Genomic DNA, 230,686 nt, shown 5'->3' with positions numbered 1-230,686 from the left:
GATACGCCCCCGGTATCTGCCGCAGCAACGGCGTCAGTCGCGAGTAGCCCGGCATGGCGGCGTCAGGTAGCGAAGAACTCCAGCCCCAGCCATGGAACAGCGACAACTCGACATCGGGCTCACCGGCCAGGGCACTCACCAGTTCGGCGACGTAATGGCCGATACCGGTGCGTGGGGCCTGGAGAATTCGGGCATTAAGGGCAATTCGCATGTTGCCTCTCTTGCACGACGGGTGTTTCCACAAGGTTGCGCAGGGTTCGCTCGGCCAGTTGAGCACTGGCTTCACGCCAGCCAATCCAGCGCCAGTCCGCCACATCGCGGGCGGCCGGGAATTGTTTGCTGCTCTCGAATCGGGCAACCAGATCCGCCAGGTTTTGTGGTTCGGCCAGGTCGAAGTACGCCATGAACTCGCCGCCTATTTCGCGGAAGACCGGGATGTCACTGCCCATGGCCGGTAAACCGCGCTGCATGGCTTCTACCAGTGGCAGGCCGAAGCCTTCGACGTAGGACGGAAACACCAGTGCACTGGCGTGGGAATAGGCGTGTTCAAGGCTGGTGTCGCTCAGGTCGTTAAACATGAACAACCGCCTGTTCAGCTCCGGGTGATTGCGCACCCGGGCGAGCAGGGCATCGCATTTCCAGCCAATGCGCCCGGCGATGCACAGACGGGCAGTGGAGCCTGCGGCCCAGGCGAGTTCGAAGGCGTCCAGCAAGTAGTCGTGGTTCTTGCGCGGCTCGATGGTGCTGACCATCAGGAACACTGGTTCGGGGGTATCGAACAGCCGGGTCAGGCGTGTTTCGACAGCGGCGGTTTCTTCGCGCAGGTCCAGCTCCGAGCCCAGGTGAAAGTAGTCGAACCACAAGGTGTCGGCTTTGGCAGGACCGACGCGACGATGCAATTCATCGCGCACCTGATCGCGCACCGTGGCGGAAATCGCCACGTAGCCGTCGGCGGTTTTGGCGATCCAGTCGAACCACTCGTTGAAAATCTGCACCAGTCGCGTGTCGTAGAACTGCGGGTGGGTCAGGGGAATCAGGTCGTAGATCACCGAGACAATGCCCACGCCTTCGCGTTTGAGTTGTTCGGCCAACGGGAAGAAATCGGCGTGCCAGGACGAATCCAGCAACACGAGTTGATCGCCCGGTTGATGCTGCAGCGGCGAGCAACGTTTGGGCAGGTGATAGCGATTGATCTGATCAATCAGGCGCAGCGGTACGCTGAAACCCGCCAGCGCCGTGAGGCGGTAAGCCGCGTACAGCGCGCGCCGGGTCCATCGCGAGGTGCAGCGTTTGTCGAGGCGCTGGTGCAGTTGCCAGAAACGATGAGCCAATCGCTCCAGGCGCCCACCGAACTCCATCAGCCCGTTGAAAAAAGGGATGCCTGAAGGGCTCAGTTTCAGAACCCGGTAGAGCTTGCCCTTGAGCATCACCACCGGGATGCACTCAACGCCATCGACGCGTTCAGGCAACTGGTTGATGACGTTGCGCACCACCCGCTGAATGCCTGAGTTGACCTTGGGGTGCTGGAACACGTACGTGCATTCCACCAGGAGACGGGTCATGGCGTGTTCTCCGAAACAATCGATTCGGCTGCGCGAGTGATGGTGGTTTTCGCCGCCAGCCACGAACAGCCGACGAAGTCTTCGTGTCGGTTGTTGATCACATGGAACACCAGGCCGTAGTCGCGCCACTCGAAATTGCGGTCCAGGTGCGAGTCCAGTCGCGACAGGCTCAGGGCCACGGAATAATTGCCCTTGCCCAGGCCCATGACGAAGGCAAAGCGGTAGGTCAGCCGCTCGCCGGCCTGCAGATCGGTGAGGGCGAGGTCCTGACGATGGGTATTGATGCCGTACATGGCCTGGCCCAGGCGATCCTTGATCATGAAACCCAGCACCAGGCGTTCGATGTCCTGGCGCACTTCGACTTGCACCTCAAGCACGACCGGCTGGCCGACTTCGGCGGCATCGATGGCACGTTCGCGCTCATCGAGCATGCGCACGCTGAGGATCCCGGCTTCACCGGTGCCGGAAACGGTTTGCACCTGGCCGTCCGCGAGCATTTCCTGACGCACCGTCTGGCCTTCGCGCTCGGCGAGCAGGGCGTTGTAGTAGTCCATGACGGCTTCGGGCTTGCCGTGCATGGCCATGCGGCCGTTCTCCAGGAGAATCGCCGAGTCGCAGATCGACTGAATCGCCGAGCGGTCGTGGGACACGATCAGCAATGTGGTGCCGGCCCTGCGAAAGCTGCGGATGCGTTCGAAGCTCTTGTGCTGGAAGTAGGCGTCGCCCACCGACAGCGCTTCGTCGACGATCAGGATGTCCGGGCGCCGCGCGGTGGCCACGCTGAACGCCAGGCGCATCTGCATGCCGCTGGAGTAGGTGCGCACCGGGTGGTCGATGGCTTCGCCGATTTCCGCGAAATGTTCGATCTGTGGCATCAGGGCTTCGATTTCTTCGACCTGCATGCCCAGCAGTTGCCCGGCCATGATCGCGTTTTGTCGACCAGTGAACTCCGGGTGAAACCCCATGCCCAGTTCCAGCAGGGCGGCGACGCGACCTTCGAGCTGGATCTGCCCACAGGTGGGTTGGGTGGTGCCGGTGATCATCTTCAGCAAGGTACTTTTGCCGGCACCGTTGACCCCGACGATGCCCACCGCTTCACCGGGAGCAATTTCGAACGCTACGTCTTGCAGCACCCAGTGCTGGCGATGGCGGATGGGCGAAAACGGGATCAGCCACTCAGCCAGTCGGCTCCAGCGTGTGGGGTATTGCTTGTAGGCCTTGCCCAGGCCCGTCACGCGTATGTGTCCCATCAGAGTTCATCCACCATTTCGCCGACCCGCTGACGAAACAGTCGCAGCCCGATCACGCAGAACAACACACCGATCACGAAAATCGGCAGCAGCGCACTCCAGACCGGCCATTGGCCGTAGAGGAACAGGTTCTGGTAACTGCCCATCAGGTTCGTCAGCGGGTTGAGTTGCAACAGCCGCTGGACCCACTCGGGCAGGATGCTCAGCGGGTACACGATCGGTGTCAGCCAGAACCAGAATTGCAGGCAGATGGCGAAAAGTTGCCCGACATCGCGAAAGAACACATTCAACACGCCGAGGATCATCCCCAGACCGGCGCAGAACATGACTTGCAGCGCGATCAGCGGCAGCAACGCCAGCAGGGCCATGCCCGGCAAGCGCCCGGTGATCAGCAGAAAGCCCAGGAACAGCCCGATGATGATCGCGAAGTTGATGCCGGCATTGAACAGCACGATCACCGGCAGGCAGATTCTCGGGAAGCTGATTTTCTTCAGCAGGTTGGCGTTTTCCAGAAACATGTTCTGGCTACGCAGAGTGATTTCCGAGAACAGGCCCCAGGTCAGCAACCCGGCGCAGAGGTAGATGCTGTAGGCCATGCCGTCATCCACACCCGGCAAGCGTGCGCGCATGACGTGGGAAAAAATCACCGTGTAGACGACGATCATCGACAACGGGTTGAGTACGGTCCACAGGGCACCGAACAGCGAATTGCGATAACGCGCTTGAAACTCTCGCTTGACGCTACCGAGGATGAAACCTCGATAGCCCCACAGCGAGCGATACAGGGAAAGCAACATTCAAACCGTCCTGCCATATTGGTCTTCGAATCGAACGATATCGTCCTCCCCCAGGTATTCACCGCTTTGCACTTCGATGATGACCAGGTCGATCACGCCGGGGTTTTCCAGACGGTGCCTGTGCCCGGCGGCAATGAACGTCGACTCGTTCTTGGCCACCAGGTGCGACCCGGAACCGTTGTTGGTGACCTTGGCCATGCCTTCGACCACCACCCAGTGTTCGTTGCGGTGGTGGTGCATCTGCAACGACAACTTGGCCCCGGGTTTGACCACGATACGTTTGATCTTGAAGCGCGGACCTTCCTCGAGCACGGTGTAGGTGCCCCACGGTCGGCTGACTGTGCGGTGCAGGCGATAGGCTTCGTGTTTTTTGTCCTTGAGCTGCCGGGCTACCCGGCGCACATCCTGGGCGCGGTCGGCGTGGGCCACCAGCACTGCATCGGCAGTGTCAATGATGATCAAGTTATCCACACCCACTGCGGCGACCAACCGGTCTTCGCTCTGGACGAAGTTGTTGTGGCTGTCGATGAAGATCGCCTCGCCGCTGGCGCGATTGTTCTGCGCATCGGCCGGCACCAGTGCGGCCACGGCGCCCCAGGACCCGATGTCGCTCCAGTCGAAACTGGCCGGTACCACGACCACTTTGTCGGAGCGCTCCATCAGGGCGTAGTCGATGGAGATGTCGGTGATTTCGGCGAAGTGCGTTGGCGACAGTTCCTGTTGCAGGCAACCGCCGGTTTCCACCGGCGCACTGGCCGCCATGCAGGCCCGAGCCTGTTCCAGCAATGCGGGGGCGTGAAGGTGCAACTCGGCCAGCAGCGTGGCGATCGAGAAGCAGAACATCCCCGAATTCCACAGGAAGTTGCCGCTCTCCAGATAATGCGTGGCGGTTTGCAGGTCGGGTTTTTCGACGAAGCGCTGCACCTTGGCGGCGCCTTTGTCGTCCAGCGGGGCACCGGTTTCGATGTAGCCGAAGCCGGTTTCCGGGGCTGTCGGCACGACGCCGAACGTCACCAGGTGACCAGACTTGGCCAGCGCCACGGCATGCTCGACCGCGCTTTTCAAGGCGTCTTCGTTGAGAATCAGATGGTCGGCGGGCATAACCACCATGATCGCTTCATCGCCGTGCAGGGCTTGTAGCGAAAGGGCTGCCGCCGCAATGGCCGGGGCTGTGTTGCGACCCGTCGGCTCGAGCAGAAAATGCCCGCGATGGCGCTCCAGGCACGCCTCCTGATAGTGATCCTTGCTCTGGAAGTAATAGTCGCGGTTGGTCACCGTGACGATATCGCCCCAGCCATCGAGCAAGCCGGCCGCACGCCGATAGGTTTTACTCAGCAGCGACTGACCGTCGGGCAGGGTCATGAACGGCTTGGGATGGCCTTCGCGGGACACCGGCCACAACCGGGTGCCGGCACCGCCGGAGAGAATCACGGGAATCAGCATGGCCTACTCCTTGGCAACGCGTTTGATGTCCGCATCCATCATCATGCGGATCAAGGTGTCCAGATCGGTTTTTGGCTTCCAGCCCAGTACGCGCTGGGCCTTGGCCGGGTTGCCAAGCAGCACTTCTACCTCGGCCGGGCGGAAAAACGCCGGGTCGATCTTCACGTAGTCGCGGTAGTTGAGGCCAATGTGATCAAAGGCGATGCGGCACATTTCGCGCACGGTGGTGGTCACGCCGGTGGCGACCACATAATCGTCAGGCGTGTCCTGTTGCAGCATCAGCCACATGGCTTCGACGTAGTCGCCGGCAAATCCCCAATCGCGTTTCGCGTCGATGTTGCCCAGGCGCAGTTCCTGCTGTTTGCCCTGTTTGATGCGGGCGGCGGCGTCGGTGACTTTACGGGTCACGAACTCGATGCCGCGCAGCGGTGATTCGTGGTTGAACAGGATCCCGCTGCTGGCGTGCAGGTTGAAGCTTTCGCGATAGTTCACCGTGATCCAGTGGCCATAGAGTTTGGCCACGCCGTAAGGGCTGCGCGGATAAAACGGCGTGTTTTCGTCCTGCTGCTCGGCCTGAATCAAGCCAAACATTTCGCTGGTGGACGCTTGATAGAAACGGGTGTGCGGACTGAACTGACGGATCGCTTCGAGCAGGTGAGTCACGCCCAGGCCGTCGACGATGCCGGTGGTCACCGGTTGATCCCAGGAGGCGGCGACAAAGCTTTGCGCCGCCAGGTTGTAAACCTCATCCGGTGCCGATTTGATTACGGCGCGCTGCACCGAGCAGGCATCGGCCATATCGCCATCCAGATAGACGATATCGCCCTCGATCCCGGTCTCGCGCAGTCGCCAACGTGAATCGCTGCTGCGCCGCGCCACCAGACCATGGACTTTATAACCTTTGTCGAGCAGCAACTTGGCCAGATAGGCGCCGTCCTGACCGGTGATCCCTGTGATCAATGCACTTTTTGTCATTCTTGTCGTACTCGCTTCTCCCAGTCGGACAGGATCGCCCGCAAGGATTGTTGTGTTGTGATTTCAGGCGTCCAGCCTGTGGTCTGGGCAAGCTTGGCATGGCTGCCACAAACGCGACGTTGATCCGCGCGGCGAAGACGCGCCGGATCCTGAATCAGTTGCACATCGACCTGGGCGAGATCCCCCAGCTGTTCGATCAAACTGCGAATGCTCTGCTCGCGGCCCGAGCAAATATTGTAGACCTGTCCCGACGTGCCTTTTTCCAGCAATGCGAAGTAGGCCGACACCACGTCGCCCACATCGAGGAAATCGCGAGTGACGTCGATGTCACCGACTTCCAGTTGCGGTGTTTGCAGGCCTTGCTTGATTCGGCTGATCTGCCGCGCCGCGCTGGCGATGACGAAGCTGTCCTTCTGCCCGGTGCCGATGTGGTTGAACGGACGAGCGACCAGCACTGGCCAGTCTTCGCTCAGGCCCCATTGCAGGCTCAGGAACTCCGCCGACAGTTTGCTCACGGCATAAGGATTGCGCGGGCAGGGTGGCTGGCGTTCGGTGATGGGCAGATCGGCTTCGTTGACCTGGCCATAGACGTCACCGGAGCTGACGTACAGGAACGTACCGGCGAAGCCACGGGCTTTGAGGGCTTGAAGCAGGTTAAGGGTGCCCAGCAGATTGATATTCAGCGTACGTGCCAGATCACGAAAGGCTTCGGGAACGAAGGTCTGGCCGGCCAGATGAATGACCGCATCGGGCATCTCCGGCCACAGGCCTTCAAGGCTTTCTGGCTGTACGAGATCGTAACGGGAAGGGGCAGGCAGCAGTTCCCATTCCGAGGCATCAGCCTTCAGACGAGATTGGATGTGTTGTCCTACGAATCCACTCAGACCCGTTACGAACAGACGCTTTTTCAAGCAGCGGTCCCCTCAATGTCTAAACTTCTGCCATTTCCCGCAGGCTTTAGGGAAAGTCTGTCAGACCGAAGAAAAATCTTCGTAGGAAGACAGGCAAAGTCGTTGTTGTAGTTGTTTGGTAGTCAATCTGTGCCAATTGCGCAGCAATTTCAACAGGTCCCACCGTGACCGGTCAGTTCTCGTTTTCGCAGGCCTATTTATTCTCGCCGAGCGGTTCACGAACCCTTAACGGATGTGTTTAGAATGCCCCTCGTCACGATCGCCCAGGGTTCGGCAGGGTTATTTTGAAACTCCGCGAAACTGACCACTAAAACAAGAACGTAGACGGGTACGAAGACGATGGAAGGGCACAGGTGATACCTGGCTTTATCCGTTTCTCTACCGTCATAAAGTGGGGCTGCCGGGATGGCAGTTTCATTGTGGGATGCTATGAATTTCATTCTTTACTCAGCCGTGAACGATAACCTGACTGGTCAAACGGTCGGTCGTCCTCAATACGATTACGCGTTTATCCTCCAGGCTTACCGACGGGTACTCGGGAGCTTTGGAAGCGTTCATATTGTGGAGTCGATCGCAGAGGTCGACCCCCTTGTCCGGCGACTGTCGCAAGAGCGTCAGGAAAGTATTTTCCTCTCGTTCGCCGCGCCACATGACACCCCCACGGACCTCAGCTGCCCGACCGTTTGCGTGATGGCCTGGGAGTTCGACTCGATCCCCACTGGGCAAGAAAGCAGCGACCCGCAGCAAGACTGGCGTCGCATCCTTGGTATTCACGGTCGAGTCATCACGCTCTCGAGCCACGCCGCACGGGCGATCCGCAAGGCGTTGGGCGAGGACTTCCCGGTGCTGGTCCTGCCCGTGCCGCTTTGGCAAGCTTTCGCCACCGCCGGCGAACCCGTGCAGCCAGTACCGATTAACCCGGGGACCACTGTTGATATCACCGGCTGCATTCTCGATACGCGGGTGCTTGGGCTGCACGCCGACGATCTGCTTCCCCCGGTGCCTACCGCTGAAGAGCTGGCGCGCATTGAGGCACTGAAACCTCCACCGCTGACGCCACATCGACGCTTCATTATTGCCAAGCACTATTTGCGGGCCTGGATTAGGGACGTTGTTCGAGGGCCGTCACTGCCGGAGCGTGGCCATCGAATCCAGTATCTGAAGCAGTGGTATTGGGAAGGCGTCCAGGATCTTTTATCGGACACCTTGCATTCACGGCTGGCCAAGTACCTGCCGGGCGTGGCGGGTCCGCTGCCCATACCTGCACCGCCAGCACTCGATTTGCCGGACCTCGGCCAGCGGGCCGAAACCAGGGTCGATGGCGTGGTGTATGTCAGCGTGTTCGACCCCAAGGATGGCCGCAGCAATTGGCCGCGATTGATCTCGGCGTTTTGTTGGGCGTTTCGTGACACGTCGGACGCCACGCTGGTGTTGAGAATCACCCATGCCGATCTTGCGGCTTATTACGTCGAAGTACTCACCGTGCTCAGGCAGCTCTCACCATTTGCCTGTCGAGTGCTGGTATTGCATGGCGAACTGGATGAGTCGCAATCGACACGGCTTTACCAGGCTGCGAGCTTCTACGTGAATGCCTCACATTGTGAGGGAGTGTGTCTTCCAGTGATGGAGTTCATGGCCCGCGGTACGCCGGCCATCGCGCCGGATCACAGTGCCATGGAGGACTACATCGACGACACCGTGGCGTTTGTGGTCAGGTCCAGTGCCGAGCCTGCGGCCTGGCCTCAGGATGTCCGCACGCTTTATCGCACCCGGCAATATCGGCCGGATTGGGGCTCGCTGAAAATCGCGTTCCAGCAAAGTTACGCGATGGCCAAGGAACAACCACAGGCCTACGAGGCCATGTCGAGTGCTGCCATCGCGCGCATGCACGATTACTGCCTGGTCACTTCCTGGCAACCGCGCCTGCTGGCGTTTCTCGGGCGGCCGGAGGCGGGCGAGTTGGAAACGGCCTCGGCCGTCAACGTGGCGGATAACGCATCATGCTGATCCTGATTTATTCGGAAACCAATCAGAGCACCATCACCCAGAATCTTGGTCGTGCTGAATACAGTTACTACTTCGTACTCAAGGAATTTCGCCCGGTACTCGAACGACTGGGCACGGTGCTGGAAGTCACCAACCCCGATGAGGAGGTCGACCGCCTTTACGGTGAATGCCTGGCCCGGAATGAAGAATGCGTGTTTCTGTCGTTCTCGCCTCCCCACCGCACGGCCACTCACTATGCGTGCCCGACCGTTCCGGTATTTGCATGGGAATTCAGCACCATTCCGGACGAAAGCTGGTACGACGATCCGCGCAACGATTGGCGCAATGTTCTGGCGTCGACAGGTGCGGCGATTACCCATTCCAGCTACACGGTCAATGCGGTGCGCACTGCCATGGGCGCCGATTATCCCATCACCGCGATACCGTCTCCGGTGTGGGACCGGTTCTGTGCACGGGGACGGCAATTGGAACGTCGACCGCTGGCAGGTCAGGTCAGGCTCAAGCTCAAGGGGCTGTTGGTCGATAGCCGGGCAGTCGATCTGCGGGCTTATGCTCCAGCGCCGTTGCGCACAGGCACGGGCATTGATTTCAAGGCTCCGGTTGGCGAGCGGGAGTTGATGCTCGACGGCGTTGTCTACACGTCGGTATTCAACCCCTGTGATGGCCGTAAAAACTGGGAGGATATGCTCAGCGCTTTTTGCTCCACATTCCGTGATGTGGAAGACGCGACGCTGGTTTTGAAGCTGACCCATTTCGATGCCGAGCAGGCGCTGAGCGATCTGCTGCCCAAGCTGTACCAGAATCAGCCCTATCGTTGCCGGGTCGTGTTGATCTACGGGTATCTGGCGGACGCCGATTACGAGCAGTTGGTGCAGGCAACCCGTTACGTAGTGAACACGTCGTATGGGGAAGGGCAGTGTCTGCCGCTGATGGAATTCATGTCCTGCGGCAAACCCGCAGTGGCTCCGTCGAACACGGCGATGGGTGATTACGTCGATGCCGATAACACCTTCATCATCGAGTCGACAGAAGAGCTGACCAACTGGCCTCATGATCCACGCTCTGCTTACCGCACGTTGCGCTATACCGCCAATTGGGAGTCGCTGTGCCAGGCCTATCAGGCCAGTTATGACGTGGCCCGACACGACGACGATCGCTACGCGACCATGTCGGCCCATGCCATAGACCGGCTGGAGGCATTCTGCAGCCAGGACCGTACTTACACGCGGTTGAAAGCATTCATCGCCGATGTACTGGAACACCACAAAGTCAACGGCAAACCTGTTGATCGCGTGGCGGCCCAGCTCCAGCGCAAGGATGAGATTGCCGTGCAAGCGGCGAACGTCTTCGAAGGCGCTGCCTCGCCCCGCGACTGCGGCTTGCGCGATGCGGTACTTGATGGTTGGTTTCTCAACGACAGTGGTGAGCTGCTCAAGGGTTTCGCTATCACGGCGCACGACACGTTCCTGGATGTGGGATGCGGCGAAGGTGGCTCAACGCTGTTTGCCGTGCGCCAAGGCGCTTCAGTGATATTCACCGACAGCGAGCTGGACAAGGTGCAGGACCTTGCCCGACGCGTCAGGGCGGAATCTGGCGTAGCCAGCCTCGGATTGGTCAGTAACAGTCTGCCGCTACCGTTGCGCGACGGCTGCGCGAGCAAGATTGTCTGCACTGAAGTGCTTGAGCATGTCGATGAGCCCGAGCAGTTCATGGCTGAGCTGGTGCGCATGGGACGCCCGGGTGCGCAATATTTGATCAGTGTTCCGGACCCGGTGGGTGAGCACTTGCAAAAAGGCATCGCGCCGCCGAGTTACTACCAGTCTCCCAACCATATCCAGATCTTTTCCCGTGAGCGCTTTACCGAGCTTGTCGAGAACGCAGGACTGGTCATCGAGCACCGTCAATCCAGCGGCTTTTTCTGGGTCATGGGCATGATTTTTTTCTGGGCCAGCGAACGCGCCGGGGGCAACGATCTCAGTGGTGCCGTTCGTGACCGGATTCACGCGCCATACCCCCCTCTGATGGAGAGCTGGGCGAGAACCTGGCAAGACCTGCTGGCGCAACCCAACGGTCTGGCGATCAAGCAGCTGCTTGATCAGTTCATGCCCAAGAGTCAGGTGATCATCGCCCGCAAACCGGTGGAGGCTCAGGTAACGTCCAGGAGGACGGCATGAGCAGCAAGCGGATCATGGATATCGAGTTGTTGCGGGGCATTGCGGTACTCGGTGTGTTGTTCCAGCACCTGCAAATCAACTTGTTTACGTCGCCACTGCTGCAGACCATCAGTGTCTATGGGCAATTGTGGTGGGGCGTCGATCTGTTTTTTGCCATCTCCGGATTCGTCATCGCACGCAGTCTGATACCGGCGTTGCAAGGCTGCCGTACACGCCAGGACTACTGGCAGCAGATTCGCAATTTCTGGCTGCGCCGAGCTTTTCGTTTGTTGCCTTCAGCGTGGTTGTGGTTGACGTTGACGCTGCTGGCCTGTGTATTTCTCAACCGCTCCGGCGCCTTCGGTTCGCTCCATGCCAATGTGCAGGCCACCCTGGCCGGGCTGGCGCAATACGCTAATTTCCGTTTCGCCGACAGCTTCCTCCATTACGAATACGGTGCCAGTTTCGTCTATTGGAGCCTGTCTCTGGAGGAGCAGTTCTACCTATTGTTTCCGTTGATGATTCTGCTCTGCCGCAAGTACCTGGCTTGGGCGCTGCTGGCGCTGGTGGCGGTGCAGTTATTAACGTCGCGCACGCCGATGCTGATGGTGGTGCGAACCGATGCACTGGCCCTCGGCGTGTTGTTGGCGATGTGGAGTGTGCAACCTGGATACAGGCGCTGGGAACCGACGTTCTTGCGTCGGCCGTTGGTTGGCGTTTCGGTGTTGGCGGTCATTGTCGCGCTGCTGAGTATGCTGGCGACCGATCGATTTCAGCCTACCCATTACCGTGTCGGCGTGATTGCGGTGTTCAGTGCGGTGCTGGTTTGGGTAGCGTCCTACAACCGTGATTACCTGATACCCCGTGGATGGCTGAAAAATCTGATGACTTGGGTCGGCAGCCGCTCCTACGGGATTTACCTGATCCACATCCCGGCCTACTTTATGGTGCGCGAATTCACCTTTCGCTTGCAGGCGCTCGGTCTGCCCAGCCCGGCCGGCCAGCCGATCCTGATGTTGCTGATCGCTTGCGGGCTGATCGTCCTATTGAGTGAATTCAACTACCGCTTCATTGAAATGCCCCTGCGTAATCGCGGCGCCTCGCTGGTGCAACGTTTGGGCGCGTCCCGAACCGCCATCCCATCCTCTGGAGCTACCTCATGCTGAGCCTTTTGAAGAAACTCACAGGCAGCTCCGCTGCTGCGCAGCCGCTGACGCCAGAACCGTCGGTCCCGGACAAAGTCGACCCGTTCATGCTCGGTTTGCACGACGCGACGCTAAGCGGCTGGTTCAACCAGCAAACTAACGAGCTGTTCACCGGTTTCCCGGTCAGCCCCGAGGACACGTTGCTGGATGTGGGCTGCGGTGACGGGGGCAACGTGCATTTCTGCGGCATGCGCGGGGCGAAGATCATCATTGCCGACATCGACGCCGCCAAGGTCGAAGCGACTCGTCAGCGCCTGAGCGACACGCCGGCGCGGGGCGTCGAGTGCCACGTCACGGACTGCAATCCGCTGCCGATTGCCGACGCGACCGCGACCCGGGTGGTGTCCACCGAAGTTATCGAGCACGTCGACAATCCGGCACAGTTCCTCGCCGAACTGGTGCGGGTCGGCAAGCCCGGGGCGCTGTATTTGCTCAGTGTTCCGCACCCCAGTTCCGAAGACCTGCAAAAAGACATCGCCGCGCCGGAGTATTTCCAGAAGCCCAACCACATTCGCATCATCAGCGAAGAGCAGTTCAAGGCGATGGTCAGCGACGCCGGCCTGGAAGTCATCAGCCACAGCCAGTACGGGTTCTATTGGTCGATGTGGATGCTGTTGTTCTGGGAGGCCAAGGTTGATCTCAGCAACGCTGACCATCCGTTGCTCAACCATTGGGCCGAAACCTGGCAAGCCGTTCTGTCCTCGCCACGGGGGGCGCAGATTAAACAGGCGCTGGATGCGGTGGTGGCGAAAAGTCAGGTGATCATTGCCCGCAAGCCAATGGCTGAGTAGGGTAATGAGCAGAGCGACAAAGGGCCTTCGGAGGCCCTTTTTGTATTTCAGGGATAAGGTTTTTCATGGCTTTTTTCACACGCTTGATCGTTTTGCTGGCAGCGGTGTTGCTCAATGGTTGCGAGCAACAGGACGCGCCGTCGCTCGATCAGCAACTCTACGTCTGGCAACGCCAATGGACGTCGGCCCATGACGCCGCGCTGCGCGACAGCCGCGCCGATTTCTCGACCTTGCGCGTACTGGCCTTGCAGGCGTTTCCGCAGGCCGGCTGGAGCCGGGCGCGGATCGATCCGGCGCTGCTCAAGCGTGATGGTCGACCGCTGATTGCGGTGATTCGTCTGGATGGCCAGCTCAAGGGGCTGGATCAGGACGAGGTCACGGCGCACATCCAGCAGGTGCTCAGCGATTGGCAAGGGCAGGGGCTGATCCTCTCCGGCGTGGAAATCGACCACGATGCGGGCAACGCTCGGCTACCGGCCTACCGCGAATTCCTCACGCATTTACGCGCGGTTCTGCCGGCCTCCTTGCCACTGAGCATCACCGCGTTGCCGGCCTGGCTCGACAGCCCCGAATTGCCGGCGCTGCTGGCGACGGTCGACAGCAGCGTATTGCAGGTGCACGCGGTGAGCGATCCACGGCGTGGGCTGTTCGACCCGGATCAGGCCCGGCAATGGGCCAAGGCCTGGAGCCGTATCACCTCGAAACCATTTTATCTGGCGCTGCCGGCTTATGGCGTGGCGTTGTTGCCAGGGGCCAGTGGCGCGCCGGTCGTGGAAAGCGAAGTGCCCATCGAGCGGGGCGGCAAACGCCGGGAGTTACTGGCGGATCCGCTGCAACTGAGCAAACTCGGCACCGAGTTGCGCGCCGATCCACCGGCTCATTTGGCCGGACTGATCTGGTTTCGCCTGCCGCTGGCCAATGATCGCAGGGCCTGGAGCCTGACGACGCTAATCGCTGTGGCGCGTGGCGATATGCTCGACAGCCGCGTGGGGCTGAAGCTCTCGGCGCAGGACGGCCTCTACGACATCAGCGTCAGCAACCAAGGCAACCTCGACAGCGCCTGGCCCGAACGCCTGACTCTGGCGGTGCAGGGCTGCGATGGCGCCGATGCATTGGCCGGTTATGCGTTGCAACAGCGCCCGGATCTGCTTACCTTCACCCGCCTGCGCGAGGGTCGAATCCCGGCCGGCGGGCAGCGCGCCATCGGTTGGGCACGCTGCGCAACTATTGATCAAGGAGGTTCGAATGTTCACCCGTAACTGGCCCCGTCATGTGCTTTGCCTGAGCCTCAGCCTGCCGTTGGGTTCAGCGTTGGCCTGCGGGCCGGACTTCCCCATGCGCCTGCTGGACAACCGTGGCCAGTCGCTGGCGGAACTGCCGGAAGGCAACTTCAACTTTGAGATCAGTCGCCTCGGGCATGCCATCGCGGGACTGAAAAATGTCACGGCTGCCACCAATATTCCGGGGGACGGTTACGGCGATGCGCCGGATTACGCGGGTCAGCGCAACACCGCCGAACAGGCCGGTCTGACGCCTGAGCAGCAAGCGCTGGTGCAACAGCTGCGCAGCCTGACCGATGCCCGTCAGGTTGAAGAGCAAGGCGCGAGCCTGCCGGCCGAACACATGTTCTATCTGGCGGGCGCGGTGGCGTTCAACGCGGGTGACCATGGTTTGGCCGCTGAATATTTTCAGAAAGTGCTGGCGCTGCCGGCGGATCAACGCGCGTTGCGCAGTACCTGGGCGGCTTACTCGTTGGGGCGGACACTGTTTGCCATGAGTTCAGAGGCGGGCGCAGGTCCCGACCTGTTGGCTCAATCCCGAAAGGCTTTCGAGCAAACTCGTCAGCTGAGTATCGACGGCTTCAGCGACCCGCTGGAACTGGGTGTTGCCAGCCTCGGCGAAGAAGCGCGAGTGGCCCGCACCGCTGGCGATTGGGACAGCGCCATCGAACTTTATGCGACGCAGAACCTCCACGGTTCGGCGGTGGGCTACAGCTCGTTGAAGTTGTTGATGGCCGATCTGATGGTAATGCCCGACGATCAACTGGCCGTGTTGCTCAAGGGCAAAGCGGTGCAGCAACTGGTGACGGCGTCGTTGATCAGTCGACTCGGCTGGTCATTTGGTGATCAGCCGCCAAGCGAACAGAAACTGATCAAGCTGCTGCAAAACAGCACCCGCGGCAGCCTGGATAACGCGGATCGCCTGGCGGCGATGAACTATCAGCAGGGCGATTACGCCAGTGCCAAAGCCTTCCTCGAACAGGCCGGTGACGGCGGCCTCGCGTGGTGGCTGCGGGCGAAACTGGCGTTGCGTGATGGCGACAAAGGCGCTGCCGCTGCGGCCTACGCCAAGGCCGCCCAGGCCTTCCCGCAGAACGAGTCTTGGGGTGAACGACGGACCCCGGATTGGGATTACGAAACAGTGCAGCCCAAGTGCCGGGTCGACGGCGAAAGCGCGATCCTTGCCCTGCAACGCGGGGATTATCTGCAAGCCTTTGATCAGCTCTATCGCAGCCAAAGCATTTACTGGTACGACGCGGCCACCGTTGCCGAGCGAGTGCTGACCCTCGATGAACTCAAGCAGTACGTCGACACTCAGGTGCCTGCACCGCCGGCTCTCAGCCAACAGGATCGCGACAATTATGTGCCGTTGCCGGTAGCCGCGAACCTGCGCAATTTGCTCGGGCGGCGCCTGTTGCGTGAAGGGCGTTATGACGAAGCGCCGGCTTACTTCGACAACGTCGATCTGCAGAACAAGGCCAAAGCGTATGGGCAATTGCGTCAGGAGGCGGACGCTGCCTGGTGGCCGACCAAACGTGCCGCGGCGTTGTTCAATGCCGCGTGGACGACACGCCAATGGGGCATGGAGCTTCTCGGCTACGAAATGGCGCCGGATTACGCCACGTTCGGTGGTAATTACAGCCTTGAGAGCCGTGAGCTAAAGGTCGGCCCGTTAGTGGCTGAAGATGAGGTCGTGCGTCAGCAAGCCAGCGCCGCTCAACCCGATGAGCGCTATCACTATCGTTATGTCGCAACGGCTTTGGCCAGTCGTGCTGCCGATAATCTGCCTCATACCAGCCAGGCTTTTGCGGCGGTGTTGTGTGCGGCGGCGGGGTGGAACACCAGCCTTGAAGAAGAAAGTGCCTTCTACCAACGGTATGTGAAAGAAGGTCCGTACGTGGATTGGGCGGTGAACTTCGGCCACCATTGTCCTTATCCAGACTTCCAGAATGCGGACAAACGTTACGTAAGCCAGGCATTGAGTCCGGTCCGCTCGGCATTGCGACCTTATAAAAAATGGCTGCAAACGGGCGGTGTTGTGGTGTTTACAGCGGTAGCGCTGGTGCTGATCAATCGACGCCAGCGCAAGGCGCGACAGTAATCACGCTTGCTGCACAAAGGTCAGCCGCACCGCGAAGCCGATCAGCAGGCTACCGAACAACCACTGTTGCACCCGCTGGGCCGATGGACTGCGTTGCAGCCAGCGGCCCAGTGCGGCGCCGACCAGTGCGTAGGCACTGTCGAACAACAACCCGACACCGACCAGCATCGCGCCCAGTGTTGCAAATTGCGCGAGCACTGGCCCGGCGTGAGGTTCGATGAACTGCGGCAACAGCACCGAGCAGAACAGCAGCGCCTTGGGGTTGAGCAGATTGGTCAGCAAACCGCGTTGGATCGCCTCGCGCCAATGCGATTTTTCAGTCGTGGAACCTGCACTGTTCAAGCTCGGCAGCATCGTGGTGCGCAGGCACTGAATGCCGATCCACAGCAGGTACGCGGCCCCGACCAGGCGCACCACGTCGAAGGTCCAGGGTGCCGTCTTGAACAGCGCTGCCAAACCCAACGCAGCCAAGGCCACATGACAACCACGCGCTATGCCCAGCCCCAACGCCGTGGCCAGCGCCGCGCCTTTGCCCTGACGCGCGCCGGTTTGCAACAGCAGAATCATGTCCGGGCCCGGCAACAGGTACACCACCGCCAATGCCATGAAAAACAGCCAGAGTCCTGCCATGTTGCACCCCATTCGTTGTCGATTTGGTGAGGTCAGTCTATGGCTGAAGAGCAGGGCAGGTGGTTGCGTAGTCAGCTTCTAAAGCTTCTATATTTGGCATAACCTGCCATTTTGTGATGAATGAACCATCGGGATCTGCCAAACCATGAAACTGGACGCCTACGACCGCAAGATTCTCGCCGCGCTGCAACGGGACGGTCGCCTGAGCAACGTGCAATTGGCTGACGAAATCGGTTTGTCCGCCTCGCCTTGTTTGCGTCGGGTACGGATGCTGGAAGAGGCGGGCGTGATTCGCGGCTATCAGGCCAATCTGGATCGAGATGAAGTGGGCCTTGGGCTGACGGTGTTTGTCGGGGTCAAAGTTGAACGACACAACGATGAACAGGCCGAAGCCTTTCGCCTGGCCGTGACGGCATTGCCCGAGGTGATTTCGGCGTTCCTGGTGTCAGGGGAATCGGATTTTCTGCTGCAGGTGGTGGTGCCGGATTTGCGCGCCTATGACCGTTTTCTCACCGGGCGATTGCTGAAATTGCCGGGTGTGAGCGACATTCGCAGCAACTTTGCGATTCACACGGTGAAGACCCCGGGGGCGTTGCCGTTGGGGCATTTGCCGCTTTAGATCGCATCGCCCCATTCGCGAGCAAGCCCGCTCCCACATTTGATCTGTGGTGTTCACAGAACCAGTGTGGGAGCGGGCTTGCTCGCGAAAGCGCCAGTTCAGTCAGCGCAAAATCATCGGCCCTACATCTGCGTCGCCATCCCCTCCACATCCATTGCCGCCTGACGCAATGCCTCGGAGCGGGTCGGGTGTGGATGACAGGTCAGGGCGATGTCTTCAGCCGAGGCGCTGAACTCCATGGCTACGCAATATTCGCCAATCATTTCACTGACGCTGGGGCCCACAAGGTGCACGCCGAGGACTTCGTCGGTGCGCTCATCGGCCAATACTTTGGCGAAGCCTTCGGTTTCGTGATTGATCTTCGCCCGGCTGTTGGCCGTGAAGGGAAACTTGCCGACCTTATAGGCGCGACCTTCGGCCTTCAGCTGTTCTTCGGTCTTGCCGACGCTGGCCAGCTCCGGTTTGGTGTAGATCACGCTGGGAATCAGGTCGTAATTGACCTCGCCGGCCTTGCCGACGATTTGCTCGATGCAGGCCATGGCTTCGTCTTCGGCCTTGTGGGCGAGCATCGGCCCAGACGTGACATCACCGATCACCCAGACGCCAGCGGCCTCGGTGCGGTGGCCCTTATTGGCGAGCATGCCGCGTTTGTCCGTGGCGAGACCGACGTTTTCCAGCCCCAGGCCTTGGGTGTAAGGGCGCCGACCAATGGCCACCAACACGTAATCGGCTTCAAGCAACTCGGCGGTGCCACCCTCGGCCGGCTCGACGCTGAGCTGAACACCGCTCGCCGATGTCGTGGCGCTGGTGACTTTCGAACTCAACTTGAAGCGGATGCCTTGCTTGCTCAATGAGCGCTGAAGGGCCTTGCCCGCTTCGCCATCCACACCGGGACAGATCCGGTCGAGAAATTCGACCACCGTCACCTGAGCACCCAAGCGTCGCCATACCGAGCCCAGCTCCAGGCCGATCACTCCGGCACCGATCACCACCAAGTGCTTCGGCACTTCGCTCAGCGACAGCGCGCCCGTGGAGTCGAGGATGCGTTTGTTATCGATGTCCACGCCGGGCAGGGGAGTGGGTTCGGAACCGGTGGCTATGACGATGTCCTTGGCTGTCAGCTGGGTCTTGCCACCCTGGCTGTCGGTCACCGTGACGCTGCCCGGCCCGTCGATGTGGCCCCAGCCCTTGATCCAGTCGACTTTGTTTTTGCGAAACAGAAACTCGATGCCTTTGGTCAGCCCGGTCACGCTTTCATCTTTCTGTTTCATCATTTGAGCAAGGTTGAGGACAGGTTTGACCTCAATCCCCAGGTTGGCAAATTCCGCCCCCATGGCCGCGTCGTAGAGTTCGGAGGCATGCAGCAGCGCCTTGGATGGCATGCAGCCGACATTCAGGCACGTCCCGCCAAGAGTGGCGCGGCCTTCCACGCAGGCTGCTTTCAGACCCAGCTGGCCGGCGCGGATCGCTGCGTTATAACCGCCGGGGCCTGCGCCCAGAATCACGACGTCATAGGTGCTCATGGTGGTACTCCTGATGAAAGAGGGCAGGATCGATAAACGTAGTCTCGGATAAAAATTACGAACGTAATATGTGCGTTTCGAGCCATTTCGGTCAAGGCTTCAGCTTGGCGACAGGTCCGGCGCTTTTAGATAGAGCGATTTACGACGAATATTTCACCACTTTCGTTATATCGTAACGAACTGTGATGTGAGCGATGGCTGGGGTGGTATGCAAGTCGATCTCGATGGCGATGGGGCACAAATAGCAGCGCTGCCGCGCTTTCAGCAGGCGGTCGTTCAAGGACGTCGATTGCGGCAATTCGCGATCGGTTTGGCGGCCTTGGCTGGCGCAGGGTTGGTGCTGGCGTTTTTTGTCGGACTGTTTGCGCCGCAGTCGCTTTGGCCGGCGTTGCTGGTCAATCAGAGCGCCGGTTTGCTGGTGCTGGTCGCCGGCCTGCAATCGGCCTGGTGGGTAACGCAGTGGCGCGCACGGGCGATGAGTCCAGCATTGTCGGTGCCGGTGGTTGTCGCTGAGGAGGTCGTTGGCGCTGAAGGCTGGTACGAGCGGTTGCTGGACCGCATCAGCCAACGTTGGTTGCGCTTGCTGGGGCAGATCGGTGCGCCGACGCTATGGTTGGCTGGCTGGGCGTTATTGATGTTGTACAGCATCGGGCAAGTCTGGAATCTGACCTTGCCGCCCGCCGCGCTGGGGTTGTCGGCCAGTGTCGGCGCCACGCTGGCGTTGCTGCTGGCTTTCGGTTTGCTGGTGCTGGAGCGGCAACTGGCGCAGGAAAACGTCGCCCAGTGGCCCGAAGCAGGGCCGTTGGCGCAGCTGACGCGGGTCGCGATTGTTTGCCTGGTGCTCAGCGCCCTGTGTTTGTTGTTCGGCAGCGAAACATCGGTCTGGCCGGTGCGTCTGGCGGTGCTGATCGGCTTGCTGCCGGGGCTGGTCGCCGTCGAGTTGCTGCTGCGGGCCGTGTTGTCGCTGTTCAGTCCCCGTCGTGAACAAGTGGAACCAGCCTTGCTGGCGCGAAGCTTCGTCGCCGACATGCTGCGTTGGCCGCCGCAACCTTTGCTCGCATTGCAGCACGAACTGCACAACCGCTTCGGTATCGACCTGCGGCAAATCTGGGCCTTTACCTACATGCGCCGGGCGTTTTTGCCGGTGCTGGCGGTGGTGGCTGTCGTCGGTTGGTCGCTCACCGGTATTCACGAAATACCCCTGCAAGGGCGCGGTATCTACGAGCGTTTCGGCAAACCGGTGGAGGTGTTCGGCCCTGGTTTGCACGCCGGTTTGCCATGGCCGCAGGGTCGTGTGCTGAGTGTCGAGAACGGTGTGGTCCACGAGTTGGCCACCAGCGTCGGCGAAGCGTCTGCACCGGTCACGGCCGAACCTGCCGAAGGCCCGGCACCGGCGATTGCCAATCGCTTGTGGGACGCCAGCCATGTGAATGACAAATCCCAGGTCATCGCCAGTAGCCGCGCCGACAAACAGAGCTTCCAGATCGTCAACATGGACGTGCGCTTCGTCTATCGCATCGGCCTGAGCGATCAGGCGGCGCTGGCAGCAACGTACAACAGCGCCGATGTGCCAACGTTGATCCGCAGCACCGCCAGCCGGATTCTGGTGCACGATTTCGCCTCGCGAACCCTCGATGGTTTGCTCGGCGAGGACAGGGTAGGGCTGGCCGAAGAGATCGGCCGTGCCGTGCAGGCTGACCTGCAAAAACTCGATAGCGGTGTGGAAATTCTCGCCACGGTGGTCGAAGCCATTCACCCGCCAGCGGGGGCGGCCAACGCTTATCACGGCGTGCAGGCGGCGCAGATTGCAGCTCAGGCATTGATTTCCCGTGAGCGCGGGGCTGCGGCAGAGGCGACCAACCAGGCGCAACTGCAGGCCAGTATCGCTCACGATCAAGCTACGGCCAGTGCTCATGAAATCAACTCGACCGCTCAGGCCGCCGACCTGAAGTTTGCCGCCGAGCGAAAGGCTTTTTCCAGCGCCGGCCAGGCCTTCGTGCTGGAGCAATACCTCAGCCAGCTGACCCAAGGTTTGGCCAACGCCAGGCTGCTGATTCTCGATCATCGTCTGGGCGGCAACAGCAATGCGCCGACCATCGACCTACGTACCTTCACGCTGCCGGCTGATCCTGCGCCGCCGCGTAATACCGTTCAGCCAGGAGCCGTCCATTGAGCCAGCCGACGCCTACACACAATCGCGATCACGATGACCACGCTGGCCACGATCACGGCCATGGCGGACATCACCACGGCCATCACCATCATCACCACGGTGATCCACACGAAGCGGGCCCTTTTCCGTGGCGGCGAATGGGATGGGCGGCGCTGCTGGTGGCGTTTGCCATTGCGGCGGCGAGCCTGGTGCAAGTGCGTTCGGGAGAGGCCACGGTCATCACTCGCTTTGGCAATCCATCGCGGGTGTTACTGGAACCCGGTCTTGGCTGGCGCTGGCCGGCACCGTTCGAGGCGGCGATCCCGGTGGATCTGCGGCTGCGTACCACCTCCAGCGGTTTGCAGGATGTGGGCACGCGCGATGGTCTGCGCATCATCGTGCAAGCCTACGTGGCCTGGCAGGTGCAGGGTGATCCGGACAACGTGCAACGCTTTATGCGCGCCGTACAGAACCAGCCGGACGAAGCCGCGCGGCAGATCCGCACCTTTGTCGGCTCGGCGCTGGAAACCACCGCCAGCAGTTTCGATCTGGCCAACCTGGTGAACACCGATGCCAACCAAGTGCGCATCGCCAATTTTGAAGCGCAGCTGCGTCAGCAGATCGATCAGCAGTTGCTCACCACTTATGGCGTGCGAGTGCTGCAAGTCGGCATCGAGCGTTTGACCTTGCCGTCGGTGACGCTCACCGCGACTGTCGATCGTATGCGCGCCGAGCGTGAAACCATCGCCACTGAACGCACGGCCATCGGCAAGCGGGAAGCTGCACAAATTCGCTCTGCGGCCGAGCGTGATGCGCGAATTGTGCAAGCCGATGCGACGGTGAAAGCCGCGGACATCGAAGCCCAATCCCGTGTCGAAGCCGCGCAGATTTACGGCCGTGCCTACGCCGGTTCACCGCAGCTCTACAACTTGCTGCGCTCTCTCGACACCTTGGGCACTATCGTCGCACCGGGCACCAAACTGATTTTGCGTACCGATGCGGCGCCGTTCCGGGTGCTGGTTGACGGTCCGCCGACGCTCGATAACAAGTCCGGGTTGCAGCCATGAATTTAAAAGTTCCACGTGGAACACATGAGTTAAGCAGCCCGTGGATTCAGGCCGGGCGCTTGGCTTTTCTGGCGCTGTACGCCGTGACCGTACTGGCTGCGCTGGCGTGGGCATTCTCAAATGTGCGGCAAATCGACCCGCAAAATCGTGCTGTAGTGCTGCACTTTGGCGCACTGGATCGCATTCAAAATGCCGGTTTGCTGTTGGCATGGCCGCGCCCGTTCGAGCAGGTCATCTTGTTGCCGGCAGCGGATCGGGTGATCGAGCGTCGGGTGGAAAATCTGCTGCGCACGGATGCCGCATTGCAGGCGGATCGAGTCGCGAGTTTCGCCACGCCCATCAGCGATGCGCTTGCCGGCTCCGGTTATCTGCTGACCGGTGATGCGGGCGTCGTACAACTGGATGTGCGGGTGTTCTACAAAGTCACCGAGCCGCATGCCTTCGTTCTCCAAGGTGAACATGTGCTGCCGGCACTGGATCGGCTGGTGACCCGCAGTGCCGTGGCGCTCACCGCCGCGCGCGACCTGGATACTATTCTGGTGGCTCGACCGGAACTGATCGGCGCCGACAATCAAGCCGCCGAACATCGCGAACGTTTACGCGGCGATCTGGTGCGGGGCATCAATCAGCGCTTGGCCGAACTGACCGCGACCGGGCAGGGGTTGGGCATTGAAGTGGCGCGGGTCGATGTGCAATCGAGTCTGCCCGGCCCGGCGGTGAACGCGTTCAACGCGGTGTTAACCGCCAGCCAGCAGGCCGACAAAGCCGTGGCCAACGCGCGCACTGAAGCCGAGAAGTTGACTCAGTCCGCCAACGAACAAGCCGACCGCACGCTGCAAGTAGCTCACGCCCAAGCCAGCGAGCGCCTGGCAAAAGCCTCCGCCGACACCGCCACGGTGCTGAGTTTGGCCAAGGCGCAACAGCAGGGCACCGATCCGCAAATGCTGCTGCGTATTTACCGTGAACGGATGCCGAAGATTCTCGGGCAGGCCGGCTCGGTGACCACGGTTGATCCGAAAGACGATTCCCGCCTGATCATTCAGGGAGCTGCGCAATGACTGCCCAAACCGCCGCCGCGCCGAGCATGTTGTCCTCGGCTGAACAACGTAGCGCAGCGCGCCAGTTGACCCTGGCCATGCTTGCGCTTGGGTTGCTTGCGCTGGGCCTGATCTGGCGCTGGTTGTCGCCGGAGCAGACCGGTATCAGCCAATTGCTGCTGGGTTTCGCTTCCTTGCTGGTGGCCGTGCCGGTCATGCGCTCGGCGTGGTACAGCCTGCGTTATCCGAGCCTGCACGGGATTACCGATCAACTGATCGCCCTGGCCATGCTCGGTGCCTGGGCCACAGGCGATCTACTCACTGCGGCGTTGCTGCCGATCATCATGATCTTCGGCCACGTGCTGGAAGAGCGCAGCGTGATCGGTTCCCAGGAAGCGATTCATGCCCTCGGCAAACTGACCCGCAGCCATGCACGCAAGATTCAGGCTGATGGTTCCGTCGTTGAAGTCGACAACGGCACCCTCAAGGCCGGTGACCTTGTGGAGGTGCGTGCCGGTGATCGAGTGCCGGCGGATGGCCGGGTGTTGTCCGGTCAGGCAAGCCTCGACACCGCGTCGATCACCGGTGAGTCGGTGCCAATGGAGGCGGATGTGGGCATGTCGGTATTCGGCGGGGCGATCAATCTCGATGGCCTGCTGCGCATTGAAGTGACCCGCACCGGTAACGAATCGACCTTGGGTAAAGTCATTGCGCTGATGCAAAGTGCCGAACGTTCCAAGCCTCCAATCACCCGTTTGCTCGAACGCTATGCCGGAAGCTACATGGTGCTGGTGTTGCTGCTGGCCGCCGTGACCTGGTTTGTGACCAACGATGCGCAAGCGATGCTCGCGGTGTTAGTCGCAGCTTGCCCTTGCGCGCTGGTGTTGTCTGCACCGGCAACGGCGATTGCCGGGGTGGCGGTGGCGGCTCGGCACGGGATTCTGATTCGCAGTTCGGCGTTCCTCGAAGAGTTGGCTGACCTGACGTCCTTGGTGGTCGACAAGACCGGAACCCTGACGTTCGGCACCTTGCGCCTGCAATCCATCGACAGTCCACTGGAGGATCGCAGTCACGTACTGAAGCTCGCCGCCAGCCTCGGTTCCGCCAGCAGTCACCCGGTCAGCCGCGCCTTGGCCGGGTTGGTCACTCAGGAACACTTTCTGCTGCTCTCTGACATTCATGAGCGTCAGGGGCTGGGTGTCGTGGCGATGACCGAGCAGGGCGAAGCGGCCCTCGGTCGTCCGGAGCTGTTCGCGCAATTAGGCATCGCCACATCAGCTGTGCCCGAACACGACGGCCCGATTGCCGGGCTGGCACTCAACGGTGAATTTCTCGCCTGGCTGTTGCTCGCTGACAGTATCAAACCCGAGGCGCGGTTTGCCCTGAGTGAGTTGCGTGAACTGGGTTTGGGTCGTCAGTTGTTGCTCACCGGGGATCGGCAAAGCGTTGCGCATACGCTGGCCCGGAATGTGGGCATCAGCGATGTCGAAGCCCAGGCCTTACCCGAGGACAAACTCAATCGTGTGCTGAAAGAAATCGGCAGCGGGTTCCGGCCGATGGTGGTGGGAGACGGCATCAACGATTCCCTGGCGCTCAAGGCCGGTGTGGTCGGCGTGGCGATGGGCGCAGGCGGTGCGGACATCGCGCTGGCTTCGGCCGATATCGTACTGATCGGCAGCGACCTGCGCCGGCTCGGGACCTGTGTGCGCTTGAGTCGCCAATGCCGCCAGACCTTGCAGGTCAATGTGATTATCGGGTTGGGCTGGACCCTGGCCATCGTCGCGTTCGCCGCATTCGGCTGGCTCGGCGCGGCAGGGGCGATGATTGCCGCGCTGTTACACAACTTGAGCACGTTATTGGTGCTCGGTAATGCCGGGCGTTTGCTACGCTTTCAGGAACCCCTACTCAAGCTTAAGGATGAGGTGTGAGCGTCTACAGCTTTTCAGAACTGTGTGCCGGATTTGTAGTCATCTAGGGTAAGGCGGTCATTTTCAACGATCGCCCGTTGGATGGTTTCAGTGTTGCAGGCAATACCGGGAATAGAAAAAGGCTATTAATTCGATAGCCTGCTATTTTTCAAGGATGGTCTACCCTCAGATTTGACGTCTGAAACAAGGGGGACTTTTCATGCTCGCGCAACTTCCACCGGCCTTACAGAATCTGCAATTACCGCTTCGCTTGCGACTCTGGGACGGCCATGAGTTCAATCTGGGGCCGACGCCCAGCGTCACCATTGTGGTCAAGGACCCACACATGGTTACCCAGTTCACCCATCCCAGCCTCGACGCGTTGGGGGCGGCGTTTGTCGAAGGCAAGCTGGAGCTGGAAGGCTCTATCAGCGATGTGATTCGTGTCTGCGACGAGTGGAGTCAGGCGCTGATCAACGAGGACGAAGATGAGCAACCGGTGCGCTCGGTACACGACAAGGAAACCGATGCCAAAGCCATCTCCTACCACTACGACCTCTCCAACGCGTTTTACCAACTGTGGCTCGACAGCGACATGGCGTACTCCTGCGCCTATTTCGAAACCGGCAGTGAAACCCTCGAACAAGCTCAACAAGCCAAGTTTCGCCACCTGTGCCGCAAGCTGCGGTTGCAACCAGGCGAGTATCTGCTGGATGTCGGTTGCGGCTGGGGCGGGTTGGCGCGGTATGCCGCTCGTGAGTTCGGCGCGAAGGTGTTCGGGATCACGCTCAGTAAGGAGCAATTGGCGCTGGCCCGTGAACGGGTGAAAGCCGAAGGCCTGGAGGATCAGATCGAGCTGCAACTGCTCGACTACCGCGATTTGCCGCAGGACGGGCGCTTCGACAAGGTGGTCAGCGTCGGCATGTTCGAACACGTTGGCCACGCGAACCTGTCCGAGTACTGCAAAACCTTGTTCGGCGCGGTGAAAGAGGGTGGCCTGGTGATGAACCACGGGATCACCGCCAAGCACACCGATGGTCGTCCGGTTGGGCGCGGCGCTGGTGAATTCATTGAGAAGTACGTGTTCCCCAACGGCGAGCTGCCGCATCTGTCGATGATCTCCGCCGAGATCAGCGAAGCGGGGCTGGAAATCGTTGATGTCGAGAGCCTGCGCCTGCATTACGCACGAACCCTGGACCACTGGAGCGAACGCCTGGAAGACAATCTGGAAGCCGCCGGCAAACTGGTGCCAGAACAGGCTTTACGGATCTGGCGGTTGTACCTGGCAGGGTGCGCCTATGCCTTTGCCAGAGGCTGGATCAACCTGCATCAAATTCTCGCGGTGAAAACCCATCCCGATGGCAGCCATGAACTGCCCTGGACCCGCGACGACATTTACAACCCTTAAAGAATCGGTGAAATAAGCCGGGCGATCCGCATGCCGATCTGTTGCAGACGGTGGGTCTCCCGGCCTTCTTCTTTGGCGATTTCGTGAGCCTGGGCGAAGTCATCGTTGAGCATCTGTTCCACTTCGGCAGCAAATGCACTGTCGACCGTCAGCAACATTACTTCGAAATTCAGCCGGAACGAACGGTTGTCCATGTTGGCGCTGCCAATGGCGCTGATTTCGCTGTCGATCAGCACCACTTTCTGATGCATGAACCCCGGCTGGTAACGGAACAAGCGCACGCCAGCACGTACTGCTTCGAAGGCGTAAAGGCTGGACGCGGCGTAGACGATCCGGTGATCCGCCCGCGACGGCAACAGAATCCGTACATCCACACCACGCAATACTGCCAGTCGTAACGCGGCGAACACCGCTTCGTCGGGGATGAAGTAAGGGGTGGTGATCCACACCCGCTCCGTCGCCGCATGGATGGCTTCGACGAAGAATAGCGAACAGGTTTCGTAGGAATCCGCCGGGCCGGTGGCCAGCAATTGGCAGAGCACGCCGTGATCTGGATAAACCTCCGGCAGGATCAACGGCGGCAGCGAACGGGCCGCCCAGAACCAGTCTTCGGCAAAGGACTCCTGCATGCAGGCCACCACCGGCCCGCGCACTTGCACGTGGGTGTCGCGCCATGGCGCCAGGGGTGGTTTTTCGCCCATGTATTCGTCGCCGACGTTGAGCCCGCCGACAAAACCGACAATCCCGTCGACCACGACGATCTTGCGGTGGTTGCGGAAATTGACCTGAAAGCGGTTGAGCCAGCCGCTGCGGGTGGCGAAGGCTTTGACCTCGATACCGGCATCGCGCAACGGTTGCACGTAACTGTGGGGCAGGGAGTGGCTGCCGATGCGGTCGTAGAGCAAGTAAATCGCCACGCCTTCGGCAGCTTTCCTGGTGAGCAAGGTGTGCAGGCGTTGGCCGAGGCGGTCATCGTGGATGATGAAGAACTGGATCAGCACGGCTTGCCGGGCATTGCTGATGGCGTCGAAAATCGCATCGAAGGTGGCTTGGCCATCAATCAATAGGTGTACTTCGTTATTCGCCAGACACGGCATGCGCCCCAGTTTCGGCATGGCCCTCAAAGACGCGTAGGCGCTGGAGGCTCGAGCAGCCAGTGCTTCTTCTACCCAGGGGCGCCAGTTCAGCTCGGAGATGGCCTTGCGCATTTCCTCGTTGGCTTGCCGCCGGGCCTTGATATAGCCGTCGAAGGTGCTGCGGCCGAAGACCAGATAAGGGATAAGCGTGAGGTAGGGAATGAACAGCAGTGACAGAGCCCAGGCGATCGAGCCCTGAGCGGTCCGAACGGTCAATACGGCATGGATGGCGGCAATCGAACCCAGCGTGTGCAGGATTGCGATCAGATAACCGAAAACATGCGGTCCAAAATAATCCATGGGGCAGCCTTGCTCCTGAAGATTCAATGCTTAACAGACCATGTTCCGGGCAGAATGTCGCTATTTAATTGGCCCCTGAACCGAAGCCCGTGGCTGACGTCTAACGGCCACTAATGATCAGGAGTTACTCGATGAACGTTCGTCTGCTGGGTTTGGCCATTGCGTTTGGTTTGACACTTCCTGTGGCTGCTCAGGCGCAGATGTTGCAGCCGGGCTTGTGGGAAATGACTTCAAGCAACATGAAGGTCGATGACCAGAACCTGCCCGATCTGCAGCTGATCCTAGGTCAGATACAGAGTCAGATGACCCCTGAACAGCGCGCGCAGCTGGAGAAGCAGGGCATCACTATGGGCGGCAAAGGGATTCGGGCGTGCCTGACGCCCGAGCAGGTGAAGACCGACAACATTCCGCTGACGGACCCACAATCGGGCTGCAAGCAGCAAATCACCGAACGTACCGGCAACCAGTGGAAATTCCGTTTCAGCTGTCCGAAAGCGCAAGGTGCGGGTGTCGCCACATTCCTCAGCGATCGTGAGTTCACCACCAAGGTCAACGGCACGTTCAACGCCACCGGCATTCAGCAGAAGGGTAGCCTCGATACTCGCGCTGTGTGGTTGGGCCAGGATTGCGGCACAGTGAAGCCAAGAGCCTAAAAGCATCGCGGGCAAGCCCGCTCCCACAAGGTCATACGCGATCCCTGTGGGAGCGGGCTTGCCCGCGATGACGTCCGTTTAGTCACCTTGAATCTTGGGCGGATTCAACAATTCACACACCGCCTCAATCCCTTTCTCCCCGAAATCCTCTCCACTGCCGCTGCGCATGCTGACAAACCCGCCTTCCTTTTCCTTCTCTCCCACTACCAGCAGATACGGCACTTTCTGGCTGTGCTGGCGAATCTTGTGGCTGATTTTCTCGTTACGCAGGTCCGAGTTGGCCCGCAGTTCGCGGCGGCGCAGTGCCTGGGTTACTGAGTGCGCATAAGCGGTCTGACGTTCATCGATGTTCACGACCATCACCTGCGGCGGCGCTCGCCAGGTGTCCAGCTCCTGTTGGCTGGACCAGCACGTGCCGTAGATCCGTTGCTGCGACGTGCCGCTGATATGGTCCAGAGTGAATGCTTGCAATACCTTGGTGGTGGGAACATGCGGGCCTGTTGCGAAACTTTCAAAATCCCCCAAGCGATACAGCGATAACCGTTCAGTTGACGTCGCCTGGGGAGCTGGTTCCCGGCGGATCGAATGGTTGGTCGCCGCCAGTGCATGCATGCGCGCTTCGATAACTGGCAGCTCGGCCAGAGTTAAAGAGCGCTGGAAAGCAAACTCATAAAAGAAACCGTCACCTAGCGACGATCCGGTCCGCAATTGCGCGTGCGGAAAAAGCTGTTTGACGGCCATGGCCAACATCAGCGCACAGGACCGGCGAAGGATCTCCAGACCATCGGGCTCCTGGGGTGTGACGATACTGACCCGGGCATCGCCCTCGATCAGGAACCCACAGTCCACCAACACGCCGTCGACCCGACCGGCCACCGCCGCGTTGGCCAACCCGAGACTGATACTTGCGGCAACTTCATACGCAGTCAGCGGCTGATCGTACTCACGCAATGAACCATCGGGCAGGGTGATGTGGATCATGATCGTGTTCTCGAATGTTTTCGATAACGCGCGCTAGCGCATAAACCGTAGGGGTAAACCCTGGCAGCTGTCATTAAGACGTTGGTCGTGCCAGGCAATTTGCCCCGACACGAGCGTAGTGGTGACGCTGTGGCGAAAACAGTGGTGGGTGAAGGGCGTCCAGCCACATTGCGAAAGGATCGGCTGCCGGGAAACCGCAACGCCACCGGGCTCGGGTTTAATCAATACCAGATCTGCCCAATAGCCTTCGCGCAGGTAGCCGCGATCGGGGATGGCAAACAAATCGGCGACCCGGTGACTGGTCTTGGTCACGAGGGTGGTGATCGGCAATATCTCATCGGACACCAGCTCCAGCAACGCGGGCAGGGCGTGTTGCACCAATGGCAAACCGGACGGCGCCTGGCTGTAGGGTCGCTGTTTTTCGACCCAGGTATGAGGCGCGTGATCGCTGCCGATCACGTCCAGTCGATTGCTCAACAATGCTTTGCGCAAAGCATCGCGGTCGGCCTGAGTCTTGATCGCCGGGTTGCACTTGATCAGGTTGCCAAGGCTCGGGTAGTCGCGATCATCGAACAGCAAGTGGTGCAGGCAGACTTCGGCGGTGATGCGTTTCTGTGCCAGCGGCTGGTCTTCGAACAGCGCCAGTTCGCGGGCCGTGCTCAAGTGTAAAACGTGAAGTCGGGTGCCGTGTTGCCTGGCCAGATCAACGGCCATTGAGGAGGAACGAAAGCACGCTTCGGCGTTGCGGATCAGCGGGTGGGCGGCGGGCGGAAGTTGCTCGCCGAACAGTTCTCGCAGGTTCGTGGCATTGGCCTCAATGCTCGGCGTGTGTTCGCAGTGGGCCAACAAAATGGTCGGTACTTCGGCGAAGAGCCGCTCGAGTATCCGTGGGTCGTCCACCAGCATGTTGCCGGTGGAGGCGCCCATGAACACTTTGACTCCGGCCACCTCACAAGGATTGAGCGCGGCGACGGTATCGAGATTGTCGTTGCTCACGCCGAAATGAAAACCGTAATTGGCCACTGAACTCGTCGCCGCTCGACGCTTCTTGTCGGCCAGCGCGGCGAGGGTCAGGGTGGCCGGGGAGGTGTTGGGCATGTCCATAAAACTGGTGATACCGCCAGCCACTGCAGCCCTGGATTCGGTATGGAAGCTGCCCTTGTCCGGCGCTCCGGGATCGCGGAAATGCACTTGGTCATCGATCATGCCCGGCAGCAGCCATTGGCCGTTGGCGTCGATTTCCACGGTGGCCGTTTCACCTTCGATGCTGCTGGCGATCTTGACGATGCGACCGTGGCTCACCAACAGATCGCCGTCGAATTCACGACCTTCATTCACTAGCCGGGCGTTGCGAATCAACACGCTGCTCATGGTCAGAACTCGTTCTGCAGGGCTTTGTAGCCGCGCACCAGATCAACGTTGGTGCGCGCCACATCCTCGGAAAACTCCGAGGCACTGACGCTCACCGGTGGGAACTGCGACAGGTCAGTGTTGGGGCCGATGCGCGTGGTGGAGGGCACGTAGAAGTCTTCAGGCAAGTCACGACCGTCGACCACCGAGTTGTGCCGCACCACGCAACCGTCGCCCACCGCGCAGTTGAACAGCACGCTGTTGAACCCGATGAATACGCGATTACCGACGGTGCAGGGGCCATGCACGATGGAGCGGTGGGCGATAGAGCTGAACTCGCCGATGGTCACCGCCGCCCCCGACTTGGAGTGGATCACCACGCCGTCCTGGATGTTCGAATTGGCGCCGATGGTGATCGGCTCCATCTCGCCCGAATCATCCACTTCGTCGGCGCGAATCACCGCATAGGGACCGACGAACACGTTCTCGCCGATCACCACTTTGCCGCAGATGATGGCGGTTTTATCCACGTACGCGGACTCTGCAATCGCCGGCAGATCGCCTGAAGGATTCTTGCGGATCATGGCTTGCTCAACGCGTTGTACAGGGTGTTGAGGTTGTATTCGAACAACCCGGCGAACGTGCTGGCCGGGCCGGTCGCCGCGAGGGCATCGGAGTACAGCGTCCCGCCGATATGCGCGCCGCTTTCATCGGCGATTTGCTTGAGCAGGCGTGCGTCCTTGATGTTTTCCATGAACACCGCTTTGACTTTGGCCTGACGGATCTGGGTGATCAGCGCAGCGACTTCGGCGGCCGACGGTTCACGTTCGGTAGACAGTCCTTGAGGTGCCATGAAGTCGATGCCGTACGCCTGACCGAGATAGCCGAAGGCGTCATGGGAGGTCACGATTTTGCGGTTACCCGGCGGCAGCGAACCGAGCTTGGCTTTGGCCTCGGCGAGCAAGGCGTAGATCTTTTTCAGGTAGGCCTGGCTGTTGTGTTCGTAGTCGGTTTTGTTGGCAGGGTCGGCGGCGATCAGCGCTTTGGTGATGTTGCTGATGTACAGCTCGGTGTTCGCCAGGTTGTGCCAGGCGTGCGGGTCGGGAATGGTTTCGCCGTCTTCATCCAGCGAGCGTGGAATGACACCGTGGCTGGCGCTGATGACCGCAGCTTTGGTCTCGGTGCTGGTCACCAGACGGTCCAGCCATGGCTCGAAACCTAGCCCGTTCTTGATGATCAGTCTGGCCTTGAGCAATGCCTTGGCATCGTCCGGAGTCGGCTCGTAGGTATGGGCATCGGCGTCCGGCCCGACCATGTTGGTGATCTGGATATGGTCGCCGCCGACCTGATGGGTCATGTCGGCGAGGATGCTGAAGCTGGTGACTACCTGGAGTTTTTCCGCGGCAGACAGCGACATCGACAGCATCAAACTGAACAGCACGAGTAAAGCGCGCATCGGGTTACACCTCATTGGGATGTGAGCAAAGGCGGGCGGCGCAGCAAGCCGTGCACCGGACCGAACACCACGGACAGCAGATACAAACCGCCAGCCACCAGCACGATCGCCGGGCCGCTGGGCAGTGAGTAGTAGAACGACAGCAACAAGCCGAACCAGACCGAGAGGCAGCCGAGCAGCGCGGCGATGACCATCAGTACCGGCAAGCGACGACTCCAGAAGCGAGAAGCTGCGGCCGGCAACATCATCAAACCGACCACCATCAGGGCGCCGATGGCCTGGAAACCGATCACCAGGTTCAGCACCACCAGCGTCAGAAATACCCCGTGAGCCAGTGGCCCGAGGCGGCTGACGGTTTGCAGAAAGAGCGGGTCGAGGGTGTCCAGCAACAGGGGTTTGTAGATGAGGGCCATGGCGATCAGGCTGAAGCCCGAGACCCAAATCATGCCGGTCAAGGTCGGCCCATCGACCGCGAGCGCCGAGCCAAACAATAGGTGCAACAGGTCCAGTCGCTTGCCGGCAATGCCGAGGATCAGCACGCCGCTGGCCAGCGATATCGGGTAGATCGCGGCCAGGCTCGCGTCTTCCCGCAGGCCGGTGCGGCGGGTGATCCAGGCCGCCAGTCCGGCCATGCTCAGACCAGCGCCGAGGCCTCCGATGGTCAACGCGGGCAGACTCAACCCGGCGAACCAGAAGCCCAATGCGGCGCCCGGCAAGATGCCGTGAGCCACCGCGTCGCCGATCAGGCTCATGCGCCGTAGAATCAAAAACACCCCAAGCGGTGCTGTGCTGCACGCCAGAACGAGACCACCAAGCAACGCCCGGCGCATGAATACGAATTCGTGGAACGGTTGCCAAAGCTGAGCGGCAGCGATCATCAAGCCACCTGCGTCTGGGGTTGTTGGCGAATCAGATCGGTACTGGGGCCGAGGACGCAGCCGCTGCTTTTGATCAATAGGGCTTGGGGGATGTGTTGGCGCACGGCGGCCAGGTCATGACACACCACCACCAGCGTTCGACCTTCGGCATGCCAGACATGGATGTGTTTCCAGAGCAGCGCCTGGCCGAGTTCGTCGAGTGCGGCGTGGGGTTCGTCGAGCAGCAGCAAGGGGGCTTCGGCGAGACTCAACCGGGCGAGCAGGGCACGCTGCAATTCGCCCCCGGAGAGAGCCATCAATGGGCGATGTTCCAGGCCACTCAGGCACCAGTCTTCCAGCGCAGACTTGAGGCGTTGGCTGCGAATTTCCGGAGTTTGCTTGCTGCCCCAGAAACCTGCGGCCACCAACTCTTGCAGGCTGATGGGGAACTGCCGATCCAGATGTTGTTGCTGAGGCAGGAACGAAAGGCCGCCTTTGCGTGGAACATCAATGATGACTTTTCCAGCCAGTGGCTTTTGCAGACCGGCGATGACTTTCAGCAGGCTGGTTTTACCCGAACCGTTGGCACCGATGACAGCGGTCAGACTTCCCTTGGGCAACTGGAAATCCACCGACGGAGTGAGCGGTTGACCGGGTGCGCCCCAGCGCAAGGCTTGGCATTGGATCATGCGGCCTCCCAATTCCAGCGACTTTCGGCGACAGCATCGTGGGCATGAAGACTTTCGGCGTGAACGACTCGCACGTGAAAGGCGTTGATTCCGGCGGAGCGTTTCAGGGCCAGGTTCAAGCGTCGAGCGGCGTCTTCGCAGAACATCAGGTTCTGTCCATTGGCGAGGGCGAAGGCTTGTTCATCGGCGCGTTTCACGGCGGTTTGCACTGCGGTGCCGAGGGCTGCTTCCGCATCGTTGATCGCGGCGATCAGCGGCAGGTCATCCAGATAATCGTCCAGACGCAACTGCAATCGCGCATTGCTGCGTTGGCTATGCGGCGTGGCGACGATGCCTTTCGTGGAACCGAGCCAAGCCAGAACGTCGGCGTGTTGCAGCGACTTGTTGGCAAAGTCATCCACGAATTGTTGTTGAATCAACTGCCGCGAAAGTGCCGCTGAGCACGGGCAGGTTGAGGAATAAGGAACATCGATTTTTAGTTCCACGTGGAACATCGCGTTTTTCAAACTGGCTTCGATGCTCACCGGATAAGTTTTCCAACCGGCTAGCGGACTGATGAGCGCGGGTCTTTTGAGCAATAGATCGGTGTGAATTTTTAGGTAAGCGTTGCGGGAAAGTCCTTCATGGGTTTCGAGAAAATTTTGCAAGACTCGCCGCAATAACGCGGGCGAAAGGTTTTCCTGCTCAAGCATTTCCAACGCCAGATACAGCCGCGACATATGGATGCCGCGCGCCTCTCCATCGTCGAGGCTAACGCCAGCGTCGGCCTTTGCGCTCAGTCGCTGGCCATCGAATAAAACAGGAAGAGCAATGCCGCACATGCCCACCCAATCGAGTGGCAGGGCTTGGCGTGAGGCCTGCGCGGCGATATCCGGCAGAGTCAGCGCATTCATGAGCAGGTCCATCGTGGGAGTTGATTTGGCATGTTATATTATAACAATTAAATCGACGATGCCTTTTTCGTGAGCAGGCTTTCACCATGCACAGACGTCACTTGCTCAACCTGATTCTGGCCAGCGCGGCCTTCGCTTTACCCTTTGGTGTGTCGGCCACGCAAATTCGCAATGCACGACTGTGGCGTTCGGACGACAAGCTGCGACTGGTGTTCGATCTGAGCGGGCCGGTGCAATACAAGACGTTTTCCCTGAGCGCTCCGCAGCGGCTGATCATTGATCTGAGTGGCGCCAATCTCAGTGGCGATTTCAGTCAGTTAGCACTCAGCAATACGGTGATTCGCTCAATCCGCTCCGGACATTTCGGTCGGGGCGATACGCGGATTGTCCTCGACCTCAGCGGCCCGGTGCAGCTCAACAGTTTCCTGCTGCCGCCCCAGGACGGGCAGGGGCACCGATTGGTGCTCGATCTGAAGACCGCCGCGCCGCTACAGATTGCGGCGGTGCCGTCGGAAAAACCTGAACCCGTCCCCGCCAAGGCTCACCCCAAGCGCGACATCATCGTGGTGGTCGACCCGGGTCACGGTGGCAAAGACCCGGGCGCGGTCGGTGCCAAAGGTGAGCGGGAAAAAGACGTGGTGCTGTCGATCGCCCAATTGCTGGCCAAGCGGCTGAAGCGCGAGAAGGGCTTCGACGTGAAACTGGTGCGCAACGACGACTTCTTCGTCCCGCTGCGTAAACGCGTGGAGATCGCCCGCAAGCACAATGCCGACATGTTCATCTCGGTTCATGCGGACGCGGCGCCGCGTCTCACCGCTTCAGGTGCGTCGGTGTACTGCCTGTCCGAAGGCGGCGCGACCTCGGCCACGGCGCGTTTCATGGCGCAACGGGAGAACGGTGCAGACCTGCTGGGTGCCACCAGCCTGCTCAATCTCAAGGATAAGGATCCGATGCTCGCCGGGGTGATTCTCGACATGTCGATGAATGCCACCATCGCCGCCAGCTTGCAACTGGGCAGTACGGTGCTTGGCAGCCTGGCAGGCATCACCACACTGCATCAGAAGCGCGTGGAACAAGCGGGATTCGCTGTATTGAAGTCTCCGGATGTGCCGTCGATTCTGGTGGAAACCGGCTTCATCTCAAACCCCCGCGACAGCCAGCGACTGGTGACTGCCCGTCATCAACAAGCCGTGGCGGATGGTTTGTTCGAAGGTTTGCAGCGCTATTTTCAGAAGAACCCACCGGTGAACAGCTACATCGCCTGGCAACAGGAACAGAAGAAGATGCAGGCCTAGCAGCCGGTCATCCGGCTACACGTGAACTTGCCGCTGCTGCCGCCGGAACTGGAAAACCGATTGATGGTTGTCCAGCCAACCCGGCGGTTGTAACCGACCCAGGCTTCACCATCGGATGTGATGCCCGTGAAGAATGTCAGTTGCCCGTAGCGGCTGTTGGTTTGTGCCCATTGGCGTTTGCCGGCTACTTCGAAGCCGCGCAGATAGATCGTGCTACCGACAGTGTTAACGCTGTAGGCATTGCCGTCGGCATCTACGCAGGCCAGCAGATTGGCGCTGCGGGTGCAGTTGGCCAGACTCGGGATTTGTCCCCAGGCATCGACCGCAATCAGCAGCGAAAGGCTCAATAGCGAGAGTTTCAGGGCGTTTCCCATGGCATTTCTCAAAAGGGCGGACGGTTTAAAGCATCGTGCCCTTTGTCGTGAGTAACAAGAGGGGAGTGGCTTATTTGCATTGTTATACTATAACATAAAAATACACCCGCTCTGATGATTCACCGCCATGACTGAACAAGAACTCCTCGCTCAACCCGCCGCCGATTACATGAACGACGCCCAGCAAGGTTTCTTTCGCGAGCTGTTGCTGGCTCAGCGCAGCGAGCTGCAGGAGCGCATTGCCGGCGAGTTCGACGCGTTACGCGAGCAGGAACCCCACAGCGATCCCGCCGATATCGGCAGCGCCGAAGAACAGCGCCAGTGGCAACTGCGCCTGCTGGAGCGGGAAAAGAAGCTCCTGGACAAGATTGACGAAGCCCTCGAGCACGTGGCTCGCGGCGAGTACGGCTGGTGCCGCGAAACCGGTGAGCCGATTGGTCTCAAGCGCCTGCTGCTGCGACCCACCGCCACTTTGTGTATTGAAGCCAAAGAACGTGAAGAGCTGCGCGAACGCCATCAACGGGCGATTTGACCGGCCACATCCTGATGAGGAATACCTGATGCCCAATCGTCTCCCCGTGACCGTCCTGTCGGGCTTTCTCGGTGCCGGAAAAAGTACACTTCTTAATTACGTACTACGTAATCGCGAAAATTTGCGTGTCGCGGTGATCGTCAATGACATGAGTGAGATCAACATTGATGGCAGCGAAGTTCAGCGCGATGTCAGCTTGAATCGTGCCGAAGAAAAACTCGTGGAAATGAGTAACGGCTGCATCTGCTGCACCTTGAGGGAAGATTTGCTCGAAGAAGTCAGCAAACTCGCCAGAGACGGTCGTTTCGATTACCTGCTGATCGAGTCCACGGGGATTTCCGAGCCTTTGCCCGTAGCGGAAACTTTTACGTTTCGCGATGAAGAAGGGCAGAGCCTGGCGGACATAGCGCGGCTAGACACCATGGTTACCGTGGTCGACGGCATGAACTTCCTGCTCGACTATCAAGCCGCCGAAAGCCTCGCTTCCCGTGGCGAAACCCTGGGCGAGGAGGACGAACGCTCGATCACTGACCTGTTGATCGAGCAGATCGAATTCGCCGACGTGATCCTGATCAGCAAGATCGATTTGATCGGCAGTAACGAGCGCCAAGAGTTGATCGCGATCCTTGAACGGCTCAATTCCCAGGCGGAAATCATTCCGATGGTCATGGGCGAAGTGCCGCTCAAGAAAATCCTCAACACCGGGCGCTTCGACTTCGAAAAAGCCGCTCAGGCGCCGGGATGGTTGCAGGAATTGCGCGGTGAACACGTGCCGGAAACCGAGGAGTACGGTATCGCCTCCACGGCCTATCGGGCGCGGCGACCGTTTCATCCACAACGCTTCTTCAGCTTCATCGATCGTCCGTGGGTGAACGGCAAATTGCTGCGCTCCAAGGGCTATTTCTGGCTGGCCAGCAAACACAGGGATGCTGGCAGCTGGTCCCAGGCCGGCGGCTTGATGCGCCACGGTTTTGCCGGGCGCTGGTGGCGTTTCGTGCCGAAAAACCAGTGGCCGCAAGACGAAGAAAGCACCGCCGGGATCATGGAAAACTGGACGGCCGCCACCGGTGATTGCCGCCAGGAACTGGTGTTTATCGGCCAGAACATCGACTTTGCGCAACTCGCCGCCGAACTCGATAACTGCCTGCTGACGGATGCTGAAATGGCCTTGGGCGTCGAGGGCTGGCAGTTACTGCCCGATCCGTTCGGTCCTTGGCACGAAGAGGCGGCCGCCTGATGTTGGCGCCCAGTCTGAAGCTGCGACCGGTCATTCGTCAGGTTCAAGGTGATACGCCCAAAGCGCTGACCGGAATTCTGGACGACGGCGTGAACCTCGCCCTCTGGCAACGCCAACTCCCGGCGCACATTGCCGATTTCGGTCGTTTGTTGTTGTCCCTGAACGAGCCGCTGGCCGAGTCACTGTCCCTGGAAATGCCCGGCGATGACGCCGAACCCAATCTCCACGGTTTAGCCTCAGGCTTCAGCGACCTTGAGGGCTACGAAGGCTTTATCGCCGATATTTCCTGGCTGGTCAGCGCTTTCGCTTGCCTGTTGGGCGCCCAGCGTATCGGCCTGCGCCTGCGGGTTCTGGACACAGCCATGTGCCCGCGTTTCCACGTCGATCACGTGCCCGTGCGGTTGATCACCACCTACGCAGGTATCGGCAGCCAATGGCTGAAAGAAGGGGCGATGGATCGCCAGCAATTAGGCAAACCTGAGGCCGAACCGCCGGACGAGTCGCTGATCCAGCAAATCACCAGCGGCGAAGTGGCGTTGCTTAAAGGGGAGAAGTGGCACGGCAACGAAGGCTTCGGTTTGATCCACCGTTCGCCGCAACCAGCGCCGGGAGAGCGTCGTTTGATCCTGACCCTTGACTGGCTGAGCTAGCCGCTCAAGGTTTGAGCCAGGTTCCCTGGCTCTGGGCTTCGCAAAACGGCTTCAAATACGCCGCATCGGTGGCCACGCCGTAATAGTGAATATCCTGCCGGTAGGGCATATTGGCGACTTGAGCGTTGCTGCACACCCCGAACGCGCCGGTAGGGCATTGGTCGACGTACTGCACTTCGACTTTCTGCCCGGGCAGATTCGGCTGGCAGAATCCGTCGGCGAACAGTTTTTCCGGGATGTTGCGGTTTTGCTGGCAGACCTTCACGTCGAGCCGCTCAGCCGTGCTGTGCACCACGCAGGCCTGAGCCAGCGCTTCGCCCGACGTGAGCGCCAGAAGCAACGACCATCCCATCAACCGCATTCTTTACCTCCTCAGAAAACCTCGACCATGTTGCAGAACATTCCCACCCACGTCATTGCCGGCCCGCTAGGCGCTGGCAAGACCAGCCTGATCAAGCACCTGCTGGCGCAACGGCCCGCGGGTGAGCGCTGGGCGGTATTGATCAACGAGTTCGGCCAGATCGGTCTGGATGCCGCGCTGTTGACCCAGGATGCCGATGGTATCGCACTGGGGGAAGTGGCCGGGGGCTGTTTGTGTTGCGTCAATGGTGCACCGTTTCAGATCGGCCTCGGGCGGTTGCTGCGCAAGGCACGACCGGATCGACTGTTCATCGAACCCTCCGGGCTAGGGCATCCGGCGCAGTTACTCCGGCAATTGAGTGAGGCGCCGTGGCAAGGTGTCCTGGCGGTGCAGCCGTGCGTGCTGGTGCTGGATGCCCGGGCGCTCGCGGCCGGAAAACCGCTGCCTGCGGCGCAACAGCAAGCCTTGGACAGTGCCGGGTTGCTGTTGCTGAACAAGGCAGAAGGCCTCGACGATAGTGATCGCCAGCGAATCGCCGCGCGGTTGCCGAAACGTCCCTTGTACTGGACGCAGCAAGCGGTTTTGCCATTGAGTGAGTTGCCGGGGCTCGGGGCTCAGGCTGTCGGGGGGGTGGATAACTTTGTCATGCCCAAGGGATTGGCGCAGATGCCGGCCATCTGGACCGACCCCACGCTGCCAATTTGCTTGAGTCAGGCGCAGGAGGGTGGCTGGAGCGTTGGATGGCGGTGGCATCCGAGTCAGGTATTCGACTCCGTATTGATCGGGGAGTGGCTTGAGCGCCTTGAATGGCGGCGGGCGAAATTGGTTATCCACAGCGTTGAGGGTTGGGTGTCGGCCAATGCGCTGGATAACTCGTTACTGGATTGGCAACCCAGCGAATGGCGTCGGGATTCGCGTATTGAGCTGATTTTCAGTGAGCAGCAGGCTGTTGAAGAGCTGCAGGAGGGGCTGGTGGGGTGCAGGGTTCAAGCGAACTAGCTGATTTTTTCACCGCCTGAGAAGGCCTCTTCGCGAGCAAGCCCGCTCCCACAGAGGGACTGTGATGTGCACACAAGTTGTGCAGCACAACAGATCAAATGTGGGAGCGGGCTTGCTCGCGAATGGATTTAACTGACAACAACTACCTTCAAGGCCGCCACTTGGTGTGTTCTTGCCGCCACTGGCTCAGTTCAATCACCTCGGCTCTGGGCTTCGCGATATCGACCACCGGCGGAGTGTCGTCGAACGGCATCGGGTAGGGCGCGAGCTCGATCTGTGCGCTGTGGGCGCCGAACTGAGTGATGGTGCCAGTGTGGCGGGTTTCGCCGGTCACGGTGAATTCGAAGTTATACACACGGGCCAGGCGCCGACGGCCATTGGCGTCTTTAATGAAGGCGATCTTCTTCAAGGCTACGTTGCCGTCCAGCAGCTCGATCCGAAGCTTGGCGCAATGCTGCATGACCCGCTCCAGCGCACGTTCGCGCAAGCCGTGGTTGTGCCACAACCACGCGCCACCGGTGGCGAGCAGCATCAGCACGAAGATATTTCCGAGGGTCAGCATCAACAGGGTGCTCCAACAAGATAGTGCCAGCTTAACTGCGTCGCCGGTCTGTCGTACAGGCTGCGTTTAGTCGCATACTGCGCGGCTCGAATTTCAATCGTTTGACGGAAAACTCACCGCATGAAACGTACGCCCCATGTGCTCGCCATCCAGTCCCACGTGGTGTTCGGCCACGCTGGCAACAGCGCCGCGGTTTTCCCGATGCAGCGGGTCGGGGTGAACGTGTGGCCGCTCAATACCGTGCAGTTCTCCAACCATACGCAATATGGCCAGTGGGCCGGGGAAGTGCTGGCTCCGCATCAGATTCCGGAATTGGTAGAAGGAATCGCTGCAATTGGTGAGCTGGGCAATTGCGATGCCGTGTTGTCCGGCTACCTCGGCAGCGCGGCCCAGGGCCGGGCGATTCTCGCGGGTGTGGAACGAATCAAATCGATCAATCCCCAAGCGGTATACCTCTGCGACCCGGTGATGGGCCATCCGGAGAAGGGCTGCACCGTTCCAGCCGAGGTCAGCGATTTTCTGCTGGAAGAGGCGGCAGCGGTGGCTGACTTCATGTGCCCGAACCAGTTGGAGCTGAACAGCTTCTCGGGGCGCAAGGCGCAGTCACTGTTCGATTGCCTGGCCATGGCGCGAGCGCTGTTGGCGCGCGGTCCGAAGGCGGTGCTGGTCAAGCATCTGGACTATCCCGGCAAATTGGCGGATGGCTTCGAGATGTTGCTGGTGACCGCCGAAGGCAGCTGGCACCTGCGTCGGCCGCTGCTGGCGTTTCCGCGTCAGCCGGTGGGCGTTGGCGATCTGACTGCCGGGCTGTTCCTGGCACGCGTGCTGCTGGGTGACAGTCTGGTGAGTGCCTTCGAATTCACCGCGGCGGCGGTGCATGAAGTGATGCTGGAAACCCAGGCCTGCGCCAGCTATGAGCTGGAACTGGTGCGGGCGCAGGACCGGATCGCCCATCCGCGGGTGCGGTTCGAAGCGACGGCGATCAGCCTCTGAGCTTCTCGTCGACCCCATTCGCGAGCAAGCCCGCTCCCACACTGGCTCTCTGTCGTACACGAAATCTGTGTGCACTGAAGATCCATTGTGGGAGCGGGCTTGCTCGCGAAGACGATCTAATGAGCACCGTCAAACTGACTGAATAGCTCAGGCGTCGCCCTTGATGTCCTGATAACGCTTTTCCAGTTCCTGACGAATCTGCCGACGCTGCTGCGCCTGCATGTACCGACGCTTGTCTTCACTGTTCTGCGGTTGCAGCGGTGGGACTGCGGCCGGTTTGCGCTGGTCATCCACCGCGACCATGGTGAAGAAACAGCTGTTGGTGTGACGCACCGAGCGCTCGCGGATGTTCTCGGTCACGACCTTGATGCCCACCTCCATCGAGGTGTTGCCGGTGTAGTTGACCGACGCCAGAAAGGTCACCAGTTCGCCGACGTGAATCGGCTCGCGGAAGATCACCTGATCCACCGACAGGGTCACCACATAGCGGCCGGCATAGCGGCTGGCGCAGGCGTAGGCCACTTCATCGAGGTATTTGAGCAGGGTGCCGCCGTGGACATTGCCAGAGAAATTGGCCATGTCGGGGGTCATCAATACCGTCATCGACAGCTGGGCGTTTCCGGGTTCCATAACGTACTCACGGGTTCAAGGCAGGATTCGGGGTTACACCTCTGCGGGTGCTTGGTTTTTCAAACCAACAGTTATCGGGACGCCGGGCGGATGGTCGCCGTCACTCCCGGATCGATCTGTTTCCATATATTGCACCGCCTTTCTGCCAGAAGTCGCGGTGTTACCCTTCGAAAGGCCACTCCAAGGAGCCTACGCCATGCATGCCATCAGTTTCATTCAGGATCTGGCAGTGATCATGTTGATCGCGGGTGTGGTGACCGTGCTCTTTCATCGTCTCAAACAACCGGTGGTGCTCGGCTATATCGTCGCCGGCTTCATAATCGGCCCGCACACGCCTCCGTTCAGCCTGATCCACGATGAAGCAACCATCAAGACCCTCGCCGAACTCGGGGTGATTTTCCTGATGTTCTGCCTGGGGCTGGAGTTCAGCCTGCGCAAGCTGTTCAAGGTCGGTGCCACGGCGTTCATCGCAGCGTTCCTGGAAATCGTCCTGATGATCTGGATCGGCTATGAAATCGGCCGCTGGTTCGACTGGAATACCATGGACTCGCTGTTCCTCGGCGCGATCCTGGCGATTTCCTCGACCACCATCATCGTCAAGGCGCTCAACGACCTGAAGATGAAGAACGAGCGTTTTGCACAGCTGATCTTCGGCGTGCTGATCGTCGAAGACATCCTCGGCATTGGCATCATCGCGTTGCTGTCGAGCATCGCGGTCAGCGGAACCGTCAGTTCCGGAGAAGTGTTTTCCACGGTCGGCAAGCTTTCACTGTTCATGATTGTCGCACTGGTTATTGGCATTCTGCTGGTGCCGCGGCTGCTGGCCTATGTGGCCAAGTTCGACAGCAACGAGATGCTGCTGATCACCGTACTGGGCCTGTGTTTCGGCTTCTGCCTGTTGGTGGTCAAACTTGAATACAGCATGGTCCTGGGCGCGTTCCTGATTGGTGCGATCATGGCTGAATCGCGACAACTGTTGAAGATCGAGCAGTTGATCGAGCCGGTTCGCGACTTGTTCAGTGCGATTTTCTTCGTCGCCATCGGCCTGATGCTCGACCCGATGATCCTGCTGCAATACGCCTGGCCGATCGCGGTGATCACGGTGGCAGTGGTGCTGGGCAAGATGTTGTCCTGCGGCCTCGGTGCCTTTATCGCCGGCAATGACGGACGCACCTCACTGCGCGTGGGGATGGGGCTTTCACAGATTGGCGAATTCTCTTTCATCATCGCGGCGTTGGGCATGACGCTGCAGGTCACCAGCAACTTTCTCTACCCGGTGGCGGTGGCCGTCTCGGTGATCACCACGCTGTTGACGCCGTATCTGATCCGCGCGGCCGATCCGCTGTCGATCAAGCTTGCGGCAGTGATGCCGCAGCGTCTGAGCCGTGTGCTGGGGATGTATGGCGAATGGCTGCGCAGCATTCAGCCTCAGGGCGAGGGCGCACTGTTGGCGTCGATGATCCGGCGGATTCTGTTGCAGGTAGGTGTGAATCTGGCGTTGGTGATTGCGATCTTTCTCTCGGGCGCGTTCTTCGCCGAGCGCATGTCCGTTTACCTGCAAGCCTGGGTCAGCGACCCGAGCTGGCAGAAAGCGTTGATCTGGGGCGGGGCGTTGCTGTTGTCACTGCCGTTCCTGATCGCCGCCTATCGTAAGCTCAAGGCGCTGTCGATGCTGCTGGCAGAGATGGGTGTGAAACCGGAAATGGCCGGCCGCCACACACAGCGAGTGCGTCGGGTGATCGCCGAAGTGATCCCGATACTCTCGCTGTTAGTGATTTTCCTGCTGCTGACAGCCTTGTCGGCCAGTATTCTGCCGACCAACAAGTTGCTGGTGCTGATCGTCATAGTCGCGGCCGCGGTGGCGGCGCTGCTCTGGCGCTGGTTCATCCGCGTGCATACGCGGATGCAGGTGGCTTTGCTGGAAACGCTGGACAATCACAAGGAATCGTCCGGGCATTGAACACGCGATGCATCAGGGTAAATCAGCTTTCCAGCCAGACGTCCCGCGCCCAGTGCCATACCGATTCCCAGGTTTCTTCGGCGAGCAACTCTTCCTCAGCCAGCCACAACACCACGGTGCCGTCTTCTTCGACCAGGTAATAATTGTCACCGTCCTGGCAGATCGGAATCATGCTGCGATCGACGCCAGCATCCCAGGCGTTGGCGGCAACGTCCGGCAGGTAGGTGTGGGACTGCGGATCGGTGACGGTCACCGGCTCCAGGCTGCCGTAGACCACGTCGCTGACGGTCAGCAAAAATTCTCTGAAGACGAATGGGATGTCGATGAACAGTTGCTCTTCGATTTCCACAATCTGATCTTCGTCAGGCAATTCCAAGGGGACCGGTACCGGTTCGTTGGCTTCACGCAGTTGTTCGATGATTTCTTCCACGTCCGGGATCCTCTTGCTTGATGGCGCGGTTTAGTTGGGGCGGTTTATACAGTAGCTCGCTATAGATGCAACCGCGAAATAGAAAACCCCGGCCGAGGCCGGGGTTTTATTACAACAGGTGAAACGCGGGAAGTGATCAGCCGTTCTGGCGGATACCGGCCACCAGCCAAGGCTGGTTTTCGCCCTGTGCACGTTCCATGTTCCAGCTTTCGCTGAACACTTCGCCCTGATCAAAGCGCGAGGACTTCGACACACCGCTGAAGGTCAGGGTGGCGATAGTCTTGTCCGCACGGTCATCAACGCCGTCCAGTTGTACCTGGAGGTTGTCGATGTAGGTCGACTGGAAGCCGTCGCCCAGATCGGCACGTTCGCGCTTGAGGAACTCCAGCAGTTGCGGAGTCACGAACTCGGCAATCTTGTCCATTTCGTTGGCGTCCCAATGTTGCTGCAGGGACTGGAAGTGGTTGCGGGCCGCTTCAATGAAGTTGTGTTCATTGAACCAGGCCGGCGCGTTGATCACCGGACGAGCGGCAACCGGTGCTGCCGAGCCGCCGAAGATCGAACCCATGGCTGTTGGTTTCTGTTCGAACACTTCACGCTGCATCGGCGCGCCGGCTGGAGCCATATGCTCCTGCTGCTTGCGACGACGGGCGGCGATGAAACGGAAGGCCAGGAAGGCGATGACCGCCATGATCAGGATGTCGAAGATCTGCATGCCCTGAAAGCCGTCGCCCATGAACATGGAGGCCAGCAGGCCACCGGCGGCGATACCGGCCAGAGGGCCGAGCCAGCGCGAAGCACCGCTGGCCTTGGTGGCGGCGCCAGCAGCACCGGCCGCGCCCGCAGTGGCAGCAGCGCCGCCTGCAGCAGAAGAAGGAGCCATTTGGCTGGTCTGGTGAGTCGGCGCAGCGCCGGAGCTCTTGCCGCCACCAAAGCGCTTGGCGGCATTGGCGTCGAGGCTCATCGTCAGGCCAATGCACAACGCCATGGCGATGCTAAGAAAACGTTTCATAAAGGGAATTCCCAATTTGTGGAAGGCACGCGCGCCATGTTGCACAGCTGAAGTGTTGCTGGCTAGCGGCAGAGTGTTTCGGGCTTTTGCCTGACAGGTAGTGTTCAGCCTCCGGTCACGCAATAAGACTTGTTAACTTTGGTCTGTAGGACGAGTGGATAGGTTCTGTAGGAGGTTTGGTAATTTCATCAGATCAACCTGTGGGAGCGGGCTTGCTCGCGAAGAACGATGACACGGTGTTTCTGATACACCGTAGCGCTGCCTTCGCGAGCAAGCCCGCTCCCACAGAAAAGCCCTGCGGCGGGCTTTATACCGCTTCCAGCTTGGCGTAACCCAGCATCAACCACTTGCTGCCTTCGCTGAAGTTCACCTGCACCCGCGCCTGAGCGCCGGCGCCTTCGAAATTCAGGATCACACCATCGCCGAACACCGAATGCCGCACGGTCTGACCGAGGCTGAACCCGGTGTCCGGGATCTCGCTGCCGCCGAACAGGCTGCTGGAACTCTGCTGCTGGCCACCGCCGAACGGGCGGCTGACGCTGTTGGACAGCCGCACTTCCTGAATCAGGCCTTTCGGCACTTCACGTACGAAACGCGACACCTTGTTGTAGGTCTCGCTGCCGTACAGGCGTCGGGTTTCAGCATAAGTCAGCACCAGATTCTGCATCGCCCGGGTGATACCGACGTAGGCCAGGCGGCGTTCCTCTTCAAGACGGCCGGGTTCTTCCAGGCTCATCTTGTGCGGAAACAGGCCTTCTTCCATGCCCACCAGGAACACGTAAGGGAATTCCAGGCCCTTGGCGCTGTGCAGGGTCATCAACTGAATGCTGTCTTCGTGTTCGTCGGCCTGGGTGTCTCCGGCCTCCAGCGAGGCGTGACCGAGGAACGCCGCCAATGGCGACTGCTCTTCATCCTCTTCCGGGTTTTCGAAGTTACGCGCGGCGCTGACCAATTCCTCAAGGTTTTCTACCCGGGCCTGGCCTTTCTCGCCTTTCTCCGCCTGGTGGTAGGCAATCAGCCCCGATTGCTCGATCACGGTTTGGGTCATCAAGTGCAGCGGCATTTCCATGCACTTGGCGGCGAGGTTCTCGATCAGCTCCATAAATGCCCCAAGGGCACCGGCAGCGCGACCGGTCAGGCCTTTGTTCGCCACCAGCTGACGCATGGCTTCCCACATTGACACATGGCTGTGGCGCGCATGATCGCGTATGGCTTCGACGGTTTTTTCGCCAATGCCACGGGCCGGAACGTTGATCACGCGCTCAAGGGCCGCATCGTTGCCACGGCCTTCCAGCAAACGCAGGTACGCCATGGCGTTCTTGATTTCAGCCCGTTCGAAGAAGCGCTGACCGCCATAAATGCGGTATGGAATGCGCTCACGCAGCAAGGCTTCTTCCAAAACGCGCGATTGGGCGTTGGAGCGGTACAAAATCGCGATATCGCTGCGAGCCAAGCCAGTTTTCAGCGCGCTTTCGATGGTTTCAACCACGTAGCGTGCTTCATCGTGTTCGTTGAACGCCGCGTACAGATTGATTGCTTCGCCTTCGCCGCCATCGGTCCACAACTCTTTGCCCATGCGCCCGGTATTGTTGGCGATCAGGGCGTTGGCGGCTTTGAGGATCCCGGCTGTGGAGCGGTAGTTTTGCTCCAGACGAATGATCTGGGCATCGGGGAAGTCGTCGGAATACTGATAAATGTTCTCGATTTTCGCGCCGCGCCAGCCATAGATCGACTGATCGTCGTCGCCGACCACCATCAGGCTGTCGCCACCCTTGGCCAGCAGACGCAACCAGGCGTACTGCACGGCGTTGGTGTCCTGGAATTCGTCCACCAGAATGTGCCGGAAGCGCTTCTGATAATGGGCGAGCAGGCCCGGGTGATCGCGCCACAGATCGAGGGCGCGCAACAGCAGTTCAGAGAAATCGATGACGCCGGCGCGCAGGCACGCGGCCTCATAGGCTTCATAAATGCTGCGCATGGTCGCCAGGAACAGATCGCCGCTGGCTTGAATATGTTGTGGGCGCAGACCTTCGTCTTTCTGCCCGTTGATGAACCACTGGGCCTGTCGGGCCGGCCAGCGTTGCTCGTCCAGACCCAGCTCGCGGATCACCCGCTTGACCAGCCGTTGCTGGTCGTCGCTGTCGAGAATCTGGAAAGTCTGGCTCAGGCCGGCTTCCTGCCAGTGCGCCCGCAGCAAGCGGTGCGCCAGGCCGTGGAAGGTGCCGACCCACATGCCGGCCGGGTTGATACCCATCAGCTGCTCGATGCGATGACGCATCTCGGCAGCGGCCTTGTTGGTGAAGGTCACCGACAGAATGGAGTGGGGCGAGGCGTTTTCGACCTGGATCAACCAGGCAATACGGTGCACCAGCACTCGGGTTTTACCGGAGCCAGCACCGGCCAGGACCAACTGACGACCCACAGAGGCAGCTACAGCCTGACGTTGGGCATCGTTGAGGGAGTTCAGCAGAAGGGAGAGATCATCGCGCATCGGGGCATTCTAGGGTGCGCCGTCACACCGGGCAAACCGAGCTTTGCATTAGCCGATGAAAGAAGCACCGATGACGACCGGTCGGTCACCGGCTGCAAGCGTTGGCGGGGCTCGTCTGGCTGCTTTTGGAGTCTATGCAGGTAGCCGATATTTTTGTCTGTTTTATGACCTGAGGCAGTTTGGTCCGGGCATTTGCTTGTGTATGCTCCGTGCACAATTCGGGCTCGCATGCTCACTATAAGAACAAGAACATTGCCTATGACCCTCAGCTCCGACCTGTCGGGCCCCTCTGTGGAGCCCCGGGTTATCCGCAAACAGTACGCCATGGAAATGGCGGTAGAACGCACGCGTCTGCTGTACCAGGGCTCACTGTTGCCTACGCTGTTCATGCTGATCAACGGTCTGGTGTGCGCCGGCCTGCTCTGGAGCCCGCAGCGTTACTTCGTGGTGAGCGTCTGGCTGATCTGGTTATTGTCGCTGGTGGCGTTGCGGGTGATTCAAGTCGCGGCTTTCGATTCGGCGATTCCCAACCGTCAGGCCCATCCGGTCTGGCGTCGCATGTTCATGCTCGGCTCTGCGATGACTGGCCTGACCCTGGCCGGTGCCGGCATCGCGTTGGTGCCCGCGGACAATTTCATGCAGCAAGCCTGGGTGTTCGGCCTGATCGGCGCCGCGGCGCTCTCGGCCAGCGTCGCCTATGCCGTCAGCCTGCCGGCTTTTCTGTCCTTTACCTTGCCCTGTCTGTTGCCGGCCATCGGCTATCTGTTCTGGGGCGGGGATGAACAGGAACAGGGCTGGGGCTGGTTTGGGCTGATATTGCTGGGTTCGTTGAGCGTGGTCGCCTGGCAGGTCAATCGGCTGATCAACCAGGGGTTGTTGCGGCGCTTTCAAAATCAGGCCCTGATCGAGCACTTGCAGCAGGCGCAACGTCGCAGCGATCAGCTCAACCACGAACTGGCCAAGGAAATCGACCAGCGCCGCCGCGCCGAAGACGAATTACGTGAAACCCAGGTCGATCTCGAAAATCGGGTCGTCCAACGCAGTCTGGAGCTGGACGCGGCCAACCAGGCCCTGAGCAAGAGCGAAGCGCGGCTGGCGCTGGCGTTGAAGGCGAGCGAACTCGGTTTGTGGGACTGGAACCTGCAGACAGACGAAGTCCATCACACTCAGCTCCAGGAGTTGTTCGGGCTAGAGCCGGAATACGTGACGGCGATGCTCCGCCACCTCAAGCCGAGGCTGCACCCCGACGACTTGCCAGCGCTGAAGAGGGCGCTGGTCGAGCATTTGAAGGGCCGTACCGAGGATTATCAGATCGAATATCGAGTACGGCATAGCGATGGCCATTGGGTCTGGATCGAGGACCGTGGTCGAGCGGTTGAGCGTAGCGAAAACGGCCGGGTGATCCGTATGGTCGGCACTCGACGCGATATCAGTGCCAGCAAGCACCTGGAAGAGCAGCGTCAACTGGCGGCGACGGTGTTCGAGGCCGCCAGCGAGGGCATCGTCATTCTTGACCCTAATTACGCGCTGATTGCTGCCAATCAGGCCTTCAGTCGGGTGACTGGCTATGACATCGACGACATGCTCGGGCGCAATGTGGTCGAGTTACCCTGCAGTCGCGACGCGCGCCGGCATTACGCAGCGATTCGTCAGGCGCTGGAGCTGCACGGTAGCTGGCAAGGCGAGTTGGTCGAAACGCGCAAGAATGGCGAGTTGTATCCGCAATGGTTGCAATTGAATGCGGTGCGTGATTCACGGGGAAAAGTGAGTCATATTGTCGGCTTCTTCGCTGATCTGTCTGCTCGGCGTGAGTCCGAAGAGCGCATGCGTTACCTCGCCCATTACGACGAGCTCACGGGATTGGCCAACCGATCGTTGTTCCGCGAACGGCTGCATGAGGCTCATCAGCGGGTGCGTCAGGGCGGTCGGCGTAGCCTGGCACTGCTGCACATCAATCTGGATCGATTCAAGCTGCTCAACGACAGCCTCGGCCACGAAATCGCCGATCAGTTATTGCAGAAAATGTCCCGGCGTCTGGTCAATGCGCTGCCGGAAGCGGACACCATCGCCCGGTTGTCCGGTGATGAATTTGCAGTGCTGTTCGATACCTACGGCAACCTGTCGAGCCTGGCGCGCGTGGCGACCCGATTGTCGACCAAGCTGCGTTTGCCGATCACCGTCGAGGGTCATGAATTGGTGATGAGCGCGTCCATGGGCATCAGCCTGTTACCGGACACCGCGCGGGAGATTTCTGCGCTGGTCAGCCAGTCGAACATGGCCATGCAGCATGCCAAACACTTGGGCGGCAACAACTTCCAGTTTTATACCGACAGCCTGCAAGCCAGCACGCTCGAGCGTTTGCAGCTCGAGAACCAGTTGCGCAAAGCCATCGAAGAAAAGCAGTTGAAAGTGTTTTATCAACCGAAACTCTGCCTCGCCACCGGCCGGCTGAATGCCGCCGAGGCATTGGTACGCTGGCATCACCCGACTCTGGGCCAAGTGCCGCCGGGGAGTTTCATCGGCCTGGCCGAGGAAACGGGGCTGATCGGCGCTATTGGCGAGTTCGTTTTACGCCAGGCCTGTTGGCAAGCCTGCGAGTGGCAGCGTCAGGGACTGGAGCCGATTCGGGTGTCGGTCAATCTGTCGGTGCATCAGTTGCGACAGGGGAAACTGGTGAGCCTGGTGCGCCAGGTGCTGGAGGAAACCGGCCTGGCGCCGCACTACCTGGAACTGGAGCTCACCGAAAGCCAGTTGCTGGACAGCGTCGAGCACATCATTGCGACCTTCCAGCAGTTGCGCGACCTTGGGGTGAAACTGGCCATCGACGATTTTGGCACTGGCTATTCGTCGCTGAGCTATCTCAAGCGCATCCCTGTGGACTACGTGAAAATCGATCAGGCGTTTATCCGCGGTTTGGGGGAGAGCAGTGAGGATGCGGCGATCACCCGGGCGATCATTGCCATGGCCCATGGCCTGTCGTTGAAGGTGGTGGCTGAAGGGGTGGAGCGGCCGGAGCAGCTGGAGTTTCTGAAAGTCGAGCGCTGCGATGAAGTGCAGGGGTATTTGATCAGTCGTCCGGTCGAGGCCGCCAACCTGGCCGAGCTTTTACGTCGCGACGCCAACCCTTTGTAGAACTGGCGAAGGCTGCGTTCGGCTGCGAAGCCGTCGTGAAGATGGATATGGTTTAACCGGAAAAATCCGGCAAGCAGGTTTTACGACTGCTTCGCAGCCGAACGCAGGCTTCGCCAGCTGCTACAAGGACCGAGAGGGCTACATGGAGCGCATGGCGCATGAAATGGGGGCATTGAGTTACGCATTGAGCAGGCAAAGAGCCGATTCATGTAGTATAACTACAAGCGTGCTACATCCCCGGCACCTGCCAATAACAAAGAGTCCAGCCCCTTGAATCTGCTGCAACACATCGCCCAGTCCCGCCACCTGTTACGCAAGTCGGAGCTCAAAGTCGCCGACCACGTGCTGCTTGACCCTGCGGCGGTGATGCACAGCTCCATGGCCGACCTGGCCCACAGCGTGGGCATCAGCGAGCCGACCATCGTGCGGTTTTGCCGCGCCATTGGTTGCTCCGGGTTCCAGGATTTGAAATTGAAACTGGCGCAGAGCCTGGCGGCTGGCGCGAGCTTCGGGCAGTTCGCGATCCATGAAGACGATTCAGTCGCCGATTACAGCCTGAAAATCTTCGACACCACCCTGCATACGCTGATGGAGGTTCGCGAGAAACTCGATCCGGTGGAGTTGCAGAGGGCTGTGTCGCTCATGTCTCAGGCCCAGCGTGTCGAGTTCTATGGCTTCGGTGCGTCGGGCGCAGTGGCGGCGGATGCCCAGCACAAGTTCTTCCGTTTACTGCTGACTGCAGCGGCGTATTCCGACCCGCACATGCAGGCGATGTCGGCGGTCACTTTGAAGCCGAGCGACGTGGCGATTTGTATTTCCCAATCCGGGCGTTCCAAGGACCTGTTGATCACGGCCAATCTGGTGCGCGAGAGCGGCGCTTCGCTGATCACGTTGTGCCCGAGCCAGACACCGTTGGCCGAGTTGTCGACCGTCAATCTGGCGATCGATGTGCATGAAGACACCGAAATCTATACGCCACTGACGTCGCGCATTGCGCACCTGGTAGTGATCGATGTGCTGGCGATGGGCGTGGCCATGGCCCGCGGTCCGAGCCTGGTCAATCACCTGAAAAGCGTCAAACGCAGCCTTCGCAGCTTGCGGCTGTCGCCCAAATCGGTGAAAGCGCTGGACGATTGATTCTGATCTGAGATTGCTGGAAGGTCGTTCTGACCTTCATTCGCGGGCAAGCCCGCTCCCACAAGGATCGGCGGTGTTGCGCAAAAGGCGTGAACACCACCGAACCCTGTGGGAGCGGGCTTGCCCGCGAAGGCGTCATCAAATTCACCACATCAATCGATTATTTTCATCTCCCTGTCACCCTCCCGCCGCCAAACCGTCATCCCTGGCACCTATCTTGTAACTCCCGTACTCGCCTTGGGAGACTCGAAATGGCTCAGCCCTACGAAGAACGCAACAGCGCCGTCAAAACCCGTCGCCAGCAAGAAGATCAGCGCCGCATGGAATTTCGCCGCGCCATCGAAGATCGCTGCGAACGCCGCCAGCTACTGGCCGAAATTGGCGATTTTCCTGACGATCTGGAACTCAATTACTGGCAGGCGGCTCCCGCAGCTTCCCGTCGAAACGCTCAACCAGCGCGCTGATCTGCGCCCGTTCGCTGCGGATAAACGCAAGGAATGCATGGGCCACCGGTGACAGCCGTTTGGCCTTGGCCTGCACCAGGCACCAACTGCGGTACAGCGGCAGCTCTTCGACTGGCAACTCGATCAATCCGCCGGTTGCCAATTCAAGGTTCAGGGCGTGGCGCGTCAACAGCGCCACGCCCAGACCCGCCAATACGCATTCACGCTGCGCTTCGGCCGAGGCCACCTCCTGGGTTTGGGTGAAGTGCACACGTTTCTCTTTGAAATACTCTTCGCAAGCCAGTCGCGTGCCGGAACCGTGTTCGCGCAACAGCAACGTGTAGGGCTCAAGATCCTGCAAGCGCAGCGGGCCCATGTGACACAGTGGATGATCCGGCGGCGCCACGGCGACAATCGGGTTGTTGAGGAACGGTAGAAACTCCAGCCCCATGTCCTGTGGGACCATCGACATGATCACCAGATCATCACGGTTATCCGACAGGCGCCGGATGACCTGGCCACGGTTGACCACCGTCAGGTGCAGGTTCACTTCGGGATGCTGGCGTTTGAAGGCGGCAAACAGGTGCGGTACGAAATACTTGGCGCTGGATTCCACCGCCAGTTTCAGCTGACCCTGCAGTGAGCCTTGCATGTCCGACAGCTGCATATCGAGGTTTTCCAGGCGCCCGAAAATGTCCCGGCTGGCGCGCTGCAGTGCTTCGGCCGCCTCGGTCATGTAGAGTTTTTTGCCGACATAATCGAATAACGGTTGGCCGATCAGCTCTTCGAGTTGACGAATCTGTAGGCTCACGGCAGGTTGTGTGAGAGACATTTCGTCGGCTGCACGGCTGTAGGACCTTAAGTCGCACACCTCATTGAAGATCTGCAATTGACGCAACGTCATACGCATCAATGACTTACGCATTTTCTAGAGACCCTGAGCGGAGGCTGATGCTTCAACTATAAGTCTTTGCTTATGTGTAACCCAATTATTATTCATTTTTGTTAATCCCTTGCGAAGGCTAGTGTGGAGCTGCGACTGAATTGAAACATTTGGTCACGCGTCGACCTGGTGTGACAGGTCGTGGGTACCACCGGCTCAAGGGAACCTCCAAGTGATAAAAAAGATCCTGATTGCCAACCGTGGTGAGATTGCCGTACGAATCGTGCGCGCCTGCGCCGAAATGGGCATTCGCTCGGTCGCGATCTATTCCGACGCCGACCGCCATGCCTTGCATGTGAAGCGTGCGGACGAGGCCCACAGCATCGGTGCCGAGCCACTGGCCGGCTACCTCAACCCGCGCAAGCTGGTGAATCTGGCGGTGGAAACCGGTTGCGACGCGTTGCACCCCGGCTACGGCTTCCTTTCGGAAAATGCCGAGCTGGCAGACATCTGCGCCGAACGCGGTATCAAATTCATTGGTCCATCGGCTGAAGTGATTCGCCGCATGGGCGACAAGACCGAAGCGCGCCGCAGCATGATCAAGGCTGGCGTACCGGTCACCCCGGGCACCGAAGGCAACGTGTCGGGCATCGAAGAAGCCCTGACCGAAGGCGACCGCATCGGTTACCCGGTAATGCTCAAGGCCACCTCCGGTGGTGGCGGCCGCGGCATTCGTCGCTGCAACAGTCGCGAAGAACTCGAACAAGCCTTTCCGCGGGTCATTTCCGAAGCCACCAAGGCTTTCGGTTCGGCGGAAGTGTTCCTGGAAAAATGCATCGTCAATCCGAAACACATCGAAGCGCAGATCCTCGGCGACAGCTTCGGCAACGTGGTGCACCTGTTCGAGCGTGATTGCTCGATCCAGCGTCGCAACCAGAAGCTGATCGAGATCGCTCCGAGCCCGCAACTCACCCCGGAACAGCGCGCCTACATCGGCGATCTGTCGGTGCGTGCGGCCAAGGCTGTGGGTTACGAGAACGCCGGCACCGTGGAGTTCCTGCTCGCCGAGGGCGAGGTGTACTTCATGGAGATGAACACCCGGGTGCAGGTGGAACACACCATCACCGAAGAAATTACTGGCATCGACATTGTGCGCGAGCAGATCCGCATCGCGTCCGGCCTGCCGCTTTCGGTGAAACAGGAAGACATCCAGCACCGCGGTTTCGCGTTGCAGTTCCGGATCAACGCCGAAGACCCGAAAAACAACTTCCTGCCGAGCTTCGGCAAGATCACCCGTTACTACGCGCCCGGCGGCCCTGGAGTGCGCACTGATACGGCGATCTACACCGGTTACACCATTCCGCCGTTCTACGATTCCATGTGTCTGAAACTGGTGGTCTGGGCGCTGACCTGGGAAGAGGCGATGGACCGTGGCTTGCGAGCTCTGGACGACATGCGTCTGCAAGGGGTCAAGACCACCGCCGCGTATTACCAGGAAATCCTGCGTAACCCGGAATTCCGTAGCGGCCAGTTCAACACCAGCTTCGTTGAAAGCCACCCTGAACTGACCAACTACTCGATCAAGCGCAAACCCGAAGAGCTGGCCCTGGCCATCGCCGCCGCCATCGCCGCCCACGCAGGCCTGTGAGGAATAGAACAATGAGCAAACAAATCCACGTTACCGACACAATCCTGCGCGACGCCCACCAATCGCTGCTCGCCACCCGCATGCGCACCGAAGACATGCTGCCGATCTGCGACAAGCTCGACAAAGTCGGCTACTGGTCGCTGGAATGCTGGGGCGGCGCGACCTTCGACGCCTGCGTACGCTTCCTGAAAGAAGACCCGTGGGAGCGTCTGCGCCAACTGCGCGCGGCCTTGCCTAACACGCGTCTGCAAATGCTCCTGCGTGGTCAGAACCTGCTGGGCTACCGCCACTACAGCGACGACGTGGTCAAAGCCTTCGTTGCCAAGGCGGCAGTCAACGGCATCGACGTGTTCCGCATTTTCGATGCGATGAACGACGTGCGTAACCTGCGAGTCGCCATCGAAGCGGTAAAAGCTGCCGGCAAGCATGCCCAGGGCACCATCGCCTACACCACCAGCCCGGTGCACACCATCGAGGCGTTCGTGGCCCAAGCCAAACAAATGGAAGCCATGGGTTGCGACTCCGTGGCGATCAAGGACATGGCTGGCCTGTTGACCCCGTACGCCACAGGCGAGTTGGTCAAGGCTCTGAAAAGCGAGCAATCGCTGCCCGTGTTCATTCACTCCCACGACACCGCCGGTCTGGCCGCGATGTGCCAACTCAAGGCCATCGAAAACGGCGCCGACCACATCGACACCGCAATCTCCAGCTTCGCTTGGGGCACCAGCCACCCGGGTACCGAGTCGATGGTCGCCGCCCTTAAAGGCAGCGAGTTCGACACCGGCTTGAACCTGGAACTGCTGCAAGAGATCGGTCTGTACTTCTACGCCGTGCGCAAGAAGTACCACCAGTTCGAAAGCGAATTCACCTCTGTCGACACCCGCGTTCAAGTCAACCAGGTTCCGGGCGGGATGATTTCAAACCTCGCCAACCAGTTGAAAGAGCAGGGCGCGCTGAACCGCATGAGCGAAGTGCTGGCGGAAATCCCTCGCGTTCGCGAAGACCTCGGCTTCCCACCGCTGGTGACCCCGACCTCGCAAATCGTCGGCACCCAGGCGTTCTTCAACGTGCTGGCCGGCGAGCGCTACAAAACCATCACTAATGAAGTGAAGCTCTACCTGCAAGGCGGCTACGGCAAAGCGCCGGGCACCGTGAACGAAAAACTGCGTCGTCAGGCGATCGGCAGCGAAGAAGTGATCGACGTGCGTCCGGCCGATCTGCTCAAGCCGGAAATGACCAAACTGCGTGCCGAAATCGGCGCCGTGGCCAAGTCTGAAGAAGACGTTCTGACCTACGCCATGTTCCCGGACATCGGCCGCAAATTCCTCGAAGAACGTGCAGCCGGCACCCTCGTACCGGAGGTGCTGTTGCCAATTCCGGAAGCGGGCGGCGTGACGTCGGCCGGCGGCGAAGGCGTGCCGACCGAGTTCGTCATCGACGTTCACGGCGAAACCTACCGCGTCGACATCACCGGTGTTGGCGTCAAGTCGGAAGGCAAGCGCCACTTCTATCTGTCCATCGACGGCATGCCGGAAGAAGTGGTGTTCGAACCGCTCAACGAATTCGTCAGCGGCGGTAGCAGCAAGCGCAAGCAAGCCACTGCACCGGGCCACGTCAGCACCACCATGCCGGGCAATATCGTCGATGTCCTGGTCAAGGAAGGCGACACCGTGAAAGCCGGCCAGGCTGTGCTGATCACCGAAGCGATGAAGATGGAAACCGAAGTCCAATCGGCCATCGCCGGCAAAGTCACCGCCATCCACGTGGCCAAGGGCGACCGGGTGAACCCGGGCGAAATACTGATCGAGATCGAAGGCTGAGTTAACAGCCTCGATATACCGCTTTAAACCTCGGGGGGGCATGTGCTCCCCTTTTTTTTCGCCCGGTTTATTTGGGAGCGCCACAACCCTTGTGTGGGAGCGGGCTTGCTCGCGAATGCGGAGTATCAGCCAATATGAATGCTGAATGTAACGCCGCATTCGCGAGCAAGCAGGATCGCCGCACCGCCGCTCCCACAAGGCTTACTGTGCTGAATCAGTGAGACAAGGCGAGTGAATCCCGAGTAGGGGCTGCCGAAGGCTGCGATCTTTTTGCTTTAAACCTGGCTACGGCTCAAATACGCCTTCCCATAATGCCGCTCCATCCGCGCCTGAATCAGCTCCAGTCCAATCGACATCAGCCAATAAATAATCGCCGCTGTCGTGAGCATCTCGATATAGCGATAACTCGAGCGCCCATACGATTGCGCCAGGAACATCACTTCCCAAACCCCCATCACCGAAATCAGTGACGAGTCTTTGAGCATGGAGATGAACTGGTTGGTGGTGGGCGGGATGATGGTGCGCATGGCCTGGGGCAGGGTGACGCGCCAGAAGATCACGGTTTCGCGCATGCCCAGGGCCAATGACGCTTCGCGTTGGCCATGGGGGACGCCGAGGATGCCGGCGCGGAAGATTTCGCTCAGGTACGCGCCGTAGTTCAGCGACAGGGCAATGATGCCGGCGGCGATGGCGCCAGGCACGATGCCCAATTGTGGCAAGCCGAGATAAATCAGCAGAATTTGAATCAGCAGCGGTGTACCGCGAAAGAACGAGGCATAGAAGCTCGCGATACCGAACGCCACCGCGCTTTTCGACAACCGAGCCAAAGCCGTTATGAAGCCCAGCAGTGATGACACCACGATCGAGCACAGGCACAAAAACAGCGTCAGCGCTGCGCCTTGCAGAAAGCCGTTGGGCGCCAGGTGCAGGCCGATCAGGTTCGGCAGTTTGTCGAGGATGATCGAGAACTTCAGGTCGAAGCTCAGGAAGAAACTCGCGAACAAGCCGAACATCGCTGCCCAGGTCAGGTACAGCCGCGTGCGGAAACCGAAAATCCGTTGCAGCATCGACTCAGCCACCGGTTGCGGTGGCTGAGGAGGTTTGGGGAAAGAAGTCATTTACTGATGTCGGCGCCGATCCATTTTTGCGACAGCTTGCTCAAGGTGCCGTCCTGTTTCAACTGGGCAAACACATCACGCACTTTGGCGTCCCACTGGGCGTCGCCTTTTTCGATGGCCACCGAGTTCGGCTCCGAGTACAGCGGCTCACCGGCGAGCTTGAAGCGCTTGTCTTCGTTCAGGCGTGGTTGTGCGGTCACCAGGTTGGTGAGAATCGCGTCCAGACGCACGCCAGTGCCCAGGCCCAAATCCTGGAACGCGACGTTGTCGGTGTCATACGGGGCGATCTGCACATTCTCGAACGGGTATTGCAGTTGGGTATCTTCGGCGCCTTCGATCACCAGGTTTTTGTTCAGGTAGCTTTCATAGCTGGAGGCGCTGGTGAGGCCGACTTTTTTGCCGCTCAGGTCCTTGGCGCTATGAATGCTGTCGTCCTTGGCGTTGACCACAATCACGGCAGGGGAGGCGTAGTACTCCACCGGGAAGTCAAAGACTTCGGCGCGGGCTTTGCTCGGGGTCATGGAGCAGATGCAGATGTCGTAACGCCCGCTCCAGCGACCGGCGGCGATCACGTCCCAGGACGGCGTTTCGAGGCGCAATTTGACGCCCAGTTTGTCCGCCACGGCCTTGGCCACGTCGACGTCGAAACCGTCGAGCTGGTTTTGATCGTTGAGGAATGAGAAGGGTGGATAGCTTTCCATCAGCACGCCCACCAGTTCTTTCTTTTGCTCGATGCGGTCCAGTGTGGCGCCCGCAAAGGCTTGAGTGGAGGCAGCCAGAATCGTCAGGCCCAGGGCCAGCAGTGGTTGAAATTTCACAGTTGATCCCTGAAAAAAAGAGGTTGTTATTAACCGTACGGTGCGTATTAAATAGTTATAAGAACGACTCTGATAGTGAGTTATTTTCATAAGCTTATGAGTGAAAAGCATATGGGCGCAGGCAGCACGGTAATTCTGGATGGCGGCATGGGTCGTGAGCTGCAGCGCCGAGGGGCGCCGTTCAGGCAGCCTGAATGGTCGGCGCTGGCCTTGAGCGAAGCGCCGCAAGCGGTGGAGGCGGTGCACGCGGCTTATATCGAAAGCGGTGCCAATGTGATCACCAGCAACAGTTACGCGGTGGTGCCGTTCCATATTGGCGAAGAGCGTTTCGCGGCTGAAGGTCAGGCTCTTGCGGCGTTGGCCGGTGAGCTGGCTCGGCGTGCAGTCGATGCGGCGGGCAAACCGGTGCGCGTGGCCGGTTCATTGCCGCCGTTGTTCGGCTCCTATCGCCCGGACCTGTTCGATGCCGCGCGGGTGACTGAGCTGCTGACGCCTCTGGTCAATGGCCTGGCGCCGCATGTCGACCTGTGGCTGGCGGAAACCCAGAGCTCGATCGTCGAGGCACGGGCGATCCATGCCGGTCTGCCGAAGGATGGCAAACCGTTCTGGCTGTCGTTTACCTTGAAGGATGAAGACACCGACGAAGTGCCGCGTCTGCGTTCCGGTGAGCCCGTGGCTGAGGCTGCCGCGGTGGCGGCCGAGTTGGGCGTCCAGACTTTGCTGTTCAACTGCAGCCAGCCAGAAGTGATTGGCGCTGCGATTGATGCGGCGCGGGAAACCTTCGAACGCTTGGGGGTGAAGATACACATTGGCGCGTACGCCAATGCCTTCCCGCCGCAGCCGAAAGAGGCCACGGCCAACGACGGTCTGGACCCGTTGCGCGACGATCTCGACCCTCCGGGTTATTTGCAGTGGGCAGCTGATTGGCAGAAGCGTGGGGCCAGCCATTTGGGTGGGTGCTGCGGGATCGGGCCGGAGCATATTGCGGTGTTGGCGCAAAAGTTGGCTTAAAAAGAAAGATCAAAAGATCGCAGCCTTCGGCAGCTCCTACATGGGAACGCATTCCAATGTAGGAGCTGCCGAAGGCTGCGATCTTTTGCTATTGGGACTTTACCGGCACTCCGCCAACGTTTTCACCTGCCCCGACCCCGTCTGGTTCTCATCCGACAGCCATCGTTCGAACCCCGCGCCAATCGCCGGCCATTCCGAATCCAGAATCGAATACCACGCGGTGTCACGGTTCTGACCCTTGACCACCATGTGCTGGCGGAACACCCCTTCAAAACTGAACCCCAACCGCTGCGCCGCATACTTGGAACGGGCATTGCCGTTGTTGCATTTCCATTCCAGACGCCGATAACCCAAGGCAAAGGATTCCCTGGCCAGCAGGTAAACCGCCTCGGTACTTTTCGGGGAACGCTGCATCGCTGCGCCGAAGGTCACATGGCCGATCTCGATGCGGCCCTGAGCAGGGACAATCGACATCAGGCTGAGGATACCTTGCACGTCGCCGCTGGCGCGGTCGATCACGGTGAAGAAATACGGGTCGCTGTTGGCCGCATGGTTGTTCAGCCAATCGTTGAAAGCGCTACGTTCCGGGAAAGGACCGTAAGGCAAATAGTCCCAGAGTTTCGGATCCGAGCCCGGGCCTTCCAGGGCTTTCCACAAGCCGTCGGCGTGACGGGCCGGGTCAAGTTTTTCCAGGCGGATGAAACGCCCTTCGATCAGTTGAACCGAGGGTGGCGGAACACCTTTCCAGTCCGCGAGTGAAGTCGACATGCTGCTCTCCTTGAACCTTATAGGGCGTGGCGAAACTGGATGAAACCGGGGCGCTCGGCGATGCGCTCATAGAGCTGGATCGCGGTGGCGTTGGTTTCGTGGGTCAGCCAATGAACCTTGCAGCACCCATCGGCCTTGGCCGTGGTGTAGACGAATTCGATCAGTTGCCGACCGACGCCGGTGCCGCGGGTTTCTGGCGTCACCAGCAAGTCTTGCAGATAGCAGGAGTTTTCGATGCTCCAGTTCGAGCGGTGATAGATGAAATGCACCATGCCCACCGCTTTGCCGTCGGCCCAGGCCAGCGCCCCGTGAGTCGGTTCGCTCGGGTCGAGCAGGCGCTGCCAGGTACTCTGGGTGACTGCGTCGGGCAATTCGGTGTTGTAGAAGCGCAAGTAGGCTTGCCACAGCGGCAGCCAGGCGGCGTGATCGTCGGCGGTAACCTGGCGGATGTCGATCTGACTCATGTTCGTTCCTTATCGCATCAAGTGGGCGAGGGCCTGGTCGTGAACATCAGGGCTGGCGGCCAGCCCTTCGCGCACACCGGCGATGTCTGCGGGACTACGGTTTTGACTGAGCTTGCGTTTGCCCTCCAGCCGCTGGATCGGCAAGGCAAAACCGACGATGGCCTTGAGCATGCCGTCGATATAGTCGGCGGGGGCATCGGCAACCTTCCACGGCTGGGGGCGACCGGCTTCATGGAGCTCGGTCAATGCGCTGACCAGATCGCGCAGGCGATCGGTATCGGTGAACACTTCGCCAGTGCCATAAGCGTGTACGGCCACGTAGTTCCAGGTTGGCACCACTTTGCCGTGTTCGGCTTTGGCCGGATAAAACCCTGGGCTCACATAAGCGTCGGCGGCGGCAAATATCACCAGCGCTTCAGCGCCATTCTGCAGTTCCTTCCATTGCGCATTGGCTTTGGCGAAGTGGCCGTAGAGGGTTCCATTCGGGCCGTGGTCAGCATTCAGCAGCAGAGGCAAATGACTGGCCTGCAGGCCTTGCACACCGTGGGTGACCAAAACGCCAAGACGGGCGCCGAGGATGTGCTGATGCAGCTCATTCAAATCATTGATGGCGAAATTGCTGGGCGTATACATGGAAATATTCCTTGGCGAATGCCTGCATCCTAGGCAGGCTATTGGTCTGTTGTAAGAGCCATTAATGACCAATTTCATAGGTCCATTACCATGTCGAATACGCCGCTTCCCTCGTCGTTCAATCCGGCGGGTATCGAACTCGACCGCCGCCAGGGCCTGAGTCGTCAGCTCTATCAAGCGCTGCGGGTGCGAGTGCTCGACGGACGACTGGCCAGCGGCACACGACTGCCAGCCAGTCGCGATCTGGCGGCGGCGTTATCGATTTCCCGTAACAGCGTGGTCCGTGCCTACGATCAGCTTTACGCTGAGGGCTTCATCGAGGGGCGTGTTGGCGACGGGACTTATGTCGCGCAATTGCCTCAGGCCGCGGTGTCGGTGAAAAAATTATCCACAAAAGTATCCACAGGGTTTTCAACAGGGTTACCCACAGCCTTATCCACAAATTGGCTGGATTTACCTGTGGTTTCATCCAGTAAAGTTATCCACAGCGGTGCTTTGGGCCGGGTTGAAAAGAACCATCTGACCTTGCCTCCCAGTGGTCCGCCTCGGGCATTTCGGGTCGGCGTTCCAGCCTTCGATCTGTTTCCTTTCGAGGTCTGGGCCAAGCTGAATGCGGCTTTCTGGCGTAAGCCGGATTTACAGCAACTGTGTTACGGCGACCCGGCGGGTGATGCACGATTGCGTGGGCTGATCGCTGCGTACTTGCGCAGTTCGCGGGGCATGCAGTGCACGGCTGAGCAAATTGTGATCACCAGTGGCGCACAACAGGGGATTAGCCTTTGTGCACAGTTGCTGGTGGAGCCTGGCGATGGGGTGGGGATTGAAAATCCGGGGTATCGAGCGGCGGGTCATGCGTTCGCGGTAGCCGGCGCGCGATTGCACGGGATAGCGGTGGACAGTGAGGGTATTGATTGCACCGAATTGGCGGCGCTCAGCGATTGTCGATTGGCTTACGTCACGCCGTCGCATCAGTACCCGACCGGGGTGGTCATGAGTCTGGCGCGACGTCTTGAATTGTTGGCCTGGGCCGAACGCACCCAAGGGTGGATCGTCGAGGATGACTACGATGGCGAATACCGTTACAGCGGTGCACCACTGGCGCCGTTGGCTGCACTGGATCGACAGGGGCGGGTGCTGTATGTCGGAACCTTCGGCAAGGTCGCATTCCCGGCATTAAGACTGGGTTATCTGGTGTTGCCGCCCGGATTGGTTGAGGCGTTCTCCCAGCGTCGTGCGGTGGACGTACGGCACTCGGAGGTCAGCACCCAGGCGGTAATGGCCGAGTTCATGGCCGCCGGGCATTTCCAGCGGCATATCCGACGTATGCGCCGCGCTGCGTTGAGTCGGCGTAACGTGTTGCTCAATGGCTGGCCTGTGGATATCCCGGGCGTCGGTAAGCTGCCCAGCGTGGCGGCCGGTTTGCACCTGACGGTACGTGTCGACAGCGTGACTCGTGAGCGCGAATTGATTGAACAAGCCACCAGCGTCGGGGTGGAGATCAATGGTTTGAGCAGTTATTGGCTGCCAGACACGACGCTTCCCGAGGACCAGCGAGCGGGGCTGGTCCTGGGGTTCGCCGCAGTGCCGGAGACGGCTATCGAATCGGCACTGGCGAGGCTCAAAGAGATCTGGCGCCCGGTGTGAGTCGCGCCGCCCGGATCAGGTGCCGGACTTGATCTTGGTCCAGGCCCGGGTCCGCGCCCGCTCGGCATCGCGAGGCAACGGTTGCAGGGTGTACAGCGTGCTCATCGCCGCTTCGGTCGGGTACAGGTTCGGGTTGTTGCGGATCGCCGGGTCGACCATTTCCGTGGCGTCCTTGTTCGGGTTCGGGTAGCCGACGAAATCGCTGACCGGTGCAATGACCTGGGGTTGCAGCAGGTAGTTGATGAAGGTGTAGGCGTCTTCCGGGTTTTTCGCGCCTTTGGGGATCGCGAGCATGTCGAACCAGATCGGCGCGCCTTCTTTGGGCAGGCGCATGTCGACGATCACGCCATTCTTGGCTTCCTTGGCGCGGTTGGCGGCCTGGGAGAAGCTGCCGGAGTAACCGACCGCGACGCAGATGTCACCGTTGGCGATGTCGGCCATGTACTTGGACGAATGGAAGTAGGTGATGTACGGACGGATCTTCATCAGCAGCGCTTCAGCCTTGGCGTAGTCCGCCGGCTTCTTGCTGTTGGGGTCCAGGCCCAGGTGCTGCAGGGCCAGCGGCAGGATCTCTGACGGCGAGTCGAGCAGGGCTACGCCGCACTGTTTGAGTTTGCTGATGTTCTCTTCCTTGAAGATCAGGTCCCAGCTGTCCACCGGTGCGTTGTCGCCCAAAGCTGCCTTGATCTTGTCCGGGTTGAAGCCGATCAGAATGGTCCCGTACATGTACGGCACGGCGAATTTGTTGCCCGGGTCGTTGGCTTCGATCAACTTCATCAGCTTGGGGTCGAGATGATTCCAGTTCGGCAGTTTGCTGCGGTCCAGCGGCTGGAACACTCCGGCTTCGATCTGCTTGGCGAGGAACACGTTGGACGGTACCACCACGTCGTAGCCGGAGTTGCCGGTCAGTAGCTTGGCCTCCAGGGCTTCGTTGGTGTCGAAAATGTCGTAGACCAGTTTGGTCTGGGTGTTCTGGGTCTTGAAATCTTCCAGCGCTTTGGGTGTTATGTAGTCGAACCAGTTGTACACCCGCAACGTGCGCTCTTCGGCGTGAACGGCACCACTGAATACGGTGGCGTATAGCACTGGAACGATAAGACGCTTGAGTCGATTCATTGTTCTAATTCCTCATTCGGCGCTTTCAAAACCTTCGAGAACGTTCACGGCATTGATGCCGATTTCTTCCACCGCGTAACCGCCTTCCATCACGAACAGCGTCGGCTTGCCGAGGCCCGCGATGCGCGCGCCCATCGCCAGGTAATCCGGGCTGTCGAGTTTGAATTGGGAGATCGGGTCGTCCTTGAACGTATCGACGCCCAAAGACACGACGACGATGTCGGCGCCGTACTGTTCGATCTCTTTGCAGGCCTGCTCCAGCGCCGCGCTCCAACGGTCCCAACCGCTCCCGGCGGGCAAAGGGTAGTTGAAGTTGAACCCTTCGCCCGGGCCTTCACCGTGTTCGTCTTCGTAGCCGAGGAAGAACGGAAACTCGGCTTCCGGATGACCATGGATCGAGGTGAACAGCACGTCGCTGCGCTCGTAGAAAATCGATTGGGTGCCGTTGCCATGGTGGTAATCGACGTCGAGGATCGCGACCTTTTTGTGGCCTTGATCGAGGAATGCCTGAGCGGCGATGGCGGCGTTGTTGAGGTAGCAATAACCGCCCATCAAATCGCTGGCGGCATGGTGTCCCGGTGGACGGCACAAGGCAAAGGCACTGCGGGCTCCGCGCTGGATTTGCGCTTGGGCCGTGAGCGCAACTTGCGCCGCGCTATACGCGGCTTGCCAGGTGCCGGCGGTAATCGGTGCGCCGCCGTCGAAACTGTAATAGCCGAGCTGGCCGTGCAGGCTGGTGGGCATGATCCGGCGCAACGTGCGGGCTGGCCAGGTGTAGGGCAGCAAGTCGCCGTCGGTATTGAATTCGGTCCAGCGCGCCCAGGCCCCTTTGAAGAAGTCGAGGTAGTCGCGGCTGTGGATGCGCTCGATCGGTCCGAGACCGAAATCCTGCGGCGCCTCGACCGGGCCCAGATGACGGGACTGTACGCGTGCCAGCACATGGTCGGCCCGCGAGGGCATTTCGAAGCAGGGCATCAGTTGCCCGTCCATCAATTCACAACGGCCGTGATGCAGGTGGTGATCGTCCGAGTAGATCGTCAGCATTCTTATTCTCCGCAGGCTGATTGGTTGCACACAGTCTTGCGGCGGGCGGCGTTTGGGAGAACGGCAGGAAAGGCCAAAAGGGGATCGATATGGCCAAAAGATTTGACCGAAATTCGCCCCTTATTGGTGCTGCGATGCTCCAGTGTCAGGCGTGGAATGCCGAACCTGTGGGAGCGGGCTTGCCCGCGAAAGCGGTGGCCCAGCCAATGGAGATGCGTCGAATGTACTGGCCTCTTCGCGGGCAAGCCCGCTCCCACAGGGGTTATCGGTGTGGCCGGAACTGACTCGGCGCAACGCCACTCCAGCGCACAAACGCATGGCGGAAGCTTGCGGTCTCGCTGAACCCCAGCGCCTCGGCAATCCGGTAGATCGGCAGTTGATCTTCGCAGAGCATTCGCTTGGCCTGCTCGAAGCGCAATTCATCGAGCAGTTCTTGATAGCTGCAGCCCAGGTCCTTCAGATGTCGCCGCAGGGTGCGCGCCGAGCAGTTCAACTGTTCGGCCAGCCCATCCAGGCCCGGGGCCGCGTTGAGTTGCGCAGCGAGTAGTTGGCGGATACGCCCGAGCCAGGCCTGGCGCCCGGTGAACTCGGTGTTTTGCTTGCGACAACGTTCGGCCATGGCCTGGTGCGTGATGGCGTCGGCCAGAGGCAGAGGTTGTTCGAGCCAGCGTTTGTCAAAAGCAAAGGCATTGGATACAGCATCGAACTGCAAGGGGCAGTCGAAACGCTCGGCATAGCGCGCCTGATAGTCCGGCGCCGGGTGTTCGAAGCGGGCGCCGAGCAGAGGCAGAGGATGGCCGAGCAAGTCTTCGCAGGTGACTTTCATCGAGACCAGGCAAAACTCGACATTGAAGGGCGCCAGCGCCGGATTCTCCCGATAGTCGCCCGCGGTGAGCCAGATGCGCTCGCCATCCTCTTCCAGACTCAACTCGAACAGTGTTCCCAATAGCGCCGGATAGTGCAGCGCCAACCGCAAGGCGTCACCTAAAGTGGCGCTGGTGAGTAAGGCGTACCCGAGCATGCCGTAGGACGAAACATGCATTCGCCGGCCCAGTTCCAGGCCGATATCGCGGCGTAACGCGACGGCGTTGGCGCAAACCAGCATCTCTTGGTTGGTGGTGATGCGTGTGTCCGCCCGGCTTAGATCCGCCGCGCTGATACCGCTGCCGGCCAGCAATGCTTCGCTGGACAGGCCTTCGGCCATGAAGGTGTTGAGCACCAGGGAAACGGCATTGAGGGTGGTGAGATGGGAGTGGAGCATGGGGTGTTCCAGTCTTTAAGTAACTGGAAGCGAGCAAGTTATATGCCCAACGACGATCCTGTGGGAGCGGGCTTGCTCGCGAAAGCGTCCTGTCAGTCACATTGATGCAGGATATGCTGCCGTCTTCGCGAGCAAGCCCGCTCCCACAGGGTTTTGTGTTGTGTCAGCTCAATTCAGCTCAGTTCGCCGCACAGGTCGAGCTCAACCAGCCGTCGAACTTCAGTGGTCTCAAGCCCTGCACCCAGCAGCCCATGCAACTTGCCAAACGCCGCCTCGCGAGTCATGCCGCCACCGGACAACACACCGGCGTCACGCAAGCGGCTGCCCGCCTCGTACACGTCGAGTTGCACACCACCTTCATGGCATTGCGTCACCGCGACCACCACCACACCTTTGTCCCGCGCCCGTTCCAGGCTGGCGAGAAACGCGGGGTTGTCGCTTGGCCCGGTACCGCTGCCATAACATTCCAGCACCAGGCCCTGAATACCGCTGTTGAGCAGGCCATCCAGTTGCTCGGCGCCGATGCCGGGGAACAGGGGTAGCGCTGCGACCGTCGCCAGTTGTTTAGGCTGGTTGTAGTTCAGCTGCGCCGGCACGGAAGTCGCTTTCACGCCGCCGCCCTGACGCTCCAGCCGTTTGAACGGATGACGGCCGAAACTGCGAACCTTCGCGCAGCGGGTCGGATCGAGCAGTTCGCCGTGAAAGTACAGATGAACGCCCGGCGCCAGGCCCTGGCCAAGTGCAACCAATGCACCGCTGAGGTTTTCCCAGGCATCACTGTCGGTCACGCCGGCCGGCAACATGGAGCCGGTGAACACCACGCGGGCATGCAAGCCGAGCAGCTGAAAGCTCATGGCCGCGGCGCTGTAGGCCAGGGTGTCGGTGCCATGCAGGATCAACACGCTGTCGCAGCCCTGGACATCAACGGCGTCGACCACCGCTTCACGCAGTTGCTGCCAGTAGGCGGGCGTCATGTTGGCGCTGTCGATCAGTGGCGCCATCTCGCGAAAGCGCCATTGCGGCACCACCAGTTCAGGCTGGCTGTGCAGATACTCGCGCATCCGCGCTTCGAAACCGGACGCCGGGGCCAGCCCGTGGGCACTGGCTTGCATGCCGATGGTGCCGCCGGTGTAGAGCACCATGACGTGCTGGGCAGCAGGAAAAGTCGAGGAATTCATGGAGGTCTCCGAAAACTGTGGGAGCGGGCTTGCTCGCGAAAGCCGCGATGCGGTCTTGCAGGCTTGAACCCTGAACGGCAGCCTCATCAAGCTGCCACAGCGTAGGGTCGAGCATGACGCCGACCGAACGCTGTGTCACGCCGGGCGCAGAGGGTGCGCCCGGTTTTTTACCGATCAGCGTTGCGCTGCGGTCACGCCTTGCGGCTCGGCTGCGGCCGTAGGAGCGGCGGCTGGCGGATTGGCCGGCCAGGCTTTCAGGTCCAGGTCCAGATCCGGGAATTTGCTCGAATCGAACACCGGGGTCTTGATGCCGGCAGCACGCTGGTCATCGTAGTCACGCAGGATGCGCATACCGACCTTGAACAGCAGGAACAGCGCGATCAGGTTAACGAACGCCAGCATTGTCATGGTGATGTCGGCGAAGGCGAACACGGTGCCGAGGTTTTCGATGGCACCCCAGAAAATCAATACCAGTACCAGCGCGCGGTAGCCGATCAGCGCCTTGCGATTTTCACCGACCATGAAGCGCAGGTTGTTCTCGCCCAGATAGTAGTTGTAGAGAATCGAGGTGAATACGAACAGCGCCAAGGCTACGGAGATGAACATCCGGCCCCAGTCACCGACCACGGCAGCCAGGGAGTTTTGGGTCAGGGCAATGCCGTCGCCTTCGAAGCCTGGGGTGTAGAAGCCCGACAGCAGGATCAGCAACGCGGTGCAGGTGCAGATCACGAAGGTGTCGAGGAACACGCTGAACGCTTGAACCACGCCTTGCGAGACCGGGTGCTCGACCGAGGCCACTGCGGCCACGTTCGGCGCACTGCCCAGGCCTGCTTCGTTGGCGAACACGCCGCGCTTCACGCCCATGACGATGGCGCTGCCGATCAGGCCGCCGAACGCCTGGTCCAGACCGAAGGCGCTTTTGACGATGGTCATCAACATGCCCGGAACGTGATCGAACTGCAGCACGATTACGTAGATGGTCACGCCGATGTACACCAGGGTTTTCACCGGTACCAGCAGGTCAGCGACCTTGGCGATCCGCTTGATACCGCCGATGAACACCAGACCCAGCAATACCGCCAGGCCCAGTCCGGTGTAAGTGGTGTCGAGGCCGAAGGCATTGTTCAGCGAGTGGGTTACGGCGTGGGCTTGCAGGCCGTTGAAGGCGAAGCCGAAGGTGATCAGCAGCAGGAACGCCATGATCATGCCCAACCAGCGTTTCTGCAGGCCGTGCTGAATGTAGAAGGACGGGCCGCCACGGAACTGGCCTTCGGAGTCGCAGCGCTTGTAGAGCTGGCCGAGGGAGCATTCGAAGAAGCTGCTGGACATGCCGACCAGCGCGGTCACCCACATCCAGAACACGGCACCGGGGCCACCGAGGGTCACGGCGATGCCGACACCGGCGATGTTGCCCGCACCGACGCGGCCGGCGAGGCTGAGCATCAGGGCCTGGAACGAGCTGAGTTGACCGGCGCTGCTGCGCAGGCTGTCACGGAATACCGCGAACATGTGGAAGAAATGACGGAACTGGACGAAACGCGAGCGGATCGTGAAGTAGCTACCGAGCCCGACAATGAGCACGATCAGTACTTTCCCTGAGAGGAAGTCGTTGATGACTTCGAGCATGGATTATTCCTCGCTATTTTTTGTGTGTGCGAATGCTGGGTGGTTGACACATCGCGTTACACCCGCTTGTGCGCGGCACAACAGGTGAGGCGAAGGTTCGTCCCGGTTCCATTTCGCGGGTTTGTTATTAGTTCGGGTTCGCATGGGTTTGGGCCTCGTTACCGACGACCGCTCACGCGAAGAGGGCCGGCACTATACATAGGAGAGTGCCGTCCGTCTGCACGGTTGTGGTGCAAGCGACGAAACGAAGCTTTGAAACACCCGACGTTACCGGCGTCGGGCTTATGTAGAAGCTGCTCTTTTGTGGGAGCGGGCTTGCTCGCGAATGCGGTCTGATATCCACCATTGCGGGTGACTGACGCACCGCCTTCGCGAGCAAGCCCGCTCCCACATTTTTCAGCTTCCAGACATTCTGTTTGTGGCTGCCAAAGAGTTAAAAAAAAGGGCTTGAGGGAGTAAATCCCCAAGCCCTCAAAAGGTGAGAGGTGTCTAGTCCCTCGACCTGGTGAGCGTGCTCTTCAAAAGAGCCGGCGTTTGGTCAAGCCTTCAGAGGCACCAGACGCGGAGCAATCATGTTTTCCGGGCGCAGGATGTCGGCGAGCATTTCTTCGTCGAGCAAGCCTTCTTCGCGCACCAGTTCCAGCACGCCGCGGCCGCTTTCAAGCGCGATACGGGCAATGCGAGTGGCGTTTTCATAGCCGATGTACGGGTTCAGTGCGGTAACCAGGCCGATCGAGTGTTCGACCAGTTCACGGCAGCGCTCTTCGTTGGCGGTGATGCCGACGATGCAGTGCTCGCGCAGCATGTCCATGGCGCGCTGCAGCAGGCGGATCGAGTCGAAGATCTTGAAAGCGATCAGCGGCTCCATCACGTTCAGTTGCAGCTGGCCGCCTTCGGCCGCGATGGTCAGGGCCAGGTCGTTGCCGATGATCTGGAACGCCACCTGGTTCACGGCTTCCGGGATTACCGGGTTGACCTTGCCTGGCATGATCGAGCTGCCTGGCTGACGCGCTGGCAGGTTGATTTCGTTGATGCCGGTGCGTGGGCCGCTGGACAGCAGGCGCAGGTCGTTGCAGATCTTCGACAGCTTGACCGCGGTGCGCTTGAGCATGCCGGAGAACAGCACGAAGGCGCCCATGTCGGAGGTGGCTTCGATCAGGTCGGCGGCTGGCACCAGTGGGTGACCGCTGATGGTCGCCAGGCGTTGCACGGCCAGGTGCTGGTAGCGCGGGTCGGCGTTGATGCCGGTGCCGATCGCGGTGCCGCCCAGGTTCACTTCGGTCAGCAGCTCTGGCGCCAGAGTCTTCAGGCGTGCCAGGTCTTCGCCCAATGTGGTGGCGAAGGCGCGGAATTCCTGGCCCAGGGTCATTGGCACGGCGTCTTGCAGCTGGGTGCGACCCATCTTCAGAACGTGGTTGAACTCTTGACCCTTGGCGGCGAACGACTGGATCAGGCTGTCGAGGCTGGCCAGCAGCGCGTCGTGACCCAGCAGCAGGCCCAGACGGATCGCGGTCGGGTAGGCGTCGTTGGTCGACTGCGCCATGTTGACGTCGTTGTTCGGGTGCAGGTACTGGTATTCGCCCTTGCTGTGGCCCATGGCCTCCAGCGCGATGTTGGCGATGACTTCGTTGGCATTCATGTTGGTCGAAGTGCCAGCGCCGCCTTGAATCATGTCCACCACGAATTCTTCGTGGAAATCGCCGCGGATCAATCGGGCACAAGCTTCGCTGATAGCAGCGTGCTTGGCTTCGCTCAGGTGACCCAACTCGCGGTTGGCGTCAGCGGCGGCCTGCTTGACCATTGCCAGACCGACAACCAGTTTCGGGTAATGCGAAATCGGAACGCCAGAGAGGCGGAAGTTGTTCACCGCTCGCAGGGTCTGGATGCCGTAATACGCTTGAGCAGGTACTTCGAGTACGCCAAGCAGGTCTTTTTCTGTGCGGAAAGATGCAGCGGAGGACATGATAGAAATCATCTCGATATGGACCCGGTCTGTGCCGGAACACCGCAAATGCTAGGCTTGTGAAGAATTTTGGGCCAATGCTGTTAAACACTAGCCTATGCACATTCGGCATAATGCCCGTGTGACGCCGCGTGTGCGGCGAGCGTGTGACCTAAATTGGTGCGTGTCCGGGAGGGCGTGATGAATCTGGAAAGTAAATGGCTCGAGGACTTTAGTGCTCTGGCCGCCACCCGCAGCTTCTCCCAGGCAGCTGAACGACGCTTCGTGACTCAGCCGGCATTCAGCCGACGGATCCGCAGCCTCGAAGCCGCGTTGGGGCTGACCCTGGTGAATCGCTCTCGCACGCCGGTCGAGCTGACGGCGGCGGGGCAGCTGTTTCTCGTTACCGCGCGAACCGTGGTCGAACAGCTGGGTGAAGTGCTGCGCCACCTTCATCACCTGGAAGGCGGGCAGGGCGAGGTGATGCAGGTTGCTGCCGCTCACTCTCTGGCACTGGGTTTCTTCCCGCGCTGGATAGCGCAGTTGCGCAACGAAGGGCTGAACATTGCCACGCGACTGGTGGCCACTAACGTTGGCGATGCGGTGCATGCATTGCGCGAAGGCGGCTGCGATTTGATGCTGGCGTTCTATGATCCGGACTCCGCGATGCAAATGGACCCGGAGATTTTTCCGTCGCTGCATCTGGGAGACACCGAAATGCTCCCGGTCTGCGCCGCCGATGCCGACGGCAAGCCGTTGTTCGACCTGGAAGGCGAAACCAGCGTGCCGCTGTTGGCCTACAGCGCCGGTGCGTTTCTCGGGCGCTCGGTCAACATGCTGTTACGCCAGCGCGCCCTCAGGTTTACCACTATTTACGAAACCGCCATGGCCGACAGCCTGAAAAGCATGGCGCTGGAAGGCCTTGGCATCGCCTGGGTACCGCAATTGAGCGTGCGCGCTGAACTGGCTCGCGGTGAGTTAGTCGTCTGCGGTGGCCCGCAATGGCATGTGCCACTGGAGATCCGTCTGTACCGCTGCGCATTGGTGCGCAAGGCCAATGTGCGGTTGCTCTGGCGCAAGCTTGAAGGTGGTGCAGCCCAAGGCACGACGGGTATCTGAGACCAATGAAGATCCAATGTGGGAGCGGGCTTGCTCGCGAATGCGGTGTTTCAGTCGAGATCAATGTTGCCTGACCCAGCGCATTCGCGAGCAAGCCCGCTCCCACAGGGGGATTTGTATTGATCTTTCGCTGACCTGCGGGTCAATAAAACCGGCACTTTGCGCCGTATGACAGATGGTCGTATCGGGGGCTGTTTATCTGCTTCATTGAGGTATACTGCGCGGCCTTCGGCCGGTTTTACCTGGCCTTAATTCGTACAATCAAGCCACGCATCCTGCGTGGCTTGTTGTTTTTTGACGCGCCTGCGGGCGCCCAGAGAGAAGAGGCACGACGATGAGTGCACTGGTTGGCGTGATCATGGGCTCCAAGTCCGATTGGTCCACCCTTAGCCACACCGCCGATATGCTGGAAAAGCTCGGCATCCCTTACGAGGTGAAAGTGGTCTCTGCCCACCGCACCCCGGACCTGCTGTTCCAGTATGCCGAAGAGGCTGAGGCCCGTGGCATCGAGGTGATCATCGCCGGTGCCGGTGGCGCGGCCCACCTGCCTGGTATGTGTGCGGCCAAGACCCACCTGCCGGTGCTGGGCGTACCCGTACAGTCGTCGATGCTCTCGGGCGTCGATTCGCTGCTGTCTATCGTGCAAATGCCTGCAGGCATTCCGGTCGCCACCCTGGCCATCGGCAAAGCCGGCGCGATCAACGCAGCGCTGCTCTCGGCGAGCATCCTGGGCGCCAAGCATCCGCAATTTCATACCGTGTTGAAGAAATTCCGCGCTGAGCAGACAGACAGCGTCCTGGACAATCCAGACCCACGCATCGCCTGAGGTTGTTGACGATGAAAATCGGTGTAATCGGTGGCGGCCAGTTGGGTCGCATGTTGGCGCTGGCGGGCACTCCGCTGGGCATGAATTTCGCTTTCCTCGACCCGGCGCCAGATGCTTGCGCAGCCGCGTTGGGCGAACACCTGCGGGCCGATTACGGCGATCAGGATCACCTGCGTCAACTGGCCGATGAAGTCGACCTGGTGACCTTCGAGTTCGAAAGCGTCCCGGCCGAAACCGTGGCTTTTCTGTCGCAATTCGTCCCGGTGTACCCGAGCGCCGAAGCCCTGCGCATCGCTCGTGATCGCTGGTTCGAAAAGAGCATGTTCAAGGACCTGGGGATTCCGACCCCCGCGTTTGCCGACATCCAGTCGCAAGCCGACCTGGACGCCGCCGTGGCTTCGATCGGTCTGCCGGCCGTGCTGAAAACCCGCACCCTGGGTTACGACGGCAAGGGCCAGAAAGTCCTGCGCAAGCCTGAAGACGTGGTCGGCACTTTCGCTGAGCTGGGCAGCGTTGCCTGCCTGCTGGAAGGCTTCGTGCCGTTCACTGGCGAAGTCTCGCTGATTGCCGTGCGCGCCCGCGATGGTGAGACCAGGTTCTATCCACTGGTTCACAACACCCACGACAGCGGCATTCTCAAGCTGTCCGTGGCCAGCACCGATCACCCGCTGCAAGCGTTGGCTGAAGATTATTCCAGCCGGGTGCTCAAGCAGCTGGAGTACGTCGGCGTGATGGCGTTCGAGTTCTTCGAAGTCGACGGCGGCCTCAAGGCCAACGAAATCGCCCCGCGCGTACACAACTCCGGGCACTGGACCACCGAAGGCGCCGAGTGCAGCCAGTTCGAAAACCACCTGCGGGCCGTTGCCGGTCTGCCGCTGGGTTCGACGGCCAAGGTCGGCGAGAGCGCGATGCTCAACTTCATCGGTGTCGTGCCGCCAGTAGAAAAAGTGATCGCGATCGACGACTGCCATTTGCATCACTACGGCAAGGCTTTCAAGGTCGGCCGCAAGGTCGGTCACGCCAGTCTGCGCTGTGCAGACCGTGAGACGTTGGCTGCGCAGATCCTCAAGGTCGAAGCGCTGATCGCCGAATAGTTTCATGTGGCAGCGGCGGAACCTTCAGGGGCCGCCGTTCTCTGATGGCAGGATGCCAAAGTCTGTCTAGGCTATAGCCAATTAATCAGAGGGAAATGCCATGGGAATTATCGGAACCATCTTTATTGGCTTGATCGTCGGTCTGCTGGCTCGGTTTTTGAAACCGGGCGATGACAGCATGGGCTGGATCATGACCATCCTGCTCGGTATCGGCGGTTCGCTGGCGGCCACTTACGGCGGCCAGGCCTTGGGCATTTACCACGCAGGCGAAGGTGCCGGTTTCATCGGTGCGCTGGTGGGCGCGGTGGTATTGCTGGTGATCTACGGCCTGATCAAAAAAAGAACTGATTGAAGTGACAAAGCCCTCTCTGCGCCATCGCCGGAGAGGGCTAGAATGCCCGGCGTTAAACCGTCCTTTCTTTTGCCGAGCACTTTCATGCGTCGTCTTCTGTTGACTCTTCTCTTCCTGGGCAGTGGTTTGGCCCATGCCGGCGAACTGCCGGAAACCGACTGGCTTGAACTGATGCCCAAGTCGGACCAGAAAGCCCTCGAGGCCATGCCCGAAATCGATCACAACTCACCGGAAGCCAACGGCACCTTTACCCAAAAGGGCGGCATGAAGCAGAGCAAGGGCTTGCCGGCGGTGATGTACTCGACCAAAACCGTGCAGTCGATGAACGACAAGCACATCCGCATTGGCGGTTATCCGGTGCCGTTGGAATCCGACGCCAAGGGCCGCAGCACGTTGTTCTTCCTTGTGCCGTATCCGGGCGCTTGCATCCATGTGCCACCACCGCCGCCTAACCAACTGGTGCTGGTGCGTTATCCAAAAGGCTTGAAGCTAAGTGACATCTACACGCCGCTGTGGGTGACCGGCACGCTGAAGATCGAGACGGTCAACAACGACCTGGCAGATGCGGCGTATGCGCTGGACGCGGCGCAGGTGCGGGTGGTCAAAGAGTCGGATTTGTAAAAACGCCAGTCAGTCTGGCGCAGATCAAAATGTGGGAGCGGGCTTGCTCGCGAAGACGGTGTGTCAGACAACGTTAATGTCGACTGATACGCCGCCTTCGCGAGCAAGCCCGCTCCCACATTTGTTTTGTGGTGTTAAAGGGATTTGCTACCGATGCTGACGCCCAGGGTATGGCTCCCCCCCGGTGCCAGCGTCACCACATCACCCATCACATTCGCTGTTTCTATGCACAGCATGCGCTGCCAGCCATCGTCGGCCATGTCGCTGAATGCCGCGGCGCGGTCGATCCAGGGGTTCCAGATCACCGCCGAACGTGAACCGCTGCTGGTCAGTTCGATGCGTCGCTCCCAGTGTGGGTCAACAATGCTCAGCTTCGGCGGGGTATTGAGATAGATGCGGTCAGTCTCGCCGGTAAAATGCAGATCACCGGTCTGGGTGACGGTTTTCCAGTCGTCCAGGGTTTCGATATAGCTCAAGCCATCCAGCCCTTCAACGTGTACGTTGCGCACATCGCTGACCGCGAAATAGCTGTGCAAAGCCTGGCTGATGGTGACGTGTTCAGCGCCCTTGTTCTCGCTCGTCAGGCTGATATGCAACTGCTCATCCAGACGAATGCCCAGCTTCAAGTCCACCTGATGCGGCCAGCCTGGCAGGCCGCCTTCGGGGTAGGGAAGGACAAATTCCACTTTCAGGCTTTCGCCCTCGGTTTCGATGCCACCCAGTTCCCAGTCCATCGCCCGCACCAGACCATGGGCGGTCGGCGGTTCCTGGCTGACGCGCATGGCCTGGACACTCTGCGGGTTGCGCGACAGGTTGCCGAACCACGGCCAGCACACCGGCACGCCGGCGCGGATGCTTTTGCCAGCCTTGAACACCGCCTCGTCGTTGAGCCAGATCAACGGTGGCTCGCCAGCCAGTTGATAACTGAGGATGTGCGCGCCTTGTTGGGCCACCAGCAATTCGGCCTGACCGTGGCGGATGCGCCAGCAGTTCAGTTCATCCAGTTTCACGGCTTCAACGTTGGGCGTGCTCATGGGGCAACTCTCAATCAGGAACAATGACTCAATGGGACCGCAAAACGGTCGCGGGGTTTAACGCGCCGTTTTTACAAGCTCCGGTTTAACGGGCTCTAGGCGGAACCGAGCGAGTGCGGCCGCTGCCGTCGATGGCGACGAACACGAAGACGGCTTCGGTGACTTTACGCCATTCGCTGGACAGTGGATCGTCGCTCCAGACTTCGACCATCATCTGAATCGAGCTGCGACCGATTTCCAGAGCCTGGGTATAAAAGGACAGCTGCGCGCCCACCGCTACCGGCACCAGGAACGCCATGCGATCGATCGCCACGGTGGCTACGCGACCACCCGCCACCTTGCTGGCCATTGCAGTGCCAGCCAAATCCATCTGCGCCACCAGCCAGCCGCCGAAAATATCGCCAAAGCCATTGGTTTCGCGCGGAAGCGCGGTGATTTGCAGGGCCAGGTCGCCTTGCGGGATTGGATCTTCTTGTTCGAGCTCTATCATGCCGGGGGTGCCTCTGACCCGTGACTCTTCATTGGTACTTCAGGTTGAATAGCCGTCTCTAAGAAAAACGATTCAGCCCCGAACATACTACGTTCGTCACGTTTTTCGTAAGGCGCCTAAAGGGAAACTCTGCGAAATCGGCTGACGGATGCCAACGACGGTTTCGCACAGCAACCCCTTACAAGCCGTTGCAATATTGGGAGTATATCGATCGGTAGACTCCGAGACGACCGTCCGGTTCTCATTTCGACCGTCAAATACGCGCCTCTATGTGCTTTTTCGAACAATTTGCTATCGTGCCAAACCTGCCCAAGCCTCCGCCAGCGTTGTTGAGGTTGCAGATCCGACTATAAGAGAAGCCCTTGCCATGACCACAGCGCCCTCGAGCATCGCGCAGCCCACCCAGTCCACACGTCCGCTGACCCGCAACGACTATAAGACGTTATCGCTGTCTGCCTTGGGCGGCGCGCTGGAGTTTTACGACTTCATCATCTTTGTGTTCTTCGCCACGGTGGTCGGCAAACTGTTCTTCCCCGCTGACATGCCCGAGTGGCTGCGCCTGATGCAGACGTTCGGCATCTTCGCCGCCGGCTACCTGGCGCGGCCGCTGGGCGGCATCGTCATGGCGCACTTCGGTGATCTGCTGGGGCGCAAGAAGATGTTCACCTTGAGCATTTTCATGATGGCAGTCCCGACCCTGATCATGGGCTTGCTGCCAACTTATGCGCAGATAGGTATGTGGGCGCCGATCCTGTTGCTGTTGATGCGGGTAATTCAGGGCGCGGCGATTGGCGGTGAAGTGCCGGGGGCCTGGGTATTCGTTTCCGAACACGTGCCGCAGCGTCATATTGGTTATGCCTGCGGCACGCTGACCTGCGGTCTGACCGCCGGTATTCTTTTGGGCTCGTTGGTCGCTACCGCAATCAACAGCATTTACACGCCGGTGGAAGTGTCGGATTACGCCTGGCGAATCCCGTTCCTGCTGGGCGGCGTGTTTGGCCTGTTCTCGGTCTACCTGCGTCGCTGGCTCCACGAAACCCCAGTGTTTGCCGAACTGCAATTACGCAAAGCGCTGGCCGAAGAAGTGCCGCTGCGCGCCGTGTTGCGTGACCATCGCGGTGCGATTCTGATTTCCATGCTGCTGACCTGGCTGCTGTCCGCCGGCATCATCGTGGTCATTCTCATGACCCCGACCGTGCTGCAGACCGTTTACCACTTCGCGCCGACTACCGCGTTGCAGGCCAACAGCCTGGCCATCGTGTTCCTGAGCCTGGGCTGTGTGGCCTCCGGCGCATTGGCTGACCGCTTCGGCGCTGGCCGGGTGTTCGTGTTCGGTAGCGCCGCGCTGCTGATCAGTTCATGGACGTTCTATCACAGTCTGTTCAACCATCCCGACTGGCTGTTCCCGATGTATGCCCTGACCGGTCTGCTGGTCGGCACTATCGGTGCGGTGCCGTACGTGATGGTCAAAGCCTTCCCGGCGGTGGTGCGGTTCAGCGGGTTGTCGTTTTCCTACAACCTGGCTTACGCGATTTTCGGTGGCCTGACGCCGATGGTGGTGACGTTGCTCTTGAAGGAAAGCCCGATGGGGCCGGCCTATTATGTGGCAATCATTTGTGGCGTCGGGATTCTGGTGGGGGCCTATCTCTGGAAGAAGGGGCGCTAAGCCGGCCCTTTGTATCGATCATATTGGCGCCTTCGCGAGCAAGCCCGCTCCCACATTCGACCGCATTCTTCCAGGAGAACTCGGTTAAGTGTGGGAGCGGGCTTGCCCGCGAAGAACGATAACGCGGTCTGCCTGCGAAAAAAGCAAATACTGGCCTTTCATCCAATTGTCATATTTCAGCCATAGAGTGTTCACACGGCCTGCTGATACTTGGCCCCGACTTAACACACCTATCTGCTAGGAGTAAGGCATGAAACTGAAGCGTTTGATGGCGGCAATGACTTTTGTCGCTGCTGGCGTTGCGACTGCCAACGCGGTTGCCGCTGTTGACCCTGCTATCCCGAGCTACACCAAGACCACTGGTGTGTCGGGCAACCTGTCCAGCGTCGGCTCCGATACCCTGGCTAACCTCATGACCCTGTGGGCTGAGAACTACAAAAAAGAATACCCGAACGTAAACATCCAGATTCAGGCTGCCGGTTCTTCTACCGCGCCACCTGCGTTGACTGAAGGCACCGCTAACCTGGGCCCGATGAGCCGCAAGATGAAGGACAACGAACTGCAAGCCTTCGAAACCAAGTACGGCTACAAGCCAACCGCTATCCCGGTTGCTGTGGATGCCTTGGCTGTGTTCGTACACAAAGACAACCCGATCCAGCACCTGACCATGGAACAAGTCGACGCGATCTTCTCCTCGACTCGTCTGTGTGGCGCCAAAGCTGACGTGAAAACCTGGGGTGACCTGGGTGTGACCGGCGACTTGGCCAACAAGCCAGTGCAACTGTTCGGTCGTAACTCGGTATCCGGCACTTATGGCTACTTCAAAGAAGAAGCCCTGTGCAAAGGCGACTACAAGCCAAACGTCAACGAACAACCAGGCTCGGCTTCGGTCGTGCAGTCGATCAGCTCCTCGCTGAACGGCGTGGGTTACTCGGGCATCGGCTACAAGACCGCCAGCGTGAAGACCGTGGCCCTGGCCAAGAAAGGCAGCACCGAGTTCGTTGAAGACACTGAAGAAAACGCCCTGAACGGCAAGTATCCGCTGTCGCGTTTCCTCTACGTTTACGTCAACAAGGCTCCGAACAAGCCTCTGGCCCCGCTGGAAGCCGAGTTCGTGAAGCTGATTCTGTCCAAACAGGGTCAGGAAGTGGTTGTGAAAGACGGCTACATCCCGCTGCCAGCCAAGGTTGCTGCAAAAGCACTGGCTGACCTGGGTCTGCAAGAAGGCAACAACGTAGTAAAAAAGTAAAACCCTAGGTCCGGGCTAAACCCGGACCTGTGTAGGAGCTGTCGAGGGAACCGAGGCTGCGATCTTTTGATCTGGCTTTCCAATTGCAAGGTCAAAAGATCGCAGCCTCGGTTCCCTCGACAGCTCCTACACACCCCCCAATTTTTACTCCGCTGCCGGTTTCTCCCGCGGCGGATTTGTTGCGTCACTGCATTGTCATCTTTCTGTCATACAGGATCGCTAGGGTGTGCGCATGAATGATCTGGCCAACTCCACCATGACTACAAATCCCCCCAAGCGAATTGACTTCAATACGCCTGAGCTGCAACGCAAGCGCCGTATTCGTGCGCTGAAAGATCGCCTGACCCGCTGGTACGTCCTCGTCGGCGGCCTCGCCGTTCTTGCCGCGATCACCCTGATCTTTTTCTTCCTCGGTTACGTCGTCGCGCCGCTGTTCCAGGGGGCCGACCTGACCGCCAAAGACGCCATCACGCCCACCTGGATGCAAGACGCCGGCAAGCCGCTGATGATCTCCATCGAAGAGCAGAACCAGGTCGCCATGCGGGTTTCCGACAAGGGCCAGGCATTGTTCTTTGATATCGACACTGGCGCCGAGCTGCGCCGCGTCGACCTGCCGATTCCGGCCGGTACCAGCGTGACCTCCATCGGAGAAGATCAACCTGGCCAGCCATTGGTGGCGGTGGGTTTGTCCAACGGTCAGGCGCTGGTGTTTCGTCACACCTATAAAGTCAGCTACCCGGAAGGCAAGAAAACCATCTCGCCGGCCATCGAATACCCGTACGGCGAAACGCCTATCGTGCTGAACGAGGCGGGTGGCGCTCTGGAGCACGTCAGCGTCAACGCTAACGATTCGACCCTGCTGCTGGCCGGCGCCAGCGGTGCGCAGTTGCATGTCATCTCGCTGACCAGCGAAGAAAACATGATGACCGGCGAAGTCACCAACGAGCAGAAGCGCATCGAACTGCCGCAAATGACCGAGCCGGTGAAGAACATCTTCATCGACCCGCGTCAGCAGTGGTTGTACGTGGTCAATGGCCGCGCTCAGGCCGACGTTTTCAGCCTGCGCGACAAGAGCCTCAACGGGCGCTACAAGTTGCTCGAAGATGGCAATGCCGAAGTGACCGCCAGTACTCAATTGCTGGGCGGCATCTCGCTGATCGTCGGCAACTCCAAGGGTGGTCTCGCCCAGTGGTTCATGGCTCGCGACCCGGATGGCGAGCAGCGTCTGAAGCAGATTCGTACTTTTCAGATGGGCACTGCGCCGGTCGTTGAAATCACCGCTGAAGAACGTCGTAAAGGCTTCGTTGCCCTCGATGCGTCCGGCAAACTGGGCGTGTTCCACAGCACCGCTCACCGCACTTTGCTGGTGGATCAGGTGGTCGACGGCCAAGGCCTTTTCGGCATGTCGCCACGGGCCAACCGCGTGATCGTGGAGCAGGGCGACAAGCTGCAACCGTTGCTGCTCGACAACCCGCACCCGGAAGTCTCGTGGAGCGCGTTGTGGAGCAAGGTCTGGTACGAGAACTACGACGAGCCTAAATACGTCTGGCAATCGACCGCGGCCAACACCGACTTCGAGCCCAAGCTGAGCCTCTCGCCGCTGACCTTCGGTACCCTGAAAGCTGCGTTCTACGCGATGCTGTTGGCCGCGCCACTGGCCGTTGCCGCCGCGATCTACACCGCGTACTTCATGGCCCCGGGCATGCGTCGCAAGGTCAAACCGGTGATCGAGCTGATGGAAGCGATGCCGACGGTGATCCTCGGCTTCTTCGCCGGCCTGTTCCTGGCGCCGTATGTCGAAGGGCATTTGCCCGGCATCTTCAGCCTGCTGATGCTCCTGCCGATCGGCATTCTGGTGGCGGGTTTCGTCTTCAGTCGCCTGCCTGAGTCCATCCGCCTGAAAGTGCCGGACGGCTGGGAAAGCGCAATCCTGATCCCGGTGATTCTGTTTGTGGGCTGGCTGTCGCTGTACATGAGCCCGTACATGGAAACCTGGTTCTTCGGCGGCGACATGCGCATGTGGATCTCCCACGATCTGGGCATCACCTACGACCAGCGCAACGCCTTGGTGGTCGGTCTGGCCATGGGCTTCGCGGTCATTCCGAACATCTATTCCATCGCCGAAGATGCCGTGTTCAGCGTGCCTCGCGGCCTGACCCTGGGCTCCCTGGCCCTCGGTGCCACACCGTGGCAGACCATGACCCGCGTGGTGATCCTCACCGCCAGCCCGGGCATTTTCTCGGCGCTGATGATCGGCATGGGCCGCGCGGTGGGTGAAACCATGATCGTGCTGATGGCCACCGGTAACACCCCGGTCATGGAAATGAACCTGTTCGAAGGCCTGCGCACCCTGGCGGCCAACGTTGCGGTGGAAATGCCCGAATCGGAAGTCGGCGGCAGCCACTACCGCGTGCTGTTCCTCTCGGCGCTGGTGCTGCTGTTGTTCACCTTCATCATGAACACCCTCGCGGAACTGATTCGTCAGCGTCTGCGCAAGAAATACTCGTCGCTTTAAGAAAGGTAGAAGTCTGTGAAACAGAACTCCCTGAATGGATGGTTCAAGAGCGGCGCCCCCGGCGTCTGGATCAGCGGTGGCGCGGTGTCCATTGCGGTCATCATGACCATTGGCCTGCTGGCGGTGATTGCCGTGCGCGGTCTGGGTCACTTCTGGCCGGCGGACCTGATCCACGCCAGTTATGACGTGCCGGGCCAAGCCAACCACCTTGTCATCGGCGAAGTGGTGCAGAAGGAAGAAGTGCCACGCGAGCGCCTGAAAAGCGCTGGCCTGCCGGTGCCCGATCAAGGCCCGGAGTTCATGACCCGCGAGCTGATCAAGGTCGGCAACCGTGATCTGAATGGCACCGACTTCACCTGGATTGTCGGCGAGTGGCTGACCAACCAGAAAACCCCGCCTGAGCTGATGGCCATCGAGCGTCGCGAGTGGGGCAATTTCTACGGCTACCTGGTCAACGTCAAACAGGATGGCAAGGTCATCGCTGAAGGCGAGGCCGCATGGCCTGAGTTGCAGGCGCGCGTGGATCGCGTCAACCAGCTCGCCGCACAGCTCAAGACTCTGGAAAAGGTCGACATCGGCGCGATCAACGCGGGTCTCGAACGCGTGCGTCTGCAGGGTCGCAAACTGGAACTGGCCGGTCGTCTCGACGCTGCCGCGCAAGCGGATCTGGAATCCGAGCGCGCCGAACTGAATGCCCGTTATCAGGACATCGAAGCGCGTCTGAATGATCTGCACGCTCAGTTCAACCGCGACAGCCTGACCGCCCGCGATGCGAACGGCAAAGAAGTCGAAATCGGCATTGGCAAAGTGGTTCACGCCTACCAGCCGAACGCCATGGGCACCTTCACCAAGATCGGCTTCTACTTCAGCAAGGTCTGGGAATTCCTCAGTGATGACCCGCGTGAAGCGAACACCGAAGGCGGGATTTTCCCGGCGATTTTCGGCACCGTGATGATGACCCTGATCATGGCGATGATCGTGACGCCGTTCGGCGTGCTGGCGGCGGTCTACCTGCGTGAATATGCACGTCAGGGGCCGATGACTCGCCTGATCCGCATCGCGGTGAACAACCTGGCGGGTGTTCCGGCCATCGTTTACGGTGTGTTCGGTCTGGGCTTCTTCGTCTACGTGCTCGGCGGTTCGGTCGACCGGTTGTTCTTCCCTGAAGCACTGCCGGCACCGACCTTTGGTACGCCGGGCCTGCTCTGGGCCTCGCTGACCCTGGCACTGCTGGCTGTGCCGGTGGTGATCGTGGCCACCGAAGAAGGCCTGGCGCGGATTCCTCGCACCGTGCGTGAAGGCTCGTTGGCCCTCGGCGCGACCAAGGCCGAAACCTTGTGGAAGATCGTGCTGCCGATGGCCAGCCCGGCGATGATGACCGGCATGATCCTCGCCGTGGCCCGTGCCGCCGGTGAAGTGGCGCCGCTGATGCTGGTGGGTGTGGTGAAACTGGCGCCGTCGCTGCCGCTGGATGGCAACTACCCGTACTTGCACCTGGACCAGAAGATCATGCACTTGGGCTTCCACATTTATGACGTCGGCTTCCAGAGCCCGAACGTCGAAGCCGCGCGGCCACTGGTGTACGCCACCGCATTGCTGCTGGTGCTGGTGATCGCCACGCTCAACTTGTCGGCGGTTTATATCCGTAACCACCTGCGCGAAAAATACAAAGCGCTGGATAGCTGATTTCCATGTGGGAGCGGGCTTGCTCGCGAAAGCGGTGGGTCAGGCAGCATTGATGTTGAATGTGCTGACCTCTTCGCGAGCAAGCCCGCTCCCACACTGGATCGCGTCCAACCGAACATTTATTGGGCATGCCACAAGTGGCGTCCCGAACCGAATTTGTTAGCACAGGGAGCCTCCCATGCAGCACGAAGCACATACTCACGGCATCAACATGTCGGCCCTGGGCCGCGACAAACAGAGCCTGAGCCTCGAGCAGGAAACCGTGGCCATCGAAGTGCCGGGCCTGAGCCTGTTCTATGGCGACAAGCAGGCGCTGTTCGACGTCAGCATGAACATCCCGAAGCAGCGTGTGACGGCCTTCATCGGCCCGTCCGGCTGCGGCAAGTCCACGCTGCTGCGCACCTTCAACCGCATGAACGACCTGGTGGACGGCTGCCGCGTCGAAGGCGCGATCAACCTCTACGGCAACAACATCTACCGCAAGGGCGAGGACGTGGCCGAGCTGCGTCGCCGGGTCGGCATGGTGTTCCAGAAGCCTAACCCGTTCCCGAAAACCATCTACGAAAACGTGGTTTACGGTTTGCGCATCCAGGGCATCAACAAGAAACGCATCCTCGACGAAGCCGTCGAGTGGGCGTTGAAAGGCGCGGCGCTGTGGGACGAAGTCAAAGACCGTTTGCACGAGTCGGCACTCGGCCTGTCCGGTGGTCAGCAGCAACGTCTGGTGATTGCCCGCACCATCGCCGTGGAGCCGGAAGTATTGCTGCTCGACGAACCATGCTCGGCACTCGACCCGATCTCCACGCTGAAAGTCGAAGAGCTGATCTACGAACTGAAATCCAAGTTCACCATTGTTATCGTGACCCACAACATGCAACAGGCCGCGCGGGTTTCCGACTACACGGCGTTCATGTACATGGGCAAACTGGTGGAATTCGGCGATACCGACACTCTGTTCACCAATCCGGCGAAGAAGCAGACCGAAGACTACATCACAGGACGGTACGGCTAGCCGTACAGCCGCAAGCGTCAAGCTGCAAGCGGCCAGAAAGAAGCGGTGCGATTTCAGGACTTATACATAACTGCTTGAAGCTTGCAGCTTGAAGCTTGCAACTTTCGCGGAGCGAACAAGATGATTAGTAAAGAAGGCCTTACCCATCACATCTCCCAGCAGTTCAACGCTGAGCTCGAGGAAGTGCGCAGCCACCTCCTGGCCATGGGCGGGCTGGTCGAGAAGCAGGTCAACGACGCGGTCACCGCGTTGATCGAGGCCGACTCCGGCCTGGCCCAGCAAGTGCGTGAGATCGACGACCAGATCAACCAGATGGAACGCAACATCGACGAAGAATGCCTGCGCATTCTGGCCCGTCGTCAGCCGGCGGCGTCGGACTTGCGTCTGATCATCAGCATCTCCAAATCGGTGATCGACCTGGAGCGCATCGGCGACGAAGCCACCAAGATCGCCCGTCGTGCCATTCAGTTGTGCGAAGAAGGTGAAGCGCCGCGCGGTTACGTCGAGGTTCGCCACATCGGCGACCAGGTGCGCAACATGGTTCGCGATGCGCTGGACGCGTTTGCCCGCTTCGACGCCGATCTCGCGTTGTCGGTGGCGCAGTACGACAAGATCATCGACCGCGAATACAAGACCGCGCTGCGCGAGCTGGCCACTTACATGATGGAAGACCCTCGCTCTATCTCGCGGGTCTTGAGCATTATCTGGGTCCTTCGTTCGCTGGAGCGAATCGGTGACCACGCGCGCAACATCTCGGAGCTGGTGATTTACCTGGTGCGCGGCACCGACGTGCGTCACTTGGGTCTCAAGCGCATGAAGGAAGAAGTTGAAGGCACAAGTGCCGAAACCGCTAATGTTCCGGGCAAAGCTGACGATAAGTAAGATTGCCCCTAGGAAAGCGCCCGGCCCTTTGGCCGGGCGTTTTTGTTTGCGTGGCCTTCGTATTGAAAAGCCGATTAGAAAAGCAGCACCCGCGAACGAAAAGTCCCGGCGTGACTGAAGAGTTTTGGCAAAGTGCCATCAGCCAGCGTTATGCTTGCCGGGATTTTTAAAGGGGTGTTGGATGAGCAAGATCAGTGTGTTGGTCGTGGACGATGCGTCGTTCATTCGTGACCTGGTGAAGAAGTGCCTGCGCAACTACTTCCCGGGGATCCGGACCGAAGATGCAGTCAACGGCAAAAAGGCCCAGGCCATGCTGGCCAAAGAAGCATTCGACCTGGTTCTGTGCGACTGGGAAATGCCGGAAATGTCCGGTCTTGAACTGCTGACCTGGTGCCGCGAGCAGGACAACCTCAAGACCATGCCGTTCGTGATGGTCACCAGCCGTGGCGACAAAGAGAACGTCGTCCAGGCGATTCAGGCCGGGGTTTCGGGCTACGTCAGCAAGCCGTTCACCAACGAGCAACTGCTGACCAAGGTCAAGCAGGCACTGAACAAGGTCGGCAAGCTCGACACCTTGATGAACAGCGCTCCGACCAAAATGAACTCGGCGTTCGGCAACGATTCCCTTAGCGCACTCACTGGTGGCAAGGCAGCGATCACCGCGCCATCGGCGGCACCGGTCAATCCGTTCGCCAAACCCGTCGCCGCCGCGCCAGCCCCGGCCGCTGCACCGTCTCGCGGCTTGCTTAACAGCCCGCCGATCAAGGCGCCTGCTGCCTCCGCAGCATCAGCCGGCGGTCGTGGCCAAGGCCAACTGCGCCTGCCAAGCGGCACTCAGCAATGCGTGATCAAGGCCTTGAGCATCAAGGAAGCGCTGCTGGTGGTGAAACGCACCGACACGCTGCCGCAAGTCCTCGACAGCGCCGTGCTCGACCTGGAGCAGGGCGATAACGCTGAAATCGCCCGGCTCAACGGCTACCTGCACGCCATCGTCGCCTTCGAGCCGAAACCCGACAGCGAATGGCTGCAACTGACTTTCCGCTTTGTCGACCAGGATGCGCAGAAGCTCGACTACATCTCCCGCCTGATCGCCCGTGGCACCGCGCAGAAGCATTTCGTACCCGGTGCTTGATGTAGCGTCGCCTGTTAGTCCGCCTTCGCGAGCAAGCCCGCCCCCACATTGGAATGCATTCCAATGTGGGGGCGGGCTTGCTCGCGAAGGGGCCACCACATTCACCGCACATCTCCTGAACCGCCCATTTTGAAACATCTGTCGACTACGCTGGTCCATTTCAGCTGCTAGGCTCCTTCCCAGGCCTTACTCGACAGAATCTTGCCCATGCTCGCGCGCCTGCTGTTTTTCTGTGGTCTGATCATGGCCTCCACCTCGGCTGTGGCCATGACGATTTACCGGTCCACCAACGCCAGTGGCGTGGTCTCTTACAGCGACCGCCCCACCAAAGGCGCGAAGGTGTTCGTTTTTCGCGACCGGATGGTCGAGCGCCTTGAGCGGCAGGTGTACCTCGATATCAAGAAGCAGAGGGGCATGGACAGTGTGTTCGTGCGCAACGATCTGTATGCGCCGGTCGAGATCGAGCTGAGTTTTTCCGGGCTGAATAATGTCAGCGGCGCGCCGAGCCGACCGATTCGTCGGGTCATGCCGGCGCGCAGTAACATTCGTCTGGCGCTGCTCAAGGCGACGAAGGCTGGAAGGCCGCTGGCGTATACCCCAAGGTTCGAATATTCACTGGGCGACCCTGCAGGGGCCGCCATGGCCTATCGATATCCATTACCCTGGCGCGGTGGGCCGTTTCGGCTGAGTCAGGGCGCCAATGGCCAATACAGCCACTACGGGCCGAAGAACCGTTATGCGATGGACATCGCCATGCCCGAAGGCACGCCGATCATCGCGGCGCGCGGTGGCATGGTGGTGAAAACCGAGAATGGCCAGACCGGGCGCGGCAACGATCCGTCGGGCAATTTCGTGCGGGTATTGCACGATGACGGGACCATGGGCGTGTACCTGCACCTCAAGAAAGGTTCGGTCAGCGTACGGGAAGGTCAGCGCGTGGTGGTGGGCAGTGCGCTGGCGCTGTCGGGCAACACCGGCAACAGTAGCGGCCCGCACCTGCACTTCGTGGTGCAGCGCAACACCGGGTTGGGGCTGGTATCGATTCCGTACCAGTTCAATCAACCGGTAGGCGCGTTGCCCAACTTTGCGTTGGGCAAGCAGTGATGGGTTGTCTGGTCTGACGCATTCGCGAGCAAGCCCGCTCCCACATTTGATCGGCGTCGAACCCGATTTATGTGATCGACACATAACAAGTGTGGGAGCGGGCTTGCTCGCGAAGGGATCAACACGGATCCGGTCAGGGATCGCTTAGTCCAGCATCAACACCTTCGCCAAAATGATCTTCGGCCCTTTCATCTTCTTGATGATGATCCGCAAACCTTCGACCTCCAGCACTTCTTCCTCTTCCGGCACCCGTTTCAGGGTTTCGTAGACCAGCCCGGCGAGGGTTTCCGCTTCGATGTGGTCCAGATCGATGCCCAGCAGGCGTTCCACCTTGAACAGCGGCGTATCGCCCCGCACCAGCAGCTTGCCTGGCTGATACGCGAGGATCCCGCGTTCGGCCTTGCGGTGTTCGTCCTGAATGTCGCCCACCAGCACTTCCAGCACGTCTTCCATGGTCAGGTAGCCGATGATGTTACCGTCGGCTTCCTCGACCAGAGCGAAATGCGAACCGCCCTTGCGGAATTGTTCCAGCAACTGCGACAGCGGCATGTGGCGTGACACGCGCTCCAGCGGCCGGGTCAGTTCGGCGAGGTTGAACGACTCGGGAATGTGATCCAGTGCGGCCAGTTCCAGCAGCAAATCCTTGATGTGCAGCAGGCCGACGAACTCCTGGCGCTCGCTGTCATACACCGGGTAGCGGCTGAACTTGTGGCGACGGAACATCGCCAGAATTTCCTTGAGCGGCGCGTTGAACTCCAGCGTGACCAGGTCTTCCCGGGAGTTGGCCCAGTCGACCACTTCCAGCTCGCCCATTTCCACCGCCGAGGCCAACACGCGCATGCCTTGGTCGCTCGGGTCCTGGCCACGGCTGGAATGCAGGATCAGTTTCAATTCTTCACGGCTGTAATGGTGCTCGTGATGCGGGCCGGGTTCACCTTGCCCGGCAATGCGCAGGATTTGGTTGGCGCTGGCGTTGAGCAGGTAGATGGCCGGGTACATGGCCCAGTAGAACAGGTACAGCGGCACTGCTGTCCAGAGCGACAGCAGCTCGGGTTTGCGGATGGCCCAGGATTTCGGGGCCAGTTCGCCGACCACGATGTGCAGGTACGAAATGATGAAGAACGCCGTGAAGAACGAAACTGCCTTCACCACCTCAGCGGAATCCACGCCCACGGCACTCAGCACGGGTGCCAGAAGGTGCGCGAACGCGGGTTCGCCGACCCAGCCCAGACCCAGCGAGGCGAGGGTGATACCCAATTGGCAGGCCGAGAGATAAGCATCGAGCTGACTGTGCACGGTACGCAGGATGTGTCCGCGCCAGCCGTTTTTATCAGCGATGGCTTCGACCCGGGTCGAGCGCAATTTGACCATGGCAAACTCTGCCGCAACGAAAAAGCCGTTGAGCAAAACCAGGATCAGAGCAAAAAGAATCATGCCGAAATCGGCGAATATTGTTGCGAGGGTCAAGCCAGGGGAAGGGTCCATGATGGAGTTTTGCGGGTTCCGTGTATTCGAAAGGAAAGAAAAAAGTGCGCCTGAAGGGCAGGCACAAGTCAGCCAATGTAGCGGCTGACCGGGTAATTGCCTAGTGGCGGGTGCTGGCCGGTATCAATCGGCGGCACTGATGACGCGGGATTTTGTCACTTGGGCTGGCGCAAAATGGCAAGTAAACGTGCTGCCGTGGCCCGGCACACTGCTGATTTCCATACGTGCCCGGTGGCGCAGCAACACATGTTTGACGATGGCCAGCCCCAGCCCGGTGCCGCCGGTGTTGGAGTTGCGGCTGGAATCGACGCGATAGAAGCGTTCAGTCAGGCGCGGCAAGTGTTTGCTGTCGATGCCGATCCCCGAATCCTGCACGCTCAGGTGTGCGCCTTGATCGTCACCCCACCAGCGAATGCGGATATTGCCCTCGGCCGGTGTGTACTTCACTGCGTTGAACACCAGGTTGGAGAACGCGCTACGCAATTCCGCTTCGCTACCCTTGAGCAGAATCGTCGGATCGGCTTCCAGGGTGATGTGCTGATTACGTTGACCGGACAGTTGCTGAGCGTCGCCCTTGATCGATTGCAGCAGGCTGTCGATGGACACCGGTTGATTGTCCGACGGGTAATCGGTGGCTTCCAGTTTGGCCAGCAGCAGCAAATCGTTAAGCAAGGTCTGCATGCGTCCGCCTTGCTGCTGCATCTGCTGCAGGGCGCGGGTCCAGCGCGGGTTCACTTCCTCGACGTTGTCGAGCAGGGTTTCCAGGTAGCCGCAGATCACCGTCAGCGGTGTGCGCAGCTCATGGGACACGTTGGCGATGAAGTCTTTGCGCATCTGCTCCAGCTGATGGATACGCGTCACGTCGCGTACCAGCATCAAGTGTTCGTTGTTGCCGTAGCGAGTGATGTACAGCTGAATACGCAGGCGATCATTGATCGGCGAAGGGATTTCCAGCGGCTCGGCGTAGCTGTCCTGCTCGAAGTATTCTTTGAAGCGCGGATGGCGCACCAGGTTGGTCACGGGCTGACCGCTGTCCTGGGGGGTTTTGAGGCCAAGCAAGGTTTCGGCGGCGCGGTTCCACCATTCCAGGTTGCCGTCGCTGTCGAGCATGATTACCGCGTCTTTCAGCGCAGCGGTGGATTCCTGGACCCGGTCGATCACCGCTTGCAAGCGCCCGCGCACTCGTTGGTCGCGGCGTTGCAGGTGGTAAATGCTGTCGAACACTTCGCCCCACAGGCCATAGCCATCGGGCGGTGCTTCATCGGGTTTGTGCAGGCGTAGCCATTCGTGCAAACGCAGCAGTTGCTTGAGGGTCCACGCCAGGTAAAGGCCCAGGCCCACGGCGAGGCTCCAGCCGTAGTAGCCGGAAATCAGGCCGATCACCAGGCAGGCGGTGACCAGCAACAGCATGTGGCGAATCAGGGTGCCATGCCAGTTTTGGTTCACGGAGCGTCCTAACGCAGCTTCAAGTTTCAAGCTGCAAGCTTCAAGTAAGAGTGACGGGCTCGGCTGCGCTTTTGCTTGCCGCTTATAGCTTGAAGCTTGCCGCTGCTTCTATGCCTTGGTGGAAAACCGGTAGCCGGTGCCGCGCACGGTTTGTACCAGATTTTCATAGGCATCGCCGAGGGCTTTGCGCAGGCGACGGATGTGCACATCGACGGTGCGCTCTTCGACATAGACATTGCCGCCCCAGACCTGATCCAGCAACTGCCCGCGGGTGTAGGCACGTTCCTGGTGGGTCATGAAAAATTGCAGCAAACGGTACTCGGTCGGGCCCATCTCGGCGGGTTTGCCGTCGATGGTCACGCGGTGGCTGATCGGGTCCAAGAGCAGGCCGCCGACTTCGATCGGTGCTTCGCCATCGGTCGGACCGGCGCGGCGCAGCACGGCTTTCAGGCGCGCCACCAGCTCTCGCGGGGAAAACGGTTTGGTGATGTAGTCATCAGCGCCGACTTCCAGGCCCTGGATCTTGTTGTCCTCTTCGCCCTTGGCGGTGAGCATGATGATCGGGATATCCCCGGTCAGCTCATCGCGCTTGAGGCGGCGGGCCAGTTCGATGCCGGAGGTGCCGGGCAGCATCCAGTCGAGCAGGATCAGGTCCGGTTTGCGGTCGACGATAATGGCATGGGCCTGTTGCGAGTTCTCTGCCTCCAGGCAGTCATAGCCGGCCATTTCCAACGCAACGGCGATCATTTCGCGAATGGGCGCTTCGTCGTCGACGATCAGAATGCTCCTGCCAACCATGCGTTAATCCTCTTGTCATTTAACTGTCTTGCGCCGCATTAGATAACGGAATTATTGCAGTCGTGTGACAGTATTTTAGCCGTCCTGCGATTGGCGTGATCCTGAACTAAGCTCTAAGTCCGAATCCTGACAACCACAAGAGGAAGGTTTCAATGACAACGAACACTTTTTCCTTCAAAACCCTGTTGTTGGCCGCTGCCTTGATTTTGCCGACGATGGCTTTCGCCGCCGAACCGGCGATGATGAAAGGCAACATGATGGTCGACCATAAGGGTATGACCGTTTACACGTTCGACAAGGACGCCGGCGGCAAGTCGATGTGTAACGATGATTGTGCCAAGAACTGGCCACCGATGATGGCTCCGGCGGGCGCTAAGGCCGAAGGCAAATGGACGACCATCAAACGGGATGATGGCACAATGCAATGGGCTTATGACGGTAAGCCGCTATATACGTTTATGAAGGACGAAAAACCTGGAGAAATGAAGGGTGACGGCATGAAAGATGTCTGGCACGTCATCACTAACACCGGACCTAAGAAGTAAGCAAGTTCAGGAACCACAGCCTCGTTCCTGTAGGAGCGAGGCTTGCCCGCGAAGGCGTCAGTCGCTTCAGCGCAACGCGTAATCCAGCACAATCCCCACGAAAATCGCCAACCCCGCCCAGTGATTGTGCAAAAACGCCTGGAAGCAGCGCATCCGGTCCTTGCTGCGGGTGTACCAGAACTCCCACGCAAAACAACCCGCCGCCGCCAGCAATCCAAGGTGGAACCAGCCACCAAGATGGAATTTCGAACCCGCCAGCAGCAAACACCCCAACGCCAAGCCCTGCAGGGTCAGAATGATCGCCCTGTCGGCGTCGCCAAACAGAATCGCCGTGGATTTCACCCCGATCTTCAGATCGTCGTCGCGGTCGGTCATGGCGTAATAGGTGTCGTAGCCCACGGTCCACAACAGGTTGGCGATCCACAACAACCAGGCCGCTGCCGGCAGTTCACCGGTTTCGGCGGTGAACGCCATCGGCATGCCCCAGGAAAACGCCGCGCCCAGCACCACTTGCGGGTAGTAGGTGTAGCGCTTCATAAATGGATAACTGAATGCCAGAGCCAAGCCGCCCAGCGACAGCCACACGGTCTTCGCGTTAGTACACAGCACCAGCAAGAAACTCACGCCCATCAGGACCGCGAAGAACACCAGGGCTTCTTTCGAGCTGATCTTGCCGCTCACCAGTGGCCGCTGTTCGGTGCGTTTCACGTGGCCATCGACCTTACGGTCCGCCCAATCGTTGATCACACAACCGCCGGCACGGGTCAGTACCACGCCGAGCACGAAAATCACGATATTGGCCAATGAAGGCGAACCTTCACCGGCAATCCAGAGTGCCCACAGCGTTGGCCACAGCAGCAGATAAATGCCGATCGGCTTGTCCATGCGGGTCAGCTGAATGAAATCCCAGGCCCGTGGGTTCAAGCGGTTCAGGGACTTGAGCAGGCTCTGGTACATCAGCAATTCTCCGGATGGGCGCGGGCGGCGCTCCACAAGGTCGGCAGGAAGATCTCGGCCACCAGCACGCTCAAGGCGCCGCGATCGAAACGCGAGCGCCGGCCCCACAGTTCAGGCGCCTGAGCATCCATCGGTAGCCATGCTTGAGGATAGTGACAAACCTCAATGGCCCGGCGCTGAAATGCCTGATCACAAAACAGCAATTCGCCCAGCGAACGGCTGCCCAATTCATCCATATGCAACCCGTCGCCCTGTAGCGCGCTACGCGCCGCCACGCTGCGGGCAAACACCCAGGCTTCACCGTGGCCGCGCAAATACACCTCGCGCACCCAGCCTTCACTGCCTTCGGCCAGCTCCAGCGCTGCACATTCGTCGGCGCGCAGCGATTGCCAGCCTTCGAACAGCGGCGTGACGCTGAAACCGTCATTCGACAAGCGGATCAGGCGCCGGGTCAGCGATCCTTCATCGAACAACCAATTGAGCGTAGACGTGTCGGGGAGGGGCGTCAGTTGGCTTCGAGAGAGCCAGAGCGGCGTCGGGGAGGGGAATTTTGAGTGCGGCACAGTGAGTCATTATTGGCAGCAAATGAGGCGGCGAGCTTACCATGTCAGACGACGCTTTTGATTGAACCGGCCTGCCGTTGCGCCGAACAGGCTTGCATCTGCCGGGCGCGATCAGTACAAAACGCCCTGAGCCGGACGGCAGCGCTCCACCTATCGACCGTTCGCGCCGGCAAAAGCCTGAATCCTGAGGAAGTACCTGAATGAAAAAGTGGCAATGTGTGGTCTGCGGCCTGATCTATAACGAAGCCGAGGGCTGGCCGGACGACGGTATTGCGGCGGGCACACCGTGGCAGGACGTGCCGGAAGACTGGCTGTGCCCGGATTGCGGCGTGGGCAAGATGGATTTCGAAATGATTGAAATCAACTAAGACAAGCAAGGAGCAAGGAATGAACGCACCTGTCGTGATCGTCGGCACTGGGCTGGCTGGCTACAACCTGGCCCGGGAGTTTCGCAAACTCGATGGCGAAACCCCGCTGCTGCTGATTACCGCAGATGACGGACGCTCCTACTCCAAGCCGATGCTCTCCACCGGCTTCGGCAAGAATAAAGACGCCGACGGCCTGAGCATGGCCGAACCGGGCGCCATGGCCGAACAATTGAAGGCCGAAGTGCGCACCCATACGCGCATCAGCGGTATCGATCCAGGCCACAAGCGCCTGTGGATTGGTGAAGAGGCGGTGATCTACCGCGACCTGATCCTGGCCTGGGGCGCGGAAACCGTGCGGGTGCCGATCGAAGGCGATGCCGCTAACGCCGTTTTTCCGATCAACGATCTTGAAGACTACGCACGCTTTCGCACGGCCGCGGCCGGCAAACATCGGGTATTGCTGCTAGGCGCCGGTTTGATCGGCTGCGAATTCGCCAACGACCTGATTCTCGGTGGTTACGAGGTGCAACTGGTTGCACCGTGCGAACAGGTCATGCCGACCTTGCTGCACCCGGCGGCGGCCGCTGCGGTCCAGGCCGGCCTGGAAAGCCTGGGCGCGCGCTTCCACCTCGGGCCGGTGCTCAATCGCTTGCAGCGAGTGGCGGACGGCCTTGAGGCGCACCTGTCCGACGGCCAGGTCATCCCTTGCGATGTGGTGGTCTCAGCCATCGGTCTGCGTCCGCGCATTGACCTGGCGGCCGCTGCCGGGGTGCAGGTCAATCGCGGCGTGGTGGTCGACCGTCACCTGAAAACCTCTCACGCCAACATTTACGCCCTGGGCGACTGCGCCGAGGTCGATGGGCTGAATCTGTTGTACGTCATGCCCCTCATGAGTTGTGCGAGAGCGCTGGCCCAGACCCTCGCCGGAAACCCTACAGCGGTGAGTTATGGCCCGATGCCGATCACCGTGAAAACGCCGGTCTGCCCATTGGTGGTTTCGCCGCCACCACGGGGCGCGGAAGGCGTCTGGACGGTCGAAGGGCAGGGCGCGGACATCAAGGTGCTATGCCGCGACAGCGCCGGCAAATTGCTGGGCTATGCCCTGACAGGCGCGGCGGTGATGGAAAAACTCGCCCTGAACAAAGAGCTTCCCGCCTTGCTGGCGTAAATAGCGGTCGTTCTGTCGGAATCACCCCGCTTTTGCCCCCACAAAGGTCGCGGGGAGACTGGCGCCGCTCTAAAGCGCGTGCCATCCTCACTCCCGTCTGCCGCAGAGTAGAGCACCTGCGGCGCCTTAGGCGCTGTTCCAACGAGAACAGCACGGACATAACAACAAAAAACCGTCAAAGGGGCTTCACTAATGCGTAAACCAGAACTCGCCGCTGCAATTGCGGAAAAAGCAGACCTCACCAAAGAACAGGCCAACCGCGTTCTCAACGCCGTTCTCGAAGAAATCACCGGCGCTCTGCACCGCAAAGACAGCGTCACGCTGGTGGGCTTCGGCACCTTCCTGCAACGCCATCGCGGTGCCCGTACGGGCAAAAACCCGCAGACCGGTGAGCCAGTCAAAATCAAGGCCAGCAACACTGTTGCGTTCAAGCCAGGCAAGTCGTTGAAAGACAGCGTTAATCCATAATTGCGGCGAACTCCCTGAAAAACGGGGAGAACCGTATTGAAAAATGGGCACACCGATTGAATCGGGTGCCCATTTTTTGTTGGACGCAGAGATGAATTTCTAACGAAGTCCCTCTACCAGTACCTTGTCTTTTTCTCCGCCCCAAGGATCGTCCAACAGGTACTTCACTGGTGCTTTGCTGTCCGATGGGACCAGAGTGATTTTGTAAAAAATCTCTTCACCCTCGCAAACCTCGAAGTACAACGCATAGTCGCGTTTCTCTAGATCAAGCTCGACCTTGAATTTTTCAGCAGCGGATGCAATTTCCACATGACTGGGATCCGTGACACGAAACGGCACCACGATGCAGCGCTGGGCGCTGGGGTCGAGGTTGAAGCTGTCTTCCAGTTTCAGGTGTACGTTTGCACCGAAAGCATCTTCGGGTAGAGGGTCAAACACAACATAGTCGCTATGGAGGACCGCACCCTGCTCCAGGTTAATCTTGCCCCATTGGCTTGAGGTTTCGTCGAAAGGCCGTGAGCGGAATTGAATTTGACTGTGGGAGATTAATAGGTCCACAGTTTGAGCGTTATTTTTCATCAGTAAACCTTGATCGGATCCTGTTCGATTCTTTGACGCCTCAGCCCTAGAGCCCTTGGGTTTGGTCAGGATTTTTTCTCTAAACAGAACTTCAGATATTTTTTTGGTCTTTCCTGAAAGGCTCGTGCCTTACCGAAGCTATATGCATCATCAAAGTATTTATAAGCCTGTGAATAATCTTTCAGTTCAAAGTAGACCATTCCCAAGTTGATCAACGGACCTGTATCGATATCTGACTCTCGGCCATCCAGGGTCTTTTGCGCCCAATCTTTAGCGGTCTCGAAGTCACCGTTGTCGAAGTGCAGGTTGAAAAAAGAACCTGTGACCCATGACGACAAAGGTGTCCATTCAAGTTTTGGCTCAGGAAGCAAGTCCCAAGCCTTTTGGTACAGGGTCCGAGCTTCATCTTTTCTGTTTTGCTCATCGAGCTCATTGCCCGAGGCCATGATGGCCATTATCTTGTCTGCCAGCGTGGGGGTTTCATCTGCTAAGTTTTTCATATGATAGTTCTGTATTTATGGTAGACGTCCTGCTTGATACTTGACCGCTATAAGGGCGTCAGATTTCTAACAGCCTACTCTAGGATTTCCACTGCAGTCTCTCCTTCCAAGGTTTGGACGGCCGTTCGATAAATGACTGTCCAACTATCCTCTGGCGATCTTTTAAGAATATGTTTTGAGCCAAACACGTATATGGTGTCGCCAAGTGAAATTTTTTCTTTTATATGCTGTGCTGAGGGTGAGACTAAAAATTGATGTAAGAAGACCATGGGTTGGCCCTGATGATACAACCAGGCTGGTTCGCCCACCCATACAGGTTTTTCATTCAAACACAGGAACTCATTTGCTAGACGTTCAGTTAGCCATTTCTTTTTATTTTTTGGGGCGCCTTGCTCGACGTATTCGTTGTAAAGGCCCCTTGCAAAATCTTCTGCACCTTCGGCTTCCATCGACGCGGATTGCTTTTCTGCAATCTCCATCGCAGCGCCCCAGAACACGTGAAAATCCGTCAACCCGCTCATGTCTTCTCCTGTAAAGCCTGCTTTACCATTGTCCGGTGGTTTTTATAACTTTTACCAAGTCCCATCCCGTATGGCGGTACTTGTCCATTGACTCATGCCCCCAAGGTGTTGCTTTGGTCAGGTTCCAATCCTCGTGAGCGACTTTCGATCCGGCGCGCTGGGGAATGTACTGGTGGTTCAGTTCCATCGACACATCTATTCGAGCTGTCTTGCCGACACGCCCAAGCCGTCGGTTCCTTGCACTGTTACGGTAGCGGACCTCGACCCTCATTCTCGGCGCTTTACCTGCCGCCATTCGCGCCAGGTTTTTGGCGGAATACTTGCCTGGTGGAGCTTTACTTGCCGCTTTTTTCCAGTGACCTTTCCTTGCAGTACCCCAACATTTCCATCCCCATGGATCCACCCAGGCAATCGGATTCGGCGCGTATTGGTATAGGTTGAGTTCCCCATCCAACCCAATCGGATCCGGCGTCGTAAACCGCCCTACATCCGGATCATAAAACCTGAACGTATTGAAATGCAGCCCCGTTTCCCGGTCCAGGTACTGCCCCTGAAACCGCAGGTTCTGCTCTTCAATGTAGTACGGCTCACGCACCTCTTCTAACGTGTTGCCCCACACCCGATAAGTCGCCTGCCAGACGTTGTGGCCGTCCGCTTCGGTGAGCTGTTCCGGCAGGCCGTTGAGGTCGTTGTGGTAGTAGCGGATTTTTTGCAGCGGGCCTGTCCCGTCAACCCGGGCCAGGGGTTCGTAACCTTCGTCTTCGTAGAGGTAGAGGCTGGTCTGTTGATGGCGATGTTCCTGCAACAGGCGCAGGCCGTCCCAGGTGAAGCGGGTTTCTCCCAGTGGATAACCGTTGCTGTCGTGCCCGGTTTTTTCGATGCGTCGGCCCAGCGGGTCGTAGGTCATCCTGAGCACGCTGCCGTTGTCATTGCGCACTTCAATCAACCGGCTTTCGGCGTCGTAACCGAAGCGCTGCAGGCCCCGTTTAGCGCTGCGTTTTTCGATCATCCGGCCAAAGGCATCGTAGCGGTAACGCTTGTCCTGATAGGTCAGCAGTTTGTTGTGCACCACCAGCCCGGCGCCGGGTTGCGGGCCGTCCAGCAGGTTGGCGGCAGCGTCGTAGGCGAAGGTTTCGCGCTGGCCGTGCAGGCTGTCCTGGCTGGCGATGATGCGGCCGGTGGCGTCGTAGTGCAGCAGTTGGCGGTGTTGCGCGGCGGGTTGTTGGTCGAGTTTGCCGATCAGGTTGTCGGCGGGGTCGTACTCGAAATGTTTCTGCACGGCGGCCGGCATCAGCGAGGGCTGGCTGCTGTGTCGGCGTTGGCGTGCGCGTAAGCGTCCGCTGCGGTCGTATTCGCTGCGGGTGCTGATCTGGCCTTGGGTGCGCAGCACTTCGCGGTGCAGGCGATCACGTTCGAAGTCGCTGATGACCTGGCCGTCGAGGTTGATCTGGTGCAGGTGGCCGCTGCCGTAGTACAGGCGATTGAGCCAGCGGCCGTCGGGCAGTTGGGTCTGGATCAGGTTGCCGAGTTCGTCGTAGTGGTAGTGCAGGCTGCCGGCCGCGCTTTGTTCTTCGAGCAATTGGCCGAGGGCATCGTAGGCGAAGCTCAGGGTTTGTGCGTTGCCGTGGTGGTCGGTGAAGGTGACGGCGGTGAGCTGGTCCAGCGGATCATAGGTGTAGTCGGTGCGGCCATCGTCGGTGACTTTGGCAATCAGCCGGCCGACAGCGTCGCGTTTCAGTCGATGAACGATAGGGGCCAGAGGCGTCTCGGGGACGATGGCCAAGCCATTGCCGTAAGACGCCGGAACAGCCGTGACCGCCGCGACGTTATCCAGCAGGTCATAGGTGTAGCGCTTGGCGCTGCCATCCAGATCCTGTTGTTCGGTCAGCCGATCGCCGGCATCCCAGGCAAACCGATAACTTTCACCGTTCTCATTGGTCAGCGCTTGCAGCCGTCCGTAGCTGTCATACCCGAACTGCACCTGCCGGCCATGGGCGTCGGTGCGCTGGCGCACCTGGCCGCGACGGTTGTGTTGATAGAGCGTGGTGTGCCCGGCCGGGTCGGTATAACCGGTCAACTGTCCGCTGACGTCGCGCTGGTACTGCTCGGTGCGGCCGTCCGGCAATTGGCTGCTGAGCAACCGCCCTTGGGCGTCATAGCTGAATTGGGTGCGTTCGCCGAGGGCATCGGTGATGGTTTGCAGATAGCCCCGGTGGTCGTAGTTGAACCGCGTCGGATAACCCGAGCAATCGATGTGCTCGACCAGTTGGCCGAACGGGCTCCAGCGCAGTTTCTTGCTTTTGCCAGTGGCGTCGATGATCTCGACGACCTGGCCGTGGGTGTCGTAGCGGTAGCGGGTGATGTGGCCCAGCGGATCGGTTTCGGCGATGCAGTTGCCGCGCTGATCGTAGCGGTACCGCCAGCTGTTGCCGGCGGCGTCGGTGTCCACCAGCGGCAGGGCCCAGAGTTCAAGCCATAGGGTCGATTCGCTGCGGCCCAGCGGGTCGGTTTCGCCGATCAGGTTACCGGCGTCGTCGTAGCTGTATTGATACTGACCGCCCTGTGGGTCGGTAGCGCTGAGCAACTGGCGCTCGTCGTTCCATTCGAACTGCCAGGTCTGGCCGAGGTTGTCGGTGTATTCGGTGATCTGGTGCTGGCTGTTCCAGCGCCGCGTACTGACACGCTGCAAGCTATCGGTGATGCGCGTGACACCGGCGGCGAGGTCATAGTCGAACTGGTAGGCATCGCCTTCATCGGTCCAGTGCCGGACCACGCGCCATTCCAGGTCTTCAATCAGCGCCCATTCGTAGAAGCAACGCAGCCCGGTGGGCAACTGGTGCTCGACCATTCGCCGTCCGGCGTCGTAGCTGAAGCGCCGTTGTACCTGGTCGGTGGCGTCGCGCACTTCGGCCAGATCGCCCGCTGCGTCGTAGCCATAGCTGGCGAGTACTTCGCGGTGCTGGTCGGGGTACAGGCGTTCAACTCGAGCCACGCGATTGCGTTCGCGAATCAGCTCGACCTGCACCAGATCGAAGGTGTCCCGCAGTCGCACCAAGCGTCCGGTTTCGTCATAGTCGAGGTAGATGCGGTTGTCGTTGCGGTCGCCGAGCTGACTCAATCGCAGCAGCGCTGTATTCCCCGGTGCCGGATCGAACAAGCGATACATGCCGTCATCGCTTTCAATCAACAACTGCCCATTAAGATGGCGCCGAACACTCAGCCCTTCCCCCGCACTGAACACCGCGCCGCCCAGAGGAATCGAGCCCATGTCGATGCGCCGACCCTGTTCATCGGTGTAGACCAGTGTTTCACCGCCCTCCGGGTGAGGCAGGATTTCAACCCGCACCTCATAGGACACACTCCAACCCGCCCCAAACAACCCATCACGACGCTCGTCACGGCTGTTGTAGAAGCGCTGCCAATCCATCGGCAAGATGCCGGGCAACACGAAATCCAGCTCTTCATCGCCACCCAGCACCTTGGCCCCGGTCGCCGCGTGCACCGGGTTCGACGAACCCATGGCGGCGTTGGCCATGGCGCCCATCGCGCTGCTGACGGCCATCGAGGTCGCGCCACCGATCAGCATGCACGGCAATTTGCTGAAGAACTTGCCCTTGCCGCCCTTGAGCATCAGCAACGCCGTGACTGCCAGCCCCACGCCCGGAGTTTTGCCGCTGCGGATCTCGCGCACCACCACCGAGCCGCCGCCAATGGTCACGTTGGAGGAAATCAGCCCGGACGACACCACCTTGGCGTCGCAGGTACTGCGGTCGCCGCTGCGCACGGCGGGCTGGCCGTTGATGGTGACTTTGTCCGAGCCCTCGGCCATAAACTGCGGCGGCATTGGCGGATGCTTCATGCAGACGAGCAGGTCCAGCGGCTTGGGCACCGCGCCGGGCGCGGGGGTGGCGACGGTGGGGCGCCACATCTGGGAGAAGAAGCTCTCGGCCATGTCCAGATAGCTGGGCTCGGCTTCCGGCTCGGGCGCCTCCAGTTCGGTACCGGCCGGCGCGACATGGGACGGGATCGCCCCGGCGGCGCGAGCGGCGGGAATGTTGTTGGTGAGAGTGTTGGTGGAGCCGGTGAGAATGTTCGCCTGCACCGTGGGCGGAAACAGCGCGTTGCTGAAGCTCTCGCACAAATTGCTCAGGCCCTTATCGGCTCCGGTCTTGCTCATGGCAAGGCCGACGATCGTGCCCACCACCAGGCCGAGCACGAAGCACCCCAACCCGCCAGTGACGACCGTGATGCCGGTGGCCGCCACCACGGCGGCAGTGGCCAGCGCGGTGATTGCGATGTTGGCTGCCACTTCCAGCACGCCGCCGAGGATGTCGGCCATCATCGAGGTGTGATCGAGCGCGTCGCCCAGTCGGGCGGCCCAGAGTGCATCAGACATGCAGGGTGCTCATCAGGCCGGAACGTCGAACAACAGCGAACTCTTGATGGTCGCCCAATGCGCGGCTTCGGCATCGCCAAGTTTCTCGGCTTTCACGTAGCTCAGGGCAAGCATTTTGCGGGTGCCGGGCAACACCAGTGCCAACTGGTATTGGAAGACTTTGTCGTTGCCCTTGTTGAACTGGCTGCGCAACTCGATGCCTTCGACTTCCTGGCTGGCGCCCAGACGCACGGCGACGCCCGGTTGAAAACGCAAGTCTTGCACCTGTTTTTCCAGACGCTTGAGCTGGTCGTCGAAGTTGCTTTGCAAGGTTTCGCCCTCAGCCAGCAAGCTGCGGCTGACAATCAGCGAAGTGCCCAGTTCAGGGAACTTGAGGATGTTGATCGACGCGTCTTGCAGTTCGCCTGCCGGCAGTTGGAACTGGAATTCATTGATTCGGTAAGTCATGGAACACAGATCTCGTGATTAGCCCTTGGGCTTGGGAAACGCGGCGTTGATGTTGGCGTCGATGCTGGCCTTGACGCCCTGGCCGTCAGGCGTGGCGCCAGCGCCGCCGCCGTTGTTCAGGTGCAGCACGCCGCCGGTGTTGAACTCGGCATCACCGCTGGCATAGAAGCTGATTTGCACGCCGGTCAGGTTGATCTGGCCGCTGGCATTGAGCTCCAGGATGCTTTCACCACAGACCAGCCGCAGGTTCTCGCCCACTTCAATGACATAGCTCTGGCTGATGCTGTCGGTCTTGCGCTGGCCCACCGAAAGAATGTCTTCCTGTTTGACGATACGCAGGCGGTTGTTGCCGATGGTCACCGTCTCGTTATGCCCGATGCTCTTGTTGCGGTCGTGACCTACCGAGTGGCTTTCATCCACCTCGACCACGATGTCCTGATTGCGCTCGGCATGGATGTACAGCTGCTCGGCGCCTTTCTTGTCTTCCATGCGGATTTCGTTGAAGTTCGCCGGTGTGCCGCCCTTGCTCGAACGGCTTTTCATGCCGCTTTGGGTGGCGTTTTCCGGCAAGTCGTAAGGCACGGTTTGTTCGGCGTTGTAGACGCGGCCGGTGATGATCGGCCGGTCCGGGTCGCCTTCGAGGAAGCTGACGATCACTTCCTGGCCGATCCGCGGGATCTGCATCGAGCCCCAGTTTTTACCGGCCCAGGATTGCGACACGCGAATCCAGCACGAACTGTTTTCGTTGGACTGGTCGTGTCGGTCCCAATAGAAATGCACCTTCACTCGGCCGAACTGGTCGGTCCAGATTTCCTCGCCCTTGGGGCCGACCACCAGTGCGGTCTGCGGGCCTTTGACGATAGGCCGGTGGGTGTTGGGCAGAGGACGGTAGCTTTGTTGCGCGTCGATGCAGGTCAGGCTGCTTTCGAACTGAGCCGAAGCGCCAGCGCCGCCGGTTTCCCCGCTTTCCTGGGCGACGTAGTAACGGGCGCCGACGATCAGGTATTCGCGGTTCTGGTCCTGGCGGCTGAAGCCCGTTAGGCTGAACAAATGTCCCGACCCCAGGCCCCGGGCGTTGCCGGCGAACTCGACCTGTTCGTGCAGCGTCTGCAAGGCTTCGATGCGGGTGCGGGCGTAATGTTCGCCGTCTGCGCTTTGCACATAGGTGCCGGGATAGTCGTACAGCGGATAGTCGCCGGCGGTGTGCGGACGAGGCATGGCCGAGCGCACGTCAATTCGCGCGCTGGGGCGCTGGAAGTCATAGTCGTTGAGTTCCAGCGAGCCTGGCTGGACTTCCTGGGCCAGGCGCCAGTCGTGAATGTGATCGCGTTCGCGCTGCTGTTCATTCTTGGGGTAGTAGGGCACCGAAGCGTAGCCGGGCACGCTGGTGTGGGCGCCATAGGCATCGGCCAACACCAGCACATGACGACCCTGTTCATGGCGGAAGAAGTAGTAGATCCCTTCCTGCTCCATCAGGCGGCTAACGAAATCAAAGCTGGTTTCGCGATACTGCACGCAGTATTCCCACTCGCGATAGGGCCGGCTCAGGGCATCTTCGAAATCGGAAAAACCCAGGTCGCGAAACACCTGCTTGATGATCTGCGGGATGGTCAGGTTCTGGAAAATCCGGCAATCGGAGGTGCGGGTCAGCAGCCAAAGCCAAGGCCGTAGCGTGGCCTGGTAGCTGGCGAACTGGCCCTGGTCGACGTTCTGGCTGCAACGAGCAACGATGCCATGGAAATAGCGCTGGCCACCGCCGTCCAGTTGCAGGCTCAGGCACATGGGTTTGCCCAGCAACTGGTTGAGGTCGATGGCATTGTCCAGCGAATGCAGTTGCAGCTCATAGTTGAACAGCCGCCCCAACTCTTCGCCGCCGCCCATGTCCTTGAGCAACAGCACATCCGGCCCCAGGGGGCTGGTGATTTTTGCCAGGCGTGAGAGTTGCTTGAATAGCATCAGTTATCCCGTAAACGTTGTAATCGCCGCGCCGCTTTCTCCCTGCCGGAACCGGATCAAGTGTGGGAGCGGGCTTGCTCGCGAAGGCGGACTGACATTCAACATTGATGCTGGATGTCATGGCCCCTTCGCGAGCAAGCCCGCTCCCACATTGACCGTGTTCCAGGCCGGTCAGGCCGCGTCGCTGAAGTCGTAGTGCAATTCGTTATCCCGGGCGCTGATCCGCACGCCTGCCAGCGCTTTGCCTTCGAGCATGCGGGTGAGGAACTCGCGGCTCATGTCCGGCAACAGACTGTTGGTCAGGATGGTGTCGATCATCCGCCCACCGCTTTCGGTTTCGGTGCAGCGGGAGACGATCAGGTCGATCACCGCGTCGTCGTAATCGAAGGCCACTTTGTGGGTGTTCTCCACACGCTTCTTGATGCGGTTGAGTTGCAGGCGGGTAATGGCCTTGAGCATCTCGTCGCTGAGCGGGTAGTACGGAATGGTCACCAAGCGGCCCAGCAATGCCGGCGGGAAAATCTCCAGCAGCGGCTGGCGCAGGGCCTTGGCGATCTCTTCGGGCTCGGGCACGTTTTGCGGGTCTTTGCAGACCTGGGCAATCAACTCGGTGCCAGCGTTGGTGGTCAGCAGGATCAAGGTGTTCTTGAAGTCGATCACCCGGCCTTCGCCGTCCTCCATCACGCCTTTGTCGAAGACCTGGAAGAAGATCTCGTGCACGTCCGGATGGGCTTTTTCCACCTCGTCCAGCAGCACCACACTGTAGGGTTTGCGCCGCACGGCTTCGGTCAGCACGCCGCCTTCGCCATAACCAACGTAGCCCGGTGGCGCGCCCTTGAGGGTGGACACGGTGTGGGCTTCCTGGAATTCACTCATGTTGATGGTGATGACGTTCTGCTCGCCGCCATACATGGCTTCGGCCAGCGCCAGGGCGGTTTCGGTCTTGCCCACGCCGGAGGTGCCGGCGAGCATGAACACGCCAATCGGCTTGCTCGGGTTGTCGAGGCCGGCGCGGGAGGTCTGGATGCGTTTGGCGATCATCTGCAGGGCATGGTCCTGGCCGATGATGCGTTTCTTCAGGTGCTGGTCGAGGTTGAGCACGGTTTCCAGTTCGTTACGGGCCATGCGACCCACCGGAATACCCGTCCAGTCGGCGACCACCGAGGCCGCGGCCTGGTAATCGACCGTCGGCAGAATCAGCGGGGTTTCGCCTTGCAGGGCGCTGAGGCGCTGTTGCAGGTCCACCAGTTTCTCGCGCAGGACGTGGCTGTCTTCAGTGCCAACGTCGCGGTCTACCACGCCGACGCTTTCGCGCAGGGTGGCGCGGGTGGCGAGCAATTCGTCCACCAGGGTTTTCTCTTCGGCCCAGCGGCTTTCGAGTTCGGCCAGGCGTTCGCGCTCGGCGGCCAGCAGGTTTTCGCTGTTGCTCTGGCGGGCGCCGATGACGATGCCGATGGCGTGCTCGCGGGCGATGATTTGCAGTTCGGTTTCCAGCGCCTCGATGCGACGACGGCTGTCGTCCACTTCGGCCGGCACGGCGTGCAGGCTGATGGCGACCCGGGCGCAAGCGGTGTCCAGCAGGCTCACGGATTTGTCCGGCAACTGGCGCGCCGGGATGTAGCGATGGGACAGCTTGACCGAGGCTTCCAGGGCTTCGTCAAGGATCTGCACCTTATGGTGTTTCTCCATGGTCGAGGCCACGCCGCGCATCATCAGCAACGCCTTGTCTTCGGACGGCTCGGCGACTTGCACCACCTGGAAGCGACGGGTCAGGGCCGGGTCTTTTTCGATGTGCTTCTTGTACTCGGCCCAGGTCGTGGCCGCCACGGTGCGCAGGGTGCCTCGGGCCAAGGCGGGTTTGAGCAGGTTGGCTGCGTCCCCGGTGCCGGCGGCACCACCGGCACCGACCAGCGTGTGGGCTTCGTCGATAAACAGGATGATCGGTTTTGGCGAGGCCTGGACGTCTTCAATGACCTGGCGCAGGCGCTGTTCGAATTCACCTTTCATGCTTGCGCCGGCCTGCAACAGGCCAACGTCGAGGCTGCGCAATTCCACATCCTTGAGCGCCGGCGGCACGTCACCGGCGACGATGCGCAGGGCAAAGCCTTCGACCACGGCGGTTTTACCGACGCCGGCTTCACCGGTCAGAATCGGGTTGTTCTGCCGACGGCGCATGAGGATGTCCACCAGTTGGCGGATTTCTTCGTCACGCCCGACAATCGGATCAAGCTTGCCGCTGCGAGCCTGCTCGGTGAGGTCGACGGTAAAGCGCTTGAGCGCTTCCTGCTTGCCCATGGCGCTGGGGGCCATGGCGCCGCTGGCTTCACCGGGCACGCTACCGGCGTTGAAACCATCGCTGGCGCTGAGCGCATTTTCCGGCGAGTCACCGACGTATTCATCAAAACGCTCGCTCAGGGCCTCGGCCTTGATCTTGTCAAACTCTGCCGACAGCCCCAGTAGCCCATGGCGCAGGCTCGGCGTCTTGAGGATGCCCAGCACCAGGTAACCGGTACGCACCTGGCTTTCGCCGAACATCAGGCTGCCATAGACCCAGCCACGCTCCACGGCTTCTTCCACATGGGAGGACAAGTCAGTGATTGAAGTCGAGCCCCGTGGCAAACGGTCCAGGGCGTCGGTCAGGTCCCGGGCCAGGCGCGCCGGCTCGATATTGAACTGGCGGATGAGGCGGTGCAGGTCCGAGTCCTGCAATTGCAGCAACTGATGAAACCAGTGGGCCAGTTCCACATAAGGGTTACCGCGCAACTTGCAGAACACGGTGGCGGCTTCGATGGCTTTGTAGGCCACGCTGTTGAGTTTGCCGAACAACGCGGCGCGACTGATTTCACCCATGCTCTTGGCTCCTTGAGGTGTGTGAGGTGTTGGCCTGCTCGGCGTAATGCCGGGCCAGTATTAAGTCCTTGGCATCTTTTTCGGGCTTGCCCAGCCAGGTATTGAAACCCAGGCGGAACTGGCGATTGAGTTGCAGCGCCGGTACTTCGGGCTGTTTCAGAACCAGGTTCAGGTCCCAGTCCAATTCATGGCCCAGGTATTCGGCCATCCAGGCCACCAGCTCATTGAAGGGTTGGCTACCGGGCAGCATGCTCATGTAGTCATCCAGCTTGAGTGGCCCCAGGCGAATGCGGAATTTGTGCTGGCGATCCCAGACGTAACGGCCCAGGCAAAAATCCACGCCCAATCGATGGGCGCTGACGCCCACGCGGCTGCGTTCCGGCAGTTCCAGCCATTGGCCGACGTATTCTTCGATCTCCACCGGCAGGCCGAAGTACTCGCTGAGAATGGCCTTCAAACCGTCCGGGTAACGGGTTTGTGCCGACAGATGACCGCTGTAATGCAACTTCGCCGTATCGGGGATCAGCCCTTGTTTGAGCAGGCTCGGCATGCCCCGGCCGCTCAGTGCTGCCAGGCGTGCCGACCAGTAGTCGTCGTCCGGGCGATCATGGCTGACCGTCGGCCGCGCTTCAGCCCAGGCCCGGTAAAACAGGCTCAGCAGGCGATGGTGGAACACATCCAGGAATCGTTTGCTGGTGCTGTCGGCGTTGTTGCGCTGGCGTTCGCGCACATACTCGGTGAGGTGCAGCGGCAATGGGCCGTTGGGGCCGCCGAGGCCGAAAAAGAACTGCTCCAGGCGCGCCGGAGAGCCGTCGACGCCCGGCTGTACCGACGCCAGGGTCGCCGGGGCGAAGGTGCAATCGGCTTGTTGCCCAAGACGCAGCGGATCATCGGCCAGGCGCAACGAATGGCCCAGGCGCGGCAGTTCAGGCGATTCGCACTCGATGCGCCGCAATGCCTGGAAGAAGTCGTATTCCCAGGGCTCCTGGTGCATCGCGTCCAGAGTACTCACAGGGTCGGACGGCGTCCTGGCTTGGCTTTCCATCGCATGATCTCGCCGCGTTCGGTGGTACGGATTACCGTCTCGGTAAAACTGTTGATCGACACGTAGCGTGCCAGGAAGCGCTCGAACACTGCACCGAGCAAGAAGACTCCAGTGCCGCGAAACGCGTTTTCATCGAATTCCAGGGTGATCTCCAGGCCACGACCAAACACGATCGGGCCGGGCATCGGCAGGCGTCGGGTGCAGGCCTTGCTGCTGACTTCGCGCAGGCCTTCGATCTGCAATTGCAACGCCGCATCATTGCTGTCGCCGTACAGGCGCAGCAGTTCGCGCAGGGCGGCGGCGCCCTGGCCTTGTTCGCTGAGGGACAAGTAATTCAGCGACAGCTGGCTGATCAACCGCCATGCCTTGGCGTCGTGGGCATGGCTGGCGCGTGGGCGGCTCGGGCCTGCCACGCAGCGCACCGCCGCGACAGGTGCGCTGTCGGCCAGGGTGAAGTCGGTCTTGCTGTTGCCCACACTCATGAACAGCGGCAGGTCGCGGTTGGTGCACAACGCTGTTACGCCCAGTTGGCGCAAGTCGTGGCGATAAGGCGCCTGCTGGCTGTCCACCAGGCTGACGAAGGTTTCGCTGCCGATGTACGTCGAGCGCGGGCCGTTACGCCGCTGGCCGCTGGACAGCACGCGAGGTTCGCGTCGCACCGTGTACCAGGCCTGGTCGCGGCCGTAGCGAGACGGATCGCGCACCGCATAGAACGGCAAAAAAGGCTGCTCCGACCCGGTGCCGTGGCCGGTGAGGGTGGTCAGGGAATGAATCTCGAAATCCATCGGTCGGGTGCGGTCGGCGATCACATGGTGTTCATTGACCCGTTCCGACAAGTGAATGCGATCCAGGCGCTTGGGAAACAAGTTGATGGCCGGGGTGCAGAACGGCAGGAACTGCGCGGCTCCGACGCTGCCTTCCAGACTCGGATCGTGACGGTCGAACAGCACGATCAATTCCAGTTCCTGGCCGTCGCAACGTTTGACCGCCCGGCTCAATTGGGTGAAGTCGACAAACAGAAAGCGGTGGGGCAGGGCAAAGTATTCCTGCAACAGGCGATAGCCCTGGAAGGCCCGCGAGACCACTGGCAGCGCGGCGTCGGTATCGTCGAAGCCCTGGGAGCGCAGTGCGTCCTGCGGCAGGCGCTCCACCCAATCACCGCCGGGCTGACGGGCGAACACGGCGCAGACATTGCCCAGCAGCTGTTCATAGAGGCGGAAGGGCTGCTCGTCTGCGCCGTTGAGGTACAGCGGCAGGTTGTCCAGGGCCAGACTGTTGAACGGTAGTTCGGCGCCGGTACGCAGGGTCAGGCGCAGGCCGGCCTTGGCCTTGGGTTCACTGGCGGCCAAGCGCCCGAGCATGGCGGACGGGTTGCCGAAGTACTCGGCCTGGCTGACCTGCAACGGCCACAACGTCACCGCGTGGGCGGTGCGGTACTCGCAGCAGGTTTGAGTTTCGCGGCCCAGGGCGGCGCGCAGGACCGTGTCCCGGGGCAGCGGGAAGCCACTGCTCAGCGAGCCTTCATCGGGGTCGGCCTGCAATTGCACCACGGTCATCGACGGTGTCGGCGCCAGGTAATGGGGGTACGCGATTTCCAGCAGGTTATGAGTAAAGGTCGGGTATTCGGCATCGAGCTTAAGCTGTACCCGCGCCGTCAGATAAGCAAAACCTTCCAGCAAGCGCTCGACGTACGGGTCGGCGCAGTCCATGCCGGACAATGTCAGCCGACTGGCGATTTTCGGGTATTCCTGGGCGAACTCCGCCGCGCTTTCGCGCACGTGGTGCAATTCCTGGTTGTACAGTTCCAGCAGGCGCGGGTTCATGAGCGTCTCCGCTGATCGGCGTTGATCACTCGCACATGGCCGGATTCCAGGTCCAGGTCGGTCTGCAGCATCAGGCGCAGCGGCACTGGCTGCGCCCAGAGATCGCCTTCGATCTCGAAACTCAGGGCGTTGTGGTTCATCTCGGCGGATGCCCGGGCCCGCACACGCAAAGTGTTCCGTAGAATTCGCGGTTCGAAGGTGGCGATGGCCTGGTGGATCAGCGCTTCAAGCGCCGCGATATCGACGTTCGACGCACTGTTGCCGGCTAGCGCCGGCAGCCCGAAGTTGACCACGGACGTGCCAGCCGGGGTGTGCAACGTCGCATCGGCGCCGAGCAATGAAGTGGTGTTGAGCAACCACGCCAGGTCACGCAGCACCGAGGCTTTCAGTTGGGTCAGGGAGAGCACGCGCTTGTCGGCGCTTTCCTTGGGGTTGCTCGGGTCGTCATCGGTCAACCGGTCCAGCAGGGACGGTTGCAGACGATCGCGGGTGGCGATTTCGGTTACCACGTAAATGGCCCCACATACATTTTTTGGTCCCCGCCTGAGCCGCAGGACGCAAATGCGTTAACTGCTCCCGCCTCCAGGCCTTCGGGCATCTGACGAATAGCCTGCATCTTGCTGAGACAGTCGCGGCTGGGCGCGGGCATGTGCTCGCTGCGCCAGACCGAAAATATCGGGATGTCGTTGAAAGTCTCTACTCGCAGTTGCTGCTGTTTATCCAGGCTGAAGCTGCAAGGCCATTCCATGTCCAGTTTCATGCGACTCTGGTCGGGTTTGACCAGCGTGCATTGTCCCTGGTCGTCAATCAGTCGGAGTTGCTGCCCAACAAAAACCGCCTGGGTTGTTGGCATCTCGGCATGTTCGGCCCATGCGCTCAGGCTGATCAAATTCATCGCCAGGCACATGGTGAGCAGGTGCTTTTTCATTGATGACTGACGACGTGGCCATGACTCGGACGCCGGGCAGGAAAGGATTGGATTGGAACAAGCACCAACCGTTCTCGGCGCGTTCAACCGGGCCAGCAGGGACGGTTGCAGGCGATCGCGGATGGCGATTTCGGTTACCACCGGAATAGTGCCGTAAACATTTTCTGGTCTTGCTGGCCGAGCCCGCACATGGCGCTGGGGTTGACCGACGAGGCTTCCAGAACGCCGTTGATTTTGCGTACGGCTTGGGATTTTGTATCGCAGTCCCGACTAGGCGATGGTTCGGGGACGCTCCGCTCGACCAGGAAGATCGGGACGTCTCTGAACATTTCTACCCGCAATTCACCCTTTGGGTTCAGGTTGAAATAGCACGGCCATTCCATACCCAGTACCAAATGAGTCTGATCAGGTTTGAGGACGGCGCACTGACCGTTCTGGTCGACTAGCTTAAGCAGCTGGCCGGCGAACGTTCCTTGAGTGCGAGCGGGCGCGTCGAGTTGGTCTGGATCGGTTTCAGCGCAGGCATTCAAACTGATCAGCAGGCCGCACAGGAGTGTCGCTCGGAGCATTGGCCCTATCATGTCAACTCCCAGAACCAGACCTGTCTGGAAAGGAAGTCACCGTCAAAGAAGCCTTTGGTTCGGCCACGATTCCATAGATCGATGTGGTCACCTGAGCGCTCGCTTTCAGGCTCGTTTGCACGGCTAAAGCAATCCTTGAAAAAGATGATTCCGGTCTTCTGGCTGAGTGTCAGCCGATCGGCTGCGCTACCACTCAAAATGGTCGGACGCCCCAAATGATTCCGCCACAGCCAGTTCGCCAGAGACTCGGCGCCACGGGCATGGTCATGCTTGCATTTTGGGTCGGTGTAGGTCGACTTGTTGACCTTGATGGTCAGCTCGCCATTCAACGCGACACTCATACGAATCGCGCACTGGTTGCCCCAGGGCTGGTCGCATGGATCCTTGACGGTGGGATAGCTGCTCCACAAATTAATAAACGAAGGCTTGGCCATGACTCAGACACCGGATAGGAAAGGATTGGATTCGAGCAAGCACCAAAACACCCCCAGCGCATAACACCGGGGGCATCTTCGATTACACCTTGACGTTCTGGCGGATGTTCCAGCCGAACTTGACCGGCCCGCCTTCCTTGGTGCCATCGGCTTTTTGCGGCTGGTAATCCACCAGCACCTTGGCGAAGTTCAGGGTGAGGTTTTCGGTCAGGCGATCATCGCTACCCGAGCCGCCGGTGCTCAGGGACGTGACCAGCACTTCTTCCAGGTTGATGATCATGTACTCGACCTGGCTTTCGCCGCCGGCCTTGCGCACGGTCAGCTTGACCTTGTCGATGTGCTTGCCGCTGGCGCAGTGCATCATCAGGTTCGGTGAGGCTTTGTCGACGTACTTGGTCAGCGACAGGTCCTGGATGTTCACCTTGCCGGCACCACCACCGCTGCCCACGTGCATGTTGCCGGACTGAGACATGCCCCAGCTCCAGTTCAAGACGTCGATTTCGTCCTTGTGGGCCTTGTCCATGGACTCGCCCTTGATGTCGCCGATCTTGATGAAAATATCAACAGCCATGTTTTCTCCCTGTGTGGTCTCTACCACATTGTTTGGTTAACGCCGACCTTGCGAAATCTCTTTGAATGTCAGGCAAGACCAGAACCTGTGGGAGCGGGCTTGCTCGCGAATGCGCCGGATCAGTCGACATCAGTGTTGGATGATCAACCGCTTTCGCGAGCAAGCCCGCTCCCACAAGGGGCAAGCCATTTCCTGCAGAATTATCGTTACGCGCCTTTGGCCGAAGGCAGCTTGGATACCAGGCGCAGCGACACGGTCAGACCTTCGAGCTGATAGTGCGGGCGCAGGTAGAACCTGGAGTTGTAGTACCCCGGGTTGCCTTCCACGTCCTCGACGATCACTTCGGCCGCAGCCAATGGGTGCTGGGCCTTGGTGGTTTCGGTGGAGTGCGCCGGGTCACCGTCGACGTAGTTGAGGATCCAGTCCTGCAACCAACGCTGCATTTCGTCCTTCTCTTTGAAGGAGCCGATCTTGTCGCGCACGATGCACTTCAAGTAATGAGCGAAACGGCAGGTGGCGAACAGGTACGGCAGGCGCGCGGCCAGGTTGGCGTTGGCGGTGGCATCCGGGTCGTCGTACTCGGCCGGTTTCTGCAACGACTGGGCGCCGATGAACGCGGCGAAGTCGGTGTTTTTCTTGTGCAGCAGCGGCATGAAACCGTTCTTCGCCAGTTCCGCTTCGCGGCGGTCCGAAATGGCGATTTCGGTCGGGCATTTCATGTCCACGCCACCATCGTCAGTCGGGAAGGTGTGCGCCGGCAGGTTTTCCACTTCACCGCCAGACTCCACGCCACGAATGCGCGAGCACCAGCCGAAGTGTTTGAACGAACGGTTGATGTTCACCGCCATTGCGTAAGCGGCGTTGGCCCAGGTGTACTTGGAGCTGTCGGCACCGTCGGTGTTTTCTTCGAAGGCGAAGGCCTCCACCGGATCGGTCTTGGCGCCATACGGCAGACGCGCAAGGAAGCGCGGCATGGTCAGGCCGATGTAGCGCGAGTCTTCCGATTCGCGCAGCGAGCGCCAGCCGGCGTATTCCGGGGTGGTGAAGATTTTGGTCAGATCGCGCGGGTTCGACAGTTCCTGCCACGAGCCCATGCCCATCACGGTCGGCGACGCGGCTGCGATGAACGGCGAGTGCATGGCGGCGCAGACTTTCGACAGTTCGCCCAGCAGTTCCACGTCCGGCGGCGACTGGTCGAAGTAGTAATCGCCCACCAGGCAACCGTAAGGTTCGCCGCCGAACTGGCCGTATTCTTCTTCGTACATCTTCTTGAAGATCGGGCTCTGGTCCCACGCGGTGCCCTTGAATTTCTTCAAGGTCTTGTGCAGGTCGGTCTTGGAGATGTTGAGCACGCGAATCTTCAGTTGCTCATCGCTCTCGGTGTTGTTCACCAGGTAATGCAGGCCACGCCAGGCGCTTTCCAGTTGCTGGAAATCGGGGTGGTGGATGACCTGGTTGACCTGGGCGGTGAGCTTGGCGTCGATGGCGGCGATGATTGATTCGATCGACTTGATGGCGTCGTTGGACACCAGGTCGGTCTGCGCCAGGGCCTGTTCGGCCAAGGTGCGCACAGCGGTCTCGACGGCTTCGCGAGCGCGATCGGTCTTGGGTTTGAATTCTTGCAGCAGCAGGGAGGCGAACTCGCTGGCTTCTTCGGTGGTGCTCAGTGTCTGAGCGTCTGCACGTACTGAATCGGTCATGATCATTCGTCCTGATTAAGCCTGAGGCTCGGCTGGCTTCGGCGCACTGGCAAGCGCCTGGAGCAGCGCCGGATCCTTGATGGCCTTCATGATGATTTCTTCGGCACCGGTCTTGCCGTCCATGTAGGTCAGCAGGTTGGCCAGTTGGGTGCGCGCTTCGAGCAGCTTGTTCAGCGAGTCGACCTTGCGCGCCACGGCGGCCGGGCTGAAGTCGTCCATGCTTTCAAAGGTGATATCCAGGCTCAGGTTGCCTTCGCCAGTCAGCTCGTTGGGCACGTGGAACGCGACGCGTGGCTGCATGGCCTTGAGACGTGAGTCGAAGTTGTCGACATCCACTTCAAGGAACTTGCGATCGGCCACAGGTGCCAGAGGCTCGGCGGGCTTGCCGGCGAGGTCCGCCATGACGCCCATGACGAAGGGCAACTGGACCTTTTTCTCGGCGCCGTAGAGCTCGACGTCGTACTCGATCTGCACTCGAGGCGCACGGTTGCGCGCGATGAATTTCTGAGAACTTTGCTTCGCCACGTTGCTGCTCCTGGTCGCTCAAGCGACGGTGTTGGCGTCATCGGTGGTACCGGTGACGTGACTGCGTGATCCGTTCGCTTTTATTCGCTGTCTGGTCCGCGCAGGTTTTCAAATTGGCTCATGCCATCGGGAATCAGGTTGCGCACGATGGCCGCAAAGTCGGCGTGCACCAGATTCTTCGCCCGGTTCAACAGCACCGGCAGCGGGCTGGAGGGCTCATGACGGGTGTAGTACGCAAGAATCCGGTCCAGGCTGCGCAGCACGTCGTCGCGGTTGTTGATTTCGCCAGTACCGGTACTGCGCGGTGCGCTCGGTGTGGTGGCATATTCAACCGGCGCGGTGCTGTCTTCGCCGAGGGTATCGGGCAGGGGGCTGTCGCCGCTCTGGGGGGCGAACTGGCCGAGAATCTGCAAGGCCATTTTGAGCGGTTGCTTCAATGGGCCAAGGTCAACGCCCTGGGCGGAACCGATGTGTTCGCTGACCTGTTGCTCGATGGCCTCGGCGACGCTGCGGGCCTCGTGCAAAGCGGCGCGAGTGATTTCCAACTGTTCGGGATCGCTGTCCAGGAACGCCCCGGCGAGCTGCTCGGCGCCGAGGTTTTCGTCAGGGAAGCTTTGCAGGCCGCTGGCATTGGCGGCGGCGCGCAGGCTGACAGCACCAAAGGTTCGCGAACGGGCCAGGATGCTTTCGCGCAGCAGGCGAATGGTGGCATCGGACGTCAGGCCGGCGAGGGCATTGATGCGCACGGTGGGGTCGTTGTCGTCTTCGGCATCCAGGCGCGGATGCAGGTCGGCCCAGTATTGCTTGAGCAATTCGCTGATCAGTGTCAGGACGCGGGCCAGGCCGGTGACGCCTTCGAGGGCAAGGGAGCTTTGCAAAAGGAAATGGGTGATACGCAGGTCTTTGCTGCGTTGCAACAAAACCAGACTTTGCTGCTGGATGCTGCGCCATTCAGGGGGGGCGGCAGGCAATATCGAATCGCCCATGCTGCGCTCGGGCTGGCCTTGGGAATCGCGTTCCAGGCGCAAAAAATCCGCGTCATATTCCAAATCTTCGCCGCAAGGCGAAGTCGCGGAAACGGCGGCAAGCAGCAAAGACACTTCCACTGAATTTGATCTCCATATCGCCCGACTGACAGTCGGGCTGTTCACACGTTAGTTCCAAGTGGAACTTCACATGTTTCCTTGAGTGTAATGGCCCTTTGGATACGCAGTGATCTTAAAGTGCCATCATTGATATTCAAGAAGTTGTGCATTTTTGGTGTAGTACTTATGGCTTGTCAAGGTAAGCTATTTCCTCTGTGTGACAGATGTGAAGTGCTTAACAACCCGCGCGACCGATAGGTCGAAGCAGGCACTGATGCAGGTTTTTTTGTCACGCAAGCCGGTTAAGATCAGCAATCATGCTGGTAAAAAGCCGTTTCAAGGTTGTTTTTGCAAGGTTGTCGGAGCGAGTCTGGCGGGAGTTAATCCCGATTCGCCCGCGCGCAAAGTGTTCAGCAAGGAGGCAAGATGTCGCTGTGTTTGACTATCACTAGTTATCACAAAATTACCCCTGGCCAGTGCCCTGAGAAATCCATGGATCAGGGTGTGATGGCAATTGGCCGTAATTCTGATAATGACTGGGTATTGCCCGATCCAGAGCGTTTGGTGTCCGGCAAACATTGCGTTATTCAATATAAAGATGGCCGGTATTACTTAACTGATAACAGCACTAACGGTGTGGAATTGGTCAAGGCCGGTATTCGTCTGCGCAAGGGCAACAGCGAGCCGTTGCAAGATGGCGAAGTTATCCGCATCGGTGATTATGAAATCCAGGCGCGTATCGATTTCAGTCTGCCGGTGACCGATGGCAACCCTTTCGCCAATTCGTCCAGCAGCTTCGAAGCCCTGATCGGGCGTCAGGGCGCCGTCGTGAATACGCCGACGTCGTTGCCCGTGGCACCACCTGCGCATTTTCAGGGCGTATCGGCCATGGACACGATGCCGGACCTGTTCGACTTTCTGACACCGACCAGCGTCCCGCCGGCCACCCAGCCCGACCATGTCCCGGCCGAGCAGCACGACTTCCGCCCACCGACCCCGATCCCTGGCCCAACGCCCGTGGCCGGGCCTGCACCGCTGGTGTCGGCCCCGGTGATTCCGGAAGATTGGGACCTGTTCAGCGACAAGCCTGCACCGGTGGCGATCGCCCCGCTGCCTGTTACAGAGGTTGCGCCGCCATCCGTACCTCACATCAACGTACCGATCGAACCGGCACCCCTTTGCGAACCGCCCGTGGCCGTCGTCGAACGCCTGGTCGATCCGGTCAGCCCGGCCGACAAATCTCAACCCGACCTGTTGCAAGCCTTTCTGCGCGGTGCCGGGCTGGATCAAGTGCGCCTGGACAAGGCCCAGGCCGAGGCACAAATGGAAAGCATCGGCCGCAGTTATCGGCTGATGGTCGAAGGCCTGATCGATGTCTTGCGCGCCCGTAGCAGCCTCAAGGGCGAGTTCCGCATTCAGCAGACGATGATTCAACCGGTGGAAAACAACCCGCTGAAATTCGCTCCCAACGTCGATGAAGCATTGCTGTTGCTGTTGCGCCACAGCAATCAGGCGTTCATGGCGCCGGACCTGGCTGTGCGCGACAGCTTCGATGACTTGCGTGCCCACCAATTGGCGGTGATGGCCGGCGTGGAAGCGGCGATCAAACACCTCTTGGCGCGCTTCGAGCCGGCGCAACTGGAAGAGCGCATGGGCAAGCCCGGTGGCCTGTCGAGCATTTTCAGTGGTTCGCGACAGGCCCAGTACTGGCAGCAGTTCACCGAGCTCTACAGCAATATTTCCCGCGAGGCCCAAGAGGATTTCCAGGACCTGTTCGGTCGTGAATTCAGCCGCGCCTACGAAGAACACAGTACAAGGCAGCGCCGCGGCTGAGCGTCGCCATCGCGTAGCGCCATTCATAGCAAAAAACGGAACAACGGATAGCTGAAACGTCATTGAGGACGCAGGATGATTCCCAGGTTTTTACTCGCAGTTGCCACCGCGCTTCTGCTGACCGCATGTGCCAAGGATGCGGCCAAACCCCAGCCTTCAGAGGCTGAGGCCGAGGCCGATACGGCCGCCGTCGAGTTGCACTTTCACGCCATTGCCGGGCTCAACCCCGGCGCCACTGGTCAGCCAGCCCCGGTCCGGGTGCGTATTTTCGAATTGAAAAATGCCGCCACCTTCGGCCGTTCCGATTATTTCGCACTGGCCGAACGGGCCCAGGCGACGCTCGGCGCCGATCTGATCGATCAGGACGAAGTGCTGATCCAGCCCGGCCAGCAGTTGAGCCTGCAGCGCGACCTCGACCCGGCCACCCGCCATATCGGCGTGCTGGTGGGGTATCGCGAGCTGGATCAGTCGTTGTGGCGCGCGGTGATGAATGTCCCGCCGCGCCAATACACCGAATACCAGATCAGCCTCGACGTGCGAGCCGTGCGCAGCGCCGTCGTGGTTTCCCCATCCAGCCCTGCCCAATAAACAATCGGAGCCCCCCATGTCCTGGAACAATCGTGTGGTCTGGTCGGAAGGCATGTTCATTGGAACGCAGCACTTTCAGCAGCATGACCGTTACCTGGAGAACCTCATCGACGCCCGGAGCCGCCCGTTGTCGGCCGGCGCCTGGGGTTTCTCCGAATTGCTGATCGACCAGGGGCTGCTGGCCCAGGGCAAGCTGGCGATCATCTCGGCACGGGGCCTGTTGCCGGACGGCACGCCATTCAACATTCCCCAGGATGACCTGGCGCCGAGCCCGCTGAATGTCGATGACAACCTGCGCGATGGCTTGGTGTACCTGGCCTTGCCGCTCAAGCGCGCCGGTGCGCGAGATACCGTTGACGAAGGCGAAGCCCTGGGCGCTGCGCGCTACGTGAGCCAGGTTCGCGAAGTACGGGACGACAACGCGCCGTTCGAAAACCAGGCCCCCGTGGCCGTGGGGTCGAGAGCGCTGCGATTGTTGGTAGCCCAGGATGGCATCAGCGACTACGCCGCCATCGGCCTGGTACGAATCAAGGAAAAACGCGCCGACCGAGCCTTGGTGCTCGACGACACTTACATCCCGCCGCTGCTGGATGTGGTCGCCTCCAATCCCCTGGCGGCGTTTCGCAGCGAACTGCTGGGCTTGCTTCATCAGCGCGGCGAAGCCCTCGCCGGGCGAGTGGTGGCGTCCGGTGCCGGCGGTGCCTCGGAGATTGCCGATTTCATGCTGCTGCAACTGGTCAACCGTGCCCAGCCGTTGATCCAGCACTTGAGCCAGTTGAGTCCGTTGCACCCCGAGCGGTTCTACAGCGAGCTGGTGAGTCTGGCCGGGGAGTTCTCGACCTTTACCGCTTCCGGGCGGCGGCCCCAGGAATACCCGCAATACCAGCACGATGACTTGGCGCTGAGTTTCGCGCCGGTGATGCAAGCCCTGCGTGAGGCGCTGTCGATGCTGATCGACAGCAAGGCCACGCCGATTCCGATCGTCGAAAAAGCCTACGGCGTCCACGTCGCGATGCTGGCCGACAAGTCCCTGCTCGACAGCGCCAGTTTCATTCTGGTGGTGCGCGCCGACGTGCCCGCCGAAACCCTGCGCGGCCACTTCGGCCAACAGAGCAAAGTCGGCTCGGTGGAGCACATCCGCAACCTGGTCAACCTGCAATTACCGGGCATTGGCCTGCTGCCGCTGCCGGTGGCGCCACGGCAGATCCCGTATCACGCCGGCTCCACCTATTACGAACTGGACCGGGGCAGCGAGCATTGGCAGCAACTGGCCAACTCCGGCGGCTTTGCGTTCTACATCGCGGGGCAATTCCCGGGGCTGAACCTGGCTTTCTGGGCGATCCGAGGATAAACCGCAATGAGCAACGACGATCGTACCCAATTCATGCCGACACCCGGTGGCCGTGGCGCCGACCCGGTCCGCCCGGAGGCTGGTCGCGCCCAGGCCGCGCCACTTTCGATGCCCGCCGCGCCGCTTTTGATCGGCACGGCCGAAGGTCTCAACCCCCTGGAGAGCGCTGCTGGCCCGTTGCTGGCTTTGCTGACCCGCTTGCGCAACACCATTGCCCACCCGGCGCCGGCGAGCCTGCGTGCGCAATTACTGGCCTACCTGCGCCAGTTCGAGGAGCGGGCCGAGGCTGCCGGCGTGGTGCGCAACGATGTGTTGCTGGCCCGTTACGCCTTGTGCACCGCCCTGGATGAAGCGGTGTTGAGTACACCGTGGGGTGGTGCCAGCGACTGGGGCAAACAGAGCCTGCTGATCACCGTGCACAACGAAGCCTGGGGCGGCGAGAAGGTGTTCCAGCTGTTGGAACATTGCCTGCAAAGTCCCCGCGAACGTTTGTATCTGCTGGAGCTTTTGTACCTGTGCATGTGCCTGGGTTTCGAAGGGCGTTATCGGGTCATGAACGACGGTCGCAGCCAACTGGAAGCCTTGCGTGAACGCACCAGTGCGGTCATCCGCAGCGCTCGTGGCGATTATGAGCGTGAACTGTCGCCCCATTGGCGCGGCGTCACCGTGGCCCGCGACCGGCTGGCGCAGTTCATGCCGCCTTGGATTGCCGTGGCCATCGGCGTGGCGTTGCTGCTGGCACTGCTGTTCGGCCTGCGCTTGAAACTGGCCGCCGATGCCGAGCCGGTGTTTAAAAATATCCATGCGCTGGGCGAGATCCCGGTGCAGGCCATCGACCGTCCGGTGGTGCAACCGAAACTGATCGAGCGTCCCCGCCTGGCAGGCTTCCTCGCCGATGAAATCAAGGCCGGTCGGGTCGCTGTGGAAGATGCCGTTGACCGTTCAGTGGTGACCATCCGTGGCGATGAGCTGTTCGCCTCGGGCAGCGCCAGCATCGTCGACAATTTCCAGCCGCTGATGCTGCGCATCGCCGATGCCATTCGCAAGGTCAAGGGCCAGGTCCGGGTGACCGGCCACAGTGACAATCGCCCGATTGCCACTTTGCGGTTTCCATCGAATTGGGCCTTGTCCGAAGCGCGGGCCAATTCGGTGCTGCAAATCCTTTCGGCCAAGACCGGCCAGCCTGAACGCTTCAGTGCCGAAGGCCGCAGCGACACCGAACCGTTGGCCTCGAACGCTACAACAGAGGGCCGCGCACGCAACCGTCGGGTCGAAATCACAGTGTTGGCGGAGGGGGTCGAGTGAAGGCGTTTTTCGGTTTTATCATCCGCTGGGTCATTCCGTTGCTGGGGCTGATCGCCCTGAGCCTGATCATCTGGTTTGTCGGGCCGCTGCTCGAATTCCTGGTGCCCGAAGGTCGGCGCTGGGCGCTGATCATTCTGGTGTTCGCGGTGTGGATCGCCTACCGGGTGTTTCGCATCATCCAGGCGCGCCGACAGGCCGCCGAAGTGATGCGCAGCCTGGCGGCGCAAACACCGCCGGACCCGACCAGCATCGCCACCTCCGAGGAGCTCGAAACCCTGCGTCAGCGCATGGACGAAGCCTTGGCGCTGTTGAAGAAAGCCAAGCTGGGCGGTGACGAGCGCCGTAACCTGTATGAACTGCCGTGGTACGTGATCATCGGCCCACCGGGGTCGGGCAAGACCACGGCGCTGGTCAATTCCGGGCTGCATTTTCCGTTGGCGGCGCAGTTGGGCGCCGGGGCAGTCCGTGGTGTCGGTGGCACGCGCAATTGCGATTGGTGGTTTACCGATCAGGCCGTGCTGCTCGACACCGCAGGGCGCTACACCACCCAGGACAGCGACGCGACAGTCGATAAAGCCGCGTGGCTGGGGTTTCTCGGCCTGTTGAAGAAACAGCGGGCCCGGCGTCCGATCGACGGCGCGTTTATCGCCATCAGCCTCTCCGACTTGCTGCTGGGCAGCGACGCCGAGCGTGCTGCCCATGCCGCCGCGATCCGCCTGCGTATCCAGGAGCTGTACACGCAACTGGGCGTGCGCTTTCCGATCTACCTGATGCTGACCAAGCTCGATCTGGTGCCAGGGTTCATGGAGTATTTCGATACCCTGAGCAAGGAAGAACGAGCGCAGGTCTGGGGCATGACCTTTGCCCTGGACGACGGTAAAAACAATGACAGCCCACTGGCCCACCTGCAAAGCGAATTCACCGGCCTGGAACAGCGCCTCAACGATCGTTTGGTGGAGCGTTTGCAACAGGAACGCGACCCGGCGCGGCGCGATCTGATCTACGGCTTCCCGCAACAGTTCGGCGCGTTGAAGGATTGCCTGCAAAGCTTCCTTGAGGGCGTATTCAAACCCAACGCCTTTGAAGAGCGGGTGCTATTGCGCGGGGTGTATTTCACCAGCGGCACCCAGGAAGGCAGCCCGATTGACCGGCTGATCGGCTCCATGGCCCAGAGCATGAATCTGGACCGCCAGCACCTGGCGCGCCAGAACGGCACCGGGCGCAGTTACTTCATCGAAAAACTCTTCAGCGCCGTGGCCTTTGCCGAGCGTGGACTGGTGGGGGTCAACCCGAAAGTCGAACGTCGGCGCAAGTGGATCGCCCGGGGCGTTCTAGCCTCGACCGTGGCCCTGGTGCTGGTGGTCGGGACCTTGTGGTGGGTCAGTTACCGCGCCAACCAGGCGTATATCGCGCAAGTCGATCAGAAAGTAGCGCCCCTGGGCCAGGCCGTGCAGAACCTCAGCCCGGCACAACGGGACGTGCTTGCGGTGTTGCCTTTGCTCAACGCGGTGAAGCACCTGGCCGACGATTCGCCGAACTGGGCCGAAGGCCTGGGCCTGTATCAGGGCGACATGCTTGAAGCCGAGTCTGGCAGCGTCTATCGCAAGTTGCTGATCGCGGTCTTCGCGCCACGCTTGCTCACGCGCATCGAAGAGCAACTGCACGGCGGCGGCAATTCGGACTTCCTTTACGAAGGCTTGAAGGCCTACCTGATGCTCGCCGACAGCGAGCATTACGATGCCGACTTCATCAAGGCGTGGATCGCCCTGGACTGGGATCGCAGCCTGCCGCGCGACTTGCCGGCCGAGCAGCGTCTGGCCCTGGAGGAGCACTTGCAGGCACTGTTCGAGCGCCATCCGCCCACCGCACGTCTGGACCCGCGCCTGATCGACGATCTGCGCCGGCAGTTGCAACAGCTGCCAGTGGCCCAGCGCGTCTATGACCGGGTCAAGCGGCAGAAACTGCCGGACGGCATCCCGGACTTTCGTATCAACGAAGCGGCTGGGCGTGATGCCGCGCTGGTGTTCAGCCGCAAGAGTGGCAAGCCGCTGGGCGAACCCTTGAGCGGCTTCTTCACGGCCAAGGGTTACCGCCAAGGGTTTTTGCTGACCAGCCTGAGCCAGACCGGCACTCTGGCCGAGGAGCAGTGGGTGCTCGGTCGCGACCAGGCAGAACAACAGAACGTCGTCAGCCTGGCCGCCGACGTGCGCCGCCTGTATTTCCAGGATTACCAGCGCCAGTGGGATGCCTTGCTGGCTGATATCGACTTCGTGCCGATCACCAGCGTGGCCCAGGCCGCCGATGTGTTGCGGGTGATTTCCGGCCCGACCTCGCCGTTGAAAAAACTGCTGGTAGCAGTGGCGAAGGAAACCGACCTGCAACAGGAAGAACGCCTGCTGGCCGCCAAGGGCGCGCCGGTGGAGGGCGGGGTCGACAAGCTCAAGGAGCGCTTGGGCACCTTGCTCGGCCAGGAGCAGGCGACGCAAAACACAGCGGATGCCAGTGAAGATCCAATCACCGCGCATTTTGCCGAACTCAACAGCATCGTCAGCAAAAACGAAGGCGAGCCGGCGGCCATCGACGGCCTGCTGGCCGACATGAACGCCCTGTATGTGCAGGTCAGTGCCATGGTCGGCGCCAGCGGCGACGCCTTGCTCGGCGAAGCCAAGAACCAGGCCGCAGCGGCCGCGACACGGGTCAGCCTCAACGCCGAACGTCAGCCGCCGCTGGTGCAGGGCCTGGTCAAATCGGTGGTCAACTCCACCACCAACAGCATGATGGGCGGGGTACGCAATCAACTGAACGCGGCCTGGACCAGCGAAGTGGTGAACATCTATCGCCAGTCCCTGGCCGGGCGTTATCCAATGTCGCCGGGCAGTGCGCGGGATGCGACCCTGGACGACTTCGGCCAGTTCTTCGGTGTGGGCGGGGTGATGGACAACTATTTCCGCAAATACCTGCAGCCGTACGTGGATACCTCGACCCAGGCCTGGCGTTGGCAGCCGGGCGCCGCGCAGAAGCTCGGCATCGCCCCGGGCGTGCTGCAAACCTTCCAACGGGCGGCGACTATCCGGGATGCATTTTTCCGTTCCGGTGGCACCCAGCCGATGGTGCGCTTCGAACTCAAGCCAGTGGCGATGGACGCCACCATCACCCAGTTTTTGCTCGACCTCGACGGCCAGCAATTGAGCTACGACCACGGCCCGAGTCGCCCCACCTCCATGCAATGGCCCAACCCCGGCAGCATCGGCGTGGTGCGGATCTCGATCATGCCGCCTTCGTCCAGCGGTCGTTCCGGGATCACCCTGGACGGGCCTTGGGCCTGGTTCCGCCTGCTGGAGCAATCGGACCTGACCGCCGGCAACTCGCCGGATCGCTTCAACCTGCGGCTGCGAGTCGACGGCGCCAGCGTCTCTTATGAGCTGCGGGCCAACAGCGCCTTCAACCCGTTCAAGAGCCGTGTACTCAGCGGTTTCAGCCTGCCGGAGCGTTTATGAGCACGCCGGGTTTCTATGGAAAGTTGGCCAGTCGCGGGGACTTTGTCAGCCGTGGCTTGCCGCAGAGTTTTATCGGCCCCTGGGATTCGTGGCTGGCGGCGGGCCTGCTCGCCAGCCAGAGCCTCGGGGACCGTTGGCTGGATGCCTATCTGGTCAGTCCGCTGTGGCGCTTCATGCTCGGGCCTGGTGTGTGTGGGCCGCAAGCCGCCGTTGGGGTGGTGATGCCGAGCATCGATCGGGTTGGCCGGTATTTTCCGCTGACGGTCGCGGTGCTGCTGGATCACGACGCTGATCCGGCGTCGGTGGTGGGCGGCTCGGATGTCTGGTTTGAGCAAGTCGAGCAATTGCTGTTGAGCACGTTGAGCGTGGAGGCGAGCTTCGAAGCCTTCGGTGCAGGGCTGGAGACGCTGGGCAGCCCGGCATACCTGCCACGCGCGCCAAGCAGCCGTTTTGCCGGCCTGCATCGTTTTGATGCCACCGACCCGAAGGCGCGAATGACCGCGCTTGCCGAACTGGCCTGCGAAGGCGCAAGCCTTTGGTGGGGCCAGGGTTCGGAGCGTATCGCCCCTGCTTTGTTGCGGTGCCAGGGCCTGCCGGCCGCCGCTGATTTTGCGCAATTTTTGCTCGGCCAAGAAGGTGTTGTGTAGATGTGTCCAAGCGTTGGAAAGACGTTCAAGTCCGCAAGCAAGAGCCATGTCGGTATGGTCCGCCAGGTTAACGAAGATGCTTGCCTGGACCGGCCGGAAAACGGCCTGTGGGTGGTCGCCGATGGCATGGGCGGGCACGCGGCGGGCGACTACGTCAGCAGTCTGATCGTCGATAGCCTGCGCAACGTTGCCGTAGGCCGTTCGCTGGATGAATACGTCGCGGCGCTGAAAACCGACCTGCTGCGGGTCAACGCCGCCGTGCGTGAAGAAACCGCCAACCGCGGCGTGACCATGATGGGCAGCACCGTGGTGGCGTTGGTGGCGCGTGACTTGCGCGGAGTGTGCCTGTGGGCGGGTGACAGCCGCTTGTATCGCCTGCGTGACGGCCTGCTCGAAGGCATCTCGCGGGACCACAGTTACGTTCAGGATCTGCAGGACAGCGGCCTGCTCAGCGAAGCTGAAGCCCGGGTGCATCCACGGTCCAATATTGTCACCCGCGCTGTTGGGGTAGGGGCGCAACTGGAGCTGGCGATGGTCGATCTGCTGTTGATGCCTGGCGACAGTTACCTGCTGTGCAGCGATGGGCTGACCAAGACCGTCGAGGACCATGAAATCAGCGAGGTTCTGAGCCACGACGAACCCGGTGAAATCGCCAGCAGCCTGGTGTCCCTGGGCCTGATGCGTGGTGCTCCGGACAACATCACCGTCATCGTCGTGAAGGTGCCTTCATGAACCCCACCGTGAACATTCTGATCCCCGGCTATGACATCGACGGCGAGATCGGCGAAGGCGCCATGGCCAGCGTTTACCTGGCGACCCAGCGCTCGCTGGAGCGCAAGGTGGCGCTGAAGGTCATGGCCGCCGCGCTGGCGGCCGACCCGAGTTTCTGCGAGCGCTTCCTGCGCGAAGGTAAAACCCTGGCGCGCCTGTCTCACCCGCATACGGTCACCATCCATGACATCGGCCATGTCGGTGAACTGTATTACATGGCCATGGAATTCCTGCCCAACGGCACGCTCAAGGAGCGCATCGCCGCCGGCCTGACGCCGGAACAGGGCCTGATCTACATCCGTCATATCGCTTCGGCCCTGGGCTATGCCCATGGGTTGGGGCTGGTTCATCGCGACGTCAAACCGGCGAATATTCTGTTCCGTGCCGATGGCACGGCGGTGCTCTCCGACTTTGGCATCGCCAAGTCCATGGATGACCGCACCCAGTTCACCCAGGCCGGTTTCGCTGTCGGTACTCCCAGCTACATGAGCCCGGAACAGGCGCGCGGCCAGGATATCGATGGCCGAGCCGATCTTTATGCCCTGGGCGTGGTGCTCTACGAAATCCTCGTTGGCAAACTGCCGTATACCGGCAACGACGCACTCTCAACGGCCCTGGCGCATTTGACAGAACCGTTGCCGGAGCTGCCAGTGCACCACGGTCGCTATCAAGAGGTGCTGCGCAAGCTGTTGGCCAAGGATCCGGCCGACCGTTTCGCGGATGCAGCGGCGCTGTTGCAGGCGCTGGATAATCTGCCTCGGGAATCGGTTGAAGCGACCACGATCCGGCCATTGCCAATTCCGGTAGTGCCGATTGCGGTGAGCAATGACCTGGCGGGACTGACGCCGGTGTCCATCGATATACCGACCGGCCCCGCGCAGTCACAACCTCGATCCAATCCTGTTGCGCCGACTGTGAAGCCGACGCCGTCGTCCACGGTCTCGGAGCAGCGAAAGGGGCCGGTGTTCGCACTCGCCGCCGTCGCGGTGGCCGTCGCGCTGGTCTTGGGCGGCGCGGGTTATTGGTGGCTGTCCGCTGACGGCGAAGCCGACGCCAAGGTGCCGGTGGTTTCAGCACCGCCGGCCAGCCCGCCGCCGACCGTGGCGCCACCCGTAAAGCCCCCCGTGGCGACGGAGGTCGATGGCGGTCAGCGGCCGCTGCTGATGGCCGGCAAAAAAACCTTGTTCCAGCGGGTACTCAGCAAGCCGGGGGCGAAACTCGCCAGCGAACCGGGGGCCACCTCTGACAAGGCCTTGCCGGCGTTTTCCGTGCTTTACGTCTATCAGCGCAAAGAGGTTGATGGCAGTCCGTGGCTGCGTGTCGGCGCAGCCACCGACGGGCGCAGTGACGGCTGGTTGCCGGCCGCGCAAGTCAGCGACTGGAAGCAAAGCCTGGTGCTCAAGTTCACCGAGCGCTCCGGCCGCGCGCCGGTGATGTTCCTGCGTCAGCCCGGCGAAGTGGAGAGGTTGCTGGCAGATCCGTCGGCGGCAAAAAACCTGCTGCTCAAGGCCCAGCAGAATCGCGAAGACAACCAGCAGGTGCTGGCCCTGGAACCGGCCGCCAGCGCGGTTCCGCAGAACCAGTTTTACCTGTTGCCGATCTTCGATTCGCGCGAGAGCTTCGATGAGAACGGCCAGCCGGTGCAGTTGCTGAACGTGGCGTCCATCGACCCCGGCAATGCTCCAAGGGCCGCAGCCAACAACACACCCATCACCACCGCCAATGCCGACGCGTTCCGCACCGCCGTGGTGTTGGTCGTGGACACCACCGTGTCCATGCAGCCCTACATCGATCAGGTCCGCGACGTAGTACACGAACTGCAAACCCGCATCGCCGAGCGGGGCGAGCAGGACAGTGTCAGCTTCGGCCTGGTGGGGTTTCGCAGCAGCACCCAGAAAACCCCGGGCCTGGAATACGTCGCCAAGACCTTGATCACCCTGGACCAGGGCCGCGACCCACAGCGCTTCATGGACCTGGCGCGGCAGGTCAAGGCGTCCACGGTTTCTAGCCATTCGTTCAACGAAGATGCGTTTGCCGGTGTGATGGAAGCGGTCGAGGGCATGGACTGGTCCGGCTATGGCGGGCGCTTGATTCTGTTGGTCACCGATGCCGGTGCCTTGCGCAAGAACGACCCGTATGCCGCCACGCAAATGAACGAGGCCGAAGTGCGCCAGGCTGCGCTGGGCAAGCAGATCAAGATCTACGCCTTGCACTTGCTCAGCGATGCCGGCAAGAAAACCCACAGCGGTGCCCAAAGCCAATACCGCACCCTGACCGCCGACGCCAACCCACAGATCGGCGACCTGTACATTCCGGTGCCGGGTGCCGATGTGCGCAAGTTCGGTGAGCGGGTGGACGAGATCGGTTCGGTGTTTGCCGACCTGGTGCATCAGGTGCGTGGCAACAAGCCGCAAACCGTGCCGCTGCTGAGCGCCGCGTCGAGCCTGAGCGACAAATCGGTGGCCGTTGGCTATGCGATGCACATGGACTTCCTGGGGCGTAAAGCCGCCAGCCAGGCGCCGCAACTGGTCAGCGCCTGGACCGCCGACCGCGACCTGACCAACCCGGCACTGCCGGCATTTCAGGTGTGCGTGATGCTGACCAAGTTGCAGCTCAACGACTTGCAGCAATCGCTGAAACTGATTGTCGATGCCGCTCGCAAGACCCAGACCTCGCCGAAGAATTTCTTCCAGGAAATCGCCAGCGCCAGTGCCTACATGAGCCGCGATCCCTCGGCCTTGCGCAAGGGTGGCAACCTGGCCGATGGCGGGGTGCTGGGTGAGTACCTGGAAGGGCTGCCCTACCGCAGCAAGTCGCTGAACATGACCCAGGATTTGTGGCTTTCGTTGAGCGTGGCCGAGCAGGAGGACTTTATCGACGAGCTGGATTCGAAGATCCGCCTCTACGAAACCTTCCACAACGACCTGGCCAACTGGGTGCGTTTCGGCGATGCCGAACCGGGTGATGCCTTGTACCGCGTTCCGTTGTCGACGCTGCCGTGATGCTGAACATGAACGCCGTGCACAAAAACCGGGGCGTCGGCAGTCAGCGCTACAGCCTGGTGATCCCTCGGCTGCAACTGCGTGCCGGTGAGCAACTGGCGGTGGTCGGTCCCAGTGGCTGCGGCAAAAGCACCTTGCTCGATTTGCTGGCGCTGGTGCTGGCTCCGGATCAGGCCGGGCAGTTTGATTTTGCGCCCGGCCAAACCCGCACGGACATTACCGGGCTGTGGCGCGCAGAGGCGCAAAGTGCCTTGGCGGACCTGCGCCGTCGGCACTTGGGCTACGTGCTGCAAACCGGTGGCCTGCTGGAGTTTCTGGACGTGCGCGGCAACATCGACCTGTCGCGCAAACTGCTCGGTTTGAAAGACGACGGCAGCGTGGATCGCTTGGCCGGGGCGTTGGATATCGTCGATCAACTGGGCAAGAAGCCGGGCGACTTGTCCGTCGGCCAACGGCAGCGGGTGAGTTGCGCTCGCGCCCTGGCCCATGGGCCGCGTTTGCTGCTGGCCGATGAACCGACCGCCGCCCTCGATCCGCTGAACGCGGAACGAGTGATGCAGTTGCTGGTGACCCAGGCCCGCGAACATGGCGTGTGCTGCGTCGTCGCCACCCACGACGAATCATTGGCCCGCGCCAGCGGTTTGCAGGTGCGGCGCATCAGTTGTCATCGCGACGTTGATGGCGGTGTCACCGCCATCCTCGGGGAGGCCTGCTGATGCGCAGCGCGCTGGTGGCTTCCCTGGCTTGGCAGGATTACCGCAACGACGCGTGGCTGTCGGCCTGTTCGGTGCTGGCGCTGGTGGCGGTGGTCGCACCGTTGTTGGTGCTGTTCGGCTTGAAATTCGGCCTGGTCAGCAGTTTGACCGAGCGCTTGGAAAACGACCCTGCCACCCGGGAAATCATTCCCTTGGGTGGCGGTCGGTTCAGCTTCGCGTTTATCGAACAATTGAGCCGGCGCGACGACGTGGCTTTCGCCTTGCCGCGCACCCGGCAGATTGCCGCGACGGCGGATCTGACCGCTGGCGCTTTGACGGTGACCGTCGAAATGATCCCCACCGCCGCCAACGACCCCTTGCTCGGCAGTCTGTCGGTGCCCCAAGGGCTGGATCAGGTGCTGCTCAGCCAGACCGCCGCCGAAAAGCTCGGGGCCAAAGCCGGTGATTGGCTGCAGGCCAGTGTCGGTCGGCAAGTAGCCGGTCGTGGCGAGGCGCAGCGCACTCGCGTCCAGGTGCTGCGCGTACTGCCGCTGGAAACCTTCGCCCGGGACGGGTTGTTCGCACCGTTGGCCTTGCTGGAAGCGGCTGAAGATTACCGGGACGGCCGCGCCGTGCCAGCGCTCGGTTGGCCAGGTGATGCGATGGGTGTGACGGAGCAACGGGTGTACCCGGCGTTTCGTCTGTACGCCCGTCGTCTCTCGGATGTCGAGCCACTGCGCCAGTACTTCGCTGCACAGAATCTGCTGGTCTCGACCCAGGCCCAGGCCATCGCCCAGGTGCAATCGCTGAGCCGCAACCTGTCGATCGTATTCTGGATCATCGCCGGATTGGCTTTGTCGGGAGCGTTCGCGGCGATTTTTGCCGGTGCGCTGGCGGCGGTCGAGCGCAAGCGTCGAGCGTTGTCGGTGTTGCGCCTGCTGGGGTTTTCCACGGCGGCGCTGTTGCTGTTTGTTGTGTTGCAGGCGCTGTACAGCGCCGGCCTTGCGGCCCTGTTGAGCGCCGGGCTGTATGGCTTGGCGCAATCGGGCCTGAACCATTTATTTGCGCAGGCGCCGGGCGAATACGCCAGTCATCTGCTGGCGCATCACTACGCGTGGGCCTTGGCAGCCGTGCTCGGCGTCAGCGTCGTGGCGGCGGCCTGTGGTGGCTGGCGAGTGGCGCGTATCCAGGCGTTTGAAGGAATCCGAGATGTATAAGTTATTGGGCGCCGCCGTGGCGCTGAGCCTGGCCAGCATGGTCTGGGCGGATGAAAGTACAGACAAACTGGACAACCCCAAGCCGTTGCCCGACGACGTCAGCCTGCCGCTGCCGTGCGAAGGGCAGATGGTGTTCCGTTACGTCTACATCCTGGCGCAAGGCACTCTGGACGACCGCGAGATCAGCCTCGGCTATCCCTTCAGCGAAGGCGAGTCCGGTTACCAACAGTCGTTCATCTCCGGTTACCGCCGGGACTTCATCAACGGCCAGTTCACCCTCAAGGATCTGCCCAAGGATTGGGGCAAGACCATCACGCCGTTGATGCCCAAGACGGACGCCAAGACCCCGCTAAAACCGATGCTCTATTTCATCGGCAAATACGAAGTCACCGCCCGCCAATACGCCCAGGTCATGGCCCAGGCGCAATCGTTGGCCAGCGGCGAGCCGGCGCCGGCCTGCGAGGCACTGCAAGCCGAGGCGCCGCAAGGCATGGCCGGGCGTTTGCCCAAGGTGAAGCTGTCACGATTCGAGGCCGAACGCTTCTCGGCGGTGTACAGCGCCTGGCTGATGAAATACCACAAGGACCTGCTGCCGGTGAGCGGTCGCGGCACCTCGGCGGAAGAGGGCGGGCTGGGTTTTGTGCGCTTGCCGACCGAGGTCGAATGGGAATTTGCTGCCCGTGGCGGGCAGGCCATTAGCCGTCAGGATTTGGAAGGGCGCCTGTTTCCCCGACGTCTGGAAGGCAGCGAAAGCGACGGGCCACTGGCCGACTGGGCAGTCTTCAATCAGGTCGCCGGCGGCACCGGCCAGGCAGCGCGGCTGATGCCGATCGGTACCAAACTGCCAAACCCCATCGGCCTGTTCGACGTGATCGGCAACGCCGCCGAGATGGTCCAGGAGTCCTTCCAGCTAGTACACGCCGGACGCCGCCAAGGCACCTACGGCGGCTTCGTGGTCAAGGGCGGCAACTACCTGGAAGGCGAGGGCACCTTGTTCACCGGGATGCGTCGCGAGTACCCGTTGTTCGCCGCCGACGGCACCGAGCAAAGCAACGAAACCACCGGGTTCCGGGTGGCGATTGGCGCGTTGTCGGCGCCACGTTCGCGCTACAAGGAACTGTTCGCCCAATGGCAGAAAGAAGGTCGGCTGGCTTCGCTGACCGATGCCATTGACGACGCCCAGGACCCGACCAAACGCCTGGACAGCATCATTGCTGCCAGCGTCGACCCGCGCCTGCAAGCGGAGTTGGGGCTGGTCAACGAAGAGCTCAAGCGCAACGTCTCGCTCATCGCTCAACAGCGCGAGGAAGCGGCCGGCAACCTGATCCAGTCGGCGGCCCTGGTGGCCGAAACCGTCAACAACTACAACATCCGCCTGACCAATTTGCAGAAGAGTCGCCAGCAGGCCGTGGACGCCAAGGACGAGGCCAGCGCCAAGCTGTTCGCTACCGCCATCGACAATGGCCGCAGCGCGCTGGACGGCGCGGTGGCGATCTACATCGACAACCTGGCGACCGGCACGCGCTACACCGATGCCGTGATCCAGGCGCAGTTTCAACGCATCAAGGAAGAGTTGGAGCGCAAGCCGGTACTGGGCAAAAGCCTGGTAACGCGCGCAACGTTATTCGTTCGCCATGTCGGTGAATATCGTCAGCAACGACGAGCCGACCCGGCGGCGATATTGAAGGAATTGCTCGCATCGAACGCCCAGCGGTCTTGATCGTTCGTTGTACAGCGAGCTTGGAAGGGACTCAGGCGGCGGTGGGCCGTGCTGAGCTGGTCAAACTTAAAAGAGAACACAACTATGCTTTCCTCCCGTAAACCTTTTGCTTCGCTTTCCAAGCGTCACTTGCTGCTGATGGCCGTTGGCTTCAGCACCGTACTGACCGGTTGCGCCACGTCGCCGACCTCCAAGGTCGCCTCAAGTACCAAGGTCGAGTACTACCCGAACTGCTACGAGCCGGTGCAGCACCTGCGTGCCACCGATTCGAACATGACCAAGTCGGTCGTCACCGGCGCGGCTGTCGGCGCTGTCGGCGGTGCACTGCTGGGCGCCCTGGTCGATTCCGAGAACCGTGGCCGCAACGCCGCCATCGGTGCAGCGGGCGGTGCCCTGGCGGGCGGCGCGGCCGGTTACTACACCGAGCGCCAGAAGCAGATCGCCGATGACAACCAGCGCATCGCCTCCTACGCCTCCGACGTCAACAAAAGCGCCGCCGACATCGACCGCAGCACCGCATACGCCAAGACTTCGCAGCAGTGCTACCAGAACGCGTTCACCAAACTGGTCGCCGACCGCAAGGCCAAAACCGTCAACGACACCGAAGGCCGCAAGCGCCTGGCAGAAATCGTCGCAGGCCTCAAAGAGTCCAACGATCTGATCGTTGCAGTGAACGGTAAAGCCAGCGAAGACCTGAACAACTACACCCAGGCCTACGAAAAAGACCTGCAGCAAGTCGGTGTACAGCGCACCGACGTGGTCACCGTGGCAACCGCCGACACCACGCCAGTCGTGGCACCGACCAAGAGCAAAAAAGCGGTGAAACCGGCGAAAAAACCGGTGCTGCCAACCGTGCCGAAAGAAGCGGTCACCACCGAGAAAACCTTGCAGACCGCACAAGCCAAACAGGCTGAAAGCAAACAGGTCGCCAGCGCAGGCAACACTCAAGTCAACAGCATGTGCAAAAACCCGGACCTGGGCGACTGGGCACCGGTGCCTTGCCCGAATGCTTGATTGAGTTTTTTTAGGTCTTCGATCATTCCCACGCTCTGCGTGGGAATGATCTGTACTGGCTATACCTTGGCGCTATGCGCCGCCATCTCCTGCACTGGCAAATGATCCAGCGCTCGTTTCACCAGTAAAGCTACACAATCGAATCAATATCCAGATGAAATGGCGTGCCCACGGCATGCCCTCCGGTCATTGCCGCAATGGCTGCGTCGTGGTCTTCGGCCACTGGTGGAATCATCGCCAACTGTTCCTGAACGATGTTTTCCGGATGGGCTTTCCAGCGCAGCAGATTTTCCTGTACCCACTCGGGCTGGTCGGCGTAGCTGCCATAAACATCAGAGTCGATGACCGTCCGCTTGTGCAGCGCTAGCAGACGGGCCTTGGTTTGGCCGATCTGTTCGACTTCTTTTTCAAGATCCCTTATCGCTTGGGCATCTCGCTGGGGATTGGCATGAGCACGGGAGAGTTTTTCGATTTTCGCTTTGAGTGCACTCAGCTGTCCTGAGACATTTGTCAGGGCGTCGCTGACCCATTCGAATTCGCGCAAAGTCACCAGTGAGCGTCTTTTTTCCAGCGCTTCCTTCCAACGGCGCAGGCTGGCCCAGCAGCCGGGGATGTAGCTGCCGACCATCGAGTGATGGCCGTTATCTATCACCTGCCGCAGAAATGAGTCGCGCTTGGGCAAGCCATCAATCTGTCGTAGCGCTTCGGCGCAACCATGATCTTTGATCGTGCTGCAACCCGGTTCCCAGAGGATGGAGGACCTGTGACCTTCGCCAAATTCCACCGGCATGAAGTGACGTAACTGACCGTGATGCCCATAGGGGTCACCCGTGAAGTTGATGATCCCGCCTACAAAAAACGCCAAACCACCCACCGGGTGAAGGGCAAGTACCGCCCCATGGGTGGCGTACATCGGAACGCGGTTGGACGGCGTGTTCATCCAGGTAGAAGGAACGCTCGGTACCGGGTCGTTGTGGAAAACGATGCGGTGGTGGTTCAGTGGTTTTGCAGCTTCGATAAAGGTTGAGTCGGCGGCGCGGGGGGCGCCGTAGGTGTAAAGCACGATGTCTGGCGAGTATTGGGTGTCGCGTCGCAACATCTCCGCCAGTATCAGCGCCACCGCACCGCCGAGACTGTGCCCGCAAATCACCACCTTTTGTCCGCTGTAGAATTTCTCCAAATACTTCACGGCAAACGTGTAGGACACTTTCGCGGCCCGATAAAAACCGTTGTGCACTTTGCCATCCCCTTCCTCGAAGGGTACTTGGTGTGCATCTGCATCAAGCCAGGCGTCGGGTCCTTTCTCACTGGTTCCCCTGACACTGATCAATATCAACTCGTCGTGATGGGTCATGAAAGCCTGTGTGTCCGAGCTGTCCTCTAGATTGCGATCATCAAGGAAATGCAGCTTGGCCGGGTTTTCCTGCTCATCACCCAGTTCAGGGTCGTTAACCTCTGGGTACAACTGCGGATCGAACGGCACCACTTCCAGACGTTTGGAGTAGGACACCTCTTCATACAAGGGGTAGAACTTCGCAGTCTGTGAGTCATCGACTTGCCATAGCTCATCAAATTGCGGCAAGGCATGACCGAACCAGTTGCCACTGCTCGGCCGCAGTGGAAAGGTCACGCTATCCGTTTCGACGGGTTGGGTATTCGGGTCTTGACCAAAGTCGGTGTAACTCAACGTAGACATCAGTGCCAGTTGATAGAGGTTGAGTGCGCAAAACTCGTTGCCAGTCGACAACATCGGCCGCAGCGCCCTCATCGGACGGACTTCCAGCACATGATGTTTGTTCGGCAGTAAGGCGATGCCTTTTGGCTTGGGCGGCGGCGGGGCGAACCCAAGTTCGGACATGCCCATGTCTGCAGGGGTCATGACAGCGCCCATTCCGCTATCCGGGGCATTTTTATTCTGAGGCGTGAATGCTCTGGTTGTTGCGGGATGGCGAAACAGCGAGTGCAACACCGTGTTGGGTGGGGCACTGCGCGAGGTCAAGGGCGGCAAATGCGCTACGTGCTTGACCAACTCGCTCACTTCAACCTGGTAATAGGCTTCGGGATCAGCGAGGTCTTTTGCTGGATTTGCGAGAGTACGTACGCCTGATTTGTCGACAAAGCGGGTTTTTTCGGCGCGTACTTGTAGTTCGGTGATGGGGAGAGGGTAGTTCGTTCTATCTCTTAGATCCTTGTAGAACTCTTCTGATCCTTGGAAGGGCTGATCGACTATGAGCATTACTGGACCGCAGTAGTGGTTATCCACTTTTCCGGCGCCTGTAGCATCCAACTTGCCGGTGTAGACAGCGTCTTCGTAATCGATGACTTCATAAATCAAACCTGCATAAGGTTTGCCGTCGCCGAATTCGTCTACTAACTGAAAGCTCGTCGAATGACCGCGTAACGGGCAGGCGTGGATACTGCCACCCATAAAAGGCACATCACTCACTGCTAAAGTTTGAATGTTCATCGGGTTTCGTCCTTGCCTTCCGTGCAGCCTGGGTAAATGGTGCAGATCCGTTCATCCACCATTCTAAAGGTGCTGAAATCTTCGTAATTTCCATTGCAATAGCCACGCTGGTCTTCAAAGCCTTTTCCCATACAGCGCTTCCAGCCTCCCGGGACTTTGACCCAAGTGTCACCCCAGCCTGGCAGTTCTTCATCCGCTAGCTTGATTTTCAGCCTTACAGTTTTCCCCGGTAGCTGAGTCAGCGTGTACGCCGTGAAAGGACGACCTCGTGCAACATTTCCCTGTTCATCCATTTTTTTGCAGGTAAGCAGTTTTATCAGGTAGCGTTTGGGGCCGACTGTGCGAAAAGCCCACTGGCATTCACCAAAGAACTCACCTACGCCGTCAGTGTTGAAAGTGCCCATTTGTCGCTCTAACAACTCTGGACGCACGGCAATAGCGGCATCGTCATAACTGCGGTTGCCCCGTCCAGGGCCAAAAACGCCCATGACTTCGATCTCCAAACGGTTCAACGCCAACGGGCAGCCACTCACGGTTCTATAAAGCGGGATCTCGGAAGTCGCTTCGTATTCCATGTAGACCTTGTTGAATCCAAGCTGAGTACCTTTCCCGCCCGGCACGGTGCACGTTTGCCCTTGGGCGGGCACGTAGCTGGCTGTCAGTTCGTACTTGAAGTCAGGCGGAAAATCGGGAACGAAAGTGAAACTGTTCGACTTGCCGAGCGCGGAGCAACCCACGGTCAAGGAGAAGCAACCGCCGAGGATCAGTCTTTGAAGTAAACCCCTCATACCGGCGCATCGCGTTGCCAATAAAGCACTTGCTCATATACGCGCTCAAAATGCGCCGCTGGGTCCTCTTCCGGCTTCGGTTGCCATGTCCTGGGCGGCAAGTAACCCGGCGCCTTCAAGCACTGAGTCAACAAAAAATGCACCTGCTCGGGTTGCTGCCAATTCCATAAATGGGCCAGTTGAATCACGCCCCACAACCAGTCATCCACGTCCCGCTCTGCGGCGAGCCGAGCCAGGGCCTCGGTGTGCTCACGGACCAGGTAGCGGCGCGTGTTATCGAACTGCACGTTCGCGTAGACAATGTCCGGCGTCGGGGTTTTCAACCAGGCCGGGTCGGGTGGCAGCGGATGTGCGCCGGGGTCCGGGTTGTCAGTGACCGTCCATTGCCCCGCGTGCCAGTAACAGACGCTGGCGATCGGCCCCAGATAATCGGCGTACTGCTCGGGTTGCAGATGACTCAGGGCGCGCCCCAGTACGCGATTATCGTGGAAGCGATACAGCGCCTGATTCGGGCGCTCGCCGACTACCAGCCGGTCGCGCCAATGAGTGACCAAGGCATCCAGGTCCGTGAGGTTGGCACTGGCCAGCCAACCCCAATGACGCTCCGGCGTATCGAGCAGTGCCTGGATGAGCGGATGTTTGACGGTGCCAATATGGAAAAGAAAAGGGCCTGCTGACGCCATTGAGTTGGCTGCCGTACCCACATACAAATTGCGGTACTGATCGGCTCCCAGTTCCTTGGTCAACGCCATGCGCTCGTCGAGCTGACCGTCAGTGTCGAGCATCAGATAGAGATCCCGCCCGGATCGCGATTGCTCGTGTAGCCATTGTTCGAGTGCGTTCATGCGACTTCTCCAATGCTGCATTGGCCAGCGAGACAAGCCTCGCAAAGCGGGCAGTAGTCCGCCGCCTGCTGGCGGGCGGCGGTGACGATAGACAGTGGGCTGGCGATGACGGGATTCGGATTGCTGGTCACAGCCTGAAGCGCCTGTAGTGGCGCAATACCCGCCAGTGGCGCACCGCCCTCGACAATGGCCACGCTGCTGAAAATCCCGCCGGCGTTGATGACGATGTGGTGACCACCCGCCTTTAGCGTCAGGCTCATGCCGGCATCGATCACCACGTGAGTGGCGGTGACATGCGTCTGTTGCCCGGCCTGAATCACCAGCGACCCCGTGGATGTCGTGCTGCTATTGCCGCTGATAGTGATCAGTTCATCACCGCCGATCACCGTGCTGCGCACACCTTGGGTGGTGTGGAATTCCTCGCCCTTGATCAGGCTGGTGCTGTTGTTGTCCACCTGCTCGAAACGGTCGTTGCTGATCAGGCTGCGGCTGTCGTTGAGGATCAGTTGCTCGATGTCGCGTTGGGCGCGCAGGTAGATTTTTTCCTGCCCGGTGCGGTCTTCAATCGACAGTTCGTTGTAGCCGCCATTGCGCGGCGAGCTTTGGCTGCGCAGAACCGTTCTGGTCTTGTTCTCGGGCAACTGATGAGCGACGGACGTGACCTTGTTGACCACGCAACCGGTGATCAATGGTTGATCCGGATCGCCCTCCTGAAATGTCACGACCACTTCCATGCCGACGCGCGGGATGGCCACCGCCCCAAAACCTTCGCCCGCCAAACTGGATGCAACCCTTAACCAGCAACTGCTTTTTTCGCTGTTGAGTTCTTCCCGATCCCAAGGAAACTCGACACGAACCCTGCCGTACTCATCGCAAAAGATTTCCTCTCCGGGCGGCCCAGTGACACGCGCGGTCTGACAGACCAGCACAGGTTTTCGCGCGGGCATCGGTGGTCGATAAAACACGTCCCAGGGAATCGCACTGAAGCGGTTGCGGTAGCCCTGGGTAAAACCATCCTCAGGTTTGGCCTCGCTGGTAACTGACTCTTCAAGCACCTGGGGTTGTTTTCCAGCGTGAGTGACACTGAGCAACAGCCATAGATCGTTGCAGGTTTTGCGTGGGTGTTGCGTCAGGCTGAAAAAATGACCGCTGCGCAGGGTCGGCTGGTCGCTTTCGCCTTCGGCCAATTGGTAATCGGTACGGTGCCGTTCCAGCGCCTGCCGGGCGAGCTGTTTGCCGCGTTTGTCGCTCTCGAAAAACAGCGGGTAGCGATAGTCTTCAAGCTCAGGAGTGAACTCGGCTGTGAAGCGACTTTCCAGCAACAGACTCGGGCGTTTCAGGTCGTAGTGTCGGCGGGTGGTCGTGCTGGGGCGGGTACTGAAGCGCAGGGAGAACTGGCTGACGACCGAATGCTCCGCCACCAGGCCGGAGTCTTGCTGATAAGGGGTTTCGCCCAGCTTGGGGAAGAAGGTCTGGTCGTCGGTGAACAGCAACACATGGCCTTCCCGGGAATGCCGATGGTGCCACGCGATGCCATCTTCGGCACACAGCCGCTGGACGAACTCGAAATCATTTTCCCCGTATTGAGTGCAGTACTCGCGCTCCTGATTCGTTCCGATGTTGAAGGTGAACGCATCGGCCTGAATGCCATGCCCCTCAAGGACCTGAGCGATGATTTGCGGCACCGTCAGGTGCTGAAAAATCCGTTGGTTGTGACTGAACTGCAAGTAGTACAGCGCGGGCACCAGGGTCAGGTGATAACGGGTCAGGCGTTTACCGGATTCACCGACGAGCGCATCTTCGATACGGCCATGAATACCTTCGCCATTGAGACCGAACTGGAGAAACGCCGGTTGGCTGAGCAAGCTTTCCAGATCGAAGTCAGGGTATTCGCTAACCAGCTCGATCTGGATCGAATACAAGGTGCTGATGGCTTCAGTGCCTCCAAAGGCCAGCACTTTGAAATCGTTGCGAACCGTTGGGATCAACAACGTGAAATGAGCAGCATTGGCCGGGGCGAACATGCGCTTATCCTTTTGCTTTCCGTGGCTCGTCCTTGAGCCGAAAGAGGAGACAAATCGCGGTGCCCAAGCCATGCCCGGCGTGAGCAAACGCAAGCTGTCCAGCACGCTAACAAGAGAGCAAAAGAATGAATGTCGGACTCGTCCAGAAAGTACGTCAGAGTTTTCCGCATTTCAGAATGTTGCGGCAGCAATGCGTGAATGGCTTTCGATACTTTTTTAAGAAGTTTGAGACGAACTGAGTACGTATTTGTAGAAAGATGGGTGAAACATGGAGTGCCATCATCATGATGGCACTGCATATTGCTTATTGTCAGTTACCACTATGTCCATGGATGACTGTAACTTTTAGGAAAGCTCCTACATTTTTTATGTTTTATTTTTGTCATGCTGGGTTCCGTTTCAGGGCGTGAATGTCCGGTGATTATTGGCGGGGTTGATGAGCCGCTCTGGCTCAATGGTTACGGGGGTGATGCGTCGAGGGAGGGGAGGTCAAAACCGGCATCAGGGGATCCCCTGTCCCCTATAGGGTGATCTCCTACAGCAACAAAAAAGACGCAGTTTTATTGTTTAATCGGGTGCTTGCAAATAGCCATCATTGTGATTAGGATGCGCGCCTTGAAAGAGCGCGAACTCAATTGGATGAGACTCCTCGCAGCTCTTTGATACTGTCCGGCGCCATTTCAACTCCAATGGCCGCGTGACTGTAATTCTAATTAAAGGTCACGGATGTCCTACTCAAGTAAACTTTCCGCTCATTACCTTGAACTCGCAAAATCCTCTGTTTCAAAAGAGAATTTCGCGGGCGAGGATGTTCGCTTTTCGAGCGAATATGAGGCGTTGGAAAGTGAGCTGGGTAAAGCCTCGTCCATGCACGAAAGCGGTCAGATCGACTGGCTGAAAATCCGCGAAAACAGTGAAAACCTGCTGCGCACGCAATCCAAGGATTTGCGTGTCGGCGCCTGGTTGACCTGGGCGCTGTACCAGCGCGAATCCTTCCCGGGGTTGCTGGCCGGCCTCGGTTTATTGCATCACCTGTGTGAAAACCATTGGGCCGAGGTTCACCCGAACAAGGCCCGCACCCGCGCCGCAGCCATCAGCTGGTTGGTGCCGCGTCTTGAGCAGGTGCTGAACGAAAACGTCGCGATCAAAGAGCAGTTGCCGCTGTTCCGCCGTCTGGTCGAGCATCTGGAAGGGCTCGACGCCGCATGCACCGAGCATTTGGGCGACGACGCGCCGTTGCTGCTGCCGATTTCCCGTCGCTTGAAAAACATGGTCCAGCGCGCCGCCGACAATCAGCCGGAGCCCGGTGTGGTGGGTGCCGCGGTGGCTCAGGTCAAGCAGGCCGCGACCCAGCTGTTCACCCCTGGCGCGCCGATCGATAACGAGAAAGAAGCCCACAAGGCCCTGCGTGCCCAGCAGGAAACTGCTCGTCCGTTGTGTGCCTGGTGGCTCAAGCAGAAAGCCACCGACCTGCGCGCCCTGCGCCTCAATCGCACGCTGCTGTGGCTGCCGATCGACGCGGTTCCCGAGCGTAACGCAGAGCAGATCACTGTTCTGCGCGGGCTGCCGGCGGACAAACTCAAGGCCTATCAGGACCGCTACGACCAGGGGAAATACGCTGATCTGCTGGTAGAGCTGGAGGCGAGCCTGGCGAAGGCGCCGTTCTGGTTCGATGGCCAGCGCATAGTCTGGGAATGCCTCCAGGGGCTGAACGCCGAGATGGCGATGCGCGAAGTGGAAATCCACTTCGCGCTTTTGGTTCAGCGCCTGCCCGGCATCATCGAATTGCGTTTCCATGACGGCGCGCCGTTCGCCGATCCGGCCACCCGCGCCTGGATCGGCGCCCACGTCATGCCGCACCTGCAAAGCGCCAGTGCGCCTCGCAAAGTCGAGGTCGCCGATACCCAGCCAGCCTGGGAGTTGGCCCTGGAAGAAGTCTTGCCGATTCTGCGCAAGGACGGTCTCAAGGCCGCCGTGCAGGTCCTCAAGCAAGGCCTGCAAAGTGCCCACGGCGGACGGGTTCGATTCTTCTGGCAGTTCGCCCTCGCGCGGCTGTGCTTCATGGCCAAGAAGTACGAACTGGCCAAGACCCAACTCGAAACCCTCGACCAAACATTACAGGACTCAGGCCTGCACGCCTGGGAGCCCGATCTTGCGCTGGAAGTGTTGCATTTGCTGCATAGCTGCTGCGAGTTGTTACCGCAGAACCATGCAGTACGTGAACGCAAGGAAGAGATTTATCGCAGGCTGTGCCACCTCGATCTCGAAGTGGTACTCGAATAGGCCCCCGGGCCACAACCGCAAGGAGAAAAGCCATGGCCAAAGAAGGCTCGGTAGCCCCCAAGGAACGCATCAACGTCACCTTCAAACCCGCCACCGGCGGTGCTCAGGAAGAGATTGAACTGCCGCTGAAACTACTGGCAATCGGTGACTACACCCACCGCAAGGACGAACGCAAAATCGAAGATCGCAAGCCGATCAGCATCGACAAGATGACCTTCGACGAAGTGCTGGCCAAGCAAGAGCTGAGCCTGACACTGAGCGTACCGAACCGTCTTCAGGAAGAAAGCGACACTGAAGAACTGGCCGTGAAACTGCGCGTCAACTCGATGAAGGACTTCAACCCGGCCTCGCTGGTCGAGCAAGTGCCCGAGCTGAAAAAACTGATGGAACTGCGCGACGCGCTGGTGGCCCTCAAAGGCCCGCTGGGTAACGCGCCTGCGTTCCGCAAAGCCATCGAAGGCGTGCTCGCCGACGACGAATCCCGCGGTCGCGTACTGGGTGAGCTGGGCCTGAACGCCGCAGCCCCGGACGCCTGAGTCTCTATCAGCCAAGGAAGCCAACACCATGAGTTCGAGTGCAGCGCAGCAAAAAAGTAACGAGAATGGCGAATACAGCATTCTCGACAGCATCATCGCCGAAACCCGCCTAACGCCAGACGACGAAGCCTACGACATCGCCAAACGCGGTGTGTCGGCGTTCATCGAAGAGTTGCTCAAGCCGCAGAACAACGGTGAGCCGGTCAAGAAGGCCATGGTCGATCGCATGATCGCCGAGATCGACGCCAAGCTCAGCCGTCAGATGGACGAAATTCTCCACCACCCGGACTTCCAGTCTCTGGAATCGTCGTGGCGTGGCCTGCAGTTGCTGGTCGACCGCACCAACTTCCGCGAAAACATCAAGATCGAAATCCTCAACGTCTCCAAGGACGATCTGCTGGACGACTTCGAAGATTCGCCGGAAGTGATGCAGTCGGGCTTGTACAAGCACATCTACACCGCTGAATACGGCCAGTTCGGTGGTCAGCCGGTGGGCGCGATCATCGCCAACTACTACATGTCCCCAAGCTCGCCGGACGTGAAACTGATGCAGTACGTGTCTAGCGTAGCCTGCATGTCCCACGCGCCGTTCATTGCTGCCGCCGGCCCGAAATTCTTCGGCCTGGAAAGCTTCACCGGCCTGCCGGACCTGAAAGATCTGAAAGATCACTTCGAAGGCCCGCAATTCGCCAAATGGCAGAGCTTCCGCCAGTCGGAAGACTCCCGTTACGTTGGCCTGACCGTGCCGCGTTTCCTGCTGCGTAACCCGTACGACCCGGAAGAAAACCCGGTCAAATCGTTCGTGTACAAAGAAACCGTCGCCAACAGCCACGAGCACTACCTGTGGGGCAACACGGCCTACGCGTTCGGCACCAAGCTGACCGACAGCTTCGCCAAATTCCGCTGGTGCCCGAACATCATCGGCCCGCAGAGCGGCGGCGCGGTTGAAGACCTGCCGTTGCACCACTTCGAAAGCATGGGCGAAATCGAAACCAAGATTCCTACCGAAGTATTGGTTAGCGACCGTCGTGAATACGAACTGGCCGAGGAAGGCTTCATCTCCCTGACCATGCGCAAAGGCTCCGACAACGCGGCGTTCTTCTCCGCAAGCTCGGTGCAGAAGCCGAAGTTCTTCGGCATCAGCGCAGAAGGCAAGGCCGCAGAGCTGAACTACAAGCTCGGCACCCAACTGCCGTACATGATGATCGTCAACCGCCTGGCTCACTACTTGAAAGTGCTGCAGCGCGAGCAACTCGGTTCGTGGAAAGAACGTACCGACCTCGAGCTGGAACTCAACAAGTGGATCCGCCAGTACGTGGCCGACCAGGAAAACCCGAGCGCCGAAGTCCGTGGCCGTCGTCCACTGCGCGCCGCCCAGATCATCGTCAGCGATGTTGAAGGCGAGCCGGGCTGGTACCGCGTCAGCCTGAACGTGCGCCCGCACTTCAAGTACATGGGTGCCGATTTCACCCTGTCGCTGGTTGGCAAGCTGGACAAAGAGTAAGCGGAGCCTGACTCATGACTGGATACGGCAGCCTTTTCGAACGCCTGGGTGGCGACGCAGACAAACGCGTCGGCTGGAGCCGCGAGGTCTCCGCCATGGCGTCCGTGGCTGCCCATCTGGCCAAGATGCTCAGCACCCGTGCGGGCAGCGTGCAAACGCTGTCCGATTACGGGCTACCCGATCTCAATGACATGCGCCTGAGCCTGCACGACTCCCTGAGTCAGGCCCGTTTGGCCATCGAAAATTTCATCGAAGCCTACGAGCCACGCCTGAGCAATGTGCGTGTCATCTCCCTGCCGCGTGACAACGATCAGCTTCGCCTGTCCTTCAGCATCGAAGGCCTGCTGGAAGTTGATGGTTTCAAGCGTCAGGTCAGTTTCGCCGCGCGCCTGGATGGCAGCGGTCAAGTAAAGGTCAATTAAGGAGACTCCGATGTCCGGCAAACCCGCAGCACGTGTATCCGACCCCACCGCTTGCCCGCTCCCCGGCCACGGCACCAACCCGATCGCCGCCGGTTCCGGCGACGTATTCTTCGACGGCCTCGCGGCCGCCAGCCAAGGTGATGCCTCGGCGTGTGGTGGTGCGCTGGTTGGCGATCTTGCGACGACTGTTTTGATCAACGGTAAACCGGCGGCCACCGTGGGTTCTGTTGGTACTCATGGCAATAAGGTTACGGCCGGGTCCGGGACGGTGATTATCGGGAACTCGCATTCGCCGGTGCCGTTTGTGGCGCCGTTGCCGGTGGAGATTCAGTGGCCGTTTAACGAGCACTACGTAATCAATTGCCAGGACACCGGGAAGCCGTTGGCTGGTGTCGAGTACACACTTAAGACAGCCTCGGGAAAGATCATTTCCGGTGTCACAGATAGCGATGGCAAAACGCAGAAAATCTTTTCGTCAATAGCGGAAGAGTTTGAGTTGGTGATAGAGCCGCAGACTAAAGTGGTGCTCGCGTAACGCTAGTTGTAGAAAGAAAACCTGTCCGTTGACGGGTGTTATGAATATTCATTGGGCGGAATAAAAATGGCAGCGACAACTATCAAGTCAATCATGACGCCGGCAAGTAATCAGGTCGGGCAAACTGTCGCTGTGCGTCAATTTAAAATCACTGATATTCCAGCGGCAATGAAAAAAATTCAATGGCCGGTTGCGGCAGATTTGATGTTGCACTGGTTCGCTGGCAAACCATGGCCTACGACAAAAGATGGCGGCATGGAAGAGGAAGTTAAAAGTCATCGAAAATTTGCCCCTGACGAATACATTAACGAAAGCATAGTAAAAATGAGCTGGGCTCTTAAATTCGCCAGAACAAAAGAGTCGGTCGAGCGTCTGCGCACTAAATGGAATAACCCAGCGGGGATAGCTCTCATCAAGAAAAAAATGATTCCAGTGTACGGTGGTAGAACGCCGGGTGTTTATCCATTTGCTTTCAATGGTGTAGCCAGCGCAGTAGAAAGATTCGGGTATGCTAATAGTGAGACGATTGAGTTTAATCAGGACGGTGAAGACGAAGTCAACGAACTGCGTGCGGCTTTAGCTAATTTTAATATTCATGTGTTTGCGGAGGGAGAAATAGTCGTTACTAAGAAAAACGTCGTTTTCCTTCCGGTTCGGATTGGTTTCTATATTGAAGATTCTTACGACTTCAATGATGGCCTTTCCCTGTACAGCCAAGGGCTTGGCTACTGGAACTTTGACGGCATTGAAGCAGATATCGTTGAGGGTGCCAAAAAAAATGCGAGCTACGCTCTTGAAAAAAACAAGATCAGATTTAACTCTCGCGGTGGAATGAGTCCCGAAAAACAGGCCGCCTTTAACGAGTTGGAAAGAAAGCATTATATGCTTGTACAGAATAGCGATTTTCAAAAGTACCGTGAGAAAAATCGGAAGGGCGGAGACTTTCGTGTTTATTCCGACATTCTTTATGAAAGCGTAACCGCTGCACCGATTGAGATATTGGCTAAATGAACAGTTATAAAAAATCAATTACCGTTATTGCTGCTTTGGTGGCGGTGTTTTCTATGTGTTTTTTTGTGGTTAATCGCGAGTTGACGCGCGCACCTTATGTCTCACTTGTCACCCAGTCAGGCGATTACCAAATCGAAGTGGTTCGAGCTAGTTGGCTTTTGAGTGCTTCCGGCATGGTTTATCTCCGTTTTGTTGAAATAAAGAATTCCAGTCATGTTTATCGAACGCCGCTGACTTCAGAGACGTCGTTGGATATGCAGTCTTTTGAAGATGAAGATACGGTTGGGGTTACATGGATAGACCTGAGCAAAAGTCAGGGAGTGTTTACATTGTCAGTTCCGAACTGGAGAGAGCATTGGGCGAATTTTGTAATCAGTAACACCCCTTACAAAGTTTTGGATAACTGATGTCTTATCCTAAATACCAGGACGCGAATAGTTATGAGCATGGTTGAAATGGAGGGCTACCTGGCTGGGGTGGCCGACAGTGATTTGTTCGGCAGCCTGGCATTGCTCTGTCTTGTGCTGCTCCTGACGGCACTGCATCGCGGGATGCGGCAGTCACGCTTGCATCGGACGCTGATGTTTGTCGCCCTGGCTAGCATCGTCGCTATACAAGTCGCGGGTTCTTATTACGGGAATCTGGATCCGGCATGAACAAAAACATTCGCGCCGTCATGTGCCTGTTTTGCCACGCTATGGGGTGTATTGCCTACGCGTTTCTTAACGATGCAGTTGTGAGTGCCTACAAGGCTCTGAACGGTGGCTTCACCTCCCACGGTGTCGGTATCGGAATGGCCAGTTACGCGCTTTTTTATATATTTCTGGCCATCAACCTGGGTGTTGCATTGGTACCGAACCTCATGGTCAAGCTTTTACTGCTGAACGTGATGGTCGGTTTCATCCTGCTCTGGATGCTGCCTGAGAATCCTCTACGGGCGCTGTTCTATAGCGTCGCCCAGGGTTGTGTCACGTTGCTGGCGATTCTGGCGACGCAAGTCATTGAGTTGCGTTGGGTACAGAGAACGTTCATTCACCGCGTTGGGCAGAGTCCATCTACAGGCGAATGCGAATGACCAGTGCTCCCGACTATTTGTTTCCGGCAGCGGGACGAACTTTGCTTAGCAAAGGCCGCCTGAGTTTTCTGTTGGTCGCCCTTTGGTGGCCGCTGCCAGTGTTGCTGGGGATTTTCTTCGTCAGCTTGCTGGGCGGTTATTACACGAAAACCGACTCAACGTATTCCGAGTGGATGTATCTGCTGTGGTGGGGAATTCCTGGCTACTTGGTGTTTGCGTTGTGGACGACCCGCTCCGTGATAGGGAGGGATGAAGCCCAAGCATTGCGGATGGTTTGGCTTGCTCCTTTAAAACTCCTCCCTTTTTATGCCGCGCCGTGGGTCGTCTACGACTTGTGCCATGCGTTCAACGGGCAGTCCGAAAGCTTTTTCATGTTACTCGGCTGGGTCACGATTTTGCCTTACCTATTGGTGGCGGGCTACGTGTGTGCCGGCCTGACAGTCGCGCTCTACAGGACAGTTTTTTCATGAGATCCACTACCAGGAAGGTACCTCGTGTCCTTTAACCACTACTACCAAAGCGAACTCACCGCACTTCGCCAGTTAGGTCGTCGTTTCGCCGAGCGTAGCCCGGCGTTGGCGCCTTTCCTCGGGCAAGCCGGGCGGGATCCGGATGTGGAGCGGTTGCTGGAGGGCTTTGCGTTCCTGACCGGGCGCCTGCGCCAGAAGCTCGACGACGAGTTGCCGGAGCTCAGCCACTCGCTGATGCAGCTGCTGTGGCCCAACTACATGCGGCCGCTGCCGGCGTTCAGCATTTTGCAGTTCGATCCGTTGAAGCGTTCCGGGCCTGCGTTGAGGGTCGAGCGTGACACGCCGGTGGAGAGTGTGCCGGTCGATGATGTGCGGTGCCGTTTCCGCACGTGCTACCCGACCGAGGTGTTGCCGCTGGATCTGGCCGCGCTGAATTACTCGGTGAAGGGTGACGGTTCGCTGTTGAGCCTGCGCCTGGAGATGAGCGCCGATGGCCATCTCGGCGAACTGGAGCTGAGTCGACTGCGCCTGCACTTTGCTGGTGAGCGCTACATCAGTCAGATGCTTTACCTGAGCCTGTTGCGCAATCTTGAAGGCATCGAGCTGATCCCGCTGGATGGCGCTGGCAAGCCCATCAACGGTGTGAGCGGCCAGCCGATGGCGTTCAAGATGCCCGGCGACCGTGTGCAGCCGGTGGGTTTTGCCGAAGAAGAAGCGTTGATCCCGTATCCGCTGAACACCTTCCGCGGCTACCGCTACCTGCAGGAATATTTCGCCTTCCAGGACAAGTTCCTGTTCGTCGACATCAATGGTCTGGACCTGCTCAAGGCGCTGCCGGAAGACACGCTCAAGCAAATGCGCGGCCTCGAATTGCGTTTCGACATTCGCAAGAGCGGCATCATGCGTATGCGTCCGACCCTGGACAACGTGAAGCTCTACTGCACGCCGATCGTTAACCTGTTCGAGCACGATGCTTTGCCCATTCGCCTCGATGGCAAACAGGACGAATACCTGCTGCTACCAGCCGAATACGACCTGCAAAACTGCGGCGTGTTCTCGGTGGAAACCGTCACTGGCTGGAAGCCCGGCGGCCTCGGTTATCAGGAGTACGTGCCGTTCGAATCCTTCGAACACGACCCGAGTTTCGATGTACCGACTAGCCGTCCGCATTACAGCATCCGCCAGCGTTCGTCCTTGCTGCACGACGGCCTCGACACCTACCTGAGCTTCGGCATCCGCCACACCGAAGCCCACGAAACCCTGTCGATCGAGCTGATGTGCACCAACCAGAACCTGCCGCGCAAGCTCAAGCTCGGCGACATCTGCATGGCCTGCGAAGACACGCCGGAGTTTCTGAGTTTCCGCAACATCACGCCGGCCACCTCCAGTTTCGCGCCGCCGCTGAACCGTGACTTCCTCTGGAAGCTGATCAGCAACATGTCGCTCAACTACCTCTCATTGGCCGACGTCAATGCGCTGAAGGTGATTCTCGAAACCTACGACCTGCCGCGCTACTACGACCAACACGCGGAAAAAGTCAGCAAACGCCTGTTGGGCGGGCTCAAGTCGATCAAGCACCAACACGTCGACAGATTGCATCGAGGGTTGCCGGTACGCGGGTTGCGCACTGAGCTGACCATCGACCCGGAAGGGTATATCGGCGAGGGCGACCTGTTCGTGTTCGCTTCGGTTCTTAACGAGTTTTTCGCGCTTTACGCCAGTCTCAATTCGTTCCACGAGCTGCGGGTAAAAAGCACACAGGGAGAGGTGTACCAATGGACACCACGTATGGGCCTGCAGCCCCTGCTTTAAGCGGGCTGACCCGGGTAATACGCGAGTACTCGCTGTTTCAGGCCGTGCTGCTGGTGATTGACCGGCTGCGCGATGCACACCCGCACCTGAGCGAAGACGACCTGTACGACCAGCTGGAATTCCAGGCCAACCCGAGCCTGGGTTTCCCTGGCAGCGACGTCGATCGCGTGGAGTTTTTCAAAGAGCATGGGCAGATGCGTGCGCGTCTGCGTTTCAACCTGATCGGCCTGGTCGGCTCCGGTTCGCCGCTGCCGGCGTTCTACGGCGAACAGGCTCTGGGCGACAGTGAAGACGGCAACCCGACCCGCAACTTCCTCGACCTGTTTCACCATCGCCTGCAACGGCTGATGCTGCCGATCTGGCGCAAGTACCGCTACCGCGCGAGCTTTCAGAGCGGCGCGCTCGATCCGTTTTCCTCGCAGCTGTTTGCGTTGATCGGCCTCGGTGGCGAAGAGATCCGCAAGGCCCAGGAGCTGAACTGGAAACGCCTGCTGCCGTACCTCGGCCTGCTCAGTTTGCGGGCGCACTCGGCGGCGTTGATCGAAGCGGTGCTGCGCTACTACTTCAAGCACGCCGAACTGACCATCGAGCAGTGCATCGAGCGCCGCGTTGAAATCCTCGACGAGCAACGCAATCGCCTGGGTCGCGCCAACAGCATGCTCGGCGAAGACCTGGTGCTGGGCGAACACGTGCGCGATCGTAGCGGCAAATTCCGCATTCACATCCGCGAACTCGACTGGCAACGCTTTCACGAATTCCTGCCGATCGGTTTCGGCTACCAGCCGCTGTGCGCGCTGGTGCGGTTCACCCTGCGTGACCCGCTCGATTACGACATTCGCCTGGTGCTGCGCCAGGAAGAAATCCGCGAACTTCGCATCGGTGAGCAGAACGCCTGTCGCCTGGGATGGACCAGTTGGCTCGGCCGCGAGAAAGCGGACGGCGTGGTGACCCTGGGCAGCAAAATTCATTAAGGACAGATGACACATGATCAACGTAGACCTGCAACAACTTATCCAGGCGCTGGACGCCGAAACCCGTCGTGACCTGGAAAGTTCTGCCGAACGCTGCGTCGCCCGTGGCGGCAGCAAGATCCTCGTCGAAGACTTGCTGCTGGGCCTGCTGGAGCGCCCGCAAGGCCTGCTCGCACGGGCGTTGCAAGATGCCGAAGTCGATGCCGGCGAACTGAGCGCCGCGCTGCAATCGCGGGTCGAGCACAGCGCCTCGCGTAACCCGGTGTTCGCCCCGGAGCTGGTGCAGTGGCTGCAAGACGCGTTGCTGGTGGCCAACCTTGAATTGGGCCAGAGCCAGGTCGAACAAGCCGCGTTGATCCTCGCCCTGTTGCGCAACCCGATGCGCTACGCCGGTAGCCGTTATCAGTCGTTGCTGGCCAAGCTGAACATCGAGCGCCTGAAAGAATTCGCCCTGTCGCAGAAAGAACAACCGGCCACCGGTAAACCCGCCGTGCCCGGCGAATCGCTGCTGCAGCGCTTCACCCACAACCTGACCCAACAGGCCCGCGACGGCAAACTAGACCCGGTACTGTGCCGCGATGGCGCGATCCGTCAGATGGTCGACATCCTCGCTCGTCGGCGCAAGAACAACCCGATCGTGGTTGGTGAAGCCGGCGTCGGTAAAACCGCGATCGTCGAAGGCCTGGCCTCGCGCATTGCGGCTGGTGAAGTGCCGCAAGTATTGAAAGGTGTCGAACTGTTGTCGCTGGACATGGGCCTGTTGCAGGCCGGCGCCAGCGTCAAAGGTGAATTCGAACGTCGCCTCAAAGGCGTGATCGACGAAGTCAAAGCCTCGCCAAAACCAATCATTCTGTTCATCGACGAAGCCCACACCCTGATCGGCGCGGGCGGCAATGCCGGCGGCTCCGACGCGGCCAACCTGCTGAAACCGGCCCTGGCCCGTGGCGAGTTGCGCACCATCGCCGCCACTACGTGGGCGGAGTACAAGAAGTACTTCGAAAAAGACCCGGCTCTGGCCCGTCGTTTCCAACCGGTGCAACTGCACGAACCGACTGTCAGCGAAGCGGTGACCATCCTGCGTGGCCTGGCTCAGGTTTATGAAAAGAGCCACGGCATTTATCTGCGTGATGACGCGGTGGTTGCAGCGGCTGAACTGTCTGCTCGCTATCTCGCTGGCCGTCAGTTACCAGACAAAGCCGTCGACGTGCTCGACACCGCGTGCGCCCGCGTGCGCATCAGCCTCGCCGCCGCCCCGGAAAGCCTGGAGCGCTTGCGTGGTGAGCTGGCCGAAGGTGGCCGTCAGCGTCAGGCTCTGCGTCGTGACGCCGAAGCCGGTTTGCTGATCGATCACGAAGCGCTGGACGCTCTGGAAGATCGCCTGGCCGACGCCGAAGAAGAAAGGGTCGCTCTGGAAACCCTCTGGACCGAACAAAAAGCACTGGCCGAGCGCCTGCTGGACCTGCGTCAGCAACTGGCCAAGGCCCGTGAAGCCGCTGCCGTCGAACCGACCATCACGGTTGAAGAAGACGCTGAAGGCACCGTGATTGAAACCCTGCCAATAGACGAAGCACAAAGCGTCGCGTCCCTGGAAACTGCGCTGAACGAAACTCACCGCGCCCTGACCGATGCCCAGGTCAAGGAGCGTCTGGTGAGCTTCGAAGTCTGCCCGCGTCTGGTGGCTGAAGTGATCAGCGCCTGGACCGGCGTGCCATTGGCGCAACTGGCCCGTGAGCACAACGCCAAGGTCGCGAGTTTCGCCACCGACCTGCGCACACGTATTCGTGGTCAGGAGCAAGCGGTTCACGCCCTCGACCGTTCGATGCGCGCCACTGCCGCTGGCCTCAACAAGCCTGATGCACCGGTCGGCGTGTTTCTGCTGGTCGGCCCGAGCGGCGTCGGCAAGACCGAAACCGCGCTGGCCCTCGCCGATTTGCTGTACGGCGGCGACCGCTTCATCACCACCATCAACATGTCCGAGTTCCAGGAGAAGCACACCGTCTCGCGTCTGATCGGTGCGCCACCGGGCTACGTCGGTTACGGCGAGGGCGGCATGCTCACCGAAGCCGTGCGGCAGAAACCGTACTCGGTGGTATTGCTCGATGAAGTCGAGAAAGCCGACCCGGACGTGCTCAACCTGTTCTACCAAATCTTCGACAAAGGCGTGGCCAACGATGGGGAAGGGCGCGAGATCGACTTCCGCAACACGCTGATCCTGATGACCTCGAACCTGGGCAGCGACCGCATCAGCGAACTCTGCGAAAACGGTGCGCGGCCGACTGCCGAAGTCCTCGAAGAAACCATTCGCCCGGTGCTCAGCAAGCACTTCAAACCGGCGTTGCTGGCGCGCATGCGCGTGGTGCCTTACTACCCGGTCGGTGGCCCGGTGCTGCGCGAGCTGATCGAAATCAAACTCGGCCGTTTGGGCGATCGCCTGAACCGTCGTCAGCTGGATTTCAGCTACTCCCAGGACCTCGTCGATCACCTGGCCGAACGCTGCACCCAAAGCGACAGCGGCGCACGCCTGATCGACCATTTACTCGACCTGCACGTGCTGCCGCTGGTGGCTGACCGTTTGCTCGACGCAATGGCCACCGGTGAAAGCCTCAAGCGTGTGCATGCGACGCTCGACGGTGACGCCAGCGTGATGTGCGAGTTCGCCTGAGGTGGGTGTGATGTTCACTCAAGTGCCGCAACCGCTGGTCTATGCCGAAGCCTTGCTGGCGCAATTCGCCAGCCTGTCGCGCGCGGCGGACGGTGCTGCGCTGCTGGGTGACTTCGTGCGCGGTTTGGCCGAGCTCAGCGGTTGCGAGCTGACGCAACTGTACCTGCTGGACGCGACCCATACCTGCCTGGGGATGAACGCCGAGTGCCTGAACGGCATTCTGCAACCTCGGGAAGGGGCGAGCCTGCCGGCGGATTACAACGGTGAACAACTGCTGCAATTCTCCTTGTGCCAGAACCGCGTGGTGTGCCTCAGCGAGCTGAGCGGCAGCCTGCACGAAACCAGTTTTCTACCGCTCCAGGCCACGCCCTGGCAGTCACTGTTGTGTGTGCCGTTGGTCAATCAGCAAAAGGCTGTCGAAGGTTTGCTGCTGTGTGCCAGTCGCCGGCAGATCGACCTGCAAGGCTTTGCTGATTCCCTCGGTCAACTGGGTTCGTTCGTGCTCGGCCAATTGCACTTGCTGCAACGTTTGCGTCGGCCGGCCGGCGATACACGACCGGCATCGGTCAGCGTCCCGAGCGTCAGCGGTTATGGCTTGATCGGCAAGAGCGCGGCGATGCGCCAGACCTATTCGCTGATCAGCAAAGTTTTGCACAGCCCGTACACCGTGCTGCTGCGCGGCGAAACCGGCACCGGCAAGGAAGTGGTCGCCCGGGCGATTCACGACTGCGGTCCGCGACGCTCCCAGGCATTCATCGTGCAGAACTGCGCGGCGTTCCCCGAGAACCTGCTGGAAAGTGAACTGTTCGGCTACCGCAAAGGCGCCTTCACCGGCGCCGACCGCGACCGTGCCGGGCTGTTCGACGCGGCCAATGGCGGCACCTTGTTGCTCGATGAAATCGGCGACATGCCGTTGTCCCTGCAAGCCAAGCTGTTGCGCGTGTTGCAGGAAGGCGAGATCCGCCCGTTGGGTTCCAACGACACCCACAAGATCGACGTGCGCATCATCGCCGCGACTCACCGGGATTTGGCGGTGCTGGTCAGCGAAGGAAAATTCCGCGAGGACTTGTACTACCGCCTCGCGCAATTCCCGATCGAGCTGCCGGCCCTGCGTCAGCGCGAAGGCGACATCCTCGACCTGGCCCGGCACTTCGCCGACAAGGCTTGCGCGTTTCTGCAACGCGATGCGGTGCGTTGGTCCGACGCGGCGCTGGATCACCTGTCCGGTTATGCCTTCCCCGGCAACGTTCGCGAACTCAAAGGTTTGGTCGAACGCGCGGTGCTGTTGTGCGAAGGCGGCGAGTTGCTGGCCGAGCATTTCTCCCTGCGCATGGAAGCCATGCCGGAAGACAACAGCCTGAACCTGCGCGAACGCCTGGAGCAGGTCGAACGCAGTTTGCTGCTCGACTGCCTGCGCAAAAACGACGGCAACCAGACCCTCGCCGCCCGCGAACTCGGGCTGCCGCGCCGCACGCTGCTTTATCGCCTCGGGCGCCTGAATATCAGTTTGGGTGATTTCGATGGCTGATCTCGATTTCTGCCACCCGATCACCTTGGTTGGAATGCCAACGGTGGCCAGTGAATTCCCTGTGGCGAGGGAGCTTGCTCCCGCTGGGTTGCGAAGCAGCCCCAAAACCATGCGCCGCGGTGCTTCAGTCAGACCGCATCTGCTGATTTACGACTGCTGCGCAGCCGAGCGGGAGCAAGCTCCCTCGCCACAGAGGCCGGCTTCAAGGCCTCAGGCCAGAGCGCTCGGCCTCACCTCATTCGCTTCTGATAGCGCCGCCCAAACGGGTCGGCGCTTTGTGCTTTGTCTACCCCTGGAGACCCTCTGATGCCTGTTCGTCACTGGCAAGCCGTCCTGCTGACCCTCGTCGTTCTATGCGGCCTCGGCGGCTGTAGCGGCAATTACAAATACAACGACAACACCTATCGCCCATTGGGTGATCCGCAGGCGGTCAATCGCGGCAAGTGACCGCAAGGAGTATCACCATGGAACTGGTTTTCGAAATGCTGAACACCAAGCAGTTCGTGCCCACGGATTTGTGCCAGAAGACCTTCAAGCAGGCCGGTGGCGTGATCGGCCGGGGCGAGGATTGCGACTGGATCATCCCCGACCGCAAGCGTCACCTGTCCAACCACCACGCGTTGATCAGCTACCGCGAAGGCACGTTTTTCCTGACCGATACCAGCAGCAACGGCATCCAGGACAGCGAAAGCGGCGCGCGTCTGCGCAAAGGCGAGCCAATGCGCATCGAGCACGGCAGCGTGTACGTGCTGGGTGACTTCGAGATCCGCGCGCGACTGGTGCGCGACCCGGCGACGTTCGACGTTGAAGTTGGCCGTCCGCAGGCTGCAGGCAGCATCATTCCGGACGATGCTTTCCTCGACCTCGACCCGCTGAATGCCCTCGACCAGCAAGAGCGTGTGTACTCGGAAATCGACGAACTGATTTCCCCGAGCACCACCATCGAAGACACCCGTCAGCGTGCCGACTACGCGCGCATCGACATGGAAAGCCTGATGGTCCCGGAGCTGATCGCCGCCCCGGCAGAACCTGCGCCAGCGCCGCCGCCGAAAGCGGTCGAGCGTCAGAGCGAAGGCTTCTGGGAACACTTCGGTGCTGCATTGGGCGTGGACCTCAAAGGCCTCGACCACGACGCCCGCGAAGCCCTGGCACTGAACGCCGCGCGCTTGCTCAAGCAAAGCGTCGGCGGTTTGCAGCAGAGCCTGCGCACCCGCAGCGAGCTGAAAAACGAACTGCGCCTGGCCCAGACCACCGTGCAAGGCACCCACAAGAATCCACTGAAATTTGCCGTCGATGCCGGTGAAGCGCTGGGCATTTTGTTGCAGGGCAACAAGCCGGGCCAGTTGCCGGCCGAGCAAGCGATCTCCCGTGCGTTCCGCGATTTGCAGGCGCATCAGGTCGCGTTGCTGACCGCCAGTCGCGCCGCCGTTCGCGGCACCCTGGAACACTTCTCGCCGCAACAGCTGACCCTGCGTTTCGAGCGCGACAGCAAGCCGTTGCTCGCCACCTCCGGCAGTCGCTGGAGAGCCTACGGGCGTTATCACCAGGCTCTGCGTCTGGACGATGACTGGAGCGAGCGCCTGCTGGCCCGCGACTTCGCCCAGGCCTACGAAGAACAGATCCGCCTGATTTCCACCCTACACACCGACCACCAAGGATGATGCGCATGTCTCGCTGCTCGACCGCTTTTTTCAAGACGCTGACGGCGCTTGTTGCCCTTGTGCTGTTGGCCGGATGCTCGTCGTTGTCGCCGTATTCCAAAGTGACCAAAGTCAACCTGAAGCTCACCGGCAGCGATCAGCTGAACCCGGACCTCAACGGGCGTCCGTCGCCGATTGTCGTGCGTCTGTTCGAGCTCAAGCACCCGGTGACGTTCGAGAACGCCGACTTCTTCAGCCTGTACGAACGCGCCAAGGAATCCCTGGTCCCGGACCTGGTGGCCAGCGAAGAACTCGAGCTGCGTCCGGGTGAAACCGTCGAGCTCAAACTCAGCGTGGAGGAAGGCAGCCGTTATGTCGGCGTGCTCGCGGCCTACCGCGACCTGCCGGAAACCAAGTGGCGCTACACCGTGCAAATCACTCCGCTGGAAGTCACCGTGGCTGACCTGACCCTCGATCAGGCCGGCATCCGCAATTCCCATGAAACGCTCGCCAAGGCGGATGACTGATCATGAATGCCCATAAAGTCATTTGGCAGGAAGGCATGCTGCTGCGTCCGCAGCACTTCCAGCACAACGATCGTTACTACGACCACCAGATGAAGACCCGTACCCAGTTGTTGGGCAGCTACATCTGGGGCTTCCTGAACCTGGAAATCGACTTGCAGTTCCTCAACATGGGCAAACTGGTGATCAGCCAGGCCTCGGGGATTCTGCCGGACGGCAGCCTGTTCGAACTCGGCGGCAACACCGAGCCGTTGGCCCTGGACGTGCCGCCGAACACTGGCAACACGCCGATCTACCTGGCGCTGCCGCTGGTCACCGGTAACCACATCGAGTCTCGCCGCCCGGAGCAGTCCGACGTGCTGGCGCGCTATACCGCGTACGACGCGGAAGTCGCCGACTCCAATGCCGGCGACGACTCCGCCAGCCAGGTCAGCTGCGGTCGTCCGGACTTCAAACTGTTGCTCGGCGAGCAGCAGAGCGACCAGGCCTACGTGAAGCTGAAAATCTGCGAAGTGCTCGACACCACGCCCGACGGCGTGATCAGCCTCGACCCCGACTTCGTGCCGACCTACATTCAGGCGCACTCGTCCAGCTACCTGCTGTCGTGCCTCAAAGAAGTCATCAGCATGCTCGGCCACCGGGGCGACACGATTGCCGAGCGGATCAGCTCTAACGGCAAGGTCGGTGGCGCAGAAATCGGCGACTTCATGATGTTGCAACTGATCAACCGCACCGAAATGCTGCTGCGCCATTACCTCGGCCTGGAACAGGTGCACCCGGAAGAGTTGTACCGCACGCTGCTGACCATGCTCGGCGATCTGGCGACGTTTTCCAGCGAGAGCAAACGCCCGCGTCTGGACAGCCGTTACCAGCACAGCGACCAGGGCGCGAGTTTCCGCAAACTGATGGAAGCGATTCGTCAGGTGCTGTCGATGGTGCTCGAACAGCACGCCATCGAACTGGTGCTGCAAGCGCGTCAGTACGGGATCATCGTGTCGCCCTTGCACGACCACAAACTGCTGGGCTCGGCCTCGTTCGTGCTCGCGGCCAGTGCCAACTGCGACTCCGAAGAACTGCGTCATCGCTTGCCGGCGCATCTCAAGGTCGGCCCCGTGGAGCGCATTCGCCAACTGGTCAACCTGCACCTGCCGGGCATCAAGGTCAAACCGTTGCCGGTGGCCCCGCGGCAGATCGCGTTCCACTCCAACAAAACCTATTTCATCCTCGAACTCAGTTCCGAAGACCTGGCGCAACTCGAGCGCTCCGGCGGCTTCGCGTTTCACGTGTCCGGCGAATTCGCCGAGCTTGAACTGAAATTCTGGGCCATCAGGAACTGACCGACATGATCAAGGACATGGAATACAACCAGGACGACAAAACCGTCCTGCTCGACCGCCAGGGCCACGGCCCGGCGTCGAGTCCGCTGACTGACTTCGCTGCGCCGCCGCGTTTCGAACAGCTGGAAGAACGGATGATCTACGCCGCGCGCCTGCGCCCGGCCGAAGCGTTCAACATCAGCCTCAACTCGCTGGTGGCCGCGGCGTCCGAGCTGCTGTCGGAAGTGGTGCGGCTCAAGCACAGCGACACCCGCGAAGACCTGTACACGCTCAACGAGCGACTGACCGCAGGGCTCAAACTGTTTGAAGTGCGTGCGCTGCATAACGGCGCTGAAAGCAGCCAGGTGATGGCCGCCCGTTACGTGCTCTGCACCGTGGTCGACGAAGCCGTCGTCACCACGCCGTGGGGCAACGAAAGCGAGTGGTCGCAGATGAGCCTGCTCAGCAGCTTCCACAACGAAACCTTCGGTGGCGAGAAGTTCTTCCAGCTGCTGGATCGCCTGTCGAAAAACCCGGTCAAGCACCTGCCGATGCTGGAGCTGATGTACCTGTGCCTGTCCCTCGGTTTCGAAGGCAAGTACCGAGTGCAAGCCCGCGGCATGCTCGAACTCGAAGGCATCCGCGATGCTTTGTATCGGCAGATTCGTCAACTGCGCGGCGACGTGCCGCGTGAGCTGTCGCCGCATTGGGAGGGCTTGAACGATCAGCGTCGCAGCCTGGTGCGCATCGTGCCGGCGTGGATGGTGGTGCTGTTCACCGTGGTCTGCCTGGTGGTGATGTATTCGGGTTTCGCCTGGGTATTGGGCGAGCAACGCGAAACCGTTCTGCAACCTTACCAGCAGCTGGATCCGGCCGCGGTTCAGCCACAGTCGAAGCCGTAAACAGGGACGTGTGATGAAAAAGTTTTTCAAGAAAGTCGGCGCATTCCTGCGCCAGACCTGGGTCTGGACCCTGCTGCTGGTGCTGTTCGTCGCGCTGCTGGTGTGGTTCGTCGGGCCGCTGCTGGCGGTCAATGACTACAAGTTCTGGGAAGGTTCGACCTCCCGCCTGCTGACCATCAGTGTGCTGTTCCTGGTCTGGGGCCTGACCATGGTCTTCGTCAGCTGGCGCGCCGGTGTGCGCAAAAAGGCTGTGGAAGAAACCGAGGACGGCCAGGACCGTATCCGCCGTGAAGAGCTGATCGACGAAGAGCAGAAAGAGCTTCGCGTGCGCTTCAAGGATGCGTTGAAAACCCTGAAGACCTCGAGCCTCTATCGCGGTCGCAGCGAACGCTGGCGCAGCGATTTGCCGTGGTATTTGCTGATCGGCCCGCAGGGCAGCGGCAAGACCAGTCTGCTGGACTTCTCGGGGCTTGAGTTTCCGATCAACAAGATCGACCGCAAACTCACCCGCGACACCCTTGGCACTCGGCATTGCGACTGGTACTTCGCCGACCACGGCGTGCTGATCGACACCGCCGGGCGTTACCTGACCCAACCGGATGCGGAAGTCGATGGCAGCGCCTGGAGCACCTTGCTCGACCTGCTGCGCAAGCGTCGCCGCAACCGTCCATTGAACGGTGTGCTGGTGACCATCCCGGTGGAAACACTGCTGGGCGGCAGCGAGCAAGACCTCGACACCCTGGCTCGCCAAGTGCGTGCGCGTCTGCAAGACGTGCATCAGAAACTGCACGTCGACGTGCCGATTTATCTGGTGCTGAGCAAGGCCGACCGCCTGCTCGGTTTCGACGAGTTCTTCGATCAGCTGACCCGCGAAGAAAGCGATCAGGTACTCGGCACCAGCTTCCGCAAAGAGCAGAGCGGCACCGACGTGGCTGTGCTGCGCGCCGAATTCGAAGAGCTGCTGCGTCGCCTGAACAGTCAGGTGATCATGCGCATGCACCAGGAGCGCGACACCCAGCGCCGTGGCCGCATCCTCGACTTCCCGCATCAACTGGGGCAGATCGGCGAGCGTCTGTGCCTGTTCGTCGACATGGCGTTCACTGGCAACCGCTACCAGCGTGTCAGCCAGTTGCGCGGTTTCTACCTGACCAGCGCACCGCACCTGACCCAAGAGATGGACCAGACCACTGCCGGGATCGGCGCCAATCTGGGCATGAACGCCGGCGTGCTGCCGACCCTGCGCAGTGGCCGTTCGCGGTTCATTCACCATTTGCTCAGCCGAGTAATTTTCCCCGAGGCCGATCTGGCAGGTCTGGACAAGCGCGAACGCAGCCGCATCCATTGGGGCCAACGTGCGCTGTACGTCGGCGCACTGGCGGCGCTGGCGCTGTTCGGTATGTTGTGGGCCGGTGGTTTCTCGGCCAACTACGAGCGTCTGGAAAACCTGCGCTCACTGGCGCAAACCTGGAATCAGCAACGCTCGGCCCTGACTGCGCGCGATGATTCGATGGCGGTGCTCAAGACCCTCGACACCCGCTACGCGGCGACTCAGGTCTTCCCGAAAAAGGGTGACGTGTCGTACCACGAGCGCGGTGGCCTGTACCAAGGTGAAGACGTCAATCCGGTAGTCAAGGCGGCTTACGAGCGCGAGCTCGAAACGCAGTTGTTGCCGAAGGTTGCGACCCTGCTGGAAGGGCAGATCCGCGCCAACATGAAGGACCGCGAACGCCTGCTCAACAGCCTGCGTGCGTACCTGATGTTGAACATGAAGGATCGCCGCGATGCTGCTTGGCTCAAGGATTGGGTCGCCACTGACTGGTCCCTGCGCTACGCCGGCAACACTGCAGTGCAGAACGGCTTGAACACGTACTTCGAGCGATTGCTCAAGCAGCCATTTATCTACCCGCTGAACGAGCAACTGGTGGCGCAGGCGCGTCAGGTGCTGCGCAGCGAGTCGCTGGCCAACGTGGTTTACCGGATGCTGCGCGAGCAGGCTCGCAATCTGCCGGAATACCGCTTCAGCCAACACTTGGGCCCGCAGGGTGCGCTGTTTGTCGGCACCGATTACGTGATTCCGGGGTTCTACACCCAACAGGGTTATCAGCAGTATTTCTCGGTCCAGGGCACTGCACTGGTCACCGATATCCTGCGCGACAACTGGGTGCTGGGCGAAGGCTCGGGCATCAGCGGCATGGACTTGCGTCGCCTGATGGTCGAACTGGAGCAACTGTACTTCCGCGACTACGCCAATTTCTGGAGCGAAGCGGTCGGTCAGGTGGCATTGCCACCGATCAACGACGCAGGCGAGGGCGCCGAGCAACTGGCGGGCCTGACGTCCGCCAACTCCCCGGTGCTGCAACTGCTGGTGGAAGTGCGCGAGAACACCCGGTTCCCGGTGATCGCCGACAGTGCCGATGAAGCCGCCGAGGCGGCTGAAAAATTGGGCGAGAAGGGCGGCAAGCTCGGCAAACTCGCTGCGGCCGCTGCTGATAAAGCCGCAGACATGACCGCTCATATGGCAAAGCAGCTGCCCGACACCGCGAAGAAATCCCTGCAACGTCGCTTCGAACCGCTGCACCGCTTGCTGGACGACAACAACGGCCCGGCCGCTGACCTGACCCCGGCACTGACAGCACTCAACGACCTGCAACTGCAACTGTCGAGCCTGGCCCGTGCCAGCGCGCCGGAACAGGCCGCGTTCGAAATGGCCAAGACCCGCATGAGCGGCCAGCGTGATGCGCTGAGCAACTTGCGCAATGCCTCGAACCGTCTGCCGCGCCCTGTCAGCGTGTGGTTCAACGTGCTGGCCGAAGACACCTGGCGTCTGGTGCTCAACGATTCCTACCAGTACCTGAACCAGCGTTATCAGAGCGAGCTGTACAGCTTCTACGGCAAGGCGATCAACAAGCGTTACCCGTTCAGCGCCCACAGCACCAGCGACGTCGCGATCAGCGACTTCCGCGAGTTCTTCAAGGCCCAGGGCATCGCCGATCGCTTCTTCGACAACTACATGCGTCCGTTCGTGAGTGGCGATCCAGGCAACTATCGCCTGCGCAGCATTGACGGTCACAGCATGCCGATCTCCAAGGTCTACCTCGACCAGATGGCCGCGGCGCAAGTGATCCGCCAGAGCTTCTTCGCCAGCAACCCGGCCGAACCGCAAGTGCAGTTCAAACTGGAGCCGTACACCCTCGACCCGGCCGTCAGCCGTTCGGAGTTCAAGTTTGGCGACAAGACCATTGAGTACCGTCACGGTCCTATCGTGCCGGTGTCGTTCAAATGGCCGACCGACGCTGAAGACGGTCGCACCAGCCTGGTCCTCGACAAAATGGCCGGCCGCCCGATCGGCATCGAGAAGAACTCCGGCCCATGGTCGCTGTTCCGTCTGTTCGACCTGATGCAAACCGAGTACCTGACCGGTCGCGACGTGCTGGTGCTCAAGGCTGACGTGGGTGGCCTGCGCGCCAACTACTTGCTGACGAGCCAGCGCACGCCGAACCCGTTCGACATGGGCGTGCTGCGTACTTTCCGTATGCCGGTGCAGCTCTGATGCTGGTTGCCAGTCCCTGGCGCAGCGCTGCGCGTACCGATCCGGGCAAGGTTCGGGCGCGCAACGAAGATGCTTTTCTCGACTGTCCACAGCAGGGGCTGTGGGTGGTCGCGGACGGCATGGGCGGTCATCAGGGCGGCGATGTCGCTAGCCAGTTGATCGTCGCCAGCCTGGCGGAATTGCCGGTGCAGGACGACTTCGACGAACGACTCAAAGGTATTCGCCAGTGCCTGCACTGGCTCAACCGCCGATTAGGTCAGGAGTTGACCGTCACCGCCGGGCGCCACGACAGCATCATGGGCAGCACCGTGGTGGCGCTGCTGGTGGAAGGCAATCGCGCGGCCTGCATCTGGGCCGGTGACAGCCGTTGCTACCTGTGGCGCGGCCAGCGTTTGTATCAGCTGTCCAAAGACCATTCGCTGCAACAGCAACTGATCGACGAGCAGAACATGAGCGTCGAGCAAGCCCAGGCTCATCCTGCCGCCCATGCCCTGACCCGTGCGGTCGGGGCTGCCGAGCAGCTGACCCTGGACGTGCTCGAACTCGAGGTCTATCCCGGCGATGCGTTTTTGCTGTGCAGCGACGGTTTGTATCAAGGGCTGACTAGCGATGCCCTGGGCAACGCCCTGAGCCTGACCGCGCCGCACGTTGCGCTGGAACGTCTGTTCGACGGCGCTCTACGTGGCTCGGCCCGGGACAATCTGACTGCCGTGGTGATCCGCCAATGACTGAACTCATGCCGCTGATCGACGACCTGCTGGTGACCGAGGAAGAAGCCAACAACCTGACTTACTTCGCCTTCGCCACGCCTCTAAACGGAAAGCCGCATCAGGCCGAGCCTGCGCTGGCGCCGACTCGGGCCAGCGTCGGTGAATTGCCCGACGTGCTGGCGGGGCGTTACCGCATCGAGCGCCTGCTCGGTGCCGGTGGCATGGGCGCGGTTTACCGTGCACGGGATTTGCTGAGCGAACAGTTCGGCGATCCCGACCCTTACATCGCGCTGAAAATACTCAGCGAAGAATTTGCCGAATCGCCGGACGCCAGCGCCTTGCTCTACAGCGAGTTCGCCCTGACCCGACGACTGCGCCACGACAATGTGCTGCGACCGCACACCTTTGAAGTGGACACCGACTGCCAGCGCGCCTTCATCACCATGGAACTCATGCGTGGGCTGACCCTGGACAAATTACTCTGCGAGCGGCCTCTGGGCCTGCCGTGGATAGAACTGCGCGACATCGTGCTGCCGCTGCTCGACGCGCTGGCCTACGCCCACGCTCGCGGCGTGCTGCACGGCGACATGAAACCGAGCAACGTGATGCTCAGCGAGGAGGGCGTGCGCCTGTTCGACTTCGGCCTCGGCCAGGCGCAAGAAGGCATCTTGCCCGGCCTGCCGCACCTGAGCCGCAACCGCTTCAACGCCTGGACCCCCGGCTACGCCGCCCCTGAACTGCTCGAAGGCCAGCCACTCTCGGCCAGCGCGGACGTGTACGGCGTGGCCTGCGTGATCTACGAACTGGCGGGCGGCAAACATCCGTTCCGCCGCTTGCCCTCGACCGAGGCCCGCAACGGGCACCTCGAACGCGAACTGCAAGCACCCAAGCATCTACCGAAACACTGCTGGCCAGCCCTGCGAACGGCGCTGGTTTTCGATGCGGCCAAGCGCACCATCACCGCCGCCCAATTGCGTGACGCCATGGGCGCCACTTCGTCCTGGCTACAACGTCTGCGACTTCGGGCGTAACGGATGACATTCGAACAGGGAGCACTTTATGTTCAACCCAGCTAACGAAACGCACTTCAGTCTGACCGTTGAAGACTATGCCGGCGACCTGCAAGTGCTGTCGTTCACCGGCACCGAAGGCATCAGCCAGCCGTATCGCTTCGACCTCGAACTGGTCAGCGAGAACCCGGACCTGGACCTGGAAAAGCTCCTGCACAAGCAGGCGTTCCTCGCATTCGACCCGAAAGGCAGTGGCATCCACGGCCAGATCTACCGCGTCGCCCAAGGCGATGCCGGCAAGCGCCTGACCCGCTACAAAGTCTCCCTGGTGCCGCAGCTGCAATACCTGCATCACCGCACCAACCAGCGCATCTACCAGCAGATGTCGGTGCCGAAAATCATCGCGCTGATCCTCGAAGAACACGGCATCAAAGGCAACGCCTACCGCTTCCAGCTGAACACCCCGTGCCCGGACCGCGACTACTGCGTGCAGTACGACGAAACCGACCTGCACTTCGTCCAGCGCCTGTGCGAAGAAGAAGGCATTCACTACCACTTCCAGCACAGCGAAAAAGCCCACCTGCTGGTGTTCGGCGACAACCAGACCGTGTTCCCCAAACTCGGCCAGCCCACCGCCTATGTACAAGGCAGCGGCATGGTCGCCGACGAGCCGGTGATCAAAGGCTTCAAACTACGCCTGGAAACCCGCACCGGCCGCGTCACCCGCCGCGACTATGACTTCGAAAAGCCCAACCTGCGACTTGAAGCCGGCTATAAACCCGACGGCGAAAGCACCGAACCGGACCTCGAAGACTACGACTACCCCGGCCGCTTCCTCGACCGCGCGCGCGGCAAATTCCTCAGCCAACGCGCCCTCGAACGCCACCGCGCCGACTACCAGCAAGCCGAAGGCCATGGCGACCAGACCACCCTCGCCAGCGGCCACTTCCTGGAAATCTCCGACCACCCGCGCACCGAGTGGAACGACCTCTGGCTGCTCACCGAAATCGTCCACGAAGGCAAACAGCCGCAAGTGCTCGAAGAATCCGTGACCAGCGACACCACCGACAACAAAGACGACTTCCACCAAGGCTACCGCAACCGCTTCCTCGCCACCCCGTGGGCCGTGTTCTACCGCCCGGCACTGGAACACCCCAAACCCCGCGTCCTCGGCAGCCAGACCGCCATGGTCACCGGCCCCAAAGGCGAAGAAATCCACTGCGACCAATACGGCCGCATCAAAGTGCAATTCCACTGGGACCGCGAAGGGTTGGCTGATGACAAGACCAGCTGCTGGATGCGCGTTTCCTCCAGCTGGGCCGGCGACCGCTACGGCGCCATCGCCATCCCGCGCATCGGCATGGAAGTGCTCGTCACCTTCCTCGAAGGGGATCCTGATCAACCGTTGGTGACTGGGTGCCTGTACCACAAGGAAAACCAGGTTCCCTACGACCTGCCTGCGAACAAAACCCGCACCGTATTCAAAACCCTCAGCTCACCGGGCGGCGGTGGGTACAACGAACTGCGGATTGAAGACAAGAAGGGTGCGGAGCAGATCTTTATTCATGCCCAGCGGGATTGGGATGAAAACATTGAACACGACCAGAAGATTCGCGTGGGGAATGAACGCCACGACACGGTGGTGAAGAACACCTACACCGAGCTGAAGGCTGAGGAACATCGGACCACCATTGCGGATCGCAAGAGTGAAGTGCGGATGGATGATCACCTGACGGTTGGGCAGAACCAGCATGTGAAGTTGGGGACTGCGCAGCTGACCAGTGCGGGGAAAGAGATTCACCTCAAGGCTGGGGACAAGATTGTTATCGAGGCTGGGATGGAGCTCACGGTTAAGGCCGGGGGGAGTTTTATCAAGCTGGATGCCGGTGGTGTGACGGTTGTTGGGCCGGTGGTGAAGATTAATGCGGGTGGTTCGGCGGGGAGTGGGACTGGGATTGGGATTAAGCCGCCGGTGCTGCCGGGGGCGGCGGATAAGGATAAGGCGGGGAGTTTGATGGATCAGGCGTTGGGGAATGCGGTGCCTGAGAAGGTTAAGCCGAAGGCTTTTTTTGTGTTTTCTGAGTGATTGATATGAATCGTATTTTTAAGGAGAGCAATGGATTCGCGGCAGCGGTATTCATCGCGTCGCTATTGAGCCTGTTTCATGACAGCGTTTTTGCAGATGAGTGCCCATCCCAGGATTTCGCTCAGTTCCTTCCGGCGTTCTCTGCAAATACTGAAGTCCAGGAGCGATTGACCGCAATGACGGTGAAGTCGCTGGTTTTAAAACCTGCAGGAGAGCAGGGGGCTTTTGAGCCACAAACGACCAGAGTTAACAGTTCCACTTTGGTGTTTCCACTTATGGCGCCCATAGCCCCAGACAAGACTGAAGGTGTTGAAGTCGAAGCCGTTGACGGCAGTCACTTCAACGTTGTGGATAAGCGAGCGGGTAATAGCTACATCAAGATCTTCAACTTTTCACGGCAGACTTGCTGGGTGCTTGAGGGAGTTGAGGATTGGTCGATCAATGAGAAAGACCTTGTTGGAGCGAGTACTGCGACCATGAGTATCGCCGAGAATTTTTGTTATCAACGTGCGCGAACCTACGGGCGGCTTGGTGGGTTGGATAAATACTCTCTGACGGGAGAGTTCTTTGAAGCCGCGTTGGAAAACTACGTGTGTGCAGCGGCTTCCGGTGATCCTCAGGCGAGTCTCAATGCTGCCAGCTTGAGTCTTTCCGGAATGGCATCGCAGCTGGAGACAGATAAGGTCGAGACCCTATTCAAGGTTGCAGCCACTACCCTCGCAAGCGGCGCTTCTGCTTTGTCCACATTCTATTGTTATGGCAATGACACTGACCCTGACGGCCCTTGTCAGCATCCTGAGGAGGCAGAAAGGGAGCTGATTCGCGCCGCATCAATGAGCTCACCTGACGCTATGAATAAACTAGGCGATACATTCGAGACTGGTAGATTGGTAACTAAGGATATGTCCAGAGCCATGTATTGCTATCGCTTGGCCGCCAGTAAAGGAAATGCCATCGCCCTGAATAATTTAACCAGATTAAAATCGCAAGCCGCTGAAGTCACTGAAGCCAGCCATTGCTACTAATTTGCAGGATGCAGAAATGACAGAACCATTAGATTTAACGGGTAACTACGAGAATCATGGCTACGTATACAAGATGGGTGGCGATGGCATAAAAACAAATGCTGCCGGTAATAAATTAATCGATTGTTCGCATATGGTTAATTTGTTGCTGACGGGTGCTGGCTACAAAATTCCATATGAAGATACGCGGGTGATGGTGGACTCCACTTATTACACAAGCGTCGTGCCCCCAGACGTCAAGAAAGGTGACATTGCTCTTTGGATTAATGAGGATCCGTTGGGCGGTGGTGATAAGTTATTCCATACTGGTATTGTCGTACAAGTTAACCCGGCCGGTACGGCTGGGAAGTTTTTTGGAGCGCAAACAAGAAAAGGGCCGTCGTTTACTTATTTTGGCACCAAAGATCCGGCGTTCTACTGGCCTGTTCCAACAAAGTTTCTCAGGGCTAAAGAAGAGTACAGAACTGGTGCGGCGGAATCGCCGGCACCAGCGCCCGCGCCCGCTTCTTCTCCAGCGGGCTCTGAGCCTGTTATAGGCTTTCAATTTCCCATAAGAAAAGCTGATGGAAAGCAATTCGATAGTGCAAATGAACTTTATACCGCCATCGAAAATGAGACCTCAGGTCAATATTTATTGGGGAGCTATAATTTTTGGCACGGTGGCATTCATATCAGCGATGCAAGTGCATCTTACTGTGTGAAAAATGAACCTGTTCGATGCATGGCGGATGGCGTGGTTGTAGCCTATCGCCTTAACGAAGACTATTTACAGTCCGAATACTCTGGAGAAAAGCCGGCCAAGCTAAAATACTCCAACTCCTTCTGTTTGGTTCGGCATGACTACAAATCGCCCGTCAATTCCGAAGAGGGTGCGAACAAAGGAAAGCAAAACAGCTTGGTGTTTTTTAGCCTCTATATGCACCTCGTACCTTACAGGGGGTATTTGCCAACTGAGGAAGAGTTGGGGAAGCCAAAGATAAAATTCACGGCGGGCGATTATATGGCCCGCAGTGATCTGGAGGATGGGCCGGGGTGCGAGAAGTATGGGGTGATTTCCGTTGGCGCCGTCTTTGAAGTTTTAGAGGAAAAACTTGCCAGTAACGATATCACTTATGCCAGAGGTAAGTTATTGAGCGGAAAGGTTTCCAAGAGGAAATTAGGACAAGAAGCATGGTTTGCTTACAAAAAGGACGGTGTAGCATTAAAGAATAAAAAAGACACCGCGATTTGGACCGCAATATTGCCTCCGGAACGAACTCGGCCAGGTTATTGGAAAGGGCTAGTAAAGGCTCGTGTCAGCGCTCCTAACGGATTGCCGCTGTTCTCAGCGCCCCAAGTGATTGCTAACGGTGAAAGTGCTGGTGAGCCGCTTGGAGAAATGGCGCTTTGTTTGAATAGTGAAATTAAGTTTGATGGTACTAACGTATTTAATCTGAAAGTCGGAAGTTCTCTTGTTCGGATGGCTGAGTGCACCTGTTTGTCAGGTGGCTTGAGAGGCGCAGGAACTGTGCCGTCAACTTTTTGGGCATGTGTGGAGGACATCGGTAAAGCTCGAATGGTCACGTGGGATGAGGTCACACCTATCGAATTCGATAAGGTGATCGCTTGCCAGGCGGCTATCAAAGCGGGCCATCCAATAGGGTTTTTAGGCTTGCAGGAAAATCTTGGGAAAGTTGAGGGTACGACCTCCAGTAAATATCACACTCATATTGAGATTTTCACCAGTGACACGGGGCTCGAAAAATTCTTACAAAATGAAGCAGCCCTGAAAATTGGAATGAGTTATATGACTCTTCCAGCAGGTACGGTACTCACCAGCAAGACACCTACGGGCCAGTCTTCGACCCTTGGATCTAGACATATAGTCCCTATGGGATCGGTATCTGTATTCAAGGATTTAACGGGGGTTGAGTGGTATGAGCTGACTGTTACAGAGAAGGACAAAAAGCTGACGGGTTTGATTAAAAAGGCTGATGTAACCTTTACGTCATCGGGTGCTCAGCTGATATCTCAACATGACTGGGCAAAGTTAGGGTTTACGGTTGTCAAAGAGGGCGATGAAAATTCAGACGGTTTTCTCGATCCTGACTCAATGCCGCCTTTTTTCAAGGAGTTGTATTCGAAACTGGATGCGCTAGGTGACAAAGATGGTGAAATTACTTCAGTGGACTTGAACTCAGCGTTAAAAAACGTGGAGTTTCTGGATGGCTGGACAAAGTTAATTGCTTATCATCCCACCGAATGGCAGGCGAAATCTTCCGAGCCGAAGTGGAGTCGTCTTGATAAATTACTCGCGGAGTCTCCAAAATTATTGGAACATGAAAAGGAGCGGATAGATAAGCTGGTTTTTTGGGACGAGTTGGCGGGAGCTCTACAAATACCACTGCCGAAGCAGGTCTATCATTTTCACCCGATAGCTTTCGTAAATAATTTCATGAAGTTTGCCGTGCCTGGAAAAGGCTGGGCGCACAGTGCGTTTGCTAATTTGCTTGCAAGTGTAGAGTCGAATAACGATTACACTGCTTACAATAAAACGAAGGGTGGAAGACAATCCTTTTATAAAACTGATTTGACGACGTGGACGATCGCTGAACTACAGAAAAAGCAGAAGGATCGTGATGTTCTTGCGGCGGGTCGCTATCAGATGATTCCTGATACGATTAATGGTGCTGTGAAAAAGCTTGAGCTTGATACCAGTCTTAAGTTTGATGAAGAGATGCAGGACAAAATTTTCGAAGAATACTTAATAAGAGTTAAGCGCAAGGCGTTCGTCCAGTATCTGGAAGGGGATGGCGACATCGAAAAAGCTGCTTACGCCTGGGCTTTAGAATTCGCCTCGGCAGGTGTGAGAAAAGGTAAAACTATAAGCTCCGTGCCGAAGATAGATGAGGACGGAAACGTCGAAATGAAAGACGGAAAAACGGTGATGTTAGCCAGGGTCGCAAGCTTTGAAGGACAGTCGTATTATGATGGCGATGGTCTAAATGCCGCTCACATATTACCAGTTGATATGGTTCGCGTTCTGGAGGAGTCAAAAAATAATGGCAAGTAAGTTGTTGGCGTTTCGTTTGTTTTGGTTGGGCGCACTTTTTCTGTTTTCGTGTTTCGCTAAGGCTGACACACCGCGGTTCGAAAACTATAAAGTCGACGAAATATTTCAGGGCGAACATCATGATGTTGTGGTGGGTGATGAAAATAAAAGCTGGGCTGAGGGGCGAAAGAATGCCATTAAGCGCCCCGTAAATTTTGCTGGTCATTACGTGGTTTACGCAAACGGCTGTGGTGGCGGCGCGATATGTGGGGAGGTTCTTGACGTGAAAACCGGTGAGGTTGTTACATCATTCCCTAATGCTTATTACATAGTTGGAAGTGACGGAACAGCACCCTATGCGGCCGTCTACAAACCGAACAGCAAATTGCTCGTGATTATGGGTGTCGCAGCCGACCCAGAGGTAGATGTAAATGGTAACGACCTCGAAGAAGGTAACAGACAGCGTTTCTACGAGTTCGATGGCAAGGCGCTCCATTTAATAGATCTTGTCGATCAGTGACTCCGGTTATCACTCCGAGGAGAAGGAGATGGGTTTAGCTAAATCCGTCCCCCTCCTATCTTTTACTTCTTCGGAAAATAGCAAAAAGGGGACGGATTTATTTGTAAAGTAGGTTTAGCTTTAGATAAATAAAACTATCTCCATTATTTAGAATTAAATGGAATTAAGTCCTGTGGTTAAAAATATAATTTTCTTGGCATGCTCAGCATTTTTTGTATTTGGCGTCGCTACCGTTCAAGCAGAACCGTTCTATTCCGCGAAGATATTGCAAGCCGACTATTCTGCGCCCCCTAACTTGAGACTACTAATTAGAATTCAAGATGTAGAAACGGGAAGTAATGAGCCGAGCGGCTCTACTCGAGCGGACTGTATGCGTGCTAGCAAGTCAGCTGCTCAGCCTGGGCCAACCCCTTGCTTTTCTTTCGAACTGGATGAGGGAAATGGAAATGTCAGTGTTTTAAAGCAGACTCTGCTAAATGATCCGCAACGGGGAAGCGACCCAATTTATATTGAGTTGCTTTACAAGTCGGAGCAGGAAAAAAATCAATATGGGTGGTTTGATAATAAAACGGTCAAGCTAAGAGTTGATGATAATAATGGATTGAATAACTGGGATGCGGATCTACCTCAGAGTTTGCCTCAAGTAAAAATAGTGCAAGAGAGCGATATTTATCAGTTGGTTTTGGCGGATGCGGATGCGCTGCTTAATTCGGCTTACCATGATAAGGCAAATCGTTTAAATGACGAAAAAAGAACCGCGTTTCGTGAGGTTCAACGAGCTTGGATAAAACTTCGGGATCTCGAGTGCGTAAAGTCTATATATGGTGAGCAATCTGCTAGTTGCTTGATTCGTCTGACCCTTGATCGTGCCAGGCAAATCGCAGTTGCTCCGCCATCAAAATAAATGAAAAATAAAAGTAAGAATCTCGTCGGTCCAATTCTATGTTTTTAATAAATAGACGAGGCTTAGTTGTTTTCCTTAAGTTTTATGGTTGTTTAATGAAAAAATTAAAATTCCTTTCTGCAGGAGTGTCGCTTGTTTCACTACTGCTGCTCAGCTCTTATACGTATTCGGCAAGCTTTGACTGCCACAAAGCCTCAACAGAAGTAGAGAGGAAAATCTGCGGAACTCCGTATTTATCTACTCTGGATGAACAGTTGAGCGCAGCTTTCAAACTATTAAAAAATCTACATACGTTCCAGATTATTGAAAGTGAATGGCTTGAGACGCAGCGCAACACCTGCGAATCAACTGAGTGTTTGGTAGACGCTTACGATCAACAAATTCGTTTTCTAACACCGTTGCCGGAAAACGCTCCTGTTACTGAAAAAGATATCAAGCTTCTGCCGGCGGACAAAATATATACGCAAAGTTTTCGCTCGTGGAGAACTGTGGAGCTAGCGGGACTTCCGAACGAGAAGGGCGTTACTGAGCGTTATCTCCTTTCCGCAGAAATGTTGGCAGGGATGCTACATGTCATCATTTTCGAAGGGCACTACGATACCCAGTTGTCTGTTTATAGGGGGAATCTGTATGAATATGTGGATAGAAATCCAATAGCACAACCCATTATCCACACCATTGCTAAAGATATCGGATTTGATGGCGCGCTAAGTTTAGGCGGAAATGACGAAGGCAAAAGGTTCGCCGGGATTTTAGATGGGGCATTTTACTATCGGGAACAGATAACTAGAAAGCAGCAGAAAGGTATGGTTTACAAGCTGGGGTCGAATGCACAACCTAAGGAGACTAGCTTGCTGATTCAGCAGTGGTCAAATAGCACTGATCACGCCATAGGCGGGTTACTATTCGGTACCGTTGAAATGTTTGGACCTATAAAGGCGTATTATTCGCACTCCTCTGGAGAGGAAACTATTGCACCTGTCGATACACCGGGAAATGACTGGTATATTTACACCCCGATTTGGAGTAAGTCGCGTCCAGTTTTTTATTTTAAGAATGGCAGCAGAACAATCTGGCGTGCCAATATCCTAGATAAGACACTCACCAAGATAGTCAGTGGAGCCGATGAGGATTTAATTCAGAATCCCACGCCAGTAGAAATTAACGGTCGCGAAGCTGTCGTGTATCTTCATGGTTGTCTTCTGAAGATCGCTATCGCGCCAGATGAATGAGTGTGAATTTTTCATCGGCGATGAAGTGGGATGTAGATGTTTCTATGGGAGGTTATGGCTTATATGACATGTTCAATGACTGATCGCTTTTCTATGATCGCGTTTTGTACGCTAGTTGTTATTTTTTCTTCGCTGGCACAAGTTGTATTTGCGCAGGACGCTTGTGACAAAATAACTACGAGTTCTCAGGGTGAGAGATGCTCCGTAAGTTCGAAGTCAGCTGCTGATTTGCAGTTAAATATCAGCTATCAGCAACTCATGGTGCGGCTTGAGGGCGGCAACCGGACTGATCCCGTTGTCGCTGCTGGCTATATGGCGAAGGTTAAAGAGTCTCAACGGGCCTGGATCAAATTGCGTGATACAGACTGCCTACTCGATGCGTTTGAAGCAGAGCCTGGCTCGTCTGCGTATGTGACAGCCGTGAACAATTGCGTTGCGAGTATGAGTCGCGATCGCTCTGCCTTCCTGGACAACATTGCGTCCGACAATGGGAGTGGCTCAGTGATTGGGCGTGGATCATGTCCATCCTCAGACTTCGCGCAGTTTCTGCCAGCGTTTTCCGCCAATGCGGAGTCCCAGAAGCGCCTAACCGCACTGGCGGTGAAAATATTGGTGTTGAAGCGGACCTCGGATCCAGGTCGATTTGAACCGCAAATTACTGCGGAGACTGGCTCCAGTTTGGCGTTTCCGTTGATGGCCGCGATGGAGGGCAAGACTGAAGGGGTTGAGATCGAAACGGTCGACGACACTCACATGAACGTTGTGGATAAACGAGCCGGTAACAGCAACATCAAGATTTTTAACTTTGCTAAAAAGTCGTGCTGGTCGCTGGTGGGGATTGAGGATTGGTCGATCAGTGAGAAGGAGCTTGTCGCACCCGGTAGACCCGGAATGAGCCGCGCCGAGAACTTCTGTTATCAACGCGCAGAGGGTTTGGGTGGTTTAGGGGCACTTGAACAATACCGGTTGACTAAGGAGCTGTATGAAGCATCCTTGGAAAATTACGTATGTGCTGCAGAGTCGGGCGATCCACGGGCGAGTCTGTCGGCTGCAAGTTTGAGTCTTTCGCAGATGGCACCTCAATTGGAAACCAGCAAGCTTGAGGCATTGTTTAAGGCCGCAGCAACGACGCTGCCGGACGGGGCGCTGAGTCTTTCCATGTTTTACTGTACTGGTAATTCCACCGATTATGACGGCCCTTGCCAGCACCCCGAACAGGCAGAAAAGGAGCTTATTCGCGCGGTTTCCATGGGTTCTACGAATGCGCTCAACTCTCTGGCTTCCTCTTTTGAGAGTGGCGACCTAGGAACCAAAGATATGTCTCGAGCGTTGGCCTGTTATCAATTGTCTGCCGGCAAAGGTGACCAGGCGGGTATCAACAACGTGAAGCGCTTGGAATCACAAGGCACAGAATCGATCAAGGCAAGTCACTGTATTTAAAGCTCCGAGCGCAGACGTGACCAATGCATTTTGAATGAAAGAAGGGGACGTTAAGTCCCCTTCGTATTTTTTGCTACCCCTTCGCCCGATACTCCGCCGGATTCGGCGAATCAATATGATCCAGCGCTCGCTCCACCAATAACCGGACCCCATCCGCCAATCTGCTGAGCGCCAAGGCTAAGGAGCGCCGTGTACCGTCCACGTCGTCGGCCAGGTTGGCGGCGATGGCGCTGATGGACAGCAGGTCTTCTGAGGCGTTGGCCAGGAGGGCTTCGGTGTCGATGTCGGGGGAGACGGTGAAGAGTTTGCCTTTGCGCTTGGGTTTTTCGTTGGGTGGCGGGGCGAAATGGTGGTCAAGGGCGCGTTCGGCAGCTTCGTGGAGTTTTCTGGAATCGAAGGATTCGTAAGGGGATGTAGCTGGGTTTTCTGGGGGATTCGGTGTTGGCTTGATCATTTGAGTAGTACCGATATTAGGAGCTAACACCGTTTCGCTTGCGCTTCGAATGAGGTGGCAGCTGTGTATAGGTGTGCAAGACCGGAATCGGCAAACCGGCAAACCCGAAGGTCTCCCATACACAGCCGCCATAACGATTCGCGAGCATAAGAAAACGCTCGATGAATAGCCATAACCGATTGTGTGCCGATTCTGGACTTGCACGTCCGAGTCACCGATTTTGCGGTGACGAACAGAGGTTATCGATGAGGGGCCAAGCTGCCTAGTTCATGGACAGCCCGGCGTTTTGAAGGAAATGTCCGAGAAGTTTGAGGGCATCAAGATCAAAAGATCGCAGCTTTCGGCAGCTCCTACAGGAATGTGTTTCTTCAGGTGTAGGGCGGGTGTTGGGTGTGACGCGGAGCGTCACGGATGCATTCCCACGCGGGAGCATGGGAACGATCAAGGTGGAGGCGGGGAAAGCGTGACTTGGCGGTCATCATGCGGGAAAAGCGGTTCATCTTCTTCTAACGCAACCCGACGGTGGCGTTCTGGCTTGAAGCCGCTACACTGCGCCAGCCGTTCATTTCTTCTTTGAGGCTGTGCGCATGAAATTTCGTTTTCTTCTGTGGATGCTGGGTTTGTTGATGGGTAAGGCCAGTCGGACTAATCCTGCGTTTCAGCAGCAGTTGGGTGACAAGGCATTGGTGTTCCAGCTACAGACCCTGGACGGGAAGGTAGCGCGGCATTTCTTTGTGAAGGATCAGCGCATTACCAGCAAGTCCGGCGTGTATGCCGAGCCTGCGTTTGCGATTGCCTTTAAAGACGCGGCGTATGGCTTTGCCACGATGCAGGCGAAGAACAAGCAGTTGGCGTTTATGACCGGGATTCAGGACAAGTCGATTCAGATCAAGGGGAATCCGGCGTTGGTGATCTGGTTTCAGGGGTTGACCAAGTATTTGAAGCCTAGGAAGGCTAAGGCTAAGGCCTGACGCAGGTCTTTGGTCAAAGGGCTTTTGTGGCGAGGGAGCTTGCTCCCGCTGGGCTGCGAAGCGGCCCTGAGATCTGAGACTGGGTTTTATCAGGTATACCGAGTTGGCTGGTTTGCGACGGCTGCGCAGTCGAGCGGGAGCAAGCTCCCTCGCCACAGGGTTGTGGTGATTCAGGTAGATCGGCGGGGGATTCATCGCGGGCAAGCCCGCTCCCACAGGGATCGCGTAAATCCTGTGGGAGTGGGCTTGCCCGCGATGCTTTCAGGCCTGGCTGAATTGCGAAGCCAGTTCGCGCAGCAGCACTTCAGCCTCAAGCACTTTGCTGACCACGTCGTTGGCTTTGTCGCGGGTCAGGCCGACGCGTTCCAGCAATGCGTCGGGAATGTCTTCATCCGGGCCGGAGCCGATGCCGCGGCTGCGCAGCAAACGTACGGCCAGGCAGACGAGGTTCGGGTATTCGGCGTAGTCGCCGTCGTAGCTTGGGTCGTGCTGGAAGCGCAGGGCGGTGGCCAGTTCGTCGGGCATGTCCCAGAAGCGCATCAGCCATGAGCCGATCTGTTCGCGGCTGATGCCCAGCAGGTGTTGTTCCACGTAGCTGTGGCACAGGTGCGGGTTGACTTCCAGGTGGCGGCAGATCAGCGAGAAGTGCGGCGGGAATACGTGGGCCAGCAGCAAGTAACCGAAGTTGTGCAGCAGGCCGGCGAGGTAGGTCAGGCCGGCTTCCGGGCGCTGGGCGCGGGGCATGGCGCGGGTCAGGCCTTCGATGACGGCGGCGGTGTAGATCGATTGCTGCCAGTACGGCGTGGTGTGTTGCGGATGGTCTTTGGGCAGGCTCAGGGTTTTGCCCAGGGCCAGGCCCAGCGCCAGGTTGATCACCAGGTCGAAACCCAGCACTCGGACGATGGCGTCTTCTACTGAACGAATCTTGCCCGGCGAGGCGTAGTACGGTGACGCAGCCCAGCTGACGACTTGTGCAGCCAGGGCCGGGTCTGTTTCCACTACGCCGGTGATGTCGTCGATGGTGGCGTTGGGGTCGACGCGCAGTTTGATGATTTTCTGCGCGGTTTCGGCCAGCGGCGGAATCTCGATGGTCTCTTCCAGACGCTGCTGGATGCGTCGCGCGGTGAACGCTTGCACGGCCTGGGTGATTTCCTCGCGGTCATCATCAGGGCGGTCGAGGTTCGGGCGGATGCGGTTCACGGCTTCGCCGAAATTGCCGGCGCTGGCCTTGGTCAGCATGGTTTTGAAATCGTCGCTGGAGATTTCCAGCAGCACGCCCGGCTCGCCCGAGTTGATCAGCAACGTCGGTTCGCGCAGCAGGCTTTCTTCATACAGGCACGGCGAACTGGTGAGCGCCGGCAGGCCGGGCAGCAGGCTCAGGCTGTGTTTGCCGAGCATTTTTACCAGGCGTTCGGTGGATACAGCGGTCAACCGGCGACCGGTGAGTTCGGCGAGGCGGTTGAGGTCCAGCAATTGGCTCTGGGGAAAAAGCACCATGAGCGCGCCGACGGCATCGTCCAGCAGAACCGCCTGCACTTTACGCGCGGCGTTCAGGCCGTGATGGTCGAGGACTTCTTCGTAGGCGATGCCCAGCTTGCCGAGCAGCAGCCGAATAACAGACGGAGCGTGCGGGGTTTCGGGGGCGAGGGCAGCTTCTGTCATGGTCTGTATCCGTTTGCAAACAATTGCAGGAGTATAACCAGCTTGATTAACGCCAGGGTCCAGAAACTGCGACAGTGCTCACACTTGGCCGTATTGCTGCCCATGGCGTAGCCAGCGGTCGAGCAGCGGGCTGACGTGATCCGGCCAGCGCTCGAGCAAAGCCTGAGCGGCGTCGCGTACGGCGGGCAGTAAGTCGGCGTCGCGCATCAGGTCGGCGACCTTGAATTGCAGCAGACCGGTCTGCCGTGTGCCGAGCATTTCGCCGGGGCCGCGCAGTTCGAGGTCTTTTTCGGCGATGACGAAACCGTCGTTGGTTTCGCGCATGATGCCCAGGCGCTGACGGCCGATCTGCGACAGCGGCGGATGGTAAAGCAGCACGCAATGGCTGACGGCGCTGCCCCGACCGACACGGCCACGCAGTTGGTGCAGCTGCGCGAGGCCGAGGCGTTCGGGGTTTTCGATGATCATCAGGCTGGCGTTGGGCACGTCCACGCCGACTTCGATCACGGTAGTGGCGACCAGCAGTTGCAGGTTGCCGGCCTTGAACTCGGCCATCACCGCAGCTTTCTCGGCGGGCTTCATGCGACCGTGGATCAAGCCGACTTTCAACTCGCCGAGGGCGGCGGTGAGGTCTTCATAAGTGGTTTCGGCGGCCTGGCAGGTCAGCTCTTCCGACTCTTCGATCAGCGTGCATACCCAATAAGCCTGACGCCCTTCGGCACAAGCGCCGCGCACGCGCTCGATCACTTCGACGCGACGGGTGTCGGTGACCAGCACGGTGTTCACCGGGGTACGGCCGGGCGGCAGTTCGTCGAGGATCGAGGTGTCGAGGTCGGCGTAGGCGCTCATGGCCAGCGTCCGGGGGATCGGCGTGGCGGTCATGATCAACTGGTGCGGACACATCCGCCCGCCGACGCCTTTCTGTCGCAATGCCAGGCGCTGCTGCACGCCGAAGCGATGTTGTTCGTCGATGATCGCCAGTGCCAGGTTCTTGAACTGCACCTCTTCCTGAAACAACGCGTGGGTGCCGACCACCATTGGCGTGCCGTTGGCGATTTGCTCCAGCGCGGCCACGCGGTTTTTGCCCTTGAGCTTGCCGGCCAGCCACGCGACTTCGATGCCCAGCGGTTCGAGCCAGCGCTTGAAGGTGATGAAATGCTGCTCAGCGAGAATTTCTGTGGGCGCCATTAATGCGACTTGATACCCGGCCTCCAGCGCTTGCAGTGCGGCGAGGGCAGCGACCACGGTTTTGCCGGCGCCGACGTCGCCCTGAATCAGCCGCAACATCGGCTCGTGCTGACTGAGGTCGTAAGCGATTTCGTTGCCGACCCGTTGTTGGGCGCCCGTTGGGGTGAAGCCGAGGTTGGCCAAATACTGTTGTGGCAGCTTGGTGGCTTTTGGCATCGACGGCGCGCGCAGGGCACGCATGCTCTCGCGCAGGCGCTGCTGGGACAGTTGATGGGTCAACAGCTCTTCGAAGGCCAAACGGTGTTGCGCCCAGTGATGACCGAGGGCGAGTTCGTCGACATCGGCATCGGCGGGCGGGTGATGCAGGTAACGGATCGCATCGGCCAACGGCGCCAGTTGATAGTCCCGGGCCAGTTCGGTCGGCAGCCAGTCGGGCAGGCTGCTGGGGCCGAGCAGGGTCAGGGTTTGCATGCACAACTGGCGCAAACGCTGTTGGGTCAGGCCTTCGGTGAGCGGGTAGACCGGGGTCAGGGTTTCATCCACCGGCGGCGGCTCGTCGCCGGTGATGGCGCGGTATTCCGGGTGGTAGATCTCCAGTCCCGAGGCACCGGGCCGCGCTTCGCCGTAGCAGCGAATGCGCGTGCCGCGTTTGAGACCTTCTTTCTGGGCGTTGCTGAAATGGTAGAAGCGCAAGCTGAGCCCGCCGGTGCCGTCCTGCAGACGCACCACAAGGCTGCGGCGCCGGCCCATGACCACGTCGGCACCGCTGACGGTGCCTTCGATCACGGCGTCTTGCCCAGGTCGCAAATGGCCGATCGGGACCACACGGGTGCGGTCCTGATAACGCAGCGGCAGGTGGAACAGCACGTCCTGGAGGTTCTCCAGGCCGACCTTGGCCAGTTTCTCGGCCATGGCTTCGCCGACACCCTTGAGTGCCGTCACCGACACGTGCGACAACTCGGTCATGGCAGCGACTTAACCGGCCACCACCGGCGCTGGCGGCTTGGCCACCGAGCACAGGCGAATGGAGTCGGCGAGGATTTCAATCGCCTTCGGCCGCGGAAAGCTCGCGCGCCAGGCGATGGCCACGGTGCGAAACGGCACGGGCGCGCTCAGTGGGCGCACTTCGATCACGCCTGGGGCGTAGTGGTGGCTGTCCACCGCCGATAGCGGCAGGATCGAAATGCCCAGGCCCGATGCGACCATGTGGCGGATGGTTTCCAGCGAGCTGGATTCCACCGTGGTGTGCTTGGCGCCGTCGTTGCCTTTGGTCAGGGTCGGGCAGGCTTCCAGTACTTGATCGCGGAAGCAGTGGCCTTCGCCGAGCAGCAGCAGGCTCTTGTCGTTGAGCAGGGCGGCGTCGATGGATTCTTTTTGCGTCCACGCATGCTGGGCCGGCATCAGCACGTAGAACGGCTCGTCGTAGAGCTGCAAGGTCAGCACGTCGGCTTCGTTGAACGGCAGGGCGATGATGATCGCGTCGAGCTCGCCGTTGCGCAGTTTGTCGCGCAGCACGTGGGTGAAGTTTTCTTCGATGTACAACGGCATCTGCGGGGCGACCCGGTGCAGTTGTGGAATCAGGTGCGGAAACAGGTACGGGCCGACGGTGTAGATCGCGCCGACTTTCAGCGGCGCGGTCAGCTGGTTCTTGCCGGCCTGGGCCAGTTCGCGGATGCCTTGGGCCTGTTCCAGGACTTTCTGTGCCTGGGCGACAATGCCTTCGCCGACCGGAGTCAGGCGCACGGCGCTCTTGCTGCGCTCGAAAATCAGCACACCGAGTTCGTCTTCAAGCTTTTTCACGCCCACCGACAGGGTCGGCTGGCTGACGTGGCAACGCTCGGCGGCGTGGCCGAAGTGCTGCTCTTGGGCGAGGGTAACGATGTAGCGTAATTCTGTCAGAGTCATAGCAAGCGTCCATGAAGTTGCGGGCCAAGCATACCGGCTGCAATCGATAGACGCACGTTATCAGACTGAGTGTGTTGAGTGACACTGGGCAATGCAGGTTTGCCGTTGCCAGATATGCAAAAGGCACCTTTCGGTGCCTTTCACAGGTTTTGTAGCCGCCGAAGAACCTGTGGGAGCGGGCTTGCTCGCGAAAGCGGTGTGACAGTCAACTCAGATGTTGAATGTGATGGCCTCTTCGCGAGCAAGCCCGCTCCCACATTGGATCTGTGGTGCTTTTAGCGGCGGCGTTCCAGCGAGTAAACGAACGGCGCAACGATTTCGATGGAGCCGTTGTTCAGCATATCGGCCGGTGGCTTGGGCAGCGGTTGGGCGCGGCGGATCATTTCCAGGGTGGCCCGGTCCAGATCGGCGTTGCCGGAGCGACCCACCAGTTCGAACGACAACACGTTCCCTTCGGCATCCACCACGAAGCGCAGACGGTTCAAGCCTTCCTTGCCCCGCTGCTGTGCACTGGCCGGGTACTTTTTGTACTTGGCCAAGTGCGCGAGCAGGGTGCCTTGCCAACTGGCCTTGGCCGCTTGCTGCGCCGGCGATGGGCCGGGTGCCGGCTGAGCGGATTTCTCCGTCGGTGCCTGGGTCGGTTGCGCGTCGCTCGGTTTTTCCTCGGAGGGTTTCTCCTTCGGCGGCTCCGGCTTTTTCTCCACAGGCTTGGGCGGTTGAGGCTTGGGCTTGGGTTTGACCGGTTTCGGTACGGCGATCTCGGCCTTCGGCGCTTCAGCAAGTTTGGGCAGCGGCAGTTCTTCCACCGGGGCCGGTGGCTGTGGCGGCGTGATCACCTTTGGCGGTGCGGGCGGTGGCGGGGCCGGAACCGGCGCCAGCTCGACCATCATCGCTTGCGGCGGCAGCTCGATCGGCGGGCGCGACGTCCAGTTCAGCGCCAGCGCAATGGCCAGCGCATGAACGCCCAGCACCACGGCCAGGCTCCCGCTGTAACGCGTCAGCTTTTGGCGCGTGTTGATCATTTCTTGGCTGCCGTCTCGAGTCCGACCAGGCCGACCTTCAGGTAGCCGGCGGCGCGCAGGGCGTCCATCACGCTCATCAGGTCGCCGTAGTCCACGCCTTTATCGGCCTGGAAGAAGATCGTCGTGTCTTTCTTGCCCTGGGTCTTGGCGTCGAGCGTGGCACCGAGGGCTTCGGTCTTCACTTCGTCTTCGCCGAGGAACAGGCGCTGGTCAGCCTTCACGCTGAGAAACACCGGTTTCTCTGGTCGCGGCGCCGGTTTGGCGGTGGAGGCGGGCAGGTCGACCTTGATGTCCACGGTGGCCAGCGGCGCCGCCACCATGAAGATGATCAACAGCACCAGCATCACGTCGATGAACGGCGTGACGTTGATTTCGTGGTTCTCGGCCAGATCGTCGTCTGCGCCTTCTTTCAAATGCAGGCCCATGGCCGATTACCCCACTTTCACCATGTGCGGTTGCGAGCTGCGCTGCTCGGTCGGCAGGTGGTCGAGATCACGGCTGACCAGCAGCAGGACTTCTGCCGAGGCGTCGGACACTTGTGCCTTGTAACCGGCGATGGAGCGGGCGAAGACGTTGTAGATGACCACCGCAGGAATCGCTGCAACCAGGCCCAGCGCGGTTGCCAGCAGAGCTTCGGCGATGCCGGGAGCTACGACAGCGAGGTTGGTGGTCTGGGTTTTGGCGATGCCGATGAAGCTGTTCATGATGCCCCACACGGTACCGAACAGGCCGACGAACGGCGCTGTGGAACCGATGGTGGCGAGTACGCCGGTGCCGCTGCTCATGTTGCGACCGCACGCAGCGACGAGGCGCTCCAGGCGGAAGCTCACGCGCTCCTTGATGCCTTCTTTCTCGCGGCTGTTGGCCGACAGGCGCATTTCTTCCAGCGCGTCGTGGACCAGCAGGTTGGCGAGGGTGCCTTCCTTGGCTGCCGTTGCGCTGGCTTCTTTAAGGGTGGCGGCTTTCTTCAGGTGGACGATTTCAGTGCGCAGACGACGCTTGGCGCCCATCAGCTCGAAGCCCTTGGCGATCCAGATGGTCCAGGTGATGATTGAGGCGATGGCCAGGCCGATCATCACGATCTTCACGATGATGTCGGCGTTCTGGTACATGCCCCACGGCGACAAGTCATGGGCCATGCCCAACGTGTTGTCGGCTTCGAGGACTTCCGGCACGTCAGCGGCGTCTATGGCCTGGACCGGATCGGTCGCGGCAGGTGTCACGGCAGGCGCGGCGGGTGTTTGAGCGGCGGCAGGCTGGGTGGCCGGCGCTTGTGCATCGGCGAAGGCGGCGGTCGGCGCCAGCATCAGGCTGAGCAGCAGGGCGGCCACCGCGCTCCAGGCGCGAGGTCGTTTGGTTGGCGAAGCGGGGAATTGATTGGGTGTCATGCTGGCCGGACCTGAAAGGAAAAAACGGTAAATGTTCTTCCAGGCCTCGTGAGGCCGAGAACAAAAGTGGCAGGCATTATTGCAAGTAATTCTTGTTAACAAAAGTAATAGAGTATCTTTTTTTCCTTCATTGCTAGCCGCGTGTCCTTTGCCGACGCTAGTCTGTAGCTTTCCGATAGGAGTTATCTGATGTCCGCGCCTTCTGTTTTGATCGCCGGTTGCGGTGATGTCGGCAGTCGTCTGGCCACGCAATTGCTGGCTTGTGGGTGGGAGGTTCATGGCTTGCGACGTGATGTCTCACGCCTGCCACAGGGCGTGATCGGCGTTGCCGGCGACTTGTTCAATAAAGACTGCCCGGCGACCTGGCCAATCGGTGCGGTGGATTACCTGGTGTATTGCGCGGCGGCTACCGATCACGATGAGGCGGGTTACCGCGCCGCTTATGTGCAGGGTTTGCAGCACGTGCTGGAATGGCTGAACGACTATGGGCAAGTACCCAATCGACTGCTGTTCGTTTCCAGCAGCAGCGTTTACGGCCAGCAGGATGGCGAGTGGGTCGATGAAACATCGCCGACGGTGGCGGGCGGTTATTCGGGTCGTTTGATGCTCGAAGCCGAGCAGGTGGCGCTCGATAGCGGCATCCCGGCCAGTCTCGTGCGCCTGACCGGTATTTATGGTCCGGGTCGAGAGAGGCTGCTGACCCAAGTCCGCCGCGGCTATCGCGTGGCGATCGATCCACCGTTGTACGCCAACCGCATTCACGTCGACGATGCGGCGGGGTTGCTGGCGTTTCTGCTTGAGGCGGATCGACGCGGGGTGGCGCTGGATGATTGCTATATCGGCGTCGACGATGCGCCAGCACCATTGGCAGAAGTGGTGGGCTGGCTACGAGAGTATTTAGGCGTGACCGAATGGGATGACGACGCGAGCGTGCGGCGCACTGGCAGCAAGCGCTGCAGCAATGCGCGGGCCAAAGCCTTGGGCTGGACGCCGAAGTACCCAAGTTACCGCGAAGGTTATGCCGCGATACTTGCTCAGGGGGAGTTGAACTGAGCGAGCCTCTAAACAACAGGCGCCTGCGGGCGCCTTTGTTTTTGGGTCATTGTTTTACCAGCAGCCACTGGCGTGGGCCGGGGGTGAAGTGGGGGATTTCGTCTGGCCGGGATTGATTGATTGCCTGGAAAATCTCCAGTCGCTTGCCTTTGCGAACGAAAATCCATGTGTCACTCAGGTCGTCCGTGCCCAGATACAAGGTGTCATTGCCTGCGCCTTGGCTGGCGCAATCACCGTCCAGGCATAACTCGTATCGATCGGTTCCCGGTAACCCTGAAACATGGCCATCTTCCGTAAACTCGACCCGCTGGCCTGCTCCGTGACTGTCGATGATTTTCCACTGCCCGCCCATATAGGCAGCGTTCAAGGCGCTCCGGAAGGTATCAACCCGCCCTGTTTTCGTTTTGGAGGTCTTGCCGGGGCGACTGAACACCTGCTGGGGGACGTACTCCTTGGCCAGTTGAGTCAGTCGCTTGCCATCCAGGCGCAGCTCGTCAGTGCCGTAGCCGTTGTAGTCGACGGTCCAGGCATTGGGTGACTTTTGCAGCAGTTGGCCTTCACCCCTCTCAAAGCCGCTGCTCACTTGCGCCTTGCCAGTGTGGGTGTTGATGTCCCATTCCAGATTCCGGCCATGAGTGTTTAAGGATTCACGTAAAGACTGGCCTTGGGCCGCTGCATCGATGGCCGCCTGATTGATCCAGATACCGCTGATATCTGTTTCTGCGGGCATAGAGGCGCAGCCGCCCAGCAGCAACAGGCTTAGGATAAGCAATTGGCGCATGATCAATCCTTGAGCGGGAGGCAAAGAATTCGACAGTGCAGGCTAAAGAAAAAGGAGCCCGTAGGCTCCTGTATTCTGTATCACTGTTTTTCCAGCAACCACTTGCGATCACCCGGGGTGAACTGCGGCATTTCATCCGCCTGTGCGGTGTTCACTGCCTGGAGGATTTCCAGTTCCTTGCCCTTGCGCGCAAAAATCCAGGTGTTGCCCTGACCATTCACCTGTAGCCACATGTTGTCATTGCCGCCGCTCATCGACGCGCAATCACCGGCCAGGCACAGGGCATAGCGATCCGCCCCCGGCAGGCCGGCAACCTGGCCGTCAGCCTGGAATTGCACGGTATTGCCTTCACCGGGGCCGCTGACGATTTTCCAGCTGCCGCCCATGTAGGCTGAATACAGTGCGCGTTCGAAACTGGCACCCATCGGTGCGCCGTCCGGCACCGTAACCTGCGCACGGTCGAATACTTGCTCCGGCTCATTGTCGCTGGCGACCTGGCTCAGTTGCTTGCCGTCACGCTTCAGCTCACTACCCGAGCTGCCATAAAAGTCGACTTTCCAGGCGCCGGACTCTTCGCCCAGCAGCTTGCCGTCGACATTTTCAAAACCGTTGGTGTAGCGGGCCTGACCGGCCTTGGTGTTGACGTCCCATTCCAGGTTCGGGCCATAGGCCTGGAGCGCTTCGCGCAGGGGGCCGCCTTTGGCTGCCGCATCGATCGCCACTTGGTTGATCCAGGTGCCGCTGATGTCACGGTCGGCAGGGTTGCTGGCACAACCGCCCAAGAGTAGGGCGACCAGCGAGAGAGCTAGCGCTTGGCGCATGGTGGAATCCTTTCAAAGCAAGATCGGCGCAGCCTTTAGAGGGCTGCGCCGGACACATTACTCGATGACCAGAATGGCATCCATCTCAACCTGCGAACCCTTCGGCAGGGCTGCTACGCCGATGGCGGCGCGGGCAGGGTAAGGCTGGTCAAAGTACTTGCCCATGATCTCGTTGACCTTGGCGAAATGGCTCAGGTCGGTGAGGAAGATGTTCAGTTTGACGATGTCCTTGAACGAACCGCCAGCGGCTTCAGCCACGGCTTTGAGGTTCTCGAACACCTGGACGGTCTGGGCTTCGAAGCCTTCAACCAGTTCCATGGTTTTTGGGTCCAGAGGAATCTGGCCCGACATGTAAACGGTGTTGCCAGCCTTGATCGCCTGGGAATAAGTACCGATGGCGGCCGGGGCCTTGTCGCTGTTGATAACGGTCTTGGTCATGTATGACTCCTTGTGAAGGGTGGGCTACGCGCGCATGCGGGTGATGCGGATGACCCCGGTCAGGGCGCGCAGTTTCTTGATCACGCGGGCCAGGTGTACGCGGTCGTGCACACTGACCACCAGTTGGACCACGCTGATACGACCGTCGCGTTCGTCCATGCTGATTTTTTCGATATTGCCGTCGGCCGCGTTGACGCTGCTGGCCAGCAGGGCGATCAGGCCGCGCTGGTGTTCCAGTTCGACGCGCAGCTCGACATTGAATTCGCCGGTGACATCCTTGGCCCACGAGAGCTGGATGCATTTTTCCGGGTTGTGACGGATTTCGCTGATGTTGCGGCAGTTGTCCAGGTGCACCACCATGCCTTTGCCCGCGGACAGATGGCCGACAATCGGGTCTCCCGGGATCGGCGTGCAGCACTTGGCGTAACTGAGTACCAGGCCTTCGGTGCCACGAATCGCCAGCGGGCCTTCCGGGCTCGGCAATTGCTCGCCTTCGCCGAGCAGGCGGCGGGCGACCACGTAAGCCATGCGATTGCCCAGGCCGATGTCCTCGAGCAGGTCTTCGATCAGTTCGAGGCGGTATTCGTGGAGCATCAACTGCACGCGCTCGGCCGGGACTTTTTCCAGGGAGCTGTCGAAACCGTTGAGCACCTTGTTCAGCAGGCGTTCGCCGAGGCTGATGGACTCGGAACGGCGCTGAAGTTTCAGCGCATGGCGGATGTGCGTCCGCGCCTTGCCGGTGACCACGAAGTTGAGCCAGGCCGGGTTCGGCCGCGCGCCGGGGGCGCTGACGATCTCGACCGTGGAGCCGCTTTGCAGCGGTTCGGACAGCGGTGCGAGACGACGATTGATCCGACAGGCAATGCAGCTGTTGCCCACGTCGGTGTGCACCGCGTAAGCGAAGTCGACCGCCGTGGAGCCTTTGGGTAGCTCCATGATCCGGCCTTTGGGCGTGAACACGTAGACCTCGTCCGGGAACAGGTCGATCTTCACGCTCTCGATGAATTCCAGCGAGTTGCCGGCCCGTTGCTGCATTTCCAGCACGCCTTTGACCCACTGACGGGCGCGGGCGTGAGTGCCTTTGGGCTGCTCGTCGCCGCTGGATTTGTACAGCCAATGGGCGGCAATGCCATTGTTGGCCATCTCTTCCATTTCACGGGTGCGGATCTGGATTTCGATCGGTACACCGTGCATGCCGAACAGCGTGGTGTGCAGCGACTGGTAGCCGTTGGCCTTGGGGATCGCGATGTAATCCTTGAAGCGCCCCGGCAACGGTTTGTACAAATTATGTACAGCGCCTAGCACGCGGTAGCAGGTATCGACCTTGTCGACGATGATCCGGAACGCGTAGACGTCCATGATCTCGTTGAAGGCCCGACGCTTGCCGCGCATTTTCTTGTAGATGCCGTAGAGGTGTTTCTGTCGACCGCTGACCTCGCCCTGGATGCCATCGATGGCCAGGCAGTGGCTGAGGGACTCTTCGATCTTGTTGACGATTTCCTTGCGGTTGCCCCGGGCGCGTTTGACCGCCTGGTTGATCCGCGCGGAGCGCATCGGGTGCATGGCCTTGAAGCCGAGGTCTTCGAACTCTATGCGAATGGCGTGCATGCCCAGCCGGTTGGCGATGGGCGCATAGATTTCCAGGGTTTCCTTGGCGATCCGCCGGCGCTTTTCGCCGGACAATACTTCCAGGGTGCGCATGTTGTGCAGGCGGTCGGCCAGCTTGACCAGGATCACGCGAATATCGCGCGCCATGGCCATGGCCATTTTCTGGAAGTTTTCGGCCTGGGCTTCGGCTTTGGTCTCGAAGTTCATCTGGGTCAGTTTGCTGACCCCGTCGACCAGTTCGGCCACGGTTTCGCCGAACTGCGCTTGCAGCGCTTCCTTGGCAATACCGGTGTCTTCGATCACGTCATGCAGCATGGCCGCCATCAGGCTTTGATGGTCCATATGCATGTCGGCAAGAATATTCGCCACTGCAAGAGGATGCGTGACGTACGCCTCACCGCTGCGGCGGCGTTGACCGTCGTGGGCTTGTTCGGCGTAGAAGTACGCTCGGCGGACCAGGTTGACCTGGTCCTTGCCGAGGTAGGTCGATAAGCGATCGGCGAGGGCGTCTATGCTCGGCATGATAATTCCTGCCGTTCGTTGTGACCCCGCGCCGTGCTACGTCGACCAGGCATGGCCTTATACTGCCTCGTTGGACTCGTCCTCGAACGCTGCGAACAGCGGTTCGTCTTCGACGATTTCAGCGTTGGCGATGAACTCGTAGCTCATCAGGCCTTCAGCGATTTCACGCAGCGCTACAACAGTAGGCTTGTCGTTTTCCCACTGAACCAGGGGCTCTTTGCCGCCGGTGGCCAGTTGACGGGCACGCTTGGTAGAGAGCATGACCAGCTCAAAGCGGTTTTCCACGTGTTCTAGGCAGTCTTCAACGGTTACGCGGGCCATGGTATTCCTCGGAGCGAATGCAATATGCGCGCTGCCCGGTTGGGCGAGCGGACTCAACAGTTTAAAAAATCACCAGCGATTAGGGAAGCGCTGATTTTTTGATCAAGCCCTTCAATGCGCTATAAGTGCCAATGTAAAGCCCTTGCAGCGCTTTTGGAAAGGGCTGTTTAGTCGAGCAGTTCAGCCAATAATTTACCGTGACGCTGCTGCTGACGCTTTTGATGCAGCTGATTGGCGCGGAAAATCGCCTGCAAATCCCGCAGCGCGTGGGCGAAATCGTCGTTGATGATCAGGTAGTCGTAGTCGACGTAGTGGCTCATTTCGCTGACGGCTTCACGCATCCGGCCTTCGATGACCTCGTTGCTGTCCTGGCCGCGATTGTTCAGGCGTTGACGCAAGGCTTCCAGGGACGGCGGCAGAATGAAGATCGAGCGGGCCTGGGGCATCAACTTGCGCACTTGTTCTGCGCCCTGCCAGTCGATTTCCAGAATCAGATCGTGGCCTTCATCCAGGGTTTGCTGCAGGTGGCTTTGCGAGGTGCCATAGAGATTGCCGAACACTTCGGCGCGCTCGAGGAAATCCCCGTGCTCGATCATCTTCACGAACTCGCTGCGTTCGACGAAGTGATAGTTCACGCCGTTCACTTCACCGGGGCGCATGGCGCGGGTGGTGTGGGAGACCGAGACACGGATCTCCTGATCAGCGTCGGTCAGGGCCTTGACCAGACTGCTCTTGCCCGCGCCCGAAGGGGCGGAAATGATGTACAGGGTGCCGGTGCTGTGGGTCATGTCGGGTTTGCCTTACTCAATATTCTGCACTTGTTCGCGCATCTGCTCGATCAACACTTTGAGGTTGACCGCCGCTTGGGTGCTGCGCGGGTCGAAGGCTTTGGAGCCCAGTGTGTTGGCTTCGCGGTTGAGTTCCTGCATCAGGAAGTCCAGGCGCCGACCGGCAGCGCCGCCGGACTTGAGCACCCGGCGAACTTCGATGATGTGAGTGCTCAGGCGATCCAGTTCTTCGGCGACGTCGCTCTTTTGCGCGAGCATGACCATTTCCTGTTCCAGTCGCTGCGGGTCGAGGTCGGCCTTCATGTCGGTGAAGCGGTCGAGAACTTTCTGGCGTTGGGTGGCCAGCATCTGCGGGACCAGCTCACGCAGGATCACCACATCCCCTTCAATTGAGGTCAGGCGCTCGTCGATCAATCGCGCGAGCTCAGTGCCTTCGCGCTCGCGACCGGCCTTGAGTTCTTTCAGGCCCTGATGGAACAGCGCCAGGGCTTCGGCATTCAGCGCTTGCGGGTCGGCGGCATCAGCCACCAGTACGCCGGGCCAGGCCAGGACTTCCAGCGGGTTCAGTGCGGCCGGGTTCTTGATCAGGCTGGCGACTGTTTCGGCGGCAGCGACCAGTTGAGCAGCGCGCTCACGGTCCACTTGCAGCGGTTTGCCGGTGCTTTCTTCGGTAAAGCGCAGGGTGCATTCGAGCTTGCCCCGGGACAGTCCCTGGCGCAGGGCTTCGCGGACCGCGCCTTCGAGGTCGCGGAAAGACTCCGGCAAACGCAGGTGGGGTTCCAGGTAGCGGCTGTTGACCGAGCGCAATTCCCAGCTCAGGGTGCCCTGGACACCGGCTTTCTCGACGCGGGCGAAGGCGGTCATGCTGTGCACCATGGAGGTACCTCGCAATGCAGGTCGGCGCGTAACCCATGGTTTGGCGGACCCGCTATCTGTGAATTAAAGCCGACAGGCAGCAAAGGCGCAGGATTGTAGCGCAGTGGGGCGGATGCGCCCAAACACACGCTGTGACAAAGAGCTGCACGCCGTCGGCTAAGCTCTATTCAGAGGCTTCAATCGTCGGGCGATTTTTTTAGAAGTGCCCACTCGCGGCCCACGGCTCTATAATGCTCGGCAGTTTTCCGTCCTCCGTACAGGTAATCCCTATGAAACGTCCAAGTGGTCGCGCTGCCGATCAGCTCCGCTCGATCCGCATTACCCGCAACTACACCAAACACGCCGAGGGATCTGTACTGGTCGAGTTCGGTGATACCAAAGTCATCTGCACCGTCAGTGTCGAGAATGGCGTGCCGCGTTTCCTCAAAGGTCAGGGCCAGGGTTGGTTGACCGCCGAATACGGCATGTTGCCCCGCGCCACCGGCGAGCGTAACCAGCGTGAAGCGAGCCGCGGCAAGCAAGGCGGTCGTACTCTGGAAATCCAGCGTTTGATCGGCCGTTCCCTGCGCGCTGCGCTGGACATGACCAAGCTGGGCGACGTCACCCTGTACGTCGACTGCGACGTGATCCAGGCTGACGGTGGCACCCGCACCGCGTCCATTACCGGTGCGATGGTTGCATTGATCGACGCCTTGAAAGTGATCAAGAAGCGTGGCGGCCTCAAAGGTGGCGACCCGCTCAAGCAAATGATCGCTGCCGTTTCGGTGGGCATGTACCAGGGCGAGCCTGTGCTTGACCTCGACTACCTGGAAGATTCGGCTGCCGAGACTGACCTCAACGTGGTGATGACCAGCACTGGCGGCTTCATCGAAGTGCAGGGCACTGCCGAAGGCGCGCCGTTCCAGCCGGAAGAGTTGAACGCGATGCTGGCGCTGGCGAAGAAAGGCATGATCGAGATTTTCGAACTGCAGAAGGCTGCACTGGCCGACTGATCGGACCTGCTCCACGCAAGGAGGACGCCATGAGTGACGAGCAACTGCCGCTACCCACACCGAGCCGAGAGGTTCGTCAGTGGGCGATGTTTTGTCACCTGTCCGCCTTGCTGGGGATCTGGCTGCCGTTCGGTACGCTGATCGGGCCGCTGATTCTCTGGCAGATGAAACGCGAGTCAGACCCGTTCATCGACGCGCAAGGCAAGGAGGCGCTGAACTTTCAGATCACCGTCGCCATTGCTTCGGCCATCTGCTTCCTGCTGATGGTGGTGATCGTCGGGTTCTTTCTGTTTGGTCTGGTCGCGATTGGTGCGCTGGTGCTGACGATCATTGCTGGCGTGAAGGCCAATGAAGGGTTCCCTTACCGGTATCCGTTCACCTGGCGCCTGATCAAATAGGCCGAGACGCGGTCCCCTGTGGGAACGGGCTTGCTCGCGAAGAGGCCATAACATTCAACATCATCGTTGACTGTCAGACCGCTTTCGCGAGCAAGCCCGCTCCCACGTTGAGTAATCATTGCCCACAAAAAAGCCGACAGCGATGTCGGCTTTTTTGCATCTGCGATAAGACGCTTAGATTGTCAGCGTCCAGTCGTAGTCCACGATCAGCGGTGCGTGCTGAGAGAACCGTGGCTGACGTGGCAGGCGTGCGCTGCGTACGAAGCGGCGCAGGCCAGGGGTCAGCAACTGGTAATCGAAACGCCAGCCCAGGTTGAGCATCTCGGCCTGTTCGTTGTCCGGCCACCAGCTGTACTGGTCGCCTTCACGGCTGACTTCGCGCAGGGCATCGACATAACCCATGTTGCCGACAATCTCGTCCATCCAGGCGCGCTCAGGTGCCAGGAAGCCCGGGGATTGCTGGCTGTCGCGCCAGTTCTTGATATCCAGCTTCTGTTGCGCCACGTACAGCGAGCCACAATAAATGTACTCGCGACGTTTGCGCCGCTGTTTATCCAGATAACGGGCGAAGTCGTCCATTAGCTTGAACTTCTGGTTCAAATCTTCATCGCCGTTCTGCCCCGAAGGGAGCAGCAAGGTCGCGATGCTGACCTTGTCGAAATCGGCTTGCAGGTAACGCCCGTAGCGGTCGGCTGTCTCGAAGCCGAGACCGCTGATGACTGCCTTCGGTTGCAACCGCGAGTACAAAGCCACGCCACCTTGGGCGGGAACTTCAGCTTCGCAGGCATAAAGGAAGTAGCCATCCAGTTGGAAGGCTGGATCGTCCAGTTCAAAGGCGGAGGCGCGGGTGTCCTGCAGGCAGATGACGTCGGCATTCTGTGCTTGCAGCCAACTGAGCAAACCACGCTCGACTGCAGCCTGAATCCCATTGACGTTCACACTGATGATCCGCATAAGTGGCCCCAAAAATCGCGTGCGGGTATGATACACGGCGTCTACCTAATTAGCTAAATCCGTGGTATTTGGGGTTTTTTTCATGCAAGCGTATCAGCGCGACTTCATTCGTTTTGCCATTGATCGTGGCGTTTTGCGCTTCGGTGAGTTCACCCTGAAGTCTGGGCGCACCAGTCCTTACTTCTTCAATGCCGGCCTGTTCAACTCGGGTTCTGCCCTGGCGCAGCTGGGTCGTTTCTATGCGGCAGCCATCGCCGAGAGCGGTATTTCGTTCGACGTGCTGTTTGGCCCGGCCTACAAAGGCATCCCGTTGGCGGCGACTACTGCCGTGGCGCTGGCGGAACATCATGGGCGTGATCTGCCATGGTGCTTCAACCGCAAGGAAGCCAAGGCCCACGGCGAAGGCGGCAGCCTGGTCGGCGCGCCATTGACCGGCGACGTGCTGATCATCGACGACGTGATCACCGCAGGCACCGCCATCCGTGAAGTGATGCAGATCATCGCTTCCCAGGACGGCGCCAAAGCCGCGGGCGTGTTGATCGCCCTGAACCGTCAGGAGCGTGGCAACGGCGAATTGTCGGCCATCCAGGAAGTGGAGCGTGACTTCGGCATCCCGGTGATCAGCATTGTTTCGCTGAATCAGGTGCTCGAGTTCCTGGCGGATGACCCGCAGCTCAAGCAACACCTGCCGGCGGTTGAAGCCTACCGCGCACAATTCGGCGTCTAACCGCATCCCCTGTGGGCGCGGGCTTGTGTGGCGAGGGAGCTTGCTCCCGCTGGGCTGCGTAGCAGACCCAAGGATTTTGTGAGTGCTGCGCACTCAAGCGGGAGCAAGCTCCCTCGCCACAAAAGGTGGATTGTCACAGGGATTGCAGGCAAAAAAAGACCCCGCTCAGCCAGGCTGAGCGGGGTCTTTTGGTTTGTGTGGCTTAGTGACGCTTGCGATTACTGATCAGCGTACCCACACCCGTATCGGTGAAGATTTCCAGCAGAATCGCGTTTGGCACCCGGCCATCGATGATCAACGAGCTGCCCACACCGCCTTGTACCGCTTCCAGCGCGCAACGAATCTTCGGCAGCATGCCGCCGTAGATAGTGCCGTCGGCGATCAGGTCGTCGACCTGTTGAGTCGTCAGGCCGGTCAGAACCGTGCCCGACTTGTCCATCAGGCCGGCAATGTTGGTCAGCAGCATCAGCTTTTCAGCCTTCAGCGCTTCGGCGACTTTACCGGCCACCAGATCGGCGTTGATGTTGTACGACTCGCCGTTGGCGCCGACGCCAATTGGCGCGATCACCGGGATGAAGTCGCCTTTGACCAGCAGGTTCAACAGGTCGGTGTTGATCCCGACTACTTCGCCGACGTGGCCGATGTCGATGATTTCCGGCTGGGTCATTTCCGGCGTCTGACGGGTGACGGTGAGCTTTTTCGCGCGAATCAGCTCGGCATCTTTGCCGGTCAGGCCGATGGCGCTGCCGCCATGACGGTTGATCAGGTTGACGATGTCTTTGTTGACCTGGCCACCGAGGACCATTTCCACCACGTCCATGGTTTGCGCGTCAGTCACGCGCATGCCATCGATGAAGTGGCTCTCGATCGACAGACGCTTGAGCAGGTCGCCGATTTGCGGGCCGCCACCGTGAACCACCACCGGATTGATGCCGACGGCTTTCATCAGCACGATGTCGCGGGCGAAGCCGGTTTTCAGCTCCTCGCTTTCCATCGCGTTGCCGCCGTATTTGATCACCAGCGTCTTGCCGACATAGCGGCGAATGTAAGGCAGCGCTTCGGACAGGACCTTGGCGGTGTTGGCGGCGGCTTCGCGTTCGAGGGTCATTCAGGGCTCCGGGTGCTTCGTTAAATCAAAACGGTAATTGGAGATCAGGTGCAACGCGTTTCAGCTGGACGTGGAACACATCCTTGATGCGCTGCAATTCAGCCTCGTCATCGGCCTCGAAGCGCAGCACCAGCACCGGTGTGGTGTTGGAGGCGCGAACCAGGCCCCAGCCTTTGGCATAGTCGACTCGCACGCCGTCAATGGTGGTCAGGTCGGCGCCTTCGCCCCATTGCGCATCGTGCAGTGCATCAATGATGCTGAATTTGCTCTCTTCGGTCACATGGATATTGATCTCTGGCGTAGAAATATCGTTCGGGAAGGTCGCGAACAACTCTTCCGCGGTGGATTTTTCCTTGCTGAGGATCTCCAGCAGCCGTGCGGCGGCGTAAATGCCATCGTCGAAACCGAACCAGCGCTCCTTGAAAAAGATATGCCCGCTCATTTCGCCGGCCAACAGGGCGCCGGATTGTTTCATTTTCTTTTTGATCAACGAGTGACCGGTCTTCCACATCAGCGGACGACCGCCGTATTCCTTGATCAGCGGAATCAGGCGGCGGGTGCATTTGACGTCGAAGATGATTTCCGCGTCCGGATTGCGCGCCACGACGTCGCGGGCGAACAGCATCAACAGGCGATCAGGGAAGACGATGCTGCCGGTGTTGGTGACAACGCCCACACGGTCGCCGTCGCCGTCGAAAGCCAGGCCCAGGTCAGCGTTGGTTTCCTTGACCTTGGCAATCAGGTCCACGAGGTTTTCAGGCTTGCCCGGGTCCGGGTGGTGGTTCGGGAAGTTGCCATCGACTTCGCAGAACAGCGGGATGACTTCGCAGTTCAGGGCTTCGATCAGCTGCGGGGCGATCACGCCGGCCGCGCCGTTGCCGCAATCGACCACCACTTTCAGGCGGCGGGCCAGTTTGATGTCCTGGACGATTTCGGTGTTGTAGCGGTCGAGGATCTCGACCTGGGTGATGCTGCCCTTGCCGCTGCTCAGGTTGTTGGTCTTGAGGCGGTCGTGCAGGGCCTGGATCTGTTCGTTGGCCAAGGTGTCGCCAGCGATGACGATCTTGAAGCCGTTGTAATTCGACGGGTTGTGGCTGCCGGTGAGCATCACGCCGGATTTGCCGGCCAGTACGTTGGCGGCGTAGTACAGCGCAGGCGTTGGCACCAGGCCGACGTCGCTGACGTGGCAACCGCTGTCGGCGAGACCTTTGATCAGTTGTTCGACCAGTTCCGGACCGGACAGGCGACCGTCACGGCCGACGGATACGTTGGGTTCGTTCTGGGCCAGGCTCTGGGAGCCGATGGCGCGACCAAGCCAATAAGCTGTTTCAGCGTTCAAGAATTCCGGGACGGTGCCACGAATGTCGTAGGCGCGGAAGATGCTGTCGGGGAACTTGGGTGCGACTTGGGCTGGGGTGCTCATCTGTAGGAATGCTCCATCTCGAAAGTGGCTGGACCCGCCAGCGAAAAACTCGTTGGCAGGCTCAAACTGAAGGGTATGACGGCGTTTTCCACTGAGAGTTCGTGGTGTGAAAAGGCCATGCCGTCAGCATCGGCGAGCAATTGGCCGTTCAATGCCTTGATTTTCAGTGGTAAACCTTCCAGATGACGACTGTGCAATTTGTGGTGAGAGAGCTTGCTCCTGCCTCCCCTGTAGGAGCTGCCGAAGGCTGCGATCTTTTGATCTTGATCTTGATCTTAAAAAGCAAAATCAAAAGATCGCAGCCTTCGGCAGCTCCTACAGGGAGGGCATCTATCGGATCAGTGGCTGCCCGAGTGGCCAAACCCGCCGGTGCCGCGCTGGGTTTCGACGAACTCTTCGACCATTTCAAAATGCGCCTGGACTACCGGCACCAGCACCAATTGGGCCAGGCGTTCGCCTACCACCATGTTGAAATCGGTCTGGCCACGGTTCCAGCACGACACCATCAGCGGGCCCTGGTAATCGGAGTCGATCAGGCCGACCAGATTGCCCAGCACGATGCCGTGCTTATGGCCCAGGCCCGAGCGCGGCAGAATCAACGCCGCCAGGCCCGGATCGCCGATGTACACCGACAGGCCGGTAGGGATCAGCAGGGTTTCACCCGGCTTGATGACGGTGTCTTTTTCCAGCATGGCGCGCAGGTCGAGGCCGGCGGAGCCTGGCGTGGCGTACTGCGGCAGCGGAAATTCGGTACCGATGCGGGGGTCGAGGATCTTGGCTTGCAAAGCGTGCATGTAAATTAAACCTGGTTCAGACGTTCGGCGATAAAAGTGATCAGCTGGCGAGCAATTTTGCTCTTGCTGGTCTGGGCGAAGAGTGTGGCGTGCAGCTCACGGTCGATCACGCTGCAGGCGTTTTCTTCGCTGTTGAAGCCAATACTCGGGTTCGCGACGTCATTGGCGACGATCAGATCGAGGTTCTTGTCTTTCAACTTGCGTGCAGCGTAATCGAGCAAGTGTTCGGTTTCGGCGGCGAAACCGACACTGAACGGACGGTCGGGACGGGTGGCGATGGTGGCCAGGATGTCTGGGTTGCGCACCATCTGTAGCAACAAGCCGTCGCCGTTCGTAGGGTCTTTCTTGAGTTTCTGTGGGGCGACGACTTCCGGACGGTAGTCCGCGACCGCAGCAGAGGCGATGAACAGGTCGCAAGGGATCGCCGCTTCGCAGGCGGCGAGCATGTCGCGGGCACTGACCACGTCGATACGCGTGACGCGATCCGGGGTCGGCAGGTGCACGGGACCTGTGATCAGGGTTACGCGGGCGCCGGCTTCTACCGCGGCTTCGGCCAGGGCGAAGCCCATTTTCCCGGAGCTGTGGTTGGTGATGTAGCGCACCGGGTCGATGTTTTCCTGGGTCGGGCCGGCGGTGATAAGCACATGTTTACCGGTCAGCGCCTGGCGCTGGAAGCAGTCTGCCGCGCACTGGGCGAGGTCGGTGGCTTCGAGCATGCGGCCCATGCCGACGTCGCCGCAGGCCTGGCTGCCGGAGGCCGGGCCGAAGACCTTGAGGTCACGGCTTTCGAGGGTGTGCATGTTGGCCTGGGTCGCCGGGTCGCGCCACATGGCCTGGTTCATCGCTGGCGCCACCGCGACCACCGCGTCGGTGGCCAGCACCAGCGTGGTCAGCAGGTCGTCGGCGATGCCTTGGGCCAGGCGGGCGATCAGGTCCGCGGTGGCGGGGGCGATCAGCACCAGGTCGGCCCATTTGGCCAGCTCGATGTGGCCCATCGCGGCTTCGGCCGCAGGGTCTAGCAAATCGAGATGGACCGGATGCCCGGACAAGGCCTGCATGGTCAGCGGGGTAATGAATTCGCTGCCGCCGCGGGTCATGACCACGCGCACTTCGGCGCCCTGGTCGATCAGGCGGCGAACCAGCTCGGCGCTCTTGTAGGCAGCAATACCGCCGCCGACGCCCAGAACGATGCGTTTCCGATACAGCCGCTGCATAGGTCTGCCTTTCATTTCGTTGATGACTGCATGGCGATACCCCCTCCCCAGGAGTGAAATCGCCCGCAAAAAAGATGGGCTACGATATCACAGCGACCGCTACGGAACAGCGGCGCCCACAGACATGGAGGTGTTATGAGCATTCGCGATTGGCCGGCGGCCGAGCGGCCGCGGGAGAGGTTACTGGAGTTAGGCTCGGGGAGTCTTTCGGACGCCGAACTGCTGGCGATTTTTTTGCGTACCGGCGTATCCGGCAAAAGTGCGGTAGATCTGGCGCGACATTTGTTGACTCAGTTTGGCGGCCTGCGTTCGCTACTGGAGGCTGATCAAAAAACATTCAGCAAACAATTAGGGCTCGGCCCTGCGAAATTCGCTCAGTTGCAGGCAGTTCAGGAAATGGGCAGACGGCATTTGGCTGAACGCTCGCGCTATAAGTCGGCGTTGGAAAATCCGCAGGCTGTGCGTGATTATCTGAAGTCGATGCTCCGCCATGAGCCCCACGAGGTGTTTGGCTGCCTGTTTCTGGATTCCAAGCACCGGGTATTGGCGTTCGAAGCGCTGTTTCGCGGCTCCATCGACAACACCAGCGTCTATCCACGGCAGGTGGTCAAGCGCGCTCTGGCCCATAACGCCGCAGCGCTGATCCTGTGCCACAACCATCCGTCGGGTAACTCCGACCCCAGTCAGGCAGACCGAATGCTGACCAAGCGTCTGCAAGAGGCGCTGGACCTGATCGATGTGCGGGTACTCGATCATTTCATCGTCGGTGACGGCGATCCGCTGTCCATGGCCGAGTACGGGTGGATGTGAGGGAGGCAGCGGCAAGCTTCAAGTTTCAAGCGGCAAGCTGGAGCGAGTGCGCGGAATGCTTGAGCTTGCCGCTTGTAGCTTATGGCTTGAAGCTGATTTTTGAGTAGTCCTGCCGGCCAAACGGACTGACCTGATAGCCCTGCACATCCTTACGTGTCAGCGCGAAGGCCGTCGGGTGCACCAGTGGCAGCCACAACGCCTGTTGCTGGATCAGCGCCTGGGCCTGTTCGTAAAGCTTGGTGCGCACACCTTGCTCGCCGGTGGTCTTGCCGGCGCTGATCAGCTTGTCCAGGTCCTGGTTGCAGTAGCGGGCGAAGTTGGTGCCGGATTTGACCCCCGCGCAGGAAAACTGCGGCGTGAGGAAGTTATCCGGGTCGCCGTTGTCGCCAGCCCAGCCCATGAACAGTAGATCGTGCTCGCCGGCCTTGGCGCGGCGAATCAGTTCGCCCCATTCGATCACTCGAATCTCGGCCTGGATGCCGATTTCCGCCAGATCGGACTGTAGCAATTGCGCCCCGAGGCTCGGATTGGGGTTCAGCAGGCTGCCGGAAGGGCGGGTCCAGATGGTGGTCTGGAAACCATTCTTGAGCCCGGCCTTGGCCATCAGCGCACGGGCCTTTTCGACGTCATGCGAGTAGCCCGGCAAGCCTTTGGCGTAGCTCCAGGTGTTGGGCGGATATGGGCCGTTGGCGGGTTCGGCGGTGTCTTCGAACACGGCTTTGACATAGTTGGCCTTGTCGAAGGCGAGATTGATCGCCTGGCGCACTTCAGGTTTATCCAGCGGCGGATGCTGGCTGTTGATGCCGACGAATGCGGTCATGAAGGCGTCAGTCTTTTCGACTTTCAGGGTTGGTTCTTTCAGCGCGGCCCGTACGTCCAGAGGTTTGGGTGACAGGGCGATCTGGCACTCGTTGCGGCGCAATTTCTGCAAGCGCACGTTGGCATCCGGGGTGATGGCAAAGATCAGCGGGTCCACCGACGGCTTGCCACGAAAGTAATCCGGGTTGGCTTTGTAGCGAATCGAGGCGTCTTTCTGGAAACGTGTGAAGATGAACGGGCCGCTGCCGATCGGCTGGCTGTTGAGCTTTTCCGGAGTGCTGGCCTTCATGAGTTGGTCGGCGTATTCGGCCGAATAGATCGAGGCGAAACCCATGCTCAGGGTGGGCAGGAAAGTCGAGTCCGGGTGGTCGAGGGTGAAGCGGATGGTAAGCGGGTCCAATGCGTCGATCTTCTTGATCAGCGCGGGTAACTGCATCGACTGGGCGTGCGGGAAACCGCTTTGGGCGACTTTGTGCCACGGGTTCGCCGGGTCGAGCATGCGGTCGAAGCTGAACTTCACGTCTTCAGCGGTCAGGTCACGCGTCGGGCTGAAGTATTCGGTGCGATGAAATTTCACCTGCGGGTGCAATTTGAAGACGTAGGTCAGGCCATCGGGCGTGACTTCCCAGCTTTCCGCCAGGCTGGCGACCACTTTGCCGCTGGCCGTGTCGAAGTCCACGAGGCGGTCCATCAGCACATCGGCCGAGGCGTTGGTGGTGGTCAGCGAGTTGTATTGCACTACATCGAACCCCTCCGGGCTGGCTTCAGTGCAGACGCTCAGGGCGGCGGCCATAGCCTGTGGGCTCAGTAGAAGCGGGGCGAGCAGCAGCGGTAGGGCAGCGAGGCGCATGGTCGGATTCCTTTACAGATCGAAGGCCCATCTGCAAGTGCAGTCTGGAAAAGTCTTACCCTAGTGGGCTCTTTTGCAAATGACTATCCCCTTTTTCATTTTAAGGGGACTATGTGCGCTTGTTTCGGTGATGCGGACCGAGGAAAACCCGGAATCGATCGGTTGGCCGATTCTCTGCGACGAGCGGTCTTAATCGGCGACAGCCTTTATCCAAGGCGCCCGGTGGCCGAAAAATGGGGAATTTATTAAGTCCGCGCACACGGAATGTTGTTGCTCTCCAGTCTTTCTGGTATAAAGCAGCGCTCTTTTCTAGGGGCCCGGTTCCTTCACTGTAGGTGTAGCCGGTAAGACCTCTAAAGAAACGCGGCGCCTGGCGCCAAATGACTGAGAGATTAAGCGGCCAACCCATGCCGGGTTGGGCATGTGGTTTTAGAGGGCTGAGGCATGTCGAGAGTATGTCAAGTTACCGGTAAGGGTCCGGTGACTGGGAATAACATTTCCCACGCAAACAACAAAACCCGTCGTCGTTTCCTGCCGAACCTGCAGCATCACCGCTTCTGGGTTGAAGAAGAGAAACGTTTCGTGCGTCTGCGCGTATCTGCCAAAGGCATGCGTATCATCGACAAGCGTGGCATCACTGTCGTGCTGGCCGAAATCCGCAAAGCCGGCAAGATCTAAGGGAGCTAATCATGCGTGAATTGATTCGTTTGATTTCGAGCGCCGGTACTGGTCACTTCTACACTACCGACAAGAACAAGCGCACTACTCCGGACAAAATCGAGATCAAGAAATTTGATCCGGTTGTTCGTAAGCACGTGATCTACAAAGAAGGCAAAATCAAGTAATTGATTTTTCCCTCTTACGAAAAAGGCCCGTATCGCGAGATACGGGCCTTTTTTGTGCCTGTCTATTTTGTATTGCCTGGACCGGCCCCTTCGCGAGCAAGCCCGCTCCCACATTGGATTTGTGAACGACGCAGATCAAATGTGGGAGCGGGCTTGCTCGCGAAGGGGGCGGCCGGGGCAGCACAACTCCTCAAGCCTTCTGTTCAAACACCACATAGATCTTGCGGCAAGGCTCCAGCACTTCCCAAGTCCCACGAAAGCCCGCCGGGATCACGAAGCGATCACCTACACGCAAGGTCTTGGCATTGCCATCGTCGTCGCGCAGCACTGAAACCCCCTGAAGGATTTCGCAGTATTCGTGTTCGGTGTAGTTCACTCGCCACTGGCCGACTTCGCCTTCCCAAACACCTGCACTCATCTGGCCGCACGGGCTGTTGTAATGGTTGTACACCGCTTGCTCGGGGTCGCCCTTGAGGACTTTTGCAGGGTCGGGCCGATAACGATCGGGCTGGGTGTTGGCCTGGCTGAAATCGACGATATCCTGAATGCTCATGCTGGTATTCCCCCGTGATTGCGCTGGAAAATTGAAAGTCTATGTTTATTAAAATGAACATCGCAAGGCCGTTTGCCAGCCTTGTGTCAAATATATTGAAACTTCACCGGCCGCTGGTTTAGGGTAATGGTTGCCTTGAGCCGAAAAGCAGGCTGGCCGGGCAGAATTCCTGACAGCGCCCGCATAGAACGCGGGGCACTCGTATTCAATAAGAGGAGGACACTCGAATGACCACCCTGACTCGTGCCGACTGGGAACAGCGGGCTCGCGATCTGAAGATCGAAGGCCGCGCCTACATCAATGGCGAATACACCGATGCCGTCTCCGGCGAGACCTTCGAGTGCATCAGCCCGGTCGATGGCCGTCTGCTGGGCAAGATTGCCAGCTGTGACGCCGCTGACGCCCAGCGTGCCGTGGACAACGCCCGCGCGACTTTCAATTCCGGCGCCTGGTCGCGCCTGGCGCCGACCAAACGCAAAGCCACCATGATTCGTTTTGCCGGCCTGCTCAAACAGCACGCCGAAGAGCTGGCCCTGCTCGAAACCCTGGACATGGGCAAGCCAATCAGCGATTCCCTGTACATCGACGTTCCCGGCGCGGCGCAAGCCCTGAGCTGGAGCGGTGAAGCCATCGACAAGATCTACGACGAAGTCGCTGCCACCCCGCACGATCAGCTGGGTCTGGTGACTCGCGAGCCGGTCGGCGTGGTCGGCGCAATCGTGCCGTGGAACTTCCCGTTGATGATGGCCTGCTGGAAGCTCGGCCCGGCGCTGTCCACCGGTAACTCGGTGATCCTCAAGCCTTCCGAAAAATCGCCGCTGACAGCGATCCGCATTGCGGCGCTGGCGGTTGAAGCCGGTATTCCGAAAGGTGTGCTGAACGTGCTGCCGGGCTACGGTCATACCGTCGGCAAGGCCCTGGCCCTGCACAACGACGTCGACACCCTGGTGTTCACCGGTTCGACCAAGATCGCCAAGCAACTGCTGATCTACTCCGGCGAATCGAACATGAAGCGCGTCTGGCTGGAAGCTGGCGGCAAGAGCCCGAACATCGTGTTCGCCGATGCGCCGGACCTGCAAGCCGCCGCTGAAGCCGCTGCCGGTGCCATCGCCTTCAACCAGGGCGAAGTCTGCACCGCCGGTTCGCGCCTGCTGGTCGAGCGTTCGATCAAGGACAAATTCCTGCCGCTGGTGATCGAGGCCCTGAAAACCTGGAAGCCGGGCAACCCGCTGGACCCGGCCACCAATGTCGGTGCGCTGGTGGACACCCAGCAGATGAACACTGTGCTGTCCTACATCGAGTCCGGTCGCACCGATGGCGCCAAACTGGTGGTGGGCGGCAAGCGCATTCTTCAGGAAACCGGTGGCACTTACGTTGAGCCGACGATTTTCGATGGCGTGAGTAACGCGATGAAAATTGCTCAGGAAGAAATCTTTGGTCCGGTGTTGTCGGTCATCACCTTCGACAGCGCTGAAGAAGCCATCCAGATCGCCAACGACACGCCTTACGGTCTGGCCGCTGCAGTCTGGACCGCCGACATCTCCAAGGCTCACCTGACCGCCAAGGCTTTGCGTGCCGGTAGCGTGTGGGTCAATCAGTACGACGGCGGCGACATGACCGCGCCGTTCGGTGGCTTCAAGCAGTCCGGCAACGGTCGCGACAAGTCGCTGCACGCGTTCGACAAGTACACCGAGCTGAAGGCGACCTGGATCAAGTTGTAAGTCAGTAAAGGAGCCCGAATGTAAATCGGGCTCCTGAACGACACAGATCCTCTGTGGGAGCGGGCTTGCTCGCGAAGGCGGTGTAACAGCCAACATCAATGTTGGATGTGATGGCCTCTTCGCGAACAAGCCTGCTCCCACAGTGTTTTGTGCTGTACATAAAATATCCACAGGAGTGTGGAACATGCGTTGGGCGACGTATTTCGCCGTTTTGGCGTCTGTCTTGAGTGTCGGCCTGGCCCTGGGTGTCAGCATGCCGTTGGTATCGCTGCGCCTGGAAGGCTGGGGTTACGGCTCGTTCGCGATCGGCGTGATGGCGGCGATGCCGGCCATTGGCGTACTGCTGGGGGCGAAAGTCTCCAGCCACCTCGCGGCCCGTCTTGGCACGGCCAATCTGATGCGCCTGTGCCTGTGGGCCGGGGCGGTGTCCATCGGGTTATTGGCAGTGTGGCCGAGCTATCCGGTCTGGTTGGTGTTGCGGTTGATGATCGGGGTGATCCTGACCCTCGTCTTTATCCTCGGTGAAAGCTGGATCAATCAACTGGTGGTCGAGCAATGGCGCGGTCGACTGGTGGCGCTGTACGGCAGCAGTTACGCGTTGAGTCAGCTGGCCGGGCCGTTATTGTTGGGTGCGTTGGGCACCGAGCACGATTATGGTTTCTGGGTTGGTGTCGGTTTGCTGATGACGTCACCGTTCCTGCTGTTGGGCCGCAGCGGCGCACCCACCAGCGAAGCTTGCAGCGTAACCCTCGGTGACTTGTTGACCTTTTGCCGCGGCTTGCCGGCGATTGCCTGGGCGGTGTCGCTGTTCGCGGCGTTCGAAGCGATGATCCTGACCTTGCTGCCGGTCTATTGCCTGCGCCAGGGCTTCACCACGGAAATCGCCTTGGCGATGGTCAGTACCGTGGTGGTGGGTGATGCCTTGCTGCAGTTGCCGATTGGCGCGCTGGCCGATCGCTTGTCACGGCGTACGTTGTTCACCGGCTGTGCGATGCTCTTGTTGCTGTCGAGCCTGGCGATTCCGTTGCTGATCGACACGTTAGTGATCTGGCCGTTGTGGGTATTGTTTGGTGCCAGTGCCGGCGGTTTGTTCACCTTGTCGCTGATCTTGATTGGCGAGCGCTATCGCGACGATGCCTTGGTGCGCGCCAATGCCCATATCGCACAGTTATGGGGAATTGGTTGCCTGATCGGGCCCTTGGCGGCCGGTGCCGGGAGCCAGTGGATCAGCGGGCATGCCTTGCCATTGCTAATGGCGGCGGGCGCGTTGGGGTTGGTGATTCTGGTGTCGCGGCAAGGGGCGTTTGGTGTGGCTGCCGAACCAGCCTGAGCGCTGCACAACCCTGTGGCGAGGGGGCTTGCCTGTGGCGAGGGAGCTTGCTCCCGTCGGGTCGCGCAGCGGCCCTGAATCATGCCCACCGCTTATTCAGATAGAACACGGATGCCGATTTGCGACTGCTGCGCAGCCGAACGGGAGCAAGCTCCCTCGCCACAATTCATCACCAGCCTTCTGACTACAGCATCCGCTCCAGGCCGACCATGCTGCTGAGCCATGAATTGAAACGCCGCCACCAACCCCCCGGTTCTTTGGTCAATGTGTGCGGCTTGCCGTCATCTTCGGTGACCCAGACGATTTGACCCTTTTCCAGCCGGGCCTGATAGCTCAGGGCAGGCGCCATACCCGCCAGTGCCAGTTCACGCACTAGTCCGGCGAGCTGCGGGTTGTCCACCAGTACCCCGACTTCGGTGTTCCACAGTACCGAGCGCGGGTCGAAATTGAACGAGCCGATGAAGGCTTTCTGTTGGTCGAAAATCATCGCCTTGCTGTGCAGGCTGGAGTCAGAACTACGGTAGGAGCTGCGGCCGCCGTGAAACAGGTTCGATCCGCTACCGCCGTTGTCTCCATTGTCGTCGGGCTGACGGCGTAACTCGAACAGCTGCACCCCATGCTCCAGCAAGGCTTTGCGATAAGGCGCGTAACCACCGTGCGTGGCCGGTACGTCGGTGGCTTCCAGTGAGTTGGTCAGCACACTGATCGATACGCCGGCATCGGCGCGACCGGTCAGGTAAACCAGCCCCGGTTGGCCGGGTACGAGGTAGGCCGAGACCATGATCAGCTCTTTGCTGACCCCATTGAGCTCGGGCGCCAACTGGGTGGTCAGCAGCAAATGGGGGTCAGGTTCGCCGTCGGACAGCACCTTGCTCGGTGCGTCCCACAATGCCTGGTTCCAGGCCCAGATCAGCTCCCGGCGCCAGACATCCAGGCGCGGGTGAGTGGTGTAGGCCATTAACTGCTGATAAAGCGCGTGGTTCTGTTTGCGCGTTTCCTCCAGGGATTCGTCCAGTCGGGTCCGGGTGTTTCTCAGATCCCTGGCTGTCGGCTTGGTCGAGAGAAACTGCTCGATCGGCTTGCTCAGGGCGCTGTTCCAGTACTGGTCGAAGCTGTGTCCCAACTGCTCTGCAACCGGGCCGACACTGAGCATGTCGATGTCGGTGAAATTCAGGTTGGGCTCGGCATCGAAATACTCGTCCCCCAAGTTACGCCCGCCAACGATAGCCGCGCTGTTGTCCGCCACCCACAGTTTGTTGTGCATGCGCCGGTGTTGCTGCGACAGGTTGAAGAACCGACCCATCGTTCGCGTAACGACGGTGCTGCGGCCCAGGTGCAGCGGGTTGAATACGCGGATCTGAATCTTCGGATGGGCGGCGAGGGTCGCGATGATCCGGTCCAGGCCATCGCTGGTGGTGTCGTCGAGCAGAATCCGCACCCGCACGCCGCGGTCGGCGGCCTTGAGCAGCTCGCTCACCAGTATTCGTGTGCTGATGCCGTCATGGACGATGTAGTACTGCAGATCGAGGCTGCTTTGGGCGTTGCGAATCAGCTCGGCGCGGGCGGTGAAGGCCTCGGCGCTATCGGAGAGCAAGCGAAAACCCGATTGGCCCTCATGGGGGGCAGCCTGTGCCTGGATCGACCGCCCGAACGCCGAGTTCGCCGCCGGTAGGGCCTGACTCGGTTCGCGGACGACATCAAGGCTGGTGCAACTGCCGAGCAACAAGGCGAGCAACAAAGCGAAGGGCCGGACCGGAATGAGTATCAAGGCAGGATTTCTCGCGTCGGGGTCAACGGAAGTATGGCACGGCATTGGGATCGCACACGTTTGAAGGGTGGCATGACTGTGATTGATCGGATCCGACGGTGAGAAACGAAAAGAGCCACAGGTTCTGCCGCCGATGCCCAATTGATATGGCGACTTCCCCTACATAAAAAACCTACAAGAAACGGAATGATCGCCGGGTATTCGACGTGTCGGAAGAAAGCCTGATTTCCCGCTGCATTCGACGCGTTGGTACTTTCATCCATTCACAGGTAAGTGTTTATGAAGAAGCTTGTTTTGATGGCCGCTTTAACAGCAGCCATCGCTCCATTAACCGTTCAAGCGGCAAGTGTCGACCTGAATATCAGCGGTACGGTCATTCCGACTTCCTGCATTCCTGCTTTCGCCGGTGGCAGTAACGTCGATCTGGGGCGGATCTTTTCCTCGACGTTGAGCGCGACAACACAAAACGATCTCCCGCCGCGAGACATCACGTTGAAGATCGCATGCGACGCACCCGCTGCGGTGGAGATTGCAGTCACGGACAATCGGGGCGGTACCAAAGTGCCGGGCCTCACGTTCAATGGCCGCTCCGGTGATCAACTTTACTATGGCCTCGGCAGCACGAATGGCGTCGGCATCGGCGGTTTCGGCCTACTGACCGGCCAGCCCCTGACCGATGGCAACCCGCAGACTTTCCTGGTGCGCTCTCCGGCCAATCCGGTATGGCGAGTTCCGGTCAGCGGCCTGATGTCCAACGCCCCGGTTTCGTATTCCTGGGGGCCTGGTGCAGCAGCCGGCCCGGCCGCCGCGCGTCTGCATGTCTTTCCGATGAAAGTGGCTGCGGCTATTCGCCCGACCTCCGAACTGCCCGCGACCACCGACGAGTTTCCCCTCGACGGTTCGGTGACGTTCGACGTGTTCTACCTCTGAGCCGACGCTGCATAACGGGCTGACGGTCATACCGCTATTGGCCGTTTCCTGGCGTGTTATCGGGCATCGACAGGCATTGCGTTCGCCGTGCTGGTCGATGCCCTCTGGAGAACTTCATGTGTCCCCCTAAATCTTTGCAGGCGCTCGGTGCCATTGCGGCCCTGTGCCTGTCATTTTTCAGTGCGCTGGCGATGGCGGCTGGCATGGTGCCGCAAACCCCTGTCGTAATAGTCGATGAGGCATTGGGCGAAGCGACCCTCAATGTCAAAAACTCCGACGAACAACCGGCATTGCTCCACAGCACGATCGAACACATCGCAGAGGATGACGAGCCGCTGTTGCTGCTGACTCCACCCGTGGCCCGGGTTGAGCCGGGGCAGAGCCAGCAGGTCAGGTTCATCTTGCGCAGCACTAAACCTCTGGAAACCGAACGCCTGAAACGGGTGGTGTTCGAGGGAATAAAGCCTCGTCAAGGCGCCGACGGTGCCCGGCTCAGCCTGGGCGTGCGGCAGAACATTCCGGTGATCCTGCGCCCGGCCAACTTGGCAGTGGACCGCGCGCCCTGGAAACATCTGCTCTGGAGCGTTGTTGGCGACCGGGTGCAAGTGAGCAATCCCGGCCCCTATGTAGTGCGGCTCGCCAAATCGGTGAGCTTGATCCCCAGTGGCGCGATGCTCGATCTCGGGCGCACCTACATTCTGCCCGGCGAAGTACTGACGCTCACCGCCGTGTCGACGTTGGGCACTCATGTGCGGATTTTTCCCGCGACTACTTATGGATTCGCCGTCGACAGCCATGATGCGCCGTTGAGCAGCCGATAATGAGTCGCCGCAAGCCTTGGTATGGCGGCTCACGTTGCTGGGTCGGCAGTCTGGTTCTGGTGATTGATGTGACAGGAAAAGCCTGGGGCGAAACGCCGATCGAATTCGATCGCGCGGTGCTTGAGGCCCGGGGCATCGACCCGAAAGTCGCCGAGCATTTTCGCGATTTACCCCGTTTTCAGGCCGGCCGTACGCGAGTCCTCTTGCAGGTCAATGGCTCGCCCATCGGGCAGGTGTTGGCCACCTTCGATGACGAAGGCCAGTTATGCCTTGATGCGAACCTGCTCGATTATGCCGGTATTGCTGCGCCGCCAGGTTTGCCCGACAGTGCTGACGACAAAGCGTGTTTACGGGCAACCGAGGGGATAGCCGCTGCGCAAGTGCGACTCTCTCCAGGCCAGCAACAAGTGGCGCTTCTGGTTCCCACTGATCTGTTGCTCGCGCAGCCTCGGCTACAGCGAAACTGGGCGTCAGGTGGTGTGGCGGGGGTGTTGAACTATGACGCGCTAGTGGTTTCCAGCTCAGGCGCGGACGCCTCCAGGCAGTATCGCAACCTGGGTACGGAACTGGGATTCAATGCCGGAGACTGGGTCGTGCGCAGTCGCCAGAATTACACCGCCTTCGAGGGGGTGGCGCGGTTTGAAACGTTGTACACCCAGGCATCGCGAACCTGGGAGCGTTATCAGGCCAATGTACAACTTGGCCAGCTCAATATGCGTTCGTCGCTGTTTGCCGGTGAGCCCTTTACCGGCATCCAGGTCCTGCCGGAAACAGCGTTCGCCTTGCGCAGTCAGGAAGGCCTCGGCGTCGGAACGGCGGTCGAAGGGATAGCTTACTCACCGTCACGGATAGAAGTGCGCCAAAGCGGTGTCGTGATTTACACCACCCTGGTTCCCGCTGGGCCATTCACCTTGCGCGATATACCTGTACTCAGCCTTCAACTGGACCTTGAAGTCACAGTCATCGAAGAAAGCGGCGAACAGCGCCACTTCCGGGTGCCGGCAGCCAATGTGCGTCCGCTGAGTGGGTTGACCCCACCGGGCTTCGCCATCGCGGCGGGCCAGGTGCGGCGGTTCACCCATGACGAGCGTGAGACACCCTCGTTTTTTGCCGCCAGCAAGGATTGGCAGTGGGGCTCGGACTCGTTATTCACCGCCGGTTGGATGGGGAGCAGCGCCTATCAGTCATTGGGCTGGGGAGTGCAACAAGCCTTGACGCGCGACTCGATGGTGAGCATTCAGCATTTGAGTTCGCGTACAGCGTCAGCGGGGCAGGGCCAAAGCCTGCAGGCGACTTTCAGCACCTCGTTGGGCCCCGGCTTGTCCGCCAGCTTGACCGCAGCTCAGCGCACTAACGGGTTTCGAACCTTGGCGGACATCGGGTCGGAATCTCTGAACGATGACCCTTATGGCCGGGCAGAACGTCAATGGGGTGCTTCAGTTAATTATTCAGATCGGCATTGGGGCGCGTTCAGTGGTTCGATGACCCGCTATGCCATGGCCGGTAGCCCGGATCGATCGCGGATCAGTGCTTCATGGTCTCGGGAATTCGGTGCTGCCAACCTGTCGCTGAATGTGCAACGCGAAAGTGGTGACGATGATCGCGGTACCGGCGTTTACGCCACCCTTGGCTTTCCCCTCGGGCGAAACCGTAGTCTGAGGGTATACGGTCGTCAGGATCGCCAGCAGGGGATGCGCACCGGCGCACGTTACAACGAACAAGTCAGCGAGACATCGAGCTACAGCATCAATGCCGAACGTGCCGATACCGGTCAGACAAATCTCGACGGGCGCATCAGTCTGCTGCCTCGTTACACCAGTGTCGACCTCGGCTATTCGCACAGCAGTGTCGGCACCCGCAGCTATGATTTCGCGTTGCGCGGCGGTGTGGCTGTTCACGAAAGTGGACTCACGCCATCACCTTATGCACTGCGCGATACTTTTGGTCTGCTGAAGATTGGCTCCGATGCCGGGATAAAAATCAGCACGCCTCAGGGACCGGTCTGGACCGATGGCACTGGCAGGGCGGTAGCGGCCAGCCTGCCGGCGTACCAGAGCAGTCGTCTGGAAATAGACACCGTCAGCCTGCCGCGTAATGTCGAAGTGCTCAATGGTTTTCAGGAAATCGAAACCGGACGCGGCGCGGTACCTCGACTCGACTTTAAGCTGAGCAGCGCCCGCCGGCTGATGCTGCATGTGCGAACCGAGGCCGGGCAGTGGGTACCCAAGGGAGGGGCGGTGTACGACAGCGAGGGTGTGTACCTGACCAGTGTGGTTGAGACCGGTCTGGTGTACATCGCCGATGCTCCCGAGTGGCTTGGGCTGCAATTGACGTTGCCCGACGATCGTCGCTGCCTGCTTGAGTTCGACACCCGCCAACTCCCAGAAACCACCGCGCCTTACCAGGCCGCCGAAGTGACCTGTCGGGCGGGTGATAGTTGATCCAGAGGACGTTCATGAAAGATTTTGTCAGGCTCTTGTTGCTGGCATTGTGGCCGGTCGCGCTACCGAGTTATGCGCAGGCGGACTGCACGATGCAGCTCAATCCCATGGTGCTGGATTATGGTTCGCATACCCGTGATGGCTTGCAGGCGTCGAATACGGGGTCGGCTCTGAGTTTCGGCATTCGGCGGATATATCTGAACGTGCAATGCAGCGAGCCGCAACCGATGACGCTACGGTTCGAGGCGCCGGCTGTCGACGCGCAGCACTATCGGTTCGGGCCGGGCTTTATGCAGATGCGTCTGGTTGCTACACGACTCGATGGCCAAGCAGTCAACTGGTTAAGAGAATCCGATGGCGCGCACAACGTAGCGCTGCTGCGGCCAGGCGATCGCATCCGACCCAGGCTCGACGGTCAGCCTCTGGCTGGCCAGCATTGGCGCCTGGAACTGGATATCGAAACCCTCGTCTCCCCACAAGCGACACGCGTTCGCGACATAACCCCGTTCCAGGCATGGGGGCGATTTCAGCTGGACTGATCGTTCAGCCCTCAGCCAGCAATTTGATAGCTGTCGCACCGACCTTGCGCACTGCTTCTTCGATCTGCGGGGTTGTTTTGGCCGCGTAGTTCATTCGCAGGCAATTGCGGTATTTGCCCGAGGCGGAAAAGATACTGCCGACAGCAATCTGTACGCCTTGATCATGCAGCGCCCGATTGAGTTTCAGGGTATCGAAGCCCTCCGGCAGTTCGACCCACAGCATGAAGCTGCCTTGCGGACGGCTGGCCCGGGTACCGGCGGGGAAATAGCGGGTCACCCAGTCGATCATCGCGTCGCGATTGCGCTGGTATTGCGTGCGCATCCGCCGCAAATGTGGTTCGAAGTGCCCGGCCTTGAGGAATTCGGCAATCGCAATCTGCGGTTGCGGCGCGGTAGAGCCCGTGCTGATGTACTTCATGTGCAGCACCCGTTCCAGATAACGGCCCGGTGCGACCCAACCAATGCGCAGGCCTGGTGCCAGGGTCTTGGAAAAAGAACTGCAGAGCAGGACGCGGCCGTCTTCGTCGAAGGATTTGATCGTGCGTGGGCGAGGGTAGGTGTAGGCCAGTTCGCCATACACATCGTCCTCGATAATCGCCACGTCGAAACGCTGTGCGAGCGTCAACAACGCACGTTTGCGCGCCTCCGGCATGATGTAGCCAAGCGGGTTGTTGCAGTTGGGAGTCAACTGTATGGCCTTGATCGGCCATTGCTCCAATGCCAGTTCCAAAGCTTCGAGGCTAATGCCGGTGAGCGGATCGGTGGGGATTTCCAGGGCTTTCATGCCCAGGCCTTTGAGCGTCTGCATGGCGCCGTGAAAGCTCGGCGAATCCACGGCGACGATGTCTCCCGGCTCGCAGATGGCGCGGATGCTGGTGGACAGTGCTTCGTGGCAACCGGTAGTGATCACCAGATCGTTGGCGCTCAACTGGCAGCCGGAATCGAGCATCAGGCGAGCGATCTGCTCGCGCAATTCAAGGGTGCCATAGATGTTGTCGTAATACAGACCGGGCATGTCCTGCCGACGGCTGATTCGCGCCAGGCTGCGCAGCAGCGGTTTCATGGTCGGCGTGGTGATGTCCGGCATGCCGCGACCCAGTTGCACGACGTCCTTGCGCGGTACGGCGCGGATCAGTTCCAGCACCTGGTCCCACTGCGAAATATCCACCGGTCGCTGGGCCGGCCGGCCAACCACTGGCAGCTCCGGCAGTTCGCGACTTACGGGCACGAAGTAGCCGGACTTGGGTTTGGGCATCGCCAGGCCAACGTCTTCCAGCACTCGATAGGCCTGCTGCACCGTGCTCAGGCTGACCCCGTGTTCGACACTCAATGCCCGCACTGAGGGCAACCGGTCGCCGGGGCGATAGAAGCCCTGTTCGATACGCGTGCCGAGCAGCTCGGCGAGGTTGACGTAAAGGGTCATGGCGCAGTCTCGGTATGGGTGATTCGGTTGACCAGTACAGATGGGGCGAAAATATGTGATTCAGAGGCTGAAACGGAAAATCTGTATGGAGTTAATACATCCTTGTTGAATCTGTAATGCTTTTCGCCGTCCGCGCATCATGAAAGCTCTGGCTACCCAAGTAAACAGGAGCGACGAAAATGAACGGCTTGAGCGATGTGCGGCTGACGTTACACAGTCAGGAACTGGCGGCAGGGCAAAAGAACGGTGCACGCGAGGCGGTCATGCGCAACGCACCGTCCGGCCTGGGTCGCTGGGGTCTGTTCTGGCATCGTCTGCACACGCGCAAGGTGTTGCTGGAGTTGACGCCGGAACAGCTCAGGGATGTCGGATTGAGTCGGGAGCAGGCGCGGGAGGAGGGGCTTAAGCCGTTCTGGCGGATCTGAGTTTTGCGGTGTTCTTTAAATCTATTCGCGAGCAAGCCCGCTCCCACATTTGATCGTCAACGAACGCAGATTTTGTGTTCGACAACGATTAAATGTGGGAGCGGGCTTGCTCGCGAAGGCGTCGACACAGACGCCGAAAATCTTTCAGACCAATTCTTTGAACCGATGCCACAACATCCCCAGCGCCAACAACGGCGAACGCAAATGCTTGCCACCCGGGAAGGTGATATGCGGCACCTTGGCAAACAGGTCGAAACCTCCGCTCTGCTGGCCGCTGATGGCCTCAGCCAACAACTTGCCCGCCAGATGCGTGGCGTTCACCCCATGACCGGAATAGGCCTGGGCGTAATACACATTCGGCTGCTCCTTGAGCCGACCGATCTGCGGCAGGCGATTGGCGCCGATGCCAATCATCCCGCCCCATTGATAGTCGATTTTCACCCCGGCCAGTTGCGGGAACACCGCCAGCATCTTCGGTCGCATGTACGCGGCGATGTCTTTCGGGTCGCGCCCTGAATAATGGCAGGCACCGCCGAACAGCAATCGTCGGTCGGCCGAGAGTCGGTAGTAATCCAGCGCCACCCGTTGATCGCAGACCGCCATGTTTTGCGGTAACAAGGCGTGAGCCTGTTCTTCACTCAAGGGTTCGGTGGCGATGATGTAACTGCCGGCGGGCAGCACCTTGCCGCCGAGTTGCGGATTGAGATCGTTGAGGTAGGCGTTGCAACCCAGCACCAGCGTCTTCGCGCGAACCGTGCCCTGGGCGGTGTGGACTTTGACCTCGGGGCCGTAATCGATGCGGGTCACTGCCGATTGTTCGAACAGCTTCACGCCCAATTGTCGGGCGGCGGCCGCTTCGCCCAGTGCCAGGTTCAGTGGGTGCAGATGCCCGGAGCCCATGTCGATCAAACCGCCGACGTAGCGATCGGAACCCACCACGCTGTGCATTTCGTGGGCTTGCAGCAGACGGGTTTCGTAACGATAACCGAGGCTGTGCAGCTCGATGGCGTCTTCGGCGAAGCCTTCCAGGTCTTGAGCCTTGTTGGCGAGGTCGCAGTAGCCCCAGGTCAGGTCGCAAGGGATCTGAAAACGCTCAATCCGCTGTCGGACGATTTCCACCGCTTCCAGGCCCATCAATTTCATCTGACGCACACCGTCTGCACCGATCACGTTGGCGAATTGATCGAGGCCATGGCCGACGCCGCGAATCAATTGCCCGCCATTGCGTCCGCTGGCGCCCCAACCGATCTTGTGTGCTTCCAGCAGCACCACGCTGAAGCCGCGTTCGGCCAGTTCGAGCGCGGTGTTCAGCCCGGAGAACCCGCCGCCCACCACGCACACGTCCGCAACCAGCTCTCCTGTGAGCACCGGCAAATCGGGCTGCGGCAGGCTGCTGGCGGCGTAATAAGAGGCCGCGTGTTGATGGCTCGGGGCAGGTTGCTGAACGGGGACGTTCATATCCGTCATCCTGATGCGTGTGTTTGAAAAAGTTGACGGAGCATAAGCCGCCGCTTCGGGCACGGGCAACACCGGTCGGTTGGCGCTGTCTGGATAGGGGCTTTTGCGTCAGAATCCCGGTCTATTCCACATTTGGTCACCGCTTCGATGAGTTGCAACAGTCAGAAGATTCGCACGCTGCGCCAGCAGATTCCCTCTTTCGAGTGCGTGCCCGGCTGCCATGACTGCTGTGGGCCGGTGACCACCTCGCCCGAAGAAATGTCCCGCCTGCCGCGCAAGACCCGGGCCGAGCAGGATGCGGCGATGGATGAACTCAATTGTGTCCATCTGGGCCCCAATGGCTGCACGGTGTATGACGAACGACCGCTGATCTGTCGGCTGTTCGGCACCACCAAGACATTGCCATGCCCCAACGGGCGGCGACCGGTGGAGCTGATCCATCCGCGGGTCGAGAAGCAGATTCATGAATATATGGCTTCGACGCGGCAGGTTTTGGTTTAGTTGTTGCGAAGCTTCAGGTAGACCGAGCCGCGGCCTTCGCGAGCAAGCCCGCTCCCACATTTTATCCCTGCCGTATACAAATCTGTGCCCAATGAAGATCTAATGTGGGAGCGGGCTTGCTCGCGAAAGCGCCCGCCCAGACACCCATTCCCCTGAGACAACCTCTCAATCCGGAATCGGCAGGTTCAAGCTCTCTTTCACTTCTTCCATCACGATATAACTCTTGGATTCGCGCACATGCGGCAACTTGAGCAAGATGTCGCCCAGCAGTTTGCGGTACGAGGCCATCTCGGAAATCCGTGCTTTCACCAGATAATCGAAATCCCCTGACACCAAATGGCATTCCAGTACGTGGGGCAGTTTCAGTACCGCGCGTCGGAACTCTTCGAAAGTATCGCCGGATTTGTAGTCGAGGCTGATCTCGACGAACACCAGCAAGCTACCCTTGAGGTGCTGCGGATTCAGGCGAGCGTTGTAGCCCATGATGATCCCTTCGCGCTCCAGTCGCCGTACCCGTTCGGTGCAGGGCGTGGTGGAGAGGCCGACCTTTTCCCCGAGTTCGGTAAAGGAAATGCGCCCGTCCGCTTGCAGGATCCGCAGGATGTTGCGGTCGATCTTGTCCAGCTCACGTTTGGTCTGAGTGTTGGTCCGCATAGGGGATGCGCCTCCGTGAAAAGGGTTTTTGCCGAGAATTGTCGCCAAATATAGGCACTTATATAGTGAAAAGCACTGGCTAATCTTTTTTAAACTGCCCACATCTTCGGTCTGCACAATAAACGTCAGCGGTAAGCCGCGATGAGGGATATGAAAATGCGCGTTCTGGTCTTGGGTAGCGGCGTCATCGGTACCGCCAGTGCCTATTATCTGGCACGGGCCGGCTTTGAGGTGACGGTGGTTGACCGTCAGCCAGCGGCGGCCATGGAAACCAGTTTCGCCAACGCCGGGCAGGTTTCGCCGGGTTATGCCTCGCCGTGGGCCGCGCCGGGCGTACCGCTCAAAGCCATCAAGTGGTTGTTGCAGCGTCACGCGCCATTGGCGATCAAGGCCACCGCCGACATCGACCAATACCTGTGGATGGCGCAGATGCTGCGCAACTGCACCGCCAGCCGTTACGCGGTGAACAAAGAGCGCATGGTGCGCCTGTCCGAGTACAGCCGCGACTGCCTCGACGAATTGCGCGCCGAAACCGGCATTGCCTACGAAGGCCGCAGCCTCGGCACTACCCAACTGTTCCGCACCCAGGCACAGCTCGATGGCGCCGCCAAAGACATCGCCGTGCTGAAAGAGTCCGGCGTGCCGTTCGAACTGCTCGACCGTGCCGGCATTGCCCGGGTCGAACCGGCCTTGGCCAGTGTCACCGACATCCTCGCTGGTGCCTTGCGCCTGCCGAACGACCAGACCGGCGACTGCCAGATCTTCACCACCCGCCTGGCTGAAATGGCCACGAAACTGGGTGTGGAATTCCGTTTCGGCCAGGACATCCAGCGCCTCGACTTCGCCGGTGATCGCATCAACGGCGTGTGGATCGACGGCAAGCTGGAAACCGCCGACCGCTACGTGCTCGCTCTCGGCAGCTACTCGCCGCAATTGCTCAAGCCGTTGGGCATCCGGGCGCCGGTGTATCCACTCAAGGGTTACTCGCTGACCGTGCCGATCATCAACCCGGCGATGGCCCCGACGTCGACCATTCTCGACGAGACCTATAAGGTCGCGATCACCCGTTTCGACAATCGCATCCGTGTCGGCGGCATGGCGGAAATCGCCGGTTTTGACCTGTCGTTGAACCCGCGTCGGCGCGAAACCCTGGAGATGATCGTCAACGACCTTTATCCTCAGGGCGGCGATCTGGCCCAGGCGAGTTTCTGGACCGGCCTGCGTCCGACCACTCCGGACGGCACCCCGATTGTCGGTGCCACACCGTTCAAAAACCTGTTTCTGAATACGGGCCACGGCACGCTCGGCTGGACCATGGCCTGTGGTTCCGGTCGTTTGCTGGCTGACCTGATGGCGAAGAGAACGCCGCAGATCAGCGCCGAAGGCCTCGATATTTCCCGTTATGGCAACAAACTCAAGGAGTCCGCAAAACATGTCAATCCAGCGCCAGCTCACCAATGAGCGCATGAGCCAGATCGTTGTCCACAACAGTACCGTGTATCTGGCAGGGCAGGTCGGCGATGACATGAGCGCCGGGATTGAACAGCAGACCCGTGAAACCCTCGCCAATATCGAGCGCTTGCTGGATCTGGCCGGGACCGACAAGAACCGCCTGCTGTCGGTGACGATTTACCTGAAAGACATCGATGCGCACTTCGCAGGCATGAATTCGGTGTGGGACCAGTGGCTGCCAAAAGGCGTTGCACCGGCCCGAGCTACCGTTGAATCGAAGTTGTGTGAACCGCAAATCCTGGTCGAGCTGTCGGTTGTTGCCGCGCTGCCATAACGCTCAGCCAGAAAGATCCCTCTCCCGGTGCTGTTGGCGGTTCACGCTGTCAGCCAGCGCCGGTTTTTTTTAATGACCGACTAGAAGTCTGCCGCCATGCGTCCAGCCCGTGCCCTGATCGACCTTCAAGCCCTGCGCCACAACTACCAGCTCGCCCGCGAAGTGACCGGGGCCAAGGCTCTCGCGGTGATCAAGGCCGATGCCTACGGCCATGGCGCGGTACGCTGCGCCCAGGCGCTGGAAGCCGAGGCGGACGGGTTTGCCGTGGCCTGCATCGAAGAAGCGTTGGAGCTGCGCGCCGCCGGCATTCGTGCGCCGGTGTTGTTGCTGGAAGGTTTTTTCGAAGCCGATGAACTGTCGCTGATCGTCGAGCATGACTTCTGGTGCGTGGTGCATTCGTTGTGGCAGCTCGAAGCCATCGAAAAAGCCGCGCTGAGCAAACCGATCACAGTCTGGCTCAAGCTCGACTCCGGCATGCATCGGGTTGGCCTGCACCCGGCGGATTACCAGGCGGCCTATCAACGGCTGCTGGCCAGCGGCAAAGTGGCGAAGATCGTGCTGATGAGTCACTTTGCTCGCGCCGATGAGCTGCATTGCCAGACCAGCGCCGAGCAGGTCGCGGTGTTCGAGGCGGCGCGTCAGGGGTTGTCAGCTGAAATCAGCCTGCGTAATTCGCCGGCGGTGCTCGGTTGGCCGCAGATTCCGAGCGATTGGGTGCGCCCGGGCATCATGCTCTACGGCGCAACGCCTTTCGAAGAGGCCAATGCCGTGGCGTCCCGCCTGCAACCGGTGATGACCCTGGAATCGAAAGTGATTTGCGTGCGTGAACTGCCGGCCGGCGAACCGATTGGTTACGGCGCGAAATTCATCACACCCAAGCCGATGCGCGTGGGCGTGGTGGCGATGGGTTATGCCGACGGCTATCCACGTCAGGCTCCGACCGGTACGCCCGTGATGGTCGCCGGGCAGCGCAGCCAGTTGATTGGCCGCGTGTCGATGGACATGCTCTGCATCGACCTGACCGACGTGCCGCAAGCCGGCCTCGGTTCGACCGTCGAGTTGTGGGGCAAAAACATCCTCGCCAGTGACGTTGCGACGGCCGCGGGCACGATTCCTTACCAGATCTTCTGCAACCTGCGTCGAGTGCCGCTGCTCTATTCCGGGGCCTGACGAAAAACGTTCCCGACCGAAAGTCGCTTCGCCAAACAGGATTCAGGCCCAAGTGTTGTAAATACTGAACGCTGTCGCCATGATAACGCTCAATATTCCTGCAAACCTGAACCCCTGGAGGCTCCAGCATTGGACGTCGGTGAACGACTGCAATCGATCCGTAAGCTCAAAGGTCTTTCCCAGCGTGAGCTCGCCAAACGCGCGGGTGTTACCAACAGCACCATTTCGATGATCGAGAAGAACAGCGTCAGTCCTTCGATCAGTTCGCTGAGGAAGGTTCTGGGCGGGATTCCCATGTCCATGGTCGAGTTCTTTTCCGAAGAAATCCTGCAGGAAATACCGACTCAGATCGTTTACAAAGCCCACGAGCTGATCGATATTTCCGATGGTGCAGTGACCATGAAACTGGTCGGCCGGGCTCATCCGAGCCGGGCTATCGCGTTCCTCAATGAAATCTACCCGCCAGGCGCCGACACCGGTGAGGAGATGCTCACCCATGAGGGCGAGGAGACTGGAATTCTGGTGGAAGGTCGGCTGGAACTGGTGGTCGGACTCGAAACATTTGTGCTCGAAGCCGGCGACAGCTACTACTTTGAAAGTACCAAGCCACACCGTTTCCGTAATCCGTTCGATGCTCCGGCGCGACTAATCAGCGCAGCCACTCCAGCGAATTTCTAAGAGAAGAGGCGTCCTGCCCGGTTTGCGCAGACGCCCCTGCTGTATTTCCTTCTCACGATAAGACCCCTTCGACTTTGGGGTTGTTTCAGTGTGACGGGCTTACCGCTATACTTGCGCCCGCCTGCGAACCGTGGCCGTGGGCGTGACTAGCCACCATTGAGGGTGTACGCGTGAACCTAATTATGAAAATGCTGGCCGCACCAGCAACCGTATTGGCCCTTTGGGCAGTCAGCGCACAAGCTGCGACCAACGACGATATTGCTAAACGTCTTGAACCCGTTGGCCAGGTTTGTGTGCAGGGCAAAGAGTGCAAGGGGATGGAAGTCGCTGCTTCTGCGGGTGGTGGTGATGCCAAGACCCCTGACTCAGTGATTGCAAAACATTGCAACGCATGCCACGGCACCGGCCTGTTGGGCGCGCCGAAAATCGGCGATGCCGCCGCCTGGGGCGAGCGCGCCAAGAAAGAAGGCGGCCTCGACGGCTTGCTGGCGAAAGCAATCTCCGGCATCAATGCGATGCCACCAAAAGGCACTTGCGCCGATTGCTCTGATGGCGATCTCAAGGGCGCCATCCAGAAGATGTCTGGCCTGAAATAAGCCTTCATTTTCAGCGAAAAGCCGCTTACGAGCGGCTTTTTTGTGCATGTGATTTACCCCTGAGACTATGCTTTGCAGCAAAGACCCGGCAAGCTCGGTCCAACCCCAATTCATGGAACGGGCGGGAGGATCAGATGGTGCAGTTGTGTTCTATCGAGCAGGCGGTCGATGACGTTCTGGCGCGGTTGCCGGCGCATATCCACATGGGATTGCCGCTTGGGCTGGGCAAGCCCAATCACTTCGTCAACGCGCTGTATCAACGGATCGTGCAACTGCCCGAGCGGCAACTGACGATTTACACCGCCCTGTGCCTCGGACGCCCGCCATTGGGCGATGGCTTGCAAAAGCGCTTCCTCGAGCCCTTCATCGAGCGGGTGTTTGGCGATTACCCGGAGCTGGATTTCCTCGCCGACCTGCATCGCGACAGCCTGCCGGCCAACATTCACGTCCATCAATTCTTCCTGCAGCCAGGCAGCCTGCTTAACAGCGCACCGGCCCAGCAGGATTACGTCAGCAGCAATTACAGCCACGCGGCCCGGGACATCAATGCCGCTGGCTTGAACCTGGTGGCGCAATTGGTCGCCAGCCACAGCGAGCATCCCGATCGCCTGAGCCTGAGCTGCAACCCGGATATCACCCTCGACTTGTTTCCGATGATCGCCAAGCGTCGGGCAGCGGGGGAGACGATCCTGATGGTGGGCCAGGTGCACAATGATTTGCCATACATGCCCGGCGATGCGGAAATCGGCATCGACACCTTCGACCTGCTGATCGACGCGAAAGACAACACCACGCTGTTTTCCACGCCGAATATGCCGGTGGGTTTCCAGGATTATTTCATCGGGCTGCACGCCAGCACGCTGGTGCGCGACGGCGGCACCTTGCAAATCGGCATCGGTTCCATGGGCGATGCCCTGACGGCAGCGTTGCTGGCGCGGCAGGCTGACAGCGACGGTTACAAGGCGTTACTAGGGGATTTGAATCTCAGCCAGTGGGCGCAGTTGATTGAGCGTGAAGGAGGTATCGAACCTTTCGCCAAGGGCCTTTACGGTTGCAGCGAAATGTTCGTCAACGGCTTGCTGGTATTAGCAGACGCCGGGATCGTGCGGCGCAAGGTCTACCCGGATGTGCCAACCCAGCAGCAAGCGAATGCCGGCACGCTGGACGAGGCCGCGCAGACTGACGGCATCTCGGTGCACGGCGGGTTTTTCCTCGGGCCGCGCAGTTTCTATGAGCGCTTGCGCGAGTTGCCGCAGAGTAAGCGGCTCGAATTCAACATGACCCGCATCAGCTACATCAACGAGCTCTACGGTCAGGAAGAGCTCAAACGCTTGCAGCGTCTCGATGCGCGCTTCATCAACACCGTCTTCACCATGACCTTGCTCGGCGCCGGCGTGGCCGATCAACTTGAAGACGGGCGGGTGCTGAGCGGTGTCGGTGGGCAATACAACTTCGTCGCCCAGGGCCATGCGCTGCAAGGCGCGCGTTCGATCCTGCTGCTGCGCAGTTGGCGCGAGTCGGGCGGTGAAGTCAGTTCGAATATCGTCTGGGAATACGGCCACTGCACGATTCCACGACACCTGCGGGACATCGTCGTCACCGAATACGGCATCGCCGATTTGCGGGGCAAGACCGATGCGGCGGTGATCGAGGCGTTGCTCAACATCAGCGACTCACGCTTCCAGCCGGGGCTGATCGAGCAGGCGCAGAACGTTGGCAAATTGCCGAAGCATTTCCGCCTCGATCCGCGTTTTGCCGACAACAGCCCACAGCGTTTGCAGGCCATTCAGGTGCGGCATTCGAATCTGTTTCCGGAGTATCCGCTGGGCTGCGATTTCACCGCTGAGGAGCGGGACTTATTGCGGGCGCTGAACTGGTTGAAGAGCAAGTTCAAGCTCACGGAGATTCTGGAGCTGGGCAAGGCTGCGCTGGATGCGCCAGCGGCTTCGGAATTTGCGGTGCATCTGGAAAGGATGCAGCTGACGAAACCGGAAGGGCTGAAGGAGGATTTGTTTCAGCGGTTATTGCTGACCGGCCTCAAAGCCACCGCTTTGTAACGGCCAGCGGAGACCAAATGTGGGAGCGGGCTTGCTCGCGAAAGCGGTGTGTCAGTCAAAGTTGATGTCGACTGACACACCGCTTTCGCGAGCAAGCCCGCTCCCACATTGGTTTTGCGGTGTGGCGGCTTATTCGATGAAGGTTACAACGCCATCCTTCAGCGACTGCACCCGCGCCAACGATTCCACACGATAACCCTGAGCATCCAGTTCCGCACGGCCGCCCTGGAACGATTTCTCGATCACAATACCCAAGCCTGCAACGGTCGCGCCGGCCTGTTTGATGATCGAGATCAGCGCTTGCGATGCCTTACCGTTGGCCAAAAAGTCGTCGATGATCAGCACGCGGTCGCTGCTGGTCAGGTGGCGCGGGGAGATCGCCACGGTGCTTTCGGTCTGCTTGGTGAACGAGTAAACGGTCGCCGACAGCAGGTTTTCGGTCAGGGTCAGGGATTGATGCTTGCGCGCAAAAATCACCGGCACGCCCAGATTCAGGCCGGTCATGATTGCCGGGGCAATGCCCGAGGCTTCGATGGTGACGATCTTGGTGATGCCCGAGTCCTTGAACAGCGTGGCGAATTCGTCGCCGATCAGCTTCATCAGGGCCGGGTCGATTTGGTGGTTCAGAAAGGCGTCGACTTTCAGGACCTGGTCGGAAAGCACGATGCCTTCTTCGCGAATTTTCTTGTGCAGTGCTTCCATGAAGCTTTCCTCTACTGACGCCGTGTGCGGCTGGCGTGTAAAAAATGTTCGGTTAAAAAGTAGCCAATTCTAGCGCTTTAACATCGCGCGTATATCCGCCAATGCGGTGTTACCGCGGACGGCTTTGACTTCAACGGGAGTGTCGTCATTGCCTTCCCAGGCCAGGTCGTCCGGCGGCAGTTCATCGAGGAAGCGGCTGGGCGCGCAGTCGATGATCTCGCCGTATTGCTTACGCTTGGCGGCGAAGGTGAACGCCAACGTCTGACGCGCTCGGGTAATCCCGACGTAGGCCAGGCGACGCTCCTCTTCGATGGTGTCGGCTTCGATGCTGGAGCGGTGCGGGAGAATTTCCTCTTCCATGCCCATGATGAACACGTAGGGAAATTCCAGACCCTTGGAGGCGTGCAAGGTCATCATCTGTACGCCTTCGGCGCCGTCTTCCTCTTCCTGCTGACGTTCCAGCATGTCGCGCAGAACGAGTTTGCCGATGGCGTCTTCGACGGTCATCTCGCCTTCTTCGTCTTTCTCCAGGGTGTTCTTCAGCGCCTCGATCAGGAACCAGACGTTACCCATGCGGTAATCGGCGGCCTTGTCGCTGGAGCTGTTGGTGCGCAGCCAGTTCTCGTAGTCGATGTCCATGACCATGCTGCGCAGGGCCGAGATCGGGTCTTCGCCGGCGCACTGTTCGCGGACCTTGTCCATGAAACGCTTGAAGCGTGACAGGCGATCGGTGAAACGCGTGTCCAGATGCTCGCCCAAACCGATTTCGTCGGTGGCAGCGTACATCGAGATTTTTCGCTCGGTGGCGTAGTTGCCCAGCTTCTCCAGCGTGGTCGAACCGATCTCCCGGCGTGGGACGTTGATCACCCGCAGGAAGGCGTTGTCATCGTCCGGGTTCACGATCAGGCGGAAGTAGGCCATCAGGTCTTTCACTTCCTGACGTCCGAAAAAGCTGTTGCCGCCAGACAGGCGATAAGGAATCTGGTGGTGCTGCAGCTTCAGCTCGATCAGCTTGGCCTGGTAGTTACCGCGATACAGGATCGCAAAATCACTATATGGCCGATCCGTGCGCAGGTGCAGGGTCAGCAGTTCCACGGCCACGCGCTCGGCTTCGGCGTCTTCGTTACGGCAGCGGATCACGCGGATTTCGTCGCCGTGGCCCATCTCACTCCACAGCTGTTTTTCGAACTCGTGCGGATTGTTCGAGATCAGCACGTTGGCGCAACGCAGGATGCGGCTGGTGGAGCGGTAATTCTGCTCGAGCATCACCACTTTCAGGGATGGGTAATCATCCTTGAGCAGCATCAGGTTTTCCGGCCGGGCGCCGCGCCAGGCGTAGATCGACTGGTCGTCATCGCCCACAACGGTGAATTGGTTACGCTTGCCGATCAGCAGTTTCACCAGCAAATACTGGCTGGCGTTGGTGTCCTGGTATTCGTCCACCAGCAGGTAGCGAACCTTGTTCTGCCATTTTTCCAGGATGTCGTCGTGTTCCTGGAACAGTTTTACCGGCAGCAGGATCAGGTCGTCGAAGTCCACCGCGTTGAACGCCTTGAGCGTGCGCTGGTAGTGGGTGTAGACGATGGCGGCGGTCTGTTCCTTGGGATTGCGCGCGTTTTCCAGGGCTTCGGGCGGCAGGATCAGGTCGTTTTTCCACGAGCCGATCATGTTCTTGATCTCGTCGACGCCGTCGTCGCCCGAGTATTCCTTCTGCATGATGTCGGTCATCAGGGCTTTGACATCGGTCTCGTCGAAGATCGAGAAACCCGGCTTATAGCCCAGCCGCACGTGTTCCTTGCGGATGATGTTCAGGCCCAGGTTATGGAAGGTGCAGACCGTCAGACCGCGGCCTTCGCCGCCCTTGAGCAGGGTGCCGACCCGTTCCTTCATCTCCCGCGCGGCCTTGTTGGTAAAGGTCATGGCGACAATGTACTGGGCGCGGATGCCGCAACTCTGGATCAGATGCGCAATTTTGCGGGTGATCACGCTGGTCTTGCCGGAGCCTGCACCGGCGAGCACCAAAAGAGGGCCGCCGACGTAGCTCACGGCTTCTTGCTGCCGGGGATTGAGTCGGGACATACGAAATCAGGGAGTCATTAGCGAAATGGGCCGGCATTTTAACAGGCTCAGCGAATTGTGCTGCTCTCTCCGACTTGTGACGTAACACGCGATCTCTATTTGCCGGTTTTGATACTTTCACGCAGGATGCGTAGTGAATTTGCGTCTAATGTTCGTATTCAAGACGCAAAAGCCGTGTTTGATAACCGATGTCATTTGGTCATTGGTTACCCGCGCGGCATAATGCCCGCCGCCTACATCTTTGCAGAGTCTAGGAGCTAGCTTGTCTACGCCTGTCGAACCCTTGCGTTTGCTGTTACTGGCCGAAGAGCCAGCGTGGGCAGCGTTGTTGCGCGAGTGTCTGGCTCCGATGGGGAGTTCGGCTGTGCTGCTCAGCGCGCCGAGCTGGGAGTCGGTCAGCAACCTGTTCGATGACAACCGCAGCGCGGTGTTGTTGACGATTCCTGCTCTGCAGCCGGCACCCGGCCGTTGCAACCTGCCGACGGTGTTGCTGCTCGAACACGAGCCGCTGGCGCCGCCCGACGGTGTGAGCGACTGGCTGGTGCGCAATCTGCTGGATCCCGGCATGTTGCGCCGTTGCCTGCGCCACGTGCGTGAACGCGGCGTGCTGGAAAACACGTTGCAGCGCCTGGCCGAGCAGGATCCGTTGACCGGTATCGCCAACCGTCAGGGTTTCCAGACCTTGCTGGCGGCGCGCCTGGCCGACAACGAAGGTCGAGGCCTGGCCCTCGGTCACCTCGATCTCGACAACTTTCGACACGCCAACGACGCGCTCGGCCATCAGGCTGGCGATCGGCTGATCCTGCAAGTGGTCTCGCGGCTGAAAAGCCAACTGGAGGCCAGCGATCAACTGGCGCGGCTGGGTAGCGATGAATTTGCCCTGCTGATCGACACCCGCCGCGCCCCTCAGCGCGCCGAATGGATGGCCGAACGCATTACCGAAGCGCTGTCCGAACCCTATTGGATCGACGGCGAAAGCCTGTTGATCGGTTCCAGCCTCGGCATCGCTCACGCACGAGCGCAGGCCGGTGCCGACCCGTTGATGTGGCACGCGCACATTGCCATGCAACAGGCCAAGAGCACTCAGGGCTGCACCTTTCACATCTTCAACGAACGGATCAATCGCAATGCCCGCAGCATCGCCGACCTCGAAAGCGAGCTGCGCCGGGCCTTGCGCCGCGATGAGCTGGAGCTGCATTACCAGCCACGCCTGAACCTTGAGGACGGTCAGATCGTCGGCCTCGAAGCGTTGGTTCGCTGGCGTCATGGCGAACGCGGCTTGCTGCCCCCCAGCGAATTCGTGCCGCTGGCCGAGCAAAGCGGCTTGATCGTGCCGCTGGGTTACTGGGTGATTTCCCGGGCCTTGCGGGACATGCAGGCGTTGCGCGAACGAGGTCTGCCAGCGCTGCACATGGCGATCAACCTGTCGTTCCGGCAGTTTCAGGACAGCCAATTGCTGACGACCCTGAGCCGGCTGATTGCCGAGCGAGGCGTCGAGGCGCAATGGCTGGAATTCGAACTGACCGAAACCGCGGTGATGCGTCGCAGCGATCTGGTCAAGCAGACCATGGACGCCCTCGGGCGTTTGGGCGTGCGCTTCTCGCTGGACGATTTCGGCACCGGGTTCTCTTCGTTCGTGCACCTCAACAGCCTGCCGATTGCGTTGTTGAAGGTCGACAAGAGCTTTGTCGGTGGCATGGAAGAGCGGGAAGAGAATCGCAAACTGGTCCACGCGATGATCAACCTGGCGCACAACCTCAACCTTGAAGTGGTCGCCGAAGGCGTGGAAACGCCGGAACAACTGGATTTGTTGCGCGGCTTTGGTTGCGATCAGGTGCAGGGGTATCTGATCAGCAAGCCATTGCCGTTGGCGGAACTGGTTGAGTACCTGACGTTCGGCAGCAGTCAGCAGCCCGCACTGGAAGTCGTGGTTTAAACACGGACAAATGTGGGAGCGGGCTTGCTCGCGAAAGCGGTGTATCAGTAAACGTAGATGTCGACTGACACACCGCCTTCGCAAGCAAGCCCGCTCCCACAGGGGATCTCAATCTGGCTGGGCGATTTGGAAACTCGCCCCTGACGACGGCTCCCGCCGAATCATCCGCTTCATCTTCCACTCAAACGCTAGCGTCAGGCTCACCGCCGCACACGCCAGCCCCAGCGCCAGACCCCACCAGACCCCCGTTGGCCCCCAATTCAAATGGAAGGCCATCCACCAGGCGGCCGGTGCGCCAATCAGCCAATAGCACCCCAAACCCACCAGGAACGTGGTCTTGGCATCCTTGAGCCCGCGGATGCAGCCCATGGCGATGGTTTGTGTGCCGTCAAACAGCTCGAACCATGCCGCCACCGCCAACAGGCTCACGGCCAGGTTGATGACTTCGCGGAACGCCGGGTCGTTGTGGTCCAGGAACAAGCCGATCAATTGATGCGGCAGCAGCCAGAAGACCATCGCAAAACCGAGCATTGCCGCCGCACCAAAGGCGATCCCGACCCGTCCGGCCTGCCGCGCATCAAGCAATTGCCCGGCACCGTAATGCTGGCCGATGCGCATGGTGATCGCGTAGGAAAGCCCCGCCGGAATCATGAACGCCACCGAAACGATTTGCAGGGCGATCTGGTGCGCCGCCAGTTGCGTACTGCCCATGGTGCCCATGCACAGCGCGGCGAAGGCGAATAGACCGACTTCCACCGCATAGGTGCCGCCAATCGGCAGGCCCAGGCGCCACAGTTCCTTTAAGTACTGACGGTTGGGCCGCGACAGACCCTGGCGCAATGGATACGCGTCGTAGGCCGGATGCCGACGAATGTGCAGCGCGAGCGCCAGTGCCATGAGGTTGGCAACGATCGCCGTGACCAGGCCGATGCCCACCAGGCCCATTTTCGGCAGGCCGAACATGCCGGTGATCAACGCATAGTTGAGCAGGAAGTTGGCCACGGTGCCGGCGAGGCTGATGACCATCACCGGTGTCGCCCGGCCGATGGCGCTGGTGAAACCACGCAGCGCCATGAAGCTCAGGTAGCCAGGCAGGGCGAACGGCAGGATCAACAGAAACTGGCCGGCAGCCTGGACGTTGGTTTCAGTCTGGCCGAACAGCAGCAACACCGGTTTGAGGTTCCACAGCAGCAAACCCGCCACCAGCGCCATCAACCAGGCCAGCCACAACCCGGCCTGGGTCAGCCGCGCCGCGCCGATGATGTCGCCCGCGCCCTGACGAATCGCCACCAGGGTGCCGACCGCCGCGATCACACCGATGCAGAAGATCGACACGAACGAATACGTCGCCGCGCCCAGGCCTCCGCCGGCCAGTGCTTCGGGGCTCAGGCGCGCCATCATCAACGTGTCGGTGAGGACCATCAACATGTGCGCCAACTGCGAGGCAATCAACGGCCCCGCCAGCCGCAGGATGGCCCAGAGTTCACTACGCGCTGGATGCTGCATGGTCATCACGCTCGATTGTCAGAGAGAACAGGAAGCGTCGATTCTCGGCGCTCTGCGGGGTTTGCACAAAGGGATAAAAAGGATGGGTGGCATGATTAAAACTCATGCTGGGGAGTTTCTGATAAGTTGGTGCAATCGCGCTATAGGAGCTTTCCTGATGTCTCGTCGTCTTCCTCCCTTGTATGCCCTTCGAGCATTCGAAGCGGCGGCGCGGCATAGCTCGTTTACCCGCGCGGCCGAAGAACTGTCGATCACGCAAAGTGCGGTCAGTCGGCACATTCGCACGCTCGAAGAGCATTTTGCCTGTCGGCTGTTTCATCGCAGTGGGCGCAACCTGCAACTGACCGAATCGGCGCGGCTGATCCTGCCCGGCATACGTGAAGGCTTCACCGCCCTCGAGCGGGCCTGCAATACCTTGCGTGCCGAGGACGACATTCTGCGCATGAAAGCCCCATCGACCCTGACCATGCGCTGGCTGTTGGCGCGGCTCAGCCGTTTTCGACACTTGCGCCCGGGCAACGAAGTGCAACTGACCAGCGCCTGGATGGATATCGATACGGTGGACTTCAACCATGAGCCCTTCGACTGCGCCGTCATCCTCAGCAACGGGCATTTTCCACCGGACTGGGAGGCGACTTTCCTGTTCCCCGAAGAGCTGATTCCGGTGGGCGCGCCGAATCTTCTGAAGGATCAACCATGGGACGTTGCGCGCCTGGCCAGTACCGAACTGCTGCACCCGACGCCGGACCGCCGTGACTGGCGCAACTGGCTGGAGCGCATGGGGCTGACCGATCAAGTCTCGCTCAAGGGTGGGCAGGTGTTCGACACGCTGGAGTTGGGCATGATTGCCGCCGCCCGAGGTTACGGCGTGTCCATGGGCGATTTGCTGATGGTGGCGGAGGATGTCGCACAGGGACGTCTGAGTCTGCCGTGGCCGACGGCCGTCGCCAGTGGTGAGAATTATTACCTGGTCTGGCCGAAAACCCGCCCCGGCGGCGAACGTTTGCGTCGCCTCAGCGATTTCCTGCAAGGCGAGGTCCGGGCCATGGAATTACCGGATGTCGAACGTCTGGGCTGAATCGATAGAGCCGCCGCAAATGGCGGCCTTGAGCCATATCCCCGTTAATTACTCAAGTATTCAGTGTTGCCGCCGAAAATCTGCTGATGGGACCTTGGTGCAGGTTCCGTGTTTTCCCCACAATCAGAAATTTTGCCGAGTGTGCGATGGATCAGAATGATCCGGCCACTGGGTCAGGAGCTGTCATGTCTCAACCTCGTGCTCGGATTGCCTCACAGCTGGGTCTTGCGCTTGCCGTGATTCTGGCGATTGTCATCAGCGGCAGTACCGTGTTCGCCCTGCGCTCGCTGGACACCGCGAACCTCGCCACCCGCGAAGAGCATCTGGCCAGTGAGGCCCGCTTGCTTGCCGATCAGTTGAGCACCTTTCACGGCACCTTGCGTGAAAGCACCCAGCGCCTGGCCGGCCTGTTCGAGCAGCGATTCAGTACTGGCCTGAGTGTGCATCCGGACGAGCCGGTAGCCGTGGCGGGG

200 protein-coding genes and 3 pseudogenes (1 of these 203 cut by a window edge) are annotated in these 230,686 nt (G+C 59.7%); 111 read left to right on the top strand and 92 right to left on the bottom strand.

The window, feature by feature from the left end; translation table 11 throughout:
• The 7 genes in view from PMI36_RS09385 to PMI36_RS09415 are tightly spaced (at most 3 nt apart) and all read right to left on the bottom strand, a layout consistent with a single transcriptional unit that may run on beyond the window.
• Positions 1-211, bottom strand: partial view of a glycosyltransferase family 4 protein gene (locus PMI36_RS09385; protein WP_008073622.1) — the start only. 920 nt of this gene lie to the left of the window's left edge; the window shows 211 of its 1,131 coding nt (coding positions 1-211); the start codon lies at positions 209-211; its stop codon lies beyond the left edge, outside the window.
• A complete protein-coding gene (locus PMI36_RS09390) occupies positions 195-1,562 on the bottom strand; it encodes a glycosyltransferase family 4 protein (RefSeq protein ID WP_008073621.1) in 1,368 nt (455 codons plus the stop codon). Before PMI36_RS09390 ends, PMI36_RS09385 begins: the two co-directional genes overlap by 17 nt.
• The gene (locus PMI36_RS09395; RefSeq protein ID WP_008073620.1) at positions 1,559-2,812 is read right to left on the bottom strand and encodes an ABC transporter ATP-binding protein; all 1,254 of its coding nucleotides are present in this window, start codon (positions 2,810-2,812) and stop codon (positions 1,559-1,561) included. Before PMI36_RS09395 ends, PMI36_RS09390 begins: the two co-directional genes overlap by 4 nt.
• Entirely contained in the window at positions 2,812-3,609 is a 798-nt protein-coding gene (locus PMI36_RS09400) for an ABC transporter permease (protein WP_008073619.1), read from the bottom strand. Before PMI36_RS09400 ends, PMI36_RS09395 begins: the two co-directional genes overlap by 1 nt.
• On the bottom strand, positions 3,610-5,052 hold the full coding sequence (locus PMI36_RS09405) for a mannose-1-phosphate guanylyltransferase/mannose-6-phosphate isomerase (protein WP_008073618.1): 1,443 nt from the start codon (positions 5,050-5,052) through the stop codon (positions 3,610-3,612).
• A 3-nt stretch (positions 5,053-5,055) separates the two neighbouring features.
• Positions 5,056-6,027: a GDP-mannose 4,6-dehydratase gene (gene gmd / locus PMI36_RS09410; protein ID WP_008073617.1), complete on the bottom strand. Its 972-nt coding sequence runs from the start codon at positions 6,025-6,027 to the stop codon at positions 5,056-5,058.
• Complete coding sequence (locus PMI36_RS09415; RefSeq protein ID WP_008073616.1) at positions 6,024-6,938, bottom strand: GDP-mannose 4,6-dehydratase; 915 nt, start codon at positions 6,936-6,938, stop codon at positions 6,024-6,026. The genes gmd and PMI36_RS09415 overlap by 4 nt, the downstream gene beginning before the upstream one ends.
• Before the next feature lie 429 nt (positions 6,939-7,367).
• Here PMI36_RS09415 and PMI36_RS09420 point away from each other — a divergent pair, with 429 nt between their 5' ends.
• The 7 genes and pseudogenes from PMI36_RS09420 to PMI36_RS09440 all read left to right on the top strand — a co-directional run bounded on the left by PMI36_RS09420 (position 7,368) and on the right by PMI36_RS09440 (position 16,475).
• Positions 7,368-8,945, top strand: coding sequence for a glycosyltransferase (locus tag PMI36_RS09420; RefSeq protein WP_157214963.1), 1,578 nt, complete (start codon positions 7,368-7,370; stop codon positions 8,943-8,945).
• Positions 8,939-10,216, top strand: a pseudogene (locus tag PMI36_RS0129740) (glycosyltransferase); the annotation flags it as partial. The gene PMI36_RS09420 and the pseudogene PMI36_RS0129740, both read left to right, overlap by 7 nt.
• A gap of 51 nt (positions 10,217-10,267) precedes the next feature.
• Positions 10,268-11,119: a class I SAM-dependent methyltransferase gene (locus tag PMI36_RS30815; protein ID WP_238543584.1), complete on the top strand. Its 852-nt coding sequence runs from the start codon at positions 10,268-10,270 to the stop codon at positions 11,117-11,119.
• Positions 11,116-12,264 (top strand): acyltransferase family protein, encoded by a 1,149-nt coding sequence (locus tag PMI36_RS09425; protein WP_008073612.1) that lies wholly within the window; start codon positions 11,116-11,118, stop codon positions 12,262-12,264. The genes PMI36_RS30815 and PMI36_RS09425 overlap by 4 nt, the downstream gene beginning before the upstream one ends.
• A complete protein-coding gene (locus tag PMI36_RS09430; RefSeq protein WP_008073611.1) occupies positions 12,258-13,094 on the top strand; it encodes a class I SAM-dependent methyltransferase in 837 nt (278 codons plus the stop codon). The genes PMI36_RS09425 and PMI36_RS09430 overlap by 7 nt, the downstream gene beginning before the upstream one ends.
• Before the next feature lie 65 nt (positions 13,095-13,159).
• Positions 13,160-14,353 carry a DUF3142 domain-containing protein gene (locus PMI36_RS09435; RefSeq protein WP_008073609.1) on the top strand — a complete coding sequence of 398 codons (1,194 nt, stop codon included), beginning with the start codon at positions 13,160-13,162 and terminating at the stop codon, positions 14,351-14,353.
• A complete protein-coding gene (locus PMI36_RS09440) occupies positions 14,340-16,475 on the top strand; it encodes a hypothetical protein (protein ID WP_008073607.1) in 2,136 nt (711 codons plus the stop codon). The genes PMI36_RS09435 and PMI36_RS09440 overlap by 14 nt, the downstream gene beginning before the upstream one ends.
• On the opposite strand, the gene PMI36_RS09445 is transcribed toward PMI36_RS09440, so the two are convergent.
• Positions 16,476-17,105 carry a LysE family translocator gene (locus PMI36_RS09445; protein ID WP_008073606.1) on the bottom strand — a complete coding sequence of 210 codons (630 nt, stop codon included), beginning with the start codon at positions 17,103-17,105 and terminating at the stop codon, positions 16,476-16,478.
• A gap of 145 nt (positions 17,106-17,250) precedes the next feature.
• Between PMI36_RS09445 and PMI36_RS09450 the strand changes: the two genes are divergently transcribed.
• Positions 17,251-17,724: an Lrp/AsnC family transcriptional regulator gene (locus PMI36_RS09450; RefSeq protein ID WP_007896573.1), complete on the top strand. Its 474-nt coding sequence runs from the start codon at positions 17,251-17,253 to the stop codon at positions 17,722-17,724.
• Positions 17,725-17,846: 122 nt separating this feature from the next.
• On the opposite strand, the gene lpdA is transcribed toward PMI36_RS09450, so the two are convergent.
• Positions 17,847-19,247, bottom strand: coding sequence for a dihydrolipoyl dehydrogenase (gene lpdA / locus PMI36_RS09455; protein WP_008073605.1), 1,401 nt, complete (start codon positions 19,245-19,247; stop codon positions 17,847-17,849).
• Positions 19,248-19,455: 208 nt separating this feature from the next.
• Here lpdA and hflK (PMI36_RS09460) point away from each other — a divergent pair, with 208 nt between their 5' ends.
• From hflK (PMI36_RS09460) to cfaB, 5 genes are all read left to right on the top strand, one after another.
• Entirely contained in the window at positions 19,456-21,420 is a 1,965-nt protein-coding gene (hflK, locus tag PMI36_RS09460) for a protease modulator HflK (protein ID WP_032830542.1), read from the top strand.
• Positions 21,417-22,466, top strand: a complete 1,050-nt coding sequence (gene hflC / locus PMI36_RS09465; protein ID WP_008073602.1) for a protease modulator HflC — start codon at positions 21,417-21,419, stop codon at positions 22,464-22,466. Before hflK (PMI36_RS09460) ends, hflC begins: the two co-directional genes overlap by 4 nt.
• Positions 22,463-23,524, top strand: coding sequence for a protease modulator HflK (gene hflK / locus PMI36_RS09470; RefSeq protein ID WP_008073601.1), 1,062 nt, complete (start codon positions 22,463-22,465; stop codon positions 23,522-23,524). The genes hflC and hflK (PMI36_RS09470) overlap by 4 nt, the downstream gene beginning before the upstream one ends.
• Positions 23,521-25,431 carry a cation-translocating P-type ATPase gene (locus PMI36_RS09475; RefSeq protein ID WP_008073600.1) on the top strand — a complete coding sequence of 637 codons (1,911 nt, stop codon included), beginning with the start codon at positions 23,521-23,523 and terminating at the stop codon, positions 25,429-25,431. The genes hflK (PMI36_RS09470) and PMI36_RS09475 overlap by 4 nt, the downstream gene beginning before the upstream one ends.
• A gap of 199 nt (positions 25,432-25,630) precedes the next feature.
• Positions 25,631-26,818: a C17 cyclopropane fatty acid synthase CfaB gene (cfaB, locus tag PMI36_RS09480; RefSeq protein ID WP_008073599.1), complete on the top strand. Its 1,188-nt coding sequence runs from the start codon at positions 25,631-25,633 to the stop codon at positions 26,816-26,818.
• On the opposite strand, the gene cls is transcribed toward cfaB, so the two are convergent.
• Positions 26,815-28,254, bottom strand: coding sequence for a cardiolipin synthase (gene cls, locus PMI36_RS09485; RefSeq protein ID WP_008073598.1), 1,440 nt, complete (start codon positions 28,252-28,254; stop codon positions 26,815-26,817). The genes cfaB and cls overlap by 4 nt on opposite strands.
• A gap of 131 nt (positions 28,255-28,385) precedes the next feature.
• Between cls and PMI36_RS09490 the strand changes: the two genes are divergently transcribed.
• Entirely contained in the window at positions 28,386-28,907 is a 522-nt protein-coding gene (locus tag PMI36_RS09490; RefSeq protein ID WP_008007839.1) for a DUF3617 domain-containing protein, read from the top strand.
• A 78-nt stretch (positions 28,908-28,985) separates the two neighbouring features.
• Here PMI36_RS09490 and PMI36_RS09495 read toward each other — a convergent pair whose 3' ends face one another.
• The 7 genes from PMI36_RS09495 to folE2 are packed head-to-tail and all read right to left on the bottom strand — an operon-like array spanning position 28,986 to position 35,133.
• Positions 28,986-29,888 carry a His/Gly/Thr/Pro-type tRNA ligase C-terminal domain-containing protein gene (locus tag PMI36_RS09495; protein WP_008073597.1) on the bottom strand — a complete coding sequence of 301 codons (903 nt, stop codon included), beginning with the start codon at positions 29,886-29,888 and terminating at the stop codon, positions 28,986-28,988.
• 33 nt (positions 29,889-29,921) lie between these two features.
• Complete coding sequence (locus PMI36_RS09500) at positions 29,922-31,259, bottom strand: dihydroorotase (protein WP_008073596.1); 1,338 nt, start codon at positions 31,257-31,259, stop codon at positions 29,922-29,924.
• A 2-nt stretch (positions 31,260-31,261) separates the two neighbouring features.
• Positions 31,262-31,822 carry a gamma carbonic anhydrase family protein gene (locus PMI36_RS09505; RefSeq protein ID WP_008073594.1) on the bottom strand — a complete coding sequence of 187 codons (561 nt, stop codon included), beginning with the start codon at positions 31,820-31,822 and terminating at the stop codon, positions 31,262-31,264.
• Positions 31,819-32,694, bottom strand: coding sequence for a metal ABC transporter substrate-binding protein (locus PMI36_RS09510; protein WP_008073593.1), 876 nt, complete (start codon positions 32,692-32,694; stop codon positions 31,819-31,821). The genes PMI36_RS09505 and PMI36_RS09510 overlap by 4 nt, the downstream gene beginning before the upstream one ends.
• 11 nt (positions 32,695-32,705) lie before the next feature.
• Entirely contained in the window at positions 32,706-33,572 is an 867-nt protein-coding gene (locus PMI36_RS09515) for a metal ABC transporter permease (RefSeq protein ID WP_008073592.1), read from the bottom strand.
• Positions 33,572-34,240, bottom strand: a complete 669-nt coding sequence (locus PMI36_RS09520; protein ID WP_008073591.1) for a metal ABC transporter ATP-binding protein — start codon at positions 34,238-34,240, stop codon at positions 33,572-33,574. The genes PMI36_RS09515 and PMI36_RS09520 overlap by 1 nt, the downstream gene beginning before the upstream one ends.
• Positions 34,237-35,133 carry a GTP cyclohydrolase FolE2 gene (gene folE2 / locus PMI36_RS09525; protein ID WP_008073590.1) on the bottom strand — a complete coding sequence of 299 codons (897 nt, stop codon included), beginning with the start codon at positions 35,131-35,133 and terminating at the stop codon, positions 34,237-34,239. The genes PMI36_RS09520 and folE2 overlap by 4 nt, the downstream gene beginning before the upstream one ends.
• 86 nt (positions 35,134-35,219) lie before the next feature.
• Here folE2 and PMI36_RS09530 point away from each other — a divergent pair, with 86 nt between their 5' ends.
• Positions 35,220-36,428: an N-acetylmuramoyl-L-alanine amidase gene (locus PMI36_RS09530; protein ID WP_008073589.1), complete on the top strand. Its 1,209-nt coding sequence runs from the start codon at positions 35,220-35,222 to the stop codon at positions 36,426-36,428.
• On the opposite strand, the gene PMI36_RS09535 is transcribed toward PMI36_RS09530, so the two are convergent.
• Entirely contained in the window at positions 36,425-36,802 is a 378-nt protein-coding gene (locus PMI36_RS09535) for a hypothetical protein (protein ID WP_008073588.1), read from the bottom strand. The genes PMI36_RS09530 and PMI36_RS09535 overlap by 4 nt on opposite strands.
• A gap of 127 nt (positions 36,803-36,929) precedes the next feature.
• On the opposite strand from PMI36_RS09535, the gene dksA reads away from it, so the two are divergent.
• The 3 genes from dksA to PMI36_RS09550 are packed head-to-tail and all read left to right on the top strand — an operon-like array spanning position 36,930 to position 39,221.
• Positions 36,930-37,334: an RNA polymerase-binding protein DksA gene (dksA, locus tag PMI36_RS09540; protein WP_008073587.1), complete on the top strand. Its 405-nt coding sequence runs from the start codon at positions 36,930-36,932 to the stop codon at positions 37,332-37,334.
• A gap of 28 nt (positions 37,335-37,362) precedes the next feature.
• Entirely contained in the window at positions 37,363-38,571 is a 1,209-nt protein-coding gene (gene zigA / locus PMI36_RS09545; protein ID WP_008073586.1) for a zinc metallochaperone GTPase ZigA, read from the top strand.
• A complete protein-coding gene (locus PMI36_RS09550; protein WP_008073578.1) occupies positions 38,571-39,221 on the top strand; it encodes a DUF1826 domain-containing protein in 651 nt (216 codons plus the stop codon). Before zigA ends, PMI36_RS09550 begins: the two co-directional genes overlap by 1 nt.
• Before the next feature lie 4 nt (positions 39,222-39,225).
• Here PMI36_RS09550 and PMI36_RS09555 read toward each other — a convergent pair whose 3' ends face one another.
• Positions 39,226-39,582 carry a hypothetical protein gene (locus PMI36_RS09555; protein ID WP_008073576.1) on the bottom strand — a complete coding sequence of 119 codons (357 nt, stop codon included), beginning with the start codon at positions 39,580-39,582 and terminating at the stop codon, positions 39,226-39,228.
• 27 nt (positions 39,583-39,609) lie between these two features.
• Here PMI36_RS09555 and PMI36_RS09560 point away from each other — a divergent pair, with 27 nt between their 5' ends.
• On the top strand, positions 39,610-40,581 hold the full coding sequence (locus PMI36_RS09560) for a CobW family GTP-binding protein (RefSeq protein ID WP_008073574.1): 972 nt from the start codon (positions 39,610-39,612) through the stop codon (positions 40,579-40,581).
• Between the two features lie 148 nt (positions 40,582-40,729).
• Here the strand turns inward: PMI36_RS09560 and PMI36_RS09565 are convergent, their stop codons facing one another.
• Positions 40,730-41,143, bottom strand: coding sequence for a DUF3301 domain-containing protein (locus PMI36_RS09565; protein ID WP_007896535.1), 414 nt, complete (start codon positions 41,141-41,143; stop codon positions 40,730-40,732).
• A 120-nt stretch (positions 41,144-41,263) separates the two neighbouring features.
• Here PMI36_RS09565 and pdxY point away from each other — a divergent pair, with 120 nt between their 5' ends.
• Positions 41,264-42,136: a pyridoxal kinase PdxY gene (pdxY, locus tag PMI36_RS09570; RefSeq protein WP_008073573.1), complete on the top strand. Its 873-nt coding sequence runs from the start codon at positions 41,264-41,266 to the stop codon at positions 42,134-42,136.
• Positions 42,137-42,283: 147 nt separating this feature from the next.
• Here the strand turns inward: pdxY and PMI36_RS09575 are convergent, their stop codons facing one another.
• Complete coding sequence (locus PMI36_RS09575; protein WP_007896533.1) at positions 42,284-42,766, bottom strand: acyl-CoA thioesterase; 483 nt, start codon at positions 42,764-42,766, stop codon at positions 42,284-42,286.
• A 196-nt stretch (positions 42,767-42,962) separates the two neighbouring features.
• On the opposite strand from PMI36_RS09575, the gene PMI36_RS09580 reads away from it, so the two are divergent.
• Positions 42,963-44,726: a cation:proton antiporter gene (locus PMI36_RS09580; protein WP_008073572.1), complete on the top strand. Its 1,764-nt coding sequence runs from the start codon at positions 42,963-42,965 to the stop codon at positions 44,724-44,726.
• A gap of 22 nt (positions 44,727-44,748) precedes the next feature.
• Here PMI36_RS09580 and PMI36_RS09585 read toward each other — a convergent pair whose 3' ends face one another.
• The 3 genes from PMI36_RS09585 to uvrD all read right to left on the bottom strand — a co-directional run bounded on the left by PMI36_RS09585 (position 44,749) and on the right by uvrD (position 48,659).
• A complete protein-coding gene (locus PMI36_RS09585) occupies positions 44,749-45,156 on the bottom strand; it encodes an SMI1/KNR4 family protein (RefSeq protein ID WP_008073570.1) in 408 nt (135 codons plus the stop codon).
• Between the two features lie 136 nt (positions 45,157-45,292).
• Complete coding sequence (locus PMI36_RS09590) at positions 45,293-46,168, bottom strand: Tim44 domain-containing protein (protein ID WP_008073568.1); 876 nt, start codon at positions 46,166-46,168, stop codon at positions 45,293-45,295.
• 307 nt (positions 46,169-46,475) lie between these two features.
• Positions 46,476-48,659, bottom strand: a complete 2,184-nt coding sequence (uvrD, locus tag PMI36_RS09595; RefSeq protein WP_008073566.1) for a DNA helicase II — start codon at positions 48,657-48,659, stop codon at positions 46,476-46,478.
• A 258-nt stretch (positions 48,660-48,917) separates the two neighbouring features.
• Here uvrD and PMI36_RS09600 point away from each other — a divergent pair, with 258 nt between their 5' ends.
• From PMI36_RS09600 to PMI36_RS09610, 3 genes are all read left to right on the top strand, one after another.
• Positions 48,918-51,791, top strand: coding sequence for an EAL domain-containing protein (locus PMI36_RS09600; RefSeq protein WP_008073565.1), 2,874 nt, complete (start codon positions 48,918-48,920; stop codon positions 51,789-51,791).
• 270 nt (positions 51,792-52,061) lie between these two features.
• Positions 52,062-52,928 (top strand): transcriptional regulator HexR, encoded by an 867-nt coding sequence (hexR, locus tag PMI36_RS09605; protein WP_007896526.1) that lies wholly within the window; start codon positions 52,062-52,064, stop codon positions 52,926-52,928.
• 251 nt (positions 52,929-53,179) lie between these two features.
• Positions 53,180-53,392: a PA3496 family putative envelope integrity protein gene (locus PMI36_RS09610; RefSeq protein WP_008073563.1), complete on the top strand. Its 213-nt coding sequence runs from the start codon at positions 53,180-53,182 to the stop codon at positions 53,390-53,392.
• Here PMI36_RS09610 and PMI36_RS09615 read toward each other — a convergent pair.
• Positions 53,334-54,296, bottom strand: coding sequence for a LysR family transcriptional regulator (locus tag PMI36_RS09615; protein WP_008073561.1), 963 nt, complete (start codon positions 54,294-54,296; stop codon positions 53,334-53,336). The genes PMI36_RS09610 and PMI36_RS09615 overlap by 59 nt on opposite strands.
• Before the next feature lie 190 nt (positions 54,297-54,486).
• Here PMI36_RS09615 and PMI36_RS09620 point away from each other — a divergent pair, with 190 nt between their 5' ends.
• Positions 54,487-55,902 (top strand): acetyl-CoA carboxylase biotin carboxylase subunit, encoded by a 1,416-nt coding sequence (locus tag PMI36_RS09620; RefSeq protein WP_007896523.1) that lies wholly within the window; start codon positions 54,487-54,489, stop codon positions 55,900-55,902.
• 11 nt (positions 55,903-55,913) lie between these two features.
• The gene (gene oadA, locus PMI36_RS09625) at positions 55,914-57,722 is read left to right on the top strand and encodes a sodium-extruding oxaloacetate decarboxylase subunit alpha (RefSeq protein WP_008073560.1); all 1,809 of its coding nucleotides are present in this window, start codon (positions 55,914-55,916) and stop codon (positions 57,720-57,722) included.
• Between the two features lie 275 nt (positions 57,723-57,997).
• Here oadA and PMI36_RS09630 read toward each other — a convergent pair whose 3' ends face one another.
• A complete protein-coding gene (locus PMI36_RS09630; RefSeq protein WP_008073559.1) occupies positions 57,998-58,840 on the bottom strand; it encodes an amino acid ABC transporter permease in 843 nt (280 codons plus the stop codon).
• Entirely contained in the window at positions 58,837-59,658 is an 822-nt protein-coding gene (locus tag PMI36_RS09635) for an ABC transporter substrate-binding protein (protein ID WP_008073557.1), read from the bottom strand. The genes PMI36_RS09630 and PMI36_RS09635 overlap by 4 nt, the downstream gene beginning before the upstream one ends.
• Positions 59,659-59,769: 111 nt before the next feature.
• On the opposite strand from PMI36_RS09635, the gene PMI36_RS09640 reads away from it, so the two are divergent.
• The gene (locus PMI36_RS09640) at positions 59,770-60,669 is read left to right on the top strand and encodes a homocysteine S-methyltransferase family protein (protein ID WP_008073555.1); all 900 of its coding nucleotides are present in this window, start codon (positions 59,770-59,772) and stop codon (positions 60,667-60,669) included.
• Between the two features lie 99 nt (positions 60,670-60,768).
• On the opposite strand, the gene PMI36_RS09645 is transcribed toward PMI36_RS09640, so the two are convergent.
• The 3 genes from PMI36_RS09645 to PMI36_RS09655 are packed head-to-tail and all read right to left on the bottom strand — an operon-like array spanning position 60,769 to position 62,534.
• Positions 60,769-61,437, bottom strand: coding sequence for a GNAT family N-acetyltransferase (locus PMI36_RS09645; RefSeq protein WP_008073553.1), 669 nt, complete (start codon positions 61,435-61,437; stop codon positions 60,769-60,771).
• A 17-nt stretch (positions 61,438-61,454) separates the two neighbouring features.
• Positions 61,455-61,901, bottom strand: coding sequence for a GNAT family N-acetyltransferase (locus PMI36_RS09650; RefSeq protein WP_008073550.1), 447 nt, complete (start codon positions 61,899-61,901; stop codon positions 61,455-61,457).
• Positions 61,902-61,910: 9 nt separating this feature from the next.
• Positions 61,911-62,534, bottom strand: a complete 624-nt coding sequence (locus PMI36_RS09655; RefSeq protein WP_008073548.1) for an FMN-binding negative transcriptional regulator — start codon at positions 62,532-62,534, stop codon at positions 61,911-61,913.
• Positions 62,535-62,624: 90 nt separating this feature from the next.
• Between PMI36_RS09655 and pdxR the strand changes: the two genes are divergently transcribed.
• Positions 62,625-64,178, top strand: a complete 1,554-nt coding sequence (gene pdxR, locus PMI36_RS09660; RefSeq protein WP_008073546.1) for a MocR-like pyridoxine biosynthesis transcription factor PdxR — start codon at positions 62,625-62,627, stop codon at positions 64,176-64,178.
• A gap of 15 nt (positions 64,179-64,193) precedes the next feature.
• Here pdxR and PMI36_RS09665 read toward each other — a convergent pair whose 3' ends face one another.
• The 6 genes from PMI36_RS09665 to aspA form a co-directional block, all read right to left on the bottom strand.
• Positions 64,194-65,294, bottom strand: a complete 1,101-nt coding sequence (locus PMI36_RS09665; protein ID WP_008073544.1) for a polyamine ABC transporter substrate-binding protein — start codon at positions 65,292-65,294, stop codon at positions 64,194-64,196.
• 12 nt (positions 65,295-65,306) lie between these two features.
• A complete protein-coding gene (locus tag PMI36_RS09670) occupies positions 65,307-66,338 on the bottom strand; it encodes a histone deacetylase family protein (RefSeq protein ID WP_008073542.1) in 1,032 nt (343 codons plus the stop codon).
• Between the two features lie 262 nt (positions 66,339-66,600).
• The gene (locus PMI36_RS09675) at positions 66,601-67,599 is read right to left on the bottom strand and encodes an AraC family transcriptional regulator (protein WP_008073541.1); all 999 of its coding nucleotides are present in this window, start codon (positions 67,597-67,599) and stop codon (positions 66,601-66,603) included.
• 173 nt (positions 67,600-67,772) lie between these two features.
• Entirely contained in the window at positions 67,773-68,777 is a 1,005-nt protein-coding gene (locus tag PMI36_RS09680; protein WP_008073539.1) for an asparaginase, read from the bottom strand.
• A gap of 174 nt (positions 68,778-68,951) precedes the next feature.
• Positions 68,952-70,403 (bottom strand): alanine/glycine:cation symporter family protein, encoded by a 1,452-nt coding sequence (locus PMI36_RS09685; RefSeq protein ID WP_008073537.1) that lies wholly within the window; start codon positions 70,401-70,403, stop codon positions 68,952-68,954.
• 538 nt (positions 70,404-70,941) lie between these two features.
• Complete coding sequence (aspA, locus tag PMI36_RS09690) at positions 70,942-72,366, bottom strand: aspartate ammonia-lyase (protein ID WP_008073535.1); 1,425 nt, start codon at positions 72,364-72,366, stop codon at positions 70,942-70,944.
• Between the two features lie 180 nt (positions 72,367-72,546).
• Here aspA and PMI36_RS09695 point away from each other — a divergent pair, with 180 nt between their 5' ends.
• The 5 genes from PMI36_RS09695 (at position 72,547) to PMI36_RS09715 (ending at position 76,357) form a co-directional block, all read left to right on the top strand.
• On the top strand, positions 72,547-73,464 hold the full coding sequence (locus PMI36_RS09695; protein WP_008073533.1) for a LysR substrate-binding domain-containing protein: 918 nt from the start codon (positions 72,547-72,549) through the stop codon (positions 73,462-73,464).
• A gap of 334 nt (positions 73,465-73,798) precedes the next feature.
• Positions 73,799-74,290: a 5-(carboxyamino)imidazole ribonucleotide mutase gene (gene purE, locus PMI36_RS09700; RefSeq protein ID WP_003196369.1), complete on the top strand. Its 492-nt coding sequence runs from the start codon at positions 73,799-73,801 to the stop codon at positions 74,288-74,290.
• A gap of 11 nt (positions 74,291-74,301) precedes the next feature.
• Positions 74,302-75,384: a 5-(carboxyamino)imidazole ribonucleotide synthase gene (locus tag PMI36_RS09705; RefSeq protein WP_007896500.1), complete on the top strand. Its 1,083-nt coding sequence runs from the start codon at positions 74,302-74,304 to the stop codon at positions 75,382-75,384.
• A 100-nt stretch (positions 75,385-75,484) separates the two neighbouring features.
• Positions 75,485-75,736 carry a GlsB/YeaQ/YmgE family stress response membrane protein gene (locus tag PMI36_RS09710; protein WP_008073527.1) on the top strand — a complete coding sequence of 84 codons (252 nt, stop codon included), beginning with the start codon at positions 75,485-75,487 and terminating at the stop codon, positions 75,734-75,736.
• A gap of 84 nt (positions 75,737-75,820) precedes the next feature.
• On the top strand, positions 75,821-76,357 hold the full coding sequence (locus PMI36_RS09715; protein WP_032830541.1) for a DUF3299 domain-containing protein: 537 nt from the start codon (positions 75,821-75,823) through the stop codon (positions 76,355-76,357).
• 134 nt (positions 76,358-76,491) lie between these two features.
• Here the strand turns inward: PMI36_RS09715 and PMI36_RS09720 are convergent, their stop codons facing one another.
• Positions 76,492-77,391 carry a D-hexose-6-phosphate mutarotase gene (locus PMI36_RS09720; RefSeq protein WP_008073523.1) on the bottom strand — a complete coding sequence of 300 codons (900 nt, stop codon included), beginning with the start codon at positions 77,389-77,391 and terminating at the stop codon, positions 76,492-76,494.
• 85 nt (positions 77,392-77,476) lie between these two features.
• Complete coding sequence (locus PMI36_RS09725) at positions 77,477-77,881, bottom strand: acyl-CoA thioesterase (protein WP_007896491.1); 405 nt, start codon at positions 77,879-77,881, stop codon at positions 77,477-77,479.
• A gap of 367 nt (positions 77,882-78,248) precedes the next feature.
• On the opposite strand from PMI36_RS09725, the gene PMI36_RS09730 reads away from it, so the two are divergent.
• The 8 genes from PMI36_RS09730 (at position 78,249) to PMI36_RS09765 (ending at position 89,127) form a co-directional block, all read left to right on the top strand.
• Positions 78,249-79,547, top strand: a complete 1,299-nt coding sequence (locus PMI36_RS09730; RefSeq protein ID WP_008073520.1) for an MFS transporter — start codon at positions 78,249-78,251, stop codon at positions 79,545-79,547.
• A gap of 250 nt (positions 79,548-79,797) precedes the next feature.
• The gene (locus tag PMI36_RS09735) at positions 79,798-80,796 is read left to right on the top strand and encodes a phosphate ABC transporter substrate-binding protein PstS (protein WP_008073519.1); all 999 of its coding nucleotides are present in this window, start codon (positions 79,798-79,800) and stop codon (positions 80,794-80,796) included.
• A gap of 481 nt (positions 80,797-81,277) precedes the next feature.
• Complete coding sequence (locus PMI36_RS09740) at positions 81,278-83,311, top strand: ABC transporter permease subunit (protein ID WP_177319497.1); 2,034 nt, start codon at positions 81,278-81,280, stop codon at positions 83,309-83,311.
• Between the two features lie 15 nt (positions 83,312-83,326).
• Entirely contained in the window at positions 83,327-84,997 is a 1,671-nt protein-coding gene (gene pstA, locus PMI36_RS09745) for a phosphate ABC transporter permease PstA (RefSeq protein WP_008073517.1), read from the top strand.
• 178 nt (positions 84,998-85,175) lie between these two features.
• Positions 85,176-86,009 (top strand): phosphate ABC transporter ATP-binding protein PstB, encoded by an 834-nt coding sequence (gene pstB, locus PMI36_RS09750; protein ID WP_007896484.1) that lies wholly within the window; start codon positions 85,176-85,178, stop codon positions 86,007-86,009.
• Positions 86,010-86,129: 120 nt separating this feature from the next.
• Positions 86,130-86,891 (top strand): phosphate signaling complex protein PhoU, encoded by a 762-nt coding sequence (phoU, locus tag PMI36_RS09755; protein WP_008073516.1) that lies wholly within the window; start codon positions 86,130-86,132, stop codon positions 86,889-86,891.
• Between the two features lie 181 nt (positions 86,892-87,072).
• Entirely contained in the window at positions 87,073-88,023 is a 951-nt protein-coding gene (locus PMI36_RS09760; RefSeq protein ID WP_008073514.1) for a response regulator, read from the top strand.
• 207 nt (positions 88,024-88,230) lie between these two features.
• Complete coding sequence (locus PMI36_RS09765) at positions 88,231-89,127, top strand: peptidoglycan DD-metalloendopeptidase family protein (protein WP_008073513.1); 897 nt, start codon at positions 88,231-88,233, stop codon at positions 89,125-89,127.
• 144 nt (positions 89,128-89,271) lie between these two features.
• Here PMI36_RS09765 and PMI36_RS09770 read toward each other — a convergent pair whose 3' ends face one another.
• The 3 genes from PMI36_RS09770 to phoB form a co-directional block, all read right to left on the bottom strand.
• Positions 89,272-90,612, bottom strand: a complete 1,341-nt coding sequence (locus tag PMI36_RS09770; RefSeq protein WP_008073512.1) for a hemolysin family protein — start codon at positions 90,610-90,612, stop codon at positions 89,272-89,274.
• 123 nt (positions 90,613-90,735) lie between these two features.
• On the bottom strand, positions 90,736-92,022 hold the full coding sequence (gene phoR, locus PMI36_RS09775) for a phosphate regulon sensor histidine kinase PhoR (protein ID WP_219734874.1): 1,287 nt from the start codon (positions 92,020-92,022) through the stop codon (positions 90,736-90,738).
• A 144-nt stretch (positions 92,023-92,166) separates the two neighbouring features.
• On the bottom strand, positions 92,167-92,856 hold the full coding sequence (gene phoB, locus PMI36_RS09780; protein WP_007896474.1) for a phosphate regulon transcriptional regulator PhoB: 690 nt from the start codon (positions 92,854-92,856) through the stop codon (positions 92,167-92,169).
• A 152-nt stretch (positions 92,857-93,008) separates the two neighbouring features.
• Between phoB and PMI36_RS09785 the strand changes: the two genes are divergently transcribed.
• Complete coding sequence (locus PMI36_RS09785; RefSeq protein ID WP_008073510.1) at positions 93,009-93,401, top strand: COG4315 family predicted lipoprotein; 393 nt, start codon at positions 93,009-93,011, stop codon at positions 93,399-93,401.
• A gap of 66 nt (positions 93,402-93,467) precedes the next feature.
• Here the strand turns inward: PMI36_RS09785 and ubiA are convergent, their stop codons facing one another.
• Together ubiA and PMI36_RS09795 are read right to left on the bottom strand one after the other, a co-directional pair.
• Positions 93,468-94,358 (bottom strand): 4-hydroxybenzoate octaprenyltransferase, encoded by an 891-nt coding sequence (gene ubiA, locus PMI36_RS09790; protein WP_008007731.1) that lies wholly within the window; start codon positions 94,356-94,358, stop codon positions 93,468-93,470.
• On the bottom strand, positions 94,358-94,921 hold the full coding sequence (locus PMI36_RS09795; protein ID WP_008073509.1) for a chorismate--pyruvate lyase family protein: 564 nt from the start codon (positions 94,919-94,921) through the stop codon (positions 94,358-94,360). Before PMI36_RS09795 ends, ubiA begins: the two co-directional genes overlap by 1 nt.
• A 200-nt stretch (positions 94,922-95,121) precedes the next feature.
• Here PMI36_RS09795 and PMI36_RS09800 point away from each other — a divergent pair, with 200 nt between their 5' ends.
• From PMI36_RS09800 to PMI36_RS09810, 3 genes are all read left to right on the top strand, one after another.
• Positions 95,122-95,289 (top strand): rubredoxin, encoded by a 168-nt coding sequence (locus PMI36_RS09800; RefSeq protein ID WP_007896465.1) that lies wholly within the window; start codon positions 95,122-95,124, stop codon positions 95,287-95,289.
• A gap of 19 nt (positions 95,290-95,308) precedes the next feature.
• On the top strand, positions 95,309-96,457 hold the full coding sequence (locus tag PMI36_RS09805; RefSeq protein WP_008073508.1) for an NAD(P)/FAD-dependent oxidoreductase: 1,149 nt from the start codon (positions 95,309-95,311) through the stop codon (positions 96,455-96,457).
• 192 nt (positions 96,458-96,649) lie between these two features.
• The gene (locus PMI36_RS09810) at positions 96,650-96,925 is read left to right on the top strand and encodes an HU family DNA-binding protein (protein WP_003213368.1); all 276 of its coding nucleotides are present in this window, start codon (positions 96,650-96,652) and stop codon (positions 96,923-96,925) included.
• Positions 96,926-97,024: 99 nt separating this feature from the next.
• Here the strand turns inward: PMI36_RS09810 and comJ are convergent, their stop codons facing one another.
• The 17 genes from comJ to tssA (PMI36_RS09895) all read right to left on the bottom strand — a co-directional run bounded on the left by comJ (position 97,025) and on the right by tssA (PMI36_RS09895) (position 116,887).
• Positions 97,025-97,504 (bottom strand): competence protein ComJ, encoded by a 480-nt coding sequence (comJ, locus tag PMI36_RS09815; RefSeq protein WP_008073507.1) that lies wholly within the window; start codon positions 97,502-97,504, stop codon positions 97,025-97,027.
• A gap of 65 nt (positions 97,505-97,569) precedes the next feature.
• A complete protein-coding gene (locus PMI36_RS09820; RefSeq protein ID WP_008073506.1) occupies positions 97,570-98,004 on the bottom strand; it encodes a tetratricopeptide repeat protein in 435 nt (144 codons plus the stop codon).
• A 74-nt stretch (positions 98,005-98,078) separates the two neighbouring features.
• On the bottom strand, positions 98,079-98,525 hold the full coding sequence (locus PMI36_RS09825) for a hypothetical protein (protein ID WP_008073505.1): 447 nt from the start codon (positions 98,523-98,525) through the stop codon (positions 98,079-98,081).
• Positions 98,526-98,547: 22 nt separating this feature from the next.
• Positions 98,548-102,921 carry an RHS repeat-associated core domain-containing protein gene (locus PMI36_RS09830; RefSeq protein ID WP_008073504.1) on the bottom strand — a complete coding sequence of 1,458 codons (4,374 nt, stop codon included), beginning with the start codon at positions 102,919-102,921 and terminating at the stop codon, positions 98,548-98,550.
• Between the two features lie 12 nt (positions 102,922-102,933).
• The gene (locus PMI36_RS09835; RefSeq protein ID WP_008007718.1) at positions 102,934-103,368 is read right to left on the bottom strand and encodes a DcrB-related protein; all 435 of its coding nucleotides are present in this window, start codon (positions 103,366-103,368) and stop codon (positions 102,934-102,936) included.
• Positions 103,369-103,386: 18 nt separating this feature from the next.
• Entirely contained in the window at positions 103,387-105,324 is a 1,938-nt protein-coding gene (locus PMI36_RS09840) for a type VI secretion system Vgr family protein (protein ID WP_008073502.1), read from the bottom strand.
• A 171-nt stretch (positions 105,325-105,495) separates the two neighbouring features.
• Positions 105,496-108,174, bottom strand: a complete 2,679-nt coding sequence (gene tssH / locus PMI36_RS09845) for a type VI secretion system ATPase TssH (RefSeq protein WP_008073500.1) — start codon at positions 108,172-108,174, stop codon at positions 105,496-105,498.
• A complete protein-coding gene (gene tssG / locus PMI36_RS09850) occupies positions 108,167-109,219 on the bottom strand; it encodes a type VI secretion system baseplate subunit TssG (protein ID WP_008073499.1) in 1,053 nt (350 codons plus the stop codon). The genes tssH (PMI36_RS09845) and tssG (PMI36_RS09850) overlap by 8 nt, the downstream gene beginning before the upstream one ends.
• Positions 109,183-111,042, bottom strand: coding sequence for a type VI secretion system baseplate subunit TssF (tssF, locus tag PMI36_RS09855; protein WP_008007711.1), 1,860 nt, complete (start codon positions 111,040-111,042; stop codon positions 109,183-109,185). Before tssF (PMI36_RS09855) ends, tssG (PMI36_RS09850) begins: the two co-directional genes overlap by 37 nt.
• Positions 111,039-111,551: a type VI secretion system baseplate subunit TssE gene (gene tssE, locus PMI36_RS09860; protein ID WP_008007710.1), complete on the bottom strand. Its 513-nt coding sequence runs from the start codon at positions 111,549-111,551 to the stop codon at positions 111,039-111,041. Before tssE (PMI36_RS09860) ends, tssF (PMI36_RS09855) begins: the two co-directional genes overlap by 4 nt.
• Positions 111,545-112,111: a hypothetical protein gene (locus PMI36_RS09865; RefSeq protein ID WP_238543583.1), complete on the bottom strand. Its 567-nt coding sequence runs from the start codon at positions 112,109-112,111 to the stop codon at positions 111,545-111,547. Before PMI36_RS09865 ends, tssE (PMI36_RS09860) begins: the two co-directional genes overlap by 7 nt.
• Positions 112,105-112,539, bottom strand: a complete 435-nt coding sequence (locus PMI36_RS09870) for a hypothetical protein (protein ID WP_177319496.1) — start codon at positions 112,537-112,539, stop codon at positions 112,105-112,107. Before PMI36_RS09870 ends, PMI36_RS09865 begins: the two co-directional genes overlap by 7 nt.
• A gap of 8 nt (positions 112,540-112,547) precedes the next feature.
• The gene (locus PMI36_RS09875; protein WP_008073495.1) at positions 112,548-112,985 is read right to left on the bottom strand and encodes a type VI secretion system amidase effector protein Tae4; all 438 of its coding nucleotides are present in this window, start codon (positions 112,983-112,985) and stop codon (positions 112,548-112,550) included.
• 82 nt (positions 112,986-113,067) lie between these two features.
• Positions 113,068-113,556, bottom strand: coding sequence for an Hcp family type VI secretion system effector (locus PMI36_RS09880; protein ID WP_007894494.1), 489 nt, complete (start codon positions 113,554-113,556; stop codon positions 113,068-113,070).
• Positions 113,557-113,762: 206 nt separating this feature from the next.
• Positions 113,763-115,256, bottom strand: a complete 1,494-nt coding sequence (gene tssC / locus PMI36_RS09885; RefSeq protein WP_008073493.1) for a type VI secretion system contractile sheath large subunit — start codon at positions 115,254-115,256, stop codon at positions 113,763-113,765.
• Positions 115,257-115,271: 15 nt separating this feature from the next.
• Positions 115,272-115,781, bottom strand: a complete 510-nt coding sequence (gene tssB, locus PMI36_RS09890) for a type VI secretion system contractile sheath small subunit (RefSeq protein WP_007894500.1) — start codon at positions 115,779-115,781, stop codon at positions 115,272-115,274.
• A gap of 80 nt (positions 115,782-115,861) precedes the next feature.
• The gene (tssA, locus tag PMI36_RS09895) at positions 115,862-116,887 is read right to left on the bottom strand and encodes a type VI secretion system protein TssA (protein ID WP_008073483.1); all 1,026 of its coding nucleotides are present in this window, start codon (positions 116,885-116,887) and stop codon (positions 115,862-115,864) included.
• 405 nt (positions 116,888-117,292) lie between these two features.
• Here tssA (PMI36_RS09895) and tagH (PMI36_RS09900) point away from each other — a divergent pair, with 405 nt between their 5' ends.
• The 12 genes from tagH (PMI36_RS09900) to tagQ all read left to right on the top strand — a co-directional run bounded on the left by tagH (PMI36_RS09900) (position 117,293) and on the right by tagQ (position 134,506).
• Entirely contained in the window at positions 117,293-118,699 is a 1,407-nt protein-coding gene (tagH, locus tag PMI36_RS09900) for a type VI secretion system-associated FHA domain protein TagH (RefSeq protein WP_008073480.1), read from the top strand.
• 75 nt (positions 118,700-118,774) lie between these two features.
• Positions 118,775-119,287: a type VI secretion system lipoprotein TssJ gene (tssJ, locus tag PMI36_RS09905; RefSeq protein WP_008073478.1), complete on the top strand. Its 513-nt coding sequence runs from the start codon at positions 118,775-118,777 to the stop codon at positions 119,285-119,287.
• 16 nt (positions 119,288-119,303) lie between these two features.
• A complete protein-coding gene (gene tssK / locus PMI36_RS09910; RefSeq protein ID WP_007894507.1) occupies positions 119,304-120,638 on the top strand; it encodes a type VI secretion system baseplate subunit TssK in 1,335 nt (444 codons plus the stop codon).
• A gap of 6 nt (positions 120,639-120,644) precedes the next feature.
• Complete coding sequence (locus tag PMI36_RS09915) at positions 120,645-121,943, top strand: DotU family type VI secretion system protein (RefSeq protein ID WP_008073476.1); 1,299 nt, start codon at positions 120,645-120,647, stop codon at positions 121,941-121,943.
• Positions 121,940-125,440: a type VI secretion system membrane subunit TssM gene (gene tssM / locus PMI36_RS09920; RefSeq protein WP_008073474.1), complete on the top strand. Its 3,501-nt coding sequence runs from the start codon at positions 121,940-121,942 to the stop codon at positions 125,438-125,440. The genes PMI36_RS09915 and tssM (PMI36_RS09920) overlap by 4 nt, the downstream gene beginning before the upstream one ends.
• Complete coding sequence (gene tagF / locus PMI36_RS09925) at positions 125,437-126,087, top strand: type VI secretion system-associated protein TagF (RefSeq protein ID WP_007894512.1); 651 nt, start codon at positions 125,437-125,439, stop codon at positions 126,085-126,087. Before tssM (PMI36_RS09920) ends, tagF begins: the two co-directional genes overlap by 4 nt.
• Complete coding sequence (locus tag PMI36_RS09930; protein ID WP_008073472.1) at positions 126,088-126,819, top strand: PP2C family protein-serine/threonine phosphatase; 732 nt, start codon at positions 126,088-126,090, stop codon at positions 126,817-126,819.
• Positions 126,816-129,860, top strand: coding sequence for a serine/threonine-protein kinase (locus PMI36_RS09935; RefSeq protein ID WP_008073470.1), 3,045 nt, complete (start codon positions 126,816-126,818; stop codon positions 129,858-129,860). Before PMI36_RS09930 ends, PMI36_RS09935 begins: the two co-directional genes overlap by 4 nt.
• Positions 129,860-130,576, top strand: coding sequence for an ABC transporter ATP-binding protein (locus PMI36_RS09940; RefSeq protein ID WP_008073468.1), 717 nt, complete (start codon positions 129,860-129,862; stop codon positions 130,574-130,576). The genes PMI36_RS09935 and PMI36_RS09940 overlap by 1 nt, the downstream gene beginning before the upstream one ends.
• Positions 130,576-131,772: an ABC transporter permease gene (locus PMI36_RS09945; RefSeq protein WP_008073466.1), complete on the top strand. Its 1,197-nt coding sequence runs from the start codon at positions 130,576-130,578 to the stop codon at positions 131,770-131,772. Before PMI36_RS09940 ends, PMI36_RS09945 begins: the two co-directional genes overlap by 1 nt.
• Positions 131,765-133,492, top strand: a complete 1,728-nt coding sequence (locus tag PMI36_RS09950; protein WP_008073464.1) for a formylglycine-generating enzyme family protein — start codon at positions 131,765-131,767, stop codon at positions 133,490-133,492. Before PMI36_RS09945 ends, PMI36_RS09950 begins: the two co-directional genes overlap by 8 nt.
• An 84-nt stretch (positions 133,493-133,576) precedes the next feature.
• On the top strand, positions 133,577-134,506 hold the full coding sequence (gene tagQ / locus PMI36_RS09955; protein WP_008073462.1) for a type VI secretion system-associated lipoprotein TagQ: 930 nt from the start codon (positions 133,577-133,579) through the stop codon (positions 134,504-134,506).
• Positions 134,507-134,636: 130 nt separating this feature from the next.
• On the opposite strand, the gene PMI36_RS09960 is transcribed toward tagQ, so the two are convergent.
• From PMI36_RS09960 to PMI36_RS09975, 4 genes are read right to left on the bottom strand one after another with little or no spacing between them, the layout of a single operon-like run.
• Positions 134,637-136,973: a lipase family protein gene (locus tag PMI36_RS09960; protein ID WP_008073460.1), complete on the bottom strand. Its 2,337-nt coding sequence runs from the start codon at positions 136,971-136,973 to the stop codon at positions 134,637-134,639.
• Complete coding sequence (locus PMI36_RS09965) at positions 136,970-137,761, bottom strand: hypothetical protein (protein ID WP_008073459.1); 792 nt, start codon at positions 137,759-137,761, stop codon at positions 136,970-136,972. Before PMI36_RS09965 ends, PMI36_RS09960 begins: the two co-directional genes overlap by 4 nt.
• A complete protein-coding gene (locus PMI36_RS09970) occupies positions 137,758-138,606 on the bottom strand; it encodes a DUF4123 domain-containing protein (RefSeq protein ID WP_008073458.1) in 849 nt (282 codons plus the stop codon). Before PMI36_RS09970 ends, PMI36_RS09965 begins: the two co-directional genes overlap by 4 nt.
• Positions 138,603-140,630: a type VI secretion system Vgr family protein gene (locus PMI36_RS09975; RefSeq protein WP_008073457.1), complete on the bottom strand. Its 2,028-nt coding sequence runs from the start codon at positions 140,628-140,630 to the stop codon at positions 138,603-138,605. The genes PMI36_RS09970 and PMI36_RS09975 overlap by 4 nt, the downstream gene beginning before the upstream one ends.
• Positions 140,631-141,356: 726 nt before the next feature.
• On the opposite strand from PMI36_RS09975, the gene tssA (PMI36_RS09980) reads away from it, so the two are divergent.
• The 29 genes from tssA (PMI36_RS09980) to PMI36_RS10115 all read left to right on the top strand — a co-directional run bounded on the left by tssA (PMI36_RS09980) (position 141,357) and on the right by PMI36_RS10115 (position 175,329).
• The gene (gene tssA, locus PMI36_RS09980) at positions 141,357-142,913 is read left to right on the top strand and encodes a type VI secretion system protein TssA (RefSeq protein ID WP_008073456.1); all 1,557 of its coding nucleotides are present in this window, start codon (positions 141,357-141,359) and stop codon (positions 142,911-142,913) included.
• Between the two features lie 32 nt (positions 142,914-142,945).
• On the top strand, positions 142,946-143,449 hold the full coding sequence (tssB, locus tag PMI36_RS09985; protein WP_008073455.1) for a type VI secretion system contractile sheath small subunit: 504 nt from the start codon (positions 142,946-142,948) through the stop codon (positions 143,447-143,449).
• Between the two features lie 28 nt (positions 143,450-143,477).
• The gene (tssC, locus tag PMI36_RS09990) at positions 143,478-144,953 is read left to right on the top strand and encodes a type VI secretion system contractile sheath large subunit (RefSeq protein WP_007894551.1); all 1,476 of its coding nucleotides are present in this window, start codon (positions 143,478-143,480) and stop codon (positions 144,951-144,953) included.
• 14 nt (positions 144,954-144,967) lie between these two features.
• The gene (gene tssE, locus PMI36_RS09995) at positions 144,968-145,375 is read left to right on the top strand and encodes a type VI secretion system baseplate subunit TssE (RefSeq protein WP_007894554.1); all 408 of its coding nucleotides are present in this window, start codon (positions 144,968-144,970) and stop codon (positions 145,373-145,375) included.
• A 10-nt stretch (positions 145,376-145,385) separates the two neighbouring features.
• Positions 145,386-145,910, top strand: coding sequence for a PAAR domain-containing protein (locus tag PMI36_RS10000; protein WP_008073453.1), 525 nt, complete (start codon positions 145,386-145,388; stop codon positions 145,908-145,910).
• 66 nt (positions 145,911-145,976) lie between these two features.
• Positions 145,977-146,921 carry a DUF6402 family protein gene (locus tag PMI36_RS10005; RefSeq protein WP_008073451.1) on the top strand — a complete coding sequence of 315 codons (945 nt, stop codon included), beginning with the start codon at positions 145,977-145,979 and terminating at the stop codon, positions 146,919-146,921.
• The gene (locus PMI36_RS0129735; protein WP_050549264.1) at positions 146,918-147,328 is read left to right on the top strand and encodes a hypothetical protein; all 411 of its coding nucleotides are present in this window, start codon (positions 146,918-146,920) and stop codon (positions 147,326-147,328) included. Before PMI36_RS10005 ends, PMI36_RS0129735 begins: the two co-directional genes overlap by 4 nt.
• 33 nt (positions 147,329-147,361) lie before the next feature.
• On the top strand, positions 147,362-147,577 hold the full coding sequence (locus PMI36_RS10010; RefSeq protein WP_008073449.1) for a hypothetical protein: 216 nt from the start codon (positions 147,362-147,364) through the stop codon (positions 147,575-147,577).
• Positions 147,574-147,996, top strand: coding sequence for a hypothetical protein (locus PMI36_RS10015; RefSeq protein ID WP_008073447.1), 423 nt, complete (start codon positions 147,574-147,576; stop codon positions 147,994-147,996). The genes PMI36_RS10010 and PMI36_RS10015 overlap by 4 nt, the downstream gene beginning before the upstream one ends.
• A complete protein-coding gene (locus PMI36_RS10020; RefSeq protein ID WP_008073445.1) occupies positions 147,993-148,466 on the top strand; it encodes a hypothetical protein in 474 nt (157 codons plus the stop codon). Before PMI36_RS10015 ends, PMI36_RS10020 begins: the two co-directional genes overlap by 4 nt.
• Before the next feature lie 24 nt (positions 148,467-148,490).
• Entirely contained in the window at positions 148,491-150,278 is a 1,788-nt protein-coding gene (tssF, locus tag PMI36_RS10025) for a type VI secretion system baseplate subunit TssF (protein ID WP_008073443.1), read from the top strand.
• Positions 150,242-151,249, top strand: a complete 1,008-nt coding sequence (gene tssG / locus PMI36_RS10030; protein WP_007894581.1) for a type VI secretion system baseplate subunit TssG — start codon at positions 150,242-150,244, stop codon at positions 151,247-151,249. The genes tssF (PMI36_RS10025) and tssG (PMI36_RS10030) overlap by 37 nt, the downstream gene beginning before the upstream one ends.
• A 13-nt stretch (positions 151,250-151,262) precedes the next feature.
• Positions 151,263-153,911: a type VI secretion system ATPase TssH gene (gene tssH / locus PMI36_RS10035; protein ID WP_008073442.1), complete on the top strand. Its 2,649-nt coding sequence runs from the start codon at positions 151,263-151,265 to the stop codon at positions 153,909-153,911.
• 10 nt (positions 153,912-153,921) lie between these two features.
• The gene (locus tag PMI36_RS10040) at positions 153,922-155,439 is read left to right on the top strand and encodes a sigma-54 interaction domain-containing protein (protein ID WP_008073441.1); all 1,518 of its coding nucleotides are present in this window, start codon (positions 153,922-153,924) and stop codon (positions 155,437-155,439) included.
• A gap of 306 nt (positions 155,440-155,745) precedes the next feature.
• The gene (locus PMI36_RS10045; protein WP_007894589.1) at positions 155,746-155,886 is read left to right on the top strand and encodes a hypothetical protein; all 141 of its coding nucleotides are present in this window, start codon (positions 155,746-155,748) and stop codon (positions 155,884-155,886) included.
• Positions 155,887-155,903: 17 nt separating this feature from the next.
• A complete protein-coding gene (gene tagH / locus PMI36_RS10050; protein ID WP_008073440.1) occupies positions 155,904-157,100 on the top strand; it encodes a type VI secretion system-associated FHA domain protein TagH in 1,197 nt (398 codons plus the stop codon).
• 5 nt (positions 157,101-157,105) lie between these two features.
• Positions 157,106-157,606: a type VI secretion system lipoprotein TssJ gene (gene tssJ / locus PMI36_RS10055; RefSeq protein WP_008073439.1), complete on the top strand. Its 501-nt coding sequence runs from the start codon at positions 157,106-157,108 to the stop codon at positions 157,604-157,606.
• A 2-nt stretch (positions 157,607-157,608) separates the two neighbouring features.
• Entirely contained in the window at positions 157,609-158,940 is a 1,332-nt protein-coding gene (tssK, locus tag PMI36_RS10060; protein WP_008007641.1) for a type VI secretion system baseplate subunit TssK, read from the top strand.
• A gap of 5 nt (positions 158,941-158,945) precedes the next feature.
• On the top strand, positions 158,946-159,821 hold the full coding sequence (gene icmH / locus PMI36_RS10065; RefSeq protein ID WP_008073438.1) for a type IVB secretion system protein IcmH/DotU: 876 nt from the start codon (positions 158,946-158,948) through the stop codon (positions 159,819-159,821).
• Positions 159,822-159,834: 13 nt separating this feature from the next.
• Positions 159,835-163,371, top strand: coding sequence for a type VI secretion system membrane subunit TssM (tssM, locus tag PMI36_RS10070; protein ID WP_008073437.1), 3,537 nt, complete (start codon positions 159,835-159,837; stop codon positions 163,369-163,371).
• The gene (locus PMI36_RS10075) at positions 163,371-164,099 is read left to right on the top strand and encodes a PP2C family protein-serine/threonine phosphatase (protein ID WP_008073436.1); all 729 of its coding nucleotides are present in this window, start codon (positions 163,371-163,373) and stop codon (positions 164,097-164,099) included. Before tssM (PMI36_RS10070) ends, PMI36_RS10075 begins: the two co-directional genes overlap by 1 nt.
• Complete coding sequence (locus PMI36_RS10080) at positions 164,096-165,112, top strand: serine/threonine-protein kinase (RefSeq protein WP_008073434.1); 1,017 nt, start codon at positions 164,096-164,098, stop codon at positions 165,110-165,112. Before PMI36_RS10075 ends, PMI36_RS10080 begins: the two co-directional genes overlap by 4 nt.
• Before the next feature lie 28 nt (positions 165,113-165,140).
• Positions 165,141-167,177, top strand: coding sequence for a type VI secretion system Vgr family protein (locus PMI36_RS10085; RefSeq protein WP_008073433.1), 2,037 nt, complete (start codon positions 165,141-165,143; stop codon positions 167,175-167,177).
• Between the two features lie 5 nt (positions 167,178-167,182).
• Positions 167,183-168,202: a tetratricopeptide repeat protein gene (locus PMI36_RS10090; protein ID WP_008073431.1), complete on the top strand. Its 1,020-nt coding sequence runs from the start codon at positions 167,183-167,185 to the stop codon at positions 168,200-168,202.
• 16 nt (positions 168,203-168,218) lie between these two features.
• Complete coding sequence (locus tag PMI36_RS10095; RefSeq protein ID WP_008073429.1) at positions 168,219-171,254, top strand: hypothetical protein; 3,036 nt, start codon at positions 168,219-168,221, stop codon at positions 171,252-171,254.
• Positions 171,244-171,753, top strand: coding sequence for a hypothetical protein (locus tag PMI36_RS10100; protein ID WP_008073427.1), 510 nt, complete (start codon positions 171,244-171,246; stop codon positions 171,751-171,753). The genes PMI36_RS10095 and PMI36_RS10100 overlap by 11 nt, the downstream gene beginning before the upstream one ends.
• A 157-nt stretch (positions 171,754-171,910) precedes the next feature.
• Positions 171,911-172,657 (top strand): lysozyme inhibitor LprI family protein, encoded by a 747-nt coding sequence (locus PMI36_RS10105; protein ID WP_008073425.1) that lies wholly within the window; start codon positions 171,911-171,913, stop codon positions 172,655-172,657.
• A gap of 95 nt (positions 172,658-172,752) precedes the next feature.
• On the top strand, positions 172,753-173,889 hold the full coding sequence (locus PMI36_RS10110; RefSeq protein ID WP_032830536.1) for a lysozyme inhibitor LprI family protein: 1,137 nt from the start codon (positions 172,753-172,755) through the stop codon (positions 173,887-173,889).
• 93 nt (positions 173,890-173,982) lie between these two features.
• Positions 173,983-175,329 (top strand): lysozyme inhibitor LprI family protein, encoded by a 1,347-nt coding sequence (locus tag PMI36_RS10115; RefSeq protein ID WP_050549265.1) that lies wholly within the window; start codon positions 173,983-173,985, stop codon positions 175,327-175,329.
• Between the two features lie 73 nt (positions 175,330-175,402).
• On the opposite strand, the gene PMI36_RS10120 is transcribed toward PMI36_RS10115, so the two are convergent.
• Positions 175,403-175,783 (bottom strand): DUF6124 family protein, encoded by a 381-nt coding sequence (locus tag PMI36_RS10120; protein ID WP_008073422.1) that lies wholly within the window; start codon positions 175,781-175,783, stop codon positions 175,403-175,405.
• Between the two features lie 587 nt (positions 175,784-176,370).
• Between PMI36_RS10120 and PMI36_RS10125 the strand changes: the two genes are divergently transcribed.
• Positions 176,371-176,754 carry a hypothetical protein gene (locus tag PMI36_RS10125; protein ID WP_008073421.1) on the top strand — a complete coding sequence of 128 codons (384 nt, stop codon included), beginning with the start codon at positions 176,371-176,373 and terminating at the stop codon, positions 176,752-176,754.
• Positions 176,755-177,015: 261 nt separating this feature from the next.
• Here the strand turns inward: PMI36_RS10125 and PMI36_RS10130 are convergent, their stop codons facing one another.
• The 6 genes from PMI36_RS10130 to exbB all read right to left on the bottom strand — a co-directional run bounded on the left by PMI36_RS10130 (position 177,016) and on the right by exbB (position 183,919).
• Complete coding sequence (locus tag PMI36_RS10130) at positions 177,016-178,416, bottom strand: aminoacyl-tRNA deacylase and HDOD domain-containing protein (RefSeq protein ID WP_008073420.1); 1,401 nt, start codon at positions 178,414-178,416, stop codon at positions 177,016-177,018.
• 78 nt (positions 178,417-178,494) lie between these two features.
• Positions 178,495-180,570, bottom strand: a complete 2,076-nt coding sequence (recG, locus tag PMI36_RS10135) for an ATP-dependent DNA helicase RecG (RefSeq protein ID WP_008073418.1) — start codon at positions 180,568-180,570, stop codon at positions 178,495-178,497.
• 9 nt (positions 180,571-180,579) lie between these two features.
• Complete coding sequence (locus PMI36_RS10140) at positions 180,580-181,509, bottom strand: hydrogen peroxide-inducible genes activator (RefSeq protein ID WP_008073417.1); 930 nt, start codon at positions 181,507-181,509, stop codon at positions 180,580-180,582.
• A 275-nt stretch (positions 181,510-181,784) separates the two neighbouring features.
• On the bottom strand, positions 181,785-182,531 hold the full coding sequence (locus PMI36_RS10145; protein WP_008007617.1) for an energy transducer TonB family protein: 747 nt from the start codon (positions 182,529-182,531) through the stop codon (positions 181,785-181,787).
• Positions 182,528-182,956 carry a TonB system transport protein ExbD gene (gene exbD / locus PMI36_RS10150; protein ID WP_007934588.1) on the bottom strand — a complete coding sequence of 143 codons (429 nt, stop codon included), beginning with the start codon at positions 182,954-182,956 and terminating at the stop codon, positions 182,528-182,530. Before exbD ends, PMI36_RS10145 begins: the two co-directional genes overlap by 4 nt.
• Positions 182,957-182,962: 6 nt before the next feature.
• Positions 182,963-183,919: a tonB-system energizer ExbB gene (gene exbB, locus PMI36_RS10155; RefSeq protein WP_008073416.1), complete on the bottom strand. Its 957-nt coding sequence runs from the start codon at positions 183,917-183,919 to the stop codon at positions 182,963-182,965.
• Positions 183,920-184,108: 189 nt separating this feature from the next.
• On the opposite strand from exbB, the gene PMI36_RS10160 reads away from it, so the two are divergent.
• Entirely contained in the window at positions 184,109-184,972 is an 864-nt protein-coding gene (locus PMI36_RS10160) for an SDR family oxidoreductase (protein ID WP_008073415.1), read from the top strand.
• 46 nt (positions 184,973-185,018) lie between these two features.
• On the opposite strand, the gene PMI36_RS10165 is transcribed toward PMI36_RS10160, so the two are convergent.
• From PMI36_RS10165 to PMI36_RS10195, 7 genes are all read right to left on the bottom strand, one after another.
• Positions 185,019-185,753, bottom strand: a complete 735-nt coding sequence (locus PMI36_RS10165) for a hypothetical protein (RefSeq protein ID WP_008073414.1) — start codon at positions 185,751-185,753, stop codon at positions 185,019-185,021.
• A gap of 80 nt (positions 185,754-185,833) precedes the next feature.
• Entirely contained in the window at positions 185,834-186,574 is a 741-nt protein-coding gene (locus tag PMI36_RS10170) for a hypothetical protein (RefSeq protein WP_008073413.1), read from the bottom strand.
• 57 nt (positions 186,575-186,631) lie between these two features.
• A complete protein-coding gene (locus tag PMI36_RS10175) occupies positions 186,632-187,012 on the bottom strand; it encodes a RidA family protein (RefSeq protein WP_003177257.1) in 381 nt (126 codons plus the stop codon).
• Between the two features lie 24 nt (positions 187,013-187,036).
• Positions 187,037-189,142 carry a bifunctional GTP diphosphokinase/guanosine-3',5'-bis pyrophosphate 3'-pyrophosphohydrolase gene (gene spoT / locus PMI36_RS10180; RefSeq protein ID WP_007934594.1) on the bottom strand — a complete coding sequence of 702 codons (2,106 nt, stop codon included), beginning with the start codon at positions 189,140-189,142 and terminating at the stop codon, positions 187,037-187,039.
• Between the two features lie 57 nt (positions 189,143-189,199).
• A complete protein-coding gene (gene rpoZ / locus PMI36_RS10185; RefSeq protein ID WP_003177259.1) occupies positions 189,200-189,463 on the bottom strand; it encodes a DNA-directed RNA polymerase subunit omega in 264 nt (87 codons plus the stop codon).
• A 167-nt stretch (positions 189,464-189,630) separates the two neighbouring features.
• A complete protein-coding gene (gmk, locus tag PMI36_RS10190; protein WP_008073412.1) occupies positions 189,631-190,251 on the bottom strand; it encodes a guanylate kinase in 621 nt (206 codons plus the stop codon).
• 12 nt (positions 190,252-190,263) lie between these two features.
• The gene (locus PMI36_RS10195; protein ID WP_008073411.1) at positions 190,264-191,127 is read right to left on the bottom strand and encodes a YicC/YloC family endoribonuclease; all 864 of its coding nucleotides are present in this window, start codon (positions 191,125-191,127) and stop codon (positions 190,264-190,266) included.
• A 269-nt stretch (positions 191,128-191,396) separates the two neighbouring features.
• Between PMI36_RS10195 and rph the strand changes: the two genes are divergently transcribed.
• The gene (gene rph / locus PMI36_RS10200) at positions 191,397-192,119 is read left to right on the top strand and encodes a ribonuclease PH (protein ID WP_008007612.1); all 723 of its coding nucleotides are present in this window, start codon (positions 191,397-191,399) and stop codon (positions 192,117-192,119) included.
• A 29-nt stretch (positions 192,120-192,148) separates the two neighbouring features.
• Complete coding sequence (locus PMI36_RS10205) at positions 192,149-192,517, top strand: DUF4870 domain-containing protein (protein WP_008073410.1); 369 nt, start codon at positions 192,149-192,151, stop codon at positions 192,515-192,517.
• Positions 192,518-192,691: 174 nt separating this feature from the next.
• On the opposite strand, the gene PMI36_RS10210 is transcribed toward PMI36_RS10205, so the two are convergent.
• Positions 192,692-193,471, bottom strand: a complete 780-nt coding sequence (locus PMI36_RS10210; protein WP_007934608.1) for an exodeoxyribonuclease III — start codon at positions 193,469-193,471, stop codon at positions 192,692-192,694.
• Between the two features lie 82 nt (positions 193,472-193,553).
• Here PMI36_RS10210 and pyrE point away from each other — a divergent pair, with 82 nt between their 5' ends.
• The gene (pyrE, locus tag PMI36_RS10215; RefSeq protein ID WP_008062842.1) at positions 193,554-194,198 is read left to right on the top strand and encodes an orotate phosphoribosyltransferase; all 645 of its coding nucleotides are present in this window, start codon (positions 193,554-193,556) and stop codon (positions 194,196-194,198) included.
• A 202-nt stretch (positions 194,199-194,400) separates the two neighbouring features.
• Here the strand turns inward: pyrE and argB are convergent, their stop codons facing one another.
• From argB to coaBC, 4 genes and pseudogenes are all read right to left on the bottom strand, one after another.
• A complete protein-coding gene (argB, locus tag PMI36_RS10220) occupies positions 194,401-195,306 on the bottom strand; it encodes an acetylglutamate kinase (protein WP_007894690.1) in 906 nt (301 codons plus the stop codon).
• A 25-nt stretch (positions 195,307-195,331) separates the two neighbouring features.
• Positions 195,332-196,708: pseudogene (locus tag PMI36_RS10225) on the bottom strand (phosphomannomutase/phosphoglucomutase); the annotation flags it as partial.
• A 359-nt stretch (positions 196,709-197,067) separates the two neighbouring features.
• Complete coding sequence (gene dut / locus PMI36_RS10230; protein ID WP_007894692.1) at positions 197,068-197,523, bottom strand: dUTP diphosphatase; 456 nt, start codon at positions 197,521-197,523, stop codon at positions 197,068-197,070.
• Positions 197,524-197,528: 5 nt separating this feature from the next.
• The gene (coaBC, locus tag PMI36_RS10235) at positions 197,529-198,737 is read right to left on the bottom strand and encodes a bifunctional phosphopantothenoylcysteine decarboxylase/phosphopantothenate--cysteine ligase CoaBC (protein ID WP_008073395.1); all 1,209 of its coding nucleotides are present in this window, start codon (positions 198,735-198,737) and stop codon (positions 197,529-197,531) included.
• Positions 198,738-198,872: 135 nt separating this feature from the next.
• Here coaBC and radC point away from each other — a divergent pair, with 135 nt between their 5' ends.
• Entirely contained in the window at positions 198,873-199,547 is a 675-nt protein-coding gene (gene radC, locus PMI36_RS10240) for a RadC family protein (RefSeq protein WP_008073393.1), read from the top strand.
• 79 nt (positions 199,548-199,626) lie between these two features.
• Here radC and PMI36_RS10245 read toward each other — a convergent pair whose 3' ends face one another.
• The gene (locus PMI36_RS10245; RefSeq protein WP_008073391.1) at positions 199,627-201,216 is read right to left on the bottom strand and encodes an ABC transporter substrate-binding protein; all 1,590 of its coding nucleotides are present in this window, start codon (positions 201,214-201,216) and stop codon (positions 199,627-199,629) included.
• 444 nt (positions 201,217-201,660) lie between these two features.
• Between PMI36_RS10245 and rpmB the strand changes: the two genes are divergently transcribed.
• Positions 201,661-201,894: a 50S ribosomal protein L28 gene (gene rpmB / locus PMI36_RS10250; protein ID WP_007894701.1), complete on the top strand. Its 234-nt coding sequence runs from the start codon at positions 201,661-201,663 to the stop codon at positions 201,892-201,894.
• A gap of 11 nt (positions 201,895-201,905) precedes the next feature.
• On the top strand, positions 201,906-202,061 hold the full coding sequence (rpmG, locus tag PMI36_RS10255; protein ID WP_007894709.1) for a 50S ribosomal protein L33: 156 nt from the start codon (positions 201,906-201,908) through the stop codon (positions 202,059-202,061).
• 190 nt (positions 202,062-202,251) lie between these two features.
• Here the strand turns inward: rpmG and PMI36_RS10260 are convergent, their stop codons facing one another.
• On the bottom strand, positions 202,252-202,614 hold the full coding sequence (locus PMI36_RS10260) for a cupin domain-containing protein (RefSeq protein ID WP_008073381.1): 363 nt from the start codon (positions 202,612-202,614) through the stop codon (positions 202,252-202,254).
• 227 nt (positions 202,615-202,841) lie between these two features.
• Here PMI36_RS10260 and PMI36_RS10265 point away from each other — a divergent pair, with 227 nt between their 5' ends.
• Positions 202,842-204,335: an aldehyde dehydrogenase gene (locus tag PMI36_RS10265; RefSeq protein WP_008073378.1), complete on the top strand. Its 1,494-nt coding sequence runs from the start codon at positions 202,842-202,844 to the stop codon at positions 204,333-204,335.
• Positions 204,336-204,519: 184 nt separating this feature from the next.
• Positions 204,520-205,665, top strand: coding sequence for an MFS transporter (locus PMI36_RS10270; protein ID WP_008073377.1), 1,146 nt, complete (start codon positions 204,520-204,522; stop codon positions 205,663-205,665).
• Positions 205,666-205,849: 184 nt separating this feature from the next.
• Here PMI36_RS10270 and PMI36_RS10275 read toward each other — a convergent pair whose 3' ends face one another.
• A complete protein-coding gene (locus tag PMI36_RS10275) occupies positions 205,850-207,478 on the bottom strand; it encodes a phospholipase D family protein (protein WP_008073375.1) in 1,629 nt (542 codons plus the stop codon).
• A 234-nt stretch (positions 207,479-207,712) separates the two neighbouring features.
• Here PMI36_RS10275 and PMI36_RS10280 point away from each other — a divergent pair, with 234 nt between their 5' ends.
• From PMI36_RS10280 to PMI36_RS10295, 4 genes are all read left to right on the top strand, one after another.
• The gene (locus PMI36_RS10280; protein WP_008073373.1) at positions 207,713-208,363 is read left to right on the top strand and encodes a DUF1120 domain-containing protein; all 651 of its coding nucleotides are present in this window, start codon (positions 207,713-207,715) and stop codon (positions 208,361-208,363) included.
• Between the two features lie 116 nt (positions 208,364-208,479).
• Positions 208,480-209,184: a fimbria/pilus chaperone family protein gene (locus PMI36_RS10285; RefSeq protein WP_008073371.1), complete on the top strand. Its 705-nt coding sequence runs from the start codon at positions 208,480-208,482 to the stop codon at positions 209,182-209,184.
• Complete coding sequence (locus PMI36_RS10290; RefSeq protein WP_008073370.1) at positions 209,184-211,625, top strand: fimbria/pilus outer membrane usher protein; 2,442 nt, start codon at positions 209,184-209,186, stop codon at positions 211,623-211,625. Before PMI36_RS10285 ends, PMI36_RS10290 begins: the two co-directional genes overlap by 1 nt.
• 14 nt (positions 211,626-211,639) lie before the next feature.
• Positions 211,640-212,164: a hypothetical protein gene (locus PMI36_RS10295; RefSeq protein WP_008073368.1), complete on the top strand. Its 525-nt coding sequence runs from the start codon at positions 211,640-211,642 to the stop codon at positions 212,162-212,164.
• 4 nt (positions 212,165-212,168) lie between these two features.
• Here PMI36_RS10295 and PMI36_RS10300 read toward each other — a convergent pair whose 3' ends face one another.
• A complete protein-coding gene (locus PMI36_RS10300; RefSeq protein ID WP_008073366.1) occupies positions 212,169-213,587 on the bottom strand; it encodes an aminotransferase-like domain-containing protein in 1,419 nt (472 codons plus the stop codon).
• Positions 213,588-213,766: 179 nt separating this feature from the next.
• On the opposite strand from PMI36_RS10300, the gene PMI36_RS10305 reads away from it, so the two are divergent.
• Positions 213,767-214,012 carry a DUF1127 domain-containing protein gene (locus tag PMI36_RS10305; RefSeq protein WP_008073364.1) on the top strand — a complete coding sequence of 82 codons (246 nt, stop codon included), beginning with the start codon at positions 213,767-213,769 and terminating at the stop codon, positions 214,010-214,012.
• Positions 214,013-214,156: 144 nt separating this feature from the next.
• Here PMI36_RS10305 and PMI36_RS10310 read toward each other — a convergent pair whose 3' ends face one another.
• Positions 214,157-215,470 carry an NAD(P)/FAD-dependent oxidoreductase gene (locus PMI36_RS10310; RefSeq protein WP_008073362.1) on the bottom strand — a complete coding sequence of 438 codons (1,314 nt, stop codon included), beginning with the start codon at positions 215,468-215,470 and terminating at the stop codon, positions 214,157-214,159.
• A 147-nt stretch (positions 215,471-215,617) separates the two neighbouring features.
• On the opposite strand from PMI36_RS10310, the gene PMI36_RS10315 reads away from it, so the two are divergent.
• Positions 215,618-215,971, top strand: a complete 354-nt coding sequence (locus tag PMI36_RS10315) for a YkgJ family cysteine cluster protein (protein WP_007894729.1) — start codon at positions 215,618-215,620, stop codon at positions 215,969-215,971.
• Positions 215,972-216,136: 165 nt separating this feature from the next.
• On the opposite strand, the gene PMI36_RS10320 is transcribed toward PMI36_RS10315, so the two are convergent.
• Complete coding sequence (locus PMI36_RS10320; RefSeq protein ID WP_003206849.1) at positions 216,137-216,625, bottom strand: Lrp/AsnC ligand binding domain-containing protein; 489 nt, start codon at positions 216,623-216,625, stop codon at positions 216,137-216,139.
• 156 nt (positions 216,626-216,781) lie between these two features.
• Here PMI36_RS10320 and dadA point away from each other — a divergent pair, with 156 nt between their 5' ends.
• From dadA to PMI36_RS10350, 6 genes are all read left to right on the top strand, one after another.
• Positions 216,782-218,086, top strand: a complete 1,305-nt coding sequence (gene dadA / locus PMI36_RS10325; protein ID WP_007894735.1) for a D-amino acid dehydrogenase — start codon at positions 216,782-216,784, stop codon at positions 218,084-218,086.
• The gene (locus PMI36_RS10330) at positions 218,058-218,411 is read left to right on the top strand and encodes a RidA family protein (protein ID WP_007894740.1); all 354 of its coding nucleotides are present in this window, start codon (positions 218,058-218,060) and stop codon (positions 218,409-218,411) included. Before dadA ends, PMI36_RS10330 begins: the two co-directional genes overlap by 29 nt.
• A gap of 96 nt (positions 218,412-218,507) precedes the next feature.
• Positions 218,508-219,581 carry an alanine racemase gene (gene alr / locus PMI36_RS10335; RefSeq protein ID WP_008073361.1) on the top strand — a complete coding sequence of 358 codons (1,074 nt, stop codon included), beginning with the start codon at positions 218,508-218,510 and terminating at the stop codon, positions 219,579-219,581.
• Between the two features lie 129 nt (positions 219,582-219,710).
• Positions 219,711-220,259, top strand: a complete 549-nt coding sequence (locus PMI36_RS10340; protein WP_008073360.1) for a cupin domain-containing protein — start codon at positions 219,711-219,713, stop codon at positions 220,257-220,259.
• Positions 220,260-220,441: 182 nt separating this feature from the next.
• Entirely contained in the window at positions 220,442-220,855 is a 414-nt protein-coding gene (locus tag PMI36_RS10345) for a c-type cytochrome (protein WP_032830531.1), read from the top strand.
• 134 nt (positions 220,856-220,989) lie between these two features.
• A complete protein-coding gene (locus tag PMI36_RS10350; RefSeq protein ID WP_008073358.1) occupies positions 220,990-222,912 on the top strand; it encodes an acetyl-CoA hydrolase/transferase C-terminal domain-containing protein in 1,923 nt (640 codons plus the stop codon).
• Between the two features lie 129 nt (positions 222,913-223,041).
• Here PMI36_RS10350 and PMI36_RS10355 read toward each other — a convergent pair whose 3' ends face one another.
• Together PMI36_RS10355 and rep are read right to left on the bottom strand one after the other, a co-directional pair.
• Positions 223,042-223,614, bottom strand: a complete 573-nt coding sequence (locus PMI36_RS10355; RefSeq protein ID WP_007934646.1) for a xanthine phosphoribosyltransferase — start codon at positions 223,612-223,614, stop codon at positions 223,042-223,044.
• A gap of 69 nt (positions 223,615-223,683) precedes the next feature.
• The gene (rep, locus tag PMI36_RS10360) at positions 223,684-225,693 is read right to left on the bottom strand and encodes a DNA helicase Rep (RefSeq protein ID WP_007894754.1); all 2,010 of its coding nucleotides are present in this window, start codon (positions 225,691-225,693) and stop codon (positions 223,684-223,686) included.
• A 262-nt stretch (positions 225,694-225,955) separates the two neighbouring features.
• Between rep and PMI36_RS10365 the strand changes: the two genes are divergently transcribed.
• Positions 225,956-227,629 carry a putative bifunctional diguanylate cyclase/phosphodiesterase gene (locus tag PMI36_RS10365; protein ID WP_008073357.1) on the top strand — a complete coding sequence of 558 codons (1,674 nt, stop codon included), beginning with the start codon at positions 225,956-225,958 and terminating at the stop codon, positions 227,627-227,629.
• Between the two features lie 108 nt (positions 227,630-227,737).
• On the opposite strand, the gene PMI36_RS10370 is transcribed toward PMI36_RS10365, so the two are convergent.
• The gene (locus PMI36_RS10370) at positions 227,738-229,135 is read right to left on the bottom strand and encodes a NorM family multidrug efflux MATE transporter (RefSeq protein ID WP_008073355.1); all 1,398 of its coding nucleotides are present in this window, start codon (positions 229,133-229,135) and stop codon (positions 227,738-227,740) included.
• 157 nt (positions 229,136-229,292) lie between these two features.
• On the opposite strand from PMI36_RS10370, the gene PMI36_RS10375 reads away from it, so the two are divergent.
• Together PMI36_RS10375 and PMI36_RS10380 are read left to right on the top strand one after the other, a co-directional pair.
• A complete protein-coding gene (locus tag PMI36_RS10375) occupies positions 229,293-230,213 on the top strand; it encodes a LysR substrate-binding domain-containing protein (RefSeq protein WP_007894759.1) in 921 nt (306 codons plus the stop codon).
• A gap of 185 nt (positions 230,214-230,398) precedes the next feature.
• Positions 230,399-230,686 (top strand): annotated as a pseudogene (locus tag PMI36_RS10380) (Cache 3/Cache 2 fusion domain-containing protein); the annotation flags it as partial.

Source organism: Pseudomonas sp. GM79, from assembly GCF_000282495.1.
In the GTDB taxonomy this organism is placed as follows: Bacteria; Pseudomonadota; Gammaproteobacteria; order Pseudomonadales; family Pseudomonadaceae; genus Aquipseudomonas.
Note: the sequence above shows the minus strand (reverse complement) of the source record. Positions and strands in the feature narration are given on the sequence as shown.

Bases quoted from the DNA above. Each gene is read 5' to 3' on its own strand.
- tssG (WP_007894581.1), top strand. From the start codon at position 150,242: ATGGACACCACGTATGGGCCTGCAGCCCCTGCTTTAAGCGGGCTGACC.
- PMI36_RS09940 (WP_008073468.1), top strand. From the start codon at position 129,860: ATGCTGAACATGAACGCCGTGCACAAAAACCGGGGCGTCGGCAGTCAG.
- PMI36_RS10115 (WP_050549265.1), top strand. From the start codon at position 173,983: ATGATCGCGTTTTGTACGCTAGTTGTTATTTTTTCTTCGCTGGCACAA.
- PMI36_RS09515 (WP_008073592.1), bottom strand. From the start codon at position 33,572: ATGATCGCTGCCGCTCAGCTTTGGCAACCGTTCCACGAATTCGTATTC.
- PMI36_RS10315 (WP_007894729.1), top strand. From the start codon at position 215,618: ATGAGTTGCAACAGTCAGAAGATTCGCACGCTGCGCCAGCAGATTCCC.
- gmd (WP_008073617.1), bottom strand. From the start codon at position 6,027: ATGACAAAAAGTGCATTGATCACAGGGATCACCGGTCAGGACGGCGCC.
- PMI36_RS10280 (WP_008073373.1), top strand. From the start codon at position 207,713: ATGAAGAAGCTTGTTTTGATGGCCGCTTTAACAGCAGCCATCGCTCCA.
- PMI36_RS09760 (WP_008073514.1), top strand. From the start codon at position 87,073: ATGAGCAAGATCAGTGTGTTGGTCGTGGACGATGCGTCGTTCATTCGT.
- PMI36_RS09830 (WP_008073504.1), bottom strand. From the start codon at position 102,921: ATGTCTGATGCACTCTGGGCCGCCCGACTGGGCGACGCGCTCGATCAC.
- PMI36_RS09935 (WP_008073470.1), top strand. From the start codon at position 126,816: ATGAACCCCACCGTGAACATTCTGATCCCCGGCTATGACATCGACGGC.
- PMI36_RS10120 (WP_008073422.1), bottom strand. From the start codon at position 175,783: ATGATCAAGCCAACACCGAATCCCCCAGAAAACCCAGCTACATCCCCT.
- PMI36_RS10040 (WP_008073441.1), top strand. From the start codon at position 153,922: ATGTTCACTCAAGTGCCGCAACCGCTGGTCTATGCCGAAGCCTTGCTG.
- tssK (WP_008007641.1), top strand. From the start codon at position 157,609: ATGAATGCCCATAAAGTCATTTGGCAGGAAGGCATGCTGCTGCGTCCG.
- PMI36_RS09870 (WP_177319496.1), bottom strand. From the start codon at position 112,539: ATGCTCCGAGCGACACTCCTGTGCGGCCTGCTGATCAGTTTGAATGCC.
- aspA (WP_008073535.1), bottom strand. From the start codon at position 72,366: ATGTCCTCCGCTGCATCTTTCCGCACAGAAAAAGACCTGCTTGGCGTA.
- PMI36_RS10370 (WP_008073355.1), bottom strand. From the start codon at position 229,135: ATGCAGCATCCAGCGCGTAGTGAACTCTGGGCCATCCTGCGGCTGGCG.
- PMI36_RS10085 (WP_008073433.1), top strand. From the start codon at position 165,141: ATGTTCAACCCAGCTAACGAAACGCACTTCAGTCTGACCGTTGAAGAC.
- PMI36_RS10165 (WP_008073414.1), bottom strand. From the start codon at position 185,753: ATGCGCCAATTGCTTATCCTAAGCCTGTTGCTGCTGGGCGGCTGCGCC.
- tssH (WP_008073500.1), bottom strand. From the start codon at position 108,174: ATGGGTGAAATCAGTCGCGCCGCGTTGTTCGGCAAACTCAACAGCGTG.
- PMI36_RS09680 (WP_008073539.1), bottom strand. From the start codon at position 68,777: ATGAATTCCTCGACTTTTCCTGCTGCCCAGCACGTCATGGTGCTCTAC.
- PMI36_RS10095 (WP_008073429.1), top strand. From the start codon at position 168,219: ATGACAGAACCATTAGATTTAACGGGTAACTACGAGAATCATGGCTAC.
- PMI36_RS10140 (WP_008073417.1), bottom strand. From the start codon at position 181,509: ATGACTCTGACAGAATTACGCTACATCGTTACCCTCGCCCAAGAGCAG.
- tssG (WP_008073499.1), bottom strand. From the start codon at position 109,219: ATGGAAAGCCAAGCCAGGACGCCGTCCGACCCTGTGAGTACTCTGGAC.
- tssM (WP_008073437.1), top strand. From the start codon at position 159,835: ATGAAAAAGTTTTTCAAGAAAGTCGGCGCATTCCTGCGCCAGACCTGG.
- icmH (WP_008073438.1), top strand. From the start codon at position 158,946: ATGATCAAGGACATGGAATACAACCAGGACGACAAAACCGTCCTGCTC.
- PMI36_RS09650 (WP_008073550.1), bottom strand. From the start codon at position 61,901: ATGAGTCAGATCGACATCCGCCAGGTTACCGCCGACGATCACGCCGCC.
- tssC (WP_007894551.1), top strand. From the start codon at position 143,478: ATGAGTTCGAGTGCAGCGCAGCAAAAAAGTAACGAGAATGGCGAATAC.
- rpoZ (WP_003177259.1), bottom strand. From the start codon at position 189,463: ATGGCCCGCGTAACCGTTGAAGACTGCCTAGAACACGTGGAAAACCGC.
- PMI36_RS09575 (WP_007896533.1), bottom strand. From the start codon at position 42,766: ATGGAACCCGGAAACGCCCAGCTGTCGATGACGGTATTGATGACCCCC.
- PMI36_RS10005 (WP_008073451.1), top strand. From the start codon at position 145,977: ATGGCAGCGACAACTATCAAGTCAATCATGACGCCGGCAAGTAATCAG.
- dadA (WP_007894735.1), top strand. From the start codon at position 216,782: ATGCGCGTTCTGGTCTTGGGTAGCGGCGTCATCGGTACCGCCAGTGCC.
- PMI36_RS09685 (WP_008073537.1), bottom strand. From the start codon at position 70,403: ATGCTCGAAGTCATCAACGACTTCCTCTCAGGGAAAGTACTGATCGTG.
- PMI36_RS09555 (WP_008073576.1), bottom strand. From the start codon at position 39,582: ATGCGGTTGATGGGATGGTCGTTGCTTCTGGCGCTCACGTCGGGCGAA.
- PMI36_RS10260 (WP_008073381.1), bottom strand. From the start codon at position 202,614: ATGAGCATTCAGGATATCGTCGATTTCAGCCAGGCCAACACCCAGCCC.
- phoU (WP_008073516.1), top strand. From the start codon at position 86,130: ATGATTAGTAAAGAAGGCCTTACCCATCACATCTCCCAGCAGTTCAAC.
- PMI36_RS09550 (WP_008073578.1), top strand. From the start codon at position 38,571: ATGTTGGCGCCCAGTCTGAAGCTGCGACCGGTCATTCGTCAGGTTCAA.
- PMI36_RS09475 (WP_008073600.1), top strand. From the start codon at position 23,521: ATGACTGCCCAAACCGCCGCCGCGCCGAGCATGTTGTCCTCGGCTGAA.
- PMI36_RS10210 (WP_007934608.1), bottom strand. From the start codon at position 193,471: ATGCGGATCATCAGTGTGAACGTCAATGGGATTCAGGCTGCAGTCGAG.
- PMI36_RS09970 (WP_008073458.1), bottom strand. From the start codon at position 138,606: ATGAACGCACTCGAACAATGGCTACACGAGCAATCGCGATCCGGGCGG.
- PMI36_RS09405 (WP_008073618.1), bottom strand. From the start codon at position 5,052: ATGCTGATTCCCGTGATTCTCTCCGGCGGTGCCGGCACCCGGTTGTGG.
- pyrE (WP_008062842.1), top strand. From the start codon at position 193,554: ATGCAAGCGTATCAGCGCGACTTCATTCGTTTTGCCATTGATCGTGGC.
- PMI36_RS09640 (WP_008073555.1), top strand. From the start codon at position 59,770: ATGGGCGCAGGCAGCACGGTAATTCTGGATGGCGGCATGGGTCGTGAG.
- oadA (WP_008073560.1), top strand. From the start codon at position 55,914: ATGAGCAAACAAATCCACGTTACCGACACAATCCTGCGCGACGCCCAC.
- PMI36_RS09655 (WP_008073548.1), bottom strand. From the start codon at position 62,534: ATGTATACGCCCAGCAATTTCGCCATCAATGATTTGAATGAGCTGCAT.
- exbD (WP_007934588.1), bottom strand. From the start codon at position 182,956: ATGGGCCTGCATTTGAAAGAAGGCGCAGACGACGATCTGGCCGAGAAC.
- tssE (WP_007894554.1), top strand. From the start codon at position 144,968: ATGACTGGATACGGCAGCCTTTTCGAACGCCTGGGTGGCGACGCAGAC.
- PMI36_RS09725 (WP_007896491.1), bottom strand. From the start codon at position 77,881: ATGATAGAGCTCGAACAAGAAGATCCAATCCCGCAAGGCGACCTGGCC.
- PMI36_RS09500 (WP_008073596.1), bottom strand. From the start codon at position 31,259: ATGAGCAGCGTGTTGATTCGCAACGCCCGGCTAGTGAATGAAGGTCGT.
- PMI36_RS10355 (WP_007934646.1), bottom strand. From the start codon at position 223,614: ATGGAAGCACTGCACAAGAAAATTCGCGAAGAAGGCATCGTGCTTTCC.
- tagQ (WP_008073462.1), top strand. From the start codon at position 133,577: ATGCTTTCCTCCCGTAAACCTTTTGCTTCGCTTTCCAAGCGTCACTTG.
- PMI36_RS10295 (WP_008073368.1), top strand. From the start codon at position 211,640: ATGAAAGATTTTGTCAGGCTCTTGTTGCTGGCATTGTGGCCGGTCGCG.
- PMI36_RS10145 (WP_008007617.1), bottom strand. From the start codon at position 182,531: ATGATCAACACGCGCCAAAAGCTGACGCGTTACAGCGGGAGCCTGGCC.
- tssC (WP_008073493.1), bottom strand. From the start codon at position 115,256: ATGACCGATTCAGTACGTGCAGACGCTCAGACACTGAGCACCACCGAA.
- PMI36_RS09425 (WP_008073612.1), top strand. From the start codon at position 11,116: ATGAGCAGCAAGCGGATCATGGATATCGAGTTGTTGCGGGGCATTGCG.
- PMI36_RS10000 (WP_008073453.1), top strand. From the start codon at position 145,386: ATGTCCGGCAAACCCGCAGCACGTGTATCCGACCCCACCGCTTGCCCG.
- tssA (WP_008073456.1), top strand. From the start codon at position 141,357: ATGTCCTACTCAAGTAAACTTTCCGCTCATTACCTTGAACTCGCAAAA.
- rpmB (WP_007894701.1), top strand. From the start codon at position 201,661: ATGTCGAGAGTATGTCAAGTTACCGGTAAGGGTCCGGTGACTGGGAAT.
- hflK (WP_008073601.1), top strand. From the start codon at position 22,463: ATGAATTTAAAAGTTCCACGTGGAACACATGAGTTAAGCAGCCCGTGG.
- PMI36_RS09800 (WP_007896465.1), top strand. From the start codon at position 95,122: ATGAAAAAGTGGCAATGTGTGGTCTGCGGCCTGATCTATAACGAAGCC.
- PMI36_RS10320 (WP_003206849.1), bottom strand. From the start codon at position 216,625: ATGCGGACCAACACTCAGACCAAACGTGAGCTGGACAAGATCGACCGC.
- PMI36_RS09740 (WP_177319497.1), top strand. From the start codon at position 81,278: ATGCAAGACGCCGGCAAGCCGCTGATGATCTCCATCGAAGAGCAGAAC.
- PMI36_RS10195 (WP_008073411.1), bottom strand. From the start codon at position 191,127: ATGGTGCACAGCATGACCGCCTTCGCCCGCGTCGAGAAAGCCGGTGTC.
- PMI36_RS10090 (WP_008073431.1), top strand. From the start codon at position 167,183: ATGAATCGTATTTTTAAGGAGAGCAATGGATTCGCGGCAGCGGTATTC.
- phoB (WP_007896474.1), bottom strand. From the start codon at position 92,856: ATGGTTGGCAGGAGCATTCTGATCGTCGACGACGAAGCGCCCATTCGC.
- dut (WP_007894692.1), bottom strand. From the start codon at position 197,523: ATGCACGCTTTGCAAGCCAAGATCCTCGACCCCCGCATCGGTACCGAA.
- PMI36_RS09505 (WP_008073594.1), bottom strand. From the start codon at position 31,822: ATGATCCGCAAGAATCCTTCAGGCGATCTGCCGGCGATTGCAGAGTCC.
- PMI36_RS09785 (WP_008073510.1), top strand. From the start codon at position 93,009: ATGACAACGAACACTTTTTCCTTCAAAACCCTGTTGTTGGCCGCTGCC.
- PMI36_RS09695 (WP_008073533.1), top strand. From the start codon at position 72,547: ATGAATCTGGAAAGTAAATGGCTCGAGGACTTTAGTGCTCTGGCCGCC.
- PMI36_RS09420 (WP_157214963.1), top strand. From the start codon at position 7,368: ATGAATTTCATTCTTTACTCAGCCGTGAACGATAACCTGACTGGTCAA.
- cfaB (WP_008073599.1), top strand. From the start codon at position 25,631: ATGCTCGCGCAACTTCCACCGGCCTTACAGAATCTGCAATTACCGCTT.
- PMI36_RS10105 (WP_008073425.1), top strand. From the start codon at position 171,911: ATGGAATTAAGTCCTGTGGTTAAAAATATAATTTTCTTGGCATGCTCA.
- alr (WP_008073361.1), top strand. From the start codon at position 218,508: ATGCGTCCAGCCCGTGCCCTGATCGACCTTCAAGCCCTGCGCCACAAC.
- tssK (WP_007894507.1), top strand. From the start codon at position 119,304: ATGTCCTGGAACAATCGTGTGGTCTGGTCGGAAGGCATGTTCATTGGA.
- PMI36_RS09835 (WP_008007718.1), bottom strand. From the start codon at position 103,368: ATGACTTACCGAATCAATGAATTCCAGTTCCAACTGCCGGCAGGCGAA.
- PMI36_RS10290 (WP_008073370.1), top strand. From the start codon at position 209,184: ATGAGTCGCCGCAAGCCTTGGTATGGCGGCTCACGTTGCTGGGTCGGC.
- PMI36_RS10170 (WP_008073413.1), bottom strand. From the start codon at position 186,574: ATGCGCCAAGCGCTAGCTCTCTCGCTGGTCGCCCTACTCTTGGGCGGT.
- PMI36_RS09965 (WP_008073459.1), bottom strand. From the start codon at position 137,761: ATGAGGGGTTTACTTCAAAGACTGATCCTCGGCGGTTGCTTCTCCTTG.
- pstB (WP_007896484.1), top strand. From the start codon at position 85,176: ATGCAGCACGAAGCACATACTCACGGCATCAACATGTCGGCCCTGGGC.
- PMI36_RS09520 (WP_008073591.1), bottom strand. From the start codon at position 34,240: ATGATCCAATGCCAAGCCTTGCGCTGGGGCGCACCCGGTCAACCGCTC.
- lpdA (WP_008073605.1), bottom strand. From the start codon at position 19,247: ATGAGCACCTATGACGTCGTGATTCTGGGCGCAGGCCCCGGCGGTTAT.
- PMI36_RS09770 (WP_008073512.1), bottom strand. From the start codon at position 90,612: ATGGACCCTTCCCCTGGCTTGACCCTCGCAACAATATTCGCCGATTTC.
- folE2 (WP_008073590.1), bottom strand. From the start codon at position 35,133: ATGAATGCGCTGACTCTGCCGGATATCGCCGCGCAGGCCTCACGCCAA.
- dksA (WP_008073587.1), top strand. From the start codon at position 36,930: ATGACTGAACAAGAACTCCTCGCTCAACCCGCCGCCGATTACATGAAC.
- PMI36_RS09820 (WP_008073506.1), bottom strand. From the start codon at position 98,004: ATGAAAAACTTAGCAGATGAAACCCCCACGCTGGCAGACAAGATAATG.
- purE (WP_003196369.1), top strand. From the start codon at position 73,799: ATGAGTGCACTGGTTGGCGTGATCATGGGCTCCAAGTCCGATTGGTCC.
- PMI36_RS09930 (WP_008073472.1), top strand. From the start codon at position 126,088: ATGTGTCCAAGCGTTGGAAAGACGTTCAAGTCCGCAAGCAAGAGCCAT.
- PMI36_RS09430 (WP_008073611.1), top strand. From the start codon at position 12,258: ATGCTGAGCCTTTTGAAGAAACTCACAGGCAGCTCCGCTGCTGCGCAG.
- recG (WP_008073418.1), bottom strand. From the start codon at position 180,570: ATGACCGAGTTGTCGCACGTGTCGGTGACGGCACTCAAGGGTGTCGGC.
- PMI36_RS10075 (WP_008073436.1), top strand. From the start codon at position 163,371: ATGCTGGTTGCCAGTCCCTGGCGCAGCGCTGCGCGTACCGATCCGGGC.
- PMI36_RS09565 (WP_007896535.1), bottom strand. From the start codon at position 41,143: ATGCTGACCCTCGGAAATATCTTCGTGCTGATGCTGCTCGCCACCGGT.
- pdxR (WP_008073546.1), top strand. From the start codon at position 62,625: ATGTCGAATACGCCGCTTCCCTCGTCGTTCAATCCGGCGGGTATCGAA.
- PMI36_RS09675 (WP_008073541.1), bottom strand. From the start codon at position 67,599: ATGCTCCACTCCCATCTCACCACCCTCAATGCCGTTTCCCTGGTGCTC.
- PMI36_RS10010 (WP_008073449.1), top strand. From the start codon at position 147,362: ATGAGCATGGTTGAAATGGAGGGCTACCTGGCTGGGGTGGCCGACAGT.
- PMI36_RS09730 (WP_008073520.1), top strand. From the start codon at position 78,249: ATGACCACAGCGCCCTCGAGCATCGCGCAGCCCACCCAGTCCACACGT.
- exbB (WP_008073416.1), bottom strand. From the start codon at position 183,919: ATGACACCCAATCAATTCCCCGCTTCGCCAACCAAACGACCTCGCGCC.
- PMI36_RS09530 (WP_008073589.1), top strand. From the start codon at position 35,220: ATGCACAGACGTCACTTGCTCAACCTGATTCTGGCCAGCGCGGCCTTC.
- PMI36_RS10265 (WP_008073378.1), top strand. From the start codon at position 202,842: ATGACCACCCTGACTCGTGCCGACTGGGAACAGCGGGCTCGCGATCTG.
- PMI36_RS10245 (WP_008073391.1), bottom strand. From the start codon at position 201,216: ATGCGCCTCGCTGCCCTACCGCTGCTGCTCGCCCCGCTTCTACTGAGC.
- radC (WP_008073393.1), top strand. From the start codon at position 198,873: ATGAGCATTCGCGATTGGCCGGCGGCCGAGCGGCCGCGGGAGAGGTTA.
- PMI36_RS0129735 (WP_050549264.1), top strand. From the start codon at position 146,918: ATGAACAGTTATAAAAAATCAATTACCGTTATTGCTGCTTTGGTGGCG.
- spoT (WP_007934594.1), bottom strand. From the start codon at position 189,142: ATGCCGAGCATAGACGCCCTCGCCGATCGCTTATCGACCTACCTCGGC.
- tssJ (WP_008073478.1), top strand. From the start codon at position 118,775: ATGATTCCCAGGTTTTTACTCGCAGTTGCCACCGCGCTTCTGCTGACC.
- PMI36_RS10130 (WP_008073420.1), bottom strand. From the start codon at position 178,416: ATGACAGAAGCTGCCCTCGCCCCCGAAACCCCGCACGCTCCGTCTGTT.
- PMI36_RS09960 (WP_008073460.1), bottom strand. From the start codon at position 136,973: ATGAACATTCAAACTTTAGCAGTGAGTGATGTGCCTTTTATGGGTGGC.
- cls (WP_008073598.1), bottom strand. From the start codon at position 28,254: ATGGATTATTTTGGACCGCATGTTTTCGGTTATCTGATCGCAATCCTG.
- PMI36_RS10300 (WP_008073366.1), bottom strand. From the start codon at position 213,587: ATGACCCTTTACGTCAACCTCGCCGAGCTGCTCGGCACGCGTATCGAA.
- PMI36_RS09610 (WP_008073563.1), top strand. From the start codon at position 53,180: ATGGCTCAGCCCTACGAAGAACGCAACAGCGCCGTCAAAACCCGTCGC.
- PMI36_RS09435 (WP_008073609.1), top strand. From the start codon at position 13,160: ATGGCTTTTTTCACACGCTTGATCGTTTTGCTGGCAGCGGTGTTGCTC.
- PMI36_RS10160 (WP_008073415.1), top strand. From the start codon at position 184,109: ATGTCCGCGCCTTCTGTTTTGATCGCCGGTTGCGGTGATGTCGGCAGT.
- PMI36_RS09710 (WP_008073527.1), top strand. From the start codon at position 75,485: ATGGGAATTATCGGAACCATCTTTATTGGCTTGATCGTCGGTCTGCTG.
- PMI36_RS09705 (WP_007896500.1), top strand. From the start codon at position 74,302: ATGAAAATCGGTGTAATCGGTGGCGGCCAGTTGGGTCGCATGTTGGCG.
- zigA (WP_008073586.1), top strand. From the start codon at position 37,363: ATGCCCAATCGTCTCCCCGTGACCGTCCTGTCGGGCTTTCTCGGTGCC.
- PMI36_RS09665 (WP_008073544.1), bottom strand. From the start codon at position 65,294: ATGAATCGACTCAAGCGTCTTATCGTTCCAGTGCTATACGCCACCGTA.
- tssH (WP_008073442.1), top strand. From the start codon at position 151,263: ATGATCAACGTAGACCTGCAACAACTTATCCAGGCGCTGGACGCCGAA.
- PMI36_RS10310 (WP_008073362.1), bottom strand. From the start codon at position 215,470: ATGAACGTCCCCGTTCAGCAACCTGCCCCGAGCCATCAACACGCGGCC.
- PMI36_RS09395 (WP_008073620.1), bottom strand. From the start codon at position 2,812: ATGGGACACATACGCGTGACGGGCCTGGGCAAGGCCTACAAGCAATAC.
- PMI36_RS09765 (WP_008073513.1), top strand. From the start codon at position 88,231: ATGCTCGCGCGCCTGCTGTTTTTCTGTGGTCTGATCATGGCCTCCACC.
- ubiA (WP_008007731.1), bottom strand. From the start codon at position 94,358: ATGTACCAGAGCCTGCTCAAGTCCCTGAACCGCTTGAACCCACGGGCC.
- PMI36_RS09825 (WP_008073505.1), bottom strand. From the start codon at position 98,525: ATGAGCGGGTTGACGGATTTTCACGTGTTCTGGGGCGCTGCGATGGAG.
- rpmG (WP_007894709.1), top strand. From the start codon at position 201,906: ATGCGTGAATTGATTCGTTTGATTTCGAGCGCCGGTACTGGTCACTTC.
- PMI36_RS09600 (WP_008073565.1), top strand. From the start codon at position 48,918: ATGACCCTCAGCTCCGACCTGTCGGGCCCCTCTGTGGAGCCCCGGGTT.
- PMI36_RS09580 (WP_008073572.1), top strand. From the start codon at position 42,963: ATGCATGCCATCAGTTTCATTCAGGATCTGGCAGTGATCATGTTGATC.
- PMI36_RS09450 (WP_007896573.1), top strand. From the start codon at position 17,251: ATGAAACTGGACGCCTACGACCGCAAGATTCTCGCCGCGCTGCAACGG.
- tagH (WP_008073480.1), top strand. From the start codon at position 117,293: ATGTCGCTGTGTTTGACTATCACTAGTTATCACAAAATTACCCCTGGC.
- PMI36_RS09810 (WP_003213368.1), top strand. From the start codon at position 96,650: ATGCGTAAACCAGAACTCGCCGCTGCAATTGCGGAAAAAGCAGACCTC.
- PMI36_RS09945 (WP_008073466.1), top strand. From the start codon at position 130,576: ATGCGCAGCGCGCTGGTGGCTTCCCTGGCTTGGCAGGATTACCGCAAC.
- PMI36_RS10015 (WP_008073447.1), top strand. From the start codon at position 147,574: ATGAACAAAAACATTCGCGCCGTCATGTGCCTGTTTTGCCACGCTATG.
- PMI36_RS10350 (WP_008073358.1), top strand. From the start codon at position 220,990: ATGGTGCAGTTGTGTTCTATCGAGCAGGCGGTCGATGACGTTCTGGCG.
- PMI36_RS09805 (WP_008073508.1), top strand. From the start codon at position 95,309: ATGAACGCACCTGTCGTGATCGTCGGCACTGGGCTGGCTGGCTACAAC.
- PMI36_RS10020 (WP_008073445.1), top strand. From the start codon at position 147,993: ATGACCAGTGCTCCCGACTATTTGTTTCCGGCAGCGGGACGAACTTTG.
- PMI36_RS09495 (WP_008073597.1), bottom strand. From the start codon at position 29,888: ATGATCCACATCACCCTGCCCGATGGTTCATTGCGTGAGTACGATCAG.
- PMI36_RS09950 (WP_008073464.1), top strand. From the start codon at position 131,765: ATGTATAAGTTATTGGGCGCCGCCGTGGCGCTGAGCCTGGCCAGCATG.
- PMI36_RS09400 (WP_008073619.1), bottom strand. From the start codon at position 3,609: ATGTTGCTTTCCCTGTATCGCTCGCTGTGGGGCTATCGAGGTTTCATC.
- coaBC (WP_008073395.1), bottom strand. From the start codon at position 198,737: ATGCAGCGGCTGTATCGGAAACGCATCGTTCTGGGCGTCGGCGGCGGT.
- PMI36_RS09445 (WP_008073606.1), bottom strand. From the start codon at position 17,105: ATGGCAGGACTCTGGCTGTTTTTCATGGCATTGGCGGTGGTGTACCTG.
- PMI36_RS10045 (WP_007894589.1), top strand. From the start codon at position 155,746: ATGCCTGTTCGTCACTGGCAAGCCGTCCTGCTGACCCTCGTCGTTCTA.
- rph (WP_008007612.1), top strand. From the start codon at position 191,397: ATGAAACGTCCAAGTGGTCGCGCTGCCGATCAGCTCCGCTCGATCCGC.
- tssB (WP_008073455.1), top strand. From the start codon at position 142,946: ATGGCCAAAGAAGGCTCGGTAGCCCCCAAGGAACGCATCAACGTCACC.
- gmk (WP_008073412.1), bottom strand. From the start codon at position 190,251: ATGACCCACAGCACCGGCACCCTGTACATCATTTCCGCCCCTTCGGGC.
- PMI36_RS09670 (WP_008073542.1), bottom strand. From the start codon at position 66,338: ATGCTGACGATCTACTCGGACGATCACCACCTGCATCACGGCCGTTGT.
- PMI36_RS10270 (WP_008073377.1), top strand. From the start codon at position 204,520: ATGCGTTGGGCGACGTATTTCGCCGTTTTGGCGTCTGTCTTGAGTGTC.
- PMI36_RS10125 (WP_008073421.1), top strand. From the start codon at position 176,371: ATGAAATTTCGTTTTCTTCTGTGGATGCTGGGTTTGTTGATGGGTAAG.
- argB (WP_007894690.1), bottom strand. From the start codon at position 195,306: ATGACCCTCGAACGCGAAGCCGCCGCCAACACCGCCAAGGTCCTGTCC.
- PMI36_RS09645 (WP_008073553.1), bottom strand. From the start codon at position 61,437: ATGTCGACTTCACTCGCGGACTGGAAAGGTGTTCCGCCACCCTCGGTT.
- PMI36_RS09535 (WP_008073588.1), bottom strand. From the start codon at position 36,802: ATGGGAAACGCCCTGAAACTCTCGCTATTGAGCCTTTCGCTGCTGATT.
- hflK (WP_032830542.1), top strand. From the start codon at position 19,456: ATGCAAGTCGATCTCGATGGCGATGGGGCACAAATAGCAGCGCTGCCG.
- tssJ (WP_008073439.1), top strand. From the start codon at position 157,106: ATGTCTCGCTGCTCGACCGCTTTTTTCAAGACGCTGACGGCGCTTGTT.
- PMI36_RS09560 (WP_008073574.1), top strand. From the start codon at position 39,610: ATGTTGCAGAACATTCCCACCCACGTCATTGCCGGCCCGCTAGGCGCT.
- PMI36_RS09915 (WP_008073476.1), top strand. From the start codon at position 120,645: ATGAGCAACGACGATCGTACCCAATTCATGCCGACACCCGGTGGCCGT.
- tssF (WP_008007711.1), bottom strand. From the start codon at position 111,042: ATGAACCCGCGCCTGCTGGAACTGTACAACCAGGAATTGCACCACGTG.
- PMI36_RS09630 (WP_008073559.1), bottom strand. From the start codon at position 58,840: ATGACTTCTTTCCCCAAACCTCCTCAGCCACCGCAACCGGTGGCTGAG.
- rep (WP_007894754.1), bottom strand. From the start codon at position 225,693: ATGTCCCGACTCAATCCCCGGCAGCAAGAAGCCGTGAGCTACGTCGGC.
- comJ (WP_008073507.1), bottom strand. From the start codon at position 97,504: ATGAAAAATAACGCTCAAACTGTGGACCTATTAATCTCCCACAGTCAA.
- PMI36_RS10100 (WP_008073427.1), top strand. From the start codon at position 171,244: ATGGCAAGTAAGTTGTTGGCGTTTCGTTTGTTTTGGTTGGGCGCACTT.
- PMI36_RS10305 (WP_008073364.1), top strand. From the start codon at position 213,767: ATGAACGGCTTGAGCGATGTGCGGCTGACGTTACACAGTCAGGAACTG.
- PMI36_RS09715 (WP_032830541.1), top strand. From the start codon at position 75,821: ATGCGTCGTCTTCTGTTGACTCTTCTCTTCCTGGGCAGTGGTTTGGCC.
- PMI36_RS09720 (WP_008073523.1), bottom strand. From the start codon at position 77,391: ATGAGCACGCCCAACGTTGAAGCCGTGAAACTGGATGAACTGAACTGC.
- PMI36_RS09390 (WP_008073621.1), bottom strand. From the start codon at position 1,562: ATGACCCGTCTCCTGGTGGAATGCACGTACGTGTTCCAGCACCCCAAG.
- PMI36_RS09875 (WP_008073495.1), bottom strand. From the start codon at position 112,985: ATGGCCAAGCCTTCGTTTATTAATTTGTGGAGCAGCTATCCCACCGTC.
- PMI36_RS10345 (WP_032830531.1), top strand. From the start codon at position 220,442: ATGAAAATGCTGGCCGCACCAGCAACCGTATTGGCCCTTTGGGCAGTC.
- tagH (WP_008073440.1), top strand. From the start codon at position 155,904: ATGGAACTGGTTTTCGAAATGCTGAACACCAAGCAGTTCGTGCCCACG.
- PMI36_RS10275 (WP_008073375.1), bottom strand. From the start codon at position 207,478: ATGCCGTGCCATACTTCCGTTGACCCCGACGCGAGAAATCCTGCCTTG.
- PMI36_RS10110 (WP_032830536.1), top strand. From the start codon at position 172,753: ATGAAAAAATTAAAATTCCTTTCTGCAGGAGTGTCGCTTGTTTCACTA.
- phoR (WP_219734874.1), bottom strand. From the start codon at position 92,022: ATGCTGTTGCTGGTCACCGCCTGCCTGGTGATCGGCCTGATTTCCGGC.
- PMI36_RS09840 (WP_008073502.1), bottom strand. From the start codon at position 105,324: ATGCTATTCAAGCAACTCTCACGCCTGGCAAAAATCACCAGCCCCCTG.
- PMI36_RS09440 (WP_008073607.1), top strand. From the start codon at position 14,340: ATGTTCACCCGTAACTGGCCCCGTCATGTGCTTTGCCTGAGCCTCAGC.
- tagF (WP_007894512.1), top strand. From the start codon at position 125,437: ATGAGCACGCCGGGTTTCTATGGAAAGTTGGCCAGTCGCGGGGACTTT.
- PMI36_RS10205 (WP_008073410.1), top strand. From the start codon at position 192,149: ATGAGTGACGAGCAACTGCCGCTACCCACACCGAGCCGAGAGGTTCGT.
- PMI36_RS10080 (WP_008073434.1), top strand. From the start codon at position 164,096: ATGACTGAACTCATGCCGCTGATCGACGACCTGCTGGTGACCGAGGAA.
- PMI36_RS09880 (WP_007894494.1), bottom strand. From the start codon at position 113,556: ATGGCTGTTGATATTTTCATCAAGATCGGCGACATCAAGGGCGAGTCC.
- PMI36_RS09615 (WP_008073561.1), bottom strand. From the start codon at position 54,296: ATGCGTAAGTCATTGATGCGTATGACGTTGCGTCAATTGCAGATCTTC.
- PMI36_RS10175 (WP_003177257.1), bottom strand. From the start codon at position 187,012: ATGACCAAGACCGTTATCAACAGCGACAAGGCCCCGGCCGCCATCGGT.
- PMI36_RS10375 (WP_007894759.1), top strand. From the start codon at position 229,293: ATGTCTCGTCGTCTTCCTCCCTTGTATGCCCTTCGAGCATTCGAAGCG.
- PMI36_RS10330 (WP_007894740.1), top strand. From the start codon at position 218,058: ATGTCAATCCAGCGCCAGCTCACCAATGAGCGCATGAGCCAGATCGTT.
- PMI36_RS09735 (WP_008073519.1), top strand. From the start codon at position 79,798: ATGAAACTGAAGCGTTTGATGGCGGCAATGACTTTTGTCGCTGCTGGC.
- PMI36_RS09490 (WP_008007839.1), top strand. From the start codon at position 28,386: ATGAACGTTCGTCTGCTGGGTTTGGCCATTGCGTTTGGTTTGACACTT.
- pdxY (WP_008073573.1), top strand. From the start codon at position 41,264: ATGAAACGTACGCCCCATGTGCTCGCCATCCAGTCCCACGTGGTGTTC.
- PMI36_RS09510 (WP_008073593.1), bottom strand. From the start codon at position 32,694: ATGCGCGCTTTACTCGTGCTGTTCAGTTTGATGCTGTCGATGTCGCTG.
- PMI36_RS09975 (WP_008073457.1), bottom strand. From the start codon at position 140,630: ATGTTCGCCCCGGCCAATGCTGCTCATTTCACGTTGTTGATCCCAACG.
- PMI36_RS10285 (WP_008073371.1), top strand. From the start codon at position 208,480: ATGTGTCCCCCTAAATCTTTGCAGGCGCTCGGTGCCATTGCGGCCCTG.
- PMI36_RS09590 (WP_008073568.1), bottom strand. From the start codon at position 46,168: ATGAAACGTTTTCTTAGCATCGCCATGGCGTTGTGCATTGGCCTGACG.
- uvrD (WP_008073566.1), bottom strand. From the start codon at position 48,659: ATGCGCGATGATCTCTCCCTTCTGCTGAACTCCCTCAACGATGCCCAA.